A 230,686-nucleotide genomic window follows, 5' to 3' on the forward strand; every position below is an offset into this window, starting at 1 on the left:
GCAGAGTAACCTGTATGAGCCGACTGTGTTGTATATTCATAACCCTCCAGCTGATTCGGATCTTTGGTTACTACATCAGCACCGGGTGCTTTTTCATTTAAAACAACTGTTTCAAATTTAATCTTTCTTCCCTCAGTATCTCTGGTTTCATTTCCCCAGATATTAAAGGTTATGGTTCTTCCCTGGGTAGAAGCTTCAATTACAATTGGTGTATCAGTGTCATTCTTGAATTTTAAATCTTTCCAGGTTCCTGCAATCGCAGCATCTCTTGAGAGAGATACATAACTAATGGTCATGGAATGGGGGAATCTCTCCACCACTTCCAGCTCCGAATAAAGTACTGCATTGTATAGAGTAGTAGTTACCTGGCAGGCACCACCACCGATGGAATCAATTACTTTACCATTTGCATAAGCACCGGCTTCATAATATCCGTTCGCCTTTGTAAAGGGCGTTAGCTTCTCGTAAGCAGAGAAAACATCCCCGGGATACAATACTGTATTATTAATAAGTCTTGCACCATTTGCAAGGTTAGCTGCACGGTCATTAGAAGATGATGTATAGGTAGTGGAATAAGAACCAAGAATGGTGTTGCATTTTTCTACCATTTCCCTGGTATACTTTGGCTCATCCTTTTTTATTTCAGCTGATACGTTGACATCCTCGCCTGTCCAGTCCTTTAATACAGCTTCTTTAATGGAATCGGCTGTTGCGGTGGTATTTACCTTCATACCCACCACTTCATCGGTATAGACAAATTTTCCATTCTTTCTGGCTACTGTAGCGTTTTTCGCTTTAATATTATGACTAGACAGCTGTTTCTTGGCAAAAGTCTTCAACTCATCATCTGACATGCTGAATTCCAGCTTATAGGTAAGATTATTTTCCTGGGTATCCTTTAATTCTTTATACTGCCTGATCAGGTTACCGTTTTTTCCAATCTCCAGGGCTTCTTTAATATATTGGTTGTCTTTACTGGTGAACCCTAAATCTCCAAGGGATATTGTCTCTTTCTCACCATCTATATCAACGGTTACCGTCTTTTCCTTCAATGAATCTACGTAATCTTTCACTGCCTGTTCGGCTTGTTCCTTGGTCATTCCACCAATATCCACCGAATCAATATATACCCCTTTGGTTATTACTTCCTCTTCGGCTGCGGCAAAAGCCTTGGTCCAGTTACAGGTAGATAATAGAAATAATGCAAAAACAAACACTACCCGTATTACACTTTTACTGTTCTTCATTGCTTTCCCTCCTCTGCTGACTGATTTTTAGTGGCAGCATAAAGCGCTGCCTTTTATCAGAAATCAAAAAACGATTTCTGATAAGTATATAATAGGAATTTAAATACATTCCTATTATCGATTTACGGCAGCATAAAGCGCTGCCTTTTATCAGAAATCAAAAAGCGATTTCTGATAAGTATATAATAGGAATTTAAATATATTCCTATTATCGATTTACGGCAGCATAAAGCGCTGCCTTTTATCAGAAATCAAAAAACGATTTCTGATAAGTATATTATAAACAATAATTCATATGTATATCAATATTTTATTAAAATATAATATTGATAAGCATAGGTGCTACCATGGCCAGCACCAGGACTACTACTATCACTAAAGATATAGCTCTTTTTACTTTATGATTATTAAAATTCAATTGAGACACCTCTTTCTTATTTCCTTAACAGCAAATATATTCTGTCTTATATTTAAATTTATTAATACCATTTCAAAAAACTGCAAATCATATAAATTCATTCGGACACTCACCAGCTCTGGCAACACCTATCACAAGCAAATAATCCTTAATCATATCTTTTCTTATACCCATATAGGATAAATATTTCTTCACAAGTGTTCTTTTTATATTTAATAAACCTTCTTTGTCAGTAACACTTTCAGAAACAGGTGTATATTCTAATAAATATACTGTACGGGCTATATCATATAAATAACTCCCCCTGCACAGATTCATAAAATCTATTACATAGGTCTCTGTCCCGGATACAAGTATGTTTCCTGGATGATAATCACCATGACACAAGGTATTACCCTCAGGTAATCTTTGAAGTATTTGAAGGGCTTCTTCTTTTTCTGTTATCTTACAGCTCTTAGCATTTTGAATATGGTAGGCTAGAAACTCTTTATAATCAGGTAAATCCTTCAATTCAAACTTTAGCATTCTTTTATGGAGTGAGGACATATAAAAAGCACATTTGTCCAAATCGCCGGTCTTAAAAAACCAATCCTCCAGTGACTCTCCCAGCACTTTTTCATATACTATACCGGAGCGGCCTTTATATTTAAGCCTGTCATATGGAATGGGCTTAGGAAAATCGAAATCCTTTACCGCCAATGCATTTGAGTATTCATTTTCTACTGCATGTTCAGGGTAGCCTTCGTAAAAAAGCTTTAGGACTTTATTACCTCCCCATTCAAAGACCTCTGCCGTATTGCCGGAACCGATTAATTGTTTCTCCATTCTTTGCTCCATGGATTGCTATTCCTTACTTTATAAAATCCAAATTACCACTTACTATCTCCTAAGTACTTAATACACTATATTATTGTATAAACTACTCTAATTATTCTTAGATTTATAGTTATGTCGCAGGTTTATAATTTAACCTTCCCTTGTTAAGAATAATACTGTCAATCAGTTTGGAAGCCTCGCTTCTTGTCAGATTGTCTATGGAATTCATATACTCTATCTTATGATATTTTAATAAATCATTCAAGTAATTTTTTTGACTTGCAGTGATGGGCTGGGTCTTTTTTACCTTATAGGATAAGACCTGCTGCTTAAAAACATCCCTGTGGCTGTCAAAAAACTCATTGCACATATATGCATAAACCATAGCCGTTGCTTTCGCATCGTGGAATGCCCGGTGGGCACTTGGATTCACCACATTATAGCGATTACATAAGCTTCCAAGGCTTTTGCTCTCTTTTTCAGGGATAGTTCCCCTGCTGATCTTAAGTGTATCAATCCCTTCTCTTTCAAAGCTGTGTCCAAGGTGCCCGGCACTGACCTTTATGAAGCTGTAGTCAAACATTATATTATGCCCCATTAAGATATCTTCTCCGGTAAATTTAAGAAAATCCGGCACCACTTCAGCAGCCGTTCTTGCATTGGCAAGCATCTCTTCTGTTATTCCCGTAAGCTTGATGATATTTTCCGGTAAGGGTAAAGGCGGTTTGATCAATTCATTAAAATACTCTGTTATTTTACCCTCTTTTACTCGGACAGCACCTATTTCGATAATATGATCCTCTTCCGGTGAAAGTCCTGTGGTCTCTATATCAAAGCATACAAAGGAGGTTATCATTCCGTTTTTCTTTGTCATTGTAACCTCTTTTCTGGATATCTGGTTAAATTAAATTCGATATCCGCTAATCTTTTGTTTAAGTTGTGTTAAAAATCTCTTCGTTATTTCAGATTATCCCACTTACTTTCCCACTTACACTGCTCAAATAAAAAACATTCATTGCATTTTGGGCTCCTGGCAGTGCAAATGCTTCTGCCATGGGCAATAATCTGAAGGTTATATAGGATCCAATGATCCTTTGGCAGAACCTTCATAAGATCGAATTCAATCTTTACCGGATCTTCCTCTTTGGTAAATCCCAGCTTTCCGGATATACGTTTTACATGGGTATCAACAACAATGCTGGGCTCATGATATATATTTCCTCTGATAACATTGGCAGTCTTTCTTCCCACTCCCGCAAGCTTTGTCAATGCGTCAATGTCATTTGGAACCACGCCGCCGTGATCTCTAATCAGCGCTTTTGTACATTCAATGATATTCTTTGCTTTATTATGATAAAAGCCGGTACTGTGAATATCCCTCTCAAGCTCCCTTAAATCCGCCGCTGCAAAATCTTCAAGTCTCTTATATTTAACAAAAAGGTCCTTTGTAACGATATTAACCCTTTCATCAGTGCATTGGGCACTTAAGATTGTAGCAATCAGCAGCTGCCAGGGAGTATCGTGATTCAGATAACACTTATATTCCCTTGTATAATATTCGTCCAGGAGAGTAAGAATCTGCTCCACTCTCTCCCGTTCTTTTTTTGTAATTCTTTTTACTGCCATAATTTCTCCCATTCCGCCGCTGACTGCAGCTTAAAATCTGATGAAAGAAGATAGAAATGTATTTTGCAGGCAGCTATAAAACCACCACTGCCTGTCCTGCCTGTTTATTAAGCGAATTCCTGTTCTTATAATCATACAGAATAAACTGCTCATCCCCTGTTCTTATGCCATAGTCAGCTGTCTCGTACACATTAAAAGGATAATGCTCTATATGAAGCACACCTTTAACATCCTCCGTTCCGATATCTCTTAACAGACTTGCTGCTATTCTGTCTTTGTCCTGATAAAACAGCTGATATTTCTTCTTATAAGCTTCATAATCCTCTGCAAAGGAGGGTCTGCTCTTAAGCTTCTCCCGGCAAAAGAGGTCATGAACCATAAGGCTCTTTAGTATCTTAACTTCCTCTTTACCCTCCGCTGCAGTTCTTTGTTCAAAGAAGGATAGCAGGGTTTCATATCTTCCCATTCTGGAGGAACTCATAAGGTGAAGCCCTAACTCCTCATAATAATTCCCCAGCTCAAGGAAGAAGTCAAAAGGAGTTTCAAAAAAGTGCATCAGATACTTTAAGGAATACTCAAACTGTCCGCTGTTATAATAAATCTCTGTCATACTTTCTACTTTCTTAAGTAACAGGATTTCATCGTAACTGATCCACTTGGTATAAAGGACTTCATAGGGCGGTTCCTCCTGGTACACAATATCCCATTGGTTGCCGGATAGCTCCTGATTCAGGGTAGAACCCTTTAATACCTTTAAGAAACCCAGCTGAAGCTGATCCGGCTTCATGGCATATACTTCGTTAAAAGAAGCCCTAAAGGAAGGAAAATCCTCCAGCGGAAGACCGGCAATCAAATCCAGATGAATATGAATATTCTCACCCTTATGAATCTGATGAACCACCTCTTTGATTCTCTCAAGGCTCATCTTCCTGTGTATGGCATCCAGTGTATTCTCATTTGCAGACTGTACACCGATTTCCAGCTGAACCAGCCCTTCACGCATGGAATTAAGAAGTTCTATTTCATCAGCTTTCAGAATTTCTCCTGCAATCTCAAAATGAAAATTCGTAATTCCATTATCATGCTCCTTAATAAACTGCCATACCGCCATAGCATGGCTGTGATTACAGTTAAAGGTCCTGTCTACAAATTTAACCTGAGGCACCTTATTCTCAAGGAAAAAGAGCAGTTCCTCCTCCACCTTCTTCACATTGCGAAAACGAACCCTTTTATTTTCCGAAGAAAGGCAATAGCTGCAGGAATAAGGGCAACCCCTGCTGGACTCATAATAAATAATCCTGTTCTCAAGCTCAGATAAATCTTCATAAGGAAACGGAAGCTTATCCATATCCATTTCCCCTCTAATAGGAGTCTGAACTACTAAATTCTCTTTACTGCCGTCCCGAAAGTAAATACCCTTAATCATTAAGAGCTCTCCCTGACCATCCACATAAAACTTCATAAGTTCCAGAAAAGCCTCTTCCCCTTCACCGGCCATAATACCGTCAATAAAGGGAAGCTCCTTCATAAGAGCCTCCGGATTATATGAAACCTCCGGGCCACCCAGCCACAACCTGACCTCTGGCAATACTTTTCTTAATTCCCTGCACACCTTCTTAACCATACCAAAATTCCATATATAGCAGGATACTCCTATAAAATCCGGTTTCTGTTTATAGATATCCATAAGAATATCATCTTTATATTGATTAATGGTATATTCAGAAATCGTAATACAATCCTTATAAGGCAATGCATAATTTCTAAGGCTTCTTATTGCCGGATTGGAGTGAATATATTTTGCGTTAATGCCTACCAATAAAACTTTCAATCTAACCACCATTGTGCTTTGGCGCGCTCTTATCAGCAAACAGCGTCTTTCAGAGCTTAACCGCTGCACCTCTGCTTATCTAGTAATTTTCGGTATAGTGTCTGCAACTGTCTATACCGTATAAAACCGCTTATTCATGCCATACATATCCTTATGATAAATAATAAATAATTTATAAGGTGAAAACAAAATAAGCATAAACCTTGAAAATCATAGGCTTATGCTTATTTTAACACAACATACAAGAAAAGGAAACCTGTCTTTACTGGTAAAGGACGGTAAAGGCGAAAGGAGGGGTTTTGGGAAACGGACGATGAGTTTGGCTTATATTCCTCCATCTCCTGTTCAGAGTTCCAAATTCCACTAAAATGACAGCAGTTGTTCCTGGCAGGTGAAAGGATACCAAACTCGCTGAAAGGCGCTCAGACAGTGGTATCCTTTCACCTAGTCACAACTGCTGTCATTTAAGTGTCCTTAGGAACCCTTCAATGGAGATGAAGGAATATAAGCCAAACTCATCTGGTTGTTTTCAAGGATATGCTTTTGATGCCTGAGTCTACGTAGTAAAAGTCAATTAGAAAATCTTATGTAAAGATATAACGCGATAAGATTCGTACTTATGGAAAATTTAGGTGTCAAAAACTTTAGCAGTTTAAGCTGAGTACAGTTCAGTATTATCAGCACCGTAAGAAATAACAGGATAGAGATTTTGTACTTATGGAAAAGGTGTCAAAACTTTTACAAACGTTTATGTTGAATGCAGTTCAATATTATCAGAATCGTAAGAAATAACAGGATAGAGATTTTATACTCATGGAAAATAATCAGGTGTCAAAACTTTTATAAACGTTTATTTTGAATGCAGTTCAGTATTATCAGTATCATAAGAAACAAGTTTTATCGACTGAAATAAGGCTGAACATCACTCAACAGATATTTCAGGTGTAAAATTATAATAATAATGATAAATAAGTGAAATCGAAAGTGCGGCTTTGGTAATTACCCAACTGATGAAGTAAAATTATTAATCGCTCATTTGAATCATGAACTGCATTATATTAAGGATACATTTAATATAACAAAAATCCATCAGCTTCTCATAAAGTAGATTGATTCATCCCCATAAAGTCTTTGATACAGATACTTCAAGAAATTTTATCATCAGGCTACTATTACCATAATACTTAAAATCCTTGGCGTTTCACAATCTGGATGTCATTCTCTCAAAACCCTACCTCTTCTCATATACCTCAGATTGTAAAGACCGCAATATCCAAAATCATAATTCCATACATCAATACCAGCAAACTGAAAGGTTATGATCAAAAACAGATAATTTGAGGTTCTGTTTAGTAGTTTTGTATTGAGAGAATCCTTATTCCACTTAAGCGGCAGAAACTGTGACTAGGTTAAATTAAACCACTGTTTGAGCACAACAGCTTACACTGAGACACATTACCAGCGAGTTTGGTTTAATTTAACCTGCCAGGAACAGTTCCTGCCGCTTTAGTGGAATAGGGATTCTCGAACAACAAAACGTATAAACAGAACCTCGAATTATCGTCCGCCCCCAAAACCTCCCGTACTGCAAAGTCTTTACACCCTCACATTATTTCCTGCCAGAAATCCTCTAAGCTGATTGTCCAGCCAGATAGCCGGCGCCGCCAGCACAAACCACACCAGGCTGAACAAAGGACATATCTGCCCCCAGGCATTTAAGGGAAGCTCTGAATAATCCCAGACATTGAGATTCATCCACAGATTAACGATAATTCCCGCAACCAGTTCCACTGCTGTTATTGCCAGAGAAGCAAGAAACATTTTCCCGGGAAGAGGAATTTCATGGCCGTATTTCTGGTTAATAAAATCGATTATAAGAAAACAGATGCCGCCTGCAATCAGCATGGAAATGTGGGAATAGCCTCTGAACAAAGTCTCAATGCCACAATAGATGAAACCTCCCACAAAGAAAAATAGAATGTATTTTAACGTGTTATTTATTTTAAGCATACCTTTCTCATCCTTTCTGATTAATAGCGCATCAGCCGTTTAGCTGTCAGCGCATTTCATTCGGTTGAAAATTAGTATGCTCGGATTTTTTACTTAAACTTATAGATTTGCTACATTCCATCACTTCCCTTAGCAAAGACTGCCAGGGTGTCATTTGGAAAAATGGACATGAAAAAAGCGGGTGATGGGAATCGAACCCACGTATCTAGCTTGGAAGGCTAGTGTTCTACCATTGAACTACACCCGCAAATCTATTATGAGATTTTAAAAGTCATGCCGGCGACCGGAATCGAACCGGTACGGGCGATTAGGCCCGCAGGATTTTAAGTCCTGTGCGTCTGCCAGTTCCGCCACGCCGGCATCTAAAATCTTTCTGACAAGGTTAGATTATAACACAGTCACATATAGATTTCAAGTGCTTTTGTACAAATTTTTTATGAAATTCGAAAAATAATAAAAATACACTTATGCCTGGAAGAAATTCTTTATTATAACCGAGGATACCGGAGGAAGGGTTAATTTTAATACTCCTCCATTGGTATAATACATTTCTGAATCCAGACAATAGCCATCTCTGTTCGTTAATAGCAGTCTTGATAGTGTTTCCTTATCCCCGATTCCTATACGCCAGGCTTCAATCTCCACATCCATTGGTGCTTCTGTATTATTTAAGGCAATAATAAATTTATCCTTTTTGTCAAATCTTCCATAGCACAGATATCCATAATCAGCATGCAGCATCAGATGGGAACCGGTTTTTAAAGTATCATAGGTTTTATGAATATTTATAATATCCTTATGGAATTGAATCAGCTCCTGATCTTCTCTGCCCCAGGGAAAACTTCTCCGGTTATCCGGATCCGTCCAGCCGCATAAGCCGGCTTCATCACCGTAGTAAATTGTAGGTGCGCCGGGCCAGGTCATCTGTACTGTAACTGCTTCCCGGAACACTCCCTGGTCTATACCTGTATCCGCAGCCTGGGGTCCTGCAGTTGCCGTTCTTCCCACTCTTTTGTTAGTTCTGGTTAAGAATCTGGAATGGTCATGGTTGGAGAGTTCATTCATTGCGGTTAACAAAGAGGTGGTCTGCATTCCAACCATAGCGTTTTTCATCAGACCTTCGAAAGCTGCTCCGGAATTATACAGCGATTCCTCGTAGGAATCACTATGCTTTTCCATACCTGTCAGGAACCAGGTAAGCGGCTCCATAAAAGCATCGTAGTTCATTACGGTATCCCATTCTTCTCCTAAAAGCCATTCCTTCGAATCACCGTAATGCTCTGCCAGAATAACTGCCTCCGGATTAGCTGTCTTTACTGCCTTTCTAAAGTCCTTCCAGAATTGATGGTTAAACTCTCTGGTCAGGCCTAAATCTGCAGCTACATCAAGCCTCCAGCCGTCGCAGTTAAAAGGCGGTGCTACCCACTTAGCTCCTATTTTAAGAATTTCTTCATAGAGTTTATCGGAACCCTCATAATTTAACTTTGGCAGGGTCTCATACCCCCACCAGCCGTCATAGCTGCCGTTACCGGGCCATTTATCCTCTTTGAAATTAAAATAATCCCTGTAAGGGCTGGTTTTTTCCCAATAAGCACCGGGCTTAAAGCCCTCTTTCCCTTCATAAATACCTTCCCTGTCAAGCCATTTATGAAATGAACCGCAGTGATTGAAGACTCCGTCTAAGATTACTTTCATACCTTTTTCATGTGCAGTCTCCACCAGTTTTATAAGCAGCTCGTTGCTTTTCTCAAGATTAATCCTGCTTGTAACCCTCTTTTTGTAACGGCCTGCCAAACGGTTGTCGTTTACGCCTTCTGGCAGAGTTTCTTCACTATCTTCTACAATGACTCCCAGATGCGGATCTACATAGTCATAATCCTGGGTATCATATTTGTGATTGGAGGGAGAAACAAACACCGGATTCAGATAGATTACTTCCACACCAAGGTCTTTCAGATAATCCATTTTCTTAATAACGCCTAACAGGTCTCCTCCATAGAATTCCCTGATGCCTACAGATGCCGGATATTGATACCAGTCCTCTGTCTTTGTCACACACTCCCCTACATAATAATACTCCCGGTCGGTAACATCATTGCTTACATCTCCGTTATAAAAGCGGTCCACATAGATCTGATACATAACCGCACCTTTCGCCCAATCAGGAGTATGAAAGCCAGGAGTTAAGGTAAAATGAAACTTCTCCTGCAGCTTATCGGTTCCTCCTGCCCGGTTGTAATAACAGGCCTGCTCACCGTCTGTTATTTCGAAGTAATAATTAACCGCATAGTTCTCTAATGCAATAACGCTTTCATAATAGTCGAAATATATATCACTGTGGGTTTTCTCCATCTTAGCAGATGAAAATTCCTGCTTATTTCCGGAGAAATGCAAGAAGACGCTTAATTCACCCTTTTGAGTTCGTAACCGTATTATTACCTCTTCGAATTCCTTCGGTTCCATGGGGTTTCTGTAATCAATCGTTCCGTCACTGTACAGCGCATTTTTATTTATCATATATATCAAACAAACCTTTCCTTTTGTCAGGGTATTTTGCCAGCACCCTGAATCCTGCTTTTTATTTTACGAAACTTTCCGAAATATTTGTCTCTGATAATGTATATTAAAGCATACACTCAAAAATAGCAACCAGAAATTTCAACTATTTTTGGACAAAGAAAAGGACAGCCATCGATGCTGTCCTTTTCTTGGAGAAGGTATTTTGTTACTTATGGGGTGTAGCAAAAACTATATAATGTATTGGGGTTTACGAGTATTAGTATATCACCATATATTCAAAAAGTGTGCACAAACATAAAATGTTTTAAAAAATTTTTTTGTCTGTTTTTTTCACTTACCTCATTTTAGCTTTTACAGCCCCGAAAATATTATATAAAAACCTTATATTTTACAGCCTTTTTTTGTAACCCGTCCTTAAACCTCTAAAATTGGTGTATTACCGCCATCATTTTGGGTAAGATTGGAATTATCTCCTCTGTGCAGGAACAGGGCTTCAAATTCTTCACGGTTAATTCGCTCTTTCTCAATTAAGAGTTTCGCACAGCTGTGAAGTACATCCATATATTCTGTAAGGAATCTCTTGGCTTCACTGTAGCAGTTATCAATAATCCCTTTCACTTCATCATCAATGATTCTGGCAACATTTTCACTGTAGCTTCTGGTATGGGCCAGATCTCTTCCGATAAACACTTCGTCATCATCACTGTCATAATTAACCATACCTACGGTGGAGGAGAAACCGTATTTTGTTATCATGGCTCTGGCAGTCTTAGTTGCCATTTTAATATCCGAAGAAGCCCCGGTGGTAATATCATCAAATATCAGCTCTTCTGCCGCACGGCCTCCCAGGCCTACAATAATATCCTGCTTCATACCACCCTTTGTATGGAACATCTCATCCTTTTCCGGTAAAGGCATGGTATATCCTGCCGCACCGTTTCCGGTTGGAATAATAGACACTGTATATACAGGTCCTACATCAGGGAGAAGATGGAAGAGAATGGCATGCCCTGCTTCGTGATAAGCTGTAATCCTCTTTTCTTTATCAGAAATAACCTTACTCTTTTTCTCCGTACCGATACCTACTTTGATAAAGGATTTATTAATATCCTCATGAACAATGTAAGAGCGGTTTTCTTTGGCTGCACTGATTGCAGCTTCGTTTAAGAGATTTTCAAGATCAGCACCGGTAAAGCCGGCAGTGGTCTGGGCAATCCTCTTTAAGTCTACATCCTCACCTAAGGGCTTACCTTTGGCGTGAACCTGAAGAATTTCTTCTCTGCCTTTTACATCCGGTCTTCCCACTAATACCTTACGGTCAAAACGTCCCGGCCTTAATATGGCAGGATCCAGAATATCCACACGGTTGGTGGCTGCCATGACAATAATACCTTCGTTGACACCAAAGCCATCCATCTCTACTAACAGCTGATTTAATGTCTGTTCTCTTTCATCATGTCCGCCGCCCATTCCGGTTCCTCTTCTTCTGGCAACGGCATCAATTTCATCAATAAAGATAATACAAGGGGAATGTTTCTTGGCATCCTCAAACAAATCTCTAACTCTGGAGGCACCTACACCTACAAACATCTCAACAAAATCAGAACCTGAAATACTAAAGAAAGGTACCCCTGCTTCTCCTGCTACCGCTTTTGCAAGAAGAGTCTTACCGGTTCCGGGAGGTCCTTCTAAAAGTACACCTTTTGGTATTCTTGCTCCCACCTGGGTATATTTCTTGGGCGTTTTTAAGAAATCCACGATTTCCTGAAGCTCTTCTTTCTCTTCCTCAAGACCTGCTACATTCTTAAACGTAGTCTTCTTATTCTCGTCAGTGGTCATTTTCGCCCGGCTCTTGCCAAAGTTCATAACCTTACTGCCGCCTCCGCCGCCTCCGGCAGCTTGATTGGACATATAGGAAAACAATAATATAATAACTACAAACCCTAACAGATAGGGCAGCAGTGTCAGAAACCAGTTAGGTTTTGCCACATCATAAAATTGATGTGTAAATTTATCGGAATTTGCAACCGCAAGATCCCTTACCTCTTTGACATCCGGTACATAGAATTTCTTTACGTTCTTATCCTTTAACGTAACGATAACCCTTCCCGTCGGTGGTTCCTGATTCTGATAGATCTTAACATCGGTTATATTACCTTTTGACACATCCTCCAAAAAGTTGTTGTACTCGTACTGATCACTTTGATTGTTCCTTATATTCTGGTGGACAAGGGATAAGACCAAAATAATTCCCAGGATAATGAGATAAGCTCCATATCCTTTCAGTTGTCTCTTCACAGACAGACCTCCTTTCTATTGCTCAATAACTCCGATATAGGGCAGGTTTCTGTATTTTTGGGTATAATCCAGCCCATAGCCTACCACAAATTCATCGGGTATCTGAAATCCTACGTAATCTACTTTCACTTCTGCAGTTCTTCTGTCCGGTTTATCCAGTAAGGTACAAATTTTTATACTCTTAGGTTTTCTGCTGTATAAAAGATCTACCAGATATTTTAAAGTATTACCGGAATCAATGATATCCTCTACAATAAGCACTTCCTTATCTTCAATGGAATCGTCCAGATCTTTTATGATCTTAACTCTTCCGGAGCTTACAAAGCCATCTCCGTAACTGGATACGGACATAAAATCCAGAGAGAGGGGAACATCTATATTCTTAGCCAATTCACAGGTAATAAATACTCCTCCCTTTAAAACACAAATAAGATGCAGTTCTTTTCCCGCATAGTCCTTGCTGATCTGCTCTCCCAGACTGCGAATCTTCTTATCTACCTCTTCCTGTGATATTAATACTTTGATATTTTCATTCATTTTCTTTTTCCTCCGTTAATTTTATCTGAAGTATCCGCTTTGTATTCTCATCCACCTTATAGGCTTCGCTGATTCTGCCGCCGATTACCCATATGATATGGGAGCCGTCTGCTAACAAAGGCTGGACATCTCTTATCTGCCTTGGTACTTTTTCATCAATAAAATAGGCTTTTAATTTTTTTGTGCTTCCTTTCGCATCAATGCAAAGGTAATCCCCCTGTTTTCTTTTACGGATTAACACAGTATCCTTAATTTTATCATAGTCAAACCATTTCGTATAGAGATTTTGTGGAATTATCATATTTTTTTTATAATTTAATACTTCTGTTATAAGACTAATTTCCCTGTCCGGCAAAGGAGTTCTGCCCGGTATGTTTAGCTCCTGTTTAAGCTCATTTTCAGGCGGAGATGTATCAACACAGCTGCTGTTCTTCTTATCTCTTACAAAGGATATATGATTATACTCCTTTACTGCCGTTATTCCATAGGGTAGATTCACCCGTTTTCCTGTCTGCTTGCTGACAAGGTCTAACACTGCCGTAACATGAACAGCTTCCAGATCCTTTAAGCTGCCACTAAGAAAAGAAAGGGCTTTTCGCACCAGCTCTTTCTGTATAACAATGTCTTCCTTCAGAAGCTCCTCCGTTAAAAGCTGTACCTTTCCTTGAGGTGACGCTTCTTTTATCTCAGTATTATTATCGGAAGAGTTCATGTTTTCTTCTGGAAAAAGATTCCTTTTCACATTATTCCCTCTGACCAGTACTCTATCCATGGCCTTAAGGGTCATTTTCTCAACAAAGGCTTCGATTTCCATCAAACTGTCTCCTGCCCCGCTGATATGGCTTACAGCCTGCTTATTGACCTCCGCGGCATTTTTAAGAATACCATGACGTATTTTATTTCTGGTATAGTCCAGGGTAAAGTTCGTGGAATCATCCAGATAACCAGCACTGCGATTGCTTAGATAAGCCTCAATTTCCTGTCTTTCAAGGCATAAGAGGGGTCTTATGATATTGCCCCTTACCGGATTGATTCCTGTGAGCCCGGTTAAGGCGCTGCCCCTGAACAGATTGAAGAGTATTGTTTCTGCATTATCATTTTTATTATGTGCAATTGCAATTTTATTACACTTATATGCATTAAGATACTGATTAAAAACCTCATATCGGGTTATTCTGCCTGCCTCTTCAAGAGATAAGCCCTGAGTTTTCGCCATTAGAGGGATGTCTTTACAGACCGCTGTAAAGGACACTCCCCTCTCTTTACACAGGCTTCTGACAAATTCTTCGTCCCTGTCAGCTTCTTCCCCTCTTATCCCGTGATTCACATGAATCACAAAAAGGGTCAGTCCGTAGCTTTCAGACAACTCCATAAGCACATGAAAAAGGCAGACCGAATCCGCTCCGCCGGAAACTCCGACAATAATCTGGTCTCCCTTTTCAAGCATGTTATATTTACTGATATACTGTTTTATCTTATTAATCATGAATAACTCCAACTCAGGTTTTTCTTTTATGACTGATTATTCATTTGTTAAGGTGTGTCTGAATACTTACTGCACCCTAAAATATACTAATTTTTTTTATTGTAACTTAAACAATAAGAAATATCAAGTCTTGCTCCAAAAGCCCGCAACCAGCACTGTCATATCATCTGCTGGCACCCAGCCGTTATGTTCAAGTGCCATGTTAAGTATTGCATTAGCCATTTCCTTGGGATTGTTCGTCTTTAGCTCCTGAATAAATTGGATAATCGTCTCCTCCTTCTCTTCTCCGGTAATGCAGTCCACTACGCCATCCGTAGCCATGATAACAAACTCCCCGTCATAAAGCTTCCTGGTGACGATTTCATAATCTGCTCTATGCACCACTCCTGCCGGCAGCGCATTGGAATGTATAACCTCAACTTCCCCAGACTTCTTAAGGAACGTTGAAGCAGCTCCCATTTTGATAAAATCACAAAAACCGGTATAGAGATTAATAATGGACAGATCAATGGTGGAAAAGCTCTCCGCCTTATCCCTGAGCACCAAAATGGAATTAATCAGCTTAATAGCGGATTCCTTACGAAACCCAGCCTCCATAAATTGCTCCAGGAGTTCAATTACCGATTCGCTTTCTTCACAGGCATCCGGTCCGGAACCCATTCCATCGGCCAGACTCATCATAAAGGTACCGGTGTCAGGATTCAGGAAAGAGAAATTATCTCCTGATACCGGACTTCCATCTTTATTCATCCTGGCAAAACCCGTATAGACAGTATAGTCCGTATCTTCCACAAAGGTGAAGGTCTCCATCTCCCTGGAAATTACTTTTTTGCAGCCATCATAGGGTCTTATGGCCTTGCCGCAGGCTCTCCCTATAATCCCTGCTGCCTCTTTCGCTGTTATACACCGGCCTTTTTCCGTCTTGGCCGTCAGGTAAATCTCCTGTTTGCCGTCTCTTTTTTCAAAGATAGCAACCTTTTTCACCTGGATATGACTGTGCCGCAAAGCCTGGGCGATTCTTTCCTTACTGTCCGCACCCTCATAAGGCTTATATAAGTCCAGGGAAAAGTCATCAATAATATTCGCCACTTCTCCCAGCTGTTCTGCTATGGCAGCTCTGCTTTGTGCAAGCTTATTGCTCCAGACCATATTTATTCTTGCAATTTCAATACTCTTTTTCGCTTCTTCCAGAAAGTTTTCGAGGCAAATACATCTGGAGGCGAATTCTACGGGTATTTCGTTTAAGGATACGGTTCCGTTTTCATTTACCTGCTCCATAATACGAAAAGCCCCTTCATAGGTTTCATAAAAATGTCCTTCCCAGCACAGGCTGCAATTTTCACAATCCTTGCAGAGTTTTTCAGATAGCCTGTCAAAGAGCTCTCTTTTGTCTACTTTATTAAGCTCCTCCTTCTGTTCTGAGATGGAATGAAAGGTTGCGGAAAGGTTATGAAAGGATTCCGAGAAATCTCTCAGCTTTCCTCTGGCAACACTCTGCAGGTTCTGATGAACAAAAACCTCCTCTTCTTTTCCTCTATCTTCTTTATTTTTTCCATATATCAGACTTTTAGGCAATAAAAAAAATAATACTGCACAGGAAATCAATACCCCAAACCCTTCCAGGTTAAATTTACTATCTTTATACAATTCTCCCAGTACCAGAAACCCGCCGGTAAAGGCCAGAAAATCCGGTATCCTTCCCATTTCACGAAAACTTCCGCTGATGATGCCAAGCATACACATAACTCCCAGCTGATTTAGCTCTCCGGTTCTCAGTGCCATTATAATACCGCAGGCTGCACCTATTACCGCGCCAAACCCGGCTCCATACCGAAAACCAGTCAGAAGGATACAAAACAAAGCACAGGTTAAGGGTAACGAAAACCCCAGAGAATTCATATCCGGTATCCCATATATAATTACACCGCCCATAACAGCCAAGCCAACAATTTCTTCATTGGATAAGGTCTCACCTTTTAAGGGAGGATTCAGTACCGGTCCAAGGCCCTTACGAAAGATCAGACTGGAAACAAAAACAATGATACCTTCTGCCAGTCCCAGTACAGCATAATGCAGGAAGTCATTGCTTAAGGTGCTATAAAAACAGGTCAGCAAAGTAATAGCTCCCCCTGCGACTCCACCCATTGCCCAGACGGAAAGTTTTTTATTCCGATACTCTGCCATGGAGATCAGGATAGAAAAAACCAAAATGGCTATAAGGTATTTAATCATCTCCGTCCTGTCCATTGCCGTTATTATACCCAAGGCCACCATCACCGCTGTTAATATCCGGCTCTTAGGCTCCAGATACAAAGCTGCCAGATAACCCATGGCAAATGGATTTATTCCCATAAACACGGAACGCGCCATAATAATTCCAAGAGAGCTTACAAGTACTCTCCTAACATTTAATTCTTTCATCTAATTTAAATCCTCCCTCTAATTAAGGACTGTTTGCTGACGGCTTATCTCTTTACCGTATATTAGCTGTACTTGTTCAGCCGTATTTCATTACAACTGTACATATATCGTTTGGCTATACTTATTTCATACAACTGTACTTAGTCCTTCAGCCGTACTAATTTCCGTTCAACCGCACCTACTCTGTACACATCAGTCCGTTTAGTCCTGTATTATAGGGATGTCCAACTAAAATCTTTGTCAAAAATGAGTCTTCCTATACAAAAACTTTTTGACAGGAAATCCGCCAGATGCCTGATAGAATCGAATAGAGAGAGTTCAATAAGTTTAAGACATTCAGATTAAGGTCAGATAAATCAGATTCATAAAAATACCCCCTATACCTCCGAATGTATTTGAACATAACGGCGGCTACAGGGCTAATAGCTGTAATTAATAACAACAATATTACTTTACAATGCAATTATAAGACTGTTTATCAGATAGGGCGTCAGAAGGGCGGTTCTTCTCAAGGGGACGGTAAATTGCACAAAACAGAAAGAACCCATGCTTCGATTTCAAGGTATAAGAAGTCCTAATTCTCTGAAGATTTTGTGCTGGACATCCTGTAAAACAGATAACTCGCTTCGCTCAAACAATCTGTTTTACAGGATAGCACAAAATCTTCAGAGAAAAGGACTTCTAAGACCTTTCCATAGGCGCATTCGTTCTTTCTGTTTTGTACAATTCACCTGAAATCAGACGAAGCAGGCTTTTGACGGGCTAATCAGTTTTTACTTTAAAAAACATATTTTAATAATTATCGCTCAAAAAGTGTTTTAAAGTATTATTAATAATTTGCTTTTCTGCAAATTGCTAATCTAATATATAAAAAAGTCCATTTGAGGGCTAATCATTATATATATTAAAAAACAATGGTAACTCACGATACCTCATTACAAATTTTCATAAGAATATCCTTCTATATAGGTAAAATATTCACTTCTGTCATACTTCTCCAAGCTAAAGCTTTCAGTTTTAATATGATTCTTTAAAATTTCAGCAATCATATCTACTATCTGCTCAGGAGTATGGTTGTCCGAGCGTATACGATATTCATTGGGAAGAGTCCTTCTATTCCTTATCAGGCGGTTAGCATTCACTGACTGTTCCCAATTTCTAAATTCATTTCCATTATCTCTGGTTAAAATACGTTCTTTGATAACAGCATCCTCTTCAGAATATAGTGTAACTATGACATAATCATAATCCTTAAAAACCTCGGGGATATCCAGCATCCTTACATCATCCAGGTCTGTTAATAACACGTTTTCAAATCCATGCTTATAATAATTCTTACAAACCAATATATAATTTTCAAAGGACATCTGCTCCTCTTCTTTTTGCGAAATATTGGTATACGGATTCTTCTTTGTAAACTCCGGAATCCAGCCAAACTCAAACCAGGGAGGACCTTCTAACCGTTTATGTATTTCCTTAGCAACCGTCGTCTTACCATTACCTGGTGAACCATGTATGATAATAAAATCCATTAAACTACCTCCTGGAATAACTCAGGTTTAATCCAGTTTTCCACATTTTTCATAATACCAATTTCCTATTAATCATACAAGTTCAAAAAGCTTTCTTTCCAGAAGTAAACGCATACGAAAATTTAGGCTATAACTTTTGAATATAAAGTATTTACCAAAATAATCTTATGCCTACAACCTGGCCTTTTTCCATTAGATTTCAGGCAAATTGCGCAGAACAGAAAGAACGAATGCGCCTATGGAAAGGCATTAGAATTCCTTTTCTCTGGATATTTTGTGCTATAATATAAAACTGATTGTTTGAGCGCAGCGAGTTATCAGTTTTATATTATGTCAAGCACAAAATATCCAGAGAATTAGGAATTCTTATGCCTTGGAATCGAAGCATGAGTTTTTTCTGTTCTGCGCAATTTGCCGTCCCCTTGTGAAAACCCCCATCTTTGACGCAAAAAAAGGATATATCGTATACGATATATCCTTTAAAAAACAATAGCGAAGGACGGATTTGAACCGCCGACACTGCGGGTATGAACCGCATGCTCTAGCCAACTGAGCTACTTCGCCAAAAGCAACGAAGACAATTATAACCGCTGCCCGGTACTTTGTCAAGACTTACTCTTCGGATTTGAATATAATCTCATCCTTGTAAACCAGTCCGAACTTTTCCCTTGCCATTTCTTCAATGAACTTCTTGGTCTGAACATACGCTTTCTTTTCTTCTATGTCCTCTGCCCTTTGTTTCTCATCCTCGATCTGTTTGTTCAACTGTTCGATTTTCTCATCTGCTTTCGCTTCAGCCAGGTCTAAGGACTGCTGCTTATAAGTTACGATAGCACAAATAGACAATACCATAACTGCTGTCAGAAACAGGCCTGTCCGCCTTTTCTTTCTTCTATGATTCCGCCCCTTCAAATTTAACCACCTTTTTCCTTATCAGATAGGCTTATTTTACTCGATTCTTTATTCTTTTTCAAGAATTTTTGTAAATTAGCAAAAATAAATTTAAATAGTTTGAATACTTTACGGAATCCTTTGGCAATCAGGTGTCCCAACAGGACAAAAGGTTTCAAGAGCAGACCAATAACCTTAAAGATCGTATCCTTAATTTTGTTTAAGAAGCCTGCTATCAGATCAACTAAGGGATCACTTAAAAAATTGCGGTACAAAAGCATACCAAGAAAAATACCAAGAATGGCAAATCCCCTGATAATACCGTTATTCTGCTGATACATCATGCGAAATATAAGAATGCTTGAGACTGTCCAATACAGCAAGTCCTCTATCCCAACCAGGATCGCTCCTCTGGGAAATACTCTCCGGATTATGCGGAATACATCATAAAATACTAACAAATAAACTCCCCAGAGCAAACAGGTACCAAAAAACTCAAGCTCAGTCAATATCTCTCTATTCATCTACTTCGCTCCCATACAATTTCTTATGCTAATTTAAGCTTTCTGCTTATTTGAACAGTCTGCTGATCAGGGACTCTCCGGACTTTCCGTATCCACCGGCGTCTGAATAGGTCAGACTGTCTATTTTCCCGTCTACGTCCACCTCACCCTTTTCCAGGGTCAAACGGTTCACATGAAGTTCATTCCCCCTGATCATTAAGATCCCCTGCTCGGTCTCTAAGAGTACTTCCCCGGCATCAAAACTCAATACATCCTTAACCCCTGTTATCATAGCCTGACTTCTGGCATTTAAACTGACCTTATGTAATTTCTGTAACCCCTGCTTCTCTTCCATAAAAAGGCCTCCTAATATACTTTATTTCAGTATATTAGAAGACCTTTCATTTCATTCCTATATCGTAGCTGTTACCACGTACAAGTTCTATTTTTGTTGATTTCGTAAGTTCTATATTTGTTGATTTTGTGCTAGACAATATATTCATACAGGTCTTTGGCATCGTCTTTTCTCACTGTTTCCTGTACATTAAGCACCTTAACCTTAACTGCTTTACCGCCAAATCCTATCTCAATGATGTCTCCCTCTTTCACATTGGCCGATGCTTTGGCAGGTTTTCCGTTTAACATTACACGTCCGGCATCACACGCTTCATTGGCTATGGTTCTTCGCTTAATCAGCCTTGATACCTTCAAAAATTTATCCAGTCTCATAAATACCTCTCTGATTCATAATTTTTTAGTCAAAAAAAGAAGCTGTCCCAAAATCTGTCCCTCCATTTTTAAGCAGCACACTTATCCATACGGTGAACACGATTCCTGATCAGCTTCCTTTGATTAACTCGTCCTATGCGTTAATAACATCCTTTAAAGCTTTTCCTGCTTTGAACTTGGGAGCTTTAGATGCAGCGATTGTTATAGCCTCTTTTGTCTGAGGATTTCTTCCTGTTCTTTCAGGTCTTTCAGATACTTCAAAAGTTCCGAAACCTACTAACTGTACTTTCTCACCTTTTGTAAGCTCTTCTGTAACAACATCAATAAAAGCCTTTAATGCTTTCTCTGAATCCTTCTTGGATAATTCGGTTTTCTCTGCAATTGCTGCAACTAATTCGGCTTTGTTCATGGATTTAACTCCTCCTCTAAAGTAATTAATATTTGTTAAAATAACCGTTAGGATTATTTTCATTTCTTCAATGCCTCTGGCATTGGTTATATCGTTTAAACTTGTGGCTTTTTCTGAGTAAGTCCTTCGATATCTACAAATCTATTTATAAACTTATTAGTGGCATTTGTCAAGGAATTTTCTGCATTTAAATGCAAAATCACCGACAAATTTACTATATGAAACAGTAAATTTTCAAAATTATCTTCCAAATGTTCCCTCTCGCCATTTTCAACCTCTTTTTTCAACTGAATTAGGCTCTCTGTAAGGTTTTTTAAGACTTCGGAAGGTGAATTCTCCTCTTCCGTTTTTCCGGCCTTCTTTATGGCCTTTTCCGCCCTTACAAGAGCAGGTAAAGCCTTGGGAATATTTAGTAAAATATCTGAGGTGTTTTTTTGATTTTTCTCCTCTTTTTTAATCTCATCCCAGTTCTTAACCACCTGTCCCGCATCTATATCCTCCTGATTGGCAAATACATGGGGATGGCGTCTTATCATCTTTTCACTTTCTGCGGTGATAATATCCTCAATGCCAAATTCCCCTTTTTCTTCTGCTATAGAGGCATGAAGAGCTATCTGGAGAAGTACATCTCCCAGCTCTTCGCAAAGATTGTCAAGGTCGCCGTTTCTAATCGCTTCAACACTTTCATAAGCTTCCTCCAACATATATCGCTCCAGACTTTCATGGGTCTGTTTTCTGTCCCAGGGACAGCCTTTATCGCTTCTTAGGTATCTGATGATATCCATAAATTCTTCAAAGGTGTACTTTTTATCCATGGTTCACTCCTTTTCTCATTCTCACTTGTATGATTAAACTATCCTGCAGCTAAATTCCACCCACAGAACCGCCTCATTTCCTGACCTAAATTTACCACATCCGTTTACAGTTTGTCACGAAAATTCTTCACAGACCACCTAACAGAGGAAAAAATACATTCCAGAAAGTAGCTTCAGGTTAATGAGTCTTACCAAAAGTATTAAATCGAAATTTTCGTCCTCCATTTGAGATGAATTCATTGAATAGCTTTTTATATTTTGTTAATTTAATATAATGTTTTGAGTTGACATATTTAGTACATGATGATATATAATCTGTCAAGGGCATTTTTCCCATATTCAAAAGAATTAATTTAAATAGCAAATAAGCAGTAAATCTTTGAAGAGGAGTGAAATTTAATGAAAAATCATATAAAAATTATTATTAGCGGCGGTTTATGTGTTTTAATATTTTTTGCATTTTTTATTTTATACTACCGACAAACAACCCTTAAGGGAGTTAGTACTTCCGAAGTCGATGTAATATATATTTCAAACACAAATGAAGGTTATGCTATTAATAAATCAGAAGACATAAAAGAAATGTTATATGTACTTAAGAATATGAACCTTAGAAAAACAGATAAATTCGATATAAATGAAAGCAATGAACTATACTACAGTATTTATATTAACCTTAAAGATAAAAGCACAATTACAATAGGAATCTTTCCGCAAGGCATAGCAATCGATGATATCTATTATTTATTTGATCTTGAATCCTATCATGAGGTTGATAAACTTTATAATAAACTTTATAATAACTATCCCAAACTATAATATAAGAAAAATATTATCCGCTAAAAATAAAGGTAAACTGTAAAAGCCTGATAATTTTGACGCTTCCGTCTGTATCAGGCTAATACAGTTTTCTATTTACTGTTCCATCTGTCTTCCTAAAAAGTAAGCTGCGGTGCTTGCTAATTTATTCTCCACATCCCCGAATTTAACCTTAGGGTCTTTTGTAAGCAGTATCACCGAACCAATTGCATCCCCTTCACTGATTATTGGCCAGATTACCTGATAGTTGTACTCTGTATCATCGTCAGCCACAATGTGAACAAAATTTTTGTCTTCCTTGGAAGCCAGCAAATTCTCTCTGTCTTCAATTACTCGTTCCAGTTCAGGTGTTATGGGCTTAGAGAGAAGTTCTCTCTTCATACTGCCGGAGGCTGCCACAAACTGATCTTTATCAGATATGGCAATGACATGTCCTGTTGTCTGGGCAAGGGAATCAGCATACTGCTTGGCGAACTGTCCCAATTCTCCGATGGGAGAATATTTTTTCAGAATGATTTCGCCTTCTCTGTCTGTGAAGATTTCTAAAGGATCTCCTTCTCTGATTCTTAATGTACGGCGGATTTCCTTCGGCACTACCACACGTCCCAAGTCATCTATTCTTCTAACGATTCCTGTTGCTTTCATCTTTTATTCCTCCATTTTGCATCCTATTCATAATGTGGTACTTATGGTTATTATTGTTTGTCAAAAGGAATAAATTATACACTGTTGGATTATTTTATCATGAATTTTATTTTCGACAGAGTGGCTTTTTTCGTCATTTATTGAAGAACTTTTATTTTGATACTGGTATCATGTACCGTTATTGTACACTACTTCTTTTAGATAGAGGCCTTCCGGGGGTAATGTTATTCCAGCTGTATCCCTTTTTCTGCTAGCAAGAATATTTTTGATATCCTCTGCTGCTCTCTTATGCTCTCCGACCTCCAGAAGCGTTCCTGCAATAATTCTTACCATGTTATAAAGGAATCCGCTGCCGGTGATTAAAAGCCTTATTTCTTTTATTTCCCGGTGATGACATTTCGTAACGGTCTCAATGACAGAAATGCTGTCAATTCTTCTAATGGTATTAAACTCTTCTCTTTTCTCTGAGGAAAACCCCCGAAAATCATGTGTGCCTATAAGCCAGGAAGCAGCTCTTTCCATTTCTTTGATATCCAGCTCTTTTTGCAGGGCAAATACCTGTTTACGAAGAAATACCGAGGGAATTTCACTGGTTTCAAACCGGTATTCATAGGTTTTGGAAATTGCACTTTTTCTGCTGTGAAAGTCCTCTGATGCCTCTTCTAACGAAAGAATAGCGATATCCTCCGGCAAAAGCTTCTGCAGATTGCTCTTAATATCTTTTACTTCTGCCTGGCATTTACAGAAGAAATTAACTGCTTGCCCGAGAGCATGGACTCCTTTATCTGTCCTGCCGGACCCGATTATTTTTATCTCTTCCTTTAAGGATAGAAATATGGCTTCCTCTATGACTGCCTGGACGGACCGTTTACCGCTCTCTTCCTTTAATCTCTGCCAGCCGGCATACCTGCTGCCGTCATATGCAATTATCATCTTTATGTTTCTGTTTCCCATAACTTTATACCCTGCCTTTCCTCCACGGCAAATCCATGAAGGCATATGATTCCTGCATCCTCCACAGATGAGATGTTAGTAAATAACCAGATGAGTTTGGCTTACATTTAGTTGCAGCATAATATGGATTCTGCTATCATATTGTATAAATATATCCTGGTTTATGAGGTACCTATGTTCCCTATTATTCAGCAATTCGATGATACTCTTTTATATTTTATTGCGGAGCATTTACATACTCCTTTTGTAGATAGACTTATGATATTTATCACCAGTCTTGGTAACTCTTCTCTTGTCTGGCTTTCCACCGCTCTTATACTGGTATTATCCCAAAAGAACCGCAAATGGGGTATTATACTAACCCTTGCGCTGATCTTTGAGCTTTTGTTATGTGACGGAATCTTAAAACCTCTCGTTGCACGAGAAAGGCCCTTTACCAGATTAACAGGATATCCTGAGCTGATAAGGGCCCCCCTTTCTTATTCTTTTCCTTCCGGTCATACCATGTCATCTTTTACAGCCGCCGTGATCCTATTTGCCAGAGAAAGAAAAAGCGGCAGCATTTTTCTGATTCTTGCTGCCCTTATAGGCTTTTCAAGGCTTTACCTGTTTGTCCATTACCCAACCGATGTTCTTGGAGGTATTGTATTAGGTACAGCACTCGCCCTGATGACTTTGTGGCTCACCAAAGATCTAAAAGCCTAAGGTGCAGGGGTTGCCGTTACGTCTCCTGTAACTTCAGCACCCTCTGACTCCTCTGTGCTTTCGTTTCTTAAGGTCATAACCGTCCAAACCTTTTCCTTTACCTCTACCTTATAATTCTTTGACCATTCTTCATAAAGCTTCTTGAACAATTCGTTCTGCCTGTCTTCAATGATTTCTTCTTTTTTCTCTAAAGTAGCGTCTTTGTCAAAATCACTGACGCAGTATATAATATGATAACCGTATTCCGTTTCCACAATAGGGCTTAATTCTCCGGTTTTTAAAGCAAAGGCAGCTTCTTCAAAAGGCGCTACCATTTCACCTTTGCCAAAGGTATATTCCACCTGTGAATCTTCGGTATTGGCTTCTGCAAGCTTTTTAAAATCTTCTGTTTCTTTGGCATCCTTTAACAGCTGGACAGCTCTCTTGCGGACGGTTTTCTTCTCTGCCTCGGTCATAGGTTCATCTTTTCCGTCTTTGCTTACTGTAGTCTTAAGGAGTATATGATCAACGGTTATCTGCTTCGCTTCATCATCGAAAACCTCTGTATCCGCATTCATGGTAACTGCATCATAGACCTTCTGGTAAATCATATTCTCCCTGTAGAACTTACGGATTAAATCTTCGGTAAAACCGTATTTCTCTTTATCCGCTTCTGTTATACCTGAAAAATAGTTTGCGGCATTCTCAAGTACCGTGGCTTCTTCCTCTTCCGTCAGCGCGACATTATAACCCTCGGACTTGTCAACAACGATCTTGGTCTGGGTAATAAGATTCAGAATCTCTTCCTTGGCCTGATCTTCAAAGGTAGTTCCATCACTTACTTCATAGCTCCAGACTGCATCTCCGAAATAAGCTTCATACTGAGCTTTCATAAACATAAAGTACAACATGGATTCATTGTAATATACTTTATTGTTTCCAACAGTAACAACCAGTTCTCCCCGGTTTTCCTTCGTTTCTTCTGCTTCTGTAGGGGTTACGGTTTCAGACACAGAAGGTGTATTATTAACCTTCCCCTTCTGCTTATCCTCCGTTTTCTCCTTACAGCCGGTTAAGCTTACGATCAGGGCAGCGGCTATTAATGTATATACTGCTTTTTTTAGATATTTTTTCATGAAGCTTTTCAATCCTTTCTATGGCAGGCTGTAATCCTAAATACAATCCATTAAATGCTTTCTGTTTCTTAAAGCTATACGATTTATAATTACTGTTAACAGCTTATTTTTCTTTCACTTCATTCATTATAAGGGATTAATTGCCTTCAAGCAATAACTTTACATCCGAGAGTAGATTTTTTATCAGCTCGAATAAGGATAAGACATCCATCTTTCCTTTTCCCTGAACTTTTTTTACTGAATACAGGAAATAGGGATTTGCTTCCGGCATCAGCTTGATATTAGGCTCGTATTTCTTTATCAGCTCCGGAATCCGTTCTACTGACAGCTTGGCTTTTGCATATAACACAAGCTTAATTTCCTCGCTCCGGTATACCAGTGAAGTAACATAAACACTGTGACAGAGGGATTTGATATAGGCTATATTCAACAGATTATTGACACTTGCCGGCATATCCCCGAACCGGTCGACCAATTCCTCCTGCATATCAAGGAATTCCTCTTCCGTCATAATATCTGCAATCCTCTTATATACATCCAGCTTCTGAAACTCATTCTTAATATAGGTTGCAGGAATAAAGGCATCCACGTCCATATCAACGGTGGTATCAAAGGTCTCTTCCTCAGAAACCTCCCCTTTCATGGCCTTAATGGCGTCATTTAACATCTTGCAATACAGGTCGTACCCTACTGCTTCCATGTGACCGCTCTGCTGGGCACCCAAAAGATTCCCGGCTCCTCTGATTTCCAGATCTCTCATAGCAATCTTAAAGCCGGAGCCAAGCTCTGTAAATTCCTTAATGGCCTGAAGCCTTTTCTCAGCAATTTCTTTCAGCATCTTATCTCTTTTATACATTAAAAATGCATAAGCTGTTCGATTGCTTCTGCCTACCCTGCCTCTTAACTGGTAAAGCTGGGATAGTCCAAGCCTGTCGGCATCATCTATTATCATGGTATTAACATTTGAAATATCCAGTCCGGTTTCAATTATGGTAGTGGACACCAGTACATCAATTTCTCCGTTTATGAAGCTGAACATAATCCGTTCCAGCTCTCTCTCACTCATCTGCCCGTGAGCAAAGGATACATTAGCCTCCGGTACCAGGTTCGCAATCTTTCCTGCCACCTCATCGATTCCGTTTACCCGGTTATAGACATAATAAACCTGCCCATCCCTCGCCAGTTCACGGTGGATGGCTTCTCGTATGATTTCTTCATTATGCTCTAATACAAAGGTCTGAATAGGCATCCTGTCTACCGGGGGCTCCGTTAAGACGCTCATGTCCCTGATTCCGATAAGGCTCATGTGAAGGGTTCTGGGAATTGGTGTTGCTGTAAGTGTAAGTACGTCCACATCTCCCTTTAGCTGCTTTATCTTCTCTTTATGGGTAACGCCAAACCGCTGCTCCTCATCTACAATAAGAAGTCCCAGATTCTTAAACTGAATATCCTTGGAAAGGACCCTGTGGGTGCCAATCAGAATATCAAGACTTCCTCTTTTTACCCTCTCCATTACGGATTTCTGCTGGGCTGGAGTCTTAAACCTCGAAAGCATATCAATGCTTACGGGAAAATCCATCATTCTTTGTACAAAGGTATTATAATGCTGCTGTGCCAGAATGGTAGTGGGTACCAGAACCACCACCTGCTTACCATCAGCCACTGCCTTAAAGGCTGCTCTGATGGCAATTTCCGTCTTACCGTAACCTACATCTCCACAGACAAGCCTATCCATAATTCTGGTGCTTTCCATGTCCTTTTTCGTTTCTTCTATGGCTCTTAACTGATCATCCGTTTCCTCATAGGGGAACATCTCTTCAAATTCATTCTGCCATACTGTATCCGGACTGTAGGCATAACCTTCCTTCTGCTGCCTGGTAGCATATAGCTCCACCAGCTCCCTGGCAATCTCCTTAACTGCACTTTTTACCTTTGTCTTGGTATTCTTCCACTCTACAGAATTTAATTTATTCAGCTTATGCTTACCAGAATCGCTTCCGGCATATTTCTGGATGACATCAAGTCCTGTGGCCAGGATATAAAGCACTCCGCCACCGCCGTATTCAATCTTGATATAATCCTTTGTTACCTTATCGACTTCTATTTTTTCAATACCTCTGTATATACCAAGTCCATGGTTTTCATGAACTACATAGTCACCGATATTTAAGTCGGCAAAGCTCTGAATCTTCTTTCCGTCGTACTCTCTGATCTTTTTCTTTTTCTTTTTTTCTGCTCCGAAGATATCACTTTCAGAAATGACCACAAGATTAATAAGCGGGTATTCAAAACCTTTATGAAGGTTCCCCCCTGCTACCATTATCTCACTCTTTAAAATGACTCTGTCCATATCTTCACTGTAAAAAGCATTAAGTCCATGCTCTCTCAGATCATCGGACAGACGCTTGGCACGGGTCTTTGAAGGAGAGAGCAATAATACTCTGTATCCGCTCTTTTTCCACTTAAGGAGATCCTGTACCAGAATGTCAAAATTGTTATTATAGGGATTAACGGAACGAACTGTCATATCCCATTTATTCTTTATGGTAAAACCTTGGAGTCTTAGATCCATGGTACTGAGAAGCATAAGGTTCTTCTGGTTCAGCCCTGCTAAAAGTTCCTTATAGCTATATACCGCATCGCTTTGTCCGGGAAGAATATATCCCTTTTCAATTCTTCCGATCATACCTTCTCTGAACTCGGTTTCTACTGCTTCTCCTCTTTCCTGTACTCTGACCGGTTCGTCCAGGAACACAAGGGAATCTTCCCTGTCAAAATAATCAAAAAGAGATACGGTCTCTTCATAGAAATACCGGATATAGCTGTCAATTCCAACAGACCCCTGAAAACTCTCAATATTGTCCTTGAAATCATCAATAATACCCTGTATACGGAAAGCCTCTTCCGTCTTCATCTGTTCTCTTAAACGCTTTACATGGGCTGTCTTCTCTTCCTCCAGCTTTTTAAGACCTGTCTGGAGCCGTTCCGGACTTAAGACAATTTCTGCTGCCGGAAAGATCATCAGTTCTTCATGGCGGTCTATGGAACGCTGACTGCTTACATCAAAGGAACGGATAGAGTCGATATCATCCCCCCAGAATTCTATTCGGTACGGACACTCCTCGGCAGGAGGAAAAATATCAAGAATTCCTCCTCTTACAGCAAACTCACCGGGACCTTCTACCTGCCCCTGCCTTTCATAGCCCATATGGGATAAGGCGGCCTGAAGCTTTGATAAATCACAGGCTTCCCCTTCTTTTAGAGTAATAACGTTCTTCATTAGGAAATTCAGAGGCAGTATCCTGTCCATTCCACCGTCAATGGTGGTTACAATGGTAACCGGCTCTTTGTTCAGAAGCCGCTTTAATATCTTAAGGCGTTCCCTTACAATTGCATTTCCATGTATATCCGCACTATAGAAAATAATATCCTTCGCAGGATAGAAGAAGACATTTTTATCATATAGCTTATAATCTTCGCAGATTTCTTTCGCTTTTAAATCGTTGTAGGTAATAATTAATTTCTGGGAATATTCTTCCCCAAACCCATATATAAGGTGGCATTTCTGGGAATCAATACATCCGGTTATCTGAACGGGTGTATTTTTCAGGGTCAAACTGTCCTTTATTTCATTAAATTCTTTTAATTCCTTAAGAGGATTAATAAAGGTTTTCAAGGAAGTGCCTCCTTATTTTCTGTTATATTGATTCATGGCCGGTTCCATACCATCTGTTAGTATGGACTTTACAGCCTCCGAAGTCTTGCCTAGTGCCTCTCTGATAACCGGCTGTTCTTCTGAAGAAAAACGTGACAGTACATAATCTGCCAGATCCCAGCCAGCCGGCTTATCTCCCACACCTACCCGAATTCTTGGAAATTCCTCCGTTCCAAGATGGGAAATAATACTCTTTATGCCGTTATGCCCTCCGGCGCTGCCCTTGGTACGGATTCTCAGTTTACCCGGTTCCAGACTGATATCATCATAAATGATAATGATATTTTCAGGGCTCACCTTATAAAAGTCCTGCAATTCTCTGACACTTTCCCCGCTTAGATTCATATAAGTCTGAGGCTGGGCCAGAATGACCTTTTCTCCTGCAATCATTCCTTTTCCGCAGATTGCCTTATGTTTCTTAAAATCCAGAGGGATACGATAGTCATCAGACAGCCTTGTAATGGCGTCGAAACCGATGTTATGCCTGGTGGCCTGATATTCTCTGGAGGGATTTCCAAGTCCAACTATAATGTACATTATTTCTACCTGTCCTTTTATATTACATATTTTTAGTTCTTTTTAACAAAACGGAACTTTAAACCAAGAAAGGTTTCCACTTTTTTGCATACGAGAATAGAACGCATCTTTCGATCCGCCCTGTAATGATACTGCACTCTGAATCCTTACAGTATCAGCGACTATTATAGCTGACATTACAGTCACTATTATTGTAATTTAGATTTATAACTATTCAATACGCTTTTAAAGTTATAGCCATTTTAATTATATACGAATTCAAAAATAATGGCAAGGAATAAAAAGAGCTATAAAAACAGTATTTTCTCTTTATTCTTGTACCGTTTTATGCATAGATTCTGTCTTTTACATGTGCTAAGCTTAATCTAAATCCAACAGAAAGGCTGATACTTTATGAAGATTAAAACAATTACTCTTAAGAAAGGTTTTTCCGTAAAGGAGCTGGGAGGCGAATTCTGCATTGTAAAAGACGGAGACTCTAATAACGGAGCAGTAAACGGCCTGCCTTCCATAAACGAGACCGGTATCTTTCTCTGGGATCGGCTGATGAGAGGGGTTACCACTCCAGAGGCCTTAACGGAGGCAGTTGCTGTTAAGAACAATTTGGATAGGGAAGAGGCAGAAGCAGATGTAGGAGAATTTCTGGCGAAGTTGATTAATGGGAATCTTGTGGATATAGAAAATTAATATATTATTTATCTTATATATATTATATTAAAAAGAGCCTGATTTATTTTATTATTACCTCAGGCTCTTAGTTACCATTTTTAGTAGCGAATATCAAAAAAAATACCCTTTAATTCCTCCATGAGCATATTACTGATTTGTGCCTGCTTTTGCAGCTTCTTCAGCATCTCTTCCTGCTTCGCTTTATAATCAGACAGCAAAGCCTCTGTTTCTGCTGCCACTTTTTCTGTTTTATCTTTATCGTTCTTTGGATCAGCTTCGTCAGCTTTTTCATTGTCGCTATTGTTGAATTTCTCACCTACTGTTTCCTTCGATTCTTCCAACAGCATACCAATGACTTCTTTAGAGGTAATATCTATAATGTCCTGTGCTGCTTCTTTCGCTTCTAACACAGGATTATGCTTTTGTCTGTCCAGTTGTATGGAACTTACTGCCACACTGATATTATTAATAGAATTGTTGGCATTGTTCAGATTATTGTTCCAGTAGGTTTCTATCTTATTGCATTCAAGCATTTCCTTTTGATAATCTGTCAGTGAACCTATGGATTCCAACCGCTGCTTTTCTTCATCCGTAAGAGCCTCCGGATTATTCACGCCTTTTATTATAAGATTTACATCCTTTTCCTCCTCAGAGTATTCCGATACCTCATACCCCTTACGAAGTTCCTCCTTCATTTTTTGAACGGAAGCTAATTTATCATGATACACAGACATATCGCTCCGCAGCTCTTCCTGTTTCGTTCTCATTTCGTCAATATTAGAGTCTATATTCAATTCTTTCGAGAAAGTCTCCAGTATAGCTCTGATTGCCTGCTTTTGACCATTTGCTTTTCTGACCTCAACAGGATCCCTGACCAAGTTAAGATTTCCTGCATAGATAGAAGTTATCTTCTGGTTATTACTTTCACTTTTTTTATTCTTTGACTGATCCTGCAGATCTGCGCCAGAAACTTTCATATATCGGCTCTCTTGCATTGTTCCAATTTTCATGAATATCCCACCTTAACTATAGTATATGGGATATTTCGTCATTTTTGAAAATTACTTAACCTTTTCTGAGTATTTTATTCCCATTTATAAGATTCCCCTGCCATAGGATATTCTGCATAAAAATCTTCGGTATTAAATTCATCATCTCTGATATGACCGCCAAAATTCTTGTCAGATTTAAGGAAATATTCATATAGCAGCAGGCTCTTCCCGCTCTTGGTAAGGGGATCATCCCAGGTGCAGTCAATGTTATACCACAAACCATTAAGCTGTACGATATTCCAGCCATGGCTGTCATTATTACCTATCCCTGTAATAATCCTGGCTGGAATTCCTGCTTCCGTAAACATTTTATAGGCAATACTCATATACCCCTGACAAGTGGAACTTTTGCCGATGAGGTTATCATAGGCTGAATAATCTGTTACTGATGTATCATAAGAAGCATTCTCTATAATAAAATCGTGTATCTTCTTTATTTTCTCAAAATCACTTAATTCATCCAGATTCCACTCTTCAAATAATTGTTTGATGGTCTCATCTACTAACATTGTTTCTTCATAAACTTCATTGTATTTAAACTCATAGGTAACTGTTAGCTTATTACCAAGTCCTACTATATGGGCATATATGCTGTTAACCTTATATTTTAAATAGTCATAATCGCCTGAGGTGCTTTTATCATCTATAGCATATACCTGATCGATTACCTCTTCTGTAAACCATTCCATATCCTCTACGTTGCCGGTATACTGGAGCACCTTCTTTTCATCCCCTTGCAGCATGGCTTCTCTGACCTCAAGGATAAAGTCTCCGTTGCTCTCTTTCTCACTTAATACATTATTCGTTACGTTACTGCTGATATGATACCGAAAATTAACCCCGAACATTATAACAAAAAGAATACCTAATCCTAACGCTAGCCTGGTTATTTTTTTCATGTTACGGCTCCTTTCTTCGTCATCATGATCTTTATTCTTATTATACTCTATAAAGCAGGTTACGTGCAACGGATTTCCATCTTCCAGCACGCCAAACCATCAGCGCTTTTGCTAAATTTGGAATATTCCAAAAAGGGGCTGTCGCAGTCCTACGCGGCAGCCCCCTCCTGGAGCAATGAAAGCTCTTAAGCTGTTTAAGCTTCTATTTTCTCATCATACTCTTCGGCAGCTACTTCGTAGCTTTCCAGGATAATCTTCTGAATCTTATCCCTGGTTTCCGAATTGATAGGATGCGCAATATCACGGTACTCCCCGTCCCCTGCTTTTCTGCTGGGCATTGCAATAAACAAGCCTTTTTCCCCTTCAATAACTTTAATATCGTGTACGACGAATTCGTTATCCATCGTGATGGAAACAACTGCTTTCATCTTTCCTTCCTTGCTAACTTTGCGTACACGAACATCTGTAATCTGCATTTTGTATAGCCCCCTTTAAGTGTTGTCTGTTTTTTATATGCGAAAAGGATATAATCCTCTTGCTTTTTACATTAAGTATCTTTCATTTCGTTCAATGACGATTTTTACATTATCCGGCTCTCCCACATAAGTTGAATTCGCCCGGATGGTATCTCTGCTCTCCACGATACAATTCTCTATATAGGTGTTATCCCCGATATGGACATTGTTTAAGATAATGGAGTTCTTTATGGTACAGTTATTACCGATATATACTTTCTTAAAGATAACGGAATTTTCTATACGGCCGTTTACTATACAACCGCTGGAGATAATACTGTTACTTACCGCAGAACCCTGATTGTATTTTGCCGGTGGCATATCATCAATCTTGGAATAGATATCCGGATACTGCTTAAAGAAATAATCTCTTACCTCCTTATTTAGAAAATCCATATTTGTATTATAATAAGCTTCTACAGAAGCGATATTGCTCCAATAAGTATGAATGGGATAAGAGTATATCTTCTTCACATTTTTATAACGGATAAGAATGTCTTTCACAAAATCATATCGGTCTTCTTCGGCAGATTTCTCTAAAAGTTCTATTAAAAGCCTTCTTCTGATAACATAGACACCGATAGATACCTTCTTATCATGGGCTCTTAAAGGTTTCTCTTCAAAATCCATGATTCTGTCTTCCTCATCGGTTTTTACAACTCCGAAACGGCTGGTATCCTCTTCGTCCTCCAATTCCTTGCATACTACTGTGATATCTGCTCTTTTCTCAATGTGATATTCCAATACCTTATTATAATCCAGCTTATAGATGCCATCTCCGGATGCAATGATCACATAGGGTTCATGGCTGCTCTTTAAAAAGTTAAGGTTCTGATACATGGTGTCTGCTGTTCCCCTGTACCAAAAACTGTTATCTGCCGTGATGGTTGGGGTAAATACAAATAACCCTCCCTGCTTTCGACCAAAATCCCACCATTTTGAGGAATTTAAGTGCTCATTAAGAGACTTTGCATTATACTGGGTAAATACTGCCACCTTCTGTATATGGGAATTGCTCATATTACTTAAAACAAAATCAATGCTTCTGTAGCTTCCAGCTATGGGCATGGCCGCAATGGCCCTTTTATGGGAAAGCTCCCGCATCTTATTGTTATTACCTCCGGCTAAAACGATACCTAGTGCTCTCATAGCCTCTCACCTGCCTTTATTAGATTCTCTCCGCTGGCAAGATTTCCTTCCTCATAATCGGACAGGACAGTGATACCCTTAATAGCAGTGTTCTTACCAATCTTGACACCTGGGGGTATTACGGAACCTTCTCCAATAGTTACCAGACCGAAAGAGTAGATTGACGGCTCAGTCCTATTGGGAACGTCTTCACCCACACCAAGCTCTGAATTCTGTCCAATTACGGAATTTTCCGCTATTATGCCTCTGTATATTTGAACTCCGTCTTCCACTACAGTGGATTTCATGATAATGGAGTCTCTGACAACCGCACCTTTTCCGATATAGACACCGGAACCAATAACGGAGTTATGCACTTCACCGTAGACTTCAGCACCTTCTCCGATTATGGCTTTATCAATAACAGCCTCTTCTCCTAAAAACTGAGGAAGTATGATATCGCTCTTGGTATATATCTTCCAGAACTCTTCATATAAATTAAACACCGGGACCAGATCTATGAGCTCCATATTAGCTTCCCAGTAAGACCCAAGTGTTCCCACATCCTTCCAGTAACCATTATACTCATAGGCAAATATTCTATCTTTTCTTTCATGACAGTAAGGTATTACATGCTTTCCAAAATCGCAGCCTTTTTTCTCCGAAAGTGTGATCAGTGCTTCTTTTAACACCGCCCAGCTGAATATGTATATTCCCATAGATGCAAGATTACTTCTGGGTTCCTTCGGTTTCTCTTCAAAGTCTGTGATTCTTCGGTCATTATCTGTGATTGCAACTCCGAAACGACTGACCTCTTCCCAGGGAACCGGTATTGTAGCCAGGGTGATATCCGCATTCTTTTGTTTATGGAAATCCAGCATAGCTTCATAATCCATCTTATAGATATGATCTCCGCCCAGTATCAGGACGTAATCCGGATTGTAGTATTCCATGTACTCCAGGTTCTGATATATGGCATTTGCCGTACCGGTATACCATTCACTATAGGTACTTTTCTCATATGGGGGCAGGATGGAGACTCCGCCTATGTTCTTATCCAGATCCCATGGGATTCCGATTCCTATGTGCGTATTTAAACGAAGGGGTTGGTATTGAGTCAATACCCCGACAGTATCAACACCTGAGTTAATACAATTGCTTAAGGGGAAATCGATGATTCTGTACTTTCCACCGAAAGTTACTGCGGGTTTAGCAATGTTAGAGGTCAATACTCCAAGTCTTGAACCTTGTCCTCCTGCCAGAAGCATTGCTATCATTTCTTTCTTTATCATGCAATCACCTCTCGTTGTTTAATTTGACATTATTATACCATTCATTTACAGGTTTGTGAATAAATTTTACAAATATTTTATTAAAATATATAATTTTTATAGCATTATATATAATCAACAAATTCAATTACCCCCTTTTGGTTAATTTTGTATGTATTTTCCCCTGTTCAAATGCTTTTCTGTGGTTTTACCCCAAATTTCGACTTGTCTGTCCCTGGCAATCGAAACTACCGTACGATAAATTTCAATACAAAGTACGTTTTGCTTTTACCCGGGTATGTCTGAAAATGGTCTGCCTTAGGTTTGATGTTCCACTTTACCGGACTTAAGCACTTATGTGCCTTTTTTTCCTGTGATACTTTTCTATGCCTTGATTTCATTCTTAATTAACCAAGTTTCCCAAAATAACAATTTATCATATTATGAGTGTATGCGAAAAAATCAATTGTTTTTTTAATGGAATTGATTATAATTACAAATAGGCTTCATACTATATAAACTGAACTGTTGCTTTATATTTTACTGCATGTAAAATGATGATATATCTGGATTTCATTACAGCCATACAATCAAAGGTTTATAAAGTTATAATATTTAGGTTATATTATTTCAGGTTATATCATTTCAGTTTATAAATCAACCCTGCAATTCCATAACGGAAAGCAATCACAAAGAATAGGAAGTGTCTTATGTTTAAGATTGATTTTAACACCCCCATCAAAGTACATTTTATAGGCATTGGCGGTATCAGCATGAGCGGTCTGGCAGAGCTTTTACATACCTTAAGATTTGAAATTACCGGATCCGATGCGAAAGCAAGTACCACTACTGATCATTTGGAGGGGCTTGGCATTACTGTATTTTATGGTCAACGTCCTTCAAATATAACTAACGATGTAAAACTGGTGGTTTATACCACTGCTGTAAAGGAAAATAATCCCGAACTTATGGCTGCCAGAGAACTTGGCATACCGGTAATAGACAGGGCAGAGCTCCTGGGTCAGATAATGAAATGTTATCCCGATGCCATCGCAGTATCCGGCACCCATGGAAAGACTACCACCACCTCCATGATATCCCTGCTGTTATTGGATGCCGGCCTCGATCCAACCGTTTCCGTAGGCGGAATATTAGACGGCATCGGCGGAAATATAAGAATTGGTAAATCAGAGCACTTTGTAACGGAGGCTTGCGAATACACCAATAGTTTCTTAAAATTCAGTCCTACAACAGGAATTATATTAAATATCGAGGAAGAACATCTGGATTTCTTTAAGGATCTTTCAGATATCCGTAACTCTTTTAAGACTTTTACCGATCTGCTGCCCGAAGACGGGCTCCTTGTTATAAACGCAGATATAGAAAATATTTCTCTTTTTACCGATGAACGGAAATGTCCTTATGTTACTTACAGTACAAAAAAGGTAGACTCTCCTTCAGCCGGTGCAAAACACCATTACTTTGCCGGAAACATTCATTATGATGAAAATGGCTTCGGGCAATACAGTCTATATGAAGACGGAGTGCTTCTTGGCGAGATTCATCTGCATGTGGTGGGAGACCATAATATCTCCAATTCGCTGCCGGCGGTGGCTGTTGCCAGAAACTTAGATATTCCTCTGACAACAATTCAGGAATCCCTTTCCCGTTTTACCGGAACAAAACGCCGCTTTGAATACAAAGGCACCATAGCAGGCGTTACCATTATTGATGATTACGCTCACCATCCAACAGAGGTTACCGCTACCCTTACCGCAGCAAAAAACTATCCCCACAGCCGTGTGTGGTGTGTATTTCAGCCCCATACCTATACCAGAACCCGCTCTTTTTTAAAGGAATTTGCGGAAAGCCTGTCTCTTGCGGATAAAATCGTACTGACTGACATCTATGCCGCCAGGGAATTGGATCCGGGTGACATTTCCTCCAAGGATTTGGAAGCTTTATTAAAGGAAAAAGGCAAGGATGTTATCCATATTTCAACTTTTGACGAAATACAAAATTATTTATTAGAAAATTGTACTAACGGTGATTTGTTGATAACTATGGGTGCCGGAGACGTTGTAACCATTGGAAATGCCATTTTAGGACTATAGTTATCCACATTATCCACAACCTTATCAACAATTTCACTGTGATAAGGCTGTGGATTTTTTATTCCATTCACAAATTACCTTAAGCTGGTTAAAGTAATTTATCAGCTAGCCATTATTACAGCTTTCCGGTTAATTTTACATTATTTTACAATCAATTTCTGCTTCATTTCCACATTATCCACATTATCCACAATTTTATCCCCCGAAAGTTTCCCGGAAATTAGCCTATTTTCAATACCAATTCTCTATGTTACAATATGACTTACAAAGGAAATGAGAGGTTAATAAATATGAGTGCAATACTGTTAAATACCAGCCGCGAACGGGGTGTAACCCTGGTACCCAACTCTTTTATTGATGAATATATGCCTGTTGCCAGCGGCTCTTATGTGAAGGTGTATCTTTATCTGCTTCGCTGCGTACATAGTTTCGGTGATGTATCTATTACCATCTCATCCATCGCCGATCACCTGGACGAAACAGAGAAAGATATTATACGCGCTCTTTGCTACTGGGAAAAGGTTAACCTGATTCGTTTGGAAAGAGACAGCAAAAAAGAGATTATTTCCATGACTATAAATGATCCTGAATCCAAGGAATCCGAAATCAGTAATGAAAATACATACAGCCAAGGCTACCGTGATGGTGAGCCGATGACCACATACACAACCCCTGCTTATCCGGCTTCCTCTGCTGAGGCTGCTCCAGATGGGGATTATACAAAGAACGGCTTGAAAGAGAATATTTCGGAAGCCGGTGCTTATACTAACAGCAGTTATGACAATACACCTTATGATGACAGCCCAACGGATGAAACCGCATATGCGGATATGTCAAATGCCAGAATTCCTGAGGACAGGAAGGCTCATATGTTTGAAAAGCCCACCTATTCCGAGGCTCAGATAAAGCAGCTGACAGAAAATGATGAGGTTAAATGGCTGCTGAACATAATCGAGATCTACCTGGACCGCCTGATCAAGCCGATGGATATGCAGTTAATCCTGTACCTTTATGAAAGCCTTGGTTTTTCTGCAGAGCTTATCATGTATTTATACGAATACTGTATTTCCAAGAACAAAAAGAATCCGTCCTACATAGAAGCTGTTGCTCTTTCCTGGGCAGAAGAAGGAGTGGATACCGTAGAAAAAGCCGAAGCCAAAACCGCTCTCTTTAACAGCAATTACACAGCAATCAACAAAGCCTTCGGGTTAAACCGGGCACCCGGACAGATCGAGAAACAGTTTATTGAAAAATGGCTGAACAAATTCGGCTTCTCCATCGATATCATTGTGGAAGCCTGCAACCGTACCATACTGCTTACCCAGAAGCCGGATTTTAAATATGCGGATAAAATTCTGGAGAACTGGAATAAAAAAGGCGTAAAGGAGTTATCACAGATAAGTAAACTGGATGAAGAGCATTCCAAGGACAAGGCCGCCAATGCAGCAAAAGCTGCCGCTATGGCTGCCGCTAATTCCGGAAAACCTGCCAAACCTCAAACAGCTGCCCCGAACCGTTTCAATGCTTTTCCCCAGCGCTCCTATACGGAAGCTGACTATTCGTCAATGGAGCAAAAGCTGCTTCAGAAGAAGATGAATTAATCACGTTCATTGCACAGCCTATTGCCCGGAGCAAGGCTGTACTATATGTTTTCAGAAGGAGAAATAACCCTATGGCTCTTAAGAACTATCAATACAATAAAATCCTGCGGGACTATGACAACAGGCAGCTGGAAGCCAAGCACGCTCTGGATAACCGAATGGAGGAGGCCTATGGGAAAATTCCTGCCTTAAAGGAAATCGACGATGAAATAGTAACCTGCGCTATTGAGAGTGCCAGGCAAATGCTGACGGGTAATGAAGAAGCTCTGGAGAATCTAAAGCTGGTAGCAAAAGGTGCAGATAAACGCAGGGAAGCCCTGCTAAAAGCCCATGGTTACCGGGCTGATTTTCTAAAGCTCCGTTATCAGTGCCCGGACTGTAAGGATACCGGTTACATCGGGAACGAAAAATGCCACTGCTTTAAGCAGGCCATTGTAGATATTGTCTATTCCCAGTCCAACATGAAGGAAGCTATCAGCAGAGAAAATTTCAGCTCCTTCTCTTTTTCCTATTATGCGGAGGATTACATTGACCCCTCTACCAAAACCTCCCCCAGGGATAATATTGCAAGAGTGGTAAAAGAATGCAGAAACTTTATTGACTCCTTTGATACAGTAAAGGGCAACCTGCTGCTTTATGGAAATACCGGCGTTGGGAAAACCTTCTTAGCCAATTGTATTGCCAAGGAATTATTAGATAAAGCTTTTACGGTAATCTACCTTACTGCTTTTCAGCTTTTTGATATCCTTGAAAAGAACAAATTCGGAAAAGGGGAAGAAAATTTCGAAGCCGGCAGCCAATTCGAATATATATTGGACTGCGATATGCTGATTATAGACGACCTTGGCACAGAGCTTACCAATGCTTTTGTCAATGTTCAGCTTTACCTCTGCATTAATGAACGGCTGCTTCGAAACAAGTCCACTGTCATCTCCACCAACCTGTCCCTTGACAATATAAACACCCTCTACAGCGAAAGGGTATTCTCAAGAATTGCCAGTAATTTCACTCTCTTAAAGATTATAGGCGAGGATATTCGACTAAAAAAACTGTTTTAGCCTTGACTAACTTTACCGATAATGGTATAACGTTAATGGACATTTTTCGTGACGGTTCAGTGGAAATGAATTTTAAGAATAAAATGTACTGAATAATTCACATAATCAATCTATCCTAAACAATGGGGTTTAAGATACTTTAACTCCCTAAAATCAATTGGAGGTCAAACGAAATGCCGCAGCAAGAAAAAATACTAGAAACGATTCCCGTCGGCACATTGGGCATGATTGCTCTGGAAAGCAGTAAATCCCTTGGACAGAAAGTTAACGACTACATTGTAGACTGGCGCAGAGCAAGGGAAAGCGAGCACACATCCACTATTGCCTTTGCAGGTTATCAGCGTGATTCCTACTTAATCGATGCTCACTGCCCCAGATTTGGTACCGGTGAGGCAAAAGGTGTAATCAAAGAATCCGTTCGTGGTTCCGACCTTTACCTGCTACTGGACGTTTGCAACTACAGTTTAACTTATTCGGTATGCGGACATACCAACCATATGTCACCCGATGACCACTATCAGGATCTTAAAAGAATTATTGCAGCGGTAGGAGGCAAGGCAAGAAGAATTACAGTTATCATGCCTTTTCTCTATGAAAGCAGACAACATAGAAGAAGCTCCAGAGAATCACTGGATTGCGCTCTTGCTTTACAGGAACTGACTAATATGGGAGTAGAGAGTATTATAACCTTTGATGCTCATGACCCCCGTGTACAGAATGCTATTCCTTTAAAGAGCTTCGAAACCGTACAGCCTACTTATCAGTTTATCAAAGCACTTGTAAACCATGTGCCAGACCTCAATATCAGCTCCGATAACATGATGGTAATCAGCCCCGATGAAGGTGGTATGAACCGTGCCATTTACTTCGCAAATGTGTTAGGAGTAGACCTTGGTATGTTCTATAAGCGCAGAGATTACACCACTGTTGTCAACGGCCGTAATCCAATTGTTGCCCATGAATTCTTAGGCTCCGATATCGAAGGAAAGGATATGCTTATCATTGATGATATGATTTCCTCCGGAGAAAGTATGATTGATGTTGCCAAGGAATTAAAGAGACGCAAGGCCGGCAGAATTTTCGTAGCTTCCACTTTCGGTTTATTCACAAACGGACTTTCTAAATTCGATGAAGCTTATGAGCAGGGCTTAATCTATCGTGTACTTACCACCAACCTGGTATATCAGACAGAAGAGCTGCTGTCCAGACCTTACTATATCAATGTAGATATGAGCAAATATATCGCTCTGTTAATAGATACCTTAAACCATGATTCTTCTATCAGCAAACTGTTAAATCCTACAGAGCGCATTCAGAATATCCTGGCAAAGGTTAAGAAATAACACTTAAGGGGGCTGCCTTAGGCAGCCCTTTTTTATTTCTTCATGCTGTTCTGATTCGTTAATCCGTCTTCCTGAAATTCTGATACAATTTCACAGACCGTATCAGGAAAAGTCTCTTTTAACAAACATTCCAATTCATTATTCATCAATACCTCTTTCTTTGCTCCAATCCCCATATAATATTTCTGCAAATAAAACCTCAGACATCTTCATAACTTAACAGATAATATTGGAATAATAACTGATAGAAAAATTTTCGTACATGCAGTTAATTATAACTGCTTTGTATTATTTTATAATTTATCAGGGGCTTACATGGTTATCCTAAGACGCAAAGACGAGGCTGCTGCATATCAACAAAGTTGCTGCAGGAAGCCCCGTCTCACTATTAATTACTGATTTTCTTTTCAACCGGTAACTGTATTTCCGTTATATATTCTTCTTCACTTTCCGAATTCCATTCACCTTTTAAATAAAGCTCTCGTTGAGGTCCGTTTATAGTATAACCGTTTTCCTCAATCCAGCTTGAAGCCGCTTTATAGGCCTGCCCTATGGTTTTATAGGGACCTTTGTGTATGACACAGGCCGCCGGGACCGATTCAAGGTTTCTTACATTAACCCGGTCACTGCCTTTTAACTCTCCTGTGATGGCTTCCAGCACTTCTGCATCAACTGCATTTTCAAGCTCTTTGTTATCATAATAAATTACCAGGCAGGGAGGTATAATCTTACCCTTGTTGCTCTCAATGTAACTCACCAGCTCCTCCCACAAATGTCCTTGCTCAGGATAATCAGGTATTATATCCCTTAAGCCTGCCACCTTGATTTCTTCTGTTTTCTTAAAGATTACATCATATTCCATTGTAGTGCCCTCCTGATCCAGGTATTCCATATAGCCCTTTAGCAGATTAAGACGTTCTTGTTCCCTGTCAATATTGTCCTGTATCTGGGACTGCTTAAAAGCAAGAAGCTCCTTTAAGGTCTCTTTCCCTTTGTTTTCCTTTACAATGAGCAGAATCTCCTCCAGGGAAAATCCCATGTCCTTTAGATTCAGTATACGGTTAAGGATAGTCATCTGTTCTGCCGAGTAGTAGCGATAACCGGTCAGTTCATCCGTCTTTACTGGCTTTAACAGATTCAGAACATCATAATGCCTTAAGGTTGCTATGGTCACTCTGTTTAATTTTGCGAATTCTCCGATTTTAAACATTCGTTTTCCTTTATGGGTATTTATAAGTTAATTTAATACTCAGATTTTTGATTGGGGCCCCAATGAAATTAGTATAAACCCTGCTGTTACAATAGAGTCAATATCAAGATACAAAAATATTTAAATATTTTTACTTTATTTATGGTGTAGCAAAATCTGTTTCTCCGTCTCCAGTGCCGCTTCCCTCATCTCCATTCGCACCACCATTATTCTGACCGTCATCACTGCCGTTTCCGTCCTCTTCACCGCCTTCGGTAGTATCCGGATTAGTGGGTGCCTCTGTCAGCCCTGGCTCTTCCCAGCCGTCCTCCCAGTCGTCCGGATCTTCAGGCGTGGGAGTCGGTGTATCTGTTGGTGTAGGGGTTGGCGTATCTGTTGGCGTAGGAGTTGGGGTATCTGTTGGCGTAGGGGTAATTCCCTGATCTTCTGCCTTCTCTGCATCGGTTCTATTATCCGTATAAACAGGGAAAGATATATTCTCCAAGCCTTTATGGATAACATTCATGTATGTCTTCCAGATAGTACCGGGATAGCTTGCACCTGACAAACCGCTGGTGGATTTGGGGATATCATAACCCACCCAGACTCCAGTGGTGTAATAGGGCGTATATCCTACAAACCAGCCATCCTTCTTATCATTTGTGGTACCAGTCTTACCGGCACTTATCATGTTATCAAGTCCAAGACCTCTGCCGGTTCCGTTCTTAATAACTCCCGTCATTACATCCGTCATCATTCTCGCGGCATTTTCACTGTATACCTGCTTTTTCGCAGTTTTATTCTCTACTATTACATTTCCCTCTGAATCCTTGATGGTAAGGATACAGGTAGGTGCTCTGTATACGCCGTCATTTTCCAAAGCTGCATAAGCAGAGGTTATTTCCAGAGGACTGACACCGTTTGTAAAGCCTCCCAGTGAAGCTGCTGGATAATAGTCATTCTTATCAATCTTAGCAAAGTTCATATTCAGGAGATAAGATAAGCCCACCTTTGGCGTAAGTTCTTCAAAGAGCTGCCAGGCAATGGTATTCTTAGATTTTTCTACGGCTGTTCGAACAGATATCTTTCCAAGATACTTACCGTCTGCATTGGAGGGTCCTCCTTTAAATTTATGGTCATCCACCACATTGTCAGGATAATAACCGTTCTCAAAGGAGGGTGTGTATACAATAAGGGGTTTGATGGAACTACCGGGCTGACGGAAGCTCTGATAAGCCCTGTTAAGAGTATACCCCTGAGACTCCTGATATCTGCCGCCTACTATAGCGACTACCTTACCGGTTTCGTTATCAATTGATACCGCTGCGCCCTGGAATTCGTAAGTACCATCCTTGTTTTTCTCTGTAAAGTCTGCCAGGGTATTATCAACTGCTTGCTGAAGTGCTTCCTGTTTTTTCATATCAATGGAGGTATAAATCCGGTAGCCTCCATAATAAAGGGATTTCTGATACTTGGTATAGGTCTCGTTGTATTCCTTATCATACTCTTCTTTGTCCGCATCGCTGTCAAATTCCGTACGGAACACAAAGCCTTCTGCTTCCATTAATGCTCGTGTAGCAGTATAGAAGACATAAGTTTCAACGTAATTATTCTTATCGACCTTCTTGGTTTTTATCTTGATTTTTTCTGCTACTGCTTCATCATATTCTGCCTTGCTGATCTGACCATCCTTATACATCTGAAGAAGGATTCTATCCCTTCTCTTTGTGGTGTTTTCGGGATAATCCAGCGGATCATAGATAGTGGGGTTATTAGGTATGGCACAAAGGAATGCAATCTGCGACAAACTCAGCTTATCTACATTCTTATTAAAATAACCTTTGCTGGCCGCCTGAATGCCATAATAACCGTTAGCAAAATAAATATTATTCAGATAAAACTCCATGATCTGTTTCTTACTGTATTTCTTTTCAAGGTCTACAGCAATAAATATCTCTTTTAATTTTCTCTCATAACTTACTTCATTACTTAAAAAGATGCCTCTTGCCAACTGCTGGGTGATGGTACTGGCTCCCTGGGTTATCTTCCCCCTATGTTTGATCAGCGCCAGAGCTGCCCGGATATTGGCATTTAAATCAACGCCGCCATGCTCTAAGAATTTCTTATCTTCAATGGAAATCATAGCCTGAACTACAATCTGGGGTATTTCCTTGTATTCCAGGTAGTAAACATCCTTTTCACCCTTTAATACAGATAAAAGTTTCTTGTTGGTGTCATAGACAAGGCTGGTCTCCATCTGTCTGAAGGTATCCGGAGTTGAATTGCTTACCAGCTCGTTGGCCTGTTTTTGATATTCCACAAAATCGTCTCCGTAGCGGTAGTCAAAATAAAGGCATCCCGCAAGGAAAAGTAGAGAAAACACTAAAAATACTGAGAGCAGTATCAGCCTGATCTTCTGTCTTAAGCGTTTATTCTTTTTTTTCTTCTGCTTTTTATTTGTTGCCATAACAATAACCATACCTTTCTAGGAACCTGCAATGCTTTAAGCTGCAGGTACAAATTTGGGGTGCTGATTAATTTATTCACGCAGCATTGCCTGCTGCAGCAGCTCTAATAGCCAGGTTTTGAATATTTATTAATCACACTGTAGAAGCCAGAAGGTCACAATAATTTCTCATAGTTGCAACTTCCCAGGTCAATGTAATGGAACGGGGTTCCTATACTTTCCAGGATCTCTCGTTCCCTGTTATGGCAGGTAAATAGAATTATCTGCCTGCCGCTCTTTGCTAGATGTTCGAGGGCCTTACGTGTTCTCTTATCATCATAATAGGCAAAACAGTCATCTAACAGAAGGGGCAGTCCCTTCTGATACATGATATCAGAGACACTCAATCTTAGAGCAAACAAAAACTGTTCCATGGTTCCGGCACTTAATTTGTCCCAGGGCCTGTATTCCTCATTTATTTCTGTTTTCATTTCAAGATTCTCATCAATTACTATCCGGTTGTATTTCTCTTCTGTAAGTCCTGCTATTAAATCAGATATCTTATGATTTAAGGTACTCCCAAAAGTATCATGAATTTGCTGTGATAAGCTCCTGATAGTACTGATAGCAGCAGCTACTGCCTTAATTTCCGTTTGAATTTCTTCATCCTTCTCTTTTAAGCTCTTCTCCTTTTCCTGGTAAAGAAACAGTTCTTCCTCCTTACCGGCAAATGCATTAAGCTCCCATTTAATCTGCTCACATTGCAGCTTCAACCGGTCCCTCTCACCGTAAAGCTCATCTTTCGCTCTTTGTACTTCCTTTTGCTTCTCCTCCAGATAGATACTGACTCTATCCAGCTCCTTGCTGTCAGGGATATACCCCTGCATCAAAACGTCTTCCCGGAAAAAGGAGAACTGATTTAATAAATGGAGTATCTCTTCTTTTCTTATAGCCAGCTTTTCTTCAAGACGGTTTCTCTGTCTTATGTACTCCCTTTTCTGCTCTTCCTTAAAGTTTCCTTCTATTTCCCTCTTCAGTGACTTTTCATATAACCCTGTTAAATCATTTTCCTCCTGAATTCCATATCTTTTCAGCAGTTCTTCTCTTTTTTTCCTGTTTCTTATTAATTCATTCTCTATTTGTACAAGTAACCTGCCTGTATATTGCTTTTGTTTTTTCAGACTATTCCTATATAATATACCTACCGCTGCTCCTGAAAGAAGTAGTGCTGTTCCAACTGTGAAAAGCAGATTGTTTAATACAGGCTGTTGGCTTAAGTTTACTGCTCTTAAGAGAAATAAACATAGACCAGCAGCTCCTAATCCTGCTGCCAGCACTCCCCTGGTACCTTTCCTTCCTTTTTCGCCGGAGGCCTCGTTTAAAAGGCTGCTCTTCTCATTCTCCAGACTTTCTTTTTCCTTCTGGTAAGCCTTTAGGATATCCAGTCCTTCTTTTAATTCCATACTACCAGCCTGGGCTCTCATGGCAAGCTCATTATTTAAAGCTTTCAGACTCTCTTCCAGTTCTTTCATCTGTAGCTTATTGCTTTCGTAGTCCGCAATCTTATCTGTTATCAGCGGTACTTTAAGCAGGAGGCTTTCATAATTCGAGTTGCTCTCACCAGCCGTTTCCTTACTATCAAGGCTTAAGCATCTGGCTTCTGCCTGTGACAGGGTTCCTGTTATTATATTCAACTGGTTCATCAGGCTATCCGCCTTCAGTTCCATTGCTAATGCCTTTTCAATCTTTATTTTTACCTCTTTTAGTTCCTGGAGGGGTCTGTTCCCCTCCAATTCCCTCTTTTTGTTCTGTAAGAATACCAGCGCTTTGTTGACATCCACTTCGTTATTTTTAGTAAGTGAGAGGTTCGTGATATAATTTCTGACCTCACCCGCCAGTTCTGCCCCGGTTCTGATCCTTTGCTGTTCAATGCTGATGGTATTCACATAGCCGGATTCTGTAAGACCGCCAAGAAGTTCCTGTATATTCATAGGCTCTAATTCTCTCCCGGTGTCCAAATCCAGGAAAGAAGTACTTTTATTATTTTTATCAAAATTCCGGAGGATACGGTAATTCTTACCTTCAACAGAAAAATCCAGACTTCCTCTGTATAGAGATGGATTCTCCCAGGGCTGGAATCTGGTGTAGATATCTTCTTTGGAGGCTCTTCCTCTGGGTTTGTCTATGCCAAAAAGCATTCCTCTTAGAAATCCATGAAGGGTAGACTTACCCGCTTCATTTTCTCCGTAAATCAGATTAATGCCTTCCTTTAAGGATATATTCTTTTGATGGAATTTTCCGAAATCCGTTATTTTAAGCTCTCTAAATTCCAAGTGTTTCTCTCCTTATTTATAATTCTTGGCCTCCAAAAGGGCTTCCATACCATAATAAAGGGCTTTTTCTCCCAGTTCGCCAGCAAAACCGCCTTCTTCGATTGCCTTAATATAAAGTCCTATAATGTTATCTTCATTTTCCGCTTTCAGCGCAGAAAAATCATAATCCGGAAGAGTACCATCCGTTATCTCCAAAATATTACCAAGGGAAGTCAGCCCTTCTATGTCAAAGACGGTATCTCTGTCCCTTTTTCCCGCAAGCAGGAACTGATAAATATTATTTTCACCATTGGACTTTATAGCTTCTTTTATTTTGTCACGTATTTCACCGTTTGTAAAACCGGTCTGAATGGGTATTGTTATTTTATAGTAACCACAGGCTGCATAAGGTATAAACTCTGAACTAAGGCTTCCTGCTTCTTCTTCCTTTGTTATCTCTCCCCTGATGTAACCTCTTTCCCCTGTCTCATTCTTATCCATTGGTTCCAGGGAGCCGGAATATGCCATATTTTCCGCCAGATACTGAGGTTTATGAATATGCCCCAGCGCTATATAATCAAACCCCGAATGCATCAATACATTCTTATCAAAGGGTATGTTATCCGGTGTCCCTCCATGAGCCAGCAGAATATTGATTCGTTCCGGACACCCGGGGCTTATGCGGTCATACAAAGGCTCTCTGATTTCCCTTGCATGGTAACTTAAACCATAAACTTCTGTGTTGATATCCTCCAGGAAGATGCTGTCCATCTCCTTATTCTTAAGCATATGCACATTGGCAGGCCATATAAAGTCCGCATAAGGAGAGCGCTCACTGATATAATCATGATTTCCTGCTATCAGAACTACCTGTGTATGGGACAATCTCCCCAAATTATAAGCTGCTTCCTTTAACTCCCTCAGCAACGGCTGTTTATGAAAAAAGTCTCCTGCTATCAGTAAAAGATCCAGCTCTTCCTTTTCACATAGCTCTGTAATACGATGGAAGCTTTCCCAGATATCTTTCTCTCTTTGCTCGCTCCAGGGACATCCCCTGTCGGGTGCTGCTCCCAGATGCACATCTGCTATATGGATGAATTTCATAGTGACACCTCATTTTAATGTGAATTTACTTCTCTTTCTTTCACTCTTCCAAACAGGATGCCGCTTTTTGGTATCACAAGCAGCTTTCAATACGTCCAAAACCGGCACCTCCTGTGCTGGTTTTGGTGTTTTTCTGCAGGAAGCTGTTTTTTCCTCCCACTTCCCTGTCAGGCTAATTGCATATGAACAGCCTCTAAACTGCCTGAGATAGTTTATGGCTAATATCCTGCTTCGTACATTATAGCACAGTAACATAGACAAAACTATGAAATAAAAGGTAGGAATGTTTAAGATTCTATTGCATTAACTTTAAATTTTTTAAACTATCATGTAAAAAATGATTTTTTTTTGATTATTTATTTAATGATTTAATTTATAATCCCTGGTATTGATTGGATAGTATTATAGCATAGAACCGTTTTTAAGTCGAGTTCTTTCGAATATATGTTCGGTTCAGGTAAATAGCGGTGCTGAATCAAGTGAAATTTCTGCACGGTGGTACCAGCTGCTATATCAGCTCTTCGTAAAGTCAAAAAAATGCTCCACCCTGCAACTTACAGTTAATGGAGACTATAAAGATACTTTTAATTATCCGCTTTATAGTGATTCCTATTAAACTGTGTGTTACAAGGAGAGCATTAATATACATTTTCTTAATTTTATTAAAATCTCTGTTCAAAAATCTTAAGGTTATTTGCATTTACTTCATAGGTGCCGGTATCCGTAACCTTCTTCACTTCTTTGCCTGCGAATATATCCACGAATAGTTCCAAAGGAACACTTCCCCATACAAAAGGCCTTTGGGCAACTGCTGCCTTAATGCTTCCTTTTTTCATATGCGCAGCTACTTCCTTTGTAAAGTCAATGGTTACCACTTTGATATCCAGTCCATGGCTCTCGACATATCTTGCATATGCCAGTCCCCAACCCACATTGGTAGAGAAGAATAACCTGGTGTCCGGATAATCCTTTAACATCTTGGTAATTACTCTCTCTGCTTCTTCTTTGGAGGGTTCCCCGACAACCCCAACCTGGTGTACAGATATTTGGGAATTCTCTGTGACTTCTTTTATAAAACCTTCAGCTCTTTCTTCAATTGCTGCAAGTTTATAGTCCGTCCACATTCCGATTACAACATCTCCTCTGCCGCCTAAGAGCTGTTTTACAATCATACCTGCGCTGCGGCCGCATTGCAGTGTATTGGTACCAATAATAGCTTCATGAGAAATTCCCTTAACCGGAGACTGAATGAATATGATTTTGACACCTTTCCCCGACAGGTTCCGAAGTTCTCTGGCAACCGCTTCATCCTCTATGGGTGAAATTGCAATTCCATCAAAGCTGTTAATGGAAATATTCTTAAGAATATCAACCATTTCTTTTGTTCCCTGTTCACCCCTGGACTTAGGCGCATAGATCTCAACCTCCATATTAAGTACTTTGGCGGTCTTTTGTGCTTCTTTTGCTGCCGGCTCCCAGAAAGGATCGTCCAAATCCCAGATAAGGGCTATCTTTTTCTTCTTCTTTACCACCAGAGAGGTCTTAATGGAATTAGAATTCTTCTCTATGTAAGATACCTTATCACATAACTCCCTGGTCATCTTAACAAGGATATCAGCCATACTGTTCTGGCTTATCGTTAAGGAGGCAACCTCCTCCGTCGTTGCAGAGGACTCTTCCACAACAGCTGCTATGCTGCCTAATGCTTCAATAAGGGTAGTCTTTTCCCTTGTCAGCAGACTGACTTCTTCATTGAAATCCTTCTGTCTCTTTATGAATATATCCGCAGTATCATTCACCTGCTCCACGGATTTAATTACTTTGCTCACAGCATGGTTCTGCTCTGTGAAAATTACAGTAGAAGAATCCATAACCCCTCTTAGGTTGTCCAATTGCCCTGTAATATCTGAAAGTGATCTGCTGATATTCTCGCTGGCCTGCCTGCTCTCTTCAGACAGCTTCCGGACTTCTTCTGCAACCACTGCAAAACCCTTTCCTGCTTCTCCGGCTCTGGCAGCTTCTATGGAAGCATTCAAGGCAAGGAGGTTGGTCTGAGAGGCAATACTATATAATACTTTCGTTATCTCTGTTATGTTCTTGGTTTTATTCAATAGGGTGTAGATGGCATCCGTAATTTCCGTCATGACCTTTTCATTCTTTTCCTGGTTAACGGACAGATTATGAATAGCTTCTTTTCCTTCTGCGTTTACTTCACTCATATCATAAGCAAGTCCTATCAATTCCTTGGATTTCATATCCATCTCATTGATCTTGTCTGCCAGATGATCTGCAACACCCATACATCTCCCCACATCATCTGCCTGGGATTGTGCTCCTTGAGCTATGTACTCTGAGGAATGCCTAACACTTAATGAGGTGTCAACGATTTCTTCCACTACGCCTTCCAGCTGCCCGGAAATGGATTTTACATTGTCAAAATCATTACGGAACTGAGTAAAGTATTTTCTGTAGTTATGGTACATATCATTTTGGTCTGTGTCATCACTGCCGATAAACTCGTTCTCAAAATCCCAGTCCAACATTCTCTGTATCAAGATTGGTCTCTGTAATCTCCTGCTGCTCTTAAACATAGTTAACCCCCTTAAAGTTATATTAATTATTGTATCACCAATTTGTGCATAATTCAATTTATTTCTTTGTACCCCGTCGTTTATTATGTGTTTTTGTATTTATTTTTACATCTATACAATAATTATATAGTTGTTTTGCATAATATTTTTTTAAAATAGTATATTATTCTACATTTTACGTTGTATATTATACATAAATCGACTCTTTTCATCTTTTGTTCTGTTTCTTCTGTTTTTTACTTTTATTGTTATATAAACACCTGTACTATCGGGCGTTGCTCTTTAGAGGAGGAAATTTGTCTAATACCGCAAAACCCGGAGATTTAGTAGTAAGTTTCCAAAATCACAAAAGCAGTATAATTACATGTGAGGCGGGCAGCAGGTTCCAAGGATATTCAAACAAGTCTCCATTCAATTTACTGACGATTCTAATTCATGTTTAAATCCCCCAGGACAAAGGATTAGAAAAGAGATATCTCACAGGAATAAACTCTTCTAAAAAAGGGCTGCTGTATTTATACTACAGACTTCAGAAATTTTATTTACATTCTGTTACCTTATACAAATACAACAACCCTGATATTCTATTTCTTTCTGCCTTTTGACAAAGCGGTAATGGTATTACTGCCGGCTCCCCAGCCGGAATCTTTACCGGTCTGATTCCAACCAAGTTTTTCCCAGTAAATAAGCACTGCTATCCTTGTCTTGTTACCATATTTTCCATCCACTGCTATAGGTATAAAGCTTTCTCCGGTAAGCACTGCGTTCAGCTTCTCCTGAAGCCACTTGATATCCTTTACGGAGGAGCTTTTCTTAATGGTCTTCTTTGGTATATATACTTCAGAAACATATTTAACACCGGTATATTCGCAGATGCCTTTACAGATTTCCTGGGCGGACTCTTTCCAGAAAGCACTGTTTCCCATCATCTGCAAGGCTTCCCTTTCATTGGTCATGAAACACAGCTCTGTAAGAATTGCTCCTTTGGTTCCAAGGGTATTGCAGTTACACATGGCAAGGGCTGACTTCTTTATTCCTCTGTTTACCTGAGAGGTTCCTTGTGCCAAATATTTCAGCACTGCTTTCGCAAGCTTTTCGGATTTACCGCTGTAACTGCTATGAATATAAACTTCTACTCCGTCTGCCGCATTAAAGGTCTTTCCATCACCGTATGCATTATAGTGTATACTTACAGAGTAATCACACTTTGCATTCCTGATGGCAGTCTGTCTTTCCGTGAGAGGGGTATCGGCATCATTTTTCGGATTATTATCATTAAATCCGGTCATAACCGTGGTAAATCCACAGCGTTTAAGCTCCTGAACCAGAAGATAGGCCACCCCTACAGCCGCTACATGTTCCCTGATGCTTTCACCTTTTTTTATATCTGCTTTTCCGTCTTTGTCAAAATCCACATCTGTTGGCACGGGAGGTGTGCGTTTACCGGCAGTGTCATAGCCATGTCCTGCATCAACTGCTATTTTCATTTTTGCCCTCCTTACTATATTGAATTGGGTTAGACATTTTATTATAATTAATATATTCTTTGGTCTGTTAACGTTTTCTATTTACTTATATCTATGAAATAAGTCAATTATCATGTAACTTTTGTTTGCCGTAATATATTCCGGCATAATAGTATATTTAAATACGTCTAGATAAGTGCGGGTTTTAGGACGTTTTTAGGTACTTTTGAAAAATACTGGACAGCATGATTATTATAATGCAATTGATCATAAGTTTTGCCTTGCCTTGGGATATTCTCGAATAATCTTAAGGCATTTTAAGAAAGGAATGGTGATTAGTGTAATGACGAAACGAGAGTTAAAATTTCTACTTACAGATCTGGAATTATATAGTTCTAAGAAAATAACAGAAGAAGAAGCTGTGCAAAAAGATCCCCAAACAATCTACCACGAAAATGGGAGTGTTTATGAATGGGAGGATACAGAACTTGACCATGAGGATATGCTCCTGGCATTGCAGGCTAAGCAAACCGCAGACATCCATGCCATTAAGAATATCTGCGGTTTCTTTGCTTTTGTATTGTGTATTTTTCTCATCTGGCTGGTGTTTAGCTTATTTGCAATAGTACTCTAGATTTTATCTATCCTCTCTTAGGATAGCATAATAGGCAGTATCACAAATACCGGTATTATTCTTATCCCCCTGCCGCTTGATTCCTTCAAAGCGCAGGCCGCATTTTTCCATAACTTTACCGGAGGCTGGATTTTTAGTGTCATGTCTTGCTTCAAGGCGGTTAAATCCAACCTCCTCAAAGAGATAATCCCTTACTGCTGAGAATGCTTCTGTCATAATATTTTTGCCCCAGAAAGCCCTTCCACAGCAGTAACCTATCTCAGCCGCAGAAATCTGTTCATTCATATGTACCACTCCTATACTTCCGATTGGTTCCTGTATTTCTTTCAGTACCATACACCAGTGATAATTATCCGTTTCTCTCGCTTTCTCTTCCCATATGCCAAGAAGTGCTCTGGTGCCTTCTACATTTGGGTGTACCGGCCAGGTGAGATATCTGGTCACCTCTTCATCACTGGCCCAGTTTCGATACATATCTTCTGCATCCTCTGTACTAAAAGCCCGTAGTATTAAGCGCTCTGTTTCTAATGTTTTTGTTCCCAGATGATTCATAATAAGCTCCCCCTTTTATTTTATTTTTATTATATATTTCTTCTCACGACTAATAGGTCATCAACCGGCTGGTTAAGAAGTAGGAAATCTCTTCCTCTTACATTATACATTACCACCCTTTGTGCCTTTATTTCACCGGCTTCTATAGCCGCCCCATGAATTATATGCTAATCTGAGGGAAGAAAGTAGACAGCAGTCTGGTTCCAGGTATTATCATTCTTTAATTCCAGTTCTGTTAATACATAGCCGATACAATCCACATGGACACCTGTAGGACCGGTAAGATATTGCTTTATGATTAATTTTACCTTTTCCTCTTTCATTTGTACAGCAAAATCACATATTCCGTCAGCTGCCACAGGCTCAGCTGCTTTTCCCTGTAATTTGCTCCATTCCTCTGTTTGGCCGGTTCTGGCATAATGAGCACCTAATATATCCTTATCAACCTGTAGGACTCTTCTTTTCTTGTAGTCCAGTATAACCGCTGAGGTTCCATCCCAGTTCAGATAGTATGGAATCCCCGCAAAGACATCATATTCCGCCGGTAAGGCAACGGACTGGTATACCTGACCCTGTTTTGCATACACCAGCAATCCATAGATTCCGTCTCCTCCATTTGAACCCATATCACTTATAAGAATAATTTCATTCTTCCCGTCGTTGTTCAGGTCCGCTCCTGCTATCTTAAATTCTTCCCTTCCCGGCTCCAAGCCATCTATTATCAAGACCTCCTGATTACCAAAGTTTACCGTAATGGTATTCGTACTGCCTTTTCTTTCTATAAGCGCAGTATCTTCAACACCGTCACCATCATAATCTTCTCCCTTATAATAGTCTTTCAAATAATAATTATGAGCCCTGCCAAAAAGTGAGCCAATTTCACCCTTCTCCACTATATCATCCACACTGCCATTATTACCTGATTCTCCTTTGTCTTTTCTGCTATTTTCGATGCTGTCTTCTCTGTCAACCGCTCTTACATCCCCTTTAACCGCAGGACTCAAAAATAACCCTATACATACAAATGCTACTATCAGCAGCGAAACTGATATAAGCCATCCTGCAGGCTTTTTATACTTTAAGATATTCTTGATTCTGCCCTTAACACTGTTTTCTCCAAACCCCAAAGGCACTCCTCTTAAGGAATCAACGCCTGCTGACAGGGACAGCAAAGAGTGCGAGTACTGCTTTTTGATACCTGTACCCAACTTCTTAACCACTGCTTCATCGCAGGACATCTCCATATCCCTATTCATAAGGACAAAAGAAAGCCAAACCAGAGGATTAAACCAATGCACACAGCAGATAGCAAAAGCCAGAACTTTTATCAGGTAATCTTTTCTCTTTATATGTACTCGCTCATGTTCAATAATATATTGCTCCTCAGCTTCCCTTAGTCCTTCCGGCAGGTATATTACCGGCTTTATTATTCCCATAACAAAAGCCGTTTTCACAACAGGTGTTTTATACAGGTTATCCCTTATCCAAACAGCACCAGTTAATTTCTTACGAAATGCCAGATAGGACTTCGCCTGAAAGAACACAATCAACACCAGACCTATCAGCCAAAGAATTATCAGGTAATCCATAACGGAAGGACTTTTAACCTTATATGCTGTAATTACAGGTTCAGCCGCTATTTCTTTAACGGGTTCTTCTGAGGGTGTCTGCTCACGGGTCATGATATTCTCTGGGTCAGGTAGTATCAGATAACTTTCTACCCTCTGGGAGTTCACCTGTTTTGGTATAAGGCTTATCATACTTTCCAGGGTTACAGGACATATCAGCTTTAGAAATACTATACCCCATAGGCAATAGGAAAACACTTTAGGCGATTTTCCAAGTAAAAACCTTACCCCCAATACAAACAGAATGACATAGCAGGAGATAAAGCTCATATTTAATATTTCAAGAAACCATTTCTCCACTATCTATCCTCCTCATAGGTATCTATAATTTGCCTTAATTCCTCTATTTGCTTTCCGGTAAGCTTCTTACGGCTGATAAAGGCTGTCAGGAATTTTGGCAGCGAACCGTCGTAATTTTTTCCCAGAAACTCCTCACTTTTTAACTGCAGGTATCCTTCCCTTGACACAATAGCCGTTACAACGGCTCCTTCATTTTTCAAAATACCTTTAATACATAGTTTTTTTAGTACCGTATACGTTGTTGATTTCTTCCATCCCCATGCTTCCTGGCATAATCTAACCAGCTCTCCGGAAGCTAAAGGCTCCCTGCTCCATATGAATTCTGCAAATTTGTATTCACTTTCAGTCATAATATATGCCATAAGTTTCTCCTCCTTGGTCTATAATTCATAGACCTGTTTCTGTATTGTTAGTCTATATCTTATAGACCTAAAAGTCAATCAAAAATTATGCAACTTATCAATAACATGGGAAGTACTATAGAAACTTTAGCGAACACATCTTTGCAAACTTTAGTTATTAGAAGCTACATGCAGGTTATTAAAATGTATACATATTAAAAGAAGATAATTAAAAGGGAGGCTTTATCCCATCTAGTTATCTTCTTCAAAGAAAATATTTTCTAATTTTTAGTATAGATTACTCCTGGTTGTTTCTTAAGATTACCTTATAGTTGTTTCTATAAAGATATCTTATAGTTGCTTCTATAAAGATATCTCATAGCTTCTTCTATAAAGAATACCCCATAGTTACTTCTATAAAAAACACCTCTTAGTTTTTTCTATAAAGAATGCTTCATAGTTGCTTTAATAAAGAATACCTCTTAGTTAAATTATTCAATAAATACCAGTATTTTAATAATTTCTTTAATCATCAATCTGGCAGTACATCCTATATGGTAAAACAATATCGTTTAAACAGTCAGCTATGTAATGAAAATTCCTCTATTTTTTAAAACTCCCACAAGATAAAACCGTTAAAACTATAATCCCTCTTCCCTTGCCTTTCTCATCACCCAAAATGCCCGCTAACATATTCAGCTGTCTTTTCATGTTTAGGATTTGTAAAAATAATATCCGTGGTATCATATTCCACCAAATCACCAAAAAGGAAGAAGGCAGTTTTATCAGCAATACGGGAAGCCTGCTGCATATTGTGGGTAACAATAACGACGGTATAGGTCTTTTTTAACTCCACAATCAGATCTTCAATCTTATAAGTGGATATGGGATCCAGGGAGCTGGTGGCTTCATCCATTAAGATTACCTCAGGATTCAGGGCAATGGTTCTGGCAATGCATAATCTCTGCTGCTGTCCGCCGGAAAGGGAGAGTGCACTCTTTTTCAAACGGTCCTTGACTTCCTCCCAAAGCGCTGCCCCCTTTAAGCTGTTCTCAACGATCTCATCGATTTCACGTTTTTTCTTACCGTAGTATTTAGGTGCATAAGCAACGTTGTCATAGATACTTAAAGGAAATGGATTTGGTTTTTGAAATACCATGCCAATCTTCTTTCGGATTAACATAGGGTCTATCTTACTGTCATATATGTTAATATTGTCAAATATTACCTCTCCAGTTATTCTGCATCCCGGAATAATATCATTCATTCGGTTCAAAGTCTTTAGGAAAGTCGTCTTTCCGCAGCCGGAAGGCCCGATTAATGCCGTAATTTCATTTTTCTCAATATCCATATTGATATTGTTGATTGCCTGCTTCTCTCCGTAAAAGAGGTCTAAGTCTTTTGTAGTTATGATACCCATTATTTAAAGCTCACTTTCTTCTTAAAGATTCCTGCTATTGTATTGGCAGCCAGATTAATAATAAATACCAGAATAATTAAAACAGCAGCCATTGCATAAGGTACCCAGTCGGGTGCTCCGCCTTCTGTGGCGTATAGATAAAGCTGTACCGTAAGCCCCGCTCCCGGTTCTAAAATATGTTTTCCATAATTGGCAGGCATGGTATAGTCCACACCAGCGGTGTAAAGTAACGCTGCCGATTCACTCACAATTCGCCCGATACTTAGGATTATGGCAACCACTATACCCGGAAGTGCACAGGGCAGCAAAATAGTTCGGATGATATGCAGCTTTGAGGTTCCAAGAGAAAAGGCCGCCTCTCTGTATGTGGGATTTACCTGCAGGAGAGCTTCTTCCGTGGTCCGAATCAGGGTAGGAAGTACAATCAGGGTACAGGTTAAAGCTCCTGCCAACATAGAACCGCCGCTGCTGCCGGCTTTCAGGGTATTAATAAAGAAAGCCAGCCCAAATAAGCCATATACAATAGAGGGAATACCCGCAAGGATTTCTATGGCAAACCGTATAGACGAGATAATTTTGCCGGGCTTTGAATATTCAGCAAGATAGATGGCTGTACCGATACCAAGGGGTATGGACAATATAAGGGAAAGGAACACTATATATAAAGTATTGATAATCATAGGTGCAATCCCGTATGTCTCATATAAACGGGAGGGTGCCGTAGTAAGAAACTCAAAGCTGATATAGGGAAGTCCCTTTACGATCAAATATAAGATAATAGCTATGACCATTAAAGTAACTGCAGCTGTTACGGAATATATCAGTGCCCGAACAGCAATAACTCCAGGTTTAATTTTCTTTTCATAGAGGTTCTTATCCATTTGCATTACCTGCCTTCTTAATCAAGAAATGAAAAATAGAATTGATAATAAAAATAAATACAAACAGTACCAATCCAATACCAATCAGTACACCTCTGGTCTGCTCTGTGGCATAGGACATTTCTGTCACAATAGCTGTTGTGAGAAAACGTACAGGTTTAAGCATGGAGGGCATTTGAGGAATATTACCGGCTACCATGATAACTGCCATGGTCTCACCGATGGCTCTTCCTACTCCCAGGAGGACCGCCGCCATAATACCCGATTTGGCAGCAGGAATAATAATACGAAAGAGGGTATACTCTTTTCCCACACCCAGAGCAAGAGCTGCTTCCATATAGCTTTTGTCCACTGCATTAATGCTGGTTTCACTTACGCTGATGATAGTTGGCAGAGTCATAATTATCAAAACTATAACAGCAGAAATCATGGCAAGCCCGGAAGAGAGATCAAATATTTTCTGTACATAAGGCACAATAAAAATCAAACCTAAAAAGCCGTAAATTACCGACGGAATTCCCGCTAACAGACTGATTACGGAACGCAGAACAGAACCCAGGCCCTTAGGCATCAGCTGTCCAATTCCCAAGGCAACAAGCAGAGAAATGGGAACTGCGATCAGAACAGTAAAAAAAGTAGAATAAAAGGAAGAAATGATAAACGCCAGAATTCCGTAGCTTGGAGGTTCATTGGCAGAGTTCCAGACAGACCCGAAGAGAAAATCCTTTAATCCCACTTTGGCTATACTTGGAGCACCGTTTGCTATCATAAATGCTCCGATTAATATAACCGACAGGACCGTAATTAAGGCAAAGAAAAAAACGATACCTTTAAATAGATTATTATATAAATAAACTTTCTGTTGCTTCATTCTTACCACACATTCCGCTGCTTCTGGCAGCACAATTTTAAGGAATAAATCTATAAACTGGCAATGCCACTGCGCATTTGCAGTGACATTATCCAAACACACTATGCAGCTAAAACGCCTAACCTGAAACCAACCTGTATATAAGTTTAACTATTTTACAACAATCTGGCAGGCTGCTGTTTTCTTGCCATCGCTGGTAGTTACGGTAATTGTTACTTTTCCTGCTTTTTTAGCAGTTACAACACCAGTAGCAGATACTGCAGCCATATCACCAAGAGACATATATCCGATAGCACCGGAATTGTTCTGTACGGAAGCCTGCATAACCCCTGTGCTGGCAAGTGAACCGTCAAGATTTACATCATATCCGCTGGGAAGTGCAGAACCAAAATCCGCCTTAAAGAAATCTTCGAAGCAGCTTCTGGTACCGGAACCGGACTCACGGCCAAAAGGAGCAATCTTCACACTGGTGGAATAGGAACCGGATATCTGATTCCAATTCAAGCTGGAGGTATCTCTGGTATAGATTTTATAAAGCTGAGAAGGAGAAAGTTCATTTACAGGGTTGCTTTTATTAACAACTACAGCTAATCCGTCCAGACAAATCTGAACTTTGTTTAAAGTCTGAGCTTCAGTGCTTGTGATATCCCTGCTGGACATACCAAAGTCTACCGTACCTTTTGTTGCATCTGTAATACCTGCACCGGAACCGGTCACATTCTGTTCAACGATCTTAATGCCTTTATTTTTAGCCATGAAAGCTTCCGCAAGTGCCTGGATAAGCGGATTGACGGAAGTAGAACCTGATAAAACTACTGTTCCTGTAACTGATGCCGCAGATACCTTCTCTGCCGGAACACCCTGAAAGATTGAAAATGCTAATGCTACAGTTAAAACCAAAGACATAAACTTTTTCATGACATTACTCCTTACAATTTTTTTATTTTACGGGCTAATAATGACTTTAAGACACGCCCTGATTACTTGGTCATTATAATCTTTGATTGTAAAGAAATAAGCATGAATTTGAAAATTATTCCATTGGTATTGTAAAGAATCTGTTTAGAGAATTTAACATTACTGGATTTGAGTATTATGGGTTTTAACATAATAAAAGATACTTATTTCTCTCTCGTTGACAGTAAGTATAATTAGTGCTTCTGCGGTACCTGTAAGTGGTGCTCGAAATTAGTATATATACGCCTGTTATCTTCCAAACTTAATTGACATATGACAATAAAACTAATTATACTTTTAAGTAAAGTCAGGAGAAAACGTTTGCATTTTAGTAATTGAGTACTCAATATAAGGAGGAATATGAAAAATTATATCGGATTTTTAATCCGCCAAAAAAGACTGGAGCTAAATATCTCTCAGGAAGGACTCTGCAAGGGTATATGCGCTCCCTCTTATTTAAGTAAAATAGAACAGGGACAAGCCGATGCCAGTTCTGACATTATTACAAGTTTGTTTTCTGCCCTTGGCATCAGATATATAGGAGATAACTCTGTACTGGCAGATGCTCGTGAGCATTTCGATCGTTTCTTTTTTCTCCTGGATTCAGAGGAACCAGTAGAAGAAGAAAGCAATTATTTCATCATGTACAGAGAAGAATTGGAACACAGTGAATTTCACCTGGATTATCATCTATGCTTATTATTCTCCCTTTTGTCAGCAGGAAATCAGGAGCAGGCCGAGAAAGAGCAAGCTTACTTGAGCCGTTTCCTCCCTTATATGGAGGATGTGCAAATAATGCGGTACTACCTGGGTGCGGCAGCAATCCAAGGGCACTCAGAGAATACTGTCCAGCTTTTGCTGAAAGCAGCTCATTACGGTAATAATAGCGTTATTTATTATCAATTGGCAAATACCCTATATCATATTGGTCATTATAGCGACTGTATCCAAAGAGCGAATACCGCTTATTTGTTTGCGTCGGAAGAGGGAAATCCTGCGGTTTTAATTGGTGCCAGCTTTCTTTTAGGTTCCTGTTATTGTAACGGGCGTGATTTATCCATTGCAGAAAAATACTATAAACGTGCAATCGCCCTAACTCGCGGTTATCGTGTACCGGTAAAAAACTATGCTTATTATAACCTTGGAACAGCTTACATTAGCTGTGAACAATATCAGGAGGCTGAATATTACTTGCTTCAAGCCGGAGAGTTGGAGGAAGAGACTTATCATAAAGTCATGCTCAATCAAAAAAAAGCACTTTTGTTTATCCATTTAGGAGACTTAGAAAAATACCGTCTATTCTTAGACCGTGCTTCTGAAGCACTACAGGCTCTCTCTGAGGATACTGATAAATATCATCTTTGCAAAAAAATGATCACATTTGCAGAAATGTTAAAACTGCCTGACTACCTGGATACTCCTGGATATTTTGAACTATTGGAGGAGTTATATGGAAATGTGAATCAACCCTTTGGCTTTGGTTTTCGCAGATTTTATGGATTATATCTGATTCGTTATTATAAGCATCAAAGAAAATATAAAGAAGCGCTGCGCATTCGAGAAGAAATGGATATTTCCTGATATGATAGATTTAGCCCTGCTTATAAGGCATTTTCGTATGCATATTTCCCATATAGACCCCGTTTACTTCATATTAAGTGAAATGTTATAATAAACTCACCTCAGTAAATGAGATGATTCTATGAAGAGACACAACGGAGGAAATCCTAATGAAAAAAATTGAAAAAATCTGGGAGAAGGACAATTTTATCCTCAGACTTGCGAATAAAGAAGATGCAGAAAACTATTATCACCAGAACTATAATCCCTTAGACCCTGAAGTGGCAAGGCTAACCGGATGCAAGGCTGTTTTTTCCCATGATGAAGTCGTTAGCTTTTTCCTGCAATGTATAGAGGCTGACGACCGCTATGATTTCCTGATCATAGACCCCAGCGGACGGATTATTGGAGAAAGTGTAATTAATGAAATTGACTGGGACTTAAGAAGCGCCAATTTCCGTATTGGAATTTTCCACAGTGAAATATGCGGGAAAGGTATTGGGTCCTGGGCTACTCAAATGACCCGTGACTTTGCATTTGAACAGCTGAAGCTTCACCGATTGGAGTTGGATGTATTTTCTTTTAACCCACGTGCCGAAAAGGCTTATCTGAAAGCTGGCTTTAAACGGGAAGGTGTATTGAGAGATGCCATTTGGGACGGAGAAAAATACGCAGATGATATTCTGATGGCAATTTTAGAGGATGATTGGAAGGAAATAAAATAAGTAAGATTAATAAAAAGATAGGGGGTTGAAAAACAAGTAAAAAATCAGCAGTTTTTCAACCCCTTCTTTCATTATTTCTTAATACAAGGCATTATCCAATCACAGATTATCTGTTTGCTTCCGGTTTCCATAGGCGTGCAAAATCTGCTTACAGTGTAGAATTCAATCCAGTAGAAATCCTCATAGTCCAGTTCATAACCGTTCTTAAGCACCATATCCGACATTAACAGATATGCATTGTTCAGAATATCCTCAAAGTTTGCTGCACCTATCTGGGCTTTTGCAATTGTTCTTCCTTTGATTATCCTCCCCGTCATCCCTTCCGGAACAGGAGTACCCAGTTGAAAGAACTTGCCTACAATATAGGTATCGCCAAGGCCTTCTTCTGAAGTAAAGTCTGCTGAATACCCAAGTCCCATGCAATCCTCCATACCAACCTGATAATCCATAAGAGCTGTCAGTTTATCATCATAATGCTGACTCCAGAATATATCCCATAGCTCTTTGTTGCCAGACACCCCATGCTCCTTGTTGCTTATACCAATCAGCAGAAGGTCCTCCGTTTTTTCATAATCGATTTTTACCAGCTCAGCCATAATCCTTCTTCCTTTCATAACATAATAAGTATCCTTGTCTGTAAAGAAAAGAGGAAAAAAAGCTTTCTCCTTATAGCTTTCAATGGTCAGCTGAACAGGCGGCACCAAAAATTGCTCTTTAAAGGCTCTCGTGTAGGAGGCAGTATTCTCATAACCGCAGCAGAGAGCCGCTTCCGTTACGTTTACCTTCTCTTCCAAGATCATTCTGGCTGATTCCGTTAATTTTCTTCTGCGCACATATTCTGTCATTGATATTCCGCAGATATAACTGAATATCCGTTGATACACACCAAGAGGTATACCGGTAACCCTGGCGGCTCTGCCAAAGTCAGCCTGAAAGATATCACTTTCAAGCATATCTATAACCTGTTGTGTCTGCTCCATTACATCCATTTCTTCCTCTTCCTTTCAGTTATATCTTATAGCAGGCTGAATATGCCCGCTTTCCATTTTCTGTACAAATAATGTATGCCTTAATATTACCCTGATTTCCTGACACTAATAATTCGATTAAAGCTTGAATTGATCATCTAAATATCTGCTACCGGCACATTACCTGTCAGCCAGTTTAGCTCGCTATCCTGCATAAATCTGATAGGCCATTCCTTTGTAGTAGAGGTCCAGGTATGAAAATTTACAATACAGTTAAACAACTGTTCCACAGCCTCTTCTGACTTCTCCTTGATTGCCTTGTTCATATACTCCAGTAGGTTTTCGGGTTTCTTCTCCACACCTTCAAGCACTTTTAAAAACCATTTATGGTAAGGATACAAGGTCTCATTGTAGGTTAGCACTAATCTTCCCGCAAACAATACATAATTGGATATTGCTGTTGTAATCAGATATTCGTTATTCCTTTTCATACCTTCATAGAAATACCATCTCCAGGCTTCAAACTGCGCATAGAATTTCTCCAGGTTTTCTATTTTTCTTTCCACCGGATATCTGGAGGCTTCTGCCACAAGCTGCTCCAGTCCCTCAATTTTTGAGTAGGATACAAAGGCGTCTTTAAAGGCAAACTTTGCAGGTTCACTTCCCATAGCAGCCGTTTTCTTTATAAACTCTACTGAGGTGCACTTTCCATCAACATAACCGCCTTCATAAGGTGTCGCTTCGGTTTCATAATAGTTAAAGTTCTCCTCCGCCAAGGCTTTTTTATAGTCCTCTTCTGACATTACAAGCATTAGATCAATGTCAGAATTCTCTCCGGCAAAGCCATGAGCCACAGATCCTCCGATAATTATACCTAATACATCTTCTCGTTGTTTTAATTTATTAGTTATTGTTTCAATAGCAAGTTTATGGTGATTATACATTATACAACTCCTTTGTTTTCTTTATATGGATTCCATTCTCCAAGGGGTATTATAATGTATTTACCTTAATATTGGAATATAAGACTTCCAAATTACAGTAAAAGCTGTCCCTTATTTCAAATAATAACGCTTTCCATTAAACTTAATATTCTTCACGTTATCAACCATAATGGGTTCTTTAAAAAAGAGTGACGCCTTGCAATAGATTACATCAGGCTCTAAATTACCGAATTCATCTGCCCTGCCTCCACTTATAGAATAAGAAAAAGCTTTTTTATCTAAACTGGCCTCCGGAAAATAAATAATTGCTTTATCACTCTTTTTCTCAAGCTCCTCCATTACAATGTCAAGATCCGAATCCTTCGTGGTTCTTTTCTCAAAAGAAAAGATACAGGAGTAAGGCGTTAATTCTATCTTAGTCAGCGTTACATATTTATTACCCAGTAAAATATCCTGATCTAAAAGGATTGTCTTGGTATAATCCACTTCTTTATCAAAATCTATGTCTATTTTCCACTTTTTTTTATAGATACCTTTTATTTTTTCCTGGGTATGGAACGCAAGCCCTGCCAGTTCTATACTGTATTGTTTGCCAGTCATTTTCTCCTTCCCTATAACGGTATAAAGGATCTCAAACTGTACCTCCCCACTATTTCCATTCAGGGGAATATAATGATAGCCAAGACTGCCACCTTGGGCATCCTGGAATAAGGTACCGCCGCTTTCTTCATTAAAACCAAATCTTCCTTCCGTGTAAATACCTTTCTCCTTCAATACATTCTCCGCATTTTTTACTGTAAATCTCAGCATAACAGACCCAACATTACCCGTTGCTACGGCCCCCAGTACCTCAATCTTCAATTCATCCGAATCTACGACCTTTCCAACACTGCGGGAGGAAATTTCTTTATACTGCTCGGGTGCCAAATACACCTGACTCTTGGGGGGTTCTCTTCTTCTGTCCAGATAAAACTGGTAAAAGAAGTTTGTTCCGGTGAGCTGATCGGCAGTAACAGTAGCTCCGCCGATTAAAAGCAGTACAAGGCAGGCAACTGCAAACCCAAACCTTAACTTCTTTTTCTGTTTCCGTTTCTCAGTTTTCAGCTTCTCCTTCAGGTCAGTAAAATTCCTGGGGGTTACCTCCTCCAGGATATTATTTATTTGTGAAAGTATTTCAGGTTCTTTCATAATTACTCTCCATTTCTGCAGATGCTTTATCATATCCAAAGCTTTGCTCCTTTTGAGACAGTTTACTGATTGCGTTGCTATACTTCCACCGAACAGTTGCATATGGCCTCTTAAGAATCTCAGCAATCTCCTTATGAGAAAAACCAACAGAATAGAGAACCACTATCTCCCTCTCCTCTTTTTTTAGCATGGACAGCAATGAATTTAATTCCTGGAACTGCAGCATCTTCCGGTACATATCCTCTGATGGCAGTTCTTCATCCAGTTCCACAAACCTTTTACCCTCCTCTCTTTTTGTAAGAGCAAGGTTTCTTGCTATCTTCATTACCCAGGCTTTTGCATTGGTTCCGCAGCGGTAACGATGTGCCTTATCCCAGACTCTGATAAAGGTATTCTGCATTATATCCTCTGCATCATAAGGTGATTTTGTTATGACATAGGCTAATCCGTATACGGCTTTACTCATCTCTTCATAAAATTCCTCAAGTGCCACCATTTCCCTTCTGGAAATCCGTACCATCAGATTATCCATCTCCTCACTGCTTAACAAATCTCCACCCCCTAGTAAATGCTTTCACAGATATAACCTTTTAACTTTAGAATATGTTTGAATAATTTTTATTTATTTTTCCGACAAAACTCAGCCTTAATTTGAATTGACTTTTTACGCAATTATATTTGCAATATACCGGCTCTACCAAAACATAAGTTCTGTTGTGTATAATAAACTATATTTACCAAATTTGTCAAATTATCAAGCAACTCTTTACCAGTTTTTCCATTGAATATAACAAAGCAATTACTCTTCTTCACAATAAAGCAGCATACAATACAATCCAACAAAAAAACATGTCCATATTTATGAACCTTTGCAGTGAACCTTAAGGATAATACGGCTATAATGACACCTGTCACTATAGTGTATTACTCTCATCGCCACCTGGGGTGCATAAACAGACATGCAGTATTTAATACAGTGCAGTAATTGTACGAACCATTGAAACCTATCCATACCAATTATTTATTTTTTTCATTTCCACGCTTAAAATTACCTGTTACTTTAGCCATTATCAGCTGTGCTTCCTTCTGATCTGTATTCCTGATTCGCTCCAGGAACCTGTCACTGACTTTTTCTTTTAGAATAGTAACCCTCTTGCCACGCCAGAATATAAAAACATTCTTATCCTTAGATACCTCAAATGTAAATGGACTTTCATCCAGCTTATTTCTCTTATCTTCTTCTCCCATTGGCTTTCTCCCATGTCATTATCTTAATATACTACCAGGTAAATACCTTATGCTTTATCAAGCTACTTAAGATTCTACCTAATATAAAGATACTGCAGCAAGAGATACTTTCTGCATATTCAATCTATACAGACACCTACCATGTGACTGTCAGTTTAAATGATTATAAGTCTTCATCAGTCCATTTAATTCAATAGAGCTTTTTATTGTCGGGATAATCACGTTGGCTGCAAATGCTGCCATTTCCTCTGGTGACTGCTTACAGCCGGTTTTCAGCCACTTTTGGAGAAAACCGATATAACCGTTGATGATAAAGGCATTAAAATAGTCATATTCCTCTTCCGTCATATGGGCGCCGACGGTTTTCCACAAATCAGAGATTTTCTCATCAACAATATTTTTGATGCGGTCAACAAAAGCAGCATCTCCGTTTGGCCCCAGCATAATCTCACAGAACTCTTTGTTTTCTGCACAGATGGAATAAATCCTTACCAGGACCTCCGGGGGCTTTCCTTTTACCGGCGGATGATTCATCATCTGATCAATAATTTCATTGAATTTCTGAAAAAAATCTTCCTGTACCTGACTGATCATATCATAAATATCCGTATAATGAAAATAAAAGGTTCCTCTGTTAACATCCACAAGCTCTGTAAGCTCCCGGACCGTTATATTGGAAATTGCCTTCTGACGCATGAGACTGAGCAGACCTGTCAATAATTTTTTCTTGGTATTACGGACACTCCGGTTGTTATCACCGCTTTTATTCATAGCTGTTTCACCTCATATTTTGAATAATTTTTGCATTTCTGTTGAAAAATACACATCCTGTTTTATACTGTTTATTGATTTCTTTAGCTGAATATATTATGCTGAATTCTAGTTTATTTTTCAACACTTGTCAAGTTATAGGGGATAATATATCAGCAGGAGCAAATGGTCATGTTCCAAACAGACCAGAAGCAAGCCACACCGATATGAATCGCTGGGCTGGGAATCCCAGAAATTCATTCAATTCATAATTTAGCTTGTAATTATCCCCAGCTTAGGAGGTACCATGAATTCTTTTGTACGATTTGAAAATGTCGGTAAAACGTATCATTCAGGTGATGTTAAAGTTAATGCTTTGCATGATACCACTTTTGAAGTAGATAAAGGTGAGATCTGTGTAATTGTAGGGCAGTCAGGTGCCGGCAAGACCACCCTCTTAAATATTTTAGGCGGAATGGATACTCTGACCACCGGCCAGGTGTTTCTTGGTGACACAGAGATTTCCGCCCTGAGTAAAAAAAGCCTTGTAGGCTACCGCAGAGAAGATATTGGTTTTGTATTCCAGTTCTATAATCTCATACCAAATCTGACGGCTCTTGAAAACGTTGAGATTGCTTCTCAGATGATAAAAGATCCCATTCCTGCGGCGGAGATTCTTGGAAGTGTAGGCCTCTCAGAACGGCTCTATAATTTCCCCTCCCAGTTATCAGGCGGAGAACAGCAGCGTGTTTCCATAGCCCGGGCACTGGCTAAAAATCCCAAGCTATTATTATGTGACGAACCTACCGGGGCACTTGATTACAATACCGGTAAACAGATTCTTAAATTATTACAGGATCAGAGCCGGAGAAATGGAATGACTGTTATCATCATCACACATAATTCAGCACTGACAGCAATGGCTGACCGGGTAATTCATGTAAAAAACGGAACCGTCTCTTCGGTGCGTAAAAATGAGAAGGTTATACCGGTAGAGGAGATTGAATGGTAATGAGAAATTCTGCATGGAACAAAAACAACCGCCGGGAAATACGGCACACCCTGGGCCGTTATCTTGCGCTTCTTGTTATTATAGCTCTTGGCGTGGGATTCTTCTCAGGCCTTAAGATAACCAAAGAGGCAATGCTACAGACAGGTGATGCTTTTATTAAAACCACCAAAATGTATGATTACCGATTGCTCTCCACTCTGGGCTTTACCGCGGAAGATGTGGATAACATCAGTGGCCTTGAAGGTGTAACCACTGCCCAGGGTGCAATTAATGCCGATTTTATTACAGCTTTTCATGATACGGAGGATGTAATCTTTAAAGCCCACTCCATTACAGACAACCTGAATCAGATAAAGCTGGTAAAAGGCAGACTCCCTGAGGCTGATAATGAATGTGTTGCAGATGCCGGATATTTCACAGAAGAAGATCTTGGAAAAACAATTAATATATCTGAAAAAAACGAAGAAGAGGTCCGGAATAGCTTTTCCTATCAGGATTACACCATCGTCGGCTTATGCAATTCCGTAAACTATATGTATCGCAGTGACCGGGGTACCACTAAGCTTGCCGGGGGTTCCATTAATGCCTTTCTCTACCTTCCGGAAGACGGTTTCAGCGTTGATTATTATAGTGAAATCTATGTTACCCTTGCTGATAACCAAGGTCAGATCTTTAGTAAAGAATATGAGGCTGCCATATCCGCTATGGAACAGCCGTTAAAAGCTGCTGTCAAAGCCCGTGGAGATTTGCGCTACAGTGATATCATAAAGGAAGCCAGTGAAGCTATAGCAGATGCCCAAAGTGAATACGATTCCTCTTATGCTGAATACCTGGAGGGAAAGAAAGAAGCAGAAAATAAGTTAAGTGATTCCAAAAAGAAATTAGAGGACGCCAGAACTAAGATAAGCAGGAACGAAAAGAAACTGGCGGGCAGCGAGATTACCTTAGCAGAAAAAGAAAAGGAATATAACTCCTCCCTATCTGAATATAACACCGCAAGGAAAGAATTTGATACAAAAAAATCCGAAACTCTAACTACCCTGGAAGAAAAGCAACAGGAAATTACCACCAACCGCACTAAAGTAACAGGTGCTATGAATGAGATTGAAAAAAGCGGTGTCCTCGAACAATATAATACCTTAAAAGAATCAGAAACCACTTTAAAAGCCGCTCTTTCCCAGCTTTCAGATCCCGCAAGTACCGAATACCAGACCTATACGGCACAGCTAAAACAGGTCTCAGAAGGATTGGCTCAAATAGAAGCCACCGGGGTAATTACCCAGTATCAGACCTTAAGTAACTCCCTGAAACAGCTGAAGACCGCTCAGCGCACCCTGAATACAGCAAGAAAAACCGCTGAAAAGGAATTTAAAACAGCCGGGAAGCAGCTTACCTCAGCCAAAGCTCAGCTGGACGGGGCAAAAATAACCCTTGATACTTACAAGGAGCAGATAACAGATGGAAAATCGACTCTTACCAATGCAAAAAAAGAATATAAGGAGGGTCTTAAGAAATATCAGGGCGCCAAAGAGGATACAGAAAGTACTCTAAAGGAAAGCGAAGAAAAACTCAATGAGGCATTGGATAAAATAAACGATGCCAAAGAGGAGGCAGCCTCACTTGATAAACCCGCCACCTATGTACTGGACAGAACGAAAAATATCGGATATGCAAGTTTTGAAAACGACTCCTCGGTTGTTGAAGGTATTGCAAAGATATTTCCTATCTTTTTCTTTCTCGTAGCGGCTCTGGTATGCAGCACCACCATGACCAGAATGGTGGATGAACAGCGTACTCAGATAGGAACTCTGAAAGCCCTGGGCTATACCAACCGTTCCATCGCGTTAAAATATGTGACCTATTCCGGAAGTGCTGCTGTCCTTGGCTGTATCCTTGGATATTTTACAGGCACCAGGTTATTTCCTTTTGCCATCTGGCAGGCTTATAAGATGTTATATGATTTCGCGGAGATTAAATATGTATTCAGCAGCAGTTTAGCACTGCTGACCTTATTGGTTTCCCTATTATGTTCCGTTGGCGCCACCTATGCTGCCTGCCGGACGGAGCTGTCACAGATGCCGGCAGAATTAATGAGGCCTAAGTCCCCCAAGGTTGGAAAACGAATCTTTCTGGAGCGGATTCCTGTATTATGGAAGGCTATCAGCTTCCTCCATAAGGTATCTATCCGTAATATCCTGCGTTATAAGAAGCGCCTGTTTATGATGATACTTGGAACCGGCGGCTGTACCGCACTGCTGCTGGCAGGTTTAGGTTTAAATGATTCTGTCAGTAATATAGCGGATGATCAGTTTGATACCATAATGCTCTACGATTACACCATAGCCTTTTCAGAGGTTCAGACAAAGAAGGACATGGCAGCCTTCAAGGAAAATACCTCCGCTCTCTTGTCTGAATGTGTCTTTATATCCTCAGATACCTATGAAGTCACAGGCAAAGGCGGTAATCAGAAGATAAATGTCATAGCAAGCGATGACCCGGATATTACAAAGGTTATCGGGCTGCACCTTAACGGAAAGGCCGTTCCTTTTCCAGAAGAAGGTTATGTAGCCATTAATGACCGCCTGGCAGAAACCGAAGATCTTAAGATCGGTGATTCCATGACCATAAGCCTCAATAACACAGAGGCCTATACAGTTGTAATAGGCGGTATCTTTAAGAATTATGCCTTTAACTATATGTTCATGAGCGGGACCACCTATGAGCAGGTCTTTGGAGAAACGCCTGCTTATAAGACAGCTTACGCCACTACTGATTCCACGGATATTTACAATATATCTGCCAGGCTCATGAAAGATCATGGCGCTTCAAGCATAGTGGTTACAGCCGATACCAGAAACCGGGTTACGAATATGATGAACAGCTTGAATTATATTGTGTGGCTGGTAATTGCCTGTGCCTGCGCCCTTTCTTTCGTGGTTATGTATAACCTGAGCAATATCAACATAACAGAGCGGAACCGTGAAATTGCAACCATTAAAGTTCTGGGCTTTTATCCAAAGGAAACCTACAGTTATGTCTTTCGGGAAAATATCGTTATCACTCTTATCAGTACCATGTTCGGACTTCCGGCGGGCATCCTGCTTCACCGTTTCGTAATGGACCAGATAAAGATTGAGGCTGTTTCCTTTAATGTTCAGATATTACCTGTGAGTTACCTTTATGCATTAATAGTCACTATGGGGTTAACCTTATTTGTTAACCTGATACTGGTTCGAAAAATCGACCGGATTAATATGGCTGAGTCCTTAAAATCCGTAGAATAATGGGGTTGGAATAACTACTTATCTTCTCTATCGTCTTGCAATGAATAACTATAAAAAGGGCTGTTTCAAAGTATTAGAAAATCATTTTCGATTTCTGAATTTTCTATAACACAAGGAAACGGCCCTTTTTGATATACCAGCATTACACTCTTTGACATCTTTTTTAGTCTAATTCTATAAAATCAGCATCTCATGTTCATCGTATTTAAAGTCAGGCCCATAAGCAACCTCCCAATAATAACCGTCAGGGTCTGTAAAATAAGCGTGGTAACCACCCCAAAAAACCTCCTGTGGTTCTTTTATGATGATACCGCCTGCTTTTCTTGCCAGTTCAATAACTTCCTCCACCTTTGCCTTACTGTCCACATTATATGCCAGTGTAATACCTGAGAAACCCTCCCGAATAGCCGGAGGATTTACATCATCGATATCTTTTGCAAGCTCCTGTATCGGAAATAATTCCAGTTTCGTTCCATAGGAATTAAAAAATACTATGTGAGGATTGTTTTCCGTAACATCCGTGACAAATCCAAGGCCATCACGGTAAAACTTAACGGATGTCTCCATATCTCTGACACCCAGGCAAATTATGCTTACTCTGTTCATTTCTTTTCTCCTGTTGTATTTATAGTTAGAGTTACTAAATAACTCCATTATGATTAATCATTTTAGAATTGATATTTATTAGATTCGATTCATTGATGTTCGTAACTCTTTTAATCCGTCTTTACTGTTTTCCTGGTACTCCATTTACCATAGATAATATTGCCCTTGTCATCTTTAATATATCCGCGTACCTGCACATAATAATTAGTCTTATTCTTTAGTCCTGCTACTTGTATTTGCTGCCCGCTAACGCTCTTGATTACCGCATTTTTCATTGCGCTGTTTGTAGAATAACGGAGCTGATACTCTTTGCTTCCCGCTTTACTCCATTTTGCAGTAAAACTGTTAGTTCCTTTTTTCAGCATTATTTCGGTTTGTTTTATATCAACAGTCCAGATGCAATACAAATACAGGTTTTCAGAGACATTCGTTACAACTCTGTCTGGATAGGAAATTCCAGTCCCGTCAGCTTTTGTATTGAAGCTGCTGATATAGATATTGTTACTGCCTTTTACAACAGGAAGTATTTGAGGAGCATATTTTTGCTTGTCTTTCATTGTCTCTATCGTTGTTGCTTCACCATCCAGCGAGAAATGTTTTGAATATGAGAAATTAGTGTCTAATATTACTGTATATTCTTCTGCTTTCTTAGTTATATTGTTCTCTTTAGTGTTACTGTTCTCTGATGAAGACTTTATGACCGCAGCCTCATTTCCACTGTAGATATCTTCTCTATAATCCTTTAATATGGATTCATAATTGACCTCTTTCCATATTGTTGCATTTCTATATTCGTTCTGAATAGGTGTAACAATACTTTCCACTTTATAATCACTGGTTCCAAATCCAGCGATGGGTTTATCCCATGGTATCCCAACAATGTGCCACTTTTCGCTTAAGAATACTTGGTTGGTCATATAACTGTTATAAATATGCATCATACGACACTCAATTCCCAGGATATCCATAAAATATTTGAAAGTATAAGAAAACCCTTCGTCTATACCGTTATTTTTTAGTAACGGTCCGATAATGCCATAGGCACTTCGAGGAACATCTTTCTTTTCACGATGATCGTATATACAATTAGCAATCAAATATTCAAAAATTACTTTTGCTTTCTGCTCCTCAGTCATACCAGGTAAAATATTTTTATCAATTACCTCGGCTGCTTTCTTAACTACTTCCAAGTCTGTCCCCGAATATCCTGTAAAATTTTTCTTCTGAACAGCCAGAACAGGGTTATATCTTACTACAGATACTTTACAGAAAGCAATATTGGTATCACAGTTTGCAAAGACAATCGCAGTTCCAACCCCAGCAGCATAAATAGTACCATTAACTACCGTTACAACCGTATCGTCAGAAGAAGTCCAGATAATATCTCTATGTTTCTTACTACTCTGGGGTTTGATTTCCGCCGTTAGGATATAGCTCTCTTCCAGGCTAAGATTCAGATTGGATGCATTAAGAGAGAGTTTCATTATATTGCTTGTTGTTTCTTTTGTATTGGTTTGAGCCTTTACAAATGGGAAAGGAAACAACAATATACTCACACAGATTCCCAATGCTATTACTGTAGACGTAATCCACTTACTTTTCACGGCATTTCCTCCTTTTGTTTATGAAACTATACAATATTTGGATTTTATTAGATTATATCATCTAGTTCGTTATCTGTCACTCATTAAGAATGTCTATCTATCTGGTATAAATGTAAGATAATCCCTTTGAGAAGTAGTAAAATATATATGCTAAAATTGACCAATTTTATATACTTATTTTCCCAATTTCAATCGATTTTTTGACTCATTTATTGGTATAATAATTTTATGGTAACAGGAGCAAAGTCAATTGATGGCTTGGGATAATTATGAGTGCTTGCCCTTCCTTTTATAGAGGAAGGAGGTGAACTTTTCCTATATTACATAGAAAGGGGGAGTGCGCCTGATGGCAGTTGCAGAAGCATTATCTTTAATGATAACCTTCTCTAGCTTTGTCGTAGCTTTGATTACTCTAGTTGTTAGTCTGATAAAGATGAACAACAAAAAATGATTATCCTGCACCGCCTAAAGTATAGGATAATCATTTCTTATACACGTATTGGGCAAGCATAGGTTTTAACCCTGTGCTGCCTGTTACCTACATTATATCAGTAGCTTTCTTTTTTGTAAATACTGGATACACTTTTCTCCGGATTTCTCTTTTCATTTCAAAAATTCGATGGCTTCTCATTAATCTGTTCTGAGGTAAATCCGTTTATGAAAGCAAATTTGCCGTTATATGTTCCTTCATCTAAATGTACCTTTTCAATTCGTATATACTTAAATATTTTTCTGTTCGAATCAACTGAAATCCGGTCTTTTCAAGCACTCTGCGGGACGGGTAGTTTTCATGCTCAACATTTCCATGAATGACTGGCTCAGCTCCAGCTTCTTCCAGCCTTTTTAAACCCCAGGTTACAGCTGCCTTCGCAGCCTCAGTAGCATATCCTTTATTTTGATAGGCTTCACCTATTCCATAACCAACTTCAACATAATCAAGCTCCTCTTGGGGTCCATGAAACTTACTTAGAGATACCGTACCTATAAAATCTCCGGAATCTTTCAGATAAAGCCCCATGTCAAAGGGTTCCTGCAAAATATTAACTACATAACCGCTCTGATTATTCATGATTTCAATATCCTTCCTGGCAGTTTCTCTGTTCAAAGGGTCTTGAAAATAGAACCATTGCCTGTAGGATTTCTCATTTCTGAACTTTACATAGATATCCAGATCCTCCATTTTAATAGGGCAATAGACTAAACGCTCACTTAAAATCTGTTCCATTCTCTACAATAGCCTTTCTCTAATATTTCATCGTCATCTTAAGAAACCTAGCTTTCTGCCAGCAGCTGCCAGAGCTCCATTTCAGGGCTGACAGGGGATTCCATCCTGTCTTCTCTGTAAACTTCAACAGCCAGCAGCCCTTTCATGGGATACGAAGATTCCGGCAGCCACTTGTTATACAGATGCTCATATGCTTTATCCAATGCCGCACCTGTCAGTGTCTCCCTGTCCTCCGCCCGGAATCTGACACGAACATAAATACCCGGAGGTAGAGTAAACTTACGCATACCTTCCGGTATTTCATCAAGGCAGTTCACCTGCATTCCCATCATATAAGTCCCCATACTCATATCCTTCTCGCATTCACACACAATTCCAAGACTTGTCTCCGGTAAGAAATGTCCCGGTATCAGGTTCGGTTCATCATTGCTATAAAAATCACCAATAAGGCTTTCAATCATCTGCTGCTTCTTCTCATTCTGATTATAAGGTACCCTTGCTGCCCGCCCTATAAAGTATACCGGATTCTCTAGCAAGAAGGTATCCGTTATGTATTCAGATGTTATTCTGTCGGTTTGATAGATCGCTTTATTTTCCTTGATGCGTTCCTGTAAGGCGAGAAGCTCCTGTTCAATATCACGCAGAAGAAGTTCCTCTGATCTGACTGCTATAAGTCTGGCTCTGACAATCTCTTTCCATTGTTCAAGGTCCATATCTAAAAGAATACCTATTTCCTCCAATGAGAACCGCAATCTTCTTAAATACTGTATCTGCTTCATACGTTCACTTTGCTTGTCCTCGTAATAGGCATAACCATTAAAGGAATCTATACCCTCCGGTTGTAGAAGTCCGATTTCTTTGTAATATCTTAAGGTTTTCTTTGAAACCAGATGCAGCCCTGCAAACTGTCCGATTGTATATCGCATAATGCCCTCCTTTTCTTAATAGTAATCCATTCCCCAAGGGCTCAGTCAAGTGGTAATTATAACAATTTTTTAATGTTAGTAATATTGAACCAACCTATTCCGATAATATTTCCATCATAAGTCTGACACCATATTTAAATCCATGGGTAAAAGCAATTTCTGTTTCTATAGCACTTAATTCTGTCGATATTTCAATTAGTTTAGCAACATCTTCAAACATCTCTTCACCATTTTCATTCTTTATTTTCTCTACGATATTTATAATGCGCTCATTTAATGTCTGATACCCTTTATCCTTGTATATAGTATTTTCAGGGTCTAATATACCATTATAAAGTTCCTTTACAATATCTTTCATCGCTTCACTCTCTCAATTCTTTTTTGTCTATTAGTATAATTTATACTTATACAGGTTATTCTAGCATAGAACCACAAAGTTTACAATTAGAATAAAAATATATGCACATAGACAAAATTCTGAGGTGATTAAGTTGACTGGTAATAATGATAACAATATAAATTATGAGATATTAGGCTTACGTATAAAAGAAATCCGTATAAGAAAAAATCTAACGCAAGAAAATGTTGCTTCTTATGTCGGTTGTAATGTTTCTCATATCTCTAATATCGAAAACAATCATACCAAAGTATCTCTTAATGTTCTATTAGCTATTGCAAACGCACTTCATACAAGTATCGATTACCTTTTATCAGATCAATATGAAAACTCATCTTTTGCATTGGATAACGAAATTTTAAGAGCGCTAAAAGATTGTGATAATGACAAGAAAATAAAGATTTTAAAGATAATCTCAATTATTTAGATTATTGAATGGTATCTATAGCAGCTACCGTCAGAAAGAAGTCGAACGGTAGCCTTGATATTCAGAAGCATTTCACTCCCCTGCAAACTCTTCTGTTGAAGGTGCACCATTCCAAACATACCCATCAGAACGGTAATAACCTCTTATAACAGAACCATCTGTCTTTGTATAATCGACGACGAAAACCTGCCCTGTCTCTATTTGCATCGGATAGTTATCATAAGGTAGTACATCGCCGGTTTTGCTGCTGTCCTTGAAGTCATTATAAGCATTTTCTAAGCGCCAAAATTCACGGGAAGCGTAATCTTTAAATCCTGTTAGATCTTCTTTCCCAAAATACGAGGCTGTATATTTCTTATCGTTAATTGTAATTGTATCTTCTCTAATGGGTTCAATCTCTTTTGCCAACCAAGCTAAGTCCTCTGAATAGATATTATTCGTGTAAACCTTTTTTAACTGATTTGCCATACACGGAACTGATTGAGTATTGTTATCCATTGCATCAAAATCAGTATGAGCGCCACCGTAAATCCCCATAACACTTTCACCGCTTAGTCTGTCAAACTCACGGATAAAGTTCTCTGCCATCTTATTTTCCCGATATACATCATCTGATTTCTTATAATAATATTTTCCCTGTTCAATTGCTTCCCGGGCTAGCGTATACTGGTCAGAATCTTTTAGTTTATTTGTCTCCAGATAATCCAGAAATCGTTCTCCCGTAGTATCATACTAATGTCCAACATCCGTGCCATGAAAAATTGTTTCAGGGCATCTGCTTTTTATATTCTTATAAAATTCAATAATATCCGGCGTATGTATCATAGTTCCATTCCACTCATCATATATCGCATCCAGAATGTCATCACTATCTGACTGCATCCACACATTTAAGAACTCAGCCGTATAATAGGGAAGTTCTATAAATAAATGCCGCATATTTTTATTATCATAATTTTCATACCACAGCTCTAATTCTTTATCCAGTATTTTTTTACACCATGCTGTTCCCCATACAGATATATTTGTCCTTTGGGTGTTATGGATGACTTAATTGCATCACCTTGGGCAGGCTTATGGGAACAGGCACTCAAAGACAGCAGCATTATAAAGGCTGCTGCAAATGCTATAAATCTTGATTTTTTCATAATTCACTCCTTTATTTATTCATTGTGCTTAAGAACTTTATCAAAGCAAAAAGAGTCCTTGTCGTAATTATTATGCTCATAAAAGGCATGGGCTTTAATACGTTTCACTCCGCTGCTTAATAAAATATAAGATAGTTCTTTTTCGTAAGCCATAGTTTCAACATACTGAAGAAGTTTAGTGCCTATCCCTTTCCCCTGATATTCTCCTTTTACTGCAAGACCATTTATTTTAAGATAACCTACAGGAAGCCCTACTGCCAGCACCTGCACGGTAGTTATAAAACCTACTGCTTTATTATCCAATACAGCCACAAAAGTTCTGTAATCATCATTTTTACTCATCCTCTCATAATCAGCAGCCATAGTTGCTGCATTTAGTTTTCGATTTCCGATTTCATTGTTCCATAACGATAACACTCCTGCATAATCGATTTCTTGTATTTCGCGGATCACAATTTCCATTTTAATCTCCTATGACGGTATAAATAATCAAACCCTAAATGTTTGTAAAACCACTGTTCGCAGCCTCAACCTTTTTATGATTAGTTATACGTCCTCTTATCATATTCTATAATTTTCCAAGTTTATTTTTATACATATTGATTTTTATATCCAGACAATTTCAATTTTTTTTGATTTCCTCAACCTCTGACAACCCTAGTGCTCTGTCCGCCTGGTACCTGGACTAATTGCGCAGAGTGGATTTTAAGCCTGCAAGACGGAGGAAGGAGTCGTAGCGGTGGCTACGGCGGCTGACGACAACGCAGCAGATGGAAATTCAGGCAAGCAATTAGTCAAGATATCAAGCGGACAGTACACCAGTACTGCCTTGTTTAAATTTCGCTTAATATCAGCGCTTGATATTTTCGCTGAGGCAAGGCGAAGGAATAAGGGGTAGCGGTTCCAGTAGCATGTATGCTACGAAGATTGAGGACAACGCAGTATCAGCGGAAATAGCAGGTGTTGAATTACGTAAATTTTATGAAAGGTAGTACTAGAGCATCATGAGCCGTCCTTTCTAAGACTTACGGTCATAAAACAAGAGTGTCCCAAAGGTGGTTTTCACTTTTGGGACACTCTTGAAAAAGTTTATTTAATTAGTGCTTAACGCCATATGCTTTATTTTCCTTTCATTACTATACCCTTTGGCAGCCATGACTCCTGCATTGCCTGGACATATAACTCCTTCGAAGAAGCCGGGAACTGAAAAATACAGGTATCCTTTACTTTTTCAAATACAGAGTAGTAGGTCATTTCTGGTACCTGACTGCTTTGGAATACCACCTTTTCCAGTTTGGATGAGTGAGCAAAAGCACACCCTCCGATACGTTTTACCGTATCCGGTATTACAACTGATTTTAACTGTTTGCAGACACTAAAAGCGTAGCTTCCTATTTCCGTTATCTTCCTGTCAATGACAACTGTGCCGGCAGCAGAAGGATAAGCCAGCAGCGCAGTTCCCTGTTTGTTTAAGAGCATGCCGCCTTTTGCTGAATACTGCCTGTTTTCCTTGTCCACCTTAAACTCCTTTAAGAGGTTGCAGGAGGTAAATGCAGTGGGGGAGATTACCTTTATATTAGCCGGTATGGTAACCGAGGTTATGGTTGTTTTGCCGTAAAAGGCACTTTCATCTATGGAAGTAACCTTGTATTTCTTTCCCTTCCAGACAATTGTCTCAGGTATTACCACTTTACCGGGAAGCTTGGCATTCATCTGGTTATTCGCAACAGCAACCTCTCCAATCCCCGTACCGGAAGCTTTGCCGGTAATTCTGTAATTTATATTCTTATATGCAAAGGTCTCTGCTGAATACCTGATAAAGCCCACTTTGGTGCCTCCCTGGGCTTTTTTTACCTTAACCTTTACCGTGTAAACTTTCGTATTACCGCTATAGGTCACTGCTGTCATATAATACGCACTTCCGGCCTTCTTTGCAAAAAGCTTCCCTTCGTTATCAATACTGATAAAGGTTGGTGTGGATACATGATAATTCACCACCGCCTCTGCCGGCAGGTTCTCAGGTCTGATATCTGTGAGAGTTCCCTCTGTCACAGTAATATCTGTTATTATCTGTGCTCCTCCTGCCAGTCTTCCATCACTGTCGACTACAAAAGCATAAGGAGAAAAATGTGCTGCTGTGAATTGAAGACAGCTTACCCCTTCCTTCACTGTCAGCTCTGCCGGTAGTACCTGAAGCTTACCCTTTGACACCGTCACTACCAGCAGTTTCTCTTTTTCCGGGAGCAGTGTAGTTGGAATGGGGCAGGTGATTCGAACAGAGGTTCCTTGTGCCGGCTGTACCTTCGTATTGGTTCCCTTAATGTATAAGCTTATGTCTAAAGGGAATATCTGCATCGTTTCCGTATTCAATCCAATTGTATCTGTTTCCAGGGCATTTCTTACTTCTTTTTCCGCAGCAGAATCTTCCTTTAACCGAACTTCCACTGATTTATCAAAAGCTTTACCAACCTCTTCTACTGAGATTAAGGCGGTATTAGGGATACCCTTCGGAGCTTCTACCACTTCTATGGTCTTTTCCTCCGTTTTATCCTTGTCCCCCTTCTCCCCGTCTTCATTGGGAGTGGAAGGCACCGATGGGGTAGCAGCTGGTGTGTTCTGGTACTCTGCTTTAATTGTCACATTTCCTGCCGGCATTGTAAAAACTGTACTTTCTGCTCCAGGATTTTGAAAGGTTACGTTCATATTGGAGGTCCATCTATGAAATACCTTTCCTGCAGGTGCCGGGTTTGCAGTGATTGATACATTGGAATTTTCTGAATAGCTTCCTCTGCCGCTTCCGTCGATTACCGTTACGCTATATACGGCAGACCCTGACTTTGATTTTACAGTAACAGAAGCGGTGCTTGTAGTCACTGCCGCTGTCTTGTTACCATTAACACCAGTATCCGTATTGGTTACTACACAGTAATACCAGGTCTTCCCTTCTGTGTCCGTCGGTGCCCAATAGCTGTCCTGTACTGCTCCTTCTATGGGTGTTCCACCCTCCGTACTGTCCTCCGAATTACTGTACCATTGGTAAGTAAGGCTTCCGCTATTTACTGCCGCTGTTACCTCTAAAATGGCTTCTTCCCCTTTTTGTACCGTTACGTCCTTGGGGTGTTTTAAAATTCCGGGTATTTCTGCATCTGTCAAGGACTGGGTTACAGCTTTGGCTGCATTACTGGTTACACTGGCGGTTTTATTTCCCGTAGCTTCCGTATCCATATTGGTTATCACACAATAATACCAGCTGTCTTTCAGTTCCTCCGCCGGTGCCCTATAGATGTTCTGAACTGCTCCGCTTATAATAGTTCCTCCGGTATTGCTGTTCGTTGTATTCCTATACCACTGGTAGCTCAGATTTCCTTTTTCTACTGTTGCAGCTACCTCAAAGTTTGCATCTTTGCCTTCCTCAACGGTGACATCCTGAGGCTGACTGATAATCTGAGGAGTTTCAGCATCTGTTATTTCCTCTTCTACTGTCTGTTTTACAGTAAATCTTATGTCCTGCATCTTATCTGCCGACACTGTTATTGTGGCCGTATGGGTTCCCAGAGCCAGCCATTCTCTTGCCTGCACAGTAAAAACAGCAGTTTTATTTGTATTGTCTAACGTAGTTCTTGTAAGGCTTCCAAGATCAAAGCTGCCTGCTCCACTACCGCTTAACTTTATTTTCAGGTTCTTTAGAGTTCCTGATCCAGTATTGGTCACAGTTATGGTCTTGCTTTCTATTTCCCCTGTGTTATAACCCCACAAAAGCTTTGGAAAAACGTACTCACCCTCCTGTGACAAAGCTGCTGAGTAATTAACAGTGGTTATTTTCTTAATTTTACTGTTTGCTGTGTCGGCAACATAAAATACTCCATTGTTATCTATCGCCAGACCAAAAGGATAATAAAATCCGGCATCTAATACCGGGAAATTCCCTACTACCGTACTGATGATTCCCTCCGGTGTTACTTTACGAAGTACATTGTTAAAATACTCTATGATATATAAGTTCCCATAGGTATCTAATGCCACACTTGCAGGACCTCTTAAGAGGGCATTGGTAGCCGCTCCCTCATCTCCGCCATATCCATTTGTGCCAAACTGTCCTGCTATGGTACTTATCACTCCGTCTTCCGTTACTTTACGGATTACATTATTATCCATATCAGCGATGTAAAGGTTGTTCTGACTGTCTACCGCTATTCCCGTAGGATTATGGAACTAGGCATCCATAGCAGATCCGCCGTCTCCTGAATAACCGACAACTCCAGACTGCCCTGCCACCGTACTGATGATTCCGTCCGTTGTTATCTTTCGGATTACCTGGTCCTGTATATCAGCTATGAAAAGGTTATCCTGACCGTCCACTGCTACTCCAAAAGGCTGCTTCAGCATGGCTTCAGCAGCAGGTCCGCCATCACCTGAGTGGCCGAAGCTTCCCGCTATTCCGGCTATTGTACTGATAACTCCGTCTGCTGTCACTTTACGGACTACATAATTCTTACTATCTGCTATGTACAGATTTCCCTGACTGTCCAAGGCGATTCCCCTTGGATCGTTAAGTTCAGCCTCATTTGCATTGCCGCCATCTCCTGCATAACCGGGGGTTCCATTACCTGCTACTGTAGTAATAATACCCTCCGCTGACACTTTGCGCACTCTGCTGTTTAGCGTATCCGCAATATATAGATTTCCCTGATTGTCTACAGCTACTCCATTCGGTGCGTTGAGGCTGGCTAAATTTGCCGGTCCTCCATCCCCTCCGAAGCCGGGAGATTGAATTCCTGCAATGGTCGTTACCTCATAACCCTCCGCTGCCAAAGCTGTATGCTGGGGTAGCCCGGTATACAGAACTGCAAAAGATAAGGCAATACATAAAAGCCTCTTATGCAAGCCTTTTATTTTTCTTCTCATATTTTCCTCCTTTTTCATTACTGTCAATCCGCCTAAACTTAGCGTTGATATGATTATAACAATCTATTTTCACAAAATTCTCACAAGAATCGACCTATTACTTCAGGAAATACGAAATTTTTTCAATTCAATATTTACGGTATAAAAATCGGATGCAATATAAAAACCCCAGGCACAGAAGAGCTTCTTCCATGTCTGAGGTTTGGTTTATGTACAAAGGAATTTTTCTACACCTCACATCTTAATTGCTGGTTTATATAGATTTCCTCTGCCTTATCTCTATTACCTTTTTTCTCATATTCACTTGCCAGTCCATCGCACAGCTTATCAAACATATTCTGGTAAGCATACTTTTGCAGTTCTCCCCACAGATAGTCTTTACTTCCAAACAATGCCCCCTGATAAACAAAAAACAGTTGTTCACTTATTAAGTCTTCCTGCCCCGTTTCTTTCTGAAAGGTCTCATAAAGGGTTTCAAGCTGAAAGGCATCACACCAGATCCCTTCCATAGCAAAGAAATACTGTCCCAGCCTGTTATAGAGTACGTTCTTGATTCCCGCCTCCTGCAAGGCCTTCTTCATACGGTAAATGGTGGTATACATTGTATTTTCTACTTTAATCTTTTCCGATAAGGGCCAAAGCTTCTCAATCAGGCTCCATTTATCAATCCCCTGCTTTCCATAGAGCATCAATAGAGCAAACATTTCCTCTGTCTTCTGGGTTGTCCACTTTAATAAAGAATTTCCTTCCTCATCCTGTATGGCAACCTTTCCGAAAAGCCGGACATATATTTTCTCATACAAGGGTGAGGCAGGTACCTCTGTCTTTCTTACCCTTGCCAGCGCCTGGGCTATATCCTCCCTGCTTACAGGTTTCAGAATATAATGCAGTGCATTCAGCTTAAAGGCTTCAACAGCATACTTGTCATAGGCCGTTACAAAAACAATACTGGCAGAGTCAAGGCGTCCCGCTAATTCCGTGGCAAGTTCAATACCATTGATTCCTGGCATTTCTATATCAAGAAATATAATATCCGGCTTTAACCCCGGCAGATGTTCAAGGGCTTTCCTGCCACTGGTGAACTCTCCTGCAATCTCTACCTTAAGCCCAAGCAGAATATCTTTCAAATAATCAAGCACCAGAATCTCATCATCTGCAATTACTGCCTTTAACATGGCCGTCCTCCTCTTCCAAGTGAAACCGAAACCATACTTTAACTCCTTCTTCCTGCTCTTCTATGTGCAGTTCCTCCCCATAGTAATGCATTAACCTTTTTTTGATATTCCCAACACCGACGCCTTCCCGCTCTGCTCCTGTATCCCCTGCTTTCCCGGAAAGCCTTGCCAGGCTGTTTGGCGAAAAAACCGGACCGTTATCGTATACTGTAACAACTCCAAAGCCCTCCACCTTTCGTACCGATAAACGGACCTTTCCATCCTCTTCTCTTTTTAAAGCTCCATGACGGATAGCATTTTCTACCAGGGGCTGAATCAGTAAGGGTACTATTCTTTGGTGTTTCAGAGCTTCCTCAATGTCCATCTCCACCTCCAGCCTTTTCCCAAACCGTGTTTTTTCTATAAATACATAAGAGCGGATACTTTCAAGCTCACTTTCCACCCGGATAAATTCCGATGTCATATCAATGTTAAAAGCACTCTTTAAAAACTCCGCCAAATGCCACAGTAGTTCAGAGGCTTTTGTGGGATTGCTATAGCAGAGGCTAAGAATACTGTTTAAGGAATTAAACAGAAAATGCGGTTTTATCTGCGCCTGCAAAAATGCGATTTCGCTTCGTTCCGCATGATTTGTAACTCTCTCCATGTTATAATTGCTCTCCAGCAATGCCACTGTCAGTTCCTCGTTCTTTTTATACATAGCATGATACCTGTAAGTAAGCAGGAACACCCATACAAAAATATAAAGGAAGCTTGCTATCAGTGACATCATGTCATTCCCGATTAGCCCTTTTGTAAAAACCAGCTGGTCAATGCAATATACATCAATAAAATACAATACCAGAAGGAGAAGTCCATGTTCAATTCCGGTAATTCTGAGCTCAGTCCTTTTCATATAAAGATACAATACCCGGAACTCAACCGCAATTATGATAAGAAGATCAATAATGATGAATACCGTCCGGATTCCCGGCGTTTCCGCAGGCAAAACCACATAAAGGATAGCAAACAAGACCCTGTGTCAGAATCACGATATTTCTGCACAGGGTAGAAATAAACTTCCTATCCAGATGATAAACCGCCATTACAATAGAAAGGATACCCATACAAATCAAAACGGACTCCAGATTCAAAAGGCCTTCTGCCGATATTCCAGGCAGGATATATTTAATGATACGTTCTCCCAGGGTTCCGTTGATTAAGGCCAGGGAAGCCGCTCCCATTGGGAAAAAGACACTCGCCTTTTCCTTTTTATAATAACCCGGGCTCACCAATACAATGATCAGGTACACCGCTGCCACTCCAAAGCTAAAGGCAATAGGCAGCATATCACGAACAATATTTCTGGCACCAAAAGAGGTAATTTCCTGCTGCTTACCAAAATATACGGCTTCCGCAATACCCCCGCCAAAGATCTTATGGCTTGATACCTGTATAATAATCTCAAGTTTATCCGTATCTGCCTGAAAATACGCTGCTTCCGGCATATTTCCCATATTTTCTCCACTTATAGAATCCGATACAGCACCGTTCTGTATAAGAAGCTTCCCATTAACATATATATTGCTGGCAATTCTAATGCTCTGCTTTTTAATGCCATAAGTGACACCGGAATGTACATTTGTAAGGATTATGCGGTAAGTAGCACATCCATATTCCGGATACTTCTGTCCATAAATATCCTTTCTCCAGCTCCCTGGAACCATCATGTAGGAAGAAACCCTCACTTCACTATTAAAGTCCGCCGGTTCCAGAAGCTGCCCCCAGTAGAACTCCCACTCTCCGTTTAACGGAAGGACTCCTCTGCCATTTAACCTTGATTCCTCCGCATCAACGGTTCCCGTAACCACAAAGACGTCTGAATGGTTCATTTTATAATAAATCGCTATAAGAATGCTGATTCCAAGCATTATGGTCAACACCCAAATCTGATGCAGCCGCAAATATCTCCCACCTTCTATTTCATCGCTGTTCGACAAATTTATTTCTTTCAATTATACTTGGAATCCTGCTGGTTGAAAAGGTATAGTTTTTGATTTATTTATAATTTTACAGGGATTTAAGCATCAAACCCCAAGAGCCATTTTCGTTAAATATCTACATTATTGCTGTCGTATCAGATATGACATCTTCTCCTATTCTTTTAACTAATAATGCACATTCTTCTATGTCTTTTAAGATTCCTGACTGTACAGCTTCGCTCATCAATTCAATAACTACTGTATATTTTTTCGCCTTTTATACCACCGACAGCATTGACTGCATAGCATTTACGGTATAACCCAAATGTGTTTCTCATATCTCATTTAAAATGCTAAACATTATCAAACTTTTTCTCTATCTGTTTTTTATATCCCTTTCTCCAACGTTGCGTCAAAAAAAGGATATGATAAATTGAAGTGAAAATGGCAGCAGGCTTGTTATGCTCCTTCTGCCATATGAAATCAACATAAGAACATTACCTTCGGTTATTATTGAACTACCCTACTAGTCCATTCTCCTGTTAATGTAATAAGCCAAAGTCTATTCCAAGTGATTCCTAAAAATATTAAAGGAATCACACAAATCACCTTGGAATGTAGTAACTTTTGATTCATAGTTCAATACCATAAAGAACAAAATATGTTGAGCTCAATCTATGCCTTTACAGTCAAAATGTTAGACGACAATCTCCTTCTATCATTTTGACTGTATATATCAGTTCTCCATTAGAATTCCGTAGTCTCATATCTTTTCAAGTTCAAATATTTTTTCAATAGGTGTTTCTAGTAAGATTCCTAAATTCATAGCTAGTTCTAATGTTGGATTATACTTATTATTTTCAATTGCTATGATAGTCTGTCTACTAACACAAAGAAGATTAGCTAAGTCTTCTTGACGTAATCCTCTTTCTTTCCTTAGTTGCTTAATTTTATTTTTCATCACCATCTCCACTCATTATTTTTGAATAGATTAATTTGAATATAAATAAAATCAATGCCTGTGAGACGATTAAGAAAAGTAAATCATAACTAATTTTATTCATAAAAACGCTCTTATATATAATACAAACAAAAAGAAATACTATTTGATAATACCACACCCATTTTAAAGATTTCATTTCAATCATTTTTTCCATCTCGTCCATTTCCTTGTAGGGCTTTCCAATTACAAACAATTGAGATATCTTTTTCAATTCTAATTCCTCCTTATACAAAGTAAAGTTTTCTTTACATTTATTATACCCAATCGTTTTACAATGTCAAGATGTTTTTACATTTTCATACAAATCTTATTAGTCTTCAATATTATTTAACGAATACTTAATCCCTGCTTCTAAGTTTAGTAATGCTTCTATATTTAGTAATGCTCCTACCATCATATACACCTCTTGTAAGTAAAGTCTTAAGTTAATACACATCTTTGCTTGTGGGCATTTCTAAAGATTGAACACATAGGACAAAGGGTTTTGTTGATGTTTTTAGCTGGCAACCAATATATTAGATGTAAACCCATTTTCATATACTACATTAAAGTTGCATAAACATCTGTAAAGACCGCTCCAATAATGCAGTGTTTTTGTTATAAATAATTCAACTCCTCGTCAATTTATGGTTAATTTGTGTTGTCGTAAATAAATCCACCTAAACCAGCCAGGAGTTATCTATGTAGAATCAATCTCTTATTTCAATTTATCACTATTATCTTTTTTATCTAATTTATTTATTATATATATCAAAAATATTTTAATGTTTTTCAAATTAAAATCTTTCCTTAATAATTTCCTTGCTTCTTTATTAATAATCATTTCTAATATCAGTAGAAATATGGAAATTTCTATTAATATATCTGCTAAATTAGCAATTGCAATTGGAGTTATTATATAATCACGTACATATCCAAAAATAATTCTATCAATATATACATTCCCTAAAATTGATGCAATCAATGATGCATAAGCTATATCTATTAATGTACTTCTTCGAATGTGAGTACAATAATACTCATATGCAAAATAAGAAAAAAATAATATGATTAAAAAAGCAATTGCTAATAATAGCATAAAATATTTGTTAGCATTAGGATGCAAGTAAATTCCATAGTTTATACGATAAGTTAATCCAAAGTGTTTATTTCCTATAATTTTATCATATAGATTATATTGGGCGTAATATCGCAATAGTTGGTCTATTATAATTAAAACTATACTTATACCAAAAACTTTTTTCATGTTAATACCACTTTCTTTAATCTGATATATAAAAATAGCAGGGGATCATATCTACTAGTTACTTATGTAATTTTACACTAACCAAAAATGGCTCCACCAGTTGCACCTGCGCCACTAGATAAAGCAACACCAATTGCAACTGCTGTTCCACCAGTTGCAATGCAAGAACCGCCACACAAAAGACCACAACCTGCTGTACATCCAATTGCGCAGTTATTTGCTAATAATTCTACTTCTTGATCTTTATAGATTAATTCATTTTGCATAAATTACCTCCTATTATATAAAATGATTACCCTGCTATTTTTTTCGTACTTATAGTAATTCTATAAAACTATTCTTATAAGAATCTCTCTCTAGCTTTAAATTTGTACTCATATTTTCATTGAAGCTATCACACTCCTCTGAAGCTTGAAATACTGAGCAATCAAAACATATATATTTTAAACCACAATTCTTACATATATTAGAACTATTCTTTGTTTTTTTCCAATATATTTCTTTCAAATCAATATTAATGTTACAACTTCCATCCTCATAAACTTCACCCACTTTATGAGTGATTCCTGGACAAGGTGACAAGCTACCATCACAATTTATAGATAATGCTCCATATAAACATGGATTAAATTTTCTTCTAGAATAAAAATCTATTTCATTAAAAGTAGGCACAAATAATTTTCTATCAAAAGTTGAAGACTCAATTTTCTCGGAATCATCAATCACTTCACATATCATTGGCTTTCTTCCTACATTACTTATAAAATAATGGTCTATTTCAGATAACGAGCTTTTCATATTTTTTTGATAATTAACAGTAATCATATAATTTATTTTATTATTATCAAACATAGCTAACATTTTATATTGCTCAATAAATATATCAAAATCTAATCCAATAACATCATAATCATGAGAACTTATCCCCATAAAAACTATATTAAATATAATTTTACTCTTTAAATGTAATAGTCGTTCCATATCATTTTCGCTTAATTCTAATCCATTCCATATTATCGTAATATTACACTTATGCTTATTATCTAAATCTTCCAAAAAAGCAAAAAACATCTCTTTATCATTATAAAATGGGTTTCCACCACGAATTATTACATTGAGAGGTCTATACTTAGATATAAAAGAGATATAAGATTCCCTTATACTATTGTTTGTTACTTGTTGTGAATCGTTATGTAATATACAGCTCCTACAATTTTTCCAGTGAGTTTTTTTTGAATTACATATATTGCAATTTAAATTACAGCTATCTGTATACTCAATATATAAATTTGTTAATAAAAATTGTTTATCTACTAGCACAGGCGCGTAAGGTAATATTTTATCTATATGTATGGTATTTTTATAATATTTTCCTAATCCTTGTATCTTTAATTTATCAAGGAATTTATATACATGCTCCGTATTCATATCAAAATCCTGTATACATATATTTTTCTCACATAAATCTAGAATCATCCCCCCGTCCTTATCCACTTGATACCATTTATTACTTTTTGCATCATATAGTGTACTATTGAATTCCCCTACCTTATAAACATTACTATTTAGTCTAAAATACATAATGTCCTCCTATATTTCATTCATTATACCAGCGCTAAAGATTAATAAATTCATCTTTAAACAAGTTTTCCAGGTTTGATACCAACTTAGTTTTGGGAACTTTTTCTAGTAAGGTTGAATATTTAGATATATTGTTTCTGATAAATGTAATACTTTCGTTACAACGATTTATATCATATTTAAAATTACCATCACACTCAAATGTATTAAAACAGTTCGAACAAATCTTTGAAACTGGACATTTAGAACAGTTTTTTAAAACCTCTTTTTTGTATTGTGTTAATATTTGTTCTATTTTCGCTTCATTAACCCCATCATATATATTTCCAAAAGAATGAGAACCATTTACTCTCTCACATAATCCTAGCGTACCATTGGTATCAATAAATATTTTTTGTCCTGGAAAGCAGGTTCCTCCAAATGGTATGTCAATCGGCAGTACATCATAAACTCTTTTTCTCATTATAATCATCAAATACTCCATAGCAAATAGACCAATAAGATAATTATTATTCTCTTTATCATCTAATATATTATTGATATACTTTCTTTCTAATATTTCCTTCATCTTTCTATGGTTTTCAACATCTTCTTTGGTAAATTTTTCATAATAAGTTGTATTAAGATTGGACACACCGTTTACTAATTTAATTGGTGGGAGCAAATATTCCCTTGTACATGCTTCAAAGAAATCATTATTTTTTATTATATCCGTGCATATATCATATACTGCCGCTAAACCTATTTTACTAAAGTAATACTCTGGATACTTTTCCTTGATCTCATAAAGATTTTTTAGTATTATCTTAAAGCTTCCTTGGTTACTATAATCTACACGCAGTCTATCATGTTGCTTCTCTTCCCCATCTAAACTTACTAATATGTTAACGTTTCTTTCCATTAGCTTTTCAAATGTATTAATGTCTAATTTTAAACCATTAGTTGTAATGTTGAACAGAAATCGTCCTGGATAAACATCATTAAATCGGTCTATAAGCTCTAACATAATTTCCAAATTTAATAATGGTTCTCCTCCATAAAATGATATATTATACATTTTTATTGGGTTGTTAATAATTTCATCTTGAATAAATTTTGAATAAAATTCTATTATAGGTTCAATCATATTAGCCATCATTTTTTTATTTGACTTTAATTTAGTTAAACTATATTCATCAGAATATATACAGTATTTACAATTTAAATTACATTGATCAGTTAAAGAAATTAGACATGTATTATTCACACTTTTCATCACTTCTAAAATTGTACTATTATCTTCTAATTGATGAAATTTTAATTGCTCAGTATCACGATAAAAAGCATAATAATTATTTATCCAATAATCTATCTCATTAATTGCTTCATCAACTTCATCTATATCATATAAATGATACAAATTTTCTTTTAATGATATTAAATCTCCACTTCCATTACATTGTTCCAAAACCTTTTCTTTAATTTCATTCCAAACAAAAATGTTACCCGTACAATCATCATATAAATATTCTTGTCCTGAACTTGATTTATACTTTAATGTAACTCTTTCTTTCATATCTCCTCCAATATACATTCCATATTTAGACTAGATTCTAGGCAATATAGCAACATTATTTATATCATTAAACTGTTCTTTTAAAACACGATCTAGTGCGATTTTTTCACCATACTCACATTGATTATCTGTAAGTAATAATTTGTCTGCATAACATCCAGACGTGCAAGAATTTACTGCATAACATCCTTTGCATCGATTACTATTTTCCATATTATAAATACCTAATAATTTTTTATTATTTGTGATGGTATAATTGCCTTCTATAATATTACCCATAAAATAATCTGAATTTCCTACTAATCGATAGCATGGATAAATATCACCATTAACATCCACAGTAATATGCCATAATCCAATCCCACACATATTTTTTTTACTGCTATTATCAGGTTTCTTCCATACATTATTTGATTGATATTTTATTTGATTTTTAAAGAAATATAATTTTTCTTCTTCGCTTAATAAACGATTTTTATTCTTTGTATCCATAACCAGCTTTACATCAAATTGTAGCATAGGATACTTCTTACTGATAACAGAAAAAGAGTCACTAATATAAGGAACCGTATCATGCGTTACAGTTCCATGCAAAAACAATTGTTCGCAGTAATTATGAGCTACGAATTGATCAATTACAGATATTACTTTGTCATATGTCCCACTTCCATCAGGATAAATTCGATTTAAGTCATTTACTTTACGAAAACCATCTAGACTAATTTGGACATCAAACTTATTTTCAATTAAAAACTTAATTTTTTCTTCTGTTAATAATGTTCCATTAGTTTTAATCATATAAGATATATTGACTTTAGTATTTTTAATATACTGAACTAGATATTGAATTAATCTATAATTTAATAATGGTTCTCCACCAGTAAATATAATATAACCTTGCTTTCCATGAAGTTGTTTTATAAATTTATCAATGGCTATAATAGCAATATCTTTTGTCATCTTCAATGTATCTTGTCGAAAATCAATTTCCTCAAAACAATACTTGCATCTTAAATTACACTCATGGATTATATTTAAGGTAAGAACTGTAAAACCACTTGCATTATATGTACCATTCATCAAATTTTCACTATCTTTAAAAATAAACTTTTTATATAATTCTAGTTTCTTAATAAATGAATCTACAGTTAACTTATTATATTTTTGTTTCAAAGCTAGTTCAATTTTCTCAACATCTAACTGGTTTTTCATATTAATATAGTCTTGCATTATATTAGACAAACGAAACGAAAATCCTGACTGTACATTGCAATAAACTTGTATATTATCAACATTAGATTTGTAAAAATTTTTTAGTTGATTAGGATGTAACATTACTTTTCGCCTCCTTGCTAGATTGATATATATTAAGCTGTTTACTATAAAAATAATAATATTTTTTTATCTCTTTCACTGATAAGTTTTTCAAATCCATGATCGGTTGCATTACGTTATAATTTATAAATCTTGTTTCTTTTATTTTTACATTATAATATTCATGTTTTTTTCTGATTTCTGTACCTGGATAAGGGCACACTACTGAGATTCCCGTACTAGCGCCTAGATCAATTATTTTTTTCGCGAATTCATATGTCTCAAACATAGTTTCTAATGTTTCAAATGGATGACCTATTAATAATGTACATGTCACAGGAATATCAGCTTCTTTTGCATATAGTATCGCTTTATATATTTGTTCTAAAGTAATATTTTTCTTTAATTTATCCAAAACCTCTTGTGAACCCGACTCTATTCCGAATTGTAATCCAGTACAACCTAACCTCTTCATTTTCTTTAGAATATAAGGATTTTTTGACAAGACATCAACTCTAGATTCAGCCTTCCAAGTAATATCAAGTTTATTCTTCTCCAATAAATCTAGCATTTTATCTAATCTATTAATATTCACTGTTACTGTATCATCTTGAAAAAAAAATTTAGTTATTCCAATATTATTTAATGATATTATTTCATTAATTACATTTTCTGGTGAACGCATTCTATAACTACCACCGGATAGTCCAGCAGCGCAACAAAAAATACATTTTCCTGGACACCCCCTACTCGTTTGTATACCTACAACACTGTCTGCATCTAGCTGTTTTCTTATTGGAAATGGTATTTTATCTAATACTTCAATTAGAGGCCTGTCTTCCGTACTATGAATCTGTCCATTACATCTAAATGTTATACCCTTTATTTCAGAGAGTATACCTACGTCTTTTATTAGATAGTTCATTAATTCTAATAACGTATCTTCTCCTTCTCCTCGTATAACAATATCTACACATTTATACTCTACTAAAATATGTTCGGATTCATAAGTAGCATGAGGTCCACCACATATAATAGCAATATTCTTATCATATTCTTTTATATACCCAGCTAGCTCCATTCCATTTTCAAAATTATCTGTCATAGCAGATATTCCTACCACTTTAGGCTTATATCTTTCAATATATCTTAAAAAAGTTTGTTTGTTCAATTGCTTAGTCCAAAAATTCTCTGCTACAACTTTATCATAACCATATTGAAGCAGATATGATTGAAGGTATCCAATTCCTAATGGTTCAAACATATTAGTGATACTTCCATACGTCATATGTAAAGGTGTTGGTGGTACTAATAAAAATAGATCTACATTATTCATATTCTGTAATGTAACATCATACACTTGATCTGAGTAATCACTGAATGCATGCAGTGGATGATAGTTTAGTATTATCAGTTCATCATAGCTCCAACTATTCAAAATATCAGTAACATCATTCGCAACTTCAATCATTACAGATTTTTCCTTAACATTACAACAGACTAATAACTCTTGAATAATATCATGTATAATTGTCAAGCCGTCACATCTTTCCCATATAAAAGAAGCAATATTATTAAGTTCATAAACTTTTAACTTAGTAATCTCTATACAATTATTATCGATGTAACCCCATTCTTCTGTTGTTCTCTTAGGTTTATACATTATAAAACTTTTGTTTTCCATAATATACTCCTATAAATCCATGTTTTTAAGTAGGTATCTAGTGTATTTCAACTTTATTTTATAAGTAAAAAAAACTATGAATCATAATGAATAGATTAATTAAGATTAATTTATATGTATTAGATTAATCTTTAGTACATCCACTAACTCCACCTGCGATAATTGCAGCTAAAATCAATACTACTGGTATACCATTAGTTGATACATTGTCGTCCCCATCATTAACTTCTACATAAATTGGTTTATTATATTCCATACTGTTACCTCCATTCTATTATTCTAGATACCTACTCTATAATAAGTGGAATTCACTTATTAGCTTCTTTCTTTTGCAAATAATTCTTGAAAATACTTATCATCAATTAAATCTTCATACGCTCCAATCTTATATAACGAACTATCCTTAATAAACAAAATCTTATTAAAATTGGTTAATGAATCTAAATTATGTGTAACGAAAATTGTTATTGACTGCTCAAATTCATTAGCAATAACCGACTCAATTTTTTTTCTAGATTTTAGATCAATATTGGATGTGGCTTCATCAAATATCATAATTGATCTTTCATTACTTAAACTTCTTGCTATTATTATTTTTTGCTTCTCTCCGGATGATAAATTCTTGCTATTTCTAATTGAAAGGTTCTTTGTCTCATCAATTAAATTGTTATCAAATTCACTCTTCGCTATAGCTATATCTAACTCTTCCACATTGATTGTTTCTAGTTGATTACAAATGTTAATATTGTTATAAATAGAGTAATCAAACATATAAGATTTTGAATCTGCAATGGATATATTATCTCTATAACTATTAATATTATATTCCTTCACATTCTTTCCATTTATTAGTATTTCTCCAGTACTTGGATTAATAAATCTTGCTATCAGATTAATTAATGTTGACTTTCCTGAACCATTATCACCTACAATCGCTATCCTATCACCTGAGCTAAGATTAAAACTAATATCTTTAAGAATAACTTTTTCATTAATTGAATAGCTAACTTTTTGAAATTCCAACTTAAAGACATCATCTATAGATAATGTCTTATCTTTCTCCGTATCCTCCTCTGTACTTGTATGTAGTAAGTCATACAATCTTTTTGCCGATGGAGTAATACTTGCGAATATAAACTTAAGATTTGAGAAAGAAGTTACTGGGCTAGTCACATAAACTAAATAAGTTAAAAATGCTAATATCTCACCGTATGTTATTTCACCACTAATTAATATGTACGTTCCTACGAGATAAACCAGCATAACTACTACTTGGGTATTAAATAAATCAACTTGATCCTTTAAAGTTGAAATTAATGAAAACATTTTTTCATATTTTGCAGAAATTGTTTTTATTGATGTTAACTCTTTATTCTTATTTTCAAATAAATTATATAGCTTTACCTCTCTTATACCAGCAATAGAGTCTTGAAGCCAATTGGCAAATTGTGAATTAATTATCAAATATTCTTTTGTTAATTTCTTATTTTTCCCTGAAAAGTAACCAATCATTATGTATTTTAATGGAATAGATAACAATCCAATTATTGCCAATGTTGAACTTATATTAAACAAACATATAATACCACCTATAAAATATATAATTTGAGATAAAACACTAAATAAACTACCATCTGATATTTTGGATATCGTATTTATATCTGTGGAGATATTATTATAGATTTTGGTAACTTCATTTTTTTCAAAATAACTCAGAGGTAATTTGACTAAATGCTGAAAGCTATCTTTAAATAATTGTACTCTAAGGTCTGTGTTTAAACGAGCGATTAGATAGCTATTTAATACTTCCATTAGACATTTTATAAAATAAACAATTATAAATAGCAAAATTGTACGTTTTATATAATTAAAATCTTTGAGAAGTATACCCTTATCCAAAATATTTTTGTTTAATAATGGAACGTACAATCCTAAAATTGCTGTAATCAATATTGTAAATGAGATTGGTATTATTAGTTTATAATATCCTTTCAATTTCCTAAAAAAAAACTTTAATTCAATATTTTTGTTCACAATATCACCTCTTGTAATAATCCCCATATCTTGTCTTATATAGTTATAATAATACGTTATATGGCTATATTTGTCAATATAATCATTCCAATCTTTCCCTTTTTTTCTTTTCTTAAGAAAATAAACAGAAAAAACATAGATAATGACACTCTGCTACTTATTTTATCTCCTCTAGAGCTTTAATATTGTATAACTATATAAAAGGGTTTTTTAGCTTTTAAAAAATTACCTTCGTGTTCTAGTCTTTGCTATAATTCTATTAAACAGTTCTTTTAAATATTTAATTACCTTTAGCTATAATAAAACTGGCTATGATAAAACAGATGAACTTTTGTCATTAAATATAGATAAAAAGTTTAACTTTTGAAGCCGCTTAGGCATCCTCATGAGCAGTAGGTAACGGAATGATTCGATACATGCATTATCATAAGGATTTCCTTTTCGGCTAAAGAAATGTATAAAATCTTTGAAAGACAGGTAATACTCAAATCTGGCATAAGACATATTTTCAACAAAGCTTGACAATCCTTATGTTTGATGAGCCATCAATTATTTTAGCATATGATTACCTTCTTTCTTGCTTATTTATAATATATGTTTCCCACCAGAGGGATTTCAAATAAATCTTTCGCAATGGTAAATACCGGTATATATTTATCAAAAGTAAAAAATCTTTTGATAATCGCTACGAAATTTAGGTGTAGAATTGTTACCCTTCTAGTAACTATGACAGGGATAATACAATCCTTTTTATAGATTGATCTCTTTTACCCAAAAACAAGTCAACACTTGACAACAACCATTATCATGCTATACTTATAAAGTAGTAAATCCTTATAAATCAAGGCTTTACGCATGTTACTATCGTGTGTTCGAGACCTTCCACACGTAAAACAAAACTAAAGGAGAATTTCATATGAAAAACAAAACCCAATTTATCACACAGGCTGCGCTTATTGCTGCCATCTATGTGGTACTGGTCTTTGTGTTTAAGCCTATCAGCTTTTCCAACATCCAGATAAGGATTGCGGAAGCACTGACCATACTGCCCTATTTTACACCTGCTGCCATACCGGGCGTCGCTATTGGCTGCCTTTTAGGTAATTTCTTAGGCGGTGCCGACATTCTTGATATCACCTTTGGAACACTGGCCACTTTAATCGGCGCGACAGGCTCATATCTGTTAAGGCGCAATAAATACCTGGTTCCACTGCCTCCCATTATCTCAAACACCATCATTATTCCATGGGTACTGCGCTTTGCTTACGGACTGACTCTGCCCATACCTGTTATGATGGCAACAGTGGGAATCGGTGAGATAATCTCCTGCGGCGTCTTAGGGCTTGGACTTCTGTTCTTGTTGAATTTATACAGAAATGTGATTTTCCCGGAAAACGGATACTTTAAGAAGAGTAAGAACCGGTATTAATACATACCGGCAGTCATTCAATCTTTCCTGTAAGTATAGTATTAACAAGGTCTGATATATTTTGATTCTTAGAATATATCACTATAGATAAGGAATTGAAGAATGCTAAGGGATAAGTTGATAACCCCTACGCAGAATAGAAGCCTTCGTTTCAAGTCTCAACTGATATGCCCCCAATAAGTTAAACTTTATAACTTAACTTATTGGAGTCAGTTCAAAAGCCATGAAACTGAGGCTCCTTTTCTTATGTTCCCGTGCTGTTATATCTTCCAATGCCTTTTCTCCATATATAAGCTGCTGCCGCTGTAACACCGGCTGCTGCAAAGGGTGCCCCATACTTTAATACATCCATACCTCCTCCCTCTTTATTAAGAATATACAGGCAGGGATAATAACTTACAAACCCATAAGGGGCCATAAAGGTAAGCAGAAATTTTACCGGCTTATTATAGATTGTCAGCGGATAGTCCGCAAAGGTACGGAGACCACTCTGATTGTCCGTATAAAGCTTTCCTATCTCATCATTTCTTATGGTATAAAAGCTTGAGGCTCCAATCATAACCAGTAACCCTGCATGAATGATTATGCCCGAAAGAAGTGTTACCAGCACAAATACAATTTTACCTCCTGTCCATTCCAACTTGACCCTATCAAGGCTGATTCCCAGAAATACAACTGCTAAAATAAGCCTTGGAAAAAAGGTATACTGAAACTGGCGAAAGACCAGATAGCTTAGAGGCCTTAACGGCCTTATAAGAATAGAATCAAATTCTCCGCTCTGTACAATCTGTCCCAGAGTAATCATTGGTCCCCATAAGAAAAATCCGCTGATGGAATAACAGAGCCAGTTTATATTGAATAGAAACAGTATTTCATGATAAGACCAACTCTGAACAGAAGAGAAATTCTGAAATATAATCCATGTTCCTGCATAATAACCGAATACCATAACGGTATTGGCAGCCAGTTCCAGCAAAAAGGCAGATCGATACTCCATCTTACTTTTCATGTAGGTTGTTATAAACTTCATATATAGTTTTACGTTCATGTCACTCTCCCTTTCCTGACAGGCCTCTTGCCAAATCGCTAACCGCCCTGTACCGCCAGCTTTCTCCGCCCGCACTGCCAGGCATACTCTGTGGCAGTAAACATTATAGCAACCCATAACAACTGTATCAGAAGGAGCCTTAAGATCTCCTGCCTTCCCACATTTCCCGTTAATATAGTAAGGGGTGTATAATAAATACACTGAAAAGGAAAAAGAAACGCAATGTTTTTCAGCTGTTCCGGAAAGAGCCACACAGGAATCCAAGCCCCCGAGAAAATCTGATAGACTGCCCTCATAAACATGTTAAGAGGCCAGGTAACAAGAAACCAGAAGGCCAGAATTCCGATAAAATAAGCAACCAGAAAACTTACCAGCATTCCCAGCAGAATTGATATCAGGAAGGCCGGTAACCGAAGGTCCAGGGGCAGTTCAAAATGCCACAGTACTCTGCTCAGCAGAAGCAGCGGTACTCCCTGTAAACAGATATTAACCAGATTCTCCCCCAGTCCGTCACAGAAGGAAAAGAACAGCATATTATAAGGGCGAATCAAATCAATAGCTATTTCACCGGTACGAATCTTACGGTTCATCAATTCTATAGTACTAAATTCTACCCCACAAGCAATGATACTGCTTAAAATTACATATGTAACGGTCATTTCTCTGGAACGGCCAGCCATAGAAGCGGTATTTCCCAGAAACAATGCATTCCAGATGCTAATCTGTATATATAAGTATAAAACTTTTCCTAGAATTTTTGTAAATGCGTTCGCCCTGTAATAAAATATTCTCTGCACCGCATTTTTAATAAAGCGCAGGTATAACTGCATATCCTTCCTCCTTTCTTATTTCTTTCGGTATATACTACGGATGATTTCTTCCAGTTCCACTTCCCCCATCCTAAAATTCCGGATATGGTAACCAGAAAACAGCTGGGATAGGATTACTTCACTGGAGATTTCCACAGGAGAATATTCAATGGTCAGCTCTTCTCCTTCGGTTAGTGTTACCGGAAGCAGCGAAAAGGCATCTTTCATCTGTTCTCTTTCCTCCTGGCTTACCGTTATCATAATCTTACTGCTCCTGCCATATTCCTTTTTCAAATGGATGATATCTCCCCTGTAAATAATATGTCCACCATCAATTATCATTATTTGCTGACTAAGCTCTTCGATATCCGTAATATCATGTGTAGTCAGAATAAAGGTAGTATTCCTCTCCTTATTCACCTGCAAAATAAATTTTCTGATATAATCCTTAACCGATACATCAAGTCCAATGGTTGGTTCATCCAGAAAGACAATAGGCGGATCATGAAGGAGGGCTGCACAGATATCCGCTCTCATACGCTGCCCAAGGCTAAGCTGGCGCGCCGGTTTGTCAATAAAGCTCCCCAGGTCCAGGATGTCACAAAACATCGTTAGGTTTTTCCGGTAACTGTTCTCCTCTATCCTGTACATCTTCTGTAACAGGCAGAAAGTCTCACGAACGGGGATGTCCCACATAAGCTGGGTCCGCTGGCCAAATACTGCGCCTATAGAGAACGCATTCTTCTTTCTATCCTTAAAAGGATCCTGAGAATTAACTCGAATGGTTCCAGAGGTCGGCGCCAGGATTCCGGTCATCATTTTAATGGTTGTGGATTTACCGGCTCCGTTTGCTCCGATAAATCCCGTTATGGTTCCTGCCTCAAGGGCAAAAGAAATACAATCCACCGCTTTGGTTATCTTATACTCCGGTTTGATGAAAGAACGTAAAGCCGCCGCTGCTCCACTTCCATGCAATGCGGTTTTATACTCCTTGCTTAATTCCACTGCTTCTATCATTTCTATATAACCTCCACCACACACTTGCTTTTTCCTTCTGCTGATGGTAGAATCTTATCATTCTCAATGTTATTAATCAAATTCAAATAATTTATAAAATAATTCAATTAAAATGAATCGAGGTGCATCATGGAATTACAGCAGCTCTACACCTTCCTTATAATCAGTAAGAGAAAGAGTTTCTCTCTGGCTGCCGCTGAATTGGGATATGCCCAGTCCACTGTTACCATGCAGATAAAGTCTCTGGAAAATGAACTTCAGGTATTATTGTTTGACCGGCTTGGGAGGTCAATCGGTCTTACAGCTGCCGGGGAAGAGTTGGTACCCTATGCAGAGCAGATGATATATCTCTCAAAGGAAATAAAGAAAAATATCAGTGACACCAAATCCCCTTACGGAACCCTGGAAATAGGAGCTGCTGAGACCCTTTGCTTTAACCGAATACCTGAGATATTGAAAGTATATAAGTTAAAATATCCGGAGGTAAATGTCAGTGTTAAATTTGGAAACTGCAATACTTTTCCAAAGCTGCTCCATTCACACCAGATTGACCTTGCCTATTCCTTTGGACGCAAAACAGATGATCCCTATAGTATCGTTGTGGATAGACAGCGGGAGGAACTATGCTTACTGGTAAGCCCTTCTCATGAACTGGCCGGAAAGACTATAACACCGGAGAAACTGGCACCTTATCCTCTGCTTTTTACAGAAAAAGGCTGTGCCTACCGTGCTGAATTTGAAAGAATACTGAACCTTCATGGGCTTGAACCCAAAATAGAATTGGAAACTGACAGTAAACCTGTATTAAAACAATTTGCCGCTGCCGGGCTTGGTATTACACTTTTACCGAAAATAGCTGCATTGGATGAATTAGAAAACGGTAGTTTAACAGAGATAATCTGGGACGGAGAAGAATTTGAGATATATTCTGAATTGCTATACCATAAGGACAAGAAGGTAACAAAAGCAATGAAGGCTTTTTTTGAACTGGTTAGAATACATACCCAAGAACCGGAAGAAACTATGCTGTCAAAAACTACGTAGTCTTTTGCATGGATGTGCTAACAGCCGTATAAAAGTGTCTGCTTACACCTTAATCCAGACTAATTTTGATTCATTAAGCATTCACACATTGCTGTAATTGACTTTTGCCCGCCCTATGATACATTTTGTCATGGGGCTTGGCTTCCAGCCTGTTCGGTACTTGTTTCATAATATTTTTTATATTTGATGAACGAAGAGTCCGGATTGCCAGACTGGCACCGAAGCGCTGTCACACTGATGACAACCTTTCTTAAGCACTTCATGTGCATATACATCTTGCCCTGCTAGGTTTCATGCAATAGGGTTCACTCCTATTACATGAAAGAGGTGCCCTTATAACCGTTAGCAGTTATAAATAACACCTCTTTTATATTATTATTACAATTATAATTCGCAGTTATTAACCGTACGAGGGAAAGGAATAACGTCTCTGATATTTCCCATACCGGTCAGATACATTACGCAACGCTCGAAACCAAGTCCGAAGCCTGCATGTCTCGCTGAACCGTATTTTCTCAAGTCCAGATAGAAATCATAATCCTCTTGCTTAAGTCCCAGTTCGTCCATTCTGGCAACCAGTTTATCATAGTTGTCTTCTCTCTGGCTTCCTCCGATAATCTCACCAATGCCTGGAACCAGTAAGTCCATAGCAGCGACTGTCTTATTGTCATCATTAAGCTTCATATAGAAAGCCTTGATATCTTTGGGATAATCCGTAACAAATACAGGTTTCTTAAAGATTTCCTCCGTCAGATAACGCTCATGCTCTGTCTGAAGATCACTACCCCAGCTAACCTTGTACTCGAATTTGTCGTTGTTCTTCTCCAGCAGCTCGATAGCTTCTGTGTAAGTCACGTGTCCAAACTCAGCATTCATAACATGGGTAAGTCTGTCCAGTAACCCCTTGTCCACAAAATCATTGAAGAACTTCATCTCTTCCGGTGCATTCTCGATAACATAGCGGATAACATATTTAATCATACCTTCTGCCAGTGCCATATCATCCTTTAGATCCGCAAAAGCGATTTCCGGCTCAATCATCCAGAACTCGGCAGCGTGACGGGTCGTATTGGAATTCTCAGCACGGAAAGTAGGCCCAAAGGTATAGATATTACGGAAAGCCATGGCATAGGTCTCACCGTTTAACTGACCGCTTACTGTAAGATTGGTCTCTTTTCCAAAGAAATCCTCTTTGTAATCAATCTTACCTTCCGGTGTAAAAGGCACTTTCTCAAGATCCAGCGTAGTAACCTTAAACATCTCACCGGCACCTTCTGCATCACTGCCGGTAATTAAGGGAGTATGCACATAGACAAAATCCCTGTCCTGAAAATATTTATGAATAGCATAGGCAATCAGGGAACGCACTCTGAAAACAGCCTGAAAAGTATTGGTTCTGGGTCTTAAATGAGAAATGGTACGAAGGAATTCCAGGCTGTGTCTTTTCTTCTGAAGAGGATAATCCGCAGTAGAAGCACCTTCAATTTCAATCGCAGTAGCTTGAATCTCAAAAGGCTGCTTAGCCTCAGGCGTAGCTACCAGCTCACCTTTAATAATCAGAGCAGCTCCAACACTAAGCTTGGAAATATCTCCGAAATTCTCCATGGTATCATGATATACAATCTGAAGGGTCTCAAAATAGGTACCGTCATGAAGTACAATAAAGCCAAACGCTTTAGAATCCCTTATACTCCTGACCCAGCCGCCTACAGTAATTTCCTTTCCGATAAACTTCTCTTTTTCCCGGTACAGCTCCCGGATTGTTATAAGTTCCATTATACGGGCTCCTTTGTTCTTTAAAATATAAGGATATTATACCACAATTATTACAATTTACCATCGCAAAATCAACCGATACATTTCTTGTACAGATAATATCTATTTAAAGCTAACCTCCCGTTTCTTATAAGCCAATAAATCCTCTAAATAATAAAAAGGTATAAATAAATGAAAAGCTTATTTTCCTCATAATCAATTTCCGATAATAATTCTAAATTGGTGAAATAATATTAGTATATCTTAGGAAACATTAATTCAATTTTAACATATTTTAACTTGTATAATTTTAGCGATTTATTATAATCTATTTTACAGGAAAAATATGAATAAATAAAAATAAGGGAGTACAAATTATGGAAACAATAGCTAAACCGCAGAAATGGGGCATAGGCAGCATGGCATTTTTTATATCAATATTTGCTACTATGTTTACCTTTACCTCTTACAACGATATATCAGTAGGCGAATTTTTATTAGGAAAAATTGGAGTGGTCTTTCCAACAGCAATTATATCATTGATTTTATTCTGTCTATCCATTGCAATCGCTTATAAATATAGAAGCCACCGTTTGGCAAAAACCGGAAAGATTATTGCCATGATCTTTATTCTGCTAACAACTATATTATTAATAATAAGTCTATTATAACAGCCCTCTGCCACCAAAGACCAAGAGGATTTGTCCTGGTCTCCCTAAGGTTTATCTCGGGAAGGAACCTAATGACACTTAAGCTGCTGTAAATGCGCCGAAGTCCGGAAAAGCCACTGTCTGAGCGAAAAAAACCAACCTAACCCCACAGCTGGTTCCTTCGCGAGTTTGGCTTTACCGGACTTGCCCCAAGCACTTACAGCAGCTTATAGTGGAATAGGTTCCTTGCCCGAATAAACCGTGGGAGACCAGGACAAATCCTCGACCCTTTAAACACCCCACCGTTTCCCAAATCCCCTCAATTTATCCTTTGACAGTCCCCCCACAAAGTGCTAGAATAACCCTATACATTGTTAAATTTCAGACAATCCAGCAAAACGCTGATTGTCCTCTCTACAAGGAGGTTGTTATTATGGTGGTTACAATATGTATTGGAAGTTCATGTCATTTAAAAGGATCAAGAGAAATTGTACATACATTGGAAGCACTTATCAAAGAACACGGTGTAGAAGATCAGGTACACCTTACCGGCTCTTTCTGCATGGGAGAATGTGTAAAGGGTGTCTGTGTAAAGGTGGATGATAAATCCTTCTCTCTGACCCCCAGCAATACCAAGGAATTTTTCACACAGGAGGTTTTAGGGGGCCTAAAGCATGAATGTCATCAGTTTTAAGGAAGCAAAGTGCAGAAACTGTTATAAATGTGTAAGAACCTGTGAAGTCAAGGCAATAACCGTTAAGCAGGAACAGGCACAGATAATGAATGACAAGTGCATTCTCTGCGGACACTGCCTGGAAGCCTGTCCCCAGAATGCCAAATTCCTTATCAGTGATCTTGACAAGGTCAAGGGATATCTGAAGGAAGGAATACCCACCGTGGTATCACTTGCACCTGCCTATCTTGGCGTGCTGAAATATAAAACCCCGGGTCAGGTAGTAACAGCCCTTTTAAAGCTGGGCTTTTCCTCCGTCCGGGAGACAGCAGAAGGTGCCGCTTTCGTTACGGCAGAATACGAGAAGCTGCTGGCAGAAGGCAGCATGAACAATATCATAACCACCTGCTGCCCCAGTGTTAATGACCTTATAGAGATTTACTATCCTTCCTTAACGAAATATATGGCTCCGGTGGACTCCCCAATGGTAGCCCACGGTAAGTTAATCAGACACCAGCTTGGAACCGATGTCAAGGTGGTCTTTTTAGGTCCGTGTATCGCAAAGAAAAGAGAAGCGGTAGGCGACCCAAGAACCAATGGGTACATCGATGCAGTCATAAACTTTACGGAATTTGAGCAATGGCTTGAAGAGGAGAAGCTTCAGCTGGATACTCTGCCGGATTCCCCCTTTGATAATCCTGACCCCAAGGTCAACCGCCTCTATCCCATCAGCAGCGGAGTGCTCTCCTCCGTAGTTGCTACCGCAGACACTCCTAATAAATACCGGAAGTTCTATGTTCATGGAATAAGGAACTGTATTGATTTATTTGAGAGCATGGAACGGGATGAGGTAAGCGGGTCTTTTATCGAAGCCGACATCTGCAGCGGAGGCTGTATTAAAGGTTCTGCCCTGAACCGGGAATCCATCTCGCGTTTTAAGGTAAAGCTTGATATGGAAGAAGCCATTCCAAAGGTACCCCAAAAAGATAAGGACTTCTATGAACGTGCCGGAGATGTATCCTTTCACCGGATATTCTGCGACCGTTCCCCAAGAGATCCAATGCCGTCAGACTTTGAGATTTCAGAAATCCTGAAAAAGATAGGAAAGTCCACAAAAGAAGATGAATTAAACTGCGGTGCCTGCGGTTACCGTAATTGCAGGGAGAAGGCAATTGCAGTATATCAGGGAAAGGCAGAGCTTACCATGTGTATTCCCTATATGCATGAGAAAGCCCAGTCCATGGCAAATATAGTACTGGATACCACTCCAAACATTCTGATCATAGCAGATCCTGATATGCGTATTGTGGAGTTTAACAGCGCGGCAGAAAGAAGCTTTCGCATTACCAGAGCCAAAGCCCTTGAGATGTATTTGTATGAATTACTGGAAACTGCTGAATTTGAAGAAGTAATCAAGACCAGAACCTCTGTCTTTGGCAAAAAAGTAACCCTGCAGGATCCCGGTATAACGGTTATACAGAATATCGTATATATCGAAAAACCGAAAGGTGTTCTTGGCATCCTTCAGGATATCACCCTGGAAGAAGAAAAGAACCAGCTGGCTTATAAGGTTAAGATGGATACCATTGAAATGGCTCAGAAAGTAATTGACAAGCAGATGCTAGTCGCCCAGCAAATTGCAGGGCTCTTAGGTGAGACCACTGCTGAAACCAAAGTGACCTTAACAAAACTTCGTGATACCATCCTTTATGACGGCATGGAGTCTCCTAATAAAAATAACCGGAGCACATAATTAGCGGGCTGCTTTGTATAATATCCGGCTGTTCACTTTAAAAAACAAAACTTTACAGCCACTTTAGACAAGAATGCTTGTGCTTTTCAGAAAGGGTGGTAAAATATGAACGTTAGTATTGATGCAGCTTATAAAAGCTTAAATAAAATTAAAGAAGAATTATGCGGTGATAAGGTAGAACTGTTAAAGACAGCAGATTCCAATATCCTGATTCTGGCAGACGGCATGGGAAGCGGCGTAAAAGCTAATATCCTGGCTACGCTGACCTCAAAGATACTGGGAACCATGTTTTTAAACGGTGCTTCCATTGACGACTGCATAGAAACCATAGCAAAAACCCTGCCGGTCTGTCAGGTCCGGCAGGTGGCTTATTCCACCTTCAGTATATTGCAGGTATTTCATAACGGTCAGGTCTATCTGGCTGAATTTGATAACCCCTCCTGCATCATGATACGGGACAATAAGCTTTTCCCTCTCCCCTTTACGGAACGTGTTCTGGAGAATAAGATAATCAGGGAATGCCGGTTTACTGCCTCCATCAATGATTGTTTTATCCTTATGAGCGATGGTGTAATCCACGCAGGTGTCGGGAATCTGCTTAATTTCGGATGGAACTGGCAGAATGTCGCGGACTTTGCCCTTATGTCTGCCAGAGAGACCCTTTCCGCTTCCAGACTTGCAGGTACCCTCATTAAAGCCTGTGATGATCTCTATCTGCAGCTGCCTGGTGATGATACCACTGTAGCAGTTTTACGTATAACCGGCGCAAAAGTGGTAGACCTTTTTACGGGTCCGCCATCTAGTCCCGGCAATGACGGGCATCTGATCCGTGAATTTATGGGCAGTCAGGGAAAGAAAATCATCTGCGGAGGCACCAGTGCCAATATTGCCTCCCGAATCTTAAAACGCCCTCTTATTACCTCTTTGGACTATACCGATCCCGCACTTCCTCCCATCGCCAACATGGAGGGGATACATCTGGTAACTGAAGGGGTACTAACCCTGTCCAGAGCTTTGGCTCTGATTAAGCAATACGGGGAAGGAGATATCAGTGAAGCCTTCTTTGATGAGCTGGATAAGGAGAACGGCGGCTCTCTGGTCGCCAAATACATTATCGAGGACTGCACAATACTCAACCTCTTTGTAGGAAAGGCAATGAATGAAGCCCATCAGAATCCTTCCCTTCCCTTTGATTTAAGTATCCGCCTGCACCTGGTGGAACAGCTGAAAGAAGCGGTCAACAATCTGGGAAAAGAGGTCAATATACAATATTATTAATGCGGGAAACCTCTAAACGTACACAACCGAATAGCCAAACTTCACAATCACCGGTTATTCAAACCCCAACTTCAAAAAGGAGTAGTATTATGTTAGGAAATGATAACAACATTGATGCCATTAAACAAGAAGTCCTGTACCAGGTAGCAAAGCTTAGTTTTGAAGGTAAGCTGGATGAGAAAAAGGATGCCCTTCCTTTTGAACTGATTCCAGGACCCCAGGCTAACTTCCGCTGCTGTATCTATAAAGAAAGGGAAATCATCCGCCAGAGAATCCGTCTTGCCGAGGGAAAATCCCCCTCTGCCGGAAAAGATAATAAGAATATCGTTCAGGTCATCAATTCAGCCTGTGAAGGATGTCCTATTACCCGCTTTGTAGTAACGGATAACTGTCAGAAATGTGTGGGCAAACGCTGTCAGGCTGCCTGTAATTTCGGTGCCATCTCCATGCTCCGTGACAGAGCTTATATCGATCCCTCCAAATGTAAGGAATGTACCAAATGTTCTCAGGCCTGTCCCTATAATGCCATTGCAGATCTGATGCGTCCCTGTAAGAAGAGCTGTCCGGTAGATGCCATTACAATGGATGAAAATAATATCGTAGTAATTAACGAAGAGCGCTGTATCGACTGCGGTTCCTGTATCAAGAACTGTCCTTTTGGAGCAATCTCAGACCGTTCCTTTATGACAGATGTAATCGATTTGTTGCTTCAGTCACCCCGTCCTGTTTATGCCATGCTGGCACCAGCCTGGGAAGGTCAGTTCGGAGCAGATATCACCTTCGCTTCCATGGTGGAAGCCATCAAAGGTTTAGGTTTTGCGGGTCTGTATGAAGTCGCTTTAGGCGCAGATTTTGTTGCTGCCAGTGAAAGTGAAGAATGGGCGGAAGGCTACAGGGAGGGTAAGAAAATGACTACTTCCTGCTGTCCTGCCTTTGTTAAGATGATACGCAGACACTACCCTCAGCTGGTAGAAAATATGTCCACCACGGTATCCCCCATGACCGCTACTGCAAGACTAATAAAAGCTCTTTACCCTGATGCTGTCTGTGTATTTATCGGACCCTGCATTGCCAAAAAAGGCGAAGTACTTGATACGGTAGCACTGCAAGGCGCAGATTATGCCCTTACCTTAGATGAACTCTATGCAATGTTCCGTGCAAAAGAGGTAAAACCTGAGGCAGCAGCCGATACCCTTCAGCAGGGAAGTATTTATGGAAAGAAATTCTGTATAGCAGGCGGCGTTACTGCTTCTGTCTTACAGTCTTTAAAAGAAAAACAGGAAAATACAGATATCACCGTAAAGCAATGTAACGGTGCCGTTGAATGCAAGAAAGCCCTGACTCTGTTAAAAGCAGGTAAGTTACCGGAGGATTTCCTTGAGGGCATGGTATGTGAAGGCGGATGTCAGAATGGCCCCGGAAGTGTCCTGACCGGAAGAGTTGCAAATGTAAACCGTGACAAATTATTTAATAAGGCAGACAGCCGTAATATTCATGAGAATCTTGATTCTTATAAGGAACTGGAATTCTCCATGCATACTAAATAATTTAGGGTTTAACCAAAGCCTTTAATATTTCTTTTCTGTTCATTTCCTCAATTTGAAGGAAATGAACCGGCTCGTGAATGTGTTCCAGATAATGAGCATCGGAATTATTGATAATCCGACAATTTTGCAGGTAAGGATTATTCCTTCTTAAATCTGCTAACGCTTCTTCCTCTTTGGAAAAAACTGCTGCTCCCACAGAGCATATACCGCTTGTACTTACAGCCTCTCTGCAGACAGCTTCTGCGCAGGTGAACCGGGAATCAGGCGGAATAAATCCAAGATTTGATAAGAGACTATTGGAGCTCTTATCAATATGGGCCGGTATCATTATCCCATCATAGGTTTTCACAAGTTCATAAACCTCATCAAATCCGATATCTGCTGCATTGACTAGCAGATATTCTTCTTTTCCGGAGACTTCATCCCTGTCATTGATCAGTAATTGCCTTCCAAAGATTTCTTCTTTGTTACGAACCTTATAAAGCTTTTCATACACAAAGCTATCAAACTCCAAAGCTCCCTGCAGTTCCTCAAAAAGGCATAGAACATGCACTTCTTCTCTTGTACAGAGCTCCATTCCGGGAATAGCAATGATTCCAAAACACTCCGCATGTTTTAGAAAAGGAGAACAGTTTCTGCTGCTGTTATGATCTGTCAGAGCTATGACATTCAGTTCTTTTATAGCTGCCATTCCAACTATATTTCCGGGTGTCATATCTTCATCGCCGCAGGGGGATAGGCAGGAATGAATATGCAGATCATATGAGACCTTATACATGAATCAGTTCATGAACCAGCAGAGACGTCTCAAATACAGGCTTATTAACTGCCAGAAGAGTTATTCCCTGTTCCTTTGCTTTTAGAGTTGTCTGTTCATCGGGCATTATCCCCTCTGCCAGAACAATACAGGCAACCTCTGTCAGAGACGCAACTGCCAGGGTATTTACATTGGCCATTACTGTAATCCAGACCGCCCCTGAAAAAGCTTTTCCCATAGCTACACTTAAGAGATCACAGCAATATACACCTTTAAGTTCTCTCTCAAGGTCATTGCCAGGATTAATTATTTGGAATATATCCTTATGAAGAATCTCTCCCACAGTCATGATGGTACCTGTTCCTTTCTTTTCTAATCAATAATGATCCCTGGATTATTTCTCTTCCAGTCTTCAATACACTTGCGGTCATAATTATTTATATTCTCCGGCAGGTTATCTCTGCTAAAGAATCTGTGACCTAACGTTTCTTCTGTTTCCTGCAGGATTTCACCCTTGTATTCAGTGGTTTTAAATATAGTACTTGTCACCCAGCAGATATCCTGATTAGGATATACAATATACCTGTCATCGCCGGAATATATGCCGAAGAGCTCCAGGTTCTCTACTACGATTCCTACTTCTTCATATACCTCTCGCCTTGCAGTTTCAAGAAAAGTCTCTCCCAACTCCATACCACCGCCCGGTAATCCCCATTTACCATTATCACTTCTCTGCTGCAGCAAAATCTCACCTTGCTTGTTCTCGATGATAACACCGCAGGCGGGAACCATTAAAGGGCTATGTCCTATGCTTTTTCTCGTTTCACGGATATAATTTTTTTTATAAGGTTTTACGATTTCTTCGACCTCTTTCTGCATTTTTACACCACGCTTTCTCTTGAAATTACATCTGTAGGATGTATTTCATGTTTATCCATTATTAAGATCTGGTTATTTAGTAATTCCTTATAATCGTATAAGTATCATTTAGTGCCTCGAAAGCATATGTCTGCTCTTCGGTAAAGCTCCCCTGACAACTATGCCTGCCTAATATTAATTCTGCTTTTAATTGTATATCTAATTGAAATATTAATTTTGGCGCTAAATTGGGAACACACCTCTGCACTACCTGATACGAAACATTATCCTTCAGTATTAGTTATCAAATTTACTGATTTCGCCGGACAGCCTGTGAATATACTGCTTTAAAATGTGAATACAGTCCTGCTCTCCGGCAGCACCTCTGACTACATCCTCTGCCAGCGCCTTACAGGTAGGTGCCCCGCAGGAACCACAGTCAAGACCGGGGAATTTCCCGCACAACTCTTCCACCTTAGCAAGCATTGAAATACTCTCCTGCAGGTCTTCACTTAATTTAAATACCGGTTCATAGGTAACCTCACGATTCCACTCCCAGTGCTTTACCTCCCTGCCGTCCAGATGATTACAGGCCACCGGCATATATTTTCGCAGCCGGATTAATTTTACCTTTGCCACGAAGGGGTTTTCAACGGTAAGCACTCCTCCCACGCAGCCTCCATTACAGGCATTTAGCTCTATAAATTCAAGGGAGGAAAATTTCTGGTCCTCCAGATCCTCCAGTACCCTTATAACATTCTCAATTCCGTCTGCTGCCAGGTAATTATCCGTAAGAAGTCCTCCGGCTTCTCCGCCTGTTCCTCCCCAGCTGATGCCGATTTTACCGGATATGGCAAGATTTTCTATTTCCTGCTTCTCCTCCACTTCTTTCATAAGGCTTATAAGTTTCGGATAAATATCCTTTATGGCAATCACTCCGTCTACTTCGCTCTCACTATATCCCAGAGGGTTCTTAACTGCGCTTACCTTTGCAGGGCAGGGGCTGATAAAGATAATACCGATCTTCTCTGCCGGAAGCCCTGTTTCCTTTACAACTTTTTCCCTTGCCAGTGCTGCTGCCAGGTCTACCGGCGCCTTTATGGGCAGCAGATGTTCTATTAATCCCGGGAAACGTACCCGGATCAAACGCACCACAGAAGGACAGGCGGTGCTGATAAAGGGCATCTTCTGCTCCTGTTCCTCCAGGTACTTTCTGGATAATTCCGATACCAGCTCGGCAGCCCCGCTGACCTCATATACGTCATGAAAGCCAAATTTCTTAAGCGCCGTCAATACAATGTTAACATCCTCCAGATTATTGAACTGACCGTATAGTGCAGGTGCAGGTAAAGCCACGGTATACTCATAATCTTCTAATATACTCAAGGGATCATATACTGCCAGCTTTGCATGATGAGGACAGATTCTTATACATTCCCCGCAGTCAATACAGAACTCCTTTGTTATAACAGCCTTTCCCTTTCGAACCCGGATAGCCTGAGTCGGACACCTTTTTATACAGTTAATGCACCCCTTGCACAAGTCCTCCTGCAGACGAACAGCAGTAAAAAATTTATCCATACGAACCCCCATATATACCCCCGGCTTGCCAGGGATACTGCTCAAACAGACAGTTTAAACTGAAACACCCCATTACCCATTACTGTATCTTCACCGTCATTGTTACCGTAGTACCTATTCCGAGTTCTGTCTCAATATTCATCACGTCAGAATATTTCTTCATATTAGGCAGTCCCATACCGGCACCAAACCCCAGAGATCTTACCTTATCGGGAGCTGTGGAATAACCTGCCTGCATGGCAAGCTCGATATCCGGTATTCCTGGCCCCTTATCCTTTAACACCATATGTACTTCCTCCGGAGATATCGTCACCTGAATTACTCCGCCCTGTGCATGAATAACCATATTTATCTCCCCTTCATACATGGCTATAGCGACTTTCCTTATAATCTCAGGATTTACTCCCATCTGCTTTAATTTGGATTTTACATCACTGGAGGCTTCTCCCGCTCTTGTAAAATCCTCTGCTGATACCTGATAGTTAAGCTGTATATTCTGACTCAATGGGCAGCACCTCCCCTTAATCCTCTCTCATAAAGCATACCACAGGCGGGAAACATCTGCTTATCCGTAGCAAGGAGCACAATATGGCTTTCCTTTGCCAGCTCTGTCATCACCTCATCCGGTACCTTGCCCCGCACAAAGACGATACAGATAATATCCATCATCTCTGCAGTCCTTATAACCTGTGGATTACAAAGGCCAGTAAGCAGCACGGACTGATCCTTTACAAAGGCCAGGACATCACTCATCATATCCGCTCCGCAGGCAGTATGGACCTCACGCTCCAGGTAATCCTCTCCCCATACGAGCCTGGCACCAAGTATATCCATTACATCATGAATTGTCATAATATTACCACACCTTTCTCATAGCCTGTATCTTTAATCACAGTTACGAATTATCTGTGAAATAACAGTATTGTGAAATAAAAGACATTTCACTCTGCCTTAATTACATTTACTTGTGAAACTGCCTAAATAAAATGTTAAATTCAATAAACTTATTGTTCGTTAATTCTAACACTGCTTTATATATACATTCACAAAACTCTTTTATTTGCATGTACAATTTATACAATTTATCAATCTATTAATTTACACACAGTATAACATTGACGGTGTTTTTTTTCAACTTCTATCATTTTTGCATTAATAGCTTAATATTCTCTGTTTTCCATTTGTTACAATTGTTAATTTTAATATATCTGTGGATTTTTTATCAATAACATGTTATACTGATGTTGTTTGTCGAATGGAAATTATGAAATATTTCGACAGGTAACGTACAAACAGCCACAAAATCAAGGAGGTTAAAGAATGAGTTCCCAGAAAAAAACAGTCCCGTTTGCCGGCTCAAAAGAGCAGGAAGCGGAGCTTCTCAAAGTCATTAATAAGTATAAAGATGACAAAGGTGCCCTAATGCCCATTCTGCAGGAAGCACAGAGTATTTACGGCTATCTTCCTATAGAAGTTCAGACCATTATATCAAACGAGATGGATATCCCGCTTGAAAAAATATATGGTGTAGCCACTTTCTATTCCCAGTTTTCTTTAAATCCCAAAGGAAAATACAAAATTTCCGTATGTTTAGGTACTGCCTGTTATGTTAAGGGCTCCGGTGATATTTTCAACAAGTTAGCCGAGCTGCTTCATATAGAGGGTGGTGAATGTACACCTGACGGCAAATTCTCCTTAGATGCCTGTCGCTGTATCGGTGCCTGCGGTCTTGCTCCCGTACTTACAGTAAATGATGATGTATACGGCAGACTTTCGGTAGACGATGTTAAGGATATACTTACAAAATACGAGTAATCCAATCCATGATGACTGAGATCTCGTTAAACATATTAGATATTGCACAGAATTCGGTAAGTGCTCATGCCACTCTTATTGAAATAACCGTACAGATAGACCAATCCTTAAACCTTTTAAAGGTTGAGATAAAGGATAACGGCTGCGGTATGACAGAGGAAGCAGCAGCCAAAGCACAGGATCCCTTCTATACCACAAGGACTACCAGAAAGGTAGGCCTGGGAATTCCCTTCTTTAAACAGGCGGCCTTAAGCTGCGAAGGAGATTTTCATTTGGAATCAGAACCTGGTAAAGGAACGAAAGTTTACGCTTCCTTTCAGCTAACCCACATTGACCGAATGCCGCTTGGCGATATGAACAGTACCCTGTACAGCCTGATTACCTTCCATCCGGCTATAGACTTTGTCTATACCTACAGCGTGGACGATAAGAGCTTTGTACTGGATACCAGAGAAATGCGCTCCCTACTTCACAATGTTCCTCTAAATGACCCTGAGGTCACAGTATTCTTAAAGAATTTTCTTATGGAGAATCATGAAGAAGCAAATGAAGGTATTTACTTTTAGCAGCATTTTAATACATCCGTTTCGATATAGATATTAAAAGATATACGCATCCAAGTTTGATAAGTTTTTAACAAAGTCTCAAACATTGGATTGATACAGTTCTCATTATAAATAAGGAGGATATCTTATGAAAACTCTTGAAGAGTTACAGGCTATCAGAGAAAAAATGCAGGGCCAGATCGGTCTGCGTTCCGAAACTGCCAGCCAGACCAGAGTAGTGGTAGGTATGGCGACCTGCGGTATTGCCAGTGGTGCACGACCCGTTCTCACTGCTCTTTCCGATGCCGTTCAGGAAAGAAACCTTACAGATATAGCTGTTGTACAGACCGGTTGTATAGGACTGTGCCAATATGAACCTATTGTAGAAGTATTTGCACCCGGTAAAGAAAAAGTAACCTATGTAAAGATGACACCGGAGAAAGCACTGGAGGTTCTTGAACAGCACCTTTTAGGCGGTAAAGTTGTTGACAAATACACCATCAGCTCTGAAGGGAGGATATAAGGCATGTTTCGTTCACACGTATTAGTATGCGGCGGTACCGGATGTACTTCCTCCGGAAGTGTTAAGATAATCGAAACCCTGCAGTCTGAAATAGAGAAAAACGGTCTGGAGAAGGAAGTTTCCGTGGTTCAGACAGGCTGTCACGGACTTTGTGCCCTGGGACCCATTATGATAGTTTATCCCGATGCCTGTTTCTATTCCATGGTAAAAGAAGAGGATATTTCGGAAATCGTTACCGAGCATTTATTAAAGGGAAGACCCGTTACCCGTCTTTTATATACAGAAACTGTTACAGACGATGGCATTAAATCCTTAAATGAAACCGACTTCTATAAGAAGCAGCATCGTATCGCACTTCGTAACTGCGGTGTCATCAATCCTGAGAATATTGAAGAATACATCGGAAACGGCGGATATTCTGCTCTTGGTAAGGTACTTACCGAGTATACTCCCGATGATGTTATACAAACCCTCTTAGACAGCGGTCTTCGCGGCAGAGGCGGCGGCGGTTTCCCTACGGGCTTAAAGTGGAAGCTTGCCAAAGGCAATGATGCTGACCAGAAATATGTCTGCTGTAATGCCGATGAAGGTGACCCGGGTGCCTTTATGGATCGTTCCGTTTTAGAAGGTGACCCCCACGTAGTATTTGAAGCCATGGCTATTGCAGGTTATGCCATCGGCGCAACACAGGGCTATATTTATGTACGTGCGGAATATCCCATTGCTGTAGACCGTCTTGAGATTGCTCTTAAACAGGCAAGAGAATACGGAATGCTTGGTGAGGATATCTTTGGAACCGGCTTTAACTTTGATATTGGTTTAAGACTTGGTGCCGGTGCTTTCGTTTGCGGTGAAGAAACAGCTCTTATGACCTCCATCGAAGGCAACAGAGGTGAGCCTCGTCCCAGACCTCCTTTCCCTGCACAGAAAGGGTTATTTGGAAAACCCACTATCTTAAATAACGTAGAAACCTATGCAAATATACCTCCGATCATATTAAACGGACCCAAATGGTTTGCTGATATGGGTACTGAGAAATCCAAAGGAACCAAGGTATTCGCTCTTGGCGGTAAGATTAAGAACACCGGTCTTGTGGAGATTCCTATGGGTACAACCTTAAGAGAAGTCGTGGAAGAAATCGGCGGCGGTATCCCCAATGGCAAGAAATTCAAGGCAGCTCAAACCGGCGGTCCTTCCGGCGGATGTATTCCTATCGAACACTATGACATTCCCATTGATTATGATAACCTTATAAATATCGGTTCCATGATGGGCTCCGGCGGTCTTATCGTTATGGATGAAGACAATTGTATGGTTGACATCGCCAAATTCTTCTTAGAGTTTACCGTTGAAGAATCCTGCGGAAAATGTACTCCCTGCCGTATCGGTACCAAACGCCTTTACGAGATATTGGAGAAAATCACAAAGGGCCAGGGAACCCTGGAAGACCTGGATACCCTGGAGGAACTCTGCTACCACATTAAGGATAATTCCCTTTGCGGTCTGGGCCAGACAGCACCAAACCCTGTACTTTCCACCCTTAAATACTTCAAGGATGAATATATTTCTCATGTTGTGGATAAGAAATGTCCTTCCGGTGTATGTAAAGCACTTCTTTCCTATGTTATCGATGCTGATAAGTGCAAGGGCTGTACTTTATGTGCAAGAGTATGTCCTAACGGCGCCATTGAAGGCAAGGTAAAGGAAATTCATTTAATCCACCAGAGCAAGTGTATCAAATGCGGCGCATGTATGGAAAAATGCCGTTTTGGTGCTATATCCAAACAGTAAACCTGTTCATAAGATTATAGGAGGAGGTTTAGGTTGAAAGAAATGCATTTTCAACCACAAATTTGTGCCTGCGAAATCCTCGGCACAAATTCAGATGCACAAAATGCATGTGCAAGAATGGAGGAAAAAGATGGAAACCGTTAATATAAAGTTAAACGGTACAGAAATGGCTGTACCTGTGGGCTCTACTATTTTAGAAGCAGCAAAGCTGGCACATATTGAAATACCTACCCTTTGCTACTTAAAGGAAATTAATGAAATCGGAGCCTGTCGTATCTGCGTGGTGGAAGTAAAAGGAGCCAGGAGCCTTGTTGCATCCTGCGTTTATCCCGTAAATGAAGGGATGGAAGTGTGGACCAACACTCCAAGAGTATTGAATTCCAGAAGAAAGACACTGGAATTAATCCTTTCCACTCATGACAGGAAATGTTTATCCTGCGTAAGAAGCGGTGACTGCGAGCTTCAGAAATTAAGCAAGGATCTAAAGGTTGAGAAAGAAGGCCATTACGACGGCGAAAATATAGAATATGAAATAGATTACTCCGCAGCACATATGTACCGTGACAACAACAAATGTATCCTCTGCAGACGCTGTTCCGCGGTCTGTGACAAGGTGCAGAGCGTAGGTGTAATCGGTGCCAATGACCGTGGTTTTAAGACCAATATTGCCTCCCCTTTTGATATGGGCTTAGGCGAGACCAGCTGTGTGTCCTGTGGTCAGTGTATCGCAGTATGTCCTACCGGAGCACTGTCCGAGAAGGATTATACCGATGAAGTATTTGCAGCTATAGCTGATTCCAGCAAACATGTAATCGTTCAGACAGCTCCTTCCGTTCGTGCGGGACTTGGCGAAGAATTCGGTCTTCCCATCGGTACCAACGTAGAAGGCAAGATGGTTTCTGCACTTAGAAGACTTGGCTTTGCCAAAGTATTCGATACGGACTTTGCTGCTGATTTAACCATAATGGAAGAAGCTCATGAGTTCCTTGACCGTGTACAAAACGGCGGAGTTCTGCCTTTAATCACCTCCTGCTCTCCGGGCTGGGTTAAATACTGCGAGCATTATTTCCCTGATATGACAGAGAATCTCTCCAGCTGCAAATCCCCTCAGCAGATGTTCGGTGCTACCGCTAAGACCTACTATGCCGAGAAGATGGGCATTGATCCCAAAGATATCGTTATGGTCAGCATCATGCCCTGTACCGCCAAGAAATTTGAGATCGGCAGAGAAGATCAGGATGCTTCCGGCGTAGCGGATGTGGATATTGCTCTGACCGTAAGAGAGCTTGCCAGAATGATTAATCGCTCCGGCATCAATTTCCTCGCTCTTCCCGATGAAGAATTTGATTCTCCTCTTGGAATGTCCTCCGGTGCCGGCGTTATCTTTGGTGCTACCGGCGGTGTTATGGAGGCAGCTCTTCGTACCGCAGTGGAGGAATTAACCGGTGAAGAATTAAAGAGCCTTGATTTCAAGGAAGTCAGAGGTGTAACAGGCATTAAAGAAGCAACCTATAATGTTGCCGGTATGGATGTTAAAGTGGCAGTTGCCTCCGGTTTAACCAATGCCAAAGAGCTTCTTACAAAAGTTAAGAACGGCGAAGCAGAATACCACTTCATAGAAATCATGGGATGCCCCGGTGGTTGTGTAAACGGCGGCGGTATGCCTCAGGTACCTGCTAATATCCGTAACTTTAATGATATCAGAGCACTTCGTGCCAAGGTATTATATGACCTTGACAGCTCCATGCCTTACCGCAAGTCTCATACAAATCCTGCAATCAAGCAGCTGTATGCAGAGTATTTTGGTAAACCCGGCAGCCATAAGGCTCATGAAGTACTTCATACCACCTATGTAAAGAGAGCCGTTAACAACGTAAAATAGTTTATAAATGTTCATATTATAACAGGGAGGATTCTTTAGAAGCCTCCCTGTTTCTAGATTTCCACCTTCTTTATACCCATTCTCTGCAAATAAAGGACTTTAATCCTAATGCAAAATACACAAGGAAGGTAACTGTAAGAATTACTGTAAAGGGAAGCAGCTCCAGATTCGGGGAAAGGTTCATTCCCTGAGGAAACATGGCATAATAAGGCGGTGCAAAGGGAAACCATGCTCCTAATACGGAAGGAAGCCCTGTTATAACAATATTGGGTATTACCATTGATATGCTAAACAATAGTGCCGTCCCCATGGATTTAAATCTGGTAGACAGAATAATCTGGAGCATTCCGAGGGGGAAACAGGCAAGCCATCCCCCAAACACTCCCGTCAGCACTGTTTTCCACGGTATGGCATCCTCTGCCTGAATCAGCTTTCCCGTTACCAGGTAACCTGCCAGGAAGACCAGTTGTAATATCAATAAGAGAATAAGCAGCATCACAAACTTAACGAAATATATTTTCCAACGCGGAAAAGGCATGGTAAGCAGCTGCTTCCAGGCACCGTTCTTATGTTCATAAAAACATAGAAAGCCTGCAAAGATTCCCCCAAACATTGGCAGCAAAAACATCCCGTGAAAGGAAACTGCCTGAAAATAAAGGGTATGCCAATTGGGTGCAAAATAATCTGTTAACGACCGGACACTGCCTGCAGCAAGTACGTAGCTTGCTGCCACATCCATTGTAATAAGCAGAAAGATCAAAAACCATCTTACCTTTCTTATTTCTGCCAGTATTAATTTATACATTTAATAACCTTACCTTTCTAAATAGTCTGCAAATTTTTGGCCCCAGGCACTAATCTGCATATGAACTGTTCTTCTATTTCATCTCCATTTTACTAAAATACAGGGCTCCGAGAATAAGCAACCCAACTCCCAGAGTACCTCCCAGCAATATCCACCTTAGGTAACCTTCTATAAAAGGACTTGCCATAGAAGGATATGCCCAAGGTAGTATATACAAAATCTTTCCTCCGAACCTCACAAGAAACAAACTGGATAGGGCACCTATAGTACCCACCGCCATGGGAAAGGTCTGATTGGCAAAGAAGCTAGAGAGAAACAGTTGAATAGCCAGAACAGGAAGGGCAGAGATAAAAGAACCCAGAATCTGTTTTACTAAAAAAAGAAAAGGCAAGGGCTGGTCTGTATAAACAACCCAAATAAGAGAAGCTCCTGTCAGTATCATAAGACAGCAGCCAAGCATTAAAAGGATTACCCAGGCAGCCTTAGCCAGGTAAAGCCCACTTCGGCTGACAGGCATGGTAAAAATAAGCTTAAGTCCCTGTGCCTGATGCTCTGTTTCAAACATTATGCTGCATAACAAGGAGATTGTAAGCAGTATGGTAAAAGAGAGAAACATGTATACGACGTTCAAGCCTGCATAAATACCTGCCTCCCCCTGCCTGAAGTACAGATACCACTCAATGCAGGTAAACAGCAGTAAAATAACTGCACTGATAACCGGTATTCCAAAACATATCTTTTTCAACTTCCGGTATTCCGATAGAAGCATTCTTAACATTATAAGCCCCCTTCTTTTCCCGTAAGCTCTAAGAAGATATCCTCTAAGGATGCTATTTTCTCACTGATGTTCAGTATGGAAAAAGGCTGCAGCAGATTAAATATTTTTGCCTGGTCCATCTGATCTGTAACAGTTATCAGAAGTTCATTTCCCTGCTTTTTAACCTCTGCTCCATAACTTAGAAGAGCTTTGCAAGCCTCCTCTGTTCTGTCCGTTATAATGGAAAGCCTTACCTGGCTTTTCTTCTCAAGTTCCTGGATACTATCCTGAAATATCATTTTACCCGCTTGAATAATACCCACATAATCCGAGATAGACTGAATTTCACTTAGGATATGACTGGATAAAAATATAGTAATCCCCTGTTCTCTTGCCAAAGACAGCATCAGATTACGGATTTCCTGGATTCCGGCAGGGTCTAAGCCATTAATAGGTTCATCCAGAATAAGCAGATTTGGTTTCCGAATCAGAGCTTGGGCAAGTCCCAACCGCTGTTTCATCCCCAGAGAGTACCCCTTAACTGACTTATGGGCATAAGGCGTCAGTCGTACAATATCCAGTACTTCACCGATGCTCTCTTCCGGCAGCTTTAGAAGTCCGCAGATGATTTTCAGGTTCTTGTAAGCAGATAGATGACCATAATAGGAGGGAGCTTCAACCAGTGATCCCACATTTCGCAGTATCTGTTCTCTTTCTGCTTTAAGGGAATGCCCCATAATCTGAATCGAACCTTCATTGGGATGAAGCAGACTGAGCAGCATTCGTATGGTAGTTGTCTTTCCTGCTCCGTTTGCTCCTAAAAACCCATAGATCTTACCTTCCGGCACCCGCAGATTAATATGATCTACACTGATCTGGCTTCCAAAACAGCGAGTCAGATTTTCTGTCTCAATTATATAATTCTCCATCAATTTTCCTCCTTCATATTGCTGTTCATAAGGAGTATAAATTGTGAAACTTATTCTCAGGTAAAGTAAAGTAAAATGTAAGTAAAAAATTTTTAGCAGGGGAAGGATATTTCTATGACAGTCCCTTGCCCCTTTATGCTTTTTGCTTTGATTAAGCCGTCATGAAGCTCGATTAACTGTCTTGCAATGGCAAGACCAAGACCGGAACCCTCCGCAGGACTGTCCGTGGGAATACCCCTGTAATAGCGTTCAAATAGCTTGTTTACTTCCTCCTCATCCATACCTTTTCCATTATCCGATATGCTGATCTGCAAACCTCTTATCTCTGATTTTACACATACCTCAATTTCTGTTCCGGGCGGATTGTGAAGTATTGCATTCATAAGTATATTCTGTAAGGCCCTTTGAAACAGTACCTTATCAATGTTCATATCATAGCTCTTACTCTCTGTAACAAAAGAAAATTGATATTCACTGCTCCTTGGAGAATTGGCTGTATCCAAGACTGTATTTCGCAGGAATTCTATTATATCTGCTCTGCTTCTCTTTAAGGTAAGCTTTCCGGAGTCGGATTGAAAGGTGATATTTAAATCATCAATCAGGTCCTTGATATGCTTTGACTTTTCCTCTATTTTTGAGCCAAAGTCCTTCAGCTCCTCATAAGACCAATGGTACTGCTCTGCCACGATCATAGAGGAATAGCCTTGTATATACGAAAGGGGTGTTTTCAGATCATGGGTGATTCCTGCTATCCATTCTCTGCGGTTTTCTTCGGCAATTTCCCTCTCTATTTCATTTTGTTTCAGTTTATGCGTGAGCATCTCCATGTGCAGGAAAAGATCTTTGTAGAAAAAATTAATTGAACAATTTAAGACGGAACTATTCCCTGTGTTATGTCCACCCACGGTATATTCCATACCCTTAGGTATTTGGTATATTTCCTGTGATAAGTTCTGTATCCATCGGATAATATGTAATATGGGTCTTATAACGACTGCATAAACCAAAAGAGCTACATTGGCTCCTGACAGCAGAATGACTGTTTTTCTGAATATTTCCATATCAGTATCATGTAAAAAGGAAATGTTCTTTTGTACAAAGATAAACACCAGCATCAGCAAACTGTAGCTTAATATATACGCAATGAGCGGTAATACCATAAAAGACAGTATTTTCATACCTATTTTAAATAACCGTTTCATCTAACCTGTCCTTTCTGGCTGTCATACTTTATGAGGAATAAATTTATACCCCAATCCCCTAAGGTTATGAATATAACGTGGGTTCTCACTGTCCGGTTCTATTTTCTTACGAATTTTAGAGATATGCATTACAACCGTTTTTTCATCCCCCAGATTCATCTGCCCCCAAACACATTCATACAATTGAGCAACGGTAAAAATCCGATTTGGATGTTCCGCTAAAAATAGCAGAAGAGAATATTCCATAGCAGTAAATTTTATAATACGCTCCCCTTTCCTGACTTCACAGGAATTCTTCTGGATTATAAAATCATCATATTCCAGTATATTCTTCTTATCCTCCTGCAGGTTAATCCTGCGGTGTCTCAGCTGTACCTTGATACGGGCAACAACCTCCATGGGGTTAAAGGGTTTTGTTATGAAGTCATCTCCACCCATTGCAAAGCCAGCCAGTTTATCATAATCTGAGGTTTTAGCTGTTAGAAATAACACAGGTATATCTGAATTTTTCCTTAATTCCATACATAATTCAAGTCCGCTGATGTCGGGAAGCATAATATCCAGCACGATAAGATCCGGTTCGCAGTCCTTTATGTGCTGCAATGCCTCTCCTCCGGATTTCGCTTTGTATATATATTGAAAGCCTTCTTTTCTGAGAATAATCTCCAGCATCTCTAGAATACCTGTCTCATCATCAACTAATAGAATACGCTGTTCCATCGTTTTCTTCCTTTCTGTACCTGTAAACACATAATTACAGTGATAAAGCCTATAACGATAAAGTTATTTCTCTATCTTTTGCTCTTAAATGACATTATAGCACAAGCAGTATCAGGATTAAAACATACTGTTTCTATTGTATTGATAGCCAGCTAAGAGTATAATTTAAAGAAAGGAAACTTATAGCTGCCAGCTCATAAGAGTGTATGGAAAGGTTATATATGAAAGGAACAATGTGACCTGTACGAGTTTAAATAAAATATTTAAAGAAAAGAGGAAATACTATGAAATTATTGAAGCTCAAAAGAGTATTTTGCTTTATGCTTTCCCTGCTGCTATTGACAGCAATGTTCAACACCGGTACTGCACAGGCGGAATCAGAAACAACTGGTTTCGTTTATGGATATCCTCCCATGCTGGAGGACAACGGTTATATTTACTATATCCAAACCGTGCAAGGTTCCAAAGACAGCTACGATATCTATCGCATCAATCCTGTTACCGGAGATAAGAACAAAATCGTCTCCTCAGACAACTATATCCGTTCCATGGTAGTTTATAATAATGTTCTTTACTATACCAGCAATGAGACAGACAGTATAGAATATACTACCTATTCCGTCTCTGTAAAGGGGGAGAACCAGCAGACTGTAAGCAAGGGTACCGTATTGTATGCAGATAAAAAGGGTATTTACTGCCTTGTAGAGAAAGATACCAAAAACCTGCTTTATATGAAATCACCTGCTGATAAGAAGTCTGTACTGTTATACACCGGTAACAGCAGTTTTCGGTTTATAAAAAGCATAGGCACAACCCTTTATTTCGGACAATATAAAGCTGCAACATCAAAGATTCAGCTGTTGTCCTTAAAAAGCGGCAGTACAAAACCCACGGTACTCTCTTCCCTTAAAACAGAGCAGCTTAGTGACCAATTCCCTATTATTTCTGACATTATATCCATTAAAGGAAACCTCTATTACCAGTTTGGAACCTACGAAGGCAGCGGCAGCTTCTGGTACGGAACCCTTGTAAAATATAACAATACAGAAAAGGCCACCAGTATTATCCATGATAATATGACTACTGATTTTCTGACCTATAGCAGTGATAAAATCTATTTTGATGAACAGGGTAATTACTCCGTGTATTACACTTATAATGTAAAAACGGACAAATTAACGTCCACTAACATTAATAATCCTGGTGCCGTCAGCATTGTAAACAAGTATAGCTACCGGATAAAACTGGATAAAAAGAAATATATAACGTTATCTCGCTTTACATCGGGAACAAATTATAAGAATCTGGTAACTGATTTCATCAAAATAGCTTATACTCCCAACAGCAAGCTTGACTACTCTGCCGGAATCACTGCCTTGGGCAAGTATTTGCTGATTCCTGTTGAATGCATTGATTACAATGATCCTGATTATGGATGGCGTGGAAAAGTAATCAGCATAAAATGGTATGTAGCCGATTTAAACGGAGAGATACTGACTGATTTCCAATAAATCAGCACCATACAGGTAGTCTTTCTATATCTGGAATAAGTATTACCCCCAACCTATATGGTTAATAGAAAAAGCTGTAGGATTATCCTACCCACAGACCGAATTCTCTGATACTGAATAAGATAGCAGATAAGATATTTTTTCCTGTTAATATATACTATCTGCTGAGGAGAGTTCGTATACGTGTGGTATGTAAATTCTACAGCCTTTTTCTACGCGGACTATATAACTACTATTTTCTCTGATAAAGGAAATATCTTTTGAATAATAATATTTGTCTTATTTAAAGGAATACATTCAAATAAGAAAAGAAATTTTTGTATTTAAATGAGCTTTCTAATAAATAAAAGGAATGTTTTTCTGAATATTAAAATAAATTTATTTCCCGTTACTCATTATAAATATGCATTATATATGTATACTTAAAAACAATTTTATCAAACAAGCCTGTTTACTGCTAGTAATTGTTTTTTATTGTATCTGACATTAGTTGTATTTTTTTAAGTACACATATACAATTTACCTCTTTTTACAAAGTTGTTGACAAATATACTTCTTGTAATATAATTAGTTCTATAATAACGATGAGACGATGAAGTCGCAAAAGGATTCCTCCTTTTTGCGGCTTTTTTTGTCTCTCATAAAAGGAGGAACATTTGTGAAAAAAGCAAAAAGATTAATGGCATTACTCTTCTCCGTTATTCTGGTATTTTCCTTAGCTGCCTGCGGCGGTAAGAATACCAATACGGGATCAGACAGTGCCGCAACAGACACGCCTGCAGCAACAGAGGGAACAGGCGAGACCGGCACAGATACAGCTGCCGGCGGTAACGTATTAAATGTACAATTCGATGTAGAGGTTGCTTCCCTGGATCCACAGATAGCAACAGACGGCACATCCTTTGAGGTATTGGCGGATGTAACAGAGGGGCTCTACACCATTGATGCTTCCGGACTTCCGGTACTGGCAATTGCAGAAGGCGTACAGAAAAGCGATGATGGCCTTACATATACCTTCACCTTAAAAGATGCAAAATGGTCCAACGGTACACCCGTTACCGCCAAAGACTTTGTATTCTCCTGGAGAAGACTGGTGGATCCTACCGTAGCAAGTGAATATTCTTTCATAGCCGAAATTGCAAATATCAAAAATGCTTCCGCTATTATCGCAGGAGAAAAAGGTATTGAAGAGCTGGGTGTAACCGCAAAAGATGATAAGACCCTGGAGGTGCAGCTGGATGTTCCGGTTCCTTTCTTTGAATCCTTGCTGGCTTTCCCTTCTTTCTTACCTGTTAACGAAGAATTCTTTACCCAGGCAGGTGACAGCTATGCCACCTCTCCTGATACTATATTAAGCAACGGTGCCTTTAAGCTTACCGCTTATGAGCCTGCTGCTACAACAATTACCTTAGTTAAGAACCCTGATTACTGGGATGCAGGCAAAGTATCCTTAGACGGAATCCAGTACCAGGTTATTAAAGACTCCCAGACGGCTGTATTATCCTATCAAAACGGTGACCTGGACGTTGTGACCCTTTCCGGTGAACAGGTAGAGCAGTTCCAGGCTGACCCCGAATTTCACAGCATTATGGCCGGATATTTATGGTACATCTCTCCCAACCAGAAGGTTGCAGGACTTGAGAACCTAAATCTTCGTAAGGCGTTATCCTTAGCTTATGACAAAGCAGCAATTGTAAACAATATCTTAAAGGACGGTTCCATTGTAGCTGACTTCGCTGTTCCTACTCTCCTTGCTACTGGTCCTGACGGCAAGGATTTCCGCGAAACCGCAGGCACCTACCCTACAACAGACAAAGCAAAGGCCCAGGAATACTGGAAGGCTGCAAAAGCTGAACTTGGTGTAAGCGAATACAAATACTCCATGGTAGTTGAAGATACGGAATCCGCACAGAACGTAGCACAGTTTATCCAGCAGGAAATTCAGACTACTTTACCCGGCATCACTGTTACTATCGAGACAATGCCTAAGAAAAACAGGGTAGAAAGAATGCAGTCCGGTGATTTTGAACTTGGCCTTACACGTTGGGGTCCTGACTACTCCGACCCTATGACCTACCTTGATATGTGGATTACCGGAAGCCCCAACAACTATGGTTTCTGGTCCAATACCGAATACGATTCCATTATCGATTCTGCCAAGAAAGGCGAACTGGCCTTAGACCCCACTGCAAGATGGGAAGCCCTTAAGAAAGCCGAAGGCATTGTTATGGATGATGCAGTAATCTTCCCTATCTATCAAAAAGGTGATGCCGTATTATATAAGAGCGGTGTTGAAGGTATTGAGTTCCACTCCGTAGGCATTAACCGTATTTTCAAAAACACCACCAAGAAATAAGGGACTGTTCTAAAAGCTGTAATTGCAATTCTTATGAAAATGCAGGAATCAGTATGGTAAATCGGACTACTTTGAATTACTAATTGAACTCCATATATTTATATGGCGCTGTCAGGTGTGTTTTATCACCCGTGGCAGCGTCATTTATGCATTCTATATGCTAAGGAGAGTAGGTATCGTGAAAAAATATATAATAAAAAGGGTTGCTATATCCATTGTTACTTTATTGGTTATATTACTGATATTGTTCTTAATGCTTGAATTTATGCCCGGTTCACCTTTTAATGACGAGAAATTAAATGCCGCACAAAAGGCAATGCTAAATAAAAAATACGGCCTGGATAAGCCGATGCTGATTCGATTTATAAATTATATCAAAGCAATGCTTTCCGGTGATTTCGGAGTATCCTATACCATTTCAAAAAACACCCCCATAACCTCCCTTTTAGAAACCAGACTTCCCATTTCCTTAAGACTGGGCGGTCAGGCAATTCTTATCGGTACGGCTGTGGGTTTGGTGCTCGGTCTAATTGCTGCCATAAAACACAACACCATCTTTGATACCATTACTACGGTTATCTCTGTACTTGGTGTAAGTCTTCCTTCTTACGTATTTGCTATGGCTTTGATATACAGCCTGGGCTTTCGTTTAAAATGGTTCCCCCTTTTGTATCAGGCGGAAATGCCTTTTAAATCCTCCGTACTTCCAACGGTTTCTCTCTGTATGTTTACCATTGCCACCGTTGCCAGATTCACCAGAACCGAAATGCTGGAGGTCCTTGGTTCTGATTATATGCTGTTAGCTGAGAGCAAGGGTATCAACAGCTTCAGACTGATCTTTAAACATGCCCTTCGAAACGGCCTTATTCCAATTATAACAGTATTAGCCCCTCTGGTAGTGGGTCTTATGACCGGAAGCCTGGTTATTGAAAAGCTTTTTTCCATTCCCGGTATCGGAAGCCTTCTTGTATCCGCCATACAATCCAATGATTACAATGTCGTTGTGGCACTTACCTTTATCTATAGTTTAATGTATATCGGCATAATGCTTGTAGTGGATATTCTTTACGGAATAATTGATCCCAGAATCAGACTGGCAAAGGGAGGTAGCAATGAATAATACAAAGATGGAAACAGAATTTTTGCCCGATGATTTCGAGCTCTTTGGCAGCGAGAAAATCTCCAGAGTAGACGAAACCTATGCCAGCCAGTCCTATTGGCGGGATATTTTAACAAGGTTTGTGAAGAACAAAGGAGCCGTAGTAGGCCTTATTGGAATCTTATTTGTAATTTTAATGGCCATTGTGGGACCGGTTATCAGCGGACGGACGTACTCCGACCAGAATATCACCCATCAGAACCTGGCACCCAGAGTGCAGGGACTTGAAAAGCTTGGTTTACTGGACGGCTCTGAAAGTATGCATACCTCTGCCGGTACCGTAAAACAGAACAAATACATAGCAGCAGATGGTGCCGCCGTTACCGGTCTTGAAAAGGTATATTACTGGTTTGGAACCGATGTACTTGGCCGGGATATCTTTACAAGAACCTGGGTGGGAACCCGAATCTCCCTTTATATTGCTTTGGTAGCCGTATTAGTGGATATGTGCTTTGGTATGGTTTACGGTCTTATCTCAGGATACTTTGGCGGTAAGGTGGATATGTTCCTGCAGCGTTTTTCAGAAATACTCAATGGTATCCCTACCCTTGTAATCGTAACCCTGTTAATCCTGGTATTCAGACCCGGCCTGTTAACAATTACCCTGGCCCTTGCCATAACCGGCTGGATTGGTATGAGTAAGATAGCAAGAGCACAGGTGTTAAAGCTCAAGGAACAGGAATTTATCTTAGCCTCCAAGACCCTGGGAGCCAGAGATTTCTTTATTATCTTTAAGGAAATCCTCCCTAATATCTTTGGTCAGCTGATCGTTATGTCCATGTTCTCCATTCCCAATGCCATATTTACAGAAGCTTTCCTGGCATTTATAGGCCTTGGTGTGCCGCAGCCTTTAGCCTCCCTTGGTACTCTTATCAGTGATGCCTTTAAGTCCTTTACCACACACCCTTACATGATCGTCTTCCCCGTAATCGTCCTGGGAATCATCATGTTAAGCTTTAATCTTATGGCAGACGGTCTAAGAGATGCCTTTGACCCGAAGATGAAGGAGGTATAACAGGATGGAAAATGAAAAAAGAGAAAAGGTCCTGTCCATTAAGGATTTATCTATTACCTTTAAGACCTCTGCCGGTGAAGTAAATGTTATCAGGGGCATGAAGCTCTCCCTGTATAAAGGGGAAACTCTCGCTATTGTTGGAGAAAGCGGCAGTGGTAAATCCGTTACTGTAAAAGCTATTATGGGTATTTTAAGCAACAACGGACGGATAGACAACGGAAGCATCGAATTCAACTATCATAGAGGGAATGAAGAAGTAAAGGAAGATCTGCTGAAATTCTCCAAAAAAGAAATGCGCAGACGTATCAACGGCAAACGTATCTCCATGGTATTTCAGGACCCCATGACTTCCTTAAATCCCACCATGACCATTGGTGCACAAATTATGGAAGGAATGATATACCATTATAAGACGCCTAAGAAAGAGGCATATAAAAAAGCGGTCTCCCTGCTGGAACTGGTAGGCATTACAAATCCTGAAAAGCGTATGAAGAACTATCCCCATCAGCTTTCCGGAGGTATGCGCCAGAGAGTTGTAATCGCCATAGCCCTGTCCTGTGATCCGGAATTATTAATCTGTGATGAGCCTACTACCGCATTGGATGTTACCATACAGTCCAAGATACTTGAACTGATTAAGGATATACAGAAAAAGACTGGTATTTCTGTTATTTATATTACCCATGACTTAGGTGTAGTAGCAAAAGTAGCCGATTATGTAGCCGTTATGTATGCCGGTAAAATCGTAGAGAAAGGTACCGTGGACGAAATTTTTTATGACCCAAGGCATCCTTATACCTGGGGTCTGTTATCTGCTATGCCAGATCTTGACTGCGAGGACGACAAGCTCTATACCATACCCGGAAGCCCTCCTAACCTGCTCCACAAGATTGAAGGCGATTCCTTTGCCCCAAGAAATATCTACGCCCTCAACATTGATTTCAGGAAAGAACCTCCCATGTTTCGTGTCAGCGATACACATTATGCTTCAACCTGGCTGCTCCATGAGAAGGCACCAAAGATTGAGATGCCCCGGGAATTACGTCAGAGAATAGACTCTATGTTAAAGGAGGCGAATTAGAATGTCCGAACCTTTACTGGTCGTTAAAGACCTAAAACAACATTTCAGGATCAACCGCAAATTTACCGTAAAGGCAGTGGACGGTGTTTCCTTTGTTCTCAATCCCGGTGAAACCTATGGACTGGTAGGTGAATCCGGTAGCGGAAAGTCCACTATTGGTCGTTCCATAATACGTCTTTATGAGCCGACAGCAGGTGAAGTACTATTTAATGGAGTGAATATTTCCGGTAAACTCTCCGCAAAAGAAACCACTCATTTAAGAACCAGGATGCAGATGATATTTCAGGACCCCATGGCCTGCCTGAACCCCCGCAAAAAAGTTATCGATATTATTGCCCAGGGGTTAGATATTCATTGTATGTATAATTCACAGGAAGAAAGGAAAGAGAAGGTTTATAACATTCTTGATATGGTAGGGCTGTCCAGAGAACATGCCAACCGTTACCCACACCAGTTCTCCGGAGGGCAGAGACAGCGTATCGGTATTGCCAGAGCCCTGATTATGAACCCGGATCTGATTATAGCGGACGAAGCCATCAGTGCTTTGGATGTATCTATTCAGGCACAGGTAATCAACCTGATGAAGGATATCCAGCAGCAGACCGGAACTGCCTATCTGTTTATTGCTCATGACTTATCCATGGTTAAGTATATCTCCGACCGTATCGGGGTACTGCATTTAGGTCATATGGTGGAAACCGGCACGAAAGAGGAGATCTTCTCAAATCCGATTCATCCTTATACCAAGTCCTTGTTATCGGCGATACCCCATGCCAATCCCAAGATGGAGAAAAGCAGAGTTGCCCTTGCTTATGATTATGGTAGCAGTGGGATTGATTACAGCAGAGGGATTCAACAGCATGTGGGTGGACAACATTATGTGCTGTCTACTGATGAGGAATTAATGAGATGGAAATGAGGTTAGGTTAGGTTAGGTTAGGTTAGGTTAGGTTAGGTTTTGGTTTTTGGCAATTTGACGGCGAAGTGCGTAAAGCAGAAAGAACTCATGCTTCAATTCCAAGGTATAAGAAGTCCTAATTCTCTGAATTTTTTGTGCTTGGCATATTATCAAACAGATAACTCGCTTCGCTCAGACAATCTGTTTGATAATATAGCACAAAATATTCAGAGAAAAGGACTTCTAATACCTTTCCATAGGCGCATTCATTCTTTCTGCTTTACGCACTTCGCCTGAAATGATAAGACATTTGAACTTAAAATTTTTAATCTTATAGTAGTTAATTGAATAGTAGCTTTATATTAATATTTCATATAATATCTATTTACTTATATTATCTTACTTAGTAGCTTTATATTTAATAGTAATATTTTATTTAGTAGTATTTTACTTAGTAGTTTTTTTGATAGTATGTATTTTATTTAATAATATATTTTTAAGTATTCTATAATAGTTACTTTTATACTGCTTTGCAATAATAAAAAACCGGGAAACTCTGCAATTATTTCAGGAGTTTTCCGGTTTTTTATATTTGTATTCGTTTATTTTGTGTATTCCTTACTTTCATGAATTACGACTGCCACATTACACTTAGTTTTAAATAAGCATAAAAGAACTAGATATTTTACAGCCTCGCGTCATGAGAATTCACCTGGACAACGATTAGTACTGTATTGCATAAATTCTGATTAATAACAGTGCCTGATATTTACGCTAGGCAAGGCGGTGGAATGAGGTGTTGCAGTCTCAGCATCAAGTATGCTATGCCTTTATACGACAACGGAGTATCAGTGTAATGTAAATAATAGCTTTGATCGTGCTTACTCCGTGGGACCGCAGCAGCCGCCAAGAGAAGAATCGCTGGGTGTGTAGTTATCAATTTCACTTCTGATCTCATCCAGGTTTATGTTATTTATATCATCTACCACTTTCATATAACCATGAAGCATACTCATACTGCATTGGAAGGTAAAATCCTCTGTAATGGTTAGCCAGGGAGTCTCCGTCTGCTGTGTGAGATCCAGCTGTCCCTGATATTCAGGAAATATCACTAGATAATTACAGCCGTTCAGCTCTTTTCCGTCAAACTTTATCTTGGCTTCTACGCCTCTTTGTAATACAACAACTGCCGGGGAGTAGCCGTTATTATCTACTGTTACCGTTACTTCCTGTTTATTATCTTCAACTTTGGCAACGGCTATGTCATCCGTAGGAATCTTTCCGTCTTCAAAGCCCTCCGGCGGTGCCTGACAGCAGCCGCTTAAGGTTCCGGATGTGTTATTCCCGATTAAACCTCCGCTTGTTGAACCATTACTGCCTGCCGTTCCATTGTCACCATCCCCGGAAGCTGTATCCTGGGCGGCAGTTTCATCTGTTGCTGTAACAGCTGCCTTATCTTTTATGTCATCAACTACTTTTATACTTGAACGGATCATTCCCATCCAGCAGGAATAAGATATTGTCCCGCTCTTATCTGGGGTAAATTCTACCAGGTTGTCTCCTTCTGTAAGGGTCACTTCAATATTATAGGCGGGTATGATAATCGTCTCATTACAACCGTTTATATCCTTTTTTTCTGCCTGTATGGTCCATTTTACAGGAATGCCTTTCTGCACTACGATGGGCTCGTAACCACCTGGCTGTAATTTGGTAGTGACTGACTGCACCTCTGCCTCTACTTTTGCCGTATTACCTGCCTCCTGGGTGCCGGATGCACGAACCAGATCTATTCCTGACAAGCTCAGCCCCCTGTTTAACATAATAACGCCTAAGGCCATTACAAGAGCCGCGCTTACCTTCATCATTTTCTTTGTGTATTTGCTGTTTAAGATACCTGCAACGGCGCCAAAGCCAAACATCAGAGGTACCGTTCCTAGGCTGAATAAGAACATGGATAAGGCTCCTCCAAGAAAGCTTCCCGTACCCAGGGCATACAGCTGCATGGACTGTAAAGGACCGCAGGGCATCAAACCATTCAAAAGTCCAATATAAAACGGTCCTCTGCTTTTAGCGGAAACTGCTAGTTTTCTGCGGAATACCTTTGGCATCCTGGGAACGATTTTCTTCAGGGCAGGAAATATATTTAACATATTTAGTCCCATAATTACCATAAAGACTCCGGCAACTACTGCAACTAATCCTCTGGCTGAACCGGACAGGCTTATGACTGAACCTAAAGCACCCACAATTCCTCCAATGAGGGTGTAGGATACTACTCTTCCTCCATTATATAAAATACCTGGCTTAAATTTTGCCAGACCGGTTCCGGAGCTTTCTCCTCCGCCATAATTCACACACTGGGATAGATTAATACCTCCGCACATGGCTACGCAATGGAGTGAGGTTATGATACCGATTAGGAACAGCAGACCATATCCCATATTTTGATTGATCTGAGGAACCAATTGAAATAAGCCTGTATTCTTTTGTAGCATGAAGACCGCAAGAAGAATGATACCGATGCCAAGAAGTTGGTTTATGCTGGTTTTATCCTCTTTTGCTTTCTTGTTTTCTTTTGTGCCAACATGATAATCTAACTTCTCTATTTCTGCTTCAATGGTTTTCTGAGTGATTTTCTTTGGTTGATAGGTAATCCGTGCATTGGCATTTTTATAGCTTACTTTTGCGTTTTCTATTCCTTCTAACTCATTCAGTCTGTCTTCAATTTTCATTTCACAGGCACCGCAGGTCATGCCTTCAATGGCAAGCACCACCGTTACCCGGTTGCTGTCACCATTACTACTGTTGCCTTCCTGCGCCGTCTGAACCGCCCTTTTTCCTCCAGGCTTGTTCTTAACCTGAAAGCCCAAAGCTTCGACTACACCGGCTAGTTCTTCAAGGGATACTTCTTCCACTTTATAAGTAAGATAGACATTGGAGCTGTCTAATAATGCCTTGGCTTGTATGACTCCCTTATGTTCCTTAAGAGATTTTTCAATACGTCTGGCACTGTCTTCATCTTTAAGACCTTCTACCATAAGTACTCCGTGAATTGTCGTACTCTCCATGTTCTTCCTCCTGTTATTATCCTACATGAACATTCTTCCTCTATTCTAAATAAATCTTATGGAGATTATATGGAGAAACCATTAATTCATAGCCAACTTAAAACTTCTCCAAAACTCTGATTCATTATCCCTTTTACACAGAAAATATTAAACAAAAAGGGCTGCCGCCGGCTCTTCTCCTGTTGAAATCAGCTGGTGCATACCCTGTATATTTAATATTCTTTTTTTTACATGCTCAAATTTCAGTTGCTGACCACCTGTAAACAGGATTTTCCTGCAACTTTTAATTCATAAATTGAATCATGATCTTATGCTGCAGCTCATTTAAATCTGTCGTAAGCAGCTCCTTACTCTCTTTTTCCTGTACTTTATCGGTTTCTCTTAAGGCCAGTTCCAGATACTTTGTACATTCACTCTTATTTCCTTTCACAAGATATGCCCTGGTTAAGGCCTCATAGGCATATGCTAAATCAAATCCCTGAAAGTTATTGATCTCGCAAAGCTGTAACGCTCTCTTCCCGTGATAGATACAAGAATCAAAATTGCCAAGAAGTGCATATACTCTGGACAGCTGCCATTCACCCACATAGACATTGTGAGGAGTTCCAGCCTGTATCCAGTGATAAAGGGAAGCATGTGCCGTATGCACCATGAGATAATTCTCTTCTTCCGATCTTGCCTCTTTATCCATCAAAGCCCACACCTCATTAAAAAGCTTACCTGCAAGTGCCTTTGTTTCTTCGCTCATATAATGTCCTCCTAAGCCCGTTCTTGTCCTTATCCCTATCCTTATACCTGAAGTGTTTTATCTGGATTACTGGCAAAAACAGACTTTGCCGCCATGTATCCGATTATTATAACAGCCTTCTGTACCTTATCTGAATGTATCTGATTATAGGAATACTTCTAGTCCTATAATATTATGTTATCCACTAACAGTCAATAGTAAGTATGGCATAAAACTAATCTTTTATTATCTTTAAAAGTGTTGCCAGAAACTTATCCGATTCATCATTATGAAGAATCTGTTTTGCATAGGAAGGGTTATCCGTAATTATATTATCCACTCCAAGTCTTTGCAGTCGTTCTATTTCTTTTCTGGAATTCACAGTCCAGACATGAATCTTCTTACCTCTTTTATGGGCTTCATTTACAATGTTTTTTGTAACAAGGTTTGCTTTCATACTAAAGAAATCCACAGCGGTATTATTATACAGGCTTGGATAAAGTCCATAGGTAATATACCCGGTTCTGATTTCTTCCTCTGCTTCCTTAACCTGCTTCAGGCAACGAAGACTGGTGGAGGTAATAACACATTGCAGCTGCATATCATACTCTTTAATTAACTCTACTACCTTTTCTGCAAGCTCTTCCTTATCATTACGGTATTTCAGATCCAGATTTATCAGCACCTTACCTTTGCTTAATTCAAAAAGCTCCCGCACGGTAGGAACAGTGGTACCTGCAAAGTCTCTGGAAAACCAGCTGCCTGCATCCAGCTGGCTGATTTCCTCATAGGTGGTATTCCATACATATTTATTTAGTCCGGTGGTACGTTTTAAGCTGGCATCATGCATCAGCACCAGTTCTCCGTCTTCTGTAACTCTTACATCCACCTCAACATAATCAGCCTGCTCTTCTATGGCTTTCTCTATGGCAATCAGGGTATTTTCCGGAACAGAATGAGAATAACCTCTGTGGGAGGTAACCTGTATTGCTTCAAGATTCATATAATCCAGCGCTGAACCATTACGGACTACCTGGTAAAAATAATAGAAATTGATACAGAACAACGTTACAAGCAGAAAATACACAATCTTTTTATAAGGGTATGCCGGTTTAAAGAATTCCTCTGCTTCTGCCTGACCATTGATCTTTAACTTTCTGTGGCGGTGATACAGATAGGTTGTAAGTGCCATATTAACCGTTATGCTGATAACGAACATAATAAGGGCCAGATAAACACTCATGCTGTCATATACCTCTATAAAAGTAGCCGTTGCCTGTACCTTATCGGCAAAACCGGATACCAGCAGAGTCGTAATCAGCATGGTAAAGGCATAGATGATAAAAAGAAAACAGGTCAGGAGAATATTCCAGCCAATAATATAAAGTAATGCTTTCCTTCTTTCTTTATAAGATACATCTTTTCTGCTGACGGTGAGAAGTCCATTCTTTTTTGCCAGAAGGCTATGGAAATAGTATGGTCCCCAAAAATAGAGATAAATCACCAGAACCACTACTGCAACTCCAAAGCCGAGAATAAGAAATCTTTCCGGCGCTTCTTCAATATAATACTGAAATATTCGAAACCGCCACATGGAAAACAGTATAAAAGGCACACAGCTTAATACAGACAGTATCCAGGAGGTTAAGATGGCTGCACCCTTTCCTATTTTAAGACAGTAAAACCAACGGTATATGGTAAGCTTTACCACCATAACCGGATTGAGCTTCTGTTCTCTTTCCGTGGCGGAAAAGAATATGATAAGAAAGATTATATCAAAGGTCAGAAATAGTCCGATTACAAAGAACAGCACCAAATTTGTACCAATAGTAATGGGGTGAATAAGAAATTTTCCGATGTTGCCTGCTGTAATATAGCTATTGCCGGTTAGTTTAAGAGCTATGCCAAATACCTTACTGACAAAGGGAAACAGAAGAAAGTATGCAAACCCCATGATTAAACCTTGTCCAACCACAAGATAGTGTATATTTCTTGCTATTCTTTTTACTGTTCCGGTATATATATGAATTACTTTTTTTATTTTATTTAAAATTTTCATTTCGTTCATGGTCGTCCCTGCCGTATAAAATCTATTTTTAATTGTATACTCAAGGTTAGTAAAAATCAAGCAATTCAAAAAATGGGCGGCAAAATTTCTTTCGCTCGCCCACCTTTTTGCATATCTATGTCAAGCAGCCAAAAATATAGTGCTTTTCAATGAGGTCAAATAAAGTGTAAGAAGTTTCAGCTGCGAATTTTTTAGATATGTATACCTCTTAGTTCTTTATTCAGAAAAGCACCAGGTTTTAGCCTATCAGCAGATTCTCAGCTCCGGTTCTATCTGACCTGCCAGCTGAATCCTGATACCAGCTATTTTTTATAATATCATTATATTCCAGACAGAGTTATTGGTTCCTGTCCGTTTCATTTCCTGATTGCAGGAAAAAAAGGCTGAACTCCCTTGAAAGAACAGCCTTTTTATACATTATCTTAAGTTGGAATTCTTATTTCTTTAATAAAGTGAGGGGATCAACGGTATCGTTATCCTTTTCCACCATAAAATAGAGGTTACTTCCTTCAACAGAGTAGTACATGGTAGGCTTTGCAACTGTACCAAGTACATCACCCTTGTTTACCACATCGCCAACCTTAAATTTCAGACTGTCTTTTTCCATCTGTCCGTATATCAGACTGTAACCGCTTCCGATATTAACCGTTACGGTAACACCGGTTTCATCAACCTTCTTGATAGAAGTGATAATTCCGGTAGCAGCACTGTTTACCTCTGCTCCTATTTTGGCATCGATAATAAGTGCAGGATTCGTACGGAATTGCTCTAAGGTCTTAAAATAAATTACTTGGTCGGGGCTGTATTTTAACAGCACATCCCCGTTAATGGGCCATGACAGACCTTTATCCACATCAAAGTATAAGGTCTCCAGAGTCATAACCTGTTCGGTCTCCTCCGTTACAGCTGCATCCTTCTCAGTATCTTTTTTTGCATCTGCAGTCTGATTTGCTTTATCCGTTTCATTTTTTTCTGCTACGGCATTCGCATAGTTAGGGTCGTCAACGGGGTCATTCTCTAAATAACCATCGTTTCCGCCGGGTTCTGTAGGAACTGCTGCTACATCTTTCCCGTCGTCCGTACTACCAGTCTCATTTTTGGTAGTGTCCGAAGGGGTTGTGCTAGGGGTTTCTGTAGGTTTAACATCATTATCAGCTACTTCGTTAGGCTCATTCAAATCAGCAAGATAATTCTCTTCCTTGTTGCTTGAAGGCTGATTCAGAGTGACTACGGTTATAGCAATGATAGCTAATGCACCGATACCCAATAACACATAAAAGCTTTTGCTCTTTAGAAATTCAGCTAAGCTATGTTTTTTCATTATCATCACCTCTAGATATATTTTCACCAGAAATGATTATTTTATTCATGCTCTAAAATGCAGTTATAACATAATTTAACTGAAAGTTTTATTTCCTTACCTTGGTAAGGTGCCATATATCTCTAACATATTCTTCTATGGTTCGGTCAGAAGAGAATTTACCACTTTTTGCAGTATTTAAGATGGCAGACTTTGCCCAGCCTTCCCTGTTTCTGTATGCTTTCTCCACCTTCTGCTGCGCTTCTTCATAGGACCTGAAATCCTTTAGGATAAAGTATCTGTCCGCCGGTTCTCCGCCTTTACCTGCCAGAAGTGATTCATACAAAGAAGAAAATAAAGCCTTATCCTCTTCACTGTAGGTACCGTCTACCAGCTGATCCACAGTTCTCTTTAATTCCCGGTCAGTATTATATAATTCTCTTGGGTTATAGCCTCCATGCTGCTCATATTCAATAACCTCACCGGAATGAAGCCCGAAAAGAAATACATTCTCTTCTCCTACTTCCTCTACTATCTCCACATTGGCACCGTCAAGTGTTCCAAGAGTCAGGGCACCGTTTAACATAAACTTCATATTGCCGGTACCGGAAGCTTCCTTGCTGGCAGTTGAAATCTGTTCCGAAACATCTGCCGCCGAAAAAATTATCTCTGCATTGGACACACGATAGTTCTCTATAAATACGACTTTAATCTTATCTTCAATGGCCTCATCCTTGTTAATTACTTCAGCAACATTGTTAATGAGTTTTATGATAGCTTTGGCTCTTTCATACCCTGCAGATGCTTTTGCACCAAAGATAAAGGTTCTTGGGTAGAATTCCATCTGGGGATTATCTTTAAGTTTATTATAAAGGTGCATGACATGAAGGATATTAAGGAGCTGCCGCTTGTATTCATGAAGCCTTTTCACCTGTACATCAAAGATGGAATCAGGGTTTACGGTTATGCCGTTATGCTCTTTTATATAAGCCGCCAGCCTTACCTTATTGCGGTGTTTTATCTCCATGAACTCTTTCTGGCTTAGGGGGTCTGCTGCCAGCGCTGTGAGTTTATCCATTTGCGCCAGGTCGGTAATCCAGCCGTCACCAATCTTTCCGGTTACCCAGGAAGCCAGCAGCGGATTTCCGTGAAGCAGGAATCTTCTCTGGGTTATTCCATTGGTTTTGTTATTGAATTTCCAGGGATACAGCTCATAAAAATCCTTTAATTCCTGATTCTTAAGAATCTCAGTATGAAGCTTAGCAACTCCGTTAACAGAAAAGCTTCCTACAATTGCAAGATTTGCCATTCTTACCTGGCCGTCATATAAAATGGCCATTTTTTCAATCTTCTTTGCTTCAGAAGGGTATTTCTCCAGCACCACCAGCAGGAATCTGCGGTTTATCTCCTCCACAATCTGATAGATTCTTGGAAGCAGTCTCTTAAACAACTCAAGGGGCCATTTCTCCAAAGCCTCTGACATAATGGTATGATTGGTATAGGCACAGGTCCTGGTAGTGATATCCCAGGCCTCCTCCCAGCTTAAGTAATAATCATCCAGCAGGACTCTCATGAGTTCAGGTACTGTTACCGTAGGATGGGTATCATTCAGCTGAAAGGTAACCTTTTCTGAAAGCTCTCTGATATTCTCATGCCTTTCCATATACTTGCTGACTGCTCTCTGGATACTGGCAGATACAAAGAAATACTGCTGCTTCAGACGCAGTTCCTTTCCGGCAATGTGATTGTCATTGGGGTAGAGGACTTCACATATTGTTCTTGCCAGATTCTGCTGCTCTACTGCCTTTTGATAATCTCCTTTATCAAAGGAATCCAGATTAAAGGTATCAATGGCCTCCGCATCCCAGATACGCAGCGTATTCACCACATGGTTTCCATATCCCAGTATAGGCATATCATAGGGAATTGCTCTTACAGACTGGTAATTCTCCTGGATAAAACGGTCATTTCCGTATTCATCCCGAATCATTCTTACATAACCTCCGAACTTTACCGTAGTAGCATATTCACTTCTCTTTATCTCAAAGGGGTTACCGTTCTTCAGCCAGTTATCCGGTACTTCTACCTGATAACCGTCTTCTATCTTTTGCTCAAACATACCGTATTTATAACGAATTCCGCAGCCATAAGCGGGATAGCCAAGAGTGGATAAAGAGTCCAAAAAGCAGGCCGCCAGTCTTCCAAGACCGCCATTTCCAAGAGCCGCATCCGGCTCTTCGTCTTCAATGGTCTCCAGATCACAATCCATCTCCTCAAGCGCCTCTCTGATTACAGAATCCGCTTTCAAATTTGTTATCATATTTCCCAATGCCCTTCCCACCAGAAATTCCATGGAAAGGTAATAAACAGTCTTTAAATCCTGCTCTTCATAAGCCTTATGCGCTTCCAGCCAGTCATCTATTATCATATTCTTAACAGTATAGGCAACACCCTGATAAACCTGCTGCCTTGTGGCATCCTCAATGGGCTTTCGGAAGAATACACCGAGATATTCCTCCACATTTTTCTTAAACTCTTTTTTATCAAATTCCTGCATATTGCCTCCTATCTGTTACACCTGTTTTACTGGTGAAACCGGGAATGGACCCTTTCTCCTTCGTATTGCATATACTCGTAAACATATAAGTTAAGCTGAAATTACATATTTTAACCAATTGCAAATATCCCTTAAATAAAGGACTCTCAATTACTTTTAAGAAAATGTAAGTTCAGCTGGATTAGATATTCACATTATATATTATGCATTACCATGTACACAAGGGAAAACTTTTAAAGAATTTTCCAATATATTAATCTGTATGTATTGTAACCATATTATTCTCTTAAATACTTAAATTACCTTATTATCCTGATTTACAAATTCAAATAAAATCATTTTTCAGGATAAATTGCTGCATTACCGCACTCTATAAATAGTAATATTTTACTATAAAAAAGGCGGGACTTAATAAGGAGACATATGTTATACTGGAAGGGCGTATAGTCAGCTTTAGTCATACTAATAGGAAGGATGGGTTAACCATGGAAGAAAATTATCTAAAGAAAGTCATTAAAAAAAGTGGGGTAAATACCCTGGTAATTATTATAGCTTGTATTGGTATATTTGCCTTCGGGTTTTTCAGCTTTAAGGATAAGGTAAGTACCTTATTTACCACTTTGGAAACGGGAACAAACGTTGAAAGTATACAGAAATTGTATGAAAATAAAAAAGCCTACATTCAACTAAAGGATGCAGATATTTATTTTCTGGATTATGCAATTTACACCTATAATACCGTAAATGGTGTTAAGACCGGTGAAGAGAAGCTGGACCAGGTGTATGGTATGATCGCCTATGAGGACGGCTATCTCCTTGCACTGCTCCCAAAAGAGTATCTGGATATGACCGATGAAGAATTAAGTTCCGTTAACACGGTAGCTCTGCTTGAGGGCATTGAGAATGGTGATTTCAGTGACACCGATGATTATCATAAGGATGCTTATGATGAGCTTATCAACACCATAAGTGAATCCTATGGAGAAGAGGCTTCCTTTGTAAAGGATTATGTCCCTGAAATCTGTATTACAATAACAGATAACGGCCGTACGAACGACCAAATGATTTTTGGTGGTATTACAATATTGTTCCTGGTGGCATTGGGAATATTAATTCGTAATATCCTGGTTAAGAACAACTACAAATCCTCTAAATTCTACAAGTCACTCAATAGAATCGGCAATGCAGAATCCATAGAACATGCACTGGAGCAATCCATTGTAAAAGGTACTTATCTCTATAAAAGTGATGAAAAGTCATACGCATACGCAGGATTGATTACACCTGAGTATGTTCTTGCTAAAAATAACACGGCTCTGACTCTTGCCTCTACAAAGGATATGATATGGGCGCATTTAAAAGTAACCAAACATAAGTACTATTTTATAACCACAGGCAAATCCTTTCAGGTAGTTATGTATTTTAAGAATAACAAGACACCTGTAACCATTGATTTTAAGAAAGAAGACGAGGCAACCTCCGTTATACAGACCTTAGCCGAGAAACTTTCTGTGATTGCAGGTTATTCCGATGAACTTATGAAAATGTTCAAAAAGGATTATCAGGGCTTCCTGAGAATGGCAGAAGAGCAGAAAGAAAGCGCTTCTGGTGAAACTGAAGCTACAAATGAAACATATGAGTAAAGTATACGCAAAGTAAGAAAAGGACGACTGGAATTGATAAATTCCAGTCGTCCTTTTTATATTCTACGCTTTTATATTTTAGAGATGATTTCTATACTAATGTCAAAATAATTACTTTTTAACAACTCCAAGCACTACGTTCTCTCCATTGATACTCCATTCCTTGGTAAAGCCTTTTACCTCACCCAGAATGATTTCTTTTGCCAGGACTTCAGATTTGATTTCTTCAATATTTCTTTCGAAGATTCCCTTAATAACCTCATTGCCTTCCTGGTATACTTCAATATGATCCATCACTTCAAAACCGGCATCTTTTCTCATAGTCTGGATCTTACTGATGATTTCTCTTACAAAACCTTCCTCAATAAGCTCAGGTGAAAGGCTGGTTTCGAGAACAACGGTTATTCCTTTATCGGAATCGGATACAAATCCTTCGGTCTGGGCTGCCTCAATGAGAAGATCTTCTTTCTCAAGCACTGCTTCTGCACCTTCTATGGTAATCTTAAGTTTACCGGTAGTATTAAGTTCATCCATAGCTGCATTACCGTTCAGTTCAGACAAGAGGGTTCTGATTGCACCGATCTGCTTACCAAATTTCGGTCCCAAAGTCTTTAACTGAGGTTTAAAGCTATAGGAAGTGAAGTTCCTGACATCGTCAGTAAATACAACCTTCTTAACATTTAACTCTTCTTCAATGATTTCCAGATAGAAAGGTGTAAGCGTATAATCTGCTTTTACATACATGGTACCAATAGGCTGTCTGTTTTTGATATTTGCAGTATTACGGCAGGCACGGCCAAGAACTACAATATCAAGAACTGCCTCCATATTCTTTTCAAGGTCTTTATCTATGAACTCCTCTGCAAAACCCGGGAACTCACAAAGATGAATGCTCTCTGGTGCAGATTTATCAAGCTTAACTACCAGGTTGCGGTAGATATCTTCTGTCATATAGGGAATGAAAGGTGCTGATACCTTAGCCAGGGTTACCAGTGTGGTATACAGAGTCATATAAGCATTGATCTTATCCTGCTCCATTCCCTTTGCCCAGAAGCGTTCCCTACTTCTTCTTACATACCAGTTACTCATCTCATCCACGAAACTGTCTAAGAGTCTTGCAGCCTCTGTTATACGGTAGTTCTCCAGATGGCTGTCAACGGTCTTAACCAAAGTGTTTAATTTGGATAAGAGCCATTTGTCCATTACAGAGAGTTTATCGTAATCCAGGGAATATTTCGTTGCATCAAATTCATCGATGTTAGCATACAGTACAAAGAAAGCATAGGTATTCCAGAAAGTTCCCATGAATTTTCTCTGACCTTCCGTAACCGCACTGCTATGGAAACGGTTAGGCAGCCATAAGGCACTGTTGATATAGAAATACCAGCGTACTGCATCCGCTCCGTGCTCTGACAGAGTATCAAAAGGATCTACCGCATTTCCTTTGGACTTAGACATCTTCTGACCGTTCTCATCCTGTACATGGCCTAGTACAATTACATTCTTATAAGGAGACTTTTCAAATATAAGTGTTGAAATGGCAAGGAGGGAATAGAACCAGCCTCTGGTCTGATCCACCGCCTCACTGATAAAGTCTGCCGGGAAGTTATTATCAAACATCTCCTTATTCTCAAAAGGATAATGCCATTGGGCAAAAGGCATGGCACCGGAATCGAACCAGCAGTCGATAACGGGTTTTACACGTTTCATCTCTTTTCCGCACTCCGGACACTTAATAGTTACGGCATCGATAAACGGCCTGTGAAGCTCAATATTATCCGGGCAGTTATCTGACATGGATTTTAACTCTTCAATACTTCCGATTGCGTGACGGTGCCCGTCTTCGCACTCCCAGATATTAAGAGGTGTACCCCAATAACGGTCTCGGCTGATTCCCCAGTCCTGTACATTCTTGATCCAATCGCCGAATCTTCCCTGTCCGATACTCTCAGGCATCCAGTTTATGGTGTTGTTATTGGCCACTAACTGGTCTTTTACCTCTGTCATCTTGATAAACCAGGAATCTCTTGCATAATAGATAAGAGGTGTATCACAACGCCAGCAGTGAGGATAGCTGTGCTCAAATTTTAATGTCTTAAATAAAAGGTTTTTAGAGGCTAAGAGTTTGATGATTCCCTCATCTGCATTTTTACAGAAAACCCCTGCAAAGTCTGTAACCTCAGGTTTCATCTCACCTTTACCGTCAACTAACTGTACAAAAGGCAGATCATATCTGCGGCCTACATTGGCATCGTCTTCACCGAAAGCAGGTGCGATATGAACGACACCGGTACCGTCTGATAAAGTAACATAAGTATCACAGGTAACGAAATAGGCTTTCTTATCCAGCTCCACATAATCAAATAATGGTTCATACTCTTTATATTCAAGGTCTGTCCCTACATAGGTCTCTTCAATGGTATAATCTCCGTCAATTACAGAAAGCAGGGCTTCCGCAAGGATATATTTCTCTGTTCTGACAGAAGTCTTATCTTCACTGTCCTCTTTGATAATATCACCTTTGGCGTTTATCTGAACTGCGGCTTTTACGTAAGTCTCAACAGGATTTACGCAGAGCGCAACGTTTGAGGGCAGGGTCCAGGGAGTGGTGGTCCAGGCAAGGATATATTCATTTTCTGTTCCTTTCACCTTGAACTTAGCGATAGCGGATTTCTCTTTAACATCCTTGTAGCCCATTGCCACTTCGTTACTGGAGAGAGGAGTTCCGCATCTGGGGCAGTAAGGTACGATCTTAAAGCCTTTGTATAAGAGGCCCTTCTCCCAGATCTGTTTTAATGCCCACCATTCAGATTCAATAAAGTTATTATCATAGGTAACATAGGGATTCTCCATATCAACCCAGTAACCAACGGTTTCAGAGAAATCCTCCCACATTCCTTTGTATTTCCATACACTTTCCTTGCATTCGTGAATAAAAGGCTCCAGCCCGTATTCTTCAATCTGCTCTTTGCCGTCAAGGCCCAGCTTCTTCTCAACCTCTAACTCCACAGGCAACCCATGGGTATCCCAGCCGGCTTTTCTTAATACATTGTAGCCTTTCATGGTACGGTATCTGGGTATGATATCCTTAATAACCCTGGTCAGCACGTGGCCGATGTGGGGTTTTCCATTGGCAGTGGGCGGTCCGTCGTAAAAGGTGTAGGGCTTTCCGTTTTTTCTTTCCTCAATGGTCTTTTCAAATACTTTTTCATTTTTCCAGAATTTCAGTACTTCTTTTTCACGCTCTACAAAGTTCAGATTCGTAGACACCTTATCGTACATGTGATATCCTCCTTACTTATCTAACGCCTGTATAACAGACTAATAACTTATCATTTTGCACTCATGGATATTCGTTTCTATCCCGCCCGGCAGGCTTTTATGCATCAGGAAATTGTGTCCGTCTGTCAGGATGTAATTTCCTAATATATAAAAAGCCCCCATCCATAAACAGGATGAGAGCATTTGGGCTTCATTGTACCACCTATTTACATACGTTTCCTCTTAAAGCATTTCCAGAAAAGGAACATGATATGCTATCTGTATAACGGCAGATACCGGCTCAGCTTACTAACCTGATGGTCTTCAGCTTGCAACTTGGGAGTGATTTTCGAAAATCCGCTACTGGTACCGGGCTTACACTCTCCCCGGCTCGCTTGGACGTTTGCCTGACTTCTACTCTCTCCGTCACAGTTTTTGTGTATTTATATAATTTATCTAATTTATAATGATAGTATAAAAGTTTTTAAATGTCAATTCCTTTTTTATGGATATCCATGGTGAGGGAATAAAGGATAACCCTGAAAATGTCCGATGATTTTGTATAATCAGGGTATTATTTCCGTTCCATCATCTGTGCCGGGTTCTTCCGTGGGTGTAATTACTTCTCCCGTAGGTGTTACCGTTACAGTATCCGTGGGCGTAACCTCCGGCGTTACCGTAACTTCCTCCGTCGGTTCCGGCGTCTGGGTCGGTTCCTTTGTTGGTTTTGCCGGCTTCTTGGTAGGTGTTGGCGTCGGTTCCGGTGTATCTGTCGGCTCCTCTGTTGGTGTCGGTGTCAGAGTAGGCGTTGGTGTCGGCTTCTTGGTAGGAATTCTGGTAGGAACCTTCACATCATCAGGGTTGATACCGTATTCCTCCAGATTATCGTAACTTATAGCCTGACTGTAATCTTCACTTGGAGTAAATTTATAATATTCCTCCAGACACATGTTATTCTCGTAAAGGTATTTCGCCAGGGCTTTTCCCACATAACGTATATGCCAGGGCTCAAAGGAATAACCGGTCATGGCAGTCTTATCATCGGGATAACGTATGATAAAACCATAAAGATGGGCATTCGCCTTTAGCCATTCATACTCCGGTGTCTCTCCAAAGGAGGCATCCAGTCTGTAGTTTACAGACTTGGTTGAGATATCTATGGCAAGTCCGGTCTGATGCTCACTGTATCCTGGTATGGCAGAGTATTTGGTGGTATGGTCCATCCCCTGGGTCTTAACATTATTGGTAAAGATCTGGTATTGCCTTTCATAAGAGCGGTATGCAGATACCCCGCAAAGGATATAACCCTTCTCCTCTGCGCCGTCAAAGAGCTTCTTTAAAGCTTCTCCGGCCTCTTTCCTCATAAGCTTCTTCTCGTCATAATAGGTTATGGAAAAGTCCACATCTGGTACTGAAAGATCTGAGGGAATATAATCAGACGGTAACCTGAGTTCCTTATTTACTATAACCGTTATACTCTCTGGTGTAGTATCCAGTGTTACATTATCGTTGTTTGTAATTTCCTCTTCTAAATCGCCTGTATCCACGGATGTTCCCTCCCCTGGTATACTGTTATTATGATCTTCGTCCTCAGAAGCCTCCTCCTGATAGGACGGGTTGTTATAATACTGGCTGGAGGCAGTGGATTCACTGGCACCTAATAATTGTTTTAAGGAAAAATAACCCATGCTGCCAACTACAACTATCGGCAGTCCAACAAGGAAAATTCTTCTTAATAATTTCATTCTTCTGGCTTTTTTCCTTCTGTTTTGCATACTCTCTCCGTACTGTACTTCCTAAAGGAGGTCTAAACCCCTTAATTATTGCCTGTTATATTGATACTGTCTAAAAGCGAATGCTTTAACTGGTATAGATCATTGGATAAATCGATATAAACTTCATGAGGATTAACAAGTCTTCTGGTCTCATCCCATAGAGTATTAAGCTCTTTCTGGCAGTATGCCCTGATGTCCATAACACTTGGCGACTCATATACACATTTTCCATCTTTAAATACCGGTACCAGCAGCTCTCTTAAAGTATAACTGCCACCTTTTAGATATGTCTTTTTCCAGGTAGCCATTGGATCAAAAAGCTTTAATGGATATTCTTCTTTGTAAACTTCATCAGCCATGGCAATTAAATCTGCCTTGATCTTACCGTTTTCTTTGTCATAAACTCGATATATTGTCTTATTGCCGGGATTCGTTATCTTCCATTGATTTTCCGACAATTTTATCTTTGGTATGAATTTATCCCCCTTCTTAATGGCAGCAAGTTTGTACACACCGCCGAAAGCAGGACAATCCTTTGAGGTAATCAGATTAGTACCTACACCCCAGGAGTTAATGGCAGCTCCCTGGGTCTTAAGGGAATCTATCAGGTATTCATCCAGATCGCTGGAGGCAACAATAACAGCATCCTGAAAACCTTCTTCATTTAACATCTTCCGGGCTTTCTTGGACAGATAAGCTAAGTCACCGCTGTCTAAGCGAATACCGTACTTCTCAGGCATAATACCGGCTTCCCTTAATTCCTTAAAGACCTTTATTGCATTTGGCATTCCGGATCTTAAAGTATCATAGGTATCTACCAGAAGTGTTGTGTTCTGGGGATAAAGCTTGGCATATTCACGAAAAGCTGAAATTTCATCCTCAAAGCTCATTATCCAGCTATGGGCATGGGTTCCAAGAGCAGGAACATCAAACATCCTGGCAGTCAGCACATTACTGGTACCGACACATCCGCCGATTACTGCGGCTCTTGCTCCATAAACTCCCGCATCAGGTCCCTGGGCTCTTCTTAAGCCGAATTCCATAACAGGTTCACCCTTGGCAGCATAACAGACCCTGGAGGCCTTGGTAGCTATAAGACTTTGATGGTTTACAATGTTTAATATGGCTGTCTCAATTAATTGAGCCTCCATAATAGGTGCAATTATCTTAAGCAAAGGCTCCATGGGGAATACTACGGTACCTTCTTCAACGGCATAGATATCTCCGGTAAAACGAAAACCTCTCAGATACTCCAGGAAATCCTCCCCGAACATACCAAGGCTTCTTAAATATACGATATCATCGTCGGTGAAACAGATGTTATTAATATAGTCAATAACCTGCTCCAGTCCGGCACAAACCGCATACCCGCTGCCGGAGGGGTTGTTTCGGTAGAATACATCAAATATAACTGTTTCGTTGGCTCCGTTCTTGTAGTACCCCTGCATCATAGTCAGCTCATAAAAGTCAGTAAGCAGGGTAAGGTTCTCTTTTCCCATTATTCCTTCTTTCTGGATAATCCAAACATTATGAAACACATTTACCTTCCACGCCTGTATGTTTAATGCCTATAAATATCGGCTGGTAAGATAGTGCTTTTCTTTTCACTCTATTATCCTGGTGCACTTATTTAGTCTGTATAACCTGTTAGTCCTGAACATAATAATACTTATGAACAGGTTGCTCTGGTAGGGAATCTGGCGTAAATTAAAAATTCCCCGTACGTTTTCATTATATCACATTATTTCCAGAGTACAAGAAATAGCAGGATTTTTAATAATACTTAAGGATTTTGTAAGTTCTCATAAAAGATGCGCATAAAAGTAAAAAATATGTTATAATACCAGTAATGAAATTATAGCAGGAGGGGTTATGAGAACCTTATTCGTTTTATTATTCTTACTTATATTTTTTACCGTCAGTCTTCTTTTATTTCTGTATGAAATCATCCTCGGCAAGATCAATCCCAGAAAAAAAGTGGAATCCTCCCAGCGCATCGTATCCTGGGCATTTCGTGTGATTCTGTTTATCAGCGGTACAAAGTATGAGGTAAGGGGTCTGGAGAATGTTCCAAAAGACCAGGCTGTATTATATGTATCCAACCACCGCAGTTATTTTGATATTGTTCTGGGTTATGCAACGGTACCCACGCTCACCGGATATGTGGCAAAAAAAGAAATCGGGAAAGTGCCTATCCTCAAGGTCTGGATGAAATATCTTAACTGTCTTTTCTTAGACAGGGACGACCTAAGAGAAGGGCTAAAAATGATTCTTACAGGAGTAGACCTGGTTAAGAATGGCTATTCTGTATTCATCTCTCCCGAGGGAACCAGAAATCATGGTGACGAAATGCTCCCCTTTAAGGAAGGCAGCTTAAAGATTGCAGAAAAATCAGGCTGTCCCATCATTCCCGTTGCAATATCCAATACGGACAATATTTTTGAAAATCATCTTCCCTGGATAAGAAGAGCGAAAGTTATCATAGAATACGGCAAACCCGTAGAGCCAGGTTCCTTAAGCAAAGAAGAGCGTAAATTCCTGGGCTCCCATGTTCAGAATATTATCCGTGGCATGCTTCAGAAAAATGCCGGCCAAACAGTTTAATTACTTGAACTTTTGAAAAATTAATGATAAAATAAATCCATTGCAAATTCTGGGGAAGGAGGTAGAAAGTTGAGTCCCGGTATTATTGTATTGATAGTAGTTCTGGTTGTTGTTCTTGGTGCTCTTATCGGTCTGTCCATTTATGGAAGAAAGCTTCAGAAAAGATCTGAAGAAAGTCAGGCTCAGATGAAAGCCGGCGCACAGTCAGTTTCTATTTTAGTAATAGATAAAAAGCGAATGAAGTTAACGGAGGCCGATCTGCCAAAGATAGTAATCGATCAGACACCGAAATATCTGCGCCGTTCTAAGGTCCCCATTGTAAAAGCAAAAATCGGACCAAAGATTATGAATTTAATGTGCGACGATAAGATTTTTGATCTTATCCCCGTTAAAAAAGAAGTAAAAGCCGTAATGAACGGTATTTACATTATGGATGTAAAAGGCTTACGCACAAATCTTGATGTAAAGCCTGAAAAGCAAAAACTTTTTGCAAGAATCAAAGGCAAAATTACAAAGAATAACAAAGCTTAAAATCAAACAGCCGCCTACCCTTGATATTACAGGTAAAACGGCTGTTTTTATTTCTTATTTACTGCTGTTTATTTTCTCGAGGTTATCTTTATCTGTATCTGACAGTCACCGATAAAGGCATAATTTATATCCAGTCCATAATTTATCTCTAACGTCAATTTATCCTCTTCCTCTGCTACCTGTATCCTGCCGGTATGAATGCCTATTTGCAGATCGCCATAAGGAGTGTTGTAGAAAGTGGTATTCTTCCTGCCTACTTCAAATATCATATGGACATTGCTGGCACCTCTTTTTATAATATCAATCTGTTCATTTCCTACCTTAACAGTACAACTGGTCACTCCGTCGGTGCCCTCTATTACTTCATCATAGCAAATGTAATGTTTGTCGTTTTTGTTATAGTACTGACCCACGGATATTACTTCAATGGGCTCGTCCCTGTCTACCTCGTATTGAAGTCCGGATATGGAAACCAATACATCTTTCTTCATGCAATCCTCCCTATCACGCCTTGCTTTCAGGCTATAAATATGTTGTCAGAGCATCCGCAAAGCTTTCAATATTCACATCTTCAGTTTCAACTACGTCACAGGGAAGTATGGTATTGGCAAACCTTTTGAATTTATCCGCACCGTCACTTACATAGAATTTATGCTCACAGGCAGGTCCGTTATTTTCTATTCCTGCCTGCATCAGCACCTGCTTTAACTCTATGGCTGTTTCATAAGCAGGATTAACCAATGTTACGTCATTTCCTACTATTGATCCGATTATATTACGTATAAGAGGATAGTGGGTGCACCCTAATACCAGAGTGTCTATATTCAGTTCAAGGAGACTGCTGATATATCTCTTTGCCACCTCCACTGTCAAAGGATCTGTAAGCCAGCCTTCTTCCACAAGAGGAACAAAGAGGGGACAGGCCTTTCCGTATACCCGTACATCCGGATTCAGTTCTTTTATATATGTGTTATATATTCCGCTGTTGATGGTGCCTTCTGTACCTATTACTCCGATATTTCCATTCTTTGTAGCTTCAGAAGCCACCTTGGCACCAGGTTTTACCACTCCGATTACAGGTATTGAGACCTCTCTTGCAACCACCTCAAGTGCAAGTGCACTGGCCGTGTTACAGGCGATAACAATGGCCTTTACGTCTTTTGTCTGAAGGAATTTGATTATTTGTCTTGAGTAAGTAATAATAGTCTTTTGTGATTTGCTTCCATATGGAACCCTTGCAGTATCTCCAAAATAGATTATCGTTTCTCCCGGTATCTGTCTCATGATCTCCCTGGCTACCGTTAATCCCCCGATTCCGGAATCAAAAACACCGATAGGTGCATTACAAGACATCGCTCTCTCCTCCTGCTTCTGCTGCTCTGGCAAAGGCAAGCTGCAATAATTTTTCTATCAACTGGGGCTTTCCGATTCCTTTAGCCTCCCATAGCATGGGATACATGCTGATGGATGTAAAACCTGGCATGGTATTGATTTCGTTAAAGATTACTTCTCCGGTAATTCTATCGACGAAGAAATCCACTCTGGATAAACCATGTCCGTCCACTGCTCTAAAAATCTTTATAGCATAGTCCCGAATTGTATCAGCTGCGCCTGCGGGCAGTTCAGGAGAGATAATTGTCTTAGATTCTGCATTGTTGTATTTGGCATCATAATCGTAGAACTGTGCTGCAGCTACGATTTCGCCTACACCGGATGCCCTGGATTCATTACCTCCAAGTACGGCGCATTCGATTTCGCGTCCATTAATGGTTTCCTCTACCAGTATCTTTCTGTCATGCTCTGCAGCAAGTTTTAAGCCTGCTATCAGTTCATCTCTGGACTCTGCCTTAGAGATACCTCTGGAGGAGCCGGAGTTTGAGGGTTTTATAAAAACAGGGTAAGGAATCGCTGCTTCAATTCTTTTAATGGTATCCTCCATGCTGTTTAGGTCTTTCCTTGTAACAGCCACATATTTTGCCTGTCTGATGCCCAGCGTATCCACGATGATTTTTGTATATAATTTATCCATGGAAACGGAGGAAGCCAAAACTCCGCATCCAACATAAGGTATCTTAGCCAGTTCTAAGAGTCCCTGAATGGTACCGTCTTCTCCGCATAATCCGTGAAGAACAGGAAATACCACATCTACTTTTATTTTTTCTGCTTTGTCACCGTTTAAAATCAACACGGACTTAAGTGAAGCATCCGGTAACAGAACTGCGGTTTCTGTATTTTTAATCCAGGTACCTGAAGTAATTTCATCCACATTGTTTACTTTCAGCCATTTTCCTTCTTTGGTAATTCCTATAATGAGAATACGGTATAAATCCGCATTGATATGTTTAATTACGGTAGTAGCGGAAACGCAAGAAACCTCATGCTCAGTAGACTGCCCGCCAAACAAGACTGCAACTGTTTTTTTACTCATACTGATATCCTTCCTTTAATATCCTGATGTTTGCTTTCGAAGCCTATATCTCTATATCTTATCCTTAAAATTCTATTTTATGATTGTGATTTTCTTTGAATTTATACCGCTGTATGTGCAAATAATACCAGGCAAAACTTTGAGCCTGATATTTCTATTTTATACATATAGCTTTTTTTATTTTACTCTTTCTTTTTATAAATCGCAAGGATTTTATTCTTTTTACCTCTTTTGTTTAATTTTGGATTATCCGTACATACTTAAAATAATTATAAATATCTAAAGGAGGTCCGGGAACTTGTCCAGAATAAAAATCCATATTTATCAATTCCTGCATCGGCATAAATTTTCAGAAAACAGAGGTCCTTTACATAAGAAATTCCAATCCGTTGACCGAAAGCTGATCCTTAAATTAAGCGCCTGCCTGTCTCTTTGCTTACTCTGCCTCTTATATTCCATTAAGGTTATACATGCAGATCCTTATGAGAGCAAGGCTGCCATGCAAAAGGATATTGCGTCCCAGATTATTCGCTTTCATGTGATAGCCAACAGCGATTCTGCGGAAGACCAGGCTCTGAAGCTGAAGGTCAAATCAGCCCTGACAGAAGCCCTGAGACCCAAGCTGTCAAGCCTGACGGATGTTAATGAAGCAAGGCGTGTCATTGAAGAGAATCTGGCGGCTCTGGAAGCTCTGTCAGAAGATATAATACAGGAGAATGGGTATCAGTATACGGTTACAGCTTCTTTGGAAACTGGTTACTTTCCTATTAAAATTTATGGAGACCTTACTCTGCCGCCGGGACAGTACGAGGCTCTGCGTGTTGAAATTGGAGAAGCAAAAGGGCAGAATTGGTGGTGCATCATGTTCCCGCCTCTCTGTTTTGTGGATGCTACCTACAGCGTGGTACCCAAAGAATCCAAAGAACAGTTAAAGCATGTACTGACAGAAGACGAATACGAAGCCGTCTTTTCTTCGAAAAAAGCAGATGTCCGGGTGAAGTTCAAACTTTTTGAATTAATAAAAGATTATCTGTCAAATTAGAGTAAAACTTGCATAACGCTTTCTCTAAGATTATAATAAAGACATTAACTTACAGAGGAGTATCCATGAATTCCATCAAGCTGAAAGCATATGCAAAAATAAATCTTGGCCTGGATGTGGTGCGAAAAAGGGAGGACGGTTATCATGAAGTTCGTATGATTATGCAGACCATCGGCCTATATGACAAGGTATCCATATTACGGACCAACAATACTTCCATAACCGTTAAGACGAATCTTCCATACCTGCCTACAGATGAAAATAATCTGGTATATAAAGCCGCCGCTCTAATAAAAAAGAATTATGGTATTACCCAGGGTGTTCATATTATATTGGATAAGAAAATCCCTGTAGCAGCGGGTCTCGCTGGCGGAAGCAGCGATGCCGCTGCTGTTCTTTACGGATTAAACCGCCTGTTTCATCTAAATCTGTCAAAGGAGGAATTGTCACAACTGGGCTTGCAGTTAGGTGCCGATGTTCCTTATTGCCTCTTACGGGGAACGGCTCTTTCCGAGGGTATCGGTGAAATACTGACCCCTGTCCCTCCCTTTCCTTCCTGTCATATACTTATTGTTAAGCCCGGAATTAACGTATCGACTAAACATGTTTATGAACACCTTAAGCTGGAGGAGGATACCCTTCACCCGAACATCGATGCTATTCTTGCCGCTATAAATAAGAAGGATCTAAAAGCTGCCGTCAGCCACTTTGGTAATGTGCTGGAATCCGTTACCATAAAAGAATATCCTGTAATCGGCCAGATCAAAGAAGAACTTACAGCCTTTGGAGCCATCGTAGCCATGATGAGCGGCAGCGGTCCTACGGTGTTTGGATTATTCGACAACAGAGAAAAAGCAGAAAAGGCTTTCTATCAGTTAAAAGCTGAGAAATCCTATAAACAGGTATTTTTAACCGGTCTTTACCAGCCAGGTCTTAAGTTTTAGCCCTCTTTATCCGATATGGTCAATGTAGACTTATTGACATTGCCATACATGGAGGTATGAAGATGAATGTAAATGGAATTACAGCGGCTGCTTATGCACCGACGGCAAAAACCACCGGGAAAACTTCCGGCGCTTCACAAAAAAGCAGCTCTGCACCTGCTGCAGTATATGAAAAATCCACAGAAGTTACTGCAACTCCTGCCAAAAGCGATACCGCTGTGGTAGAATCTCTTAAAGCAGAAGCTGAGAAAAGAACATCACAATTAAGAAGCCTGGTTGAGAAGATGATGCTTTCCCAGGGAAAAGCTTTTGATTCAGATGCTATGTGGAATTTCTTAAGAAGCGGAGAATATACCGTAGACGAAGCAACAGCTAATCAGGCAAAAGCTGACATCGCAGAAGACGGTTATTGGGGAGTTGAACAAACCTCCGATCGTTTAGTATCTTTTGCAAAAGCCTTAGCAGGCAGTGACCCGGCAAAAGCGGAGAATATGATAAACGCTGTGAAGACTGGTTATGAACAGGCAACCAAAGCCTGGGGCGGTGAGCTTCCTGAAATCTGTCAGAAAACCCTGGATGCCACTTTAAAGAAGCTGGATGAGTGGAAATCCTCCACCACCGAATCTGCAAAGTAACTTTTCTTACATACATAAGCCTGTACTTACAGGCAAACTAATCAAGTTCCATGGCTATTTTTCAAAAACAGAAAAAAGCCATGGAACACTTTTTTATTCTAATCCCATTAGGGTCATTACCTGCATAACATTGCATTGACTCTGCTCCGAACATGCCGGTGCTGCTGAGAGCTGAAGAAATTACAGGATTCTGTCCACTCTCTTTGTGATTAACAGTTTATCACCGGGTTTTATATATTCATCCTCTAAATCATTCAGTTCTTTGAGTTTATCCACCGTACTGTAATATTTCTTGGCAATACTCCACAAAGTATCCTCATTCTTTACAATATACCCTACCATACTGGGCATACCCTTTAACTTCTCATAGTCCAGATCATATTCCTGCACATCTGCTATGATAGGCTCTGTGAGAGCATTGAATACAATGGTACTCAGTCCTATTCCTGCCTTAACCTCCATCTCCTCACCGTCAAGTACCATAACACTTAACTGTTCCAGGGAAGGTTTTATGCGGTAAATACTTTCTGTATTAACTCCTCTGGCTTCAACTGTCTGGTTAAAGGGGATTACACCTTTAATGGAATTCAGAGGTTTGCTATCATCCGGGCAGATATACAGAACCTGAATATCAATGACGCCACCTACTAAAAGACCGCTGTCCGTAACTTCGATATCATCTACCTTAATATCTCCGGAAGCATGACAGATCTGCAGAATCTCCGGCTGGCCGGGAGCTAACCGGATTCTGTCATTGACTCTTACTTTACTGTTATTTTTGACCAGAAGGCTTTCATAATGGGCTTCCTTCATTACCGGAACCAAATCCTTATAAGGAGAGTAAACATCGCTTAAGAGCTCCAGTTCTTCTTCCTCATACATTTTGATAGCCATATCAATTACGACTTCTACGTCAACGATTCTTTCCTCCCCGTCAGCATCGGGTACAACTTCCAAATTAACGCCTGATATGGTGAAAGTAATATTATCTATCATATCTTCAGAACAGCCGTTGCAATCCACAGTGGCAGAGAAAGGTATTTCCGTTTCATAATATTCAACAGGATTGTCTTCACTTTCACCTGCGTAAATAATAAAAACAATTAATTCCCCTTTTACTGTAAACTTATCCTCCAGTAATCTTACTTCTACATTACGAAGTTCAACCTCGCTATAGAGTATCTCTGATATATTCCCTTTATTAGAAGGCAAATGTATCTGGTCCTTTACCCTGTATGTATCCCTCTTATCCACGGCGACATCAGTGACAGTAATACTCTTGTTCCTGAACTGGATATCTCCATCACTCTCGATTCCTACAGCCGTTGCTTCATCATAAAGATCTTCCACCAGCACTGTCAGGCATACAATGGCTTTAACACTTAGCTTTCTGGAATTGATCAACCCGGTGGTCATATCCTCCAGCTCCCAGTGAACCACTGCATCGTCTCCGGCGCAGGCATCTTCTAAGTGAATCAATTCGTCAAAAGTAACTTCTCCTGCCATATTATGTAAGGGTCTTGCGTTTTCGTCACTGAGATAAAGGACATTAAAATGCAGTGAGCCGTTAACCATGAGCTTACCATTTGACATTTTAACATCATTGATTTTTACTGTGCCCTGTTCTTTAATAATTTTATAAATGTCAGGCTTTACATCCGGCACATTAAAGTCATCATCCAGGGTAAGCTGAAGGCTGGTTTGACATTTTAATTTATTCATATGAACATTTTTCTTTATCAGTTCCACAAAAATATCCCTCCTTGTCTTATACCATATAATATTCGTAAGAAGTAATATTTATGAATAAAGAATTGGTCCTGTGCCAAGAAATAAAAAAAGGGAGAGTGTCCCGGGGTCTTATGACCTCCGGAACATCCTCCCAGCTTGTCTATATCAAATTAGCACAACATCATCTGTACATCTTTTGTTAATACATCTGCATAGCTAAAAGATAATGTTTTAAAAGTTTCAGCTGATCCATCTTCAATCTTCACCAGAAATATGCTTGGATAGGTTTCAGTTATTATGCCTTCTGTTATGTCAATCTTATTTCTTCCCCTGTTAGCTTTTATCCTGACTCTGCTTCCTATGTGACTGATAACTTCTCTGCGAACTTTGCTTACATCTGCTTGTTTCATCATCATTACAGCCTCCTTATGGGTATGCCATTTTATATTAAGGGTTTTTATACAAACCAATAACTCGGAACATAAGTAAACACATAACTATCTTATTATATCAAATTTTTTGATAAATGTCAAATAATTTTCTGACAATTCAGTACTTTTTACCTACTTGTTTATATAAAAAATAATAAATTATACTTTTAAAAGTCACTATATCTTGTCATTTTTTTACTTATGCGTTCTAGTATACCCATTTTTTCCAAAAAAATGCATGTATAGCAAGATTTTTTTAAATAATTATTTATGCAAATTATACTATAGTCATTGTGCAAATGATGGAGGTTTCACTTTTCGCTTTTGGTTAGAACTTACCAGGTCGTATAATAATGCTCCTTATGGAATTCTGTTTCAAGATTAATCTTGAGTATGAATAATATCATGGACATGAATTTAAAAGACTGTAACGAAGCGCACTTTATATACCGGTTATTTGCCTGACATATAAAATACAGCCTGCTACAGTCTTTCATTCTTACTATTATTTATATTTAGGTGTCTTATCAACAAATTCAGTCTTTATTACTACGTATGGATATGTAAGTGCATTGGTAACCTGCTCATTTTCACCAGGTCCCACCAGATTGGTGTCTACAACTATTGCATCCTCTGTTAAATATACTTCGTTTACAGTAATACTGTAACCGCCGGTAGGCTGTTCACCATACCCCACTACTATGTACAGATTTTCCACATCAGAATAGGATAACCTGAAAGGTTCCTTTTTCTTTTCGTTAATCATCTTCATTAAAGGTTCCGGTACATCGGCATCCTCTACCACTGTAAATTCAAGATCTTTAATCTTCTTACCACCTGTATCCTGTGTACTGCAGCCTGAAAACAGCAGGGAAACTCCCGCTATGATAAATATGAACAGACCGGATAGGTACCTTCTGCTGCCAAGACATCTTCTGACAGCAGTGAGATGTTTGCTTGCTTTCACATTACCCTCCATTATAGGCATTGGAATAAAAATATTATCTTTTACTCTAAGCCTCCTCATAGAATCTACTTACAGTATTTTATGCTGAAAAGTGAGATATATTACTGATAATGAGCTGCAAATCCTAAAAGTGGCAATTAAAAAAGTGGTAATTAAAATGTAAGAGCGTTCCAAAACTTTTATTAAGTTCCGAAACGCTCTGTGCAAATCACCATTAACTTATACTAATTGGATGCTTCCATCGCAGGGAAATTAAGTTTAACATCTTCACCGTCATCTTTTACTTCCACGGTATAGGTTTTCGTATTATAACCCGACTGAATAAGGGTGATATACTGCTGTCCTGTTGTTTTCGGATAACTTACAGGAGCTATTCCTTTGAATTCCCCGTTTACATATACTGACGCTCCTTCCGGACTTTGGATATAAACATACTTCTTAGAGGTTCCTCCTGTATTCCCGGAATTATTGGTGTTGTTACCATTGTTATTCGTATTGTCAGTATCCGTAGAGGTTCCGTTATTCCCTGAATCTGTACTGCTATTGTCTCCGCCTGAGCTGGAACCGTCTTCCTCTTCTCCTGCTGGATTCTGTTCTCCAGCTGTGCTCTCTTCACTGCTGTTGTCTGCGGCAGCCAGCTTGATATAGAGCTCCTTTTCTTCTTCCTGTACATCTATGATCCCGCTATATTCTTTATATCCTCCTAAGGTTGCCTTTATACTGTGTTTTCCATATTCTAACTCAATGGCTTCCGTGTAGGAGACTTCTTTTCCGTCAACATACAGATCCGCACCTTCCGGAGATACATGAAGAGTCACCATAGCAGACTGAACAGGTGGCAGCTTGAACTCTCCCATATTGACCTCAACCTCCTCCTCAGGCAGAACCTGTACGGTTTTGGTACCGGTCAATCTTCCTTTTTCCAGTGTAACCTCGTAGTCCCCTTCTCTTACAGTAACAACCATATCTTCTTCTACTGCCAGAACCGCCCGCTTTCCGATATAAGCCGTTCCTCCGATAAAGTCCTCATAATCAGTAAATTTAAGTGTTCCATGACCTTTTGTTACGATAATAGAATAAATCTTTTTTTCATAACCTACTGCCAACAGTTCATCGGCAGTATCAAGCTCCTCTAAAGTCAGTTCCTCTCCGTCTCTGGTAATCAATAGATAATCTGCATATTGATAGAATTTGTCTGCAATGCGGATGCTTCCATCTTCCCCATCCAACCCCCAGTTAGATATCCCCTGGTATCTCCATGCCTTATCCCAAATCTGAAGGCTAACAATTTCGGAAGTCTCCTTATTATAGGTTGCCTCAACTATTTCTCCGACTTTTAACTTCTCTGCCGTAACATTCTTACCATATTTATCCATTGTCAATGAACTATCTGTAAACATCAGGTTTATATCTTGTCCATCACTAATGCCTCTTAAGGTATATTTCCCGCTGTTAACATCTTTCCCGGCTATAATGGCAGGAATTACGGTTCTTTCACCTTCCGGCTGCTGTACTGTATTACCATCCTCCCCATTGTCTTTGCTTTCCACCGGGCTTTTTGGCAGCAGAGACGTCAGACTTATGATTAATATGAGAAGAAACCCTCCTATTAACAGGTATAAAAAGGTATTATTCTTTTGTTTTCTCTTAATTGTCCTTTTTTCTTCCAATGTAATTCCTCACTGACTTTAACAGTCTGCTTTCTCTTTATGAGTCCAAGTTCTATTCTGTTAAAATGAGCTTAATTTAATTTTACCGCTTCCAGCTATAAAAAAGCTGTTATTTAGCATTTTTATGTTTGAAAGCGGTAATAAATAATTCAGCTTACTTTAAACTTATATTGCACATATAGTTTATATAATTACAATTAATTCCGTTACAGGTAACAATGAACTTTGCATGGATGTACGGAATGTTTTAGTAAAACAGGCAGCACAGATACGTAAAAACACCTAGACCGTTTGGTGAATTTATGTCTTGCTGCACTTATTATAAAACATAAAAAAACAAAACTCAAGGATTACAAGCGGTTTTGCCTTAGTGCTTTAGTTCAGGGTACCATGGAGGCAGTCAAGAAATCTCTTTCTGCCTTCTAATTGCTCCCAGGTTCCAATAAGCTTCTGGATGTTTCTCTGTGGCACCCAGGATTTTTTACCATTATAATAAAAGTTGGTTATTTTCCAGAACTTTTCAGGATAGAGGAGCAATATGTATAGAAGCTTTCTCTCATCCCTGTCAAGGGGTTGTATATCTGTATAGGTATTTAATATCATACTTCCAATATCAATATCCCAGTCATTTTTCTCAAGGCATTTACGAATATAAAAATACAAATCCGTACATTGTACCCCAATACAGGATTTATCAAAATTAGTCGTGGCCATCTCTGCCCGCGTCCTGTTCTTGATACCCGCAGCCGATATCAGATCTCTGCGAGGGGAGGAGGGTTTTAAACCGGATGAAAACTGCGCTGTATTTACCATGATAACATTATGATAGGTGTAATTGCCATGGCAGACATAACGGTGTTCCTTGGCTTCCTCCATTAATTTACTGTAATTGCTGTCTATAAGGAGCCTTGTAGCTTCCTGAGCCTGCTCATAAAATTCATCATAACAATTGATATAGCATACTTCAAATTCATTTTTCTTTTTCTTTTCCCTGATATAACTTCTGACCCGCTTCAACTCCCGGTTTCTTTTATCAAAAAGCTCCAGGAGATCCGGTCCGGTATTTTTTGCAATCTGCTCCTCATTCAGAGGAACTTCCCTGAGCAGTCCGTGGAGCAACGCTAAGTTGGCGGCACCATTTGCTATGTCCGACTCATTCCTGAGATTACATTCATCTCCCGGAAACCAGTTCTTTAAGATGTACTTACTCCCAGCACCGTCCTCTGTTATAATCTCACCGGCATTATTGCGCATATATAAATCCACATAAGGGTAGTCGTTTAAATACTCCAGCAGGGTATACTCAAATTCCACCCTGTTTTTAGAACTTTCCAAGCTTTTCAACAGCTTGAGTCCCTTATCCGTCTCTGCTATAAATGCCCCCCTGATTCTGTATGTGTTATAAATCTTTATATTATATTGTCTAAATACTTCCAGATTTCTATCCTCCATAGGAAAGCCTCCTGACTCAAACTATTGCACCGCTCATAGGTGTCTCTTTTAATCCTATGATATAACGCAGGTTTTCATGACAGGAATCCTAAGGATTCTAAGAATATTTTACAGGGCTTTTTACTTTTGGTTCAACGAATTTTAGAGAATCTGAATATAATACTTTAAACTATCCTGTTATGAATTATGAATAGCTGGCTCCCCGGGGCAAGGCAGAACATTTGGTGCCCGCAGCTTGCCACGGGTCTTTACGTAACTGTGGGTTTTTTAAAAGATCTTGGAAGTTTTATGAGTAATTTTTATGACCTTTTTAAAAATATCTCTTCAGCCATCAGGCTTAATTTTTCTTTCGTATTTAACTCCGGTTCCTTCAGAACAGATACTAGCAATTCTCCCAGAACCTGTCCCATGATTTTACCTGGTTTAAATCCAAGTTCTATAAGATCCTTTCCATTAATCATCAGTTCCTTTAATTCAACACATTCTTTTTTTGAAAGGATATCATGGTATAACTCTCTGGCTGTATTTAAGTCTTCCCCTTTCCCCCCGGAAATACTACCTCTCTCCGTAAGAATACACGCTTCTTTAACAAAGAACAGCATATCCATCAAGTCTTTACCAATGGCATTTACTGCCTTTCTCATTTCCCAGGGTGTAAGCAGGAACTCATAATCACACCAGGTTAACAGCCGGTATACATAGTCAATGGTTTCATTGTCAAATTTTAGCCTTCTAAGTACTTCCCTGCCTTCTTCCGGTTTAAGACCCTGTAACAATAAGGCCCAGGAAAGAATACTTGACTCTTTTTCTTTTCCCCTGACGGATGACAGCACCTGCTCTCTAAGTAACCTTATGCTTCGTAGGGAAAATGCTCCATAAGGCTCCTTCTGCTCCCGTAAGTTATGAGGTCGTGTCATAAGCACATTGAATTCCGGCAGGATTATTGCTGTAATTCCCAGTTCCCAGGCAGTCAGGAGCCTGTCCGGATTAGGTGATAACAGCAGCTTATTAAGCTCTGTCCTAATTCGTTCAGCACTTATATTTTTAAGATTTTCTGCCTTTATCTCCGCTGCACTAAGAGTTCCTTTATCTATTTCAAAACCCAACTGCGCAGAAAAGCGAACCGCCCTGAGTATCCTTAAGGCATCCTCCTCAAAACGCATTTCGGCACTGCCTACACAGCGAATCCTCTGCTCCTCCAGATCTTTTAGCCCTTCAAATATATCGACAAGACCACTGTCTTCGTTATAAGCCATGGCATTTATGGTAAAATCCCTTCTCATAAGATCTTCTGTGAGATAAGGTGTATAAGTAACCTCCCTTGGATGTCTGTTATCTTCATATTCTCCGTCAATACGGTAAGTTGTAACCTCATAACCGTTCTTATCAAGCATAACGGTAACCGTTCCATGTATGATACCCGTATCTATTGTCCGCTTAAAAATCCCCTTAACCTGTAGGGGGCTTGCAGAGGTGGTTATATCCCAGTCCTCCGGCTCTCTGCCAAGTATTACATCCCTCACGCATCCGCCTACTGCATAGGCCTCATAACCATTCTTCTGCAATTCCTTTATTATATAATCCACATCTTTTGGCAGCTGTATCCTCATAAAAAAATCCTTCCTGACATTCTCTCTTTATTATAGCCGATGTCAGGAAGGATAACAAATTTTTTTTAAGGTTTAATTATCATCATAGGAATCAATTAAATATACAGGTTCTTCCTCTTTGATGCTTTTTATTAATTTACCTGCATATACCAGGCTGGCAGTTACTGCTGCTCCGGTAACAAGGAAAAGGATACTTACTGCAATGTAATTATTAAGTATTTGCTCCGGTAATATATAATCCAAAGTCATACCGGCGATATTCACGGTCATATGCAGTAAAATAGCACCAATAAGTGAGTATGCCCGGCGAATCAACCCAAAACTAAGCCCCATTGCAAAAGCATATATTCCTTGTATCAGATTCATATGGTATATGCCGAACAGCAGCGCCTGAACAAAATTTGCAGCCAGGAAGGGCATATATTTTCTTGCTTTATTAAAGGTAACTCCTCTGAATATAAGTTCTTCTGCAATTGGTGCTACCAACCCTACATAAAGAAAGGATATAAAGGTATTACCCATCCCAAGGCTCTCTATTAATTCACCGTAACCATCAAACCAATCGGGTCTGAGGTTTGATATTACTGTAAGTATAATAGAAAGGGAAATCTGTATACATACTCCCAGTATAAGAATCAGAACGATTCCTTTTGCATTGAGCTTATTAGCCTTGACCAAAATATCCCCTGATTTCTTCTGTTTCTTAAGCCAGATACTAAAAACGACGATGTCAACAATTCCTATAGCTGCCGATATTCCCAAAAGTATTTGAGGATTTAGCGCTCCATTGGCAATATCCTGTATATTGTTTATATCCAGCGTACCCTGTGCTGACATCTGAATTCCCATCACAACACCATATATAATCATTCCCCAAAAGGCTCCTACAATCTGCAAGGCCAGTGCCAGCAAAAAGGGGAAGGTAATGGTCAGATAATTACCTGTCTTCTTCATGTTTACCTCTTTCTCAATATCAGATTTTGAGTGATATTCCTGTAAAATGTGTTATCTATGGGTAGGTTTTTTTAGTAATAAGAAAGCTGCTATAAGAAAAAAGCTGAATGAAATTATATATCTTACAAATCCACCCTTCCACAGATTTAATAACCCAAATACTATATATACACCAGCGATTACCAAATGGGTATACTTCCAATTTTTTATTTTGTCTAACATTTCAATAAATCCCATATCATATCTCCTGACAATATAGATTTATATCAATAATCTCTTACTGCTTATGTTGATCTCTGTACCAGCGTATCAATTTACCTGCCACGCTATCGGTTGAGGGTATATCCGGTAAATTATCGGCATTATACCAGCCTGCAGCAGTAATCTCCTCATTATCCACCGTAATATCTCCGCTTTCATATTCCGCTGTAAAAGCTGTCATAAGAGCATCCGGAAAAGGCCATGGCTGACTTCTGAAATAGCGTACATTTTTGACCTTAATGCCTACTTCTTCCTGTATTTCCCGTTCTACGGTCTGTTCAAGGGTCTCACCAGGTTCTACATATCCAGCAATCAGACTGTATCTGCCTTCTTTAAAATTACGGTTATGTGCCAGCAATATCTGATCCCCTTTAAAGATTGCAGTAATAACTGCCGGTGATATTCTCGGGTAAACGATATTTTTGCAAATAGGACAGGTTCTCGCCCGTTCTCCTTCCTTCCTGATCATCTTATTGCCGCAGCGTCCACAGTATTGATTTATCCTGTTCCAGTGTAAGATATGATTCGCGGTTCCTGCCAGGATAAATAATTCAGGATCACCGGAGCGTTCTGTTAATTCCATCAGATCAATGGATATAATATCACCATTATCCTCCGGCATTTCCGTAAGACCAAGACAATAGCATTCATGACTATCATATTTTCCAAGATATTCAGCTTCTTCATAATCTGTGATAAGCTTATCTAAATCTATCTTTTCAGGTATTAATACCTTTTCCCCGGTCTTCTTAACCAGCATTCTTTTTCCTGCTAACACCAATATCCATGCCTTATCCAGAGAAGTATCTGTGGGGTTAAAAGCAGGTATAAATTTCTGTTCGTCTCTATTGCTCATTATGATTCATCTCTTTCTTCTTAATTGTGTGCCTGTTATTAGAGTATAACATATTTTACCCAGTATATATAGAAGTTGTAACAGGTTTTATGCCTTTTCTATCTTAAAGTACAAACACAGGTACTTTTAAGTAAAAAAGGCATAAATAATATTTCTATATTTAGGTATCGGTATATTACAGATATAATAACAGCTGCTTATCCTGCCTGCTGTCTCCATAATACTGCATATTGTCCTTCTCTATCAATTAATGTCTGATGATTTCCATATTCAATAATTTTTCCTTTCTCCATTACATAAATACGGTCACATCTTCTAATGGTGCTTAATCTATGAGCAATAATAATAGTTGTCATACCTTTACTGTATTCCTCAATGGTATTTTCTATTGCCCATTCTGTCATGGAATCCAGATTACTGGTGGCTTCGTCAAGAATCAGGATATCCGGCTTTCTTAATATAGCCCTGGCAATAGCTAACCGCTGTCTCTGACCGCCGGAAAGGTTAGATCCATTCTCCTCCAGCCTAGTATTATACTGAAAAGGAAGTTCACTGATAAATTCATGTGCCTGTGCCTTTTTAGCTGCTTCCATTACTTCTTCCGGAGTGATATCTTCTGATCCCATCGTCAGATTGTCCATAACACTGCCACTGAACAGAAAGGTTTCCTGAGGTATATAAGCAATACGATTACGTAGTGCTTCAATCTGAATATCTTTTATATTATAACCGTCTATCAATATCTCTCCAGACTCCGGGCTATAAAGGTTTAATAATAATTTTGAGAGGGTTGTTTTACCGGAACCGCTTCCTCCAACCAAAGCTATCTTCTCACCCTGTCTTATATGTATGTTAACTCCTTCCAAAACTGGCTTTCTGGTTCCATATCGAAAGGTAATATTCTTAAATTGTATATCTCCTTTAAGATTTTGGAGATTTGTTTTGTTATCTTCCACATCGCTTTTTTCATATTCCAGGTCAAGTATCTCACCTAACCGTTCTGCTGCAACAATCGCCATTTGCATTTGTGGTTGAAGATTAATCAGGTTCTTCATTGGTTCAAGGAAATATGCCAGCAGAAAGTTAAAAGTAATTAACTGTCCGGCAGAGATATTTCCTTTTATTACATTATAAGCCCCAACCCACAGAATGACAATGCCGCCTGTTAATTCGGTAAAACTTACCAGGGAGCCCTGGAGATTACTCACCCAGCCGAGTTTAAAAACACTTTTAAGGAGTTTTGTAAATTTTCTCTCTGTCTCAAGATCAAGTTTACTCTCGGCATTGTAAGCTTTTACTGTCTGTATACCGTTTAAGGATTCGACCATGTAGGAGGTCAGCTGTGCACTGTCTTCCATCTGGGTCTGGTTTAATTTCTTATACCATTTATTAAAACTCCATACTATAAAGAAGTATAAGACTACAACAACTGCAGTTACACCAAACATTTGGGCATTTTGCAGGTACAAAATAATACCGCCGGCTATTGCCATCAGTGTATCTATCATAATGGTCAGTGTCGCACCTGATATGGCATCCCTGACCTTGGAAGCATCATTAAAACGAGAGATAATCTCTCCTACTTTTCTGTTGTCAAAAAAGTTCATCGGCAATTTGAGCACATGCCTGTAATAACCAAGCAGCAAGGCTATATCCAGTTTCTGGCTTAAATACATCATCATGTGAGATCGTAAAGCGGATAATATTACTTTAAATAAATTCAGAAAAATTACACCTAAAGAAAGCCTGTGAAGTGTTTTTAATAACCCCGATGGAAGCACTTCATCGATCAGTATTTTAAAATAAAAAGAAACAAGTATACCAAATGCAGTTATAAACAGGGAGGCTGTAAATACCTGCAACAGTAATTGTTTCTGTGGTAGAAACAGAGAAAAGAACCGTTTAAACAACCCCTTCGTCTCATCACCTTTTTCAAAGGCGGCCCCCGGTACCAATAGGATAAGAATTCCTGTCCACCTGTAAGCGGAGGAGTTTCCAATCCCATTCCCCTCTAACGGTATTTCTCCGAGGAACTCGTCGGGAGATAGCTTAATGATTCCTTTCCCTGGATCTGCTATAGTAATTTGTTTGGCAGTGATTTTATGTATTACTACATAGTGGAGCAAAGCTCCATCAGCAACTACATGTGCAATACAAGGTAAAGGAAACTCAGAGTAAAGTGAATTTCTGTCCCCTTTTACACCTTTTGCCGTAAAGCCTAGTTGCTTGGCTGCCTTTATCATGCCGTAAGCATTGGTTCCATGCCTGTCTGTTCCTGCAACTTCTCTTATCTTTGATATGGAGGTCTTAAATCCATATTGTCTTGAAATAGTCGCAAGGCAAGCTGCTCCGCAATCGGTTATGTCATGTTGTTTGACACAGTAGTATTTATCAACCATTTTTTTACCTCATTCAGCTATGGCTTAAAATATTATTCTACTTTTATGAGTACTATGGAACCTGCTTTTTTCATTTGTACAGAGGATTTTCAACAGATGGATATTTTTTTACTTATGCCTTTACAATTCCTATGAATTTGTCATAAAGTTTTGTTATAATATCATTAAATATTGATAAACCGCCATCTACTTCCTCAAGTTCTGCCTGGTTTAATTCTTCCATTTTGCTATTTGAATATAAAGCTTGATTTGTGTTATCCATATTATCTGACCTCCTTTGTAAGGAATTTATCATTATTTGGAGAAATATACAATATAGATGTGCTATTTGGTAGATTGGACGTGCTATTTGGTTAAAAAATAATACTTTTACTGGGAGAGAATACGATGAGAGAATTTACACTTACCTTTATAATAGATTTGGTAAATAATTTACTTCCTTTTTTAATCTTAGACATATTCAGCAATCATATATTAATACATAAATATTCTGATAAGTATCATGGCAAAAGACTGTTTTATTTAATACCGGTTCAAATATTATTAGGCGCAGCGGTACAAAATGTTGTTTTATTTACCATCCTGCTCTTATTAAGTTACTATTTGTATGTACTATTTTTATATAAAGTCACCTTACGAAGTAGTGTGGCTTATGTTTTAAGATTTTTCCTGTTTTATTACGGGACTCTGGCCGCCTTTTATTTCATACTATCTTATATAATTGATTTCATACCTAACTCTACTTCCCTGTTAAGCAATCATTTTTACATCTATCTAAAGGGGATTTTATTAAATGCAGTTATTTATATTCTCTCCAGTTTTTATTTAAACAGGCGGCGGCTGAAAGGACAAACTATTAACAACCCTTATAAAAGAAGTATATATTTTATAATGGCCTTAATTATATTTGTATTGGGTTGTTTCATTATCTTCCTCTACACCCTGGATGCCTCTAAGAAAACCATGGAAAACATTGTTATGATTATATTTTTAATCAATACACTAATGATTATAATGATACTTTCTATCTATGAGAAAATTATTGATTTTCTTCAGGATGCCGCAAGGCGTCAGATACAACAGCAAAAATATGAGATTACACAGAGTTATTATGATGAGCTCTCTGAAAAATCCAAGCAGCTATCATCACTCAGACATGATTTTAAGAATCATCTGGGTGTTATTGCCGGACGCCTGGAACAAAAGGATTATTCCAATGCTCTTGATTATCTTACCCATATAACATCACAGATTCAATCCGCTGGTGATCTTGTTATCACAAACAACACGACTGTTTCTGCCATACTTCAATCTAAAAAATCAGAATGTGAAAGAAAATGTATTACCTTTAGCTATACAGCTGCCTTTGAAAAAATACACAAATTATCAGACATCCAAATAACGATAATATTAGGAAATATACTGGATAATGCAATTGAGGCTCTGGAAACGGATGAAATATTAAATAAATACCTTACTTTATCCATTTCACAGATTAATACCTACCTTGCTATTCAGTGTGAGAACCCGTATCTTATTGAACCCCAGGAAAAGAACGGATACCTGCTTACTACGAAAGAGGAGAAAGAATTTCATGGAATAGGACTTAAAAATATAGCAGAAATCTGTGATGCTCACAGCGGAGAAATACATTACAGCTTTGAAAATTCGGTATTTACCATTCGAATCCTGCTTCCGAACTATTAAATTGCCTGCTGGTTTAATTTATCGTATATTCGGGACATAAAGCGTTCCTTAAGCTCCTTATAATATTTTCTGCTGACAGGTACCTCCATGTAGTCTGCCAATACTACCATGTTCTTGCCGACCTCCAGAATCCTGTCAAAATTAACGATATACCCCTGATGCACATAAAAGAATTTATTAACATCCAGTCTCTCATATATTTGAGATAACGTCTCATAGCAGGCATACTCATTATCTGTAGTGTGTATAATGCTGGTATTGCGTTTCTTTTCAATATATTTTATTTTAGATATCTCTATATGGACTTCGTTGTTCTTTATTTTTACTTCCAGGTATCTTTTTCTGGCACTGATTTTATCTCTCATAAAATCTATGGAAGCCGTAGCTATACCCATGACTTTCTTAAGCTTTATATAATCCACCGGTTTCACAAGATAATTCAGTGCATTGACTTCAAATGCACCTAAGGCATAGTTTTCAAAACTTGTGGCAAAAATAATTATTACATTCTCATCTGCTTTCCTTATGCTTGCAGCCGTTTCAAGTCCGGTAAGGCCATTCATCTCCACATCTAGTATCAGAATATGGTATACCGCTGTTTCATAATCTTTAAGCAAATCCTCTCCCCTGCTGAATCTGCATAACTCAAGTTTATTTCCACTTTCATTTTCATAAGCTTTCAAAAGATTGCACAGTTCTTCCTGGTAATAACTTTCATCGTCACATACTGCAATCCTGTAATGATTAGACATATTCTCTCCCCTTTAATTTTGATTGCTATCTTAATTTTGATTGTTATTTTAATTTTACTCAGCTTAACTTGATTTATCAACTATTATGTGCTGTTTGGCGTTAAGGACGTGGTAATCAGTTAATAAAATGGGAAGAAACGGTGAAAACTGTTTTACAGGTATCATTTCACCTAGTTAAATTATATTTTAAAAAATTTAATTTTACCCTATTGACATTATTACTAGTTAGTAGTATATTATAGCCATGGAAAATAAATTACAAATTAATCCACAAACAGATTTAAACATACACACCCTGAGGGCATTAAGCAGATGCAGTCAGTCAATCCACAAGCAGGAGCTTACAGTAATTAAGAGCAGCGGACTCACAGCCTCACAGTTTGAAGTTCTGGAAGTACTGTTTCATCTCGGTGATCTTAGAATTAGCGATATCATTGAGAAGATACTTGCTACCGGTGGCAATATGACTGTGGTCATTGATAACCTGGCCAAGGATGGACTGGTACAGCAGTGTACGGATCTACAGGATAAGAGAGTTAAGCTTATCCGGATTACAGAAAAGGGGAAAGCCTTAATGGAGGATTTATTACCCCGACACTTAGAAAGTATAAATGCAATATTTCAGGTACTTACGGAAGAAGAAAAGCTTTACCTTAGTAAGCTCTTAAATAAACTTACACCTGTGCCATAGGTACACCTTTAACAGTGATAGTACGAACTAATACTATCAGGAAAGACCCTTATTTCTGAAAACTATTCAGAATACTTCTAAAGCAAGCACATACAGGGTATATTAAGAACATCTAAAATAAAATATTATGTATTCAGGAGGATCCACCATGAAGAATTTCAACGAAGCAATCGCAGACAGAAGAACCGTATACGCCTTTAGCAAAGAATCACCTGTTTCTGATGATAAAATCAAAGATCTTGTAGAGCACGCAGTAAAGCATTCTCCCTCTGCCTTTAATTCACAAAGCGGTAAAGTTGTATTATTATTCGGTAAGGAACATGATAAACTTTGGGATATTACACTGGAAGCATTAAGAAAGGTAGTTCCTGCAGACAGCTTTGCACCTACAGAAGAAAAAATCGCATCCTTTAAAGCAGGCCATGGTACAGTATTATTTTTTGATGACAATGGTATCGTTGAATATCTGCAGAAGGAATATTCTCTTTATAAAGATAACTTCCCGGTATGGGCACAACAATCCAGCGGTATGCTTCAGCTGATAGTATGGACCGGCTTGGAAAACGAAGGTCTTGGTGCTTCTCTTCAGCATTACAATGAGCTTATAGAAGCAGAGGTAAAAAAAGCCTGGAATGTGCCGGAGTCTTATAAGCTGATTGCTCAGATGCCTTTTGGCAAACCCACTGCAGCACCTGGTGAGAAGGCATTTACTCCTTTGGAAGACCGCATTAGTGTATTTGGAATAGCATAAAGATCAGCAATAACGAAAGGGAGTAACGGTTTTCAGCTATTTTAAGTGAATGATTTTTATAACATATAATTTTGTGTAATTTAAGAATTTGAGTAATTTAAGAAAGATATAAAGCCGTTATAAACTTTCGATTGTATAAAGGAACAGAAAAGGCCCACCCCCTCAGGTTCTGACTGTTCCATTGATAAGGAGGCAGGATAAACCTGACCTCCTTATCTAAAGTTATAACCTGAAAATAATAAAACAAGGTTAACAGATACTATTCTCCTGATAACCTTGTTTTTTATTATACTATAAACTGTAATGCCTTTCTTACGTCAATTCTAATTAATATGCTTTCCCCCAGTACACCATTGACTTTGCTTTCTTGCCACAGCATACACAGGTATCAGCTATTTCTTCCTGTTTAAAAGGCATACATCTGGAAGTAGCACCTGTCTCTTCTTTAATGGTATCCTCACAGGCTTTATCTCCGCACCACATTGCCTTTATGAACCCGGGCTTTGTAGCTACCACCTCTTTAAACTCTTCGAACTCAGTTGCCTGATAGGTATGGGCATCTCTGTGTTCTCTGGCTCTTTCAAGCATTTCCTTCTGGATTACATCAAGCACCTTCTCAACCTCATTCTCAAGGTTATCAAGAGCTACAACGATTTTTTCTCTGGTATCACGGCGTACGATAACTGCCTGATTCTCCTCGATATCCTTAGGTCCGATCTCTATACGGATAGGGATTCCTCTCATCTCCTGCTCACTGAATTTCCAGCCGGGACTCTTATCTGTATCATCAACCTTTACGCGGAAAGCACCAAGGCGTCCTTTCAGTTCAGCTGCTTTTTCAAGGACACCCTCTTTATGCTGCGCAATGGGAACGATCATTACCTGAACAGGTGCAACTCTGGGCGGAAGAACAAGACCGCTGTTATCTCCATGAACCATGATAACCGCACCAATCAGTCTGGTGGTCATACCCCAGGAGGTCTGATGCACATACTGAAGCTTGTTGTCTTTATCGGTATATTGAATATCAAAAGCATGTGCAAATCCATCTCCAAAGTTATGGCTGGTTCCGGATTGAAGTGCCTTGCCATCATGCATTAAAGCTTCAATGGTATAGGTATCCTTTGCACCTGCGAATTTCTCTTTATCTGTCTTCTTTCCTCTGACCATGGGAATGGCCAGGACCTCTTCACAGAAGTCTGCATAGAGATTTAACATCTGTATGGTCCTCTCCTCAGCTTCCTCTGCTGTAGCATGAGCCGTATGCCCCTCCTGCCACAAGAATTCCACTGAACGCAGGAAAGGTCTTGTGGTTTTCTCCCAACGTACAACAGAACACCACTGGTTATATACCTTTGGCAGATCCCTGTAGGACTGAATAATATTGGAGTAATGATCACAGAAAAGTGTCTCGGAAGTAGGTCTTACGCACATTCTCTCCTGCAAAGGTTCCAGACCTCCGTGTGTAACCCAGGCAACCTCCGGTGCAAAGCCCTCAACATGATCCTTCTCTTTCTGCAGCAGACTCTCGGGAATAAACATAGGCATATAAACATTCTCTACCCCTGTCTCCTTAAATCTACTGTCCAGCTCCTTCTGAATGTTCTCCCAGATGGCATAGCCGCCGGGTCTTAAAATCATACATCCTCTTACACTGGAATAATCGATTAATTCTGCTTTCTTAACTACATCTGTGTACCACTGGGCAAAATCCTCTTCCATGGAGGTTATTGCTTCAACCAGTTTCTTTTCCTTCGCCATAGCGATTTCTCCTTTCAGAACAATTGTTTATAAACTAACGTTTATAAGGAGGAGACATATTTACTCTGCAAAAAAGCAATAAAAAAAGTCCTTCCTCCACAAGGGACCGAAAGACCTCGGCGGTACCACCCTAATTAACTGTAAACAGTTCACTTTAACACCGCTAACGCCGGTTCTACGCCGTATTTTCATACAGTGCTCCAAGGTAGGTTCTATAAAGTTATCCTGAGAATCTCACACCAAGCTATTCTCTCTCTGGGAGGATAACATCTATATACTATTCCTCTTCATTGCTTTGTATTATGATTTTATGCCACCTCACAGCCTTTGTCAACTTCTTTTTTCAGCTTTAAAGCATTCCCCTCTTTGATTCAACATTACATAAGATATTCCATAAATACCTCATCACCGATTACTATCAATACCCCTTAACTTAACCGGTTCTGTGCTTCCTTAACCACTGTAATGATTATTACCAGACCTACAGGTCCAAGAATAAATCCGGGTATGCCAAATATTTTGAGCCCTGCATACATGGCCATCATAGTATACACAGGTTTAATTCCAATACTGTTTCCCAGCAATTTAGGCTCCACCGTCTGACGCAGGACCTGACAGCTTACATAAGCTGTCAGCAGCACTGCCGCAGTTAAAAAGTCTTGCTGAAATAAGCTGATAACAGTCCAGGGTATCAGGATCATTCCGCTGCCCAGGATAGGGAAAGCATCCACTACACCTATTCCTATTCCTACGAGCAATGCATATTTATTTCCAATGAGCAGCATAGCAGCCGTACTTACGATGGAAATTAAGAGCATCATAATTCCCTGGGTCTTTAAGTAAGCAACTCCCATACCTGAAAGTTTTGAAGTTACCAGGTGAATCTCATTGTAATAAGCAGAACTCCTTATTCCGCTTTTATATTTATCCTCATCTTTGATTAAAAGCAGGATGCTTACTATCATAATTAATAAAATTCCCACAAAACCTGCTATTCCAATAAGAAGATTGATACTTCTGGTAGTTATGACAGGCATAATTTTATTTTTTATAATTACTAGCACTCCATCGAAATTAGTATATATAAAGTTCTGAACTGTCCCTAATTTGATTCCGAAAAATTTATCACATCCCCTGCAAAAGTCGTCTAAATATCCGGAAAGTATCGCTAAATAGATAGGGAAATTCTTAAGCAACGCGACAAACTGTTTAATCAGTATATCACACAGATAGAATAAACCCATGCCGCCAAGTGCACCCAACAGGCTTAAGGAAAGAATCCCGCCAAGAAGTTTTGGAAGTCTGGTTTTACGGTTTAAAAATTTTACGAAAGGCAGCAGACCTGATGCTACCAGATAAGCCAGAATAAATGGCGCAAAGAGAGGCAGCACATACTCAAGACCGATATAAACACCAAACACTGTAAGTATGATTATAATGGACATTTTCACCTTGCTGTTGTTTAGAATTTCCATAAAAACCTCCCTTCTTTCCTTAACCGAATTGGATATAGTTTAGATATGAATAAAAAAACAGATAATAAAACAAAGATTTCTTTGTTTTATTATCTGCTGAAATTAAGTTTGTATGTTAGGTTATTATTGCATCAATTTCAAAAGAATGGGTTTAATTACATTCCAACTCAGTAATTAAAAATGGCAGGCCTGCTTCTATCGCAGCTTTTACAGTATCTTCATCGGAAAGCAAGGTATACTCACCCTTTTCTTTCCTTGCGTTAACTTTAATATCCGGTACTTCCTTTAATTTAGAAAATTCCGCGATCTTGTCCTTTAAAGAGGTTAATTCTTCCTTGGTTACCTTATCCTTATAGAGAGATTTTGGAGAAAGCAGAATTCTGGTAGTCTTAACACATTGGCCGTTGTTATCTGCCATCAGCGCATAATAATTTTTGGCTTCCTTCATTATTATAGAAGCAATAAGCTCCGGTGAGGAATAGGTACTTTCTATAACAAGATTATAATTTGAATAATTGAAATATTCCAGATTATAAATGTCTTTATAGCGCAGGTTCTCTGTCTGGGCTCTCTCAAACAGTTTCTCTTTTGCTTCCTCTAAAGTGGCGTACTGTTCTTCCTTCCCTCTATTATCATGCATAACTCTCTCTGCCGCTATATTTAAGTCTACTGCCAGAAATACCTTAAAAGATTTTTCCACAAAGTGCCAGGCCAGCCTGGAATCGAATATAATGTTCTTATCCGGATTCTCTCTGGATATTGCAGCAGTTGCATCATCTATCATGTTGTCATACTTATGGTCACTGCACATTAACTGGTTCATCTCTAGGGTCGTCATGTTCATCTGTCTCGCCAGTTCTCTTTGAACCTTCCCTGTGGAATAAATCTCAAAACCGAACTTGTCCTCCAATATCTTGCAGATTGTGGATTTTCCGCTCCCAAGATTTCCTGTTATCGTGATATGCATAGTGTCCTCCTAATCGTTAACAAAACATTTATAAAAATTTGTGGTTATCATTATAACACGGTATGTCACGCAAGTAAAGGCTCTGTTAAGAACACCACAAAAATAAGAATAAATAATTATAAATGATCTGTCCATTGTCCATAAGGCCATGATAAATATAGAATAAATAATATCACAATAACAACCCAAGTGCTGAAAGAGAGGTACAATGAACAGAATCACTAACATCAACAACATCTCAAAAGATTTTATAGACGACCCGGAATTTGAATCACCAATGAAAACCCTCTGGTTAGGACATGCCGCAGGCTGTGAAAAAATATATGTTAACATGGATTTTGTAAAGCCAGGCGGAATAAGTGTGAAATATCATTCCCATTCAAGGCAGGAAGAATTTTTCATGATTATGAGCGGAACCGGTATTTTACGAATGAATGATACAGAAACAGTTGTAGGAGCCGGTGATATAATAGCAAAACCTGCCGGCAAGGATAATTGTCATCAATTTCTTAATAAGGGCAACGAAATACTTCAAATACTTGATATAGGAACAATAGAACCAGATGATGAGGTAACCTATCCGGATGAAAATGTAATTTATATCAAAAATAAGAACAAGGTCTTCTCGCTTAATGATTCCATTAAGGGCTGGACCTCTGATCCTAATCTCTAAAACTTAACGGGTATATGGATACCATATAGTCTCCATATACCCGTTTTATATGCTGGAATCAAACTTATTTCATAAAATTTCAATATAATAATTCCTATGCTTAAAAATTATTCTCTAGAATTGCTCTCTTCTAATCTTAGCAATAGGCAGCTTCTCCTCCTGGTGAGGAGCTTTTGCTTCCGCCGGGTATCCAAGTGCAATAACACACTCCACACCATAACCTTCCGGTATCTTTAGCAACTCTTTTATATAGTCCTCTGCTATAACGCCTTCTTCTCTGCTTCGATTTCTTATCTGTACCCAACAGGAGCCAAGCCCCTTTGCATGAGCTTCAAGCTGCAGGATAGCTGCCAGAATAGAAGCATCCTCAACCCATACGTCCGAAAGCGCAGTATCAGCTGTTATCACCACTGCCGTATCCGCTCCTCCAATAAGAGCTGACTGAGCGCCTCTGCAGCGGCCTAGAGAACTTAAGGTATCCTTGTCTCTTACCACTACAAGTTCCCAGGGCCGGATGCTTCGGGAAGATGGTGCCATCAAGGCACCTTTTAATATTTCCTCTAATACTGCTTCCTCAATAGTCTTATCCGTAAATTTTCTGATGCTTCGTCTTGATTTCAAAATATCATACATAGTTAATGCCCTTCCTACCTCAGTCTTGTCAGAGATACTGCCATATATTAAAAAGATGCAATAGTATCTGTTGGTGGCAGCATTTTCATATTAATTTCTTCCACTGTAACCCCAATTAGCACTCTGGTATGCTCCAATCCTAAGAGGATAACCTATGCATCCTCAATCTGCCTGTCGTGCTACGTCTTTTATTAATTGGTTCCCGCTTTTGAATATACAGTCTTAGCACTGATTCCTTCCAACATGCCAAGCTTACCGGACAGAGAATTAATAGTATTGCTGTCTGCTTCTACTACGATGCTGATAATATTTACACCATGTTCTCTTATAGGCAGTCCCATTCTCCCCACAATAAATTTACCATATTCATGAAGGATATGATTTACCTCTTCTACCTTTTCAAGATTCTCTACAATTATACCGACTAAAGCAATCCTGGTCTCCATACATGCTCCCCCTTCCTAATACACATATTCTTTTCCTTTTATACACCTCGTGTTAATTCTCTAACCCATAGATGAATTCGAAACGGCTTGTTTCGGGTCTGTTCAAACCTGCCGGTTCCATTGCTAAATCTATTATTGACCTTCTTTTATTATTCCTTCTAATTATACTTTAAAACGGTAACCCACACCCCATATAGTCTCAATATACTGAGGCTTTGAAGTGTTAAATTCAATCTTTTCCCTGATTTTCTTGATATGCACGGTAACTGTTGCAATATCACCAATGGAATCCATATCCCAGATTTCCTGGAATAGCTCTTCTTTTGTATATACGCGATTGGGGTTCTCCGCTAAAAAGGTTAGAAGGTCGAACTCTTTTGTGGTAAAATTTTTCTCTTCACTATTAACGTATACTCGTCGGGCTGTCTTGTCAATCTTAATTCCTCTTATTTCAATAATCTCATTTTCCCTGACACTTTCACCGATTAATCTCTCATAACGTGCCAGATGTGCCTTTACTCTGGCCACCAGTTCGCTGGGACTAAAGGGCTTTGTTATATAATCATCTGCACCCATCCCCAGGCCCCTGATCTTATCTATATCCTCTTTTTTTGCAGATACCATAAAGATAGGTATATTTTTTGCACTTCGGATAGACTTGCAAATTTCAAAACCATCAAGCCCCGGAAGCATCAAATCCAGAATGATCAGATCAAAATCTTCCTTCAGGGCTCTTTCAAGACCCTGATCACCTGTGTTTTCTATATCCACATCAAAACCGCTGAGCTCCAGATAATCCTTCTCCAGCTCCGCAATTGCCATTTCATCTTCTACAATTAATATTCTGCTCATAGTATCCTCCATTCCAAATTCTATATTTTTATGGTTTAAATTACTCTAGTTTTTCTCTAGTTGAAAGACTGCTCCTGTTCTGGGTTTTCCTTGCATTTCTTCAAGGAGAAAAATATAGCAGTCCCTTTTTCTTCCTCACTTTCCGCCCATATAGTCCCCATATGATCTTCTATAATTTTCTTGGCGATGGCAAGTCCCAGACCGGTTCCGCCTTTGGTGGAATTTCTGGAGGCATCTGCCCTGTAAAACCGCTCGAATACAAAAGGTAGGTCTTTCTTTGGAATCCCCACACCATTATCTTCGATACTGATTACCACATCCTCCGGTCGGTTAAAACTTCTGCCCTCCATGATTCGTATAGTGATACGTCCATGTTTTCTATTCATATATTTTACGGAATTTCCAACAATATTATTAACCACACGTTTCAGCTGCTCTGCATCTACATTAACTTTGGTGTCTTTATCCGTATCATTATGATATTCCACTTCTATATTCTTAACCTCCAGATCCAGGTTGATCTCACCGAAGCAGTCCTCAAAATAATCACCAAGATTAAGGCAGGAAAACGTATATGGCATGGTATTACAGTCAATTTTAGAGTAAAAAGACAGCTCATCTACCAGGGCAGATAGATCATTGGCCTTGGTGTAAATAGTCTTTAAATACTTCTCCTGCTTCTCTTTCGTATCTGCAACTCCGTCCATAATCCCTTCCGCGTAACCCTTGATAGCAGTAATTGGTGTCCTCAGATCGTGAGAAATATTACTGATTAATTCTTTCATTTCCTGTTCATAGCGAAGCCTTACGTCTATCAGCTCTTTCAGGCGTATTCTCATCTCCTCAAAGTCAACACAGAGCCTTCCGATTTCATCCTCCGGATCACCTTCAATGGAATAATCCAGATTGCCCTCCTTCATGGCATTGGTTGCCGCATGAAGTGTGTTGATGGGTATTATAACACTTCGGTAAATCCATATTATTAATACAGAAGCCGTTAATATTATAATTGAAATAAGTGAAAGGAGAAGCTGTATGGCGGAAGCCTTAATTTGAGGGATCAAGGTATCCAGCTCCGTAATGATTATCACGCTTCCCTCCGTACCGTCACTAAAGTGGAAGTCCTGCTGCTTTAAGAGAAAAGGATATTGACCATCTACATAAAGTCCGCCTTCTACTGTTCCGGTATACTTGCCGAATTTAGGAATACTGTTTTGAATTTTCTCAAATTTGGTTGTGTTTCCGCTGTATAGAAAGGTATTGTCCTTGCGTATAACAAGATAGGAATATTTTCCGGTAAGTTCCTTCTCCAGATAGTTCACATATTCGCTGTCTTCAAATTTATCGGGATTCTTGGCTGCCATTAAAACAATTTCATTGTATACACCTTTTGTAAGTCTGCTTAAGAGCTGTACCGGGTTTGATATGGCTGTGATAGAATCTGTTTTCACATCATAGACCTGTTTAATCTCATTGTTCTGATATCCTATTATTATACTAATGGATAAGCAGACCAGCAAAAGAGGTATCGTAGTTATAATAAGAAAGGCCGTAAACAGCCTGCTCTTTAATTTCAATTCAGGAACCTCCTATTCTTCTTGTGCACAAAGCAGGTAGTTCAGCAGTAAATCAGCCAGCATACCTTCCCGGCAGACCCATTTGCCTTATTCACAGAATCTTCCATGCTTCTATAGGTTATTATACCATATGCCTCCTGCTTCTACACTGAAAATAACTATGAGTTTTCTAAATATTTTATAAACCCTGCTTCTGTTATGTCCAGACACGATAACTCCCAATGCATTCCTATCTGCTTGCAGGCGTTTACCGGGATGAATTTATAATTCAAAAACAGAAGGTTCACCATTAATGGAAAACCTTCTGTTTTAGTGAAGTATATCGTATTCTATGGCAACGTTTTATAAGTTCAGTCTTTCCTGGTTTAATCGTCAATACACCAACTTAATAAACACGAAAAAGACAGCCACTTATATCAGTTACCAACAGACTTATTTCTTATATCTGCTTAATACCTCAGCCTTATCAGTCTTCTCCCAAGGCAGATCAAGGTCATTTCTTCCGAAATGTCCGTAAGCTGCAGTCTGCTTGTAGATAGGACGTCTTAAGTCAAGCATTTTAATAATTCCTGCGGGACGAAGATCGAAGTTCTCACGAATGATTTCTACGAACTCATCAGCACTTAAAGTACTTGTTCCGAAAGTATCAACCATAATGGAGGTAGGCTGTGCCACACCGATTGCATAGGATAACTGAATCTCACATTTTTCAGCGAGGCCAGCAGCTACAATATTCTTTGCTACATAACGTGCCGCATAAGCAGCTGAACGGTCTACCTTTGTGCAGTCCTTCCCGGAGAAAGCACCACCGCCGTGACGAGCATATCCGCCATAAGTGTCTACAATGATCTTACGGCCTGTTAAACCGCTGTCACCATTAGGTCCGCCTATTACAAATCTGCCGGTGGGATTAATGAAGAACTTTGTATTTTCATCTACTAATTCAGCAGGAAGAACTTCATCAAATACATATTTCTTGATATCTGCATGAATCTGTTCCTGTGTAACTTCTGCACTATGCTGGGTAGAGAGAACTACCGCATTTAAATGCACCGGTTTGCCGGCTTCATTATATTCTACTGTTACCTGAGATTTTCCATCGGGTCTTAAATAAGAAAGAGTTCCGTCTTTACGTATTTTGGTCAACTGTCTGGTAAGCTTATGTGCTAAAGAGATAGGATAGGGCAGATACTCTTCCGTCTCATTACTTGCATAACCAAACATCATACCCTGGTCTCCTGCACCGATTGCTTCCAGCTCGTCCTCAGACATAGTCTTTTCCTTCGCTTCAAGGGCTTTATTAACACCCATAGCGATATCAGAGGACTGCTCATCTAACGCTACAATAACACCGCAGGTATTAGCATCAAAACCATAATCTGATCTGTCATAGCCAATCTCTCTGATAGTATCACGTACAATTTTCTGAATGTCTACATATCCGTTTGTTGTAATCTCTCCCATAACCAGTACCAAACCGGTGGTTATAGCTGTTTCGCAGGCAACACGGCTCATAGGATCCTGCTCTAACATGGCATCCAATACAGAATCGGAAATCTGATCACAGATTTTATCGGGATGCCCCTCTGTTACGGACTCTGATGTAAATAATAATTTATTCATTGTTAACTCCTATCTGTGCTCCACGGCACACATACTCAAAACTTTTCCTCTATCACTGCAAGATCAAAGAACCTGGTTTTCCAGATTCAAGCGCTAATGCACTTGGTCGTATTGACAATCTTTCCTTCTGTGCGTCATGTGCATTCTGCTTGTAGGACTCTTTAGGCATAGGATACCATTTCCTTACATAAAAAAAAGTCCTGCTAAGCGGACTTGAAAAAAAAGCATCAAATCCTCTTATTGTTCGATTACTCGCTCAGGTTGGCACCTTCCGCATAGGGGGTTGCCGTGACTTCATAGAGCCTTTACTCTCCGTCACTCTGAATAAGAGATATAAGTTTTATTATATTACGTTACGTAATTGAGGATATCTTATATAGGGTTCTTTGTCAAGTATTTTTTTATTGACAACTGATTTGAGATTAAATATACTTAGCCTATATGGTAAATACAGGTTGCTCTAAACCCTGTAACCATGCGCCGTGAAGGCACAGATAGGAGCGGATTAGACGTGAAGAAACAAAGGATATCCATGAGACAGGCTAAGCCCGGAATGATCGTTGCCGATGATATTTATAATTCATCCAATCAATTAGTTATTTCCAAAGGGATAATGCTGACAGACCGTATAATTACAAGACTTAAATTTAATTCAATCATTGAATTCAATATCATCGTGTCTGAGGGAAAGGATACCTCTGAACCGCAGAAAGCACCGGAACCGGTAATAGAAATCAGTTATTCTGAGAAGGTGCGCACCAGCGCAGAATTCAAAGAGTTTCAACAATCGTTTAACCAGAAAGTTGATTCCTTTAAAGGTGAACTGGATAAACTTTCAGATGCCAATGAACCCATAGATATTTCTGGTCTCCTGGAGCATACCTCTGATCTACTGGAAAAGAGCCGGAATGGAATCCATGTCTTTGACATGCTTCACTGCATGAGAGAACATGATGATATTACATACGTACACTGTCTCAATGTATCATTGCTAAGCAATGTATTCGGTAAATGGCTTAATCTGCCGGAGAAGGAAATTGAAATTCTTACCCTGGCAGGACTTCTTCACGATATTGGTAAGCTCTCCCTTCCTGGTGAACTGATTAATAAACAGGAGAAACTGACTCCTACTGATTATGTAACCATAAAGACCCACACCCTCCAAGGGTATAATGTGTTGAAGAGCAAGGAACTTGATCCGAGAATAGCCAACGTAGCATTAATGCATCATGAACGTTGCGATGGCAGCGGATATCCATATAAACTAACCGCAGATAAGATAGAACCTTTTGCTAAAATTATCGGAATTGTTGATGTATATGATGCCATGACCTCAGCAAGGGTTTATCGCCCTGCATTAAGTCCTTTTCAGGCCATTTCTGTATTTGAATCCGAAGGCCTCCAAAAGTATGATCCTGCTTATGTGCTTTTGTTCCTGGAGAAGATCATACAAGCTTATGTAGGTAATAAAGTCCGTTTAAGCAACGGAAAAGAAGGGGAAATACGTATGATCAATAAGCATGCCCTTTCAAAACCCATCGTTCAGACAGGTGCATCCTTTCTTGATCTGTCTAAAGAGAAGGATATCATAATAGAAGCTTTACTCTAACTATGAAAATTGACTGTAGCAGCACAATTCTCTATAGTCCTTTCATTATATATTTTCTTTATAAACCTTTATAAATTTATGAGCCTGTATGTTCTTTATAAACCTATACATATTTATGCGCCTGTACGTTCTTTACAAACCTATACAAATTTATGAGCCTGTATGTTCTTTAAAACCTAAATATATTCTTTATATACCACAAAAGTGCTGACGCAGATATCCTTACGCCAGCACTTTTATTAACTTACCTTTAATTTAAATTTCTGAATAGCTTTTTCATCTTCTACATCAACTTTTTCCATAATGGCTCCAAGCTGCTGCATCTTTCTCTCAAAATGCTCATAGCCTCGTTCAATATACTCAACCTGTTCAACAATGGTAAAACCGGTTGCTGCAAGGCCTGCTATAACAAGGGCTGCGCCGGCTCTTAAATCAGGAGCAGTCACGATAGCACCCGTTAAATTCTTAACGCCCATAATCACTGCCGTATTACCTTCAACTTTTATATTGGCACCCATTCTGGAAAATTCATCCACATAACGAAGTCTGTTCTCATAAACAGTTTCCGTAATAATGCTGGTTCCTTCGGAGGTAACTAAAACAGCAGAAATCTGAGGCTGCATATCGGTAGGAAATCCTGGATAAGGAAGAGTCTTGACATGAGTATGTCCAAGGGTACCTGTTACGCTAACTCTTACCGCATCATCATATTCCTCTACCTGTGCACCAATCTCAATAAGCTTTGCTGTAATAGCCTCAAGATGCTTTGGTATGACATTTTTTATAAGAACATTTCCTTTTGTTGCAGCTGCTGCTAACATGAAAGTTCCAGCTTCAATCTGATCTGGAATAATGGAGTATTCACTGCCGCTTAATTTCTCCACGCCTTTAATACGGATAACATCTGTTCCTGTACCTTTGATATTGGCACCCATACTGTTTAAAAAGTTCGCAACGTCAACTACATGAGGTTCCTTAGCAGAATTCTCTATGATGGTTACGCCTTCTGAAAGACAGGCTGCAAGCATTATGTTGATGGTAGCTCCGACACTGGCGCAATCCAGGTAGATATGATTGCCTTTCAGTTCTTCGGCCTCAGCTTTTATCATACCATGCTCAATCTTTACAGTAGCGCCTAAAGCCTCCAGCCCTTTGATATGCTGATCGATAGGACGGCTTCCGATATTACAGCCTCCAGGTAAAGCAACCTGCGCTTTTTTGTATTTACCAAGTAAAGCTCCCAGCAGATAATAGGAGGCTCTTATTTTTCTGATAAAATCATAATCTATTCCTATACAGGGATCAATATCTTTTCCATTAACCTTAACAGTATGCTTATCTATACGCTCAACTTTGGCTCCGATTTCTTCAACTGCCTGTATCAGTATATGAATATCACTGATGTCGGGTAAATTTCCGATTACTACTGTTTCATCTGTCATTATTGCTGCACATAAGATTCCCAGTGCTGCATTCTTGGCACCACCGATAGTGACCTCTCCCTGCAAGGCATTGCCGCCCTTTATAATATACTGCTCCATCGCACACCTCTTTATTGCGGTTTCCATACTGTCCGCACTATTTCTTTTTCTCTTATGACATTTACATAAAATTAGACCCCTTATGCTCAAGCTTACGCAAAGAGGCTGCCATATATCACGGTCTTTGTTCCGTTCTCTATTTTTTTATCACTTATATTCATTCGTAATTTAAATCAGATTGATTATACCATAAAAATGCAAGATGTAAATAATTTTTGACCAAATTATGTATCTTGTAGCGCTTGTTAACTACATAACACACTAATCGTTACCATTTTTTAAATAATCCACATTTCCCGCATTATTTATTTTCATAATCCTTAAGAGCATTTTTTATATTTTCCATCAGCTCTTCCGTGTTCAAATTCTCTCCATCAACTGTTATATGGGCATACTTTTCATAAAGAGGACATCTCTCCTCATAAAGCATCTTCAAAGTCTGTCCCTTTCGCAGAACAACCCCTCTCTGTTTAATATTTCCAAGGCGTTCTGATATTGTCTGAAGTGTGAGTTTAATATACACAATGACTCCCGTTTCCTGAAGGTGTTCCATTGCTTCTTTCCCATAAATGACACTTCCGCCTGTAGCAATCACCGTGTGATCGGTATCTATCTCTCTATTAATCTGATTTTCAATAGCCAGAAAACCATCTATTCCTCTTTTGTCAATGATATCCTTTAGTAATTCTTTTTCCTGCTCCTGAATTAATAGGTCGGAATCAAGAAACTGATATCCCAAAACCTTAGCAAGGATAATTCCAATGGTACTTTTACCGGCTGAAGGCATTCCAACTAAAACAATATTCTTCATGGGCATGTCCTTTCGCACATAATGTAGTGATTATATCATCTTTATCACTCTTCGCCAAGTATTTTTTATTATCTGCAAAAGCAGGCCATCTCATCCTCTTTATTTTTTGACACTATACCCAAATGTTCCCATTATGTCCCCTAAACCATAGTACTCTCCGTGAGAATATACAACAGGTTTTGCTTTGCTGAGTTCAAATTTTCCCTTTTCGTTCATGTATTTGCTCGCTGCATGAACACCTACAACATCGGCTAAGAACATATCATGAGAACCCAGGGGAATTATCTCTTTTAAACGGCATTCGATATTAACAGGTGCTTCTTCAATACATGGTGCGTCTATATGAACTCCCTTTACAGGAGTTAACTTCATTTCCTTAAATTTATCAACATTTCTCCCGGATCTTACTCCACAGTAATCCGCTGCTTTTACAAGCTCTTCACTTGTAAGATTTATGGTAAATTCTTTGGTTTCCTTTATTATATCATAGGAATATCTCTCTTTTCGCAGGGAAATATAGACCATGGGCGGATTCGTACAGACAGTACCCGTCCAGGCCACTGTTATAATATTGTTTTTTCCTTCTTTACTCTTTAAGCCTACCATAACTGCCGGCAGGGGGTAGAGCATATTCCCGGGTTTCCATAATTCTTTATTCATACTAACCTCCATTTGGAAATATCAAATCTTACAGTTGATATTCCTGTACATAGTTGAAAAAACCATGTTTAATTTTTTCAACCTAACCTTCTTGGATAGCGCAATTGCTTAAGGTACTGTCCACTATACCACCTGGTCTTCTTTCCTATATTCAAAAATTCGGCATAATAATACTTTTTTTTAGGATGGATTTATTATATAATTAAGCTAGAATAACACATAAAAATTCTGCCGTTCAATAACAGCAGACTGCTCCTGTATAATAGTTATGGTATTTACTGCATACCAGTCTGGAAGGGCTAAGGAGGTATTCATATGCCTGATAATTTAATTCAAATAGAATCCGTTACACAAGGAGTTTCAGATAAAGTGAAACAAGCCTTAAAGTTTAAGACCGGTAAATTCGTATGGCGCATTAAATTCTCTGCACCTTTGGATCCGGCAACTGTTAATAATAAGAATCTCTATGTTACAAATTTAAATCAAATGCCTCTTAAGACCTATATCCGTTATGACACTGTAAATCAGTACATCGAAATAGAACCTTTAGAAGCCTACACACAGAATCAGTCCTATATATTAACCATTAGTAAAAATGTGAAATCCAAAGGAGGCAAGAACCTTAAGGCTCCTGTTACCCTCCAGTTTAAGATTCAGGATTAATTCTCCTGGAGTGCCAGCATAAGAGCAGGTATCACCTGCTTCTTTCTTGACACCACATTTTCCAGGTAGAATACACTTGCATCTTTGTTAAAATGAAACGTATTTATCAAAAGTTCCTTGGCTCCCGCCCCCTGATATAAAAACTCAGTGGAACCGTCCATGATACTGGTCAGCATAAAAAATAACATTTCTACTCCATGCTCATGGTAGGCTTTCTTCATATAGGGAACCAGGGATTCTTTTATTTTATCTAATTCTTCTCTGCTCATAGAGCTGATCTGCCCTACTCCAAAAGTAACATCCCCTGCAGTAAATTTCTTAAAATCCTGATAAAAAATTTCTTCGGAGGTCTTATTACTCAGATTGCTGCCCGCTGCAAACATATCCCTGGCATATTCATCTGTCTGTATTCCAGCTATCTTTGCAAGAGCTTCTGCGGCTCCCTTGTCTGCATCTGTACAGGTAGGTGAACGGTATACCAGCGTATCCGAGAGTATGGCAGAGCATAATAGCCCTGCTATTTTAGGCTCAATGGGAACCTGATGCTCACAATACATCTGGTACACAATGGTAGCAGTACAGCCTAAAGGCTGATTTCGAAAAAATACAGGATTAATGGTCTCCAGGCTTCCTAATCTGTGATGGTCTATGATTTCCAGGATTTCCGCATCCTCTAAGCCATCCACCGCCTGGGATTTCTCGTTATGATCCACCAGAATCAGTTTCTTTCGTTTGGCTCCCAGTAAATTTCTTCGGGATATCATTCCGAAATAATATCCGTCCTTATCAAGAATAGGGAAATCCCTGTGACGCTTCTGCGCCATAATCCCTCTGATATCCTCGATATAATCCTCCTGGGTAAAATAAAGTATGTCCTTATCCGTCATAAAGAACCGAATGGGAATACTCTGGTTAATCAATCGCGCTGCCGTAAAGGTATCAAAAGGTGTTTTAATAATTATACAATTATTATTCTGGGCCATCTTTGTAATTGTCTTGGAAACACTTGCTCCATCGCAGACAATAATACAACCTGCATTCATTTCGATAGCACAGAGCTGGGATTCATACCGGTTCCCCAATATAACCACATCATCCTTTTCGATGTAATTTTCCATCAAATCAGGGTTTGCGGCAGCAATCAGCACCTTACCGCTTTCAAAGACCTCTTCCCTGTTTCCAACTATCAGTTCACCTTCCAGTGTCTCCACCAGATTGCTGCAGGGTGTATTCGCCTTTGTCAGTATACGGTTGTCATAAACATCCATATAGGATTTTGTAATATCTCCTACGGTAATCAGACCTTCCAGATGATTATCATTATCTACGATCGGCAGTGTCACTACGTTGCTTTCCCTCATATATGCCCAGGCTTCTTTTAAGGAAATACCGCTGCTTACACCTTTGATCCTGCGGATATCAATATCCTTAACCTGGGTTCTGACATCCGGAAGATAACCAGGTGCAGTGGTTTTAAAAGCTTCCAGCACGAATTTTGTTTCAGAGTTAATATGCCCCGCTCTTTTGGGTACATAATTTTCTCCGGTAATTTTAGATTTTAAATCTGCATATGCAATTGCTGAACAAATAGAGTCCGTATCCGGATTAACATGCCCGATTACAAATATCTGATTTCCCATCCTGTCACACTACCTCCATTGTTATATCTTCCTTTATAATATATAGCAAATCTTCCTGTGTTATATTCCCGCTGCCGATTATATCTCCTAGAAGGTTTTTATACCTGGTATCCGCTGCCTTTCTTACCTTTGAAGCAAGCTGCATCACTTTTGCATAAGTTCCCTTTTCTTCTGAGCTTAGTATCCTCTCAACTGATTTTATAAATTCCTCTGACGCATCTTCTTTAAATTTATATTCTTTATTCTCCATATACTGATTAACAAAACTCATAAGCTGTTTTAAATTATAGGAGGTGCTAAGTGAAATTTCATGAAGAAAATAATTCATATATTCAGGGTAGGTTTCCAGGAAACTACCGACTTCTTCTTTTGTACCTTCCAATACGATAAATATATTATTCCCCATTTCCTTAATAAATCTATAAAGACTTTCAGCAGACGCACTATTAATTACCGTGGGATTCTCAATTATAAGAGAAGCGCCGTAGAGCTTATCTTTCTGTGTCAGAATATTTACACGATTAAGATTCTCTCCTGTAATTTTCGCAATCTTGTCTGTTTTAATCCAATCAACAGAATACAAAGCCTTGCATACTTTAAAAGCCAGTGTACTCTTGCCGCTTTCCTTTTCTCCCGTGACCATCATAAACTGATTCTTAGAAGAATCTGAAAGAATATTCTCAAGGCAATACCGTAATTCTTCTTTCACAGTATCTATCTGTAAAAAGCCGCCAAATTCCTTTCGATAATCAAATTTCTTTTTATCCAGCAGACTAAATACACTGTCTTCACAGACCTCCCCAGATTTCATTATAGTTCTCTCAACAGTAACAACATTTGTCTGTTCTGTATTATCAATATATACCGAAGTTTCTTCTGCTTTGCCCTCTGTAGGAGGAGTATTTTCAGACACAACATTATTAGTGCTTGCCGCTTCTTGTTCTTCATAGGCTGCACTTATTTGGGCTTCATCCTCTAATGCTAATTTTTCTTCATAGGCTGCAGCTTTTTTACTTGCTGCTTCAGATACTGCCTGCCCTGCAAAGATTGCAATCTCCAGGCTTCTACTCTCAGATGCTGCCTGCCCCTCACAGGTTTCAGCCACAAGGCTTCCATTCTCAGATTCTGCTTGTCCTTCGTAGGTTATAGCTTCTAAATTTCCATTCTCAGCCTTTGCCTGTCTTTTATATAACGTCGCCCCTGTTTCTGCTTCAGTCTCAGTGATCTCCTGACTCTTATATCCTTCAGTCACTTCGGCTTCACCAGGAACTGCTGTCTGGCTTTTATCTACTTTAACATCCTCTGTTTCCGCTTCCGTTGTTTCATAGCTTTCATATTCCACCGTTTCATTATTTTCATAATCATTGGTTTCATATTCCTTCGAAATATATCCGCTTGCCGCTTCCTCTGCAACCTTATTGTTTTCATACCCACCAGTTTCCTGGTGTACCTTATATGCTTCATAAGCAGCGGCAGGCTGTGCTTTCACTTTATCATCCCTATCCAGATACTGATTTATCTGTTCTCTGATACTGCTATAGTCTTTTGTCTTATCCAGACCGAGTCTTTGTCTGGCCTCATTTTTATCTTTTGCCTTTAACATATGTAAAGGATCCAGTTCACCGACATAGTAGGCCTTTAATAGCTTGGCTTTATCTACATAAATGCCGTCACCAAACCAGAGGACGATATCCGAACACTCTCTGACACATTTATCCTTAAGGCCGGCTTTATGATAAAGCTTTGCAAGCTCATATGCCCATACTTCAATATATTCATATTCCTTAAGCTGTTCCAGTGAATCCATAAGAACTTCTAAGGGCTCTCCCTTTAATTTATCAATATAATAGCGGAATATAAACCGGTATGAATCATTAGGAGCAGCCTGCATGTACTTAACCAGATAGGCATCAGCTAACTTGGCATCTCCCTTTTTTATTGCAAGTTCTACCATTTGGTATAGAATTCTTCTGGTCTTTGACTTTTCATAAATCCTTTCCAGAAGCCCCATAGCCTCATCCAAACGTCCGTTTTCTGTGAGTACATCTGCCAGTACACTTAGATCTGTTAAGGATTTGATTTTATGTATTTCCATGGTGTCAAGGATCTTAACAGCTTTTTGGTATTGTCCTCCGTCTGTCAATTTACGGATCTCTTCTATCTTAACTATATTTTCATACCGCTCCATAGTAGCCTCCCTTTCGCCACCGACATTGCAAATAGTTCTTTTGTTTTATCTATCTTACCATTTTCAACGTATTTATACAAGTTCTTTCCCTTAGACAGCAGCAATCCTCGGATTTCAGCAAATTTTCCCCCACACCTGTGTTCCCTGTATTTTTAACTTCCGCTCCTATATTAAAACGCAAAAAACAGGTGTCTGTCGATAATTCTACAGACACCTGCAATTTTTATGTTTATATTATGTTTACTATGCTCCGATTAGAGATCATACAAGAATAGCGACCTCATTGAGGATCCCATCATGTAATACTTCTTTTTGCGAATCAGTTAAACAAATATACGCTGATTCAGTCTCTATCGTGTCCATTGGAATCTCCTCCTTTTGTATAGCTCACAGTATGTATTTTCTGTTATTTATACTGTTTGCTTTGTTGTAATTAGATTATATTCCACTTACACACTTTTGTCAAGCCTTTTTTAAATATATTTTATTTAATTCTGTTATATTAATGTATCTTGCTAATTTGTCAGACTATTTAACCAAGCAATTTTATGCATCACAATTCACGATAAAACCTTAAGGATTCCTGCAGCTCCGGTGTTATGGTACCACCCTCTTTTTCTATCATTCGGTATCTTAACTCAGTCTCCTTAATCTTCTTGGCAGTATTTCTTTTCAGGCGCTCCATAGCATCTGCAAACAAAGGCATATTCTTAAATCGTTCCCTAAGTTCTTTACGGAAAGGACAATAGGTCGCTAAGATTTCTCTTGCAAACCGGTTTAACCTGATTGCACCATTTGATTCGCTCTTCATCCAGCCTTCATAGTCTATAACAAAGATTTCTCTGTAGTTGTTCTTGCCCTTTTGTATCTGTGCTTTAATCTTCTCCCGCAGATCCTCCGATATCTCTCTGTTCTTCCGATAGAACTGGATATAATCAGAGTATTCCGACGTCAGAGATTTTTCTTTTATATTATTCCATGCATTTCCCTGAATACTTCTGCAAAGCTCCCAGCGGAATCTTCCAAGTACCTTTATAAGCATATCGTTAAGATTAGCGTCTACTAAAATAGGGAAGATAAACCTTCCTTCACGGCTCTTCTTCTTTCCTGTAATTTCCTGCCACATAACACCATTGTAACCCAGAACCGGCATTAAGATGATATCCGGATATACAGGCTGCATGAGATATTCCTTGGTTATTCCCTTTCCCGGATTTACATAAAGAACCTCTCTGTGGAAAACAGAATAGTCTATATCCAATAAGGTTTTCATTGCTTCATTAAAACGTTTGGAATTCAGCTTCAGGCTTTGTAAGCTCTTTACAATGCTCTCTCCCCATAGGAACGGAACAAAGGTTGAAAACTGGCCGTTTACAACTCTGGTGTTATAACGGAACATGTTCTGCATCTCATATTTTACCTTTAGAACAGGGTTGGTTAAGGCATCTCTTTCCTGATCCTCCGTAAGCTCTCCCCGTTTACGATTGCTTCTTAAATAATCCGGATATTCCTGATCAAACTCATTTTTAGAAGGTTCTTTTTCTCCTTTGTAAATGCTGGTCAGCCAGGACTTGATATCGTACACCTTGCAGGGGCCTGCTTCTTCCTCTGCCTCATTGTCAAGGAAGTATAATTCTCTTAGCTGCTCTGTTGATAAAAGTCTCTCATCTAAAAATCCATATTTCAGGAACAGATCAATAACTTTAGGAGGTTTTGCTTCTTTGCAGGCTTTTAGGTATACAGATTCGTACAGTTCATAAAAATGCTGTGTAAGCTTCCTGCGAAGGAGCCTGATTCTGTCATCTGTGGAAAATTTATCTCTCAGATTGATAAAGTCTAATATTCCATGAGATAATTCCTCTGCTTTCTCATGGTCATACAGAGCGTAGGTACAAATCTGCTGCAGGGAAGCGTCCAAAGCCTCACTGACTTCTTTGGCTTCGTTTTCTGTATATTGAAAATTATTGTCCACCTGTTCTTTGCGGTTAGAGCTTTTGGATATCAGCGTATAATAGATATCTTCCATACGGTTTCTATCCACACCGCATTTTCTGCCCAGTTTTTCCTCAAATAGTTTCTCTACCAGATTAATACGTTCAATGATTGCATCTACGACTTTAATTAGTTCCCTGTTGTCTCCGCCTGTTTCGTCAATGTTGATTGCAAGGACGGCATAGCTTTTATAAAGGCAGCTGTCTGAATTATTTATAAGCACAGTAAGGAGCTTCTCAAGGTAATCTGCTATGGCTGCACATTCTGTTAGCATCTGGCTGATAATTTCCTGTGTATCTTCTACTGTGTAAAGTGCTACAATTTCACCGAAAGAGCAGAATGCCTTCCAGTTATCTACGGTTATTTTGGCACATTCCTTATAATACTCCAGCTTCTTATCATCCAGCATGTCCTCTTCACTATAAGCTTCCAGCTCCTGTAATATTGAAATGGAATTTACAGAATAACCCAACTTTGCGCATAACTCTTCGTATTTCTTATTATATTTTGTGCTGAACTCGAATATCTCTTCGGCAGCGCCTCGTAACTGACTATATATCTTTTCAACCTCTGCTACATATCTGGATAAAGAGGCAGACATTAAACCCTTGTAATCTTTATTTATATTAAAGATATCTGTAATATCTTCCATATGCTGAATGGGGAAGCTATAAAACAGCACTTCATCGAAAGCTTCATAGGAACACTGATATTCACCAGCTCTTAAGTCACTGACACCGATAAAATTACCGGTACCTAACAGCACTCTGGCACCCTTTCCTTTGACCAGCACTCTTCCTTTCAGAATAATCGCTACGCCGTTAATCTTCTCCCCTTCAGTATATATCATCGTATTTTTGTCTACTTGATTTACCGCATTATGATTAATTATTATTCCCATGGCTCACCTCAGCTATCTCTTCAGAATAATCTAATTATAATTCAAAATCCGACAATCTGAAAGATGAATTTTGCATATTTATGATTTTCCGCCTAGTAAAAAAGCACCAATATATGATATTGGTGCCAGTTTTTTGGTTTTTTGGGGCCGGGCCATCCTTAATGATGGCTGAGCAAAGGCCTATCCCCATTGATAGATTCCGACCCCTATAAGTTGTTTATAGAAAACTACCCCCTTTGGCAGCTTCTATCAAGGTTGATACAAGAACGTTTCGGTTTGATAGAGAGTTCATCCTTGTTTTATTTAATCCGTAAAGCGCTTTTTTTGAAATAAAAAAATGCCGCCCACATTATTGTGACGACATCCTTGCCAGATGAAACTGTTTATTATTTTATATTAATCCGTGCGTCTTGCTTTGAATGTATACCATAAGCGTTACCCTTACAGTTAACTCGGTCCAGGCACCCTTACGGCACACAGGAGCTTTCGCTTAGTGCTGCTTCATTCCTGACCTGACACGATTCACGAATTCCTGTTGCGTAAGACCCAAACGTCAACATCACTTGTAAGGGGCTGCCCTACAGTACAACACCCTGGGCAAGACATCACCCCTGCTGTAGCGGATTGCAGGTACAGGGCACCGCTATCTCCCCGGCTGCACGGAAATTTTATGACAAAGTAAAAATAAAAATGCAGATAATTAATTTGGATTTCAAATGCAGGAACATACCGAAATACTCTCCATGTTACATCCTGCTAAAACAGTATACTTGATTTTAATTACAAAGTCAAGTGACTGCAGCTTATTCCTCACGACAAACTCCGCCCATTTCTTCCTTTTTCAACAACTTCTCTTTGCGGTTTCGTTCTCTCAGCCCAACAAAGAAATCCTGTAGTACCTGTTTGCATTCTTCTTCCATAACTCCGGTGGTCAGTTCCACCTGATGATTAAATTCCTTCATCTGGAGAATGTTAAGAATTGAACCTGCACATCCTGCCTTAGGATTCATGGCACCTACGATTACCTCTTTTATCCGGGCTTGTACAATGGCACCGGAGCACATCTGACACGGCTCTAACGTAACATAGAGGGTGCAATCCTCCAGCCTCCAGTCTCCCATGCTTTTGCTGGCCTTTTGGATAGCTGTTATCTCTGCATGAGCCAGAGTGGTTTTATTGGTATTTCTCCTATTATACCCTCTGCCTATAATTTTATCCTGATATACAATGACACAGCCAATGGGCACTTCACCGATTTTTGCAGCCTTTTTAGCTTCTTTTAAGGCTTCCTTCATATATTTTAGTTCCACTTTGACACCAGTACTGCCCCGAATTGCTCTTATGATGTAAGCATCCCGCGGCATCTTTCTATAGCTTATTTTATTTCATACCTCATACCTATACTCAGATAAGTGATTTTTCAAACAATTTTTTCATATACCAATTAATTGGAAGAAGCTCTGGACGAACAGGGCTGTATTTGCTATATTAATATTACCACGGGCATCCTTTTGGAGCAAGCAATTACTTTCATATACCAACTGCTGCTGCATATATTTATAAAAGAGCCGGTAGAATACGTGAGACAGCACACTCAGATTGGAGTCAGGTTGAAAAACCAAATCTCTGTTTTTCAACTACGGATTCTTGAATATCAGATAAAAGATTTGATATTTACGAAAGGGGTAAGAATGATAGAAAATAATAAATTGAAAGGATGTCACGCCAGGATTCTCACTCCTTATTATTTGTGGCAGTATCGCAGGCCAGCCTGCAATATGCAACGGGTATAAATTATGAAAATACATGGTTTTCAGAAAACTACTCTGCTTGATTATCCTGGACATCTTGCTGCAACTATATTTTTTGGCGGCTGCAACTTCCTATGTCCCTATTGCCACAACGGCTCACTCGTTCTCTGTCCTGACAGCCTCCCTGCTATACCCAAAGAAGACATACTAAATACCTTAAAGAAGAGAAAAGGAATTTTAGAAGGTGTCTGTATAACCGGAGGTGAGCCAACCCTGGCTGCAGAGCTTACAGGGTTTATTGCAGAGATAAAAGAACTGGGGTTTTTAGTGAAGCTTGATACCAACGGCAGTAATCCTGCTCGCCTGAAGGAACTTGTTCTTTCCGGACTCATTGATTATGTGGCAATGGATATCAAAAACAGCAGAAATAAATATTCCAAAACTATTGGTAAAAATAGTTATTCCATAGACAAAATAGCAGAAAGCGTTGATTTCCTGCTAACAGATAAAGTAGCTTATGAATTTCGAACTACTGTAACAAAAGAGCTCCATACTCCAGCTGATTTCTCAGCCATAGGTGAATGGATTAAAGGTGCAAAAGCTTACTATCTTCAATCCTATAAGGTTTCTGAGGACGTTATATCCCCTGTTTTTTCGGGATATAGCAAAGAAGAGCTTATGCTTATACAGAAATCTCTCCTTCCTCACATAGAAAAGGTTGAAATCCGCGGATTGGATTAGCCCCAACAGTTTATTTCTAACTATAAATTGGTACAGGAGAATTCATATGCAAATGGGTATTCAGACAGAGCGACTGCAGTTACGTATTCTGCACCCTAATGAAGCTGATAAGGTTTTAATATTCTACTCCCAGAACAAAGATCAATTTGAACCCTGGGAGCCGGAAAGAGATGTTAATTTCTACACTCTATCCTATCAAAGGCTTTCCTTATCAATTGAATATAATTTAATGCAGCAGTCCAAGCTCCTTCGCTATTGGGTGTTTCTGAAAGAAGATCCCCATACCATCATTGGATCAGTTAATTTTTACAACATTACAAAGGGGTCTTATTACACCTGCCAGTTAGGTTATAAATTTGACCGGCGTTTTGTAGGCAAAGGTTATGCCACAGAAAGTATCAGGGAAGCCATGCAGGTCCTGTTAACTGATTATGAAATCCACCGAATAGAAGCCAATATTATGCCCTCTAACCTTCGCTCCATACATCTTGTACAAAAACTTGGTTTTCAATACGAAGGACTTGCCATTTCCAGTATTAAGATAAACCACAAGTGGGAAGACCATGCACGGTATGCCTTTATAAATACAGTTAACTAAAATAAACTCTGTAACTGCCAATATAATGCAGTTTCAGAGTTTATTTATGTAATGCACGGATTTAATTACCACGGTTAAGCAATACAGGTATATACCAATACCCAAACTCACCGGTTCTCTGAGGTTTTCTTTTGGCACATTTAAAGTTCTCAAAACCAAACATCTTAGCCATAAATTTCTCTCTGTTGTGATAGATACCTGGTACACCAAGAATGTAATTCTGTCCGTTCTTATCGTTAACCCTTGCAAAGATCAAATGTCTGTAGCTATAATAACCATGCAGTAAAAAGCTGTTATTTCCAAGTCCCCATAAATCCATAGGAAGCATTCCGATATCTTTTGGCTCTATCCTGGCACACCAGGCAATCTCATTATCTTCAAAGGGGTACATTTTGGGGAAGTTGTGATATATCTGTTTAGCTAAGGGGTGATCATCAAATATTGGCTTGTTATTGCTAAGACCTTCTGTCGCTGGCTCTGTCTTGGTATCCGATTCCTGAGGCTGGTTCACAGACTGATCTGCAGGAGGCTGTACTGCCTCAGATGGCTGCGGAATTTCAGCTGCCGGTGCTGCTAAGTTACTCTCTAAAGGGCCTTCATTGATTGCTTCAGGTTGTTTGATTGCTTCATTCTCTGTATCCCCGGTGGAATCTTCAACGGGATAATAATTCGTTGATTCTTCTGAATTACTAATGAAACTTTTCGGCGGATTTTCTATGGGACTTTGAATCAAGGTTTCATCCGGGATTACAACAGCATTTTCCATCGGGGATTCAACCAAATTAATCTGATTATCTGCAGTATAATCAATTGGTGCATTAACCAGATCTTTCGCCGGTGCTGCCGGACTATCTACCGAATCTGGATTACTGTCTGTACGCTCTGAATCAACAGGCTTACCGAAAAATGTCTCGGTGGAACTATCAATAGTTTTATTATTTGCATCCTTGGGTTGTATTTCCTGTTCTTCATCCTGTTCTACAATACGATTAAAGTTAGGTGTAAGAAGGTCCTTCAAGGATTTATCTCTATCCATTTCATCCTTGTTGTCTTTTGGGATTACTTCCTCCGTAGATTTCGAATATTCAAATAAGACTTCTGCCAATGTTGCTGCTTTAATCTCTTCTGGCGTTTTAAGGGTTTCAGGAGATTTAACAGTTTCAGGGTTTTTTATAGTTACAGTTGTTTTATCAGTTTCAGGGGCTTTCATAGTTTCCGGTGTTTTATCGGTTTCAGGGGCTTTCATGGTTTCCGGTATTTTATCGGTTTCAGGGGTTTTTATAGTTACAGTTGTTTTATCGGTTTCAGGGGTCTTATTGGATTCAGGGATTTTCACGGTTTCCGGTGTTTTATTGGATTCAGGATTATTATGGGCCTCCCCCTTTTTATTATTGGTTCTATTTACGATGCCTGCAACCATGGACATTGTTATAGGTTTATTATCCCATTCAGCGGCAAAGAATTTCCTTTCCGAGAACACAAGAATAATTCCTCCCATGTCGTCTAACCCATAAGGGGAATTCATAATATGTGCAGCATCGGTTAAAATCTTAAAATCACCTGTGTTGTTTTTGATAAGAAGGCTACCAAGGAGTATTCCTTCTATACCGGAGGAGTTTCTTTTAAAGGAATAGACTTTCAGCTGTTTTTCATTCAGCCCCAGCGCCGTCACGTGAATGGTGTACTTACACTGCCCGTTTCTACTCTCAACTCTGGCATAGCCTATGTTATTTCTTTTTTTACCCTCCTCATATAGGTACATGTACGAAACCAGTCGTTTATAATCAGCCATAATGGACTCCTCTTCCTGTGCCAGAGTAACCTCAGGGTTCTGGTACAATCATTGCACTGTTATACTTACAACAATTATATTTTCCAGGATGGAATTTTAGACCATCATATAAAGTTATTTAAAAGAAACAATCTCTGTATTTACATACTACCGCTGCCTAAGTAAGAAGTGACATTGTCTAAATAAGAACGAGGATATAAAGATAAAAAAATAAAGTTAACCCTTGTTTCCCACTCTGCCAGACAATTGCAACATAATATAAAATATTATTGTGGGCAGAAAAAACAACGTTCAACTTTATTAATATAAATTTTATCCATATCACAGCTCTTACGATACTGCTATCCTATAGCTAAAGTTTCACAATAATTTGATCAAAGTAAGAAAATCTTTTTCCCATAGATTTCAGGCAAACTGCGCAAAACAGAAAAGAACGCATGCGCCTATGGAAAGGTATTAGAATTCCTTTTCTCTGGATATTTTGTGCTATAATATAAAACTGATTGTTTGAGCGCAGCGAGTTATCAGTTTTATATTATGCCAAGCACAAAACATCCAGAGAATTAGGAATTCTTATACCTTGGAATTGAAGCATGAGTTTTTTTCTGTTTTGTGCAATTTGCCGTCCCCTTACGAAAAACTTATACCTACACAAATAAAGCTGCAACCAGATCATTTACAAGCTTGCCGTCTGCCTTCCCTTTCACTCTGGGCATAAGCTCTTTCATGATTCTTCCTTTGTCTTTTGCAGCGGGTGCCGTAATCTCAAGACCTGAGAGAACCTCGTTGATTATAGCTTTGATTTCCTCTTCGCTTAAGAAAACAGGAGCGAATTCACCAAGTACAGCAAGTCTTAAAGTGCATTCCTCAATAATTTCTGTTCTGTCAGCTGGTGCAGATTCCAGGGTTTCCTTTAACTGCTTGATTTCCTTTAGTACCACTGCATCCTCTTCTTCAGGAGTTAAATCGGCTCTTTTGTCAATTGCCACATTCTTAAGGGCTGTAAGCAAAGCTGATAGAGCGTCCTTTCTTCCTTTATCTCCTGCTTTCATGGCCTTTACCATTTCTGCTCTTACGATTTCTATCTTTGTCATAATTTTTACCTCCTGGTTTATATTCTCATATTCTATTAAATATTGTTTTAAGTAAGTTTGATAACTGATTCCTTGGATGCGCTTTATACGCAGGTTTAAACAATATAAGCTTCCGGATGATCCCTATTTCTTAGAACCTTCATTCTGTTCCTTGATCTGTTCCACCAGCTCACTTAAATCCATCCAGCGTTCCATCTTTTCTTCCAGGCTCTTTTCCAATTGCTCCTTTTCTGCCAGAAGAGTATTTAATTTGGTGTAATCAGAGGCAGCCTTTGCGGATTCTTCCTCAATGGCCTCAAGACGTGCTTCCAAGGAAGCAATATCCCCTTCAATGGTGTCATACTCTCTTTGATCTTTATAGGATAACTTTAGTTTCACATCCTTGGTCTTTCCCTTGGAATTATCATTACTCTCTGCTTTCTGAACAGGTGTTATATTCTCAGCGGCAGCCTTGTCTTCCCTGACCTTATCCTTATAGTCCGTAAAACCACCTTCATACTGCTTAATCACACCGCCCGGCTCAAAGGCAAATATCCGGTCTGCCATCCGGTCCAGAAAATATCTGTCATGGGATACGGCAAGTACGATTCCGTCATAAGTATCCAGATAATCCTCCAGGATAGTCAGGGTCGTGATATCCAGATCATTGGTAGGCTCATCCAGTATCAGTACATTAGGCGCCTCCATGAGAACCTTTAACAGGTACAGCCTTCTTCTCTCTCCTCCGGATAATTTGGATATCAGTGAATATTGCAGACTTCCGTCAAATAAGAATCGCTCCAGCATCTGTGAGGCAGTGGTCGTTCCGTCGGCTGTCTCAATATATTCTGCCACATTTCTGATATAATCAATCACCTTAAGGCTTTGATCCATATATTCATTTTCCTGTGAAAAGTAACCGATCTTAACAGTCTCTCCCTTATCGATAGTACCTTCATCGGGCTTCAGGTTATCCGTTATGCATTTTAGCAGGGTGGATTTGCCGCTGCCGTTGGGGCCTACGATACCAAGACGATCGCCCCTTAGCATAATATAGCTGAAGTCCTTAAACAGTACTTTATCGCCATAGGCTTTGCTGATACCGTTTATTTCTATGGTCTTTTTCCCGAGTCTTGAAGATAAGGCATTGATTTCTACTGCCTTGTCTTCTTCTATGACCTTTCGGTTCTTAAGCTCCTCAAAGCGCATGATATGGGCTTTCTGCTTGGTGGAGCGGGCTCTGGCCCCTCTCATCATCCATTCCAGATCCATGCGGTACAGGCTCTTTTTCTTCCGTTCCGTTGCCGCCTCCATATCCTCTCTGGCAGCCTTTAACTCAAGAAATTTGGTGTAGTTGGCTGTATAGGTATAGATAGATCCCTTATCAATCTCAACGATCTTATTCGTAACCTTATCGAGAAAGTATCTGTCATGAGTTACCATGAGAAAAGCTCCCTGGTATTTCTTTAAATACTCCTCAAGCCATTCTGCCATGGTATCGTCCAGGTGGTTGGTAGGCTCGTCCAATATAAGTATTTCAGCCGGTGTCAGCAGGGTTCTGACTAAAGCTACTCTCTTTTTCTGGCCGCCGGATAAGGTCGCCGTACTGCCTGTAACATCGTTAATAGACAGTTTAAGCAGCATTGCTCTGGCTTCTCCTTCCAGATCTCTGTATTCTTCCCTGGCCTTTTTCCCTTTTATTACATTATCTAAAATATTCAGATTCTCATCAAATTCAGGTATCTGAGGAAGAAATTCAACCCGTATATTTTTTCCCTTGACCACGCTGCCTTCGTCTGGCTCTTCCAACCCAGCAATTATTTTAAGTAAGGTTGATTTTCCAGTACCATTTATACCGATAATTCCAATCTTGTCTCCTTCGTTTATTCCTAAGGAAACCTTGTCGAACAGTATTTTATCTGTAAAGCTTTTGCTCATTTTCTCTACGTTAAGCAGATTCATCGTATTGACTCCTTTAATTCCTGCCCGGATACCGCTCATCGCTGTACCGGTTGGCTGCTTTCTTTACAAAAGCTATCTTTTCATTCTCCGCTATAAAAGGATAACATAAACCTATAAAATTGGAAAGTATTAATTCGTATGGCACATAGGACTTCTACTTAAAAAAAGTTTCTTTTAACACCTATTATGAACTAGGAGAAATTACCTTCATAGAAAAATTAACGATAATCTTTGATAATTTTTATACATTTTCTATATACAATATATTGTGTGTATGTGTTATAATACTACACAATATGGGCGATTATCTAGTAGTTTAACTGGTAATCACCCGCGTTATAAATAGGTAATTAATTCAGTACTTACCTAGGAAAAATCAAGCAAAGAAGGTTGTGGCGTCAAATGATAAAGGTAGTAAAAAAGGATAACACCAAAGAAGAATTCAATGTACAAAAGGTTATTAATGCAGTGGACAAATCCGCTCAACGTGCTTTGATTCGTTTTACGAAGGAAGAGCATAACTTCATCTGCCAGTTTGTTGAAAGTAAAGTCTTTCACATGGACAGGGAAGAAATATACATAAGCGAGATGCACAATATCGTTGAAAGTGCTCTGGAACAGACAAATCCACTGGTTGCAAAGAGCTATAGGGATTACCGTAATTACAAACAGGATTTCGTACATATGCTGGATGAAGTATATAAGAAAAGCCAGTCCATCATGTATATCGGTGATAAAGAAAACAGTAACACCGACAGCGCACTGGTCTCTACCAAGAGAAGTCTTATCTTCAATCAGTTGAATAAGGAGCTTTATCAAAAATTCTTTTTAACTACGGAAGAATTACAAGCTGCCAGAGACGGCTATATCTATATTCATGATATGTCTGCAAGAAGAGATACCATGAACTGCTGCCTTTTTGATGTAAAACATGTTTTGGAAGGCGGCTTTGAGATGGGTAATCTGTGGTATAACGAACCAAAGACTTTAAATGTAGCCTTTGATGTTATCGGAGATATTGTTCTCAGCGCTGCCAGCCAGCAGTACGGAGGTTTTACCGTACCAAGTGTTGACCTGCTGTTAGAGCCTTACGCAGAAAAATCCTACAAGATACTTTTTGAAAAGTACCTGGAACTTGGCATTCCCGAGGAGAAAGCCTCCTCAGAAGCACTTAAGGATGTAAAGCTGGATTTTGAACAGGGTTTTCAGGGTTGGGAATACAAATTTAACACCGTTGCATCAAGCCGCGGGGATTACCCTTTTATAACGGTTTCAGCCGGTACCGGAAGAGGCCGGTTTGCTAAGATGGCTTCGATTGCCCTTTTAGATGTAAGAAGAAAAGGCCAGGGTAAGAAAGAGTGCAAGAAACCTGTTTTATTCCCTAAAATAGTCTTCTTATATGATAAAAACCTACATGGAGAAGGCTGTGAACTGGAAGAGGTATTTGAAGCCGGTATTCTATGTTCCAGTAAGACTATGTATCCGGACTGGTTAAGTCTTACCGGAGAAGGTTATGTTCCCAGTGTTTATAAAAAGTACGGCGAAATCATCAGTCCCATGGGCTGCAGAGCCTTTCTCTCTCCCTGGTATAGGGAAGGCGGCATGAATCCGGCTAATGAAGAGGATACCCCCGTCTTCACCGGCCGTTTTAACATCGGAGCTGTAAGTCTTCACCTGCCTATGATTCTTGCCAAAGCAAATCAGGAAAGCAAGGATTTTTATGAGGTACTGGATTACTATCTTAATCTGATTCGCAGACTTCATATCCGTACCTACGACTACCTGGGAGAACTTCGTGCATCCACTAATCCTCTGGCTTACTGCGAGGGCGGTTTCTACGGCGGACATCTTGGAATCCATGATAAGATCAAGCCCTTATTGGAGCCGGCTACTGCTTCTTTTGGTATTACTGCTTTAAACGAACTGCAGCAGCTCTATAACAAGAAGTCACTGGCAGAAGACGGCAGCTTCGCTATAGAGGTACTAACCTACATAAATAAAAGAATCAACGAGTTTAAGGAAGAGGATCATCACCTGTATGCTATATATGGCACCCCTGCTGAAAGCCTCTGCGGTCTCCAGGTACAGCAATTCCGTAAAAAGTATGGAATTATTGAGAATGTATCTGACAGAGAGTATGTAAGCAACAGCTTCCACTGCCATGTTACGGAAGAACTGACTCCCATTCAGAAACAGGATCTGGAGCAGCGTTTCTGGGATCTCTCAAACGGCGGTAAGATCCAATATGTGAAGTATCCCATCGATTATAATATGAATGCCATCAAATCCCTGGTCAGAAGAGCCATGGATATGGGCTTTTACGAAGGCGTAAACCTTTCCCTCGCTTATTGCGATGACTGCGGTCACCAGGAGCTTGAAATGGATGTCTGCCCGAAATGCGGCAGTTCCAATCTTACTAAGATTGACCGTATGAACGGATATCTGTCTTATTCCAGAGTAAAAGGGGATACCCGTCTTAATGCAGCCAAAATGGCGGAAATCAAGGAAAGGAAAAGCATGTAATGCGATATCACAATATAACCAAAGACGATATGCTTAATGGCACCGGTCTTCGTGTAGTACTGTGGGTTGCCGGCTGTAATCATGGCTGCAAGGGCTGCCACAATCCCGTAACCTGGGATCTTAACGGAGGTCTTGCATTTGATGAGGCAGCAAAAGAAGAGCTATTTGAACAATTAAGAAAGCCCTACATTGAAGGGATTACCCTAAGCGGCGGTGATCCTTTGCATCCAGCAAACCGCAGTGGTGTGGCAGCCTTGGTGGAAGAGATAAGAAATACCTTCCCTGACAAGAATATCTGGCTCTATACAGGCTTTTCCTGGGATGAGATTAAATATCTGCCTTTAGTTGAACAGGTAGATGTATTGGTAGACGGAAAGTTCATGGAAGCGTTAAAAGATACCAAACTGCATTGGAAGGGCAGCAGTAATCAGAAGATTATTGATGTAAAGCGTACTTTAGAGAAGGGTGTAATGGTTCTTCATTCTTCCTAGAATATAAACAGCAGACAGAGGGCGTTATATGGTAATCCTGCTACCATATAGCGCCCTCTGGTAATGAAAGTGATTAAAACCGCACTATACCTAAATAACTTAGCTGCTTAACACTTAAAAATAGTATCACCAGCAGTATTACAGAGTTTTCCTGAATCCCTTCTTTTGGGTACTCCGAGTTCAAAAAAGAACTGCTGCTCTGCTCAATTAAGTTATAACCATAGGGCTATCCTTAGTTGTCAGATTAACAGTTCTGTGTTTTTTGTTATTTTCCTACTGGATATTATCCATATGCGCAGGAAGTCCATTTACCATAATAGGCATTACTTCCCCCATAATCAAAGGTCTTGCATATCGGATAAACTCTTCTGTAAGTCCGTCATCGCCTTCCTTAATCCAGCTTAGGGGAACTTTCTTCTCCATATTGGCAATCTGCTTGATATTGTGAGTCTCATAAGCACACTGATAAGGTGAATCAGATACTCTCTTTATTACTGCCATTTCTCCGGTGATACCTCTGGCTGCTGCCATCACACCGGCTCTGCCTGCTTCAAAGGCTTCTGTAATATCAGAAAGAGAAGCTAAATGAGAAGCACAACGCTGTAAGGTGTTAAGTTCAATGGCTCTGGTCTTGCAATTCAATTCCTTCTTAACCAGCGCTGCCAGATAAGCCCCTGCACCTGTCAGCATGGTATGTCCGAATTCATCGATATAGGAATCCTTATCGGATAATTCGCAGACAAACCTTCCGTCTGCCAGATGGATCCCCTCTGATACTGCGATAATAACCGATTTCTTTTCCTGCTGTAAAGCCTTTATATCCTTTAAGAAGACGTCCCTGTCAAAATCCTTCTCCGGCAGGTAGATGCGGTCCGGTCCCTGGCAATCCTTATCCTTACACAGTGCCGCTGCAGCTGTCAGCCAGCCTGCATGTCTTCCCATAATTTCTATAATTGTAAGATTGTTCTGATCATAAACCAGACTGTCTCTGATAATCTCTTTTGTTGCAGCTGCAATGAACTTGGCAGCACTTCCATATCCGGGAGTGTGATCTGTAATTTCCAGATCATTATCAACGGTTTTCGGAATTCCTATAAATTTTATAGAACTATTTACCGACTCTCCATACTCAGAAAGCTTACGTATACTATCCATGGAATCATTTCCGCCGATATAGAAAAAAGCTGCAATTCCATGCTCCTTAAGTATCTGAAACAATTGTTCATATGGGGCGGCATCCTTTTCATAATCCGGTAATTTATAGCGGCAGGAGCCTAAATAAGCGGCAGGAGTTCTCTTTAACAGTTCCAGCTCCAGATCACAGGTTATTTTCTCAGAAAGGTCAATCAGTTTTCCCTTAAGAAGCCCCTGTATACCGTTTAGCATACCATATACCTTGTCTGCGCCTGCTTCTTTTCCTGCCTTATATACACCTGCAAGGCTGGAATTAATGGCGGCAGTTGGTCCGCCTGATTGTCCGACTATAATGTTTCCTGTTATTTTACCTATGTGCATTCTACTATCTCCTTCTGGTTAGAGGTTTCTACTTTTACCTGGACATTTGCCAGTAAAAGATATCATTCCCAAAAGGATATGTCAATATAAAAGGTTGTTTTTTCGACATATTCCGTTGACTAAACGAATGTCAGGAATTCAGTTTCTCATAAATTATATTGCTTAAGGCTGCAAAATCTTCAAGTTTCAAAGCCTCTCCTCTGATACTGGGAGACAGATTAAGTTCTGTTATAGCCTCTGTTATAAGTTCCTTGGAGAGCTTAATTTCATCACTGTTATTAAGTCCGTTGGCAAGGGTTTTTCTCCTTTGATTAAAGGAGGCCCGAATTAATTTGAACATCAGTTTTTCATCCTGAAGCTTAACCGGCTTGTCCTTGTGAAGAGCGAGCCTGATGACGGCAGAGCCTACATTCGGTCTTGGCATGAAACAGTTTGGCGGAACATTGGCTGCAATGTAGGGTTCTGCATAATACTGAACTGCCAGGGAAAGAGCCCCGTAATCTTTGCTGCCGGGACCGGACTGCATACGGTCCGCAACCTCTTTTTGCACCATAACGGTAATATTATCTACGGGAACATGTGCCTCCAATAATCCCATGATGATTGGAGTAGTTATATAATAAGGAAGATTCGCCACAACTTTTATGGGTCTTCCGCCATTCTTTTCCTGTACCAGTTTATTTAAATCCACCTTTAAGACGTCTTCGTTGATTATACTTACATTCTCATAGGGAGATAAGGTATCCTCAAGAATCGGTATCAGATTCTTATCTATCTCAACGGCAACCACCTCTCTGGCGGCTTCACACAGGTATTGAGTGAGGGTTCCGATACCGGGGCCTATTTCCACTACCATATCATCTTTTGTCACCCCTGCAGCTCTGATAATCTTCTCAAGTACATGGGTATCAATTAGAAAGTTCTGCCCGAACTTCTTCTGAAAAACGAAATGGTATTTATTTAATATTTCTATAGTTTCCTTTGGATTTCCCAGTGTCGCCATCCATTCATCCTTTCTGTGGCATACAATGCCTTTAACAACTGTTATTTTATTTTATATACATCTTTTGCATTCTGCTCCGTTATCCGAAGGACTTCTTCGTAATCCAGCCCTTTAATTTCCGCTATCTTTTCCGCTACATAGCGCAGATTAAGGGATGAGTTCCTCTTGCCTCTGTTAGGTTCTGGTGACAGATAAGGTGAATCGGTCTCCAGCACTATACTTTCCATAGGTGCATACTCTACCACTTCCCTGAGCTTTTTTGCATTCTTAAAGGTCAATACTCCTCCGATACCCAGATAGAAGCCCATATCGAGATAGGACCTTGCCATTTCTTTTGCATAGGAAAAGCAGTGTATAATGCCTCCCACGGACTTAAGATTACAGCTTTGTATCATATCAAGGGTATCTGCTGCTGCATCTCTGCTGTGAATGATAGCGGGCAGATTTACTTCCTTGGCTAATTCCATCTGTCTTTCAAACCATAGCTTTTGCACTGTACGTTCCGGTGTATCCCAGTAATAATCAAGTCCGATCTCACCAATGGCAACTACTTTAGGCTCCTTTACAGCCTCTCTCAGCCAGTTGAAATTCTCCTCGTTTAGCTCTGCTGTTTCACTGGGATGTACTCCTACCGCTGCGTAAACAAAGGGATATTCTTCTGCCAGAGCCAGAGAGTTTTTGGAGCTTTGAAGGCTTGCTCCTATATTTACTACATAACCAATTTCTGCTGCTTCAAAGCTGTTAAGTAATTGCTTTCTATCTTCATCAAATGCTTCATCATCATAATGAGCATGGGTTTCAAAAATCATAGATATGCCTCTTTTCTTCAAAAAACAAAAAATACCATTCTTTTCACATCATTGTTCCTTCCAGTAATACGATAAAAATTACCAGCTGCCTGTCCATTAAGACATTATAAGTGATAACCCTGTTCTTTGTCCATGCTTTCTTCCATATTCGTTAACCTTTACCTGACTATGCTTTTATTACCTGTATCTTTTATATTTGTAAAGAGAAACTATTCATAAGGACTGTAATTATTGGCTGGCATCCATTCATTTTTAATGCAATTTAATTTAAGCCGGCAATATTTCTCTCCTGTATAAGTTGATTCACAGCTACCCAAACCTGGGCCTTTCCTAAAAAGGTTATCTGCCCGGATGGATAAAAAATATGACTTATAGCAAGCAATAAACACCTTAAAAATAATAAAACTCAGAGTTAGTATGCGCATTTTTTATTATTTTAGAAAGGAGATTTATATGGACATCACACCTCAAAACTTAAATACAATGCCAAAAGATACACCAGCAAAAGGAATTCCTTGTCTTCCTTTTGATAACCAGGAGACACCAGCAGCTGAGCTTCCTCTGGCAATGGTAGTCATAAGGAAACAATGTTTTAAGGATTTAAATCTGCCGGATGAGGCTTTAAATGCCGGTACACTGTTTAAGGAATTAGACCTGCCCTTTTATGGAACAGGAGGTGCTTTATTATGAATGAAGATAAATGTAGTGCTATGAAAAAACTTCAGGAAATAAGTTTTGTACTGGATGAGTTACGTCTGTTTCTGGATACTCACCCTTTTGACAAAGAAGCACTTGGCTGCTTTGAAAATTACCGGTCAGAAAGGGAGAAAGCACTGTCAGAATACGAAACAGCCTTTGGTCCCATAGAATCCTACCGGGTAAAAGAAAATACTACTTGGACCTGGGTGGATGATCCCTGGCCTTGGGAAGGAGTGATATAATATGTGGACCTATGAAAGAAGACTGCAATTTCCGGTTAAAATAACAACGCCGAATCCTAAAATGGCACAGCTTATTATCAGTCAGTTCGGCGGTCCTGACGGCGAGCTGGCCGCTTCCATGCGGTATCTCTCACAGCGTTATTCCATGCCTTATAAGGAAGTTACCGGTCTGTTAACAGATATCGGTACAGAGGAATTGGCTCATATGGAGATTATCAGTGCAATTGTATATCAGCTGACAAAGAACCTGACACTGGAAGAGTTAAAAACCGCAGGTTTTGATGCCTATTACATTGACCATACAACTGGACTCTGGCCACAGGCGGCAGGCGGTATTCCCTTTAATTCATGTTTCTTCCAGTCCAAAGGCGATGCTCTTACGGACTTAACAGAAGACCTTGCTGCAGAGCAGAAGGCAAGAACCACCTATGATAATATTCTACGAGTTGTAACAGATCCCGAAATTGCCGAACCCATACGTTTCTTAAGAGAACGCGAAGTCGTACACTTTCAGCGGTTTGGTGAAGCCCTGGTAAGAGTTCAGGAGCATCTGGATGCAAAGAACTTCTATGCAATGAATCCGGAGCTGGATAAGATATTAAAATAATGGCAACGGAATGAATCGTTGAAATGATTGCTGAAATAAGAAGAAGCTGCTTCTCAGATACCACAGTTTTAACTGTAACTCTCTGAGATGGCAGCTTCTATTTTTTATTATTCCTTTAAAGATTTTTTTTAAATAAGTAACTGTAGCCCAGTTAATAATTAATTACAATATATACTTTCGCTCTACCATAACTCAAGGTTTAAAATGGTTTCCTGCCTAGTATATCAAGAAATTTAATACAGGGTAAACTATAATTAATTTACTTCTTATAAAATTAGCAGATTTCAGCACCGGGAGTCATGTCTTTCTCCGGAACCATTAATGCCAGCTCTCCGTTTTCATTTTCTGCACATAAGAGCATTCCTTCGGACAGGATTCCAGCCAGTTTGGCAGGCTTTAAATTCACCAGCACCATAACTTTCTTACCTACCATCTGCTCCGGTGTGTAATATGCTTTGATTCCTGATACAATCTGCTTAACCTGACTTCCGATTCTGACCTGGGAGCAGAGAAGCTTCTTGGACTTAGGCACTTCTTCACAGGCAATGATCTCACCAACCTGGAACTGCAGCTTCATGAAGTCATCATAGGAAATCTCATCTTTTGCTGGTATATCTATAACATTTACAGGCTCTTCTTTCTGAGCTTCTTCCGGTATGATTTCTGCTGCTTTTGCAGCTTCAACCTTCTCAAGTACTTCCTTGATATCAAGTCTTGCAAAAAGAATCTCAGGGGTTTCTGTAACCTTGTTGCCATCCGGATAAAGTCCGTATTCTTTTAATCCGTCAATATCCCTTAACTCTGTATTAAGCTGAGCGAGGATCTTCCCGGCAGTCTCAGGCATAAAGGAATGCAGCAGGCTGGCTCCCATGGTAATGCTTTCAACGAGGTTATAAAGAACCGTTTCAAGTCTTTCCTTCTTCTCCTCTTCTTTTGCCAGTACCCAGGGCATGGTCTCATCAATATATTTGTTACAGCGTTTAAAGAGTGTAAAGATTTCAGTTAATGCATCTGCGACTCTTAACTGCTCCATCTTAGCTACTACCTTATCCACTGTCATAACTGCAAGCTCTTTTAATTCTTCATCTACAGCTTCCTTTACACCAGCATTTCTTACCGTTCCTCCAAAATACTTGTTGGACATGGAAATGGTACGGTTAACAAGGTTACCAAGGGTATTTGCAAGATCGGAATTCATCCTCTCCACCATAAGCTCCCAGGTTATTACACCATCGTTATCAAAAGGCATTTCATGAAGCACAAAATACCTCACGGCATCCACACCAAAGAAATTAACCAGCTCATCGGCATAGAGTACATTTCCTTTCGACTTACTCATCTTTCCTTCACCCTGTAACAGCCAGGGATGACCGAATACCTGCTTCGGTAAAGGAACTTCAAGAGCCATAAGCATAATTGGCCAGTAAATGGTATGGAATCTTAAGATATCCTTACCGATTAAGTGAAGGTCTGCCGGCCAGAACTTATTATAAAGTTCTCCGTGGCTTCCGTCTGTGTCATAACCAGGACCGGTAATATAATTGCTTAAGGCATCCAGCCATACATACACAACATGCTTTTCATCAAAGCTTACTGGAATACCCCATTTAAAGGAGGTTCTGGAAACACAGAGATCCTGTAAGCCCGGCAGCAGGAAGTTATTCATCATTTCATTCTTTCTGCTCTCTGGCTGAATGAATTCAGGATGTGTCTTGATGTGCTCGATAAGTCTGTCTGTGTAGTTGCTGAGCTTTAAGAAATATGCTTCTTCTTTTGCCGGCTGAACTTCGCCGCCGCAGTCAGGGCATTTACCGTCAACCAGCTGGGAAGGTGTAAAGAAGGATTCACAGGGAGTACAATACAAGCCTTCATAGTGTCCCTTATAGATATCACCTTTTTCATAGAGCTTCTTAAAAATCTTCTGAACCTGTGCTTCATGATAGGTGTCTGTTGTACGGACAAATTTATCATAGGAGGTATTCATCATATCCCAAATATCCTGAATCTGGGCAGCAACTCCGTCTACGAATTCCTTGGGGGTAATTCCTGCCGCACCGGCTTTGTTCTCAATTTTCTGTCCATGCTCATCTGTTCCCGTCTGGAAAAACACTTCATAGCCTTCCTGTCTCTTAAATCTTGCTATACTGTCCGCCAGTACGATCTCATAAGTATTTCCGATATGAGGTTTTCCTGAGGTATAAGCTATGGCAGTTGTAATATAATAGGGTTTCTTACAGTTACACATATATCTTCCTCCTTTTACTGTCCAGTTATATAAAGAGCTTACCAGACTCCAGCACTTTCGCGATAGTTACCCTCTTCCTTAAATGCACCTTGTACATCCGTCCGATAGGGTGTTTTTGGCAATCGGTTTATATCCTATCACAAAAAAAGTCCCCGTCTTCTTTAAAGACGAGAACAATATCCCGTGGTACCACTTTAATTCAGCCTGAATAGGCTCTCTTCTCCTGCAGTTTCTACAGGTTGTCACGATAACGGGTGCTTCCGTCGCAGCCTAAAGGTTCTCCATTCGGTGCGAGGCTCCAAGACCATCTTCAGTAATCTAAACGTGACCCTTTTTCAGCAATACAGGGCTCTCTGTCCACGAAAAGTTTTACTTACTCTTCTTTTCTCTGCCTTTTAATATTATAGATTAGTATTGGCCGTTTTTTCCGGCATCATACATCAATTATTTTTTAGCATAACATCCCGCGAAAAATTTGTCAACTACAGCTTTTTAATTACAGCAAAACTTATTATTACTTCCAAACTTCCCTTTCATGTATTTGCACCAGATCGTGTTTGAAAACTGCTTGACTTTTAAATCTTACAGATGTAATATATAGGCACGTTTACAAATATTACACTTGTAATATTAATAACCTTCTCCAACTCTGCCCTATCATTGCAATACTTTAAAATCCATGAAAGGAGTCCATATTTATTCAGTAATCAGACTGAAACCGGACAGAAATATGAAGAAAAATAAAAAGACAAATTACACCCTGAAAATTTTTTTAGGGATAAACTGCTCTATGGCTGTAACCCTGGCTTTGCTTGCAATAATCTATGCATTTCTAAAGGACAGTAAAGCTCCGGAGGAAATAATAGTTACCACTCCAAAAGATGTTCTATCAGCCTATGTGTCCCTGCTAAAGGAACAGAACTTTAAGAAAATGTACACTCTTCTGGATAAAGACAGCCGTAGCAGGATCTCTGAGGATGCTTTTATCTTGCGAAATCAAAAGATATATGAAGGAATTGAAGCAAAAAACTTCCATTCTGAAATCACTGATACTTCCATTACTTCAGAAGATTTATCCACTGTAACCTACACCCAGAAGTTTGAAAGTCTGGCTGGTAAGATTCATTTTACGAATACTGCCACTTTCACCAAAGACGAGGAAGGTAAATACGCCCTTTCCTGGGATGACAGCATGATTTTTCCCCAGCTGACCTCTGACGATAAGGTTAAGGTAATTCGTAAGGAGGCTAAACGCGGCCGTCTGTTGGACCGCGTCGGTAACTTACTGGCAGGTGAAGGTGCTGCCTCATCTGTCGGCCTGGTTCCGGGGAAATTGTCCGAGGATTGGGAAAAAGATAGAAAGCAGCTGTCCCTCTTGTTAAATATGACGCCTGAAAGCATTGAGAAAAAGCTTCAGGCCAAATGGGTAAACAACGACTCCTTTGTTCCTTTAAAAACAATTGAAGAGCTGGATGAATCAGAGCTGCTTAGTTCTAATCCAAGTGAAAAGGCTATGGAGCTTAAGGAACAAAGAAATTCCCTTCTCCAGATACCGGGAATTATGATTACGGATATTGCGGTTCGCAGTTATCCTTTGGAAGAAAAGGCCTCTCATCTGACAGGTTATGTACAGAATGTAACAGCCGAAGACCTTAAAGACCATCCGGGTGAAGGCTATTATTCAAACAGTCTTATAGGTCGTACCGGGTTGGAAGCCCTTTATGAAAAAGAGTTAAGAGGCAGTACTGGTTATGAGATTCTTATTACGAATTTTCAGGGAGCTGTAAAGTGTACCTTAGCCTCCGTTTCCAAAAAGGACGGTGAGGATATTCGGCTGACGATTGATTCCGAGCTTCAATCCAAACTTTATGACAGCTTCCGCGAGGACAGAAGCTGTTCTGTCGCCCTTAATCCCTATACAGGTGAAGTATTAGCACTGGTCAGTACTCCTTCCTACAACAGCAATGATTTTATTCTCGGGATGTCAGCAGATCAATGGGAGACTTTGAACCAGTCAGAAGCCCAGCCTCTGTATAACCGTTTCCGGCAGACCTGGTGCCCCGGTTCCTCTTTTAAACCTATCATAGCCGCTATCGGACTTACCAGCGGTGCTCTTGACCCAGAGGAGGATTATGGGCAGGAGGGTCTTAAATGGCGCAAGGATGCAAGCTGGGGGAATTATTATGTCACTACTCTCCATACCTATGACCGGGTTACTCTGGAAAATGCCCTTATTCATTCAGATAACATCTATTTTGCCAAGGCCGCGTTAAAGGTAGGAAAGGACAAATTAGCCGAAAACTTATCCCACCTTGGCTTTTCAGAAAATCTCCCCTTTGAAATCTCCCTCTCTTCCTCCCAATATGCCAGAGATGGTATTTTTCAATCAGAAATTCAATTGGCCGACACCGGATATGGACAGGGAGAAGTGCTTGTTAATCCCCTTCATCTGGCCTGCTTATACACTGCCTTTTGCAACAAGGGAGATGTTATCAGCCCGACCCTTTTGTACCAGGAAGAAGCAGCGCCTCGTATTTGGATTAAGAATGCCTTCTCAGAAGCTGCCGCAGAAATCGTGAGAAATGCTTTACTAAAAACGGTGAACACCCCTGCCGGAACCGGTTATACCGTTCACAGGAAGGATCTATCCCTGGCAGGTAAGACCGGTACTGCTGAGATAAAGCTCTCCAAAACCGATAATCAGGGTACGGAGCTTGGCTGGTTCGCTGTATTTACTACGGACAAAGACACTTCTGAGCCTATCCTGCTGGTAACTATGGTAGAAGACGTAAAGCAAAGAGGCGGAAGCTCCTATGTTATGAAAGGGTTGAAACCGGTGCTTGAGCATCTGGCCCCCTAAGAAAGGAATTTATGAAATCAAAATCTGAAAACCTTCGGCTTATACCGATAGCTGCAATCTTTCTTTTTCTTATACTGTGGCTGATTACCGTCCTTTACCAGCTGCAGATTTTGAAGGAAAATGACCTTAATACGGGCATTTATACAAAAAAGAAGGAGATTCTGGTGAACAGCACCAGAGGGAATATTTATGATAGAAACGGTTTCCTCCTGGCGGGCAGCAGGACGGCTTATTTTGTTACCCTGGAGGACAACACAGAATATGGTAGCAGCAGAGAACGGCAGCTTGCCTTAAATGGAACTGCTTCTGGTCTTATCAAAATTTTTAGAAAAAATGGAGAAACCCTTGAAAATACCTTACCAATAGCTCTTAATGCAAACAGCGAATATATCTTTACAACCGATGGTACCAGGCTGAACCGTCTGCGGGCTGATATCTTTGGAAAGGCCAGCCCGGATAAGCTGACAAAAAAAGAAGCCGGCACAGGCCCGGAGGAACTCTCTCAGTATCTCTGCAATAAATTCGGTATCTATGAAGATATGCTGGACATTTATACAGAAGCTGAGCTGAGCCAATTTGATCTTTCATTTCGTTATGAGAAAGAAGAGTTGCTTCAATTACTGGGAATTCGTTATATGTTATGGCAGAACAGCAGCCAAAAGTTTATACCTTTGACCCTTGCCAGGGACGTATCTGAACAGACCGTGGCAGATATACTGGAAAACAGCTCTGTTCTAAAAGGTGCGCAGATAGAAACCGGAAGTATGCGTGTCTATGAGGGTGGTGAGGCCTTCTCAAACATTATAGGCTATACGGGTAACATCTCCTCGGAGGAACTTGATCAAAACAAGGAAGCTGGAAAAGACTATACTATAAACTCCATAGTCGGAAAGGACGGAATTGAAAAATACATGGAGGAGGATCTAAAAGGCAGTAATGGCACAAAGGAAGTATCCATTAATCAGGCTGGCCGAATACAAGATATCCTTTCTGTAACTGACCCCGTGCCTGGCAAGGACATCTATTTAAGTCTTGACTACCATCTGCAAACAGCAGCTTATCAACTTCTTGAGCAGCATATCGCAGGTATTCTGCTGGATAATCTCATAGATGCTGTAGATTTTAAGAAAACCGGTCTGTCAGATTCCTCCGACATCCGTATACCGGTTTATGATGTATACTATGCTTTTATTAAAAACAACCTTTTGCAGCTCTCCTCAAACGTAAATACAAATCTCTCACCTTTAGAAAAAGAAATCCGCGAACGGTTTCAAAAGCAACAGAAAGAAATACTTAAAAAACTGACCTCCCCCTCTGAAACCACCATACCTTTTAATGCTTTATCAAAGGAATACCAGCTTTATGAAGCTTATTTTGCTGACATTCTTTTCGCTGAGGCATCCCCTTTCCTACTCCCTGATATTTCTCCTAAGAAATCAGATATCTGGCTTCAATGGGAGGAAGGAAAGCTTTCCTTTATGGAACTCCTCTTAGCCGCAGTGAAAGCTGACTGGATTAACACCAGTACCCTTACCCGAGACCAGAAATACCTTGATGCAAAAGAAGCTGCCCTGCTACTGGCAGAAAAAGCTTCTAATACCCTTACTACTGATGGGGAGTTTCATAAGCTGGTCTATCAGCAGATGCTAAAAAACAACCTGATTACTCCCCTGGAAATCTGCCGACTCCTATACCTGCAGGGAGTTTTAAAAGAAGACGAGGATTACAAAAGTTTAATAAATAATGAGTTAAGCCCTTACTCTTTTATTAGAAAAAAAATACAGAATCTCGAAATAACCCCAGCGCAATTGGCCCTGGAACCCTGTAGCGGTTCTGTGGTGGTTACAGAGGCGGTCACCGGCAAACTGCTTGCTTGCGTAACCTATCCAGGTTATGACAACAATCTCCTGTCCGGGCAGGAAAGCGGAACCTACTACAGTCATCTGTTAAAGGACCTGTCCCTGCCGCTTTATAACCGTGCCACCCAACAGCTAACAGCTCCTGGCTCAACCTTTAAGCCCATTACCATAGCTGCCGGACTGGAAGAAAAGGTCATAACACCTGCCACTTCAATCTTTTGCGACGGAGTATTTGATAAACGCTCTCCCCACCTCAGATGCTGGAAAAGAAGCGGACATGGTATTATAGAAAATCCAGCGGAAGCCATCCAGAACTCCTGCAACGACTATCTGTGCGAGATTTCTTACCGACTGGGCAGTAAGGATAACAACACCTATTCTGAAGAGCAGGCTCTTAAGGAATTAACGAAATATGCAAACCTGTTCCATCTGGATAGCAAATCCGGTATAGAAATAACAGAAAGCCTGCCTCAGATAACAGACAACTATGCAATTCCTTCTTCTATTGGTCAGGGTACCCATAACTATACCACAGTTCAATTGGCTGCATATGTAAATATCCTGGCAGAAAAAGGTATTGCCTACCGCCTGTCACTACTGGATAAAATAGCAGACAGCAGCACCGGAACCGAAAGCTCCTTCTTTCCTGAAACAAAAGAAAAAGTCCAACTCTCACAATCCAGTTGGGATACCCTTACACAAGGAATGCTGCAATATGCTCAAAACAATACCTTGTTAAAAAATATGGATGTTTCTGTTTCCGGGAAAACCGGCACAGCACAGGAATCGAAGACCAAGCCAAATCATGCACTGTTTATCGGTTACGCCCCAAGTGATACTCCTGAAATATCTATTGCCGTCAGAATAGCAAATGGTTATTATTCCAGTAATGCTGTTGGTGTAGCGAAGGATGTTATAACCTGCTATTTTAAACCAGAAGCGGCAGCAGCACTATTAAACGGAAAAGCTATAAGCAATACTGCACAACGAACCGACTGAATTTAATTTCCGTATATCCCAAGACCTTTCAGTATCTTGAGTGCAACATCTGCGGCCTGGCTGCCGCTGCAGTCAGCTCCCTTTTGCAGGTTTACTGTAAAGAAATAATGGTTATCCTGGGCTTCTATATAACCCAGGAACCAGCCGTTTATATTTTTTCCTTCCACTGCTCCGGTTCCGGTTTTACCATACAGGGCGGCATCCTCTGTTTCTCCGAGAAACATTGCTTCCTGCACTGTTTTTATATGCTCTGCATTAAAATCGTAATCATTACGGTAAAAAGCCGTCAGCAGTTCTACCTGCTCAAGGGGAGAGATCTTAAGAGAAGACTCCATCCAGTAGCTAGAGAGTCCTCCTGACAAATCTTTATTACCATAGCCAATTTCTTCAAACTTTTCCTTTAAAAATGGCAATCCGCACTTTTCATCCAAGGCTTTAAAATACCAGTTAACGGAATATTTCATGGCAGTTTTCAGGTCTTGATCCTGATTCCAGGAATCAAAAGAATACTTATTGTTATTCCAGCTGAGGTTTGAATTCTCTCCGGTTATAACTCCCTTCTCCAACGCAAAAAGAGCACTGTATATTTTATAGGTGGAGTCCGGAGAAACCCTCTTTATGGCACCTTTTTCGTTATAAAGGGTATATGTCTCCTGGTTTAGGTCATACATCACAAAACTCCCCTCGTAACCTGCGAAATAGGATGCCAGACTGTCTTCTACCTTATAGGAGACCGGAAGTCTTACCTCATCGCCGGAGGCGGCCGTGGTGAGTCCTGGCAGAAAAACAAGTACTGCTGCTCCCACTAACAGAAGAATCCCCCTGCTTCTAAGATGTCCCCATATACTTTCTTTTTGAAAGGCTGCAATATTTTTAATACGTCTGCTTATCTGTCTTGAAGATCCTCCCATGGCAGAGGCAGTGGAAAAGCGAGGATAAGACACACTTCTGGCATATGAAATCAATGTTTCGCCATAAGCCTGGACTTGTTCCTCTCCCACCAGTGTCAGAACTGAAGCGTCACAGGCAATCTCCCTGTCATTTTGCACTTCCCTTAATGCATACCATACCAGCGGATGGAACCAGTAGAGAACTCTTAACAGACATATCCAATAATTTATGGGTATGTCATGGTATCTGCAATGCATCAACTCATGCAGCAGGATATACCTGATTTCCTCAGGGCTCTGCTCTTTTACTGCCTGAATAGGCAAAATCACTACTGGTTTGAAGGTACCAAGGACAATGGGGGATTTTATATAAGCGCTGCTATATATTTCAATCCTCTTTTTTATACCTGCCTCTCTTTTGCATTCTTCAAATAACCTTCTTATCACTGCATCCTGCAAGGGTAGGGAAGCTTTAAACAGCCTATTAAGCCGCAGAAAGGATGCTATGGTAACAGCTCCCATAACCAGAATACCCAAAATCCACACAAGGCCTAATATTAGATAAACAACCGATTCCCTTTCCTGTCCGACTGAAACTGCAAAATTATTCATCCAGCCTCTATCAGCTGTCTCCACAACCTTTTCCTCCTCTGGCAGACTCCTTGCGGTAGGGGATAAGGCTGTATTTAAATTTGGAAAAAAGCTACTGCCATAGGATAAAGAAATTCCCGGCAGAAAGGGTAGCGTAAGTGCAATAAGCAGAAAGAACCAGATAAGATAATGTGTTCTGGGAGACAATTTTTTTCCTGCAATTTTTTTAACACAGAAAATCAGTAGTACAAGAAAGGAAATGACCAGCACTGCAATAGCAAAGCGAACCATAAAACCTGCTATCATCTTTTATCTCCTTTCGGCTTCTTTAACAGACTGCGAAGTTCCTCCAGCTCTCCCTCCGTGATACTGTCACTTCCCAGATAGCTGGTTAACATAGAGGTCAGGTTGCCGTCATAAAAACGGTTTAAAAAATGATTGTTTTCATGCTCCAGATACTCTGACTGCTTCACTAATGGTGTATAAACAAATACTCTGCTCTCCTTATGAAAACTTATGGCTTCTTTTTGAACCAACCTTTTTAACATTGTCTGTATGGTTTTAGGACTCCAGCTGGTTTCAGCTGTCAGCTTCTCGGTTACCTCATTTGTGCTGATGGGTGCATACCTCCATATAATTTTCATAACTTCATATTCTGCTTCTGATATCTGAGGTAATTTTTTCATAAAGCCTCCCTAATTCTTACATTTGTAATAAATTGATTATACCCCTGGTATTACAGCATGTCAAGTAATAGAAAGCTTTCATCTAACCTGATTTCATGAATGGTTTTGATCTATTTAACATAAAGTATTATTACAGGATTTTTATTCTCAGGCGCAGGGCTGACCTGCCATATCCTGGTCAATAATCCTATTTACCCAAAGAAAGGTATGAAGTATATGAAAAAAAGAAAGAAGTTGTTTCCGTTTCTGATTACCGTACTATTGCTGGTATTAGCGTTAGCAGGCTGCAGCAAGAAGGAAAATACGGAAACCACACGGGCCAAGTTCGACAGCTTTACCAATGATGTATTTAAGGCAGAAGTGACACAGGATACTTTAACCCTTAACTTTTCTGTTGCCAATCCCAAGAATTACGGTATAGATAGTTACCCTGTTACTTTCGGCCGCTATTCCATCAGCGAAATGAAGAAATCTCTCATAACTGCAGAAAATTATCTGGCTGCCCTTAAGAAATTTGATTACAGCAATTTAAATACCAGTCAGAAGCTAACCTATGATATATTATCAAACTATTGGAAGTTAGAGCTTACAGGCGGGTCCTATCTTCTATACAATGAAGTTTTGGGACCTACCACCGGTCTTCAGGCACAGTTGCCGGTGCTGCTGGCCGAATATAATTTCTATACCAAGGATGACATTGACATTTACCTTAAGCTTCTGCCACAGATTACTGAGTACTTTGAAGAGATATGTCTTTTTGAACAGCAGAAATCAAAGGCCGGTCTTTTTATGAGTGACACAGTAACCGACAGCATACTAAAACAATGCAGAGCTTTTATTGAAGATCCAGAAAATAACTATCTGATAGATGTATTCAACGATAAGATTGAAAGTTATGAGGGGCTTACGAAAAAAGAGATAAAATCCTACAAAGCAGCTAATAAAGAAGCAGTCCTTAAAAACGTAGTACCCGCTTATCAGCTGCTTATTGATACTTTAGAAGGCTTAAAGGGAACGGGGGTGAACGAAGGAGGTCTTGCCAATCTGCCAAAGGGTAAGGAATACTACCGCTATCTCCTGGCCTCCGGTACCGGAACCTCCCGCTCACCGGAAGAGCTTATCAAGTTACTTGACGACTCAATTACCAGTAATTTAAGCGCTCTTAACGCTCTGGTAGATAAAGATCCAAAGCTCTATGAGGAGGCTTCCACAGTATCCTATCCGCTGTCAGAGCCCAAAGAGATACTTGAATATCTTAGAAGTGCAATAGAAAAAGATTTTCCGGTGGCTCCGGATGTAAACTTTACGGTTAAATATGTACATAAGTCCCTGGAGGATTATCTTAGTCCGGCTATGTACCTGGTACCGGCCATTGATAATTTCAATAATAACGTAATCTATATTAACAGCAATCCTGCTTATGACCATCAGCAGATCTTCAGTACACTGGCCCATGAAGGCTATCCGGGACATTTATACCAGTCTGTTTATTTTAGAAATACCAATCCTCTGCCTTTAAGAAGCCTGCTGAATTTCAGCGGTTATGCAGAGGGCTGGGCAACCTATGTGGAATTCTATTCCTATCATATGGCAGGCTTTGCAGAAGCAGCCTCCTCCTACTTAGACCATAGCATGGCAGCTAATATGGCCTTATACTGCCGTCTGGATCTAGGTGTAAATTATGAAGGCTGGACTGTAGCACAGACCGCCTCCTATCTGAAGCAATTTGGCATTACAGATAAGTCCACTGCCCAGGTTTTATTCACAACAATGGTAGAAGAGCCAGCTCTTTATCCACAATACGGCGTCGGTTATCTGGAATTTATGGAGCTAAGAAACATTGCAGAAGAAAGTCTTGGCAGTAAATTCAATATAAAAGACTTTCATAAATTCGTTCTGGATATCGGACCTGCTCAGTTTAAAATAATCAACAAGTACCTGGACAGCTGGATTAAGGCACAGAACTGAGCCATACCCAACCATCCAGGTACCAGAAACTAACTTAAATAATGCATACCTATGAGCAGGAGGATAAGCGATAGAATAAATTATACCCAAAGCCTGCTTGCAACATTCCCAAACGTAGAAGTATTAATATATCTTCTATCACACCCAGTGAACTTTGCTTTACGAACCGTTCGATTTATAATGCCTCATTCCAAACTTCCAGAAAAGATAGCAGGGAATCAAAAACAGTACAGCAATCAGGGGAAGAAGCATATACCAGCTCTTATCTGATTTACCCAGCACATATAATAAGGGGTAATATTGGATAAGGGCATAGGGTACTATAAAGGTGCAGAATAAGAGCACTTTCTTTCCATAGATTGCTATCGGATACTTCCCATGCTCCCTGGCTCCGTCAGTCAGAATATTCATAAACTCTAACCCCTCCAGCGTAAAGAAACAAATAGCCGCATAAATCAAGAACAAGCCGGAAAAGACTGCGACTCCTCCCATCATCATAAATATCAAAGTCATTATTCTTGACACATTCCATTCCGTTTCACTTTTATATACTGCGTAAATAAACATTATTACCGCCTGTAACATACGTCCAAGCCTGGTAAGATCTATTTTGGTACCCAGAACCTGAAGAATCTCATTTCTGGGACGAACCATTATACGGTCAAAGCCTCCGCTGGATAACACCGAGGGGAAGGCATCAAAACCTCTCGCAAAACACTCCGCCAGCGCAAATTGCATTAGAACCACCGAAAAGCATAATAAAACCTCATGAAAGGTGAAACCCTCTACCTCATGAAAACGCAAAAACATAAAATATATACCAAGAAAAACATTAAACGATACAAGAAACTGCCCCAAAGCAGTGAGAATAAACGAAGTTTTATATTCCATGGCGCTTCTGACCTGAATGGACAGATATTTTAAATAGAGTCCCATATGACCTCCTTTTTATAATTTCTTTCAGTTCCCGAATTCATATCCTCAAGCCTCAGTATTCCTGCCTGTAAAGACTTTACTTAGCCTCCAAAGGCAGTAACTCTTCTTAAGGCCCTGGACAGCATCACCTTCCCAATAAGAATCAATGCTATCAGCCAGAACAACTGCAAGAGGATTCCTTCGTACAACTGTGCACCATAGACATCCCCGCTATAGATTCTAAGGGGTAGATTCTGCATGGAGGCAAACGGAAGAAATCTTATGATTCTTTCAACCTCCTCCGGAAAAAAGGGCAGAGGTATAACTGCGCCGGTCAGAAATTCTGCCAAAGCTGCCGCCACTATTCGTATCCCCAGGGAGGAAACCATATAAAAACAGCAAATGTATATGATCATGCAGAAAGCTATGACCACCAGAAAAGCTGCGGTTAAGGAAAACAGAAACCACAGTGCCGCAATCACGTCTTTTGGAAGAGCCAGACCATAGGGTTCCGGCAGAAAAGCTGCTACCAGCAATATGGGAAAAGCCCTCAGCACCGCCTTTGACAATCTGGATGCCATATTTTTTACAAACCACATCTTATAGATTGATATGGGACGGCATAGCTCATAAGCCACATTTCCGCTGATAATCATGTCAAAGATCTCATTTTCATAGAACCATACCATGTATAGGGATAATAAGGCCTGTTGCAGCCAGACATAAGAACACAGCGCTGAAAATTCCATTGGAAAGGCCTCCGGATTGTAGGAATAAAACGCCTTAAACATCAATATTTCAAGACCACCCCAGGCAAATTGGGTTGCTATTCCTGCCAGGGCTGCCGCTCTGTATTGAAGTCCATTGGTAAACCGTATTCGAAAAAAGGACAGATATTTCTTCACTCAAAACACCGCCTTTCTATATTTCATACTGCTTATAAAGCTGTACGACCACTTCATCAAGAGATGTTCCTGCAACGGAAATATCGGATATTTCAGTCTGAGAAGTCAAACAGGCAATCGCCTCAGAGACTTTAAGAATATCAGTATCTACTGCAACCGTAAGGATTCCCTCTATAGCGGATTCCTTCGTGGCACGCACCTTTAAGGCTTCCGTCATACCTTCTCTTAAAACAGGCTTCTTACCGGAGTATTGTACGGTTATAAGCTTGTCCCTGGAAAAACGCTCCCTTACCTCCTCCAGCCTGCCATCCAGCAGAATTTTACCTTTACCGATTAAAAGGATTCTCTGGGTAAGAGCTTCTATATCCTGCATATCATGGGTAGTTAAGATAACCGTCGTACCATGGTCACGGTTTCTCTCCAAAATAAAATTCCTCACTGCAATCTTTGACACCGCATCCAGTCCAATGGTAGGCTCGTCCAAAAAGAGAATCCTTGGATTATGCAAAAGAGAGGCTCCGATCTCACACCTCATCCGCTGACCTAAGGAAAGCTGCCTTGCCGGCGTCCTGAGGATATCCTTTAGATCCAGTAGTTCCGTTAATTCCTCCAGATTCTTTTTGTAGGCTTTCTCCTCCACCTGATAAATGTCCTTTATGAGCTCAAAGGAATCCATAATAGGTACATCCCACCAAAGCTGGGAACGCTGTCCGAAAACGACACCTATCTCCTTCACATGCCGAACTCTTTCCTTCCAGGGAACCCTGCCGTTAATCAAACAGTTTCCCCCATCCGGAGTAAGAATTCCGCTCAATACTTTAATGGTGCTGCTCTTGCCTGCTCCATTTGGCCCTATATAACCAACCATCTCACCATCTTCAATGGTAAATGAAATATCGTCGAGAGCTTTAACCTCCTGGTACTCTCTGTGCACAAAAGCCTTCATGGCTTCCTTTAGACCTGCACTGCGCCTTGCAACCTGAAAGGTCTTGGTAATGTGACTTACCTCAATCATTACATGCTCCTCTTCTGTGCATGAAAATGCACTTATATAAATTGAACATAGCATTTAACCTCTTCCGGATATAAAGCGCCAGATACAGGGCATTTTATATTTAAAAAGGCAGCGGCAAGAATTCAACTTATATAGAAAGTTTGTGTTTATTACTAAACGGCACAAACTTAGGTTTCCTGGTAGTAATATCTTTCATCTTTCATCATCAGAGGGCATTTCCGTAAATTCTGGAGGCTGATTAATTTTTATAAAAATCCTGTTCCGATTTTCCGGGCAATATCCATAAATGAATCAAACTTCATAATATCTTGCCAAGTCCAACCTTCCTGGATTTTGCCAGAAAAGCAATGGTAAAACGAACTTTGCGAAAGGAATTATATTATATACTTAATGGGATTATGTGTCAATTCTATTTGCTGCTAATAGCTGTTTTATAAAATGAAAACAGCTTTTCTATTCTGCAACTGTTTTTCTCTACTAGCAACTGACTTTCTCTACTGACAACTGTTTTTCTATCCTAGTAACTGTTTTTCTCTACAAACAGCTGTCTTGCTCTACTGATAACTGTTTTTCTATCCTAGTAACTGTTTTTCTCTACAAACAGCTGTCTTGCTCTACTGATAACTGCTTTTCTATCCTAGTAACATTTTTTTCTAAAAACAGCTGTCTTGCTCTACTGACAATTGTTTTTCTATCCTAGTACTGTTTTCTATCCTAGTACTTGTTTTTCTATCCTGGTAACTGTTTTTCTTTGCAAACAGCTGTCTTTACCTACCTGCAACTCTCTTCTGATATTATAGATATCGCTTTCAGCTTAAACAATTTATAACCAGAAACCTTTTTAAACGTCAGAACAGCAATTTAGTAAGAAATACGCTGGCAACAATTCCAGCTAAAGTAGCAGTTAATGCTCCTGCAAGGGTATATCTCGTCTTCTTCACACCAGCAGTCAGAAAATATACACTCATGGTATAGAAGATGGTCTCTGTGCAGCTCATAATTATGGATGTAAGCCTGCCGATATAGGAATCAGGTCCAAATTCCTTAAAGATATCCAACAGTAAACTGGTGGCTGCCGAAGCCGAAAAAAGCCTGACCGTAATAAGCGGCACCAGCTCCGAGGGAAAATTAAGAAAATTTGTTAAAGGCTTGATTAGTCCTGCCAGCATATCCAGTGCTCCAGAAGCCCGCATTATGCCTATAGCGACCATTAAACCGACAAGGGTAGGCATTATACCAAGAACCACTTTAAAGCCATCCTCAGCACCTTTGGTGAACTCCTGAAACACAGGAGTTTTCATTAACAATGCAAAGCCTACTATGTAAAAAATAACAAAGGGAATTATGTAGTCTGATATATATAAAAGAAATCTCAATCTTTTAACCCAAAGCCATTATAAATAACAGCCCTGCCCCTGGCATCCTTTCTTTTTTACTCTGTTTGATTAAAAGTATAATCAGCGTCTGGTCATTTCCTGTTCCATAGCAATTACTTATTACGTGCCAGTTTTCTGGCAACCAATGAGAAGATTATTCCGGCTATTGTAGAAACACTGGTAGCAACAAAGGCTGCTCCCAGAATTTCTGTAGGATTAACGGAACCGTACTGTGTTCTGAAAGCAATAATATTTACCGGTATCAGCTGGAGTGCAGATATGTTTATAATTAAAAAAGTACACATATCGCAGCTGGCCGACTCTCTGTCCTGATTCAATTTCTTCAGCTCCTGCATGGCTTTAAGCCCCATGGGTGTTGCTGCCCAGCCAAGCCCCAGAAAATTGGCTATCATATTGGAAGCTATGTATTCTTTTGCGGGATGTTTATCCGGAATATTCGGAAAGAGCAGACTTAACAGCGGATTGATCAGCTTTGTCAGGGCATCGATAATTCCTGCTGTTTTGGCTATCTGCATAATTCCCATCCAAAGGGCAGTAAACCCCAGCATGGTTATACACAAAACAACAGCCTCTTTTGCAGAGGATAAGGTTGCAGCACTTACATCGTCGATTTTACCTGTTAAAGCCCCAACCACAACACCAATTATAATCATGAAGCCCCATAGATAATTCAACATAAGAAACCTCCTAACCCCGGCAGTAATGTATTTAATCCATAGCATAACTGCCTGTATCTTTTCTTTATTTATACTATATTCCGGGGTTAGAAAAATAATTCATATGGTCTTCAGAGATGTCATTCCATTAATTTCCATAACCTGTCGAAAACCTTATCGAAACAAGGAATAAAATGTAAAATCAGAGCGAAAACGCGTTCACATCACCTCTTTAAACCGCTAAAATCCAGTACTCAAAACTTATTTTTCTTTACTTTTTAATACTTTTATTACAATTATTTCTATAAAATACTAAATAATTGCTTGATTTAATATTTCATTTATTGACTTTCTAATATTTGTATGGTATTTTATAAAAGTATTGTAGGAGGTACATATATATGAAAAGCACAGGAATTGTAAGAAAGCTTGACGAGTTAGGAAGAATAACACTTCCCATCGAGCTCAGAAGAACACTTGGAGTAGGGGAAAGAGATCCCCTGGAAATCTTTGTTGATGAGGACAGAATCATATTAAGAAAATATGAGCCTGCAGATATCTTTAATGGTTCCAAAGATAACTTAATTGATTATCACGGAAAGAAGATTTCTAAAGATTCTATTATGGAGCTTGCTAAATTAGTAGGTATTATCGAATAATACAGCTCAAAGAAGCAGCCTGAAGATAAGCGATACGCTTTTCTTCAGGCTTTTTCTTATACTAGAGCATAAAATATATCTTAATGTTGAACTATTTAGAAATAAATATAAAGTAAAAGAAACCTATAAAATAATAACGCCTCTCCCTCTGGCTCCCAGCACATATCAGTGCATGCAAACTGAGGTAAGGCCTGCTTATTCCAAGCCTTGTTACCTGCTCATTATCTGCTTGCAGAAGTGGCACTACCACAAATCAAGGTATTCATAATCAGTTTATCATTGTTAAAATGCCTAAACTCAAAACCCATACTAACAACTATTCGCGGCATGCTCCAAACAAATATGGAAAATACCTTCAATTTTACACACTAATCTCACCAAAATTATGTATTTCCTAACCTTAATTCTCTCCGTACAAGACTAAAAACTCCTGCTTTCATACGAGTTCAGGAAAATAACGTAAAACAGAAGAACGAATGCGCCTATGGAAAGGCATTAGAAGTCCTTTTCTCTGAAAATTTTGTGCTATATTATAAAACAGACTGTTTGAGCGAAGCGAGTTGTCTGTTTTATAATATGTCCAGCACAGAATATTCAGAGAATTAGGACTTCTTATGCCTTGTAATCGAAGCATGAGTTTTTCTGTTTTGCGTTATTTTCCGTCCCCTTTTGAAAACCCACCCCTTAGCCAATTCAACACCTTATATTCTTCTAAGAATTCAAAAGCATCTGATAAACTTCTCTTTTCGTAATCCCCCTGTCTGTTGCAACCGCTTTCATAGCCTCTTTCTTATCCATTCCGCGCCCCAGATAAAGGTTCATATGCTCCTCTAAAGAAAGTGTCAGAAACTTCTCCTTTTCCTGCTCCAGCAAATCCTCTATTTTTAAGCCCTCTATAACAAGCAGGCACTCACCCTTTGGCTCCTCTGCTTCGTAATGGCTGACGGCCTTAAGAAGACTAGTCTGGAAAGCCGTTTCATGTTTCTTGGTAAGCTCCCTTACTACCGTAACCCTGCGGTCGCCTAAAGCTTCAGAGAGTTCCTTTAAAGTCTTTATCAGCCTGTGCGGTGCTTCGTATATGATAATGGTTCTGGTCTCTGACTTTAATTCCTTTAAGATGTTATTTCGCTCCTTCTTATCGGAGGGCAGAAAAGCCTCAAAAGCAAACCGTCTCGTGGATAATCCGGACAGGGTAAGGCCTGTGATTACAGCAGAAGGCCCTGGCAGAGAGGTAACTGGAATCTCCTCTTCATATGCCATCTTAACCAGCTCTTCACCGGGGTCTGAAATACCGGGCGTTCCCGCATCTGTAATCAGAGCAATATTCTGTCCCTCTTTGAGAAGTCCGATCAGATAACGCCCTTTCTCTATTTTGTTATACTCATGATAGCTGGTCATGGGGGTATTGATTTCAAAATGGTTTAACAGCTTGATACTGTGCCTGGTATCCTCTGCGGCAATTAAGTCTGCTTCCTTCAGCGTCCGCAGAACCCTTAAAGTGATATCCTCCAAATTGCCTATGGGCGTAGCACACAGATATAATGTTCCGGTCATCTGCAATGGTCCCTTCTTTCTTAATAACCGTAGATATCATAGATTTCATCGGTGTATTGATTGACTTCCTTATATACAATCAGGGGAGGTTCCACCTTGATCATAGACCCTCCGCCTTTTACTGCTTCAATTAATACCATATTAGGTTCCTTGTCAAGAAAAGGATGTACCATCTTCATCCTTTTGGGTTCCAGTTTATAGGCAGTGAGTGTATTTATTATTTCTATCAGACGGAAGGGCCTGTGTACCAGATAGAAGCGCCCTGAAGGCTTCAG

196 protein-coding genes, 3 tRNA genes, 1 other RNA gene, 1 riboswitch and 2 other annotated features (2 of these 203 cut by a window edge) are annotated in these 230,686 nt (G+C 39.6%); of the genes, 55 read left to right on the forward strand and 145 right to left on the reverse strand.

What is annotated here, in order from left to right:
- The 21 genes from BR73_RS0100795 to mazG form a co-directional block, all read right to left on the reverse strand.
- Positions 1–1,247, reverse strand: the 5' portion of a protein-coding gene (locus BR73_RS0100795) for a VanW family protein (protein WP_051684875.1). The gene continues 334 nt to the left of window position 1, outside the view; the window shows 1,247 of its 1,581 coding nt (coding positions 1–1,247); the start codon lies at positions 1,245–1,247; its stop codon lies beyond the left edge, outside the window.
- Positions 1,248–1,752: 505 nt separating this feature from the next.
- Positions 1,753–2,490 (reverse strand): aminoglycoside phosphotransferase family protein, encoded by a 738-nt coding sequence (locus BR73_RS0100800; protein ID WP_033164000.1) that lies wholly within the window; start codon positions 2,488–2,490, stop codon positions 1,753–1,755.
- Positions 2,491–2,611: 121 nt separating this feature from the next.
- Positions 2,612–3,355, reverse strand: coding sequence for a 3'-5' exonuclease (locus BR73_RS0100805; RefSeq protein WP_242860601.1), 744 nt, complete (start codon positions 3,353–3,355; stop codon positions 2,612–2,614).
- A gap of 83 nt (positions 3,356–3,438) precedes the next feature.
- The gene (nth, locus tag BR73_RS0100810) at positions 3,439–4,107 is read right to left on the reverse strand and encodes an endonuclease III (RefSeq protein ID WP_033164001.1); all 669 of its coding nucleotides are present in this window, start codon (positions 4,105–4,107) and stop codon (positions 3,439–3,441) included.
- Between the two features lie 73 nt (positions 4,108–4,180).
- Complete coding sequence (locus BR73_RS0100815; RefSeq protein WP_156034560.1) at positions 4,181–5,938, reverse strand: B12-binding domain-containing radical SAM protein; 1,758 nt, start codon at positions 5,936–5,938, stop codon at positions 4,181–4,183.
- A 1,596-nt stretch (positions 5,939–7,534) separates the two neighbouring features.
- A complete protein-coding gene (locus BR73_RS0100820) occupies positions 7,535–7,948 on the reverse strand; it encodes a hypothetical protein (RefSeq protein ID WP_033164003.1) in 414 nt (137 codons plus the stop codon).
- Positions 7,949–8,124: 176 nt separating this feature from the next.
- Positions 8,125–8,195: transfer RNA gene (locus tag BR73_RS0100825), tRNA-Gly, on the reverse strand.
- Positions 8,196–8,222: 27 nt separating this feature from the next.
- Positions 8,223–8,308, reverse strand: a tRNA-Leu gene (locus BR73_RS0100830).
- Positions 8,309–8,413: 105 nt separating this feature from the next.
- On the reverse strand, positions 8,414–10,465 hold the full coding sequence (locus tag BR73_RS0100835; RefSeq protein WP_081848728.1) for a glycoside hydrolase family 13 protein: 2,052 nt from the start codon (positions 10,463–10,465) through the stop codon (positions 8,414–8,416).
- 417 nt (positions 10,466–10,882) lie between these two features.
- Entirely contained in the window at positions 10,883–12,772 is a 1,890-nt protein-coding gene (gene ftsH, locus BR73_RS0100840) for an ATP-dependent zinc metalloprotease FtsH (protein WP_051684876.1), read from the reverse strand.
- A gap of 9 nt (positions 12,773–12,781) precedes the next feature.
- Positions 12,782–13,303, reverse strand: a complete 522-nt coding sequence (hpt, locus tag BR73_RS0100845) for a hypoxanthine phosphoribosyltransferase (protein WP_033164006.1) — start codon at positions 13,301–13,303, stop codon at positions 12,782–12,784.
- On the reverse strand, positions 13,296–14,789 hold the full coding sequence (tilS, locus tag BR73_RS0100850) for a tRNA lysidine(34) synthetase TilS (protein WP_033164007.1): 1,494 nt from the start codon (positions 14,787–14,789) through the stop codon (positions 13,296–13,298). Before tilS ends, hpt begins: the two co-directional genes overlap by 8 nt.
- A 123-nt stretch (positions 14,790–14,912) precedes the next feature.
- The gene (spoIIE, locus tag BR73_RS0100855) at positions 14,913–17,210 is read right to left on the reverse strand and encodes a stage II sporulation protein E (protein ID WP_033164008.1); all 2,298 of its coding nucleotides are present in this window, start codon (positions 17,208–17,210) and stop codon (positions 14,913–14,915) included.
- A 935-nt stretch (positions 17,211–18,145) separates the two neighbouring features.
- Positions 18,146–18,742 carry a hypothetical protein gene (locus BR73_RS0100860; RefSeq protein WP_033164009.1) on the reverse strand — a complete coding sequence of 199 codons (597 nt, stop codon included), beginning with the start codon at positions 18,740–18,742 and terminating at the stop codon, positions 18,146–18,148.
- A 490-nt stretch (positions 18,743–19,232) separates the two neighbouring features.
- Positions 19,233–19,306, reverse strand: a tRNA-Met gene (locus BR73_RS0100865).
- A gap of 48 nt (positions 19,307–19,354) precedes the next feature.
- Positions 19,355–19,654, reverse strand: coding sequence for a septum formation initiator family protein (locus BR73_RS0100870; RefSeq protein WP_033164010.1), 300 nt, complete (start codon positions 19,652–19,654; stop codon positions 19,355–19,357).
- 2 nt (positions 19,655–19,656) lie between these two features.
- The gene (yabQ, locus tag BR73_RS26975) at positions 19,657–20,157 is read right to left on the reverse strand and encodes a spore cortex biosynthesis protein YabQ (RefSeq protein ID WP_051684877.1); all 501 of its coding nucleotides are present in this window, start codon (positions 20,155–20,157) and stop codon (positions 19,657–19,659) included.
- 46 nt (positions 20,158–20,203) lie between these two features.
- On the reverse strand, positions 20,204–20,491 hold the full coding sequence (yabP, locus tag BR73_RS0100880) for a sporulation protein YabP (RefSeq protein ID WP_033164011.1): 288 nt from the start codon (positions 20,489–20,491) through the stop codon (positions 20,204–20,206).
- A 131-nt stretch (positions 20,492–20,622) separates the two neighbouring features.
- On the reverse strand, positions 20,623–20,865 hold the full coding sequence (locus tag BR73_RS0100885; protein WP_033164012.1) for an RNA-binding S4 domain-containing protein: 243 nt from the start codon (positions 20,863–20,865) through the stop codon (positions 20,623–20,625).
- Between the two features lie 133 nt (positions 20,866–20,998).
- Complete coding sequence (locus BR73_RS0100890; protein WP_033164013.1) at positions 20,999–21,274, reverse strand: HU family DNA-binding protein; 276 nt, start codon at positions 21,272–21,274, stop codon at positions 20,999–21,001.
- Between the two features lie 95 nt (positions 21,275–21,369).
- Positions 21,370–22,089 carry a nucleoside triphosphate pyrophosphohydrolase gene (gene mazG / locus BR73_RS0100895; protein WP_051684878.1) on the reverse strand — a complete coding sequence of 240 codons (720 nt, stop codon included), beginning with the start codon at positions 22,087–22,089 and terminating at the stop codon, positions 21,370–21,372.
- A 399-nt stretch (positions 22,090–22,488) separates the two neighbouring features.
- On the opposite strand from mazG, the gene BR73_RS0100900 reads away from it, so the two are divergent.
- Complete coding sequence (locus BR73_RS0100900; protein WP_033164014.1) at positions 22,489–22,908, forward strand: hypothetical protein; 420 nt, start codon at positions 22,489–22,491, stop codon at positions 22,906–22,908.
- A 96-nt stretch (positions 22,909–23,004) separates the two neighbouring features.
- Here BR73_RS0100900 and spoVT read toward each other — a convergent pair whose 3' ends face one another.
- The gene (spoVT, locus tag BR73_RS0100905; protein ID WP_033164015.1) at positions 23,005–23,553 is read right to left on the reverse strand and encodes a stage V sporulation protein T; all 549 of its coding nucleotides are present in this window, start codon (positions 23,551–23,553) and stop codon (positions 23,005–23,007) included.
- Positions 23,554–23,721: 168 nt separating this feature from the next.
- Positions 23,722–24,507, reverse strand: coding sequence for a tRNA pseudouridine(38-40) synthase TruA (gene truA / locus BR73_RS0100910; protein WP_033166954.1), 786 nt, complete (start codon positions 24,505–24,507; stop codon positions 23,722–23,724).
- Between the two features lie 174 nt (positions 24,508–24,681).
- Here truA and BR73_RS0100915 point away from each other — a divergent pair, with 174 nt between their 5' ends.
- Positions 24,682–25,212 (forward strand): phosphatase PAP2 family protein, encoded by a 531-nt coding sequence (locus tag BR73_RS0100915; protein ID WP_033166955.1) that lies wholly within the window; start codon positions 24,682–24,684, stop codon positions 25,210–25,212.
- On the opposite strand, the gene BR73_RS0100920 is transcribed toward BR73_RS0100915, so the two are convergent.
- The 3 genes from BR73_RS0100920 to pth all read right to left on the reverse strand — a co-directional run bounded on the left by BR73_RS0100920 (position 25,209) and on the right by pth (position 30,579).
- Positions 25,209–26,327 (reverse strand): peptidylprolyl isomerase, encoded by a 1,119-nt coding sequence (locus BR73_RS0100920; protein WP_033164016.1) that lies wholly within the window; start codon positions 26,325–26,327, stop codon positions 25,209–25,211. The genes BR73_RS0100915 and BR73_RS0100920 overlap by 4 nt on opposite strands.
- Positions 26,328–26,463: 136 nt before the next feature.
- Positions 26,464–30,003: a transcription-repair coupling factor gene (gene mfd / locus BR73_RS0100925; protein WP_033164017.1), complete on the reverse strand. Its 3,540-nt coding sequence runs from the start codon at positions 30,001–30,003 to the stop codon at positions 26,464–26,466.
- A 12-nt stretch (positions 30,004–30,015) separates the two neighbouring features.
- On the reverse strand, positions 30,016–30,579 hold the full coding sequence (pth, locus tag BR73_RS0100930) for an aminoacyl-tRNA hydrolase (RefSeq protein ID WP_033164018.1): 564 nt from the start codon (positions 30,577–30,579) through the stop codon (positions 30,016–30,018).
- A 393-nt stretch (positions 30,580–30,972) separates the two neighbouring features.
- On the opposite strand from pth, the gene BR73_RS0100935 reads away from it, so the two are divergent.
- Positions 30,973–31,266: a PqqD family protein gene (locus BR73_RS0100935; protein WP_033164019.1), complete on the forward strand. Its 294-nt coding sequence runs from the start codon at positions 30,973–30,975 to the stop codon at positions 31,264–31,266.
- 80 nt (positions 31,267–31,346) lie between these two features.
- Here BR73_RS0100935 and BR73_RS0100940 read toward each other — a convergent pair whose 3' ends face one another.
- From BR73_RS0100940 to BR73_RS0100960, 5 genes are all read right to left on the reverse strand, one after another.
- Positions 31,347–32,258: a hypothetical protein gene (locus tag BR73_RS0100940; RefSeq protein ID WP_033164020.1), complete on the reverse strand. Its 912-nt coding sequence runs from the start codon at positions 32,256–32,258 to the stop codon at positions 31,347–31,349.
- Positions 32,259–32,332: 74 nt separating this feature from the next.
- Positions 32,333–33,199 carry a transglutaminase domain-containing protein gene (locus tag BR73_RS0100945; protein ID WP_156034561.1) on the reverse strand — a complete coding sequence of 289 codons (867 nt, stop codon included), beginning with the start codon at positions 33,197–33,199 and terminating at the stop codon, positions 32,333–32,335.
- Between the two features lie 194 nt (positions 33,200–33,393).
- Complete coding sequence (spoVG, locus tag BR73_RS0100950; RefSeq protein WP_033164022.1) at positions 33,394–33,675, reverse strand: septation regulator SpoVG; 282 nt, start codon at positions 33,673–33,675, stop codon at positions 33,394–33,396.
- 66 nt (positions 33,676–33,741) lie between these two features.
- A complete protein-coding gene (gene glgD / locus BR73_RS0100955; RefSeq protein WP_033164023.1) occupies positions 33,742–34,863 on the reverse strand; it encodes a glucose-1-phosphate adenylyltransferase subunit GlgD in 1,122 nt (373 codons plus the stop codon).
- Complete coding sequence (locus BR73_RS0100960) at positions 34,860–36,134, reverse strand: glucose-1-phosphate adenylyltransferase (protein ID WP_033164024.1); 1,275 nt, start codon at positions 36,132–36,134, stop codon at positions 34,860–34,862. The genes glgD and BR73_RS0100960 overlap by 4 nt, the downstream gene beginning before the upstream one ends.
- Positions 36,135–36,823: 689 nt before the next feature.
- Between BR73_RS0100960 and murC the strand changes: the two genes are divergently transcribed.
- From murC to BR73_RS0100980, 4 genes are all read left to right on the forward strand, one after another.
- Positions 36,824–38,227: a UDP-N-acetylmuramate--L-alanine ligase gene (murC, locus tag BR73_RS0100965; protein WP_033164025.1), complete on the forward strand. Its 1,404-nt coding sequence runs from the start codon at positions 36,824–36,826 to the stop codon at positions 38,225–38,227.
- A 290-nt stretch (positions 38,228–38,517) separates the two neighbouring features.
- Complete coding sequence (locus tag BR73_RS0100970; RefSeq protein WP_033164026.1) at positions 38,518–39,828, forward strand: DnaD domain protein; 1,311 nt, start codon at positions 38,518–38,520, stop codon at positions 39,826–39,828.
- A 71-nt stretch (positions 39,829–39,899) separates the two neighbouring features.
- Positions 39,900–40,886 carry an ATP-binding protein gene (locus tag BR73_RS0100975; RefSeq protein WP_033164027.1) on the forward strand — a complete coding sequence of 329 codons (987 nt, stop codon included), beginning with the start codon at positions 39,900–39,902 and terminating at the stop codon, positions 40,884–40,886.
- A 173-nt stretch (positions 40,887–41,059) separates the two neighbouring features.
- Complete coding sequence (locus BR73_RS0100980; RefSeq protein WP_033164028.1) at positions 41,060–42,229, forward strand: ribose-phosphate pyrophosphokinase; 1,170 nt, start codon at positions 41,060–41,062, stop codon at positions 42,227–42,229.
- Positions 42,230–42,617: 388 nt separating this feature from the next.
- Here BR73_RS0100980 and BR73_RS0100985 read toward each other — a convergent pair whose 3' ends face one another.
- From BR73_RS0100985 to BR73_RS0101010, 6 genes are all read right to left on the reverse strand, one after another.
- The gene (locus tag BR73_RS0100985) at positions 42,618–43,439 is read right to left on the reverse strand and encodes a MerR family transcriptional regulator (RefSeq protein WP_033164029.1); all 822 of its coding nucleotides are present in this window, start codon (positions 43,437–43,439) and stop codon (positions 42,618–42,620) included.
- Between the two features lie 139 nt (positions 43,440–43,578).
- The gene (locus tag BR73_RS0100990; RefSeq protein ID WP_197032608.1) at positions 43,579–45,885 is read right to left on the reverse strand and encodes a PBP1A family penicillin-binding protein; all 2,307 of its coding nucleotides are present in this window, start codon (positions 45,883–45,885) and stop codon (positions 43,579–43,581) included.
- 155 nt (positions 45,886–46,040) lie between these two features.
- Positions 46,041–48,197: an AAA family ATPase gene (locus tag BR73_RS0100995; RefSeq protein ID WP_033164030.1), complete on the reverse strand. Its 2,157-nt coding sequence runs from the start codon at positions 48,195–48,197 to the stop codon at positions 46,041–46,043.
- A 12-nt stretch (positions 48,198–48,209) separates the two neighbouring features.
- The gene (locus BR73_RS0101000) at positions 48,210–49,280 is read right to left on the reverse strand and encodes a DNA repair exonuclease (RefSeq protein ID WP_033164031.1); all 1,071 of its coding nucleotides are present in this window, start codon (positions 49,278–49,280) and stop codon (positions 48,210–48,212) included.
- A 662-nt stretch (positions 49,281–49,942) separates the two neighbouring features.
- On the reverse strand, positions 49,943–51,871 hold the full coding sequence (locus BR73_RS0101005; protein WP_033164032.1) for a substrate-binding domain-containing protein: 1,929 nt from the start codon (positions 51,869–51,871) through the stop codon (positions 49,943–49,945).
- A 584-nt stretch (positions 51,872–52,455) separates the two neighbouring features.
- On the reverse strand, positions 52,456–53,358 hold the full coding sequence (locus BR73_RS0101010; protein WP_033164033.1) for an N-acetylmuramoyl-L-alanine amidase: 903 nt from the start codon (positions 53,356–53,358) through the stop codon (positions 52,456–52,458).
- Between the two features lie 205 nt (positions 53,359–53,563).
- On the opposite strand from BR73_RS0101010, the gene BR73_RS0101015 reads away from it, so the two are divergent.
- Positions 53,564–53,971 carry a hypothetical protein gene (locus BR73_RS0101015; RefSeq protein ID WP_156034562.1) on the forward strand — a complete coding sequence of 136 codons (408 nt, stop codon included), beginning with the start codon at positions 53,564–53,566 and terminating at the stop codon, positions 53,969–53,971.
- 3 nt (positions 53,972–53,974) lie between these two features.
- Here the strand turns inward: BR73_RS0101015 and BR73_RS0101020 are convergent, their stop codons facing one another.
- From BR73_RS0101020 to BR73_RS0101050, 7 genes are all read right to left on the reverse strand, one after another.
- Positions 53,975–54,523, reverse strand: a complete 549-nt coding sequence (locus tag BR73_RS0101020) for a GNAT family N-acetyltransferase (RefSeq protein ID WP_033164035.1) — start codon at positions 54,521–54,523, stop codon at positions 53,975–53,977.
- Between the two features lie 167 nt (positions 54,524–54,690).
- Positions 54,691–56,451 (reverse strand): M56 family metallopeptidase, encoded by a 1,761-nt coding sequence (locus BR73_RS26980; RefSeq protein WP_051684879.1) that lies wholly within the window; start codon positions 56,449–56,451, stop codon positions 54,691–54,693.
- Positions 56,451–56,813 carry a BlaI/MecI/CopY family transcriptional regulator gene (locus BR73_RS0101030; RefSeq protein ID WP_033164036.1) on the reverse strand — a complete coding sequence of 121 codons (363 nt, stop codon included), beginning with the start codon at positions 56,811–56,813 and terminating at the stop codon, positions 56,451–56,453. Before BR73_RS0101030 ends, BR73_RS26980 begins: the two co-directional genes overlap by 1 nt.
- Positions 56,814–57,462: 649 nt before the next feature.
- On the reverse strand, positions 57,463–58,212 hold the full coding sequence (pstB, locus tag BR73_RS0101035; protein ID WP_033164037.1) for a phosphate ABC transporter ATP-binding protein PstB: 750 nt from the start codon (positions 58,210–58,212) through the stop codon (positions 57,463–57,465).
- A complete protein-coding gene (pstA, locus tag BR73_RS0101040) occupies positions 58,212–59,099 on the reverse strand; it encodes a phosphate ABC transporter permease PstA (RefSeq protein WP_051684880.1) in 888 nt (295 codons plus the stop codon). Before pstA ends, pstB begins: the two co-directional genes overlap by 1 nt.
- Positions 59,086–59,964 (reverse strand): phosphate ABC transporter permease subunit PstC, encoded by an 879-nt coding sequence (gene pstC, locus BR73_RS0101045; protein WP_033166959.1) that lies wholly within the window; start codon positions 59,962–59,964, stop codon positions 59,086–59,088. The genes pstA and pstC overlap by 14 nt, the downstream gene beginning before the upstream one ends.
- A 150-nt stretch (positions 59,965–60,114) precedes the next feature.
- Entirely contained in the window at positions 60,115–60,882 is a 768-nt protein-coding gene (locus tag BR73_RS0101050; protein WP_051684881.1) for a substrate-binding domain-containing protein, read from the reverse strand.
- Positions 60,883–61,281: 399 nt separating this feature from the next.
- On the opposite strand from BR73_RS0101050, the gene BR73_RS0101055 reads away from it, so the two are divergent.
- Together BR73_RS0101055 and BR73_RS0101060 are read left to right on the forward strand one after the other, a co-directional pair.
- Complete coding sequence (locus tag BR73_RS0101055) at positions 61,282–62,502, forward strand: helix-turn-helix transcriptional regulator (RefSeq protein ID WP_033164038.1); 1,221 nt, start codon at positions 61,282–61,284, stop codon at positions 62,500–62,502.
- 149 nt (positions 62,503–62,651) lie between these two features.
- Positions 62,652–63,206: a GNAT family protein gene (locus BR73_RS0101060; RefSeq protein ID WP_033164039.1), complete on the forward strand. Its 555-nt coding sequence runs from the start codon at positions 62,652–62,654 to the stop codon at positions 63,204–63,206.
- A gap of 71 nt (positions 63,207–63,277) precedes the next feature.
- Here BR73_RS0101060 and BR73_RS0101065 read toward each other — a convergent pair whose 3' ends face one another.
- The 6 genes from BR73_RS0101065 to BR73_RS0101090 all read right to left on the reverse strand — a co-directional run bounded on the left by BR73_RS0101065 (position 63,278) and on the right by BR73_RS0101090 (position 68,325).
- Positions 63,278–64,195 carry an AraC family transcriptional regulator gene (locus BR73_RS0101065; protein WP_033164040.1) on the reverse strand — a complete coding sequence of 306 codons (918 nt, stop codon included), beginning with the start codon at positions 64,193–64,195 and terminating at the stop codon, positions 63,278–63,280.
- A 137-nt stretch (positions 64,196–64,332) separates the two neighbouring features.
- Positions 64,333–65,118 (reverse strand): nucleotidyltransferase domain-containing protein, encoded by a 786-nt coding sequence (locus BR73_RS0101070; protein WP_033164041.1) that lies wholly within the window; start codon positions 65,116–65,118, stop codon positions 64,333–64,335.
- A gap of 111 nt (positions 65,119–65,229) precedes the next feature.
- On the reverse strand, positions 65,230–66,306 hold the full coding sequence (locus BR73_RS0101075) for a hypothetical protein (protein WP_033164042.1): 1,077 nt from the start codon (positions 66,304–66,306) through the stop codon (positions 65,230–65,232).
- Positions 66,293–66,856, reverse strand: coding sequence for an RNA polymerase sigma factor (locus tag BR73_RS0101080; RefSeq protein ID WP_033164043.1), 564 nt, complete (start codon positions 66,854–66,856; stop codon positions 66,293–66,295). Before BR73_RS0101080 ends, BR73_RS0101075 begins: the two co-directional genes overlap by 14 nt.
- Positions 66,857–67,323: 467 nt before the next feature.
- A complete protein-coding gene (locus tag BR73_RS0101085; protein ID WP_033164044.1) occupies positions 67,324–67,554 on the reverse strand; it encodes a hypothetical protein in 231 nt (76 codons plus the stop codon).
- A gap of 150 nt (positions 67,555–67,704) precedes the next feature.
- Positions 67,705–68,325: a TetR-like C-terminal domain-containing protein gene (locus BR73_RS0101090; protein ID WP_033164045.1), complete on the reverse strand. Its 621-nt coding sequence runs from the start codon at positions 68,323–68,325 to the stop codon at positions 67,705–67,707.
- A gap of 286 nt (positions 68,326–68,611) precedes the next feature.
- Here BR73_RS0101090 and BR73_RS0101095 point away from each other — a divergent pair, with 286 nt between their 5' ends.
- A complete protein-coding gene (locus tag BR73_RS0101095) occupies positions 68,612–69,316 on the forward strand; it encodes an ABC transporter ATP-binding protein (RefSeq protein WP_033164046.1) in 705 nt (234 codons plus the stop codon).
- Entirely contained in the window at positions 69,316–72,600 is a 3,285-nt protein-coding gene (locus tag BR73_RS0101100) for an ABC transporter permease (protein WP_197032609.1), read from the forward strand. Before BR73_RS0101095 ends, BR73_RS0101100 begins: the two co-directional genes overlap by 1 nt.
- 174 nt (positions 72,601–72,774) lie before the next feature.
- Here the strand turns inward: BR73_RS0101100 and BR73_RS0101105 are convergent, their stop codons facing one another.
- From BR73_RS0101105 to BR73_RS0101125, 5 genes are all read right to left on the reverse strand, one after another.
- Positions 72,775–73,206 carry a VOC family protein gene (locus BR73_RS0101105; protein ID WP_033164048.1) on the reverse strand — a complete coding sequence of 144 codons (432 nt, stop codon included), beginning with the start codon at positions 73,204–73,206 and terminating at the stop codon, positions 72,775–72,777.
- A gap of 110 nt (positions 73,207–73,316) precedes the next feature.
- Positions 73,317–74,810, reverse strand: coding sequence for a hypothetical protein (locus tag BR73_RS0101110; RefSeq protein WP_033164049.1), 1,494 nt, complete (start codon positions 74,808–74,810; stop codon positions 73,317–73,319).
- Between the two features lie 691 nt (positions 74,811–75,501).
- Positions 75,502–76,035: a GNAT family N-acetyltransferase gene (locus tag BR73_RS26985; protein WP_051684882.1), complete on the reverse strand. Its 534-nt coding sequence runs from the start codon at positions 76,033–76,035 to the stop codon at positions 75,502–75,504.
- 47 nt (positions 76,036–76,082) lie between these two features.
- Complete coding sequence (locus BR73_RS0101120) at positions 76,083–76,961, reverse strand: MerR family transcriptional regulator (protein ID WP_033164050.1); 879 nt, start codon at positions 76,959–76,961, stop codon at positions 76,083–76,085.
- Positions 76,962–77,055: 94 nt separating this feature from the next.
- Positions 77,056–77,319 (reverse strand): DUF6809 family protein, encoded by a 264-nt coding sequence (locus BR73_RS0101125; protein ID WP_033164051.1) that lies wholly within the window; start codon positions 77,317–77,319, stop codon positions 77,056–77,058.
- 133 nt (positions 77,320–77,452) lie between these two features.
- Between BR73_RS0101125 and BR73_RS0101130 the strand changes: the two genes are divergently transcribed.
- A complete protein-coding gene (locus BR73_RS0101130) occupies positions 77,453–77,785 on the forward strand; it encodes a helix-turn-helix transcriptional regulator (RefSeq protein ID WP_033164052.1) in 333 nt (110 codons plus the stop codon).
- 72 nt (positions 77,786–77,857) lie between these two features.
- On the opposite strand, the gene BR73_RS29255 is transcribed toward BR73_RS0101130, so the two are convergent.
- From BR73_RS29255 to BR73_RS0101140, 4 genes are all read right to left on the reverse strand, one after another.
- Positions 77,858–78,373 (reverse strand): hypothetical protein, encoded by a 516-nt coding sequence (locus BR73_RS29255; protein ID WP_242860602.1) that lies wholly within the window; start codon positions 78,371–78,373, stop codon positions 77,858–77,860.
- A gap of 144 nt (positions 78,374–78,517) precedes the next feature.
- Entirely contained in the window at positions 78,518–78,724 is a 207-nt protein-coding gene (locus BR73_RS29260; protein ID WP_242860603.1) for a hypothetical protein, read from the reverse strand.
- Positions 78,725–78,756: 32 nt separating this feature from the next.
- On the reverse strand, positions 78,757–78,933 hold the full coding sequence (locus BR73_RS29265; protein WP_242860604.1) for a hypothetical protein: 177 nt from the start codon (positions 78,931–78,933) through the stop codon (positions 78,757–78,759).
- Positions 78,934–78,948: 15 nt separating this feature from the next.
- The gene (locus tag BR73_RS0101140; RefSeq protein WP_033164053.1) at positions 78,949–79,395 is read right to left on the reverse strand and encodes a GNAT family N-acetyltransferase; all 447 of its coding nucleotides are present in this window, start codon (positions 79,393–79,395) and stop codon (positions 78,949–78,951) included.
- Between the two features lie 277 nt (positions 79,396–79,672).
- On the opposite strand from BR73_RS0101140, the gene BR73_RS28575 reads away from it, so the two are divergent.
- The gene (locus BR73_RS28575) at positions 79,673–79,831 is read left to right on the forward strand and encodes a hypothetical protein (RefSeq protein WP_156034563.1); all 159 of its coding nucleotides are present in this window, start codon (positions 79,673–79,675) and stop codon (positions 79,829–79,831) included.
- Positions 79,832–80,052: 221 nt separating this feature from the next.
- Here BR73_RS28575 and BR73_RS26990 read toward each other — a convergent pair whose 3' ends face one another.
- From BR73_RS26990 to BR73_RS0101205, 15 genes are all read right to left on the reverse strand, one after another.
- Positions 80,053–83,088 carry a leucine-rich repeat protein gene (locus BR73_RS26990; protein WP_051684883.1) on the reverse strand — a complete coding sequence of 1,012 codons (3,036 nt, stop codon included), beginning with the start codon at positions 83,086–83,088 and terminating at the stop codon, positions 80,053–80,055.
- Positions 83,089–83,145: 57 nt separating this feature from the next.
- Positions 83,146–83,838 carry a hypothetical protein gene (locus BR73_RS26995; protein WP_051684884.1) on the reverse strand — a complete coding sequence of 231 codons (693 nt, stop codon included), beginning with the start codon at positions 83,836–83,838 and terminating at the stop codon, positions 83,146–83,148.
- Positions 83,839–84,065: 227 nt separating this feature from the next.
- On the reverse strand, positions 84,066–85,013 hold the full coding sequence (locus tag BR73_RS0101150) for a response regulator (RefSeq protein ID WP_051684885.1): 948 nt from the start codon (positions 85,011–85,013) through the stop codon (positions 84,066–84,068).
- Positions 84,988–85,908 (reverse strand): histidine kinase, encoded by a 921-nt coding sequence (locus BR73_RS0101155; RefSeq protein WP_156034564.1) that lies wholly within the window; start codon positions 85,906–85,908, stop codon positions 84,988–84,990. The genes BR73_RS0101150 and BR73_RS0101155 overlap by 26 nt, the downstream gene beginning before the upstream one ends.
- Positions 85,909–85,954: 46 nt before the next feature.
- A complete protein-coding gene (locus tag BR73_RS0101160) occupies positions 85,955–87,007 on the reverse strand; it encodes a hypothetical protein (protein ID WP_156034565.1) in 1,053 nt (350 codons plus the stop codon).
- A gap of 730 nt (positions 87,008–87,737) precedes the next feature.
- Complete coding sequence (locus BR73_RS0101165; RefSeq protein ID WP_033164056.1) at positions 87,738–87,935, reverse strand: helix-turn-helix transcriptional regulator; 198 nt, start codon at positions 87,933–87,935, stop codon at positions 87,738–87,740.
- Positions 87,925–88,188, reverse strand: a complete 264-nt coding sequence (locus tag BR73_RS0101170) for a hypothetical protein (protein ID WP_033164057.1) — start codon at positions 88,186–88,188, stop codon at positions 87,925–87,927. The genes BR73_RS0101165 and BR73_RS0101170 overlap by 11 nt, the downstream gene beginning before the upstream one ends.
- 486 nt (positions 88,189–88,674) lie before the next feature.
- Complete coding sequence (locus BR73_RS0101175; protein ID WP_033164058.1) at positions 88,675–89,223, reverse strand: signal peptidase II; 549 nt, start codon at positions 89,221–89,223, stop codon at positions 88,675–88,677.
- 77 nt (positions 89,224–89,300) lie between these two features.
- Complete coding sequence (locus BR73_RS0101180; RefSeq protein ID WP_033164059.1) at positions 89,301–89,489, reverse strand: hypothetical protein; 189 nt, start codon at positions 89,487–89,489, stop codon at positions 89,301–89,303.
- Positions 89,490–89,538: 49 nt separating this feature from the next.
- Complete coding sequence (locus BR73_RS0101185; protein WP_033164060.1) at positions 89,539–90,804, reverse strand: 4Fe-4S cluster-binding domain-containing protein; 1,266 nt, start codon at positions 90,802–90,804, stop codon at positions 89,539–89,541.
- 34 nt (positions 90,805–90,838) lie between these two features.
- Positions 90,839–92,359, reverse strand: coding sequence for a radical SAM protein (locus tag BR73_RS0101190; protein WP_033164061.1), 1,521 nt, complete (start codon positions 92,357–92,359; stop codon positions 90,839–90,841).
- Between the two features lie 30 nt (positions 92,360–92,389).
- On the reverse strand, positions 92,390–93,694 hold the full coding sequence (locus tag BR73_RS0101195) for a radical SAM protein (RefSeq protein WP_033164062.1): 1,305 nt from the start codon (positions 93,692–93,694) through the stop codon (positions 92,390–92,392).
- Positions 93,681–95,357, reverse strand: a complete 1,677-nt coding sequence (locus tag BR73_RS0101200) for a B12-binding domain-containing radical SAM protein (protein ID WP_033164063.1) — start codon at positions 95,355–95,357, stop codon at positions 93,681–93,683. The genes BR73_RS0101195 and BR73_RS0101200 overlap by 14 nt, the downstream gene beginning before the upstream one ends.
- A 124-nt stretch (positions 95,358–95,481) precedes the next feature.
- Positions 95,482–95,613: a hypothetical protein gene (locus BR73_RS29565; protein WP_278248518.1), complete on the reverse strand. Its 132-nt coding sequence runs from the start codon at positions 95,611–95,613 to the stop codon at positions 95,482–95,484.
- 59 nt (positions 95,614–95,672) lie between these two features.
- Positions 95,673–97,391 carry an ABC transporter ATP-binding protein gene (locus tag BR73_RS0101205; RefSeq protein WP_033164064.1) on the reverse strand — a complete coding sequence of 573 codons (1,719 nt, stop codon included), beginning with the start codon at positions 97,389–97,391 and terminating at the stop codon, positions 95,673–95,675.
- A gap of 916 nt (positions 97,392–98,307) precedes the next feature.
- Here BR73_RS0101205 and BR73_RS0101210 point away from each other — a divergent pair.
- Complete coding sequence (locus BR73_RS0101210) at positions 98,308–98,820, forward strand: QueT transporter family protein (protein WP_033164065.1); 513 nt, start codon at positions 98,308–98,310, stop codon at positions 98,818–98,820.
- Between the two features lie 244 nt (positions 98,821–99,064).
- On the opposite strand, the gene BR73_RS0101215 is transcribed toward BR73_RS0101210, so the two are convergent.
- The 3 genes from BR73_RS0101215 to BR73_RS0101225 are packed head-to-tail and all read right to left on the reverse strand — an operon-like array spanning position 99,065 to position 101,694.
- Positions 99,065–99,868: an ABC-2 family transporter protein gene (locus BR73_RS0101215; RefSeq protein WP_033164066.1), complete on the reverse strand. Its 804-nt coding sequence runs from the start codon at positions 99,866–99,868 to the stop codon at positions 99,065–99,067.
- A 38-nt stretch (positions 99,869–99,906) separates the two neighbouring features.
- Positions 99,907–100,698: an ABC-2 family transporter protein gene (locus BR73_RS27000; protein ID WP_051684886.1), complete on the reverse strand. Its 792-nt coding sequence runs from the start codon at positions 100,696–100,698 to the stop codon at positions 99,907–99,909.
- A 15-nt stretch (positions 100,699–100,713) separates the two neighbouring features.
- Positions 100,714–101,694 carry an ATP-binding cassette domain-containing protein gene (locus tag BR73_RS0101225; protein ID WP_033164067.1) on the reverse strand — a complete coding sequence of 327 codons (981 nt, stop codon included), beginning with the start codon at positions 101,692–101,694 and terminating at the stop codon, positions 100,714–100,716.
- 129 nt (positions 101,695–101,823) lie between these two features.
- Between BR73_RS0101225 and BR73_RS0101230 the strand changes: the two genes are divergently transcribed.
- A complete protein-coding gene (locus tag BR73_RS0101230) occupies positions 101,824–102,738 on the forward strand; it encodes a LysR family transcriptional regulator (protein WP_033164068.1) in 915 nt (304 codons plus the stop codon).
- A 384-nt stretch (positions 102,739–103,122) separates the two neighbouring features.
- On the opposite strand, the gene asnS is transcribed toward BR73_RS0101230, so the two are convergent.
- Complete coding sequence (gene asnS, locus BR73_RS0101235) at positions 103,123–104,514, reverse strand: asparagine--tRNA ligase (protein ID WP_033164069.1); 1,392 nt, start codon at positions 104,512–104,514, stop codon at positions 103,123–103,125.
- A 356-nt stretch (positions 104,515–104,870) separates the two neighbouring features.
- On the opposite strand from asnS, the gene BR73_RS0101240 reads away from it, so the two are divergent.
- From BR73_RS0101240 to BR73_RS0101260, 5 genes are all read left to right on the forward strand, one after another.
- The gene (locus tag BR73_RS0101240) at positions 104,871–105,164 is read left to right on the forward strand and encodes a hypothetical protein (RefSeq protein ID WP_033164070.1); all 294 of its coding nucleotides are present in this window, start codon (positions 104,871–104,873) and stop codon (positions 105,162–105,164) included.
- Between the two features lie 412 nt (positions 105,165–105,576).
- On the forward strand, positions 105,577–105,837 hold the full coding sequence (locus BR73_RS0101245; protein ID WP_033164071.1) for a (2Fe-2S) ferredoxin domain-containing protein: 261 nt from the start codon (positions 105,577–105,579) through the stop codon (positions 105,835–105,837).
- The gene (locus tag BR73_RS0101250) at positions 105,818–107,569 is read left to right on the forward strand and encodes a [Fe-Fe] hydrogenase large subunit C-terminal domain-containing protein (RefSeq protein ID WP_033164072.1); all 1,752 of its coding nucleotides are present in this window, start codon (positions 105,818–105,820) and stop codon (positions 107,567–107,569) included. The genes BR73_RS0101245 and BR73_RS0101250 overlap by 20 nt, the downstream gene beginning before the upstream one ends.
- Positions 107,570–107,674: 105 nt before the next feature.
- Complete coding sequence (locus BR73_RS0101255) at positions 107,675–108,847, forward strand: SpoIIE family protein phosphatase (RefSeq protein WP_033164073.1); 1,173 nt, start codon at positions 107,675–107,677, stop codon at positions 108,845–108,847.
- An 89-nt stretch (positions 108,848–108,936) separates the two neighbouring features.
- Positions 108,937–110,394 (forward strand): 4Fe-4S dicluster domain-containing protein, encoded by a 1,458-nt coding sequence (locus BR73_RS0101260; RefSeq protein ID WP_033164074.1) that lies wholly within the window; start codon positions 108,937–108,939, stop codon positions 110,392–110,394.
- A gap of 1 nt (position 110,395) precedes the next feature.
- On the opposite strand, the gene BR73_RS0101265 is transcribed toward BR73_RS0101260, so the two are convergent.
- The 6 genes from BR73_RS0101265 to BR73_RS0101290 form a co-directional block, all read right to left on the reverse strand.
- Complete coding sequence (locus tag BR73_RS0101265; RefSeq protein WP_033164075.1) at positions 110,396–111,172, reverse strand: PHP domain-containing protein; 777 nt, start codon at positions 111,170–111,172, stop codon at positions 110,396–110,398.
- Complete coding sequence (locus BR73_RS0101270) at positions 111,165–111,500, reverse strand: DRTGG domain protein (RefSeq protein WP_033164076.1); 336 nt, start codon at positions 111,498–111,500, stop codon at positions 111,165–111,167. The genes BR73_RS0101265 and BR73_RS0101270 overlap by 8 nt, the downstream gene beginning before the upstream one ends.
- 23 nt (positions 111,501–111,523) lie before the next feature.
- Positions 111,524–112,030 (reverse strand): NUDIX hydrolase, encoded by a 507-nt coding sequence (locus BR73_RS0101275; RefSeq protein ID WP_051684887.1) that lies wholly within the window; start codon positions 112,028–112,030, stop codon positions 111,524–111,526.
- 276 nt (positions 112,031–112,306) lie between these two features.
- The gene (locus BR73_RS26650; RefSeq protein WP_156034566.1) at positions 112,307–113,590 is read right to left on the reverse strand and encodes a [Fe-Fe] hydrogenase large subunit C-terminal domain-containing protein; all 1,284 of its coding nucleotides are present in this window, start codon (positions 113,588–113,590) and stop codon (positions 112,307–112,309) included.
- A 79-nt stretch (positions 113,591–113,669) separates the two neighbouring features.
- Positions 113,670–114,095, reverse strand: coding sequence for an ATP-binding protein (locus BR73_RS0101285; RefSeq protein ID WP_033164077.1), 426 nt, complete (start codon positions 114,093–114,095; stop codon positions 113,670–113,672).
- Complete coding sequence (locus tag BR73_RS0101290) at positions 114,092–114,442, reverse strand: DRTGG domain-containing protein (protein WP_033164078.1); 351 nt, start codon at positions 114,440–114,442, stop codon at positions 114,092–114,094. The genes BR73_RS0101285 and BR73_RS0101290 overlap by 4 nt, the downstream gene beginning before the upstream one ends.
- A 468-nt stretch (positions 114,443–114,910) precedes the next feature.
- On the opposite strand from BR73_RS0101290, the gene BR73_RS0101295 reads away from it, so the two are divergent.
- From BR73_RS0101295 to BR73_RS0101315, 5 genes are all read left to right on the forward strand, one after another.
- Positions 114,911–115,405 (forward strand): NAD(P)H-dependent oxidoreductase subunit E, encoded by a 495-nt coding sequence (locus tag BR73_RS0101295; protein ID WP_033164079.1) that lies wholly within the window; start codon positions 114,911–114,913, stop codon positions 115,403–115,405.
- Between the two features lie 8 nt (positions 115,406–115,413).
- Positions 115,414–115,971: an ATP-binding protein gene (locus BR73_RS0101300; RefSeq protein WP_033164080.1), complete on the forward strand. Its 558-nt coding sequence runs from the start codon at positions 115,414–115,416 to the stop codon at positions 115,969–115,971.
- Between the two features lie 127 nt (positions 115,972–116,098).
- Complete coding sequence (locus BR73_RS0101305; protein ID WP_033164081.1) at positions 116,099–116,473, forward strand: (2Fe-2S) ferredoxin domain-containing protein; 375 nt, start codon at positions 116,099–116,101, stop codon at positions 116,471–116,473.
- Between the two features lie 3 nt (positions 116,474–116,476).
- A complete protein-coding gene (locus tag BR73_RS0101310) occupies positions 116,477–118,264 on the forward strand; it encodes an NADH-quinone oxidoreductase subunit NuoF (protein ID WP_033164082.1) in 1,788 nt (595 codons plus the stop codon).
- A 130-nt stretch (positions 118,265–118,394) separates the two neighbouring features.
- The gene (locus BR73_RS0101315) at positions 118,395–120,146 is read left to right on the forward strand and encodes an NADH-dependent [FeFe] hydrogenase, group A6 (RefSeq protein ID WP_033164083.1); all 1,752 of its coding nucleotides are present in this window, start codon (positions 118,395–118,397) and stop codon (positions 120,144–120,146) included.
- A gap of 70 nt (positions 120,147–120,216) precedes the next feature.
- Here the strand turns inward: BR73_RS0101315 and BR73_RS0101320 are convergent, their stop codons facing one another.
- From BR73_RS0101320 to BR73_RS0101340, 5 genes are all read right to left on the reverse strand, one after another.
- A complete protein-coding gene (locus BR73_RS0101320; protein ID WP_033164084.1) occupies positions 120,217–120,951 on the reverse strand; it encodes an ABC transporter permease in 735 nt (244 codons plus the stop codon).
- A 73-nt stretch (positions 120,952–121,024) separates the two neighbouring features.
- Complete coding sequence (locus BR73_RS0101325; protein WP_051684889.1) at positions 121,025–121,729, reverse strand: ABC transporter permease; 705 nt, start codon at positions 121,727–121,729, stop codon at positions 121,025–121,027.
- Positions 121,729–122,637 (reverse strand): ABC transporter ATP-binding protein, encoded by a 909-nt coding sequence (locus tag BR73_RS0101330; RefSeq protein ID WP_033164086.1) that lies wholly within the window; start codon positions 122,635–122,637, stop codon positions 121,729–121,731. Before BR73_RS0101330 ends, BR73_RS0101325 begins: the two co-directional genes overlap by 1 nt.
- Positions 122,638–122,729: 92 nt before the next feature.
- Positions 122,730–123,839, reverse strand: coding sequence for a HAMP domain-containing sensor histidine kinase (locus BR73_RS0101335; RefSeq protein ID WP_051684890.1), 1,110 nt, complete (start codon positions 123,837–123,839; stop codon positions 122,730–122,732).
- Positions 123,840–123,860: 21 nt separating this feature from the next.
- Positions 123,861–124,559, reverse strand: coding sequence for a response regulator transcription factor (locus tag BR73_RS0101340; protein ID WP_033164087.1), 699 nt, complete (start codon positions 124,557–124,559; stop codon positions 123,861–123,863).
- A 284-nt stretch (positions 124,560–124,843) separates the two neighbouring features.
- On the opposite strand from BR73_RS0101340, the gene BR73_RS0101345 reads away from it, so the two are divergent.
- The 6 genes from BR73_RS0101345 (at position 124,844) to BR73_RS0101370 (ending at position 132,600) form a co-directional block, all read left to right on the forward strand.
- Positions 124,844–126,070, forward strand: coding sequence for a DUF5050 domain-containing protein (locus tag BR73_RS0101345; RefSeq protein WP_033164088.1), 1,227 nt, complete (start codon positions 124,844–124,846; stop codon positions 126,068–126,070).
- A gap of 658 nt (positions 126,071–126,728) precedes the next feature.
- Complete coding sequence (locus tag BR73_RS0101350; RefSeq protein WP_033164089.1) at positions 126,729–128,426, forward strand: peptide ABC transporter substrate-binding protein; 1,698 nt, start codon at positions 126,729–126,731, stop codon at positions 128,424–128,426.
- Between the two features lie 178 nt (positions 128,427–128,604).
- On the forward strand, positions 128,605–129,546 hold the full coding sequence (locus BR73_RS0101355; RefSeq protein ID WP_033164090.1) for an ABC transporter permease: 942 nt from the start codon (positions 128,605–128,607) through the stop codon (positions 129,544–129,546).
- Entirely contained in the window at positions 129,539–130,600 is a 1,062-nt protein-coding gene (gene opp3C, locus BR73_RS0101360) for an oligopeptide ABC transporter permease (protein ID WP_033164091.1), read from the forward strand. Before BR73_RS0101355 ends, opp3C begins: the two co-directional genes overlap by 8 nt.
- Positions 130,601–130,604: 4 nt before the next feature.
- Positions 130,605–131,681 (forward strand): ABC transporter ATP-binding protein, encoded by a 1,077-nt coding sequence (locus BR73_RS0101365; RefSeq protein WP_033164092.1) that lies wholly within the window; start codon positions 130,605–130,607, stop codon positions 131,679–131,681.
- A gap of 1 nt (position 131,682) precedes the next feature.
- Positions 131,683–132,600: an ATP-binding cassette domain-containing protein gene (locus BR73_RS0101370; protein ID WP_033164093.1), complete on the forward strand. Its 918-nt coding sequence runs from the start codon at positions 131,683–131,685 to the stop codon at positions 132,598–132,600.
- A gap of 860 nt (positions 132,601–133,460) precedes the next feature.
- Here the strand turns inward: BR73_RS0101370 and BR73_RS0101375 are convergent.
- The 5 genes from BR73_RS0101375 to BR73_RS0101395 all read right to left on the reverse strand — a co-directional run bounded on the left by BR73_RS0101375 (position 133,461) and on the right by BR73_RS0101395 (position 142,299).
- Complete coding sequence (locus BR73_RS0101375) at positions 133,461–135,647, reverse strand: sulfite exporter TauE/SafE family protein (protein WP_081848493.1); 2,187 nt, start codon at positions 135,645–135,647, stop codon at positions 133,461–133,463.
- Between the two features lie 283 nt (positions 135,648–135,930).
- The gene (locus tag BR73_RS0101380; protein ID WP_033164094.1) at positions 135,931–136,395 is read right to left on the reverse strand and encodes a hypothetical protein; all 465 of its coding nucleotides are present in this window, start codon (positions 136,393–136,395) and stop codon (positions 135,931–135,933) included.
- 214 nt (positions 136,396–136,609) lie between these two features.
- Positions 136,610–138,442 (reverse strand): glycerophosphodiester phosphodiesterase family protein, encoded by a 1,833-nt coding sequence (locus tag BR73_RS27005; protein ID WP_051684891.1) that lies wholly within the window; start codon positions 138,440–138,442, stop codon positions 136,610–136,612.
- Between the two features lie 436 nt (positions 138,443–138,878).
- Positions 138,879–139,763 carry a M23 family metallopeptidase gene (locus BR73_RS0101390; RefSeq protein ID WP_051684892.1) on the reverse strand — a complete coding sequence of 295 codons (885 nt, stop codon included), beginning with the start codon at positions 139,761–139,763 and terminating at the stop codon, positions 138,879–138,881.
- An 88-nt stretch (positions 139,764–139,851) separates the two neighbouring features.
- The gene (locus BR73_RS0101395; RefSeq protein WP_033164095.1) at positions 139,852–142,299 is read right to left on the reverse strand and encodes a glycogen/starch/alpha-glucan phosphorylase; all 2,448 of its coding nucleotides are present in this window, start codon (positions 142,297–142,299) and stop codon (positions 139,852–139,854) included.
- Positions 142,300–142,784: 485 nt separating this feature from the next.
- Here BR73_RS0101395 and BR73_RS0101400 point away from each other — a divergent pair, with 485 nt between their 5' ends.
- On the forward strand, positions 142,785–143,942 hold the full coding sequence (locus BR73_RS0101400) for a hypothetical protein (RefSeq protein WP_033164096.1): 1,158 nt from the start codon (positions 142,785–142,787) through the stop codon (positions 143,940–143,942).
- A 111-nt stretch (positions 143,943–144,053) separates the two neighbouring features.
- Here BR73_RS0101400 and ileS read toward each other — a convergent pair whose 3' ends face one another.
- From ileS to BR73_RS0101415, 3 genes are all read right to left on the reverse strand, one after another.
- Positions 144,054–147,224 carry an isoleucine--tRNA ligase gene (ileS, locus tag BR73_RS0101405; protein WP_033164097.1) on the reverse strand — a complete coding sequence of 1,057 codons (3,171 nt, stop codon included), beginning with the start codon at positions 147,222–147,224 and terminating at the stop codon, positions 144,054–144,056.
- Positions 147,225–147,769: 545 nt separating this feature from the next.
- A complete protein-coding gene (locus BR73_RS0101410) occupies positions 147,770–148,978 on the reverse strand; it encodes a M15 family metallopeptidase (protein WP_051684893.1) in 1,209 nt (402 codons plus the stop codon).
- 41 nt (positions 148,979–149,019) lie between these two features.
- Positions 149,020–150,477, reverse strand: a complete 1,458-nt coding sequence (locus BR73_RS0101415) for a nicotinate phosphoribosyltransferase (protein ID WP_033166970.1) — start codon at positions 150,475–150,477, stop codon at positions 149,020–149,022.
- A 373-nt stretch (positions 150,478–150,850) separates the two neighbouring features.
- Here BR73_RS0101415 and BR73_RS0101420 point away from each other — a divergent pair, with 373 nt between their 5' ends.
- The gene (locus BR73_RS0101420; RefSeq protein WP_033164098.1) at positions 150,851–151,582 is read left to right on the forward strand and encodes a lysophospholipid acyltransferase family protein; all 732 of its coding nucleotides are present in this window, start codon (positions 150,851–150,853) and stop codon (positions 151,580–151,582) included.
- 69 nt (positions 151,583–151,651) lie between these two features.
- Positions 151,652–152,113 carry a hypothetical protein gene (locus BR73_RS0101425; RefSeq protein WP_033164099.1) on the forward strand — a complete coding sequence of 154 codons (462 nt, stop codon included), beginning with the start codon at positions 151,652–151,654 and terminating at the stop codon, positions 152,111–152,113.
- A 68-nt stretch (positions 152,114–152,181) separates the two neighbouring features.
- Here the strand turns inward: BR73_RS0101425 and BR73_RS0101430 are convergent, their stop codons facing one another.
- The 3 genes from BR73_RS0101430 to BR73_RS0101440 are packed head-to-tail and all read right to left on the reverse strand — an operon-like array spanning position 152,182 to position 154,541.
- Positions 152,182–152,604, reverse strand: a complete 423-nt coding sequence (locus tag BR73_RS0101430; protein WP_033164100.1) for a DUF1934 domain-containing protein — start codon at positions 152,602–152,604, stop codon at positions 152,182–152,184.
- Between the two features lie 31 nt (positions 152,605–152,635).
- Complete coding sequence (gene murI, locus BR73_RS0101435; protein WP_033164101.1) at positions 152,636–153,466, reverse strand: glutamate racemase; 831 nt, start codon at positions 153,464–153,466, stop codon at positions 152,636–152,638.
- Positions 153,456–154,541 (reverse strand): D-alanine--D-alanine ligase family protein, encoded by a 1,086-nt coding sequence (locus BR73_RS0101440; protein ID WP_051684894.1) that lies wholly within the window; start codon positions 154,539–154,541, stop codon positions 153,456–153,458. The genes murI and BR73_RS0101440 overlap by 11 nt, the downstream gene beginning before the upstream one ends.
- Positions 154,542–154,839: 298 nt before the next feature.
- Between BR73_RS0101440 and spoIIR the strand changes: the two genes are divergently transcribed.
- From spoIIR to BR73_RS0101455, 3 genes are all read left to right on the forward strand, one after another.
- Positions 154,840–155,583 (forward strand): stage II sporulation protein R, encoded by a 744-nt coding sequence (spoIIR, locus tag BR73_RS0101445; protein WP_051684895.1) that lies wholly within the window; start codon positions 154,840–154,842, stop codon positions 155,581–155,583.
- A 65-nt stretch (positions 155,584–155,648) separates the two neighbouring features.
- Positions 155,649–156,527 carry a 4-(cytidine 5'-diphospho)-2-C-methyl-D-erythritol kinase gene (gene ispE / locus BR73_RS0101450; RefSeq protein WP_033164102.1) on the forward strand — a complete coding sequence of 293 codons (879 nt, stop codon included), beginning with the start codon at positions 155,649–155,651 and terminating at the stop codon, positions 156,525–156,527.
- Between the two features lie 62 nt (positions 156,528–156,589).
- Positions 156,590–157,162 carry a hypothetical protein gene (locus tag BR73_RS0101455; protein WP_033164103.1) on the forward strand — a complete coding sequence of 191 codons (573 nt, stop codon included), beginning with the start codon at positions 156,590–156,592 and terminating at the stop codon, positions 157,160–157,162.
- A gap of 180 nt (positions 157,163–157,342) precedes the next feature.
- Here the strand turns inward: BR73_RS0101455 and BR73_RS0101460 are convergent, their stop codons facing one another.
- The 11 genes from BR73_RS0101460 to BR73_RS28580 all read right to left on the reverse strand — a co-directional run bounded on the left by BR73_RS0101460 (position 157,343) and on the right by BR73_RS28580 (position 169,755).
- A complete protein-coding gene (locus BR73_RS0101460; protein ID WP_051684896.1) occupies positions 157,343–158,911 on the reverse strand; it encodes an SPOCS domain-containing protein in 1,569 nt (522 codons plus the stop codon).
- A 152-nt stretch (positions 158,912–159,063) separates the two neighbouring features.
- On the reverse strand, positions 159,064–159,309 hold the full coding sequence (locus BR73_RS0101465; RefSeq protein ID WP_242860605.1) for a Veg family protein: 246 nt from the start codon (positions 159,307–159,309) through the stop codon (positions 159,064–159,066).
- 520 nt (positions 159,310–159,829) lie between these two features.
- Positions 159,830–160,291, reverse strand: coding sequence for a protease complex subunit PrcB family protein (locus BR73_RS0101470; RefSeq protein WP_242860606.1), 462 nt, complete (start codon positions 160,289–160,291; stop codon positions 159,830–159,832).
- 224 nt (positions 160,292–160,515) lie between these two features.
- A complete protein-coding gene (locus tag BR73_RS0101475; RefSeq protein ID WP_033164104.1) occupies positions 160,516–161,961 on the reverse strand; it encodes a PEGA domain-containing protein in 1,446 nt (481 codons plus the stop codon).
- Between the two features lie 375 nt (positions 161,962–162,336).
- Entirely contained in the window at positions 162,337–163,413 is a 1,077-nt protein-coding gene (locus tag BR73_RS0101480) for a hypothetical protein (RefSeq protein ID WP_033164105.1), read from the reverse strand.
- A gap of 299 nt (positions 163,414–163,712) precedes the next feature.
- Complete coding sequence (locus BR73_RS0101485; RefSeq protein ID WP_033164106.1) at positions 163,713–165,023, reverse strand: CCA tRNA nucleotidyltransferase; 1,311 nt, start codon at positions 165,021–165,023, stop codon at positions 163,713–163,715.
- Positions 165,024–165,095: 72 nt separating this feature from the next.
- Complete coding sequence (locus BR73_RS27010) at positions 165,096–165,977, reverse strand: type II CAAX endopeptidase family protein (protein ID WP_051684897.1); 882 nt, start codon at positions 165,975–165,977, stop codon at positions 165,096–165,098.
- A 51-nt stretch (positions 165,978–166,028) separates the two neighbouring features.
- Complete coding sequence (locus tag BR73_RS0101495; protein ID WP_033164107.1) at positions 166,029–166,214, reverse strand: hypothetical protein; 186 nt, start codon at positions 166,212–166,214, stop codon at positions 166,029–166,031.
- A gap of 40 nt (positions 166,215–166,254) precedes the next feature.
- Positions 166,255–167,094, reverse strand: coding sequence for an NAD(+) diphosphatase (nudC, locus tag BR73_RS0101500; RefSeq protein WP_033164108.1), 840 nt, complete (start codon positions 167,092–167,094; stop codon positions 166,255–166,257).
- 197 nt (positions 167,095–167,291) lie between these two features.
- Positions 167,292–169,493, reverse strand: a complete 2,202-nt coding sequence (locus tag BR73_RS0101505) for a peptidase domain-containing ABC transporter (RefSeq protein ID WP_033164109.1) — start codon at positions 169,491–169,493, stop codon at positions 167,292–167,294.
- Between the two features lie 112 nt (positions 169,494–169,605).
- Positions 169,606–169,755, reverse strand: coding sequence for a hypothetical protein (locus tag BR73_RS28580; RefSeq protein ID WP_156034567.1), 150 nt, complete (start codon positions 169,753–169,755; stop codon positions 169,606–169,608).
- A 125-nt stretch (positions 169,756–169,880) separates the two neighbouring features.
- Between BR73_RS28580 and BR73_RS0101510 the strand changes: the two genes are divergently transcribed.
- Entirely contained in the window at positions 169,881–171,200 is a 1,320-nt protein-coding gene (locus BR73_RS0101510; RefSeq protein WP_033164110.1) for a sensor histidine kinase, read from the forward strand.
- Here BR73_RS0101510 and BR73_RS0101515 read toward each other — a convergent pair.
- Positions 171,197–171,952 (reverse strand): LytTR family DNA-binding domain-containing protein, encoded by a 756-nt coding sequence (locus tag BR73_RS0101515; protein WP_033164111.1) that lies wholly within the window; start codon positions 171,950–171,952, stop codon positions 171,197–171,199. The two genes, BR73_RS0101510 and BR73_RS0101515, sit on opposite strands and share 4 nt — an antisense overlap.
- A 244-nt stretch (positions 171,953–172,196) precedes the next feature.
- Here BR73_RS0101515 and BR73_RS0101520 point away from each other — a divergent pair, with 244 nt between their 5' ends.
- Positions 172,197–172,643 (forward strand): MarR family transcriptional regulator, encoded by a 447-nt coding sequence (locus BR73_RS0101520; RefSeq protein ID WP_033164112.1) that lies wholly within the window; start codon positions 172,197–172,199, stop codon positions 172,641–172,643.
- 148 nt (positions 172,644–172,791) lie between these two features.
- On the forward strand, positions 172,792–173,394 hold the full coding sequence (locus BR73_RS0101525; protein ID WP_033164113.1) for a nitroreductase family protein: 603 nt from the start codon (positions 172,792–172,794) through the stop codon (positions 173,392–173,394).
- 327 nt (positions 173,395–173,721) lie between these two features.
- Here the strand turns inward: BR73_RS0101525 and proS are convergent, their stop codons facing one another.
- From proS to BR73_RS0101540, 3 genes are all read right to left on the reverse strand, one after another.
- On the reverse strand, positions 173,722–175,155 hold the full coding sequence (gene proS / locus BR73_RS0101530) for a proline--tRNA ligase (protein ID WP_033164114.1): 1,434 nt from the start codon (positions 175,153–175,155) through the stop codon (positions 173,722–173,724).
- A gap of 98 nt (positions 175,156–175,253) precedes the next feature.
- Positions 175,254–175,455 (reverse strand) — a binding site (T-box leader).
- 128 nt (positions 175,456–175,583) lie between these two features.
- Entirely contained in the window at positions 175,584–176,630 is a 1,047-nt protein-coding gene (locus BR73_RS0101535; protein WP_033164115.1) for an AI-2E family transporter, read from the reverse strand.
- A 151-nt stretch (positions 176,631–176,781) separates the two neighbouring features.
- Complete coding sequence (locus tag BR73_RS0101540; RefSeq protein WP_033164116.1) at positions 176,782–177,597, reverse strand: cytidylate kinase family protein; 816 nt, start codon at positions 177,595–177,597, stop codon at positions 176,782–176,784.
- Positions 177,598–177,805: 208 nt separating this feature from the next.
- On the opposite strand from BR73_RS0101540, the gene BR73_RS0101545 reads away from it, so the two are divergent.
- Positions 177,806–178,270: a cupin domain-containing protein gene (locus tag BR73_RS0101545; RefSeq protein WP_033164117.1), complete on the forward strand. Its 465-nt coding sequence runs from the start codon at positions 177,806–177,808 to the stop codon at positions 178,268–178,270.
- A 114-nt stretch (positions 178,271–178,384) separates the two neighbouring features.
- On the opposite strand, the gene BR73_RS0101550 is transcribed toward BR73_RS0101545, so the two are convergent.
- From BR73_RS0101550 to metK, 5 genes are all read right to left on the reverse strand, one after another.
- A complete protein-coding gene (locus tag BR73_RS0101550) occupies positions 178,385–178,903 on the reverse strand; it encodes a nitroreductase family protein (protein ID WP_033164118.1) in 519 nt (172 codons plus the stop codon).
- Between the two features lie 191 nt (positions 178,904–179,094).
- Positions 179,095–179,349, reverse strand: coding sequence for a TM1266 family iron-only hydrogenase system putative regulator (locus tag BR73_RS0101555; RefSeq protein ID WP_033164119.1), 255 nt, complete (start codon positions 179,347–179,349; stop codon positions 179,095–179,097).
- Between the two features lie 162 nt (positions 179,350–179,511).
- Positions 179,512–180,201: a response regulator transcription factor gene (locus BR73_RS0101560; protein ID WP_033164120.1), complete on the reverse strand. Its 690-nt coding sequence runs from the start codon at positions 180,199–180,201 to the stop codon at positions 179,512–179,514.
- A gap of 56 nt (positions 180,202–180,257) precedes the next feature.
- Positions 180,258–181,778 carry a HAMP domain-containing sensor histidine kinase gene (locus tag BR73_RS0101565; RefSeq protein WP_033164121.1) on the reverse strand — a complete coding sequence of 507 codons (1,521 nt, stop codon included), beginning with the start codon at positions 181,776–181,778 and terminating at the stop codon, positions 180,258–180,260.
- A 432-nt stretch (positions 181,779–182,210) separates the two neighbouring features.
- Positions 182,211–183,401, reverse strand: a complete 1,191-nt coding sequence (gene metK, locus BR73_RS0101570) for a methionine adenosyltransferase (RefSeq protein ID WP_033164122.1) — start codon at positions 183,399–183,401, stop codon at positions 182,211–182,213.
- Between the two features lie 234 nt (positions 183,402–183,635).
- Positions 183,636–183,732, reverse strand: a riboswitch (SAM riboswitch).
- A gap of 180 nt (positions 183,733–183,912) precedes the next feature.
- On the opposite strand from metK, the gene BR73_RS0101575 reads away from it, so the two are divergent.
- Entirely contained in the window at positions 183,913–185,010 is a 1,098-nt protein-coding gene (locus BR73_RS0101575) for an HD-GYP domain-containing protein (RefSeq protein WP_197032610.1), read from the forward strand.
- A 239-nt stretch (positions 185,011–185,249) separates the two neighbouring features.
- Here the strand turns inward: BR73_RS0101575 and BR73_RS0101580 are convergent, their stop codons facing one another.
- The 3 genes from BR73_RS0101580 to BR73_RS0101590 form a co-directional block, all read right to left on the reverse strand.
- Positions 185,250–186,551 (reverse strand): UDP-N-acetylglucosamine 1-carboxyvinyltransferase, encoded by a 1,302-nt coding sequence (locus BR73_RS0101580; RefSeq protein WP_033164124.1) that lies wholly within the window; start codon positions 186,549–186,551, stop codon positions 185,250–185,252.
- Positions 186,552–186,852: 301 nt separating this feature from the next.
- Positions 186,853–187,362, reverse strand: coding sequence for a shikimate kinase (locus BR73_RS0101585; protein WP_197032611.1), 510 nt, complete (start codon positions 187,360–187,362; stop codon positions 186,853–186,855).
- A gap of 99 nt (positions 187,363–187,461) precedes the next feature.
- The gene (locus tag BR73_RS0101590) at positions 187,462–188,022 is read right to left on the reverse strand and encodes a flavin reductase family protein (protein WP_033164126.1); all 561 of its coding nucleotides are present in this window, start codon (positions 188,020–188,022) and stop codon (positions 187,462–187,464) included.
- A gap of 315 nt (positions 188,023–188,337) precedes the next feature.
- Between BR73_RS0101590 and BR73_RS0101595 the strand changes: the two genes are divergently transcribed.
- Complete coding sequence (locus tag BR73_RS0101595; protein ID WP_033164127.1) at positions 188,338–188,685, forward strand: Ig-like domain-containing protein; 348 nt, start codon at positions 188,338–188,340, stop codon at positions 188,683–188,685.
- Here BR73_RS0101595 and BR73_RS0101600 read toward each other — a convergent pair.
- The 5 genes from BR73_RS0101600 to tadA form a co-directional block, all read right to left on the reverse strand.
- Positions 188,682–190,325: a putative manganese-dependent inorganic diphosphatase gene (locus BR73_RS0101600; RefSeq protein ID WP_033164128.1), complete on the reverse strand. Its 1,644-nt coding sequence runs from the start codon at positions 190,323–190,325 to the stop codon at positions 188,682–188,684. The genes BR73_RS0101595 and BR73_RS0101600 overlap by 4 nt on opposite strands.
- Positions 190,326–190,329: 4 nt before the next feature.
- Positions 190,330–192,513 (reverse strand): hypothetical protein, encoded by a 2,184-nt coding sequence (locus BR73_RS0101605; protein ID WP_033164129.1) that lies wholly within the window; start codon positions 192,511–192,513, stop codon positions 190,330–190,332.
- A 553-nt stretch (positions 192,514–193,066) separates the two neighbouring features.
- Positions 193,067–195,406, reverse strand: a complete 2,340-nt coding sequence (locus BR73_RS0101610) for a Crp/Fnr family transcriptional regulator (RefSeq protein ID WP_033164130.1) — start codon at positions 195,404–195,406, stop codon at positions 193,067–193,069.
- 401 nt (positions 195,407–195,807) lie between these two features.
- An RNA gene (ffs, locus tag BR73_RS28090) (signal recognition particle sRNA large type) lies at positions 195,808–196,069 on the reverse strand.
- 140 nt (positions 196,070–196,209) lie between these two features.
- The gene (gene tadA / locus BR73_RS0101615; RefSeq protein WP_033166977.1) at positions 196,210–196,701 is read right to left on the reverse strand and encodes a tRNA adenosine(34) deaminase TadA; all 492 of its coding nucleotides are present in this window, start codon (positions 196,699–196,701) and stop codon (positions 196,210–196,212) included.
- A 501-nt stretch (positions 196,702–197,202) separates the two neighbouring features.
- On the opposite strand from tadA, the gene BR73_RS0101620 reads away from it, so the two are divergent.
- Together BR73_RS0101620 and BR73_RS0101625 are read left to right on the forward strand one after the other, a co-directional pair.
- Complete coding sequence (locus BR73_RS0101620) at positions 197,203–197,898, forward strand: anaerobic ribonucleoside-triphosphate reductase activating protein (RefSeq protein WP_033164131.1); 696 nt, start codon at positions 197,203–197,205, stop codon at positions 197,896–197,898.
- A 46-nt stretch (positions 197,899–197,944) separates the two neighbouring features.
- The gene (locus tag BR73_RS0101625) at positions 197,945–198,496 is read left to right on the forward strand and encodes a GNAT family N-acetyltransferase (protein ID WP_033164132.1); all 552 of its coding nucleotides are present in this window, start codon (positions 197,945–197,947) and stop codon (positions 198,494–198,496) included.
- A gap of 61 nt (positions 198,497–198,557) precedes the next feature.
- On the opposite strand, the gene BR73_RS27015 is transcribed toward BR73_RS0101625, so the two are convergent.
- From BR73_RS27015 to BR73_RS29570, 4 genes are all read right to left on the reverse strand, one after another.
- Entirely contained in the window at positions 198,558–200,288 is a 1,731-nt protein-coding gene (locus BR73_RS27015) for a DUF6128 domain-containing protein (protein ID WP_051684899.1), read from the reverse strand.
- Between the two features lie 647 nt (positions 200,289–200,935).
- A complete protein-coding gene (locus tag BR73_RS0101635) occupies positions 200,936–201,382 on the reverse strand; it encodes a GatB/YqeY domain-containing protein (RefSeq protein ID WP_033164133.1) in 447 nt (148 codons plus the stop codon).
- A 123-nt stretch (positions 201,383–201,505) separates the two neighbouring features.
- Entirely contained in the window at positions 201,506–203,323 is a 1,818-nt protein-coding gene (locus BR73_RS0101640) for an ABC-F family ATP-binding cassette domain-containing protein (RefSeq protein WP_033164134.1), read from the reverse strand.
- Between the two features lie 13 nt (positions 203,324–203,336).
- Positions 203,337–203,468, reverse strand: coding sequence for a hypothetical protein (locus BR73_RS29570; RefSeq protein WP_278248519.1), 132 nt, complete (start codon positions 203,466–203,468; stop codon positions 203,337–203,339).
- Between the two features lie 257 nt (positions 203,469–203,725).
- Here BR73_RS29570 and nrdD point away from each other — a divergent pair, with 257 nt between their 5' ends.
- Both nrdD and nrdG read left to right on the forward strand, forming a co-directional pair.
- Positions 203,726–205,846 (forward strand): anaerobic ribonucleoside-triphosphate reductase, encoded by a 2,121-nt coding sequence (gene nrdD / locus BR73_RS0101645; RefSeq protein WP_033164135.1) that lies wholly within the window; start codon positions 203,726–203,728, stop codon positions 205,844–205,846.
- Positions 205,846–206,337: an anaerobic ribonucleoside-triphosphate reductase activating protein gene (gene nrdG / locus BR73_RS0101650; protein WP_033164136.1), complete on the forward strand. Its 492-nt coding sequence runs from the start codon at positions 205,846–205,848 to the stop codon at positions 206,335–206,337. The genes nrdD and nrdG overlap by 1 nt, the downstream gene beginning before the upstream one ends.
- Positions 206,338–206,610: 273 nt before the next feature.
- On the opposite strand, the gene BR73_RS0101655 is transcribed toward nrdG, so the two are convergent.
- From BR73_RS0101655 to BR73_RS0101665, 3 genes are all read right to left on the reverse strand, one after another.
- Complete coding sequence (locus BR73_RS0101655; RefSeq protein ID WP_347463031.1) at positions 206,611–207,852, reverse strand: 6-phosphofructokinase; 1,242 nt, start codon at positions 207,850–207,852, stop codon at positions 206,611–206,613.
- A 130-nt stretch (positions 207,853–207,982) separates the two neighbouring features.
- Entirely contained in the window at positions 207,983–208,855 is an 873-nt protein-coding gene (gene rsmA / locus BR73_RS0101660) for a 16S rRNA (adenine(1518)-N(6)/adenine(1519)-N(6))-dimethyltransferase RsmA (RefSeq protein WP_033164137.1), read from the reverse strand.
- 41 nt (positions 208,856–208,896) lie between these two features.
- The gene (locus BR73_RS0101665) at positions 208,897–209,664 is read right to left on the reverse strand and encodes a TatD family hydrolase (protein ID WP_033164138.1); all 768 of its coding nucleotides are present in this window, start codon (positions 209,662–209,664) and stop codon (positions 208,897–208,899) included.
- Between the two features lie 453 nt (positions 209,665–210,117).
- Between BR73_RS0101665 and BR73_RS0101670 the strand changes: the two genes are divergently transcribed.
- Genes BR73_RS0101670 through BR73_RS0101680 form a run of 3 tightly spaced genes read left to right on the forward strand, consistent with a single transcriptional unit; the run spans position 210,118 to position 211,212 of the window.
- Positions 210,118–210,354, forward strand: a complete 237-nt coding sequence (locus tag BR73_RS0101670) for a spore coat associated protein CotJA (RefSeq protein WP_033164139.1) — start codon at positions 210,118–210,120, stop codon at positions 210,352–210,354.
- Entirely contained in the window at positions 210,351–210,605 is a 255-nt protein-coding gene (locus BR73_RS0101675; RefSeq protein WP_033164140.1) for a spore coat protein CotJB, read from the forward strand. The genes BR73_RS0101670 and BR73_RS0101675 overlap by 4 nt, the downstream gene beginning before the upstream one ends.
- 1 nt (position 210,606) lies before the next feature.
- Positions 210,607–211,212 carry a manganese catalase family protein gene (locus BR73_RS0101680; RefSeq protein WP_033164141.1) on the forward strand — a complete coding sequence of 202 codons (606 nt, stop codon included), beginning with the start codon at positions 210,607–210,609 and terminating at the stop codon, positions 211,210–211,212.
- 274 nt (positions 211,213–211,486) lie between these two features.
- Here the strand turns inward: BR73_RS0101680 and metG are convergent, their stop codons facing one another.
- Positions 211,487–213,457, reverse strand: a complete 1,971-nt coding sequence (gene metG, locus BR73_RS0101685; RefSeq protein ID WP_033164142.1) for a methionine--tRNA ligase — start codon at positions 213,455–213,457, stop codon at positions 211,487–211,489.
- Between the two features lie 160 nt (positions 213,458–213,617).
- Positions 213,618–213,855, reverse strand: a binding site (T-box leader).
- Between the two features lie 332 nt (positions 213,856–214,187).
- Here metG and BR73_RS0101690 point away from each other — a divergent pair.
- On the forward strand, positions 214,188–216,317 hold the full coding sequence (locus BR73_RS0101690) for a penicillin-binding transpeptidase domain-containing protein (RefSeq protein WP_033164143.1): 2,130 nt from the start codon (positions 214,188–214,190) through the stop codon (positions 216,315–216,317).
- A gap of 11 nt (positions 216,318–216,328) precedes the next feature.
- Positions 216,329–219,175, forward strand: a complete 2,847-nt coding sequence (locus BR73_RS0101695) for a penicillin-binding transpeptidase domain-containing protein (protein ID WP_033164144.1) — start codon at positions 216,329–216,331, stop codon at positions 219,173–219,175.
- Between the two features lie 2 nt (positions 219,176–219,177).
- On the opposite strand, the gene BR73_RS0101700 is transcribed toward BR73_RS0101695, so the two are convergent.
- Both BR73_RS0101700 and BR73_RS0101705 read right to left on the reverse strand, forming a co-directional pair.
- Positions 219,178–220,962 (reverse strand): BlaR1 family beta-lactam sensor/signal transducer, encoded by a 1,785-nt coding sequence (locus BR73_RS0101700; RefSeq protein WP_051684900.1) that lies wholly within the window; start codon positions 220,960–220,962, stop codon positions 219,178–219,180.
- A complete protein-coding gene (locus tag BR73_RS0101705; protein WP_033164145.1) occupies positions 220,959–221,342 on the reverse strand; it encodes a BlaI/MecI/CopY family transcriptional regulator in 384 nt (127 codons plus the stop codon). Before BR73_RS0101705 ends, BR73_RS0101700 begins: the two co-directional genes overlap by 4 nt.
- 216 nt (positions 221,343–221,558) lie before the next feature.
- Here BR73_RS0101705 and BR73_RS0101710 point away from each other — a divergent pair, with 216 nt between their 5' ends.
- Positions 221,559–223,310 carry a DUF885 domain-containing protein gene (locus BR73_RS0101710; RefSeq protein WP_051684901.1) on the forward strand — a complete coding sequence of 584 codons (1,752 nt, stop codon included), beginning with the start codon at positions 221,559–221,561 and terminating at the stop codon, positions 223,308–223,310.
- 159 nt (positions 223,311–223,469) lie between these two features.
- Here BR73_RS0101710 and BR73_RS0101715 read toward each other — a convergent pair whose 3' ends face one another.
- The 5 genes from BR73_RS0101715 to BR73_RS0101735 all read right to left on the reverse strand — a co-directional run bounded on the left by BR73_RS0101715 (position 223,470) and on the right by BR73_RS0101735 (position 228,219).
- A complete protein-coding gene (locus BR73_RS0101715; protein ID WP_033164147.1) occupies positions 223,470–224,246 on the reverse strand; it encodes an ABC-2 family transporter protein in 777 nt (258 codons plus the stop codon).
- Positions 224,247–224,326: 80 nt separating this feature from the next.
- Positions 224,327–225,130, reverse strand: coding sequence for an ABC-2 family transporter protein (locus BR73_RS0101720; RefSeq protein WP_033164148.1), 804 nt, complete (start codon positions 225,128–225,130; stop codon positions 224,327–224,329).
- Positions 225,131–225,146: 16 nt separating this feature from the next.
- On the reverse strand, positions 225,147–226,145 hold the full coding sequence (locus tag BR73_RS0101725; protein ID WP_033164149.1) for an ATP-binding cassette domain-containing protein: 999 nt from the start codon (positions 226,143–226,145) through the stop codon (positions 225,147–225,149).
- Between the two features lie 848 nt (positions 226,146–226,993).
- A complete protein-coding gene (locus BR73_RS0101730) occupies positions 226,994–227,446 on the reverse strand; it encodes a nucleoside recognition domain-containing protein (RefSeq protein WP_347463457.1) in 453 nt (150 codons plus the stop codon).
- Positions 227,447–227,634: 188 nt separating this feature from the next.
- Positions 227,635–228,219, reverse strand: coding sequence for a nucleoside recognition domain-containing protein (locus BR73_RS0101735; RefSeq protein ID WP_033164151.1), 585 nt, complete (start codon positions 228,217–228,219; stop codon positions 227,635–227,637).
- 380 nt (positions 228,220–228,599) lie between these two features.
- Here BR73_RS0101735 and BR73_RS0101740 point away from each other — a divergent pair, with 380 nt between their 5' ends.
- Complete coding sequence (locus BR73_RS0101740) at positions 228,600–228,857, forward strand: AbrB/MazE/SpoVT family DNA-binding domain-containing protein (RefSeq protein ID WP_033164152.1); 258 nt, start codon at positions 228,600–228,602, stop codon at positions 228,855–228,857.
- Positions 228,858–229,568: 711 nt separating this feature from the next.
- Here the strand turns inward: BR73_RS0101740 and rsmI are convergent.
- Positions 229,569–230,411 (reverse strand): 16S rRNA (cytidine(1402)-2'-O)-methyltransferase, encoded by an 843-nt coding sequence (gene rsmI / locus BR73_RS0101745; RefSeq protein ID WP_033164153.1) that lies wholly within the window; start codon positions 230,409–230,411, stop codon positions 229,569–229,571.
- Between the two features lie 20 nt (positions 230,412–230,431).
- A protein-coding gene (locus BR73_RS0101750; RefSeq protein ID WP_033166981.1) for a tRNA1(Val) (adenine(37)-N6)-methyltransferase crosses the window boundary here: on the reverse strand, positions 230,432–230,686 show its 3' end. The gene runs 474 nt beyond the window's last position; 255 of the gene's 729 nt are visible here — the last part of the coding sequence; its start codon lies beyond the right edge, outside the window; it ends in the stop codon at positions 230,432–230,434.

Source organism: Clostridium sp. KNHs205 (genome assembly GCF_000702945.1).
Lineage (GTDB): Bacteria > Bacillota > Clostridia > Lachnospirales > Lachnospiraceae > Anaerocolumna.

Bases quoted from the DNA above. Each gene is read 5' to 3' on its own strand.
- BR73_RS0100800 (WP_033164000.1), bottom strand. From the start codon at position 2,490: ATGGAGAAACAATTAATCGGTTCCGGCAATACGGCAGAGGTCTTTGAA.
- BR73_RS0100805 (WP_242860601.1), bottom strand. From the start codon at position 3,355: ATGACAAAGAAAAACGGAATGATAACCTCCTTTGTATGCTTTGATATA.
- nth (WP_033164001.1), bottom strand. From the start codon at position 4,107: ATGGCAGTAAAAAGAATTACAAAAAAAGAACGGGAGAGAGTGGAGCAG.
- BR73_RS0100820 (WP_033164003.1), bottom strand. From the start codon at position 7,948: ATGCTTAAAATAAATAACACGTTAAAATACATTCTATTTTTCTTTGTG.
- BR73_RS0100835 (WP_081848728.1), bottom strand. From the start codon at position 10,465: ATGATAAATAAAAATGCGCTGTACAGTGACGGAACGATTGATTACAGA.
- hpt (WP_033164006.1), bottom strand. From the start codon at position 13,303: ATGAATGAAAATATCAAAGTATTAATATCACAGGAAGAGGTAGATAAG.
- tilS (WP_033164007.1), bottom strand. From the start codon at position 14,789: ATGATTAATAAGATAAAACAGTATATCAGTAAATATAACATGCTTGAA.
- spoIIE (WP_033164008.1), bottom strand. From the start codon at position 17,210: ATGAAAGAATTAAATGTTAGGAGAGTACTTGTAAGCTCTCTTGGAATT.
- BR73_RS0100860 (WP_033164009.1), bottom strand. From the start codon at position 18,742: ATGGATTTTATTATCATACATGGTTCACCAGGTAATGGTAAGACGACG.
- yabQ (WP_051684877.1), bottom strand. From the start codon at position 20,157: ATGAATAGAGAGATATTGACTGAGCTTGAGTTTTTTGGTACCTGTTTG.
- yabP (WP_033164011.1), bottom strand. From the start codon at position 20,491: ATGGAAGAGAAGCAGGGGTTACAGAAATTACATAAGGTCAGTTTAAAT.
- BR73_RS0100885 (WP_033164012.1), bottom strand. From the start codon at position 20,865: ATGAGACTGGATAAATTTTTGAAGGTATCAAGGCTGATTAAGCGAAGA.
- BR73_RS0100890 (WP_033164013.1), bottom strand. From the start codon at position 21,274: ATGAACAAAGCCGAATTAGTTGCAGCAATTGCAGAGAAAACCGAATTA.
- mazG (WP_051684878.1), bottom strand. From the start codon at position 22,089: ATGGATAAAAAGTACACCTTTGAAGAATTTATGGATATCATCAGATAC.
- BR73_RS0100900 (WP_033164014.1), top strand. From the start codon at position 22,489: ATGAAAAATCATATAAAAATTATTATTAGCGGCGGTTTATGTGTTTTA.
- spoVT (WP_033164015.1), bottom strand. From the start codon at position 23,553: ATGAAAGCAACAGGAATCGTTAGAAGAATAGATGACTTGGGACGTGTG.
- truA (WP_033166954.1), bottom strand. From the start codon at position 24,507: ATGGGAAACAGAAACATAAAGATGATAATTGCATATGACGGCAGCAGG.
- BR73_RS0100915 (WP_033166955.1), top strand. From the start codon at position 24,682: ATGTTCCCTATTATTCAGCAATTCGATGATACTCTTTTATATTTTATT.
- BR73_RS0100920 (WP_033164016.1), bottom strand. From the start codon at position 26,327: ATGAAAAAATATCTAAAAAAAGCAGTATATACATTAATAGCCGCTGCC.
- pth (WP_033164018.1), bottom strand. From the start codon at position 30,579: ATGTACATTATAGTTGGACTTGGAAATCCCTCCAGAGAATATCAGGCC.
- BR73_RS0100935 (WP_033164019.1), top strand. From the start codon at position 30,973: ATGAAGATTAAAACAATTACTCTTAAGAAAGGTTTTTCCGTAAAGGAG.
- BR73_RS0100940 (WP_033164020.1), bottom strand. From the start codon at position 32,258: ATGAAAATTGGAACAATGCAAGAGAGCCGATATATGAAAGTTTCTGGC.
- BR73_RS0100945 (WP_156034561.1), bottom strand. From the start codon at position 33,199: ATGAAAAAAATAACCAGGCTAGCGTTAGGATTAGGTATTCTTTTTGTT.
- spoVG (WP_033164022.1), bottom strand. From the start codon at position 33,675: ATGCAGATTACAGATGTTCGTGTACGCAAAGTTAGCAAGGAAGGAAAG.
- glgD (WP_033164023.1), bottom strand. From the start codon at position 34,863: ATGAGAGCACTAGGTATCGTTTTAGCCGGAGGTAATAACAATAAGATG.
- BR73_RS0100960 (WP_033164024.1), bottom strand. From the start codon at position 36,134: ATGATAAAGAAAGAAATGATAGCAATGCTTCTGGCAGGAGGACAAGGT.
- murC (WP_033164025.1), top strand. From the start codon at position 36,824: ATGTTTAAGATTGATTTTAACACCCCCATCAAAGTACATTTTATAGGC.
- BR73_RS0100970 (WP_033164026.1), top strand. From the start codon at position 38,518: ATGAGTGCAATACTGTTAAATACCAGCCGCGAACGGGGTGTAACCCTG.
- BR73_RS0100975 (WP_033164027.1), top strand. From the start codon at position 39,900: ATGGCTCTTAAGAACTATCAATACAATAAAATCCTGCGGGACTATGAC.
- BR73_RS0100980 (WP_033164028.1), top strand. From the start codon at position 41,060: ATGCCGCAGCAAGAAAAAATACTAGAAACGATTCCCGTCGGCACATTG.
- BR73_RS0100985 (WP_033164029.1), bottom strand. From the start codon at position 43,439: ATGTTTAAAATCGGAGAATTCGCAAAATTAAACAGAGTGACCATAGCA.
- BR73_RS0100990 (WP_197032608.1), bottom strand. From the start codon at position 45,885: ATGGCAACAAATAAAAAGCAGAAGAAAAAAAAGAATAAACGCTTAAGA.
- BR73_RS0101000 (WP_033164031.1), bottom strand. From the start codon at position 49,280: ATGAAATTCATCCATATAGCAGATGTGCATCTGGGAGCAGCACCCGAC.
- BR73_RS0101005 (WP_033164032.1), bottom strand. From the start codon at position 51,871: ATGTTTAAGAGCAGCAGGAGATTACAGAGACCAATCTTGATACAGAGA.
- BR73_RS0101010 (WP_033164033.1), bottom strand. From the start codon at position 53,358: ATGAAAATAGCAGTTGATGCAGGACATGGCTATGACACTGCCGGTAAA.
- BR73_RS0101020 (WP_033164035.1), bottom strand. From the start codon at position 54,523: ATGAATCATCTGGGAACAAAAACATTAGAAACAGAGCGCTTAATACTA.
- BR73_RS0101030 (WP_033164036.1), bottom strand. From the start codon at position 56,813: ATGGCATATATTATGACTGAAAGTGAATACAAATTTGCAGAATTCATA.
- pstB (WP_033164037.1), bottom strand. From the start codon at position 58,212: ATGGGTATCATAACTACAAAAGACTTAGACCTCTTTTACGGAGAGAAG.
- pstA (WP_051684880.1), bottom strand. From the start codon at position 59,099: ATGCAAATGGATAAGAACCTCTATGAAAAGAAAATTAAACCTGGAGTT.
- pstC (WP_033166959.1), bottom strand. From the start codon at position 59,964: ATGAAGCAACAGAAAGTTTATTTATATAATAATCTATTTAAAGGTATC.
- BR73_RS0101050 (WP_051684881.1), bottom strand. From the start codon at position 60,882: ATGAAAAAGTTTATGTCTTTGGTTTTAACTGTAGCATTAGCATTTTCA.
- BR73_RS0101055 (WP_033164038.1), top strand. From the start codon at position 61,282: ATGAAAAATTATATCGGATTTTTAATCCGCCAAAAAAGACTGGAGCTA.
- BR73_RS0101060 (WP_033164039.1), top strand. From the start codon at position 62,652: ATGAAAAAAATTGAAAAAATCTGGGAGAAGGACAATTTTATCCTCAGA.
- BR73_RS0101065 (WP_033164040.1), bottom strand. From the start codon at position 64,195: ATGGATGTAATGGAGCAGACACAACAGGTTATAGATATGCTTGAAAGT.
- BR73_RS0101070 (WP_033164041.1), bottom strand. From the start codon at position 65,118: ATGTATAATCACCATAAACTTGCTATTGAAACAATAACTAATAAATTA.
- BR73_RS0101075 (WP_033164042.1), bottom strand. From the start codon at position 66,306: ATGAAAGAACCTGAAATACTTTCACAAATAAATAATATCCTGGAGGAG.
- BR73_RS0101085 (WP_033164044.1), bottom strand. From the start codon at position 67,554: ATGGGAGAAGAAGATAAGAGAAATAAGCTGGATGAAAGTCCATTTACA.
- BR73_RS0101090 (WP_033164045.1), bottom strand. From the start codon at position 68,325: ATGAATAAAAGCGGTGATAACAACCGGAGTGTCCGTAATACCAAGAAA.
- BR73_RS0101095 (WP_033164046.1), top strand. From the start codon at position 68,612: ATGAATTCTTTTGTACGATTTGAAAATGTCGGTAAAACGTATCATTCA.
- BR73_RS0101100 (WP_197032609.1), top strand. From the start codon at position 69,316: ATGAGAAATTCTGCATGGAACAAAAACAACCGCCGGGAAATACGGCAC.
- BR73_RS0101105 (WP_033164048.1), bottom strand. From the start codon at position 73,206: ATGAACAGAGTAAGCATAATTTGCCTGGGTGTCAGAGATATGGAGACA.
- BR73_RS26985 (WP_051684882.1), bottom strand. From the start codon at position 76,035: ATGGAACAGATTTTAAGTGAGCGTTTAGTCTATTGCCCTATTAAAATG.
- BR73_RS0101120 (WP_033164050.1), bottom strand. From the start codon at position 76,961: ATGCGATATACAATCGGACAGTTTGCAGGGCTGCATCTGGTTTCAAAG.
- BR73_RS0101125 (WP_033164051.1), bottom strand. From the start codon at position 77,319: ATGAAAGATATTGTAAAGGAACTTTATAATGGTATATTAGACCCTGAA.
- BR73_RS29255 (WP_242860602.1), bottom strand. From the start codon at position 78,373: ATGGCAGAGAACTTTATCCGTGAGTTTGACAGACTAAGCGGTGAAAGT.
- BR73_RS29260 (WP_242860603.1), bottom strand. From the start codon at position 78,724: ATGCGGCATTTATTTATAGAACTTCCCTATTATACGGCTGAGTTCTTA.
- BR73_RS29265 (WP_242860604.1), bottom strand. From the start codon at position 78,933: ATGAAAAAATCAAGATTTATAGCATTTGCAGCAGCCTTTATAATGCTG.
- BR73_RS0101140 (WP_033164053.1), bottom strand. From the start codon at position 79,395: ATGGAAATTGTGATCCGCGAAATACAAGAAATCGATTATGCAGGAGTG.
- BR73_RS26990 (WP_051684883.1), bottom strand. From the start codon at position 83,088: ATGGATAATAATGTAATCCGTAAAGTAACGGAAGACGGAGTGATAAGT.
- BR73_RS26995 (WP_051684884.1), bottom strand. From the start codon at position 83,838: ATGAGAAGAAAAATAAAAGGCTTGCATAAGAGGCTTTTATGTATTGCC.
- BR73_RS0101150 (WP_051684885.1), bottom strand. From the start codon at position 85,013: ATGTTAAAGGCAGTAATTGCAGATGATGAGATTCTGGTGCTTGATTAT.
- BR73_RS0101155 (WP_156034564.1), bottom strand. From the start codon at position 85,908: ATGAAAAGGACTGAGCTCAGAATTACCGGAATTGAACATGGACTTCTC.
- BR73_RS0101165 (WP_033164056.1), bottom strand. From the start codon at position 87,935: ATGAAAAATAAAATTAAGCAACTAAGGAAAGAAAGAGGATTACGTCAA.
- BR73_RS0101175 (WP_033164058.1), bottom strand. From the start codon at position 89,223: ATGAAAAAAGTTTTTGGTATAAGTATAGTTTTAATTATAATAGACCAA.
- BR73_RS0101180 (WP_033164059.1), bottom strand. From the start codon at position 89,489: ATGCAAAATGAATTAATCTATAAAGATCAAGAAGTAGAATTATTAGCA.
- BR73_RS0101185 (WP_033164060.1), bottom strand. From the start codon at position 90,804: ATGTATTTTAGACTAAATAGTAATGTTTATAAGGTAGGGGAATTCAAT.
- BR73_RS0101190 (WP_033164061.1), bottom strand. From the start codon at position 92,359: ATGAAAGAAAGAGTTACATTAAAGTATAAATCAAGTTCAGGACAAGAA.
- BR73_RS0101195 (WP_033164062.1), bottom strand. From the start codon at position 93,694: ATGTTACATCCTAATCAACTAAAAAATTTTTACAAATCTAATGTTGAT.
- BR73_RS0101200 (WP_033164063.1), bottom strand. From the start codon at position 95,357: ATGGAAAACAAAAGTTTTATAATGTATAAACCTAAGAGAACAACAGAA.
- BR73_RS29565 (WP_278248518.1), bottom strand. From the start codon at position 95,613: ATGGAATATAATAAACCAATTTATGTAGAAGTTAATGATGGGGACGAC.
- BR73_RS0101210 (WP_033164065.1), top strand. From the start codon at position 98,308: ATGAAAAACAAAACCCAATTTATCACACAGGCTGCGCTTATTGCTGCC.
- BR73_RS0101215 (WP_033164066.1), bottom strand. From the start codon at position 99,868: ATGAACGTAAAACTATATATGAAGTTTATAACAACCTACATGAAAAGT.
- BR73_RS27000 (WP_051684886.1), bottom strand. From the start codon at position 100,698: ATGCAGTTATACCTGCGCTTTATTAAAAATGCGGTGCAGAGAATATTT.
- BR73_RS0101225 (WP_033164067.1), bottom strand. From the start codon at position 101,694: ATGATAGAAGCAGTGGAATTAAGCAAGGAGTATAAAACCGCATTGCAT.
- BR73_RS0101230 (WP_033164068.1), top strand. From the start codon at position 101,824: ATGGAATTACAGCAGCTCTACACCTTCCTTATAATCAGTAAGAGAAAG.
- asnS (WP_033164069.1), bottom strand. From the start codon at position 104,514: ATGGAACTTATAACAATCCGGGAGCTGTACCGGGAAAAAGAGAAGTTT.
- BR73_RS0101240 (WP_033164070.1), top strand. From the start codon at position 104,871: ATGGAAACAATAGCTAAACCGCAGAAATGGGGCATAGGCAGCATGGCA.
- BR73_RS0101245 (WP_033164071.1), top strand. From the start codon at position 105,577: ATGGTGGTTACAATATGTATTGGAAGTTCATGTCATTTAAAAGGATCA.
- BR73_RS0101250 (WP_033164072.1), top strand. From the start codon at position 105,818: ATGAATGTCATCAGTTTTAAGGAAGCAAAGTGCAGAAACTGTTATAAA.
- BR73_RS0101255 (WP_033164073.1), top strand. From the start codon at position 107,675: ATGAACGTTAGTATTGATGCAGCTTATAAAAGCTTAAATAAAATTAAA.
- BR73_RS0101260 (WP_033164074.1), top strand. From the start codon at position 108,937: ATGTTAGGAAATGATAACAACATTGATGCCATTAAACAAGAAGTCCTG.
- BR73_RS0101265 (WP_033164075.1), bottom strand. From the start codon at position 111,172: ATGTATAAGGTCTCATATGATCTGCATATTCATTCCTGCCTATCCCCC.
- BR73_RS0101270 (WP_033164076.1), bottom strand. From the start codon at position 111,500: ATGACTGTGGGAGAGATTCTTCATAAGGATATATTCCAAATAATTAAT.
- BR73_RS0101275 (WP_051684887.1), bottom strand. From the start codon at position 112,030: ATGCAGAAAGAGGTCGAAGAAATCGTAAAACCTTATAAAAAAAATTAT.
- BR73_RS26650 (WP_156034566.1), bottom strand. From the start codon at position 113,590: ATGGATAAATTTTTTACTGCTGTTCGTCTGCAGGAGGACTTGTGCAAG.
- BR73_RS0101290 (WP_033164078.1), bottom strand. From the start codon at position 114,442: ATGACAATTCATGATGTAATGGATATACTTGGTGCCAGGCTCGTATGG.
- BR73_RS0101295 (WP_033164079.1), top strand. From the start codon at position 114,911: ATGAGTTCCCAGAAAAAAACAGTCCCGTTTGCCGGCTCAAAAGAGCAG.
- BR73_RS0101300 (WP_033164080.1), top strand. From the start codon at position 115,414: ATGATGACTGAGATCTCGTTAAACATATTAGATATTGCACAGAATTCG.
- BR73_RS0101305 (WP_033164081.1), top strand. From the start codon at position 116,099: ATGAAAACTCTTGAAGAGTTACAGGCTATCAGAGAAAAAATGCAGGGC.
- BR73_RS0101310 (WP_033164082.1), top strand. From the start codon at position 116,477: ATGTTTCGTTCACACGTATTAGTATGCGGCGGTACCGGATGTACTTCC.
- BR73_RS0101315 (WP_033164083.1), top strand. From the start codon at position 118,395: ATGGAAACCGTTAATATAAAGTTAAACGGTACAGAAATGGCTGTACCT.
- BR73_RS0101320 (WP_033164084.1), bottom strand. From the start codon at position 120,951: ATGTATAAATTAATACTGGCAGAAATAAGAAAGGTAAGATGGTTTTTG.
- BR73_RS0101325 (WP_051684889.1), bottom strand. From the start codon at position 121,729: ATGTTAAGAATGCTTCTATCGGAATACCGGAAGTTGAAAAAGATATGT.
- BR73_RS0101330 (WP_033164086.1), bottom strand. From the start codon at position 122,637: ATGGAGAATTATATAATTGAGACAGAAAATCTGACTCGCTGTTTTGGA.
- BR73_RS0101335 (WP_051684890.1), bottom strand. From the start codon at position 123,839: ATGAAACGGTTATTTAAAATAGGTATGAAAATACTGTCTTTTATGGTA.
- BR73_RS0101340 (WP_033164087.1), bottom strand. From the start codon at position 124,559: ATGGAACAGCGTATTCTATTAGTTGATGATGAGACAGGTATTCTAGAG.
- BR73_RS0101345 (WP_033164088.1), top strand. From the start codon at position 124,844: ATGAAATTATTGAAGCTCAAAAGAGTATTTTGCTTTATGCTTTCCCTG.
- opp3C (WP_033164091.1), top strand. From the start codon at position 129,539: ATGAATAATACAAAGATGGAAACAGAATTTTTGCCCGATGATTTCGAG.
- BR73_RS0101365 (WP_033164092.1), top strand. From the start codon at position 130,605: ATGGAAAATGAAAAAAGAGAAAAGGTCCTGTCCATTAAGGATTTATCT.
- BR73_RS0101370 (WP_033164093.1), top strand. From the start codon at position 131,683: ATGTCCGAACCTTTACTGGTCGTTAAAGACCTAAAACAACATTTCAGG.
- BR73_RS0101375 (WP_081848493.1), bottom strand. From the start codon at position 135,647: ATGGAGAGTACGACAATTCACGGAGTACTTATGGTAGAAGGTCTTAAA.
- BR73_RS0101380 (WP_033164094.1), bottom strand. From the start codon at position 136,395: ATGAGCGAAGAAACAAAGGCACTTGCAGGTAAGCTTTTTAATGAGGTG.
- BR73_RS27005 (WP_051684891.1), bottom strand. From the start codon at position 138,442: ATGAACGAAATGAAAATTTTAAATAAAATAAAAAAAGTAATTCATATA.
- BR73_RS0101390 (WP_051684892.1), bottom strand. From the start codon at position 139,763: ATGAAAAAACATAGCTTAGCTGAATTTCTAAAGAGCAAAAGCTTTTAT.
- BR73_RS0101395 (WP_033164095.1), bottom strand. From the start codon at position 142,299: ATGCAGGAATTTGATAAAAAAGAGTTTAAGAAAAATGTGGAGGAATAT.
- BR73_RS0101400 (WP_033164096.1), top strand. From the start codon at position 142,785: ATGGAAGAAAATTATCTAAAGAAAGTCATTAAAAAAAGTGGGGTAAAT.
- ileS (WP_033164097.1), bottom strand. From the start codon at position 147,224: ATGTACGATAAGGTGTCTACGAATCTGAACTTTGTAGAGCGTGAAAAA.
- BR73_RS0101410 (WP_051684893.1), bottom strand. From the start codon at position 148,978: ATGCAAAACAGAAGGAAAAAAGCCAGAAGAATGAAATTATTAAGAAGA.
- BR73_RS0101415 (WP_033166970.1), bottom strand. From the start codon at position 150,477: ATGGGAAAAGAGAACCTTACCCTGCTTACTGACTTTTATGAGCTGACT.
- BR73_RS0101420 (WP_033164098.1), top strand. From the start codon at position 150,851: ATGAGAACCTTATTCGTTTTATTATTCTTACTTATATTTTTTACCGTC.
- BR73_RS0101430 (WP_033164100.1), bottom strand. From the start codon at position 152,604: ATGAAGAAAGATGTATTGGTTTCCATATCCGGACTTCAATACGAGGTA.
- murI (WP_033164101.1), bottom strand. From the start codon at position 153,466: ATGTCTTGTAATGCACCTATCGGTGTTTTTGATTCCGGAATCGGGGGA.
- BR73_RS0101440 (WP_051684894.1), bottom strand. From the start codon at position 154,541: ATGAGTAAAAAAACAGTTGCAGTCTTGTTTGGCGGGCAGTCTACTGAG.
- ispE (WP_033164102.1), top strand. From the start codon at position 155,649: ATGAATTCCATCAAGCTGAAAGCATATGCAAAAATAAATCTTGGCCTG.
- BR73_RS0101455 (WP_033164103.1), top strand. From the start codon at position 156,590: ATGAATGTAAATGGAATTACAGCGGCTGCTTATGCACCGACGGCAAAA.
- BR73_RS0101465 (WP_242860605.1), bottom strand. From the start codon at position 159,309: ATGATGATGAAACAAGCAGATGTAAGCAAAGTTCGCAGAGAAGTTATC.
- BR73_RS0101480 (WP_033164105.1), bottom strand. From the start codon at position 163,413: ATGGAGGATAGAAATCTGGAAGTATTTAGACAATATAATATAAAGATT.
- BR73_RS0101485 (WP_033164106.1), bottom strand. From the start codon at position 165,023: ATGAGGATACAGCTGCCAAAAGATGTGGATTATATAATAAAGGAATTG.
- BR73_RS27010 (WP_051684897.1), bottom strand. From the start codon at position 165,977: ATGAAGAAGACAGGTAATTATCTGACCATTACCTTCCCCTTTTTGCTG.
- BR73_RS0101495 (WP_033164107.1), bottom strand. From the start codon at position 166,214: ATGGGATTTATTGAAATGTTAGACAAAATAAAAAATTGGAAGTATACC.
- nudC (WP_033164108.1), bottom strand. From the start codon at position 167,094: ATGAGCAATAGAGACGAACAGAAATTTATACCTGCTTTTAACCCCACA.
- BR73_RS0101505 (WP_033164109.1), bottom strand. From the start codon at position 169,493: ATGGTTGATAAATACTACTGTGTCAAACAACATGACATAACCGATTGC.
- BR73_RS28580 (WP_156034567.1), bottom strand. From the start codon at position 169,755: ATGGATAACACAAATCAAGCTTTATATTCAAATAGCAAAATGGAAGAA.
- BR73_RS0101510 (WP_033164110.1), top strand. From the start codon at position 169,881: ATGAGAGAATTTACACTTACCTTTATAATAGATTTGGTAAATAATTTA.
- BR73_RS0101515 (WP_033164111.1), bottom strand. From the start codon at position 171,952: ATGTCTAATCATTACAGGATTGCAGTATGTGACGATGAAAGTTATTAC.
- BR73_RS0101520 (WP_033164112.1), top strand. From the start codon at position 172,197: ATGGAAAATAAATTACAAATTAATCCACAAACAGATTTAAACATACAC.
- BR73_RS0101525 (WP_033164113.1), top strand. From the start codon at position 172,792: ATGAAGAATTTCAACGAAGCAATCGCAGACAGAAGAACCGTATACGCC.
- proS (WP_033164114.1), bottom strand. From the start codon at position 175,155: ATGGCGAAGGAAAAGAAACTGGTTGAAGCAATAACCTCCATGGAAGAG.
- BR73_RS0101535 (WP_033164115.1), bottom strand. From the start codon at position 176,630: ATGGAAATTCTAAACAACAGCAAGGTGAAAATGTCCATTATAATCATA.
- BR73_RS0101540 (WP_033164116.1), bottom strand. From the start codon at position 177,597: ATGCATATCACGATAACAGGAAATCTTGGGAGCGGAAAATCCACAATC.
- BR73_RS0101545 (WP_033164117.1), top strand. From the start codon at position 177,806: ATGAACAGAATCACTAACATCAACAACATCTCAAAAGATTTTATAGAC.
- BR73_RS0101550 (WP_033164118.1), bottom strand. From the start codon at position 178,903: ATGTATGATATTTTGAAATCAAGACGAAGCATCAGAAAATTTACGGAT.
- BR73_RS0101555 (WP_033164119.1), bottom strand. From the start codon at position 179,349: ATGGAGACCAGGATTGCTTTAGTCGGTATAATTGTAGAGAATCTTGAA.
- BR73_RS0101560 (WP_033164120.1), bottom strand. From the start codon at position 180,201: ATGAGCAGAATATTAATTGTAGAAGATGAAATGGCAATTGCGGAGCTG.
- metK (WP_033164122.1), bottom strand. From the start codon at position 183,401: ATGAATAAATTATTATTTACATCAGAGTCCGTAACAGAGGGGCATCCC.
- BR73_RS0101580 (WP_033164124.1), bottom strand. From the start codon at position 186,551: ATGGAGCAGTATATTATAAAGGGCGGCAATGCCTTGCAGGGAGAGGTC.
- BR73_RS0101585 (WP_197032611.1), bottom strand. From the start codon at position 187,362: ATGAAGAATATTGTTTTAGTTGGAATGCCTTCAGCCGGTAAAAGTACC.
- BR73_RS0101590 (WP_033164126.1), bottom strand. From the start codon at position 188,022: ATGAATAAAGAATTATGGAAACCCGGGAATATGCTCTACCCCCTGCCG.
- BR73_RS0101595 (WP_033164127.1), top strand. From the start codon at position 188,338: ATGCCTGATAATTTAATTCAAATAGAATCCGTTACACAAGGAGTTTCA.
- BR73_RS0101600 (WP_033164128.1), bottom strand. From the start codon at position 190,325: ATGGGAAATCAGATATTTGTAATCGGGCATGTTAATCCGGATACGGAC.
- BR73_RS0101605 (WP_033164129.1), bottom strand. From the start codon at position 192,513: ATGGAGCGGTATGAAAATATAGTTAAGATAGAAGAGATCCGTAAATTG.
- BR73_RS0101610 (WP_033164130.1), bottom strand. From the start codon at position 195,406: ATGGGAATAATAATTAATCATAATGCGGTAAATCAAGTAGACAAAAAT.
- tadA (WP_033166977.1), bottom strand. From the start codon at position 196,701: ATGAAGGAAGCCTTAAAAGAAGCTAAAAAGGCTGCAAAAATCGGTGAA.
- BR73_RS0101620 (WP_033164131.1), top strand. From the start codon at position 197,203: ATGAAAATACATGGTTTTCAGAAAACTACTCTGCTTGATTATCCTGGA.
- BR73_RS0101625 (WP_033164132.1), top strand. From the start codon at position 197,945: ATGCAAATGGGTATTCAGACAGAGCGACTGCAGTTACGTATTCTGCAC.
- BR73_RS27015 (WP_051684899.1), bottom strand. From the start codon at position 200,288: ATGGCTGATTATAAACGACTGGTTTCGTACATGTACCTATATGAGGAG.
- BR73_RS0101635 (WP_033164133.1), bottom strand. From the start codon at position 201,382: ATGACAAAGATAGAAATCGTAAGAGCAGAAATGGTAAAGGCCATGAAA.
- BR73_RS0101640 (WP_033164134.1), bottom strand. From the start codon at position 203,323: ATGAATCTGCTTAACGTAGAGAAAATGAGCAAAAGCTTTACAGATAAA.
- nrdD (WP_033164135.1), top strand. From the start codon at position 203,726: ATGATAAAGGTAGTAAAAAAGGATAACACCAAAGAAGAATTCAATGTA.
- nrdG (WP_033164136.1), top strand. From the start codon at position 205,846: ATGCGATATCACAATATAACCAAAGACGATATGCTTAATGGCACCGGT.
- BR73_RS0101655 (WP_347463031.1), bottom strand. From the start codon at position 207,852: ATGCACATAGGTAAAATAACAGGAAACATTATAGTCGGACAATCAGGC.
- rsmA (WP_033164137.1), bottom strand. From the start codon at position 208,855: ATGGCGACACTGGGAAATCCAAAGGAAACTATAGAAATATTAAATAAA.
- BR73_RS0101665 (WP_033164138.1), bottom strand. From the start codon at position 209,664: ATGATTTTTGAAACCCATGCTCATTATGATGATGAAGCATTTGATGAA.
- BR73_RS0101670 (WP_033164139.1), top strand. From the start codon at position 210,118: ATGGACATCACACCTCAAAACTTAAATACAATGCCAAAAGATACACCA.
- BR73_RS0101675 (WP_033164140.1), top strand. From the start codon at position 210,351: ATGAATGAAGATAAATGTAGTGCTATGAAAAAACTTCAGGAAATAAGT.
- BR73_RS0101680 (WP_033164141.1), top strand. From the start codon at position 210,607: ATGTGGACCTATGAAAGAAGACTGCAATTTCCGGTTAAAATAACAACG.
- metG (WP_033164142.1), bottom strand. From the start codon at position 213,457: ATGTGTAACTGTAAGAAACCCTATTATATTACAACTGCCATAGCTTAT.
- BR73_RS0101690 (WP_033164143.1), top strand. From the start codon at position 214,188: ATGAAGAAAAATAAAAAGACAAATTACACCCTGAAAATTTTTTTAGGG.
- BR73_RS0101695 (WP_033164144.1), top strand. From the start codon at position 216,329: ATGAAATCAAAATCTGAAAACCTTCGGCTTATACCGATAGCTGCAATC.
- BR73_RS0101700 (WP_051684900.1), bottom strand. From the start codon at position 220,962: ATGATAGCAGGTTTTATGGTTCGCTTTGCTATTGCAGTGCTGGTCATT.
- BR73_RS0101705 (WP_033164145.1), bottom strand. From the start codon at position 221,342: ATGAAAAAATTACCTCAGATATCAGAAGCAGAATATGAAGTTATGAAA.
- BR73_RS0101710 (WP_051684901.1), top strand. From the start codon at position 221,559: ATGAAAAAAAGAAAGAAGTTGTTTCCGTTTCTGATTACCGTACTATTG.
- BR73_RS0101715 (WP_033164147.1), bottom strand. From the start codon at position 224,246: ATGGGACTCTATTTAAAATATCTGTCCATTCAGGTCAGAAGCGCCATG.
- BR73_RS0101725 (WP_033164149.1), bottom strand. From the start codon at position 226,145: ATGATTGAGGTAAGTCACATTACCAAGACCTTTCAGGTTGCAAGGCGC.
- BR73_RS0101730 (WP_347463457.1), bottom strand. From the start codon at position 227,446: ATGAAAACTCCTGTGTTTCAGGAGTTCACCAAAGGTGCTGAGGATGGC.
- BR73_RS0101735 (WP_033164151.1), bottom strand. From the start codon at position 228,219: ATGTTGAATTATCTATGGGGCTTCATGATTATAATTGGTGTTGTGGTT.
- BR73_RS0101740 (WP_033164152.1), top strand. From the start codon at position 228,600: ATGAAAAGCACAGGAATTGTAAGAAAGCTTGACGAGTTAGGAAGAATA.
- rsmI (WP_033164153.1), bottom strand. From the start codon at position 230,411: ATGACCGGAACATTATATCTGTGTGCTACGCCCATAGGCAATTTGGAG.